The organism is Pseudomonas sp. LY-1, assembly GCF_053502595.1.
The window spans coordinates 516136-746821 of record NZ_CP094353.1; the positions used below are offsets into that span (position 1 = coordinate 516136).

General features: G+C 61.7%; 187 protein-coding genes, 2 tRNA genes and 9 pseudogenes (2 of these 198 running past the window's edge). 91 read left to right on the forward strand and 107 right to left on the reverse strand.

What is annotated here, in order from left to right:
- The 7 genes from MOQ67_RS02325 to MOQ67_RS02355 all read right to left on the reverse strand — a co-directional run.
- A protein-coding gene (locus tag MOQ67_RS02325; RefSeq protein ID WP_198717104.1) for an SfnB family sulfur acquisition oxidoreductase crosses the window boundary here: on the reverse strand, positions 1-355 show its start. 839 nt of this gene lie to the left of the window's left edge; 355 of the gene's 1194 nt are visible here — the first part of the coding sequence; it begins with the start codon at positions 353-355; the stop codon falls past the left edge of the window.
- 41 nt (positions 356-396) lie between these two features.
- Positions 397-1638, reverse strand: coding sequence for an SfnB family sulfur acquisition oxidoreductase (locus MOQ67_RS02330; RefSeq protein WP_198717103.1), 1242 nt, complete (start codon positions 1636-1638; stop codon positions 397-399).
- A gap of 198 nt (positions 1639-1836) precedes the next feature.
- Entirely contained in the window at positions 1837-2601 is a 765-nt protein-coding gene (locus MOQ67_RS02335) for a hypothetical protein (protein WP_017848590.1), read from the reverse strand.
- 306 nt (positions 2602-2907) lie between these two features.
- Positions 2908-3654, reverse strand: a complete 747-nt coding sequence (gene tcyN / locus MOQ67_RS02340) for an L-cystine ABC transporter ATP-binding protein TcyN (RefSeq protein WP_046385059.1) — start codon at positions 3652-3654, stop codon at positions 2908-2910.
- A gap of 3 nt (positions 3655-3657) precedes the next feature.
- Entirely contained in the window at positions 3658-4323 is a 666-nt protein-coding gene (tcyL, locus tag MOQ67_RS02345) for a cystine ABC transporter permease (RefSeq protein ID WP_017848588.1), read from the reverse strand.
- Positions 4323-5117, reverse strand: a complete 795-nt coding sequence (gene tcyJ, locus MOQ67_RS02350; RefSeq protein ID WP_017848587.1) for a cystine ABC transporter substrate-binding protein — start codon at positions 5115-5117, stop codon at positions 4323-4325. Before tcyJ ends, tcyL begins: the two co-directional genes overlap by 1 nt.
- 280 nt (positions 5118-5397) lie before the next feature.
- A complete protein-coding gene (locus tag MOQ67_RS02355) occupies positions 5398-6393 on the reverse strand; it encodes a D-cysteine desulfhydrase (protein WP_046385058.1) in 996 nt (331 codons plus the stop codon).
- Between the two features lie 166 nt (positions 6394-6559).
- Between MOQ67_RS02355 and epsC the strand changes: the two genes are divergently transcribed.
- The 4 genes from epsC (at position 6560) to mgrA (ending at position 13765) form a co-directional block, all read left to right on the forward strand.
- Entirely contained in the window at positions 6560-7486 is a 927-nt protein-coding gene (gene epsC, locus MOQ67_RS02360) for a serine O-acetyltransferase EpsC (protein WP_046488766.1), read from the forward strand.
- A gap of 1630 nt (positions 7487-9116) precedes the next feature.
- A complete protein-coding gene (gene betT, locus MOQ67_RS02365; protein WP_017848584.1) occupies positions 9117-11078 on the forward strand; it encodes a choline transporter BetT in 1962 nt (653 codons plus the stop codon).
- Positions 11079-11290: 212 nt separating this feature from the next.
- Positions 11291-12619: an OprD family outer membrane porin gene (locus MOQ67_RS02370; RefSeq protein WP_104904126.1), complete on the forward strand. Its 1329-nt coding sequence runs from the start codon at positions 11291-11293 to the stop codon at positions 12617-12619.
- Between the two features lie 108 nt (positions 12620-12727).
- Positions 12728-13765: an L-glyceraldehyde 3-phosphate reductase gene (mgrA, locus tag MOQ67_RS02375; protein WP_017848582.1), complete on the forward strand. Its 1038-nt coding sequence runs from the start codon at positions 12728-12730 to the stop codon at positions 13763-13765.
- 143 nt (positions 13766-13908) lie between these two features.
- On the opposite strand, the gene tauD is transcribed toward mgrA, so the two are convergent.
- From tauD to MOQ67_RS02410, 7 genes are all read right to left on the reverse strand, one after another.
- Complete coding sequence (gene tauD, locus MOQ67_RS02380) at positions 13909-14745, reverse strand: taurine dioxygenase (protein ID WP_079442629.1); 837 nt, start codon at positions 14743-14745, stop codon at positions 13909-13911.
- Between the two features lie 14 nt (positions 14746-14759).
- The gene (gene tauC, locus MOQ67_RS02385; RefSeq protein ID WP_198718762.1) at positions 14760-15596 is read right to left on the reverse strand and encodes a taurine ABC transporter permease TauC; all 837 of its coding nucleotides are present in this window, start codon (positions 15594-15596) and stop codon (positions 14760-14762) included.
- Entirely contained in the window at positions 15593-16372 is a 780-nt protein-coding gene (gene tauB, locus MOQ67_RS02390) for a taurine ABC transporter ATP-binding subunit (RefSeq protein ID WP_017848579.1), read from the reverse strand. Before tauB ends, tauC begins: the two co-directional genes overlap by 4 nt.
- A 16-nt stretch (positions 16373-16388) precedes the next feature.
- Positions 16389-17366: a taurine ABC transporter substrate-binding protein gene (gene tauA, locus MOQ67_RS02395; protein ID WP_198718761.1), complete on the reverse strand. Its 978-nt coding sequence runs from the start codon at positions 17364-17366 to the stop codon at positions 16389-16391.
- Between the two features lie 264 nt (positions 17367-17630).
- Positions 17631-19214, reverse strand: coding sequence for a glutamate--cysteine ligase (gshA, locus tag MOQ67_RS02400; RefSeq protein WP_017848577.1), 1584 nt, complete (start codon positions 19212-19214; stop codon positions 17631-17633).
- A gap of 214 nt (positions 19215-19428) precedes the next feature.
- Positions 19429-19812: a PaaI family thioesterase gene (locus MOQ67_RS02405; protein ID WP_017848576.1), complete on the reverse strand. Its 384-nt coding sequence runs from the start codon at positions 19810-19812 to the stop codon at positions 19429-19431.
- Complete coding sequence (locus MOQ67_RS02410) at positions 19812-22136, reverse strand: Tex family protein (RefSeq protein WP_046385051.1); 2325 nt, start codon at positions 22134-22136, stop codon at positions 19812-19814. The genes MOQ67_RS02405 and MOQ67_RS02410 overlap by 1 nt, the downstream gene beginning before the upstream one ends.
- Before the next feature lie 358 nt (positions 22137-22494).
- Between MOQ67_RS02410 and ompR the strand changes: the two genes are divergently transcribed.
- Together ompR and MOQ67_RS02420 are read left to right on the forward strand one after the other, a co-directional pair.
- On the forward strand, positions 22495-23235 hold the full coding sequence (ompR, locus tag MOQ67_RS02415) for an osmolarity response regulator transcription factor OmpR (RefSeq protein WP_003213175.1): 741 nt from the start codon (positions 22495-22497) through the stop codon (positions 23233-23235).
- A 117-nt stretch (positions 23236-23352) separates the two neighbouring features.
- Positions 23353-24666 (forward strand): ATP-binding protein, encoded by a 1314-nt coding sequence (locus MOQ67_RS02420; protein WP_017848574.1) that lies wholly within the window; start codon positions 23353-23355, stop codon positions 24664-24666.
- A gap of 97 nt (positions 24667-24763) precedes the next feature.
- Here the strand turns inward: MOQ67_RS02420 and rimK are convergent, their stop codons facing one another.
- Genes rimK through rimA form a run of 3 tightly spaced genes read right to left on the reverse strand, consistent with a single transcriptional unit; the run spans position 24764 to position 26941 of the window.
- A complete protein-coding gene (gene rimK, locus MOQ67_RS02425; protein WP_003213178.1) occupies positions 24764-25669 on the reverse strand; it encodes a 30S ribosomal protein S6--L-glutamate ligase in 906 nt (301 codons plus the stop codon).
- Positions 25666-26148 carry a retropepsin-like aspartic endopeptidase RimB gene (rimB, locus tag MOQ67_RS02430; RefSeq protein ID WP_026140222.1) on the reverse strand — a complete coding sequence of 161 codons (483 nt, stop codon included), beginning with the start codon at positions 26146-26148 and terminating at the stop codon, positions 25666-25668. Before rimB ends, rimK begins: the two co-directional genes overlap by 4 nt.
- Before the next feature lie 13 nt (positions 26149-26161).
- Entirely contained in the window at positions 26162-26941 is a 780-nt protein-coding gene (rimA, locus tag MOQ67_RS02435; protein ID WP_017848572.1) for a S6 modification regulatory phosphodiesterase RimA, read from the reverse strand.
- A 116-nt stretch (positions 26942-27057) separates the two neighbouring features.
- Here rimA and MOQ67_RS02440 point away from each other — a divergent pair, with 116 nt between their 5' ends.
- Positions 27058-27465, forward strand: a complete 408-nt coding sequence (locus MOQ67_RS02440; protein ID WP_017848571.1) for an RNA-binding S4 domain-containing protein — start codon at positions 27058-27060, stop codon at positions 27463-27465.
- Between the two features lie 45 nt (positions 27466-27510).
- Here the strand turns inward: MOQ67_RS02440 and MOQ67_RS02445 are convergent, their stop codons facing one another.
- Positions 27511-28314: a phosphatase PAP2 family protein gene (locus MOQ67_RS02445; protein WP_017848570.1), complete on the reverse strand. Its 804-nt coding sequence runs from the start codon at positions 28312-28314 to the stop codon at positions 27511-27513.
- 126 nt (positions 28315-28440) lie between these two features.
- Between MOQ67_RS02445 and hslO the strand changes: the two genes are divergently transcribed.
- Both hslO and MOQ67_RS02455 read left to right on the forward strand, forming a co-directional pair.
- Entirely contained in the window at positions 28441-29343 is a 903-nt protein-coding gene (hslO, locus tag MOQ67_RS02450) for an Hsp33 family molecular chaperone HslO (protein ID WP_017848569.1), read from the forward strand.
- Positions 29344-29522: 179 nt separating this feature from the next.
- A complete protein-coding gene (locus tag MOQ67_RS02455; RefSeq protein WP_017848568.1) occupies positions 29523-31064 on the forward strand; it encodes a phosphoenolpyruvate carboxykinase in 1542 nt (513 codons plus the stop codon).
- An 86-nt stretch (positions 31065-31150) separates the two neighbouring features.
- On the opposite strand, the gene MOQ67_RS02460 is transcribed toward MOQ67_RS02455, so the two are convergent.
- Positions 31151-31507 carry a DUF1493 family protein gene (locus tag MOQ67_RS02460; protein ID WP_017848567.1) on the reverse strand — a complete coding sequence of 119 codons (357 nt, stop codon included), beginning with the start codon at positions 31505-31507 and terminating at the stop codon, positions 31151-31153.
- An 861-nt stretch (positions 31508-32368) separates the two neighbouring features.
- Between MOQ67_RS02460 and MOQ67_RS02465 the strand changes: the two genes are divergently transcribed.
- The 3 genes from MOQ67_RS02465 to MOQ67_RS02475 all read left to right on the forward strand — a co-directional run bounded on the left by MOQ67_RS02465 (position 32369) and on the right by MOQ67_RS02475 (position 36223).
- Positions 32369-33544, forward strand: a complete 1176-nt coding sequence (locus MOQ67_RS02465) for a tetratricopeptide repeat protein (protein ID WP_017848566.1) — start codon at positions 32369-32371, stop codon at positions 33542-33544.
- Positions 33545-33830: 286 nt separating this feature from the next.
- Positions 33831-35768 (forward strand): RecQ family ATP-dependent DNA helicase, encoded by a 1938-nt coding sequence (locus MOQ67_RS02470; RefSeq protein WP_104904123.1) that lies wholly within the window; start codon positions 33831-33833, stop codon positions 35766-35768.
- 23 nt (positions 35769-35791) lie between these two features.
- Entirely contained in the window at positions 35792-36223 is a 432-nt protein-coding gene (locus tag MOQ67_RS02475) for an acyl-CoA thioesterase (RefSeq protein ID WP_046385048.1), read from the forward strand.
- 118 nt (positions 36224-36341) lie between these two features.
- Here the strand turns inward: MOQ67_RS02475 and MOQ67_RS02480 are convergent, their stop codons facing one another.
- The 4 genes from MOQ67_RS02480 to MOQ67_RS02495 form a co-directional block, all read right to left on the reverse strand.
- On the reverse strand, positions 36342-36818 hold the full coding sequence (locus MOQ67_RS02480) for a glycine zipper domain-containing protein (RefSeq protein WP_017848563.1): 477 nt from the start codon (positions 36816-36818) through the stop codon (positions 36342-36344).
- Between the two features lie 199 nt (positions 36819-37017).
- Complete coding sequence (locus tag MOQ67_RS02485) at positions 37018-39366, reverse strand: FdhF/YdeP family oxidoreductase (protein ID WP_017848562.1); 2349 nt, start codon at positions 39364-39366, stop codon at positions 37018-37020.
- Positions 39363-40202, reverse strand: a complete 840-nt coding sequence (gene fdhD / locus MOQ67_RS02490) for a formate dehydrogenase accessory sulfurtransferase FdhD (RefSeq protein ID WP_046385046.1) — start codon at positions 40200-40202, stop codon at positions 39363-39365. Before fdhD ends, MOQ67_RS02485 begins: the two co-directional genes overlap by 4 nt.
- Positions 40203-40299: 97 nt before the next feature.
- Positions 40300-41187: a LysR family transcriptional regulator gene (locus tag MOQ67_RS02495; RefSeq protein ID WP_017848560.1), complete on the reverse strand. Its 888-nt coding sequence runs from the start codon at positions 41185-41187 to the stop codon at positions 40300-40302.
- 131 nt (positions 41188-41318) lie between these two features.
- On the opposite strand from MOQ67_RS02495, the gene lysM reads away from it, so the two are divergent.
- A complete protein-coding gene (gene lysM, locus MOQ67_RS02500; RefSeq protein WP_017848559.1) occupies positions 41319-41762 on the forward strand; it encodes a peptidoglycan-binding protein LysM in 444 nt (147 codons plus the stop codon).
- Between the two features lie 42 nt (positions 41763-41804).
- On the opposite strand, the gene yrfG is transcribed toward lysM, so the two are convergent.
- Positions 41805-42467: a GMP/IMP nucleotidase gene (gene yrfG / locus MOQ67_RS02505; RefSeq protein ID WP_017848558.1), complete on the reverse strand. Its 663-nt coding sequence runs from the start codon at positions 42465-42467 to the stop codon at positions 41805-41807.
- Between the two features lie 87 nt (positions 42468-42554).
- Between yrfG and nudE the strand changes: the two genes are divergently transcribed.
- Entirely contained in the window at positions 42555-43121 is a 567-nt protein-coding gene (nudE, locus tag MOQ67_RS02510; protein WP_017848557.1) for an ADP compounds hydrolase NudE, read from the forward strand.
- Complete coding sequence (gene cysQ / locus MOQ67_RS02515) at positions 43118-43954, forward strand: 3'(2'),5'-bisphosphate nucleotidase CysQ (RefSeq protein WP_017848556.1); 837 nt, start codon at positions 43118-43120, stop codon at positions 43952-43954. The genes nudE and cysQ overlap by 4 nt, the downstream gene beginning before the upstream one ends.
- 76 nt (positions 43955-44030) lie before the next feature.
- Here the strand turns inward: cysQ and MOQ67_RS02520 are convergent, their stop codons facing one another.
- The 4 genes from MOQ67_RS02520 to rfbB form a co-directional block, all read right to left on the reverse strand.
- Positions 44031-44489, reverse strand: a complete 459-nt coding sequence (locus MOQ67_RS02520; protein WP_046488745.1) for a YiiD C-terminal domain-containing protein — start codon at positions 44487-44489, stop codon at positions 44031-44033.
- A 26-nt stretch (positions 44490-44515) separates the two neighbouring features.
- Positions 44516-45901, reverse strand: a complete 1386-nt coding sequence (locus tag MOQ67_RS02525) for a sigma-54-dependent transcriptional regulator (protein WP_017848554.1) — start codon at positions 45899-45901, stop codon at positions 44516-44518.
- The gene (locus MOQ67_RS02530; protein ID WP_046488743.1) at positions 45898-47706 is read right to left on the reverse strand and encodes a sensor histidine kinase; all 1809 of its coding nucleotides are present in this window, start codon (positions 47704-47706) and stop codon (positions 45898-45900) included. The genes MOQ67_RS02525 and MOQ67_RS02530 overlap by 4 nt, the downstream gene beginning before the upstream one ends.
- A gap of 110 nt (positions 47707-47816) precedes the next feature.
- A complete protein-coding gene (rfbB, locus tag MOQ67_RS02535; RefSeq protein WP_017848549.1) occupies positions 47817-48899 on the reverse strand; it encodes a dTDP-glucose 4,6-dehydratase in 1083 nt (360 codons plus the stop codon).
- Between the two features lie 152 nt (positions 48900-49051).
- Here rfbB and MOQ67_RS02540 point away from each other — a divergent pair, with 152 nt between their 5' ends.
- The 4 genes from MOQ67_RS02540 to MOQ67_RS02555 all read left to right on the forward strand — a co-directional run bounded on the left by MOQ67_RS02540 (position 49052) and on the right by MOQ67_RS02555 (position 55512).
- Positions 49052-51961, forward strand: a complete 2910-nt coding sequence (locus MOQ67_RS02540; protein ID WP_198718349.1) for an aminotransferase — start codon at positions 49052-49054, stop codon at positions 51959-51961.
- Positions 51962-52081: 120 nt separating this feature from the next.
- Positions 52082-53188 carry an agmatine deiminase gene (gene aguA / locus MOQ67_RS02545; RefSeq protein ID WP_126585930.1) on the forward strand — a complete coding sequence of 369 codons (1107 nt, stop codon included), beginning with the start codon at positions 52082-52084 and terminating at the stop codon, positions 53186-53188.
- Positions 53189-53422: 234 nt separating this feature from the next.
- Complete coding sequence (locus MOQ67_RS02550; RefSeq protein WP_017848546.1) at positions 53423-53638, forward strand: hypothetical protein; 216 nt, start codon at positions 53423-53425, stop codon at positions 53636-53638.
- 587 nt (positions 53639-54225) lie between these two features.
- Positions 54226-55512, forward strand: coding sequence for an OprD family porin (locus MOQ67_RS02555; RefSeq protein WP_198718706.1), 1287 nt, complete (start codon positions 54226-54228; stop codon positions 55510-55512).
- A gap of 138 nt (positions 55513-55650) precedes the next feature.
- Here the strand turns inward: MOQ67_RS02555 and MOQ67_RS02560 are convergent, their stop codons facing one another.
- The 8 genes from MOQ67_RS02560 to MOQ67_RS02595 all read right to left on the reverse strand — a co-directional run bounded on the left by MOQ67_RS02560 (position 55651) and on the right by MOQ67_RS02595 (position 63740).
- Positions 55651-55989 (reverse strand): hypothetical protein, encoded by a 339-nt coding sequence (locus MOQ67_RS02560; protein WP_198718707.1) that lies wholly within the window; start codon positions 55987-55989, stop codon positions 55651-55653.
- Between the two features lie 136 nt (positions 55990-56125).
- Positions 56126-57703, reverse strand: a complete 1578-nt coding sequence (locus MOQ67_RS02565) for a M48 family metallopeptidase (protein ID WP_026140221.1) — start codon at positions 57701-57703, stop codon at positions 56126-56128.
- A gap of 13 nt (positions 57704-57716) precedes the next feature.
- Positions 57717-58082, reverse strand: a complete 366-nt coding sequence (locus tag MOQ67_RS02570) for a hypothetical protein (protein ID WP_017848541.1) — start codon at positions 58080-58082, stop codon at positions 57717-57719.
- Between the two features lie 37 nt (positions 58083-58119).
- Complete coding sequence (locus MOQ67_RS02575) at positions 58120-59463, reverse strand: CHASE2 domain-containing protein (protein WP_017848540.1); 1344 nt, start codon at positions 59461-59463, stop codon at positions 58120-58122.
- A gap of 337 nt (positions 59464-59800) precedes the next feature.
- On the reverse strand, positions 59801-60799 hold the full coding sequence (locus MOQ67_RS02580) for an NADP-dependent oxidoreductase (RefSeq protein WP_198718708.1): 999 nt from the start codon (positions 60797-60799) through the stop codon (positions 59801-59803).
- Between the two features lie 68 nt (positions 60800-60867).
- Positions 60868-61737 (reverse strand): alpha/beta fold hydrolase, encoded by an 870-nt coding sequence (locus tag MOQ67_RS02585; RefSeq protein WP_198718709.1) that lies wholly within the window; start codon positions 61735-61737, stop codon positions 60868-60870.
- Between the two features lie 47 nt (positions 61738-61784).
- Entirely contained in the window at positions 61785-62573 is a 789-nt protein-coding gene (locus tag MOQ67_RS02590; RefSeq protein ID WP_046488723.1) for an SDR family NAD(P)-dependent oxidoreductase, read from the reverse strand.
- 66 nt (positions 62574-62639) lie between these two features.
- Positions 62640-63740, reverse strand: a complete 1101-nt coding sequence (locus MOQ67_RS02595) for an alkene reductase (protein ID WP_198718710.1) — start codon at positions 63738-63740, stop codon at positions 62640-62642.
- 146 nt (positions 63741-63886) lie between these two features.
- Here MOQ67_RS02595 and MOQ67_RS02600 point away from each other — a divergent pair, with 146 nt between their 5' ends.
- A complete protein-coding gene (locus MOQ67_RS02600) occupies positions 63887-64456 on the forward strand; it encodes a TetR/AcrR family transcriptional regulator (RefSeq protein WP_198718711.1) in 570 nt (189 codons plus the stop codon).
- Positions 64457-64766: 310 nt separating this feature from the next.
- Entirely contained in the window at positions 64767-65222 is a 456-nt protein-coding gene (locus MOQ67_RS02605; RefSeq protein ID WP_102617751.1) for a hypothetical protein, read from the forward strand.
- A gap of 99 nt (positions 65223-65321) precedes the next feature.
- Here MOQ67_RS02605 and MOQ67_RS02610 read toward each other — a convergent pair.
- A pseudogene (locus MOQ67_RS02610) lies at positions 65322-65465 on the reverse strand (Arm DNA-binding domain-containing protein); the annotation flags it as partial.
- A gap of 64 nt (positions 65466-65529) precedes the next feature.
- Between MOQ67_RS02610 and MOQ67_RS02615 the strand changes: the two are divergent.
- Positions 65530-65676: pseudogene (locus MOQ67_RS02615) on the forward strand (phage portal protein); the annotation flags it as partial.
- 405 nt (positions 65677-66081) lie between these two features.
- A pseudogene (locus MOQ67_RS02620) lies at positions 66082-66183 on the forward strand (hypothetical protein); the annotation flags it as partial.
- A gap of 82 nt (positions 66184-66265) precedes the next feature.
- Here the strand turns inward: MOQ67_RS02620 and MOQ67_RS02625 are convergent.
- From MOQ67_RS02625 to MOQ67_RS02655, 7 genes are all read right to left on the reverse strand, one after another.
- Positions 66266-66559, reverse strand: coding sequence for a DUF3077 domain-containing protein (locus tag MOQ67_RS02625; protein ID WP_017848532.1), 294 nt, complete (start codon positions 66557-66559; stop codon positions 66266-66268).
- A 713-nt stretch (positions 66560-67272) separates the two neighbouring features.
- Positions 67273-67896, reverse strand: a complete 624-nt coding sequence (locus MOQ67_RS02630) for a Fic/DOC family protein (RefSeq protein ID WP_057005789.1) — start codon at positions 67894-67896, stop codon at positions 67273-67275.
- On the reverse strand, positions 67893-68060 hold the full coding sequence (locus MOQ67_RS02635; protein ID WP_090234743.1) for a YhfG family protein: 168 nt from the start codon (positions 68058-68060) through the stop codon (positions 67893-67895). Before MOQ67_RS02635 ends, MOQ67_RS02630 begins: the two co-directional genes overlap by 4 nt.
- Before the next feature lie 168 nt (positions 68061-68228).
- A tRNA-Thr gene (locus MOQ67_RS02640) sits at positions 68229-68304 on the reverse strand.
- A 130-nt stretch (positions 68305-68434) separates the two neighbouring features.
- The gene (locus tag MOQ67_RS02645; RefSeq protein WP_046385021.1) at positions 68435-69811 is read right to left on the reverse strand and encodes an HlyD family type I secretion periplasmic adaptor subunit; all 1377 of its coding nucleotides are present in this window, start codon (positions 69809-69811) and stop codon (positions 68435-68437) included.
- The gene (locus tag MOQ67_RS02650) at positions 69801-71954 is read right to left on the reverse strand and encodes a type I secretion system permease/ATPase (RefSeq protein ID WP_448675814.1); all 2154 of its coding nucleotides are present in this window, start codon (positions 71952-71954) and stop codon (positions 69801-69803) included. The genes MOQ67_RS02645 and MOQ67_RS02650 overlap by 11 nt, the downstream gene beginning before the upstream one ends.
- 46 nt (positions 71955-72000) lie before the next feature.
- Positions 72001-73353, reverse strand: a complete 1353-nt coding sequence (locus tag MOQ67_RS02655) for a TolC family outer membrane protein (RefSeq protein WP_017848528.1) — start codon at positions 73351-73353, stop codon at positions 72001-72003.
- 347 nt (positions 73354-73700) lie between these two features.
- Between MOQ67_RS02655 and MOQ67_RS02660 the strand changes: the two genes are divergently transcribed.
- Both MOQ67_RS02660 and MOQ67_RS02665 read left to right on the forward strand, forming a co-directional pair.
- A complete protein-coding gene (locus MOQ67_RS02660) occupies positions 73701-91394 on the forward strand; it encodes a tandem-95 repeat protein (protein ID WP_448675815.1) in 17694 nt (5897 codons plus the stop codon).
- Between the two features lie 123 nt (positions 91395-91517).
- Complete coding sequence (locus tag MOQ67_RS02665; protein ID WP_017849960.1) at positions 91518-91856, forward strand: hypothetical protein; 339 nt, start codon at positions 91518-91520, stop codon at positions 91854-91856.
- A 44-nt stretch (positions 91857-91900) separates the two neighbouring features.
- Here MOQ67_RS02665 and lapD read toward each other — a convergent pair whose 3' ends face one another.
- Together lapD and lapG are read right to left on the reverse strand one after the other, a co-directional pair.
- A complete protein-coding gene (gene lapD, locus MOQ67_RS02670; RefSeq protein ID WP_046385016.1) occupies positions 91901-93859 on the reverse strand; it encodes a cyclic di-GMP receptor LapD in 1959 nt (652 codons plus the stop codon).
- 11 nt (positions 93860-93870) lie between these two features.
- Positions 93871-94587, reverse strand: a complete 717-nt coding sequence (gene lapG / locus MOQ67_RS02675) for a cysteine protease LapG (RefSeq protein WP_126585403.1) — start codon at positions 94585-94587, stop codon at positions 93871-93873.
- Between the two features lie 265 nt (positions 94588-94852).
- On the opposite strand from lapG, the gene bcsQ reads away from it, so the two are divergent.
- Complete coding sequence (gene bcsQ / locus MOQ67_RS02680) at positions 94853-95812, forward strand: cellulose biosynthesis protein BcsQ (protein WP_017849957.1); 960 nt, start codon at positions 94853-94855, stop codon at positions 95810-95812.
- Positions 95813-96052: 240 nt separating this feature from the next.
- Here the strand turns inward: bcsQ and MOQ67_RS02685 are convergent, their stop codons facing one another.
- The 5 genes from MOQ67_RS02685 to MOQ67_RS02705 all read right to left on the reverse strand — a co-directional run bounded on the left by MOQ67_RS02685 (position 96053) and on the right by MOQ67_RS02705 (position 100258).
- Complete coding sequence (locus MOQ67_RS02685; protein WP_198717751.1) at positions 96053-97240, reverse strand: methyltransferase; 1188 nt, start codon at positions 97238-97240, stop codon at positions 96053-96055.
- Complete coding sequence (locus tag MOQ67_RS02690; protein ID WP_198717757.1) at positions 97221-97910, reverse strand: ABC transporter permease; 690 nt, start codon at positions 97908-97910, stop codon at positions 97221-97223. Before MOQ67_RS02690 ends, MOQ67_RS02685 begins: the two co-directional genes overlap by 20 nt.
- Positions 97911-97948: 38 nt before the next feature.
- Positions 97949-98644, reverse strand: a complete 696-nt coding sequence (locus tag MOQ67_RS02695) for an ABC transporter permease (protein WP_017849953.1) — start codon at positions 98642-98644, stop codon at positions 97949-97951.
- 74 nt (positions 98645-98718) lie between these two features.
- Positions 98719-99471, reverse strand: coding sequence for an ABC transporter substrate-binding protein (locus MOQ67_RS02700; protein WP_046385012.1), 753 nt, complete (start codon positions 99469-99471; stop codon positions 98719-98721).
- A gap of 13 nt (positions 99472-99484) precedes the next feature.
- Positions 99485-100258 carry an ABC transporter ATP-binding protein gene (locus MOQ67_RS02705; protein WP_017849951.1) on the reverse strand — a complete coding sequence of 258 codons (774 nt, stop codon included), beginning with the start codon at positions 100256-100258 and terminating at the stop codon, positions 99485-99487.
- A gap of 555 nt (positions 100259-100813) precedes the next feature.
- On the opposite strand from MOQ67_RS02705, the pseudogene gabP reads away from it, so the two are divergent.
- Positions 100814-102204: pseudogene (gabP, locus tag MOQ67_RS02710) on the forward strand (GABA permease).
- 140 nt (positions 102205-102344) lie between these two features.
- Here the strand turns inward: gabP and MOQ67_RS02715 are convergent.
- Entirely contained in the window at positions 102345-102758 is a 414-nt protein-coding gene (locus MOQ67_RS02715; RefSeq protein ID WP_046385011.1) for a hypothetical protein, read from the reverse strand.
- Positions 102759-102827: 69 nt separating this feature from the next.
- Positions 102828-103775 (reverse strand): alpha/beta hydrolase family protein, encoded by a 948-nt coding sequence (locus MOQ67_RS02720; protein WP_102618609.1) that lies wholly within the window; start codon positions 103773-103775, stop codon positions 102828-102830.
- Positions 103776-103989: 214 nt separating this feature from the next.
- On the opposite strand from MOQ67_RS02720, the gene relB reads away from it, so the two are divergent.
- From relB to MOQ67_RS02740, 4 genes are all read left to right on the forward strand, one after another.
- Positions 103990-104181 carry a type II toxin-antitoxin system RelB family antitoxin gene (gene relB / locus MOQ67_RS02725; protein WP_198717752.1) on the forward strand — a complete coding sequence of 64 codons (192 nt, stop codon included), beginning with the start codon at positions 103990-103992 and terminating at the stop codon, positions 104179-104181.
- A gap of 14 nt (positions 104182-104195) precedes the next feature.
- On the forward strand, positions 104196-104477 hold the full coding sequence (locus tag MOQ67_RS02730; RefSeq protein WP_198717758.1) for a type II toxin-antitoxin system RelE/ParE family toxin: 282 nt from the start codon (positions 104196-104198) through the stop codon (positions 104475-104477).
- Between the two features lie 41 nt (positions 104478-104518).
- The gene (locus tag MOQ67_RS02735; RefSeq protein ID WP_198717753.1) at positions 104519-105493 is read left to right on the forward strand and encodes an arsenic resistance protein; all 975 of its coding nucleotides are present in this window, start codon (positions 104519-104521) and stop codon (positions 105491-105493) included.
- A 78-nt stretch (positions 105494-105571) separates the two neighbouring features.
- Positions 105572-107179 carry an ArnT family glycosyltransferase gene (locus tag MOQ67_RS02740; protein WP_017849945.1) on the forward strand — a complete coding sequence of 536 codons (1608 nt, stop codon included), beginning with the start codon at positions 105572-105574 and terminating at the stop codon, positions 107177-107179.
- A 143-nt stretch (positions 107180-107322) separates the two neighbouring features.
- Here MOQ67_RS02740 and MOQ67_RS02745 read toward each other — a convergent pair.
- The 4 genes from MOQ67_RS02745 to MOQ67_RS02760 all read right to left on the reverse strand — a co-directional run bounded on the left by MOQ67_RS02745 (position 107323) and on the right by MOQ67_RS02760 (position 111054).
- Positions 107323-107398, reverse strand: a tRNA-Phe gene (locus MOQ67_RS02745).
- Positions 107399-107501: 103 nt separating this feature from the next.
- Positions 107502-107774 carry an oxidative damage protection protein gene (locus MOQ67_RS02750; RefSeq protein ID WP_017849944.1) on the reverse strand — a complete coding sequence of 91 codons (273 nt, stop codon included), beginning with the start codon at positions 107772-107774 and terminating at the stop codon, positions 107502-107504.
- The gene (mutY, locus tag MOQ67_RS02755) at positions 107771-108838 is read right to left on the reverse strand and encodes an A/G-specific adenine glycosylase (RefSeq protein WP_017849943.1); all 1068 of its coding nucleotides are present in this window, start codon (positions 108836-108838) and stop codon (positions 107771-107773) included. Before mutY ends, MOQ67_RS02750 begins: the two co-directional genes overlap by 4 nt.
- The gene (locus MOQ67_RS02760; protein ID WP_046490890.1) at positions 108835-111054 is read right to left on the reverse strand and encodes an AsmA family protein; all 2220 of its coding nucleotides are present in this window, start codon (positions 111052-111054) and stop codon (positions 108835-108837) included. Before MOQ67_RS02760 ends, mutY begins: the two co-directional genes overlap by 4 nt.
- A 324-nt stretch (positions 111055-111378) precedes the next feature.
- Here MOQ67_RS02760 and MOQ67_RS02765 point away from each other — a divergent pair, with 324 nt between their 5' ends.
- The 7 genes from MOQ67_RS02765 to MOQ67_RS02795 all read left to right on the forward strand — a co-directional run bounded on the left by MOQ67_RS02765 (position 111379) and on the right by MOQ67_RS02795 (position 117078).
- A complete protein-coding gene (locus MOQ67_RS02765; protein WP_046490889.1) occupies positions 111379-113040 on the forward strand; it encodes an OFA family MFS transporter in 1662 nt (553 codons plus the stop codon).
- Positions 113041-113209: 169 nt separating this feature from the next.
- Positions 113210-113803 (forward strand): imidazoleglycerol-phosphate dehydratase HisB, encoded by a 594-nt coding sequence (hisB, locus tag MOQ67_RS02770; protein WP_017849940.1) that lies wholly within the window; start codon positions 113210-113212, stop codon positions 113801-113803.
- A complete protein-coding gene (hisH, locus tag MOQ67_RS02775) occupies positions 113803-114441 on the forward strand; it encodes an imidazole glycerol phosphate synthase subunit HisH (RefSeq protein WP_017849939.1) in 639 nt (212 codons plus the stop codon). The genes hisB and hisH overlap by 1 nt, the downstream gene beginning before the upstream one ends.
- Positions 114442-114699, forward strand: a complete 258-nt coding sequence (locus MOQ67_RS02780) for a DUF2164 domain-containing protein (RefSeq protein WP_017849938.1) — start codon at positions 114442-114444, stop codon at positions 114697-114699. It begins immediately after the preceding gene.
- 39 nt (positions 114700-114738) lie between these two features.
- A complete protein-coding gene (gene hisA, locus MOQ67_RS02785; RefSeq protein WP_122485648.1) occupies positions 114739-115476 on the forward strand; it encodes a 1-(5-phosphoribosyl)-5-[(5-phosphoribosylamino)methylideneamino]imidazole-4-carboxamide isomerase in 738 nt (245 codons plus the stop codon).
- A gap of 9 nt (positions 115477-115485) precedes the next feature.
- Positions 115486-116256 (forward strand): imidazole glycerol phosphate synthase subunit HisF, encoded by a 771-nt coding sequence (gene hisF / locus MOQ67_RS02790; RefSeq protein ID WP_010563131.1) that lies wholly within the window; start codon positions 115486-115488, stop codon positions 116254-116256.
- Between the two features lie 66 nt (positions 116257-116322).
- On the forward strand, positions 116323-117078 hold the full coding sequence (locus tag MOQ67_RS02795; RefSeq protein WP_017849936.1) for a substrate-binding periplasmic protein: 756 nt from the start codon (positions 116323-116325) through the stop codon (positions 117076-117078).
- Here MOQ67_RS02795 and MOQ67_RS02800 read toward each other — a convergent pair.
- From MOQ67_RS02800 to gpmI, 4 genes are all read right to left on the reverse strand, one after another.
- Positions 117069-117848, reverse strand: a complete 780-nt coding sequence (locus MOQ67_RS02800; protein WP_448675816.1) for a divergent polysaccharide deacetylase family protein — start codon at positions 117846-117848, stop codon at positions 117069-117071. The two genes, MOQ67_RS02795 and MOQ67_RS02800, sit on opposite strands and share 10 nt — an antisense overlap.
- Position 117849: 1 nt before the next feature.
- Positions 117850-119166 (reverse strand): S41 family peptidase, encoded by a 1317-nt coding sequence (locus MOQ67_RS02805; RefSeq protein WP_017849934.1) that lies wholly within the window; start codon positions 119164-119166, stop codon positions 117850-117852.
- Between the two features lie 30 nt (positions 119167-119196).
- Complete coding sequence (locus MOQ67_RS02810; protein ID WP_017849933.1) at positions 119197-120492, reverse strand: murein hydrolase activator EnvC family protein; 1296 nt, start codon at positions 120490-120492, stop codon at positions 119197-119199.
- Between the two features lie 246 nt (positions 120493-120738).
- Positions 120739-122265 (reverse strand): 2,3-bisphosphoglycerate-independent phosphoglycerate mutase, encoded by a 1527-nt coding sequence (gene gpmI, locus MOQ67_RS02815; protein ID WP_046385000.1) that lies wholly within the window; start codon positions 122263-122265, stop codon positions 120739-120741.
- A 151-nt stretch (positions 122266-122416) separates the two neighbouring features.
- On the opposite strand from gpmI, the gene MOQ67_RS02820 reads away from it, so the two are divergent.
- Genes MOQ67_RS02820 through secB form a run of 3 tightly spaced genes read left to right on the forward strand, consistent with a single transcriptional unit; the run spans position 122417 to position 123607 of the window.
- Complete coding sequence (locus tag MOQ67_RS02820) at positions 122417-122830, forward strand: rhodanese-like domain-containing protein (protein ID WP_017849931.1); 414 nt, start codon at positions 122417-122419, stop codon at positions 122828-122830.
- Position 122831: 1 nt separating this feature from the next.
- Entirely contained in the window at positions 122832-123086 is a 255-nt protein-coding gene (gene grxC, locus MOQ67_RS02825; protein WP_017849930.1) for a glutaredoxin 3, read from the forward strand.
- Between the two features lie 41 nt (positions 123087-123127).
- Positions 123128-123607: a protein-export chaperone SecB gene (gene secB / locus MOQ67_RS02830; RefSeq protein ID WP_017849929.1), complete on the forward strand. Its 480-nt coding sequence runs from the start codon at positions 123128-123130 to the stop codon at positions 123605-123607.
- 118 nt (positions 123608-123725) lie between these two features.
- On the opposite strand, the gene MOQ67_RS02835 is transcribed toward secB, so the two are convergent.
- Positions 123726-124181, reverse strand: a complete 456-nt coding sequence (locus MOQ67_RS02835; RefSeq protein WP_017849928.1) for a tRNA (cytidine(34)-2'-O)-methyltransferase — start codon at positions 124179-124181, stop codon at positions 123726-123728.
- Between MOQ67_RS02835 and MOQ67_RS02840 the strand changes: the two genes are divergently transcribed.
- On the forward strand, positions 124180-124620 hold the full coding sequence (locus tag MOQ67_RS02840; protein WP_017849927.1) for a hypothetical protein: 441 nt from the start codon (positions 124180-124182) through the stop codon (positions 124618-124620). The two genes, MOQ67_RS02835 and MOQ67_RS02840, sit on opposite strands and share 2 nt — an antisense overlap.
- A 531-nt stretch (positions 124621-125151) precedes the next feature.
- Here the strand turns inward: MOQ67_RS02840 and ntrC are convergent.
- The 4 genes from ntrC to glnA all read right to left on the reverse strand — a co-directional run bounded on the left by ntrC (position 125152) and on the right by glnA (position 130138).
- The gene (gene ntrC / locus MOQ67_RS02845) at positions 125152-126588 is read right to left on the reverse strand and encodes a nitrogen regulation protein NR(I) (protein WP_102651087.1); all 1437 of its coding nucleotides are present in this window, start codon (positions 126586-126588) and stop codon (positions 125152-125154) included.
- Positions 126585-127670, reverse strand: a complete 1086-nt coding sequence (glnL, locus tag MOQ67_RS02850; protein WP_017849925.1) for a nitrogen regulation protein NR(II) — start codon at positions 127668-127670, stop codon at positions 126585-126587. Before glnL ends, ntrC begins: the two co-directional genes overlap by 4 nt.
- 311 nt (positions 127671-127981) lie before the next feature.
- On the reverse strand, positions 127982-128518 hold the full coding sequence (locus MOQ67_RS02855) for a chorismate mutase (protein WP_102617225.1): 537 nt from the start codon (positions 128516-128518) through the stop codon (positions 127982-127984).
- A gap of 213 nt (positions 128519-128731) precedes the next feature.
- Positions 128732-130138 carry a glutamate--ammonia ligase gene (gene glnA, locus MOQ67_RS02860; RefSeq protein ID WP_017849923.1) on the reverse strand — a complete coding sequence of 469 codons (1407 nt, stop codon included), beginning with the start codon at positions 130136-130138 and terminating at the stop codon, positions 128732-128734.
- A 334-nt stretch (positions 130139-130472) separates the two neighbouring features.
- Between glnA and thiI the strand changes: the two genes are divergently transcribed.
- Entirely contained in the window at positions 130473-131927 is a 1455-nt protein-coding gene (gene thiI, locus MOQ67_RS02865; RefSeq protein WP_046384997.1) for a tRNA uracil 4-sulfurtransferase ThiI, read from the forward strand.
- 139 nt (positions 131928-132066) lie between these two features.
- On the forward strand, positions 132067-133887 hold the full coding sequence (gene typA, locus MOQ67_RS02870) for a translational GTPase TypA (RefSeq protein ID WP_017849921.1): 1821 nt from the start codon (positions 132067-132069) through the stop codon (positions 133885-133887).
- A 195-nt stretch (positions 133888-134082) separates the two neighbouring features.
- Here typA and MOQ67_RS02875 read toward each other — a convergent pair whose 3' ends face one another.
- Positions 134083-134517 carry a YkgJ family cysteine cluster protein gene (locus MOQ67_RS02875; RefSeq protein WP_017849920.1) on the reverse strand — a complete coding sequence of 145 codons (435 nt, stop codon included), beginning with the start codon at positions 134515-134517 and terminating at the stop codon, positions 134083-134085.
- Between the two features lie 236 nt (positions 134518-134753).
- Here MOQ67_RS02875 and MOQ67_RS02880 point away from each other — a divergent pair, with 236 nt between their 5' ends.
- The 6 genes from MOQ67_RS02880 to MOQ67_RS02905 all read left to right on the forward strand — a co-directional run bounded on the left by MOQ67_RS02880 (position 134754) and on the right by MOQ67_RS02905 (position 144412).
- On the forward strand, positions 134754-137204 hold the full coding sequence (locus MOQ67_RS02880; protein ID WP_198717754.1) for a glycogen/starch/alpha-glucan phosphorylase: 2451 nt from the start codon (positions 134754-134756) through the stop codon (positions 137202-137204).
- 157 nt (positions 137205-137361) lie between these two features.
- Entirely contained in the window at positions 137362-140901 is a 3540-nt protein-coding gene (locus MOQ67_RS02885) for a DUF2339 domain-containing protein (RefSeq protein WP_198717755.1), read from the forward strand.
- Entirely contained in the window at positions 140901-142253 is a 1353-nt protein-coding gene (locus tag MOQ67_RS02890) for a DUF3999 domain-containing protein (RefSeq protein ID WP_177031449.1), read from the forward strand. The genes MOQ67_RS02885 and MOQ67_RS02890 overlap by 1 nt, the downstream gene beginning before the upstream one ends.
- A gap of 108 nt (positions 142254-142361) precedes the next feature.
- Positions 142362-143372 carry a class 1 fructose-bisphosphatase gene (locus MOQ67_RS02895; RefSeq protein ID WP_046490869.1) on the forward strand — a complete coding sequence of 337 codons (1011 nt, stop codon included), beginning with the start codon at positions 142362-142364 and terminating at the stop codon, positions 143370-143372.
- A 185-nt stretch (positions 143373-143557) separates the two neighbouring features.
- Positions 143558-143812: a hypothetical protein gene (locus MOQ67_RS02900; protein WP_017849914.1), complete on the forward strand. Its 255-nt coding sequence runs from the start codon at positions 143558-143560 to the stop codon at positions 143810-143812.
- Positions 143813-143842: 30 nt separating this feature from the next.
- The gene (locus tag MOQ67_RS02905; RefSeq protein WP_017849913.1) at positions 143843-144412 is read left to right on the forward strand and encodes a lipocalin family protein; all 570 of its coding nucleotides are present in this window, start codon (positions 143843-143845) and stop codon (positions 144410-144412) included.
- An 84-nt stretch (positions 144413-144496) separates the two neighbouring features.
- Here the strand turns inward: MOQ67_RS02905 and MOQ67_RS02910 are convergent, their stop codons facing one another.
- A complete protein-coding gene (locus MOQ67_RS02910; protein WP_198717756.1) occupies positions 144497-145861 on the reverse strand; it encodes a formimidoylglutamate deiminase in 1365 nt (454 codons plus the stop codon).
- A 78-nt stretch (positions 145862-145939) separates the two neighbouring features.
- Here MOQ67_RS02910 and hutC point away from each other — a divergent pair, with 78 nt between their 5' ends.
- From hutC to MOQ67_RS03015, 21 genes and pseudogenes are all read left to right on the forward strand, one after another.
- Positions 145940-146719 (forward strand): histidine utilization repressor, encoded by a 780-nt coding sequence (hutC, locus tag MOQ67_RS02915; RefSeq protein WP_169850562.1) that lies wholly within the window; start codon positions 145940-145942, stop codon positions 146717-146719.
- Positions 146716-147276, forward strand: coding sequence for a HutD/Ves family protein (locus MOQ67_RS02920; protein ID WP_198718235.1), 561 nt, complete (start codon positions 146716-146718; stop codon positions 147274-147276). The genes hutC and MOQ67_RS02920 overlap by 4 nt, the downstream gene beginning before the upstream one ends.
- Positions 147277-147683: 407 nt before the next feature.
- A complete protein-coding gene (gene hutU / locus MOQ67_RS02925) occupies positions 147684-149369 on the forward strand; it encodes a urocanate hydratase (protein ID WP_046384993.1) in 1686 nt (561 codons plus the stop codon).
- A gap of 149 nt (positions 149370-149518) precedes the next feature.
- Positions 149519-150991, forward strand: a complete 1473-nt coding sequence (locus tag MOQ67_RS02930) for a purine-cytosine permease family protein (RefSeq protein WP_046490861.1) — start codon at positions 149519-149521, stop codon at positions 150989-150991.
- A gap of 68 nt (positions 150992-151059) precedes the next feature.
- A complete protein-coding gene (locus MOQ67_RS02935; RefSeq protein ID WP_017849907.1) occupies positions 151060-152025 on the forward strand; it encodes an ABC transporter substrate-binding protein in 966 nt (321 codons plus the stop codon).
- Positions 152026-152096: 71 nt separating this feature from the next.
- Complete coding sequence (locus MOQ67_RS02940; protein WP_017849906.1) at positions 152097-152948, forward strand: ABC transporter permease; 852 nt, start codon at positions 152097-152099, stop codon at positions 152946-152948.
- Positions 152945-153769 (forward strand): quaternary amine ABC transporter ATP-binding protein, encoded by an 825-nt coding sequence (locus tag MOQ67_RS02945; protein ID WP_017849905.1) that lies wholly within the window; start codon positions 152945-152947, stop codon positions 153767-153769. The genes MOQ67_RS02940 and MOQ67_RS02945 overlap by 4 nt, the downstream gene beginning before the upstream one ends.
- A gap of 136 nt (positions 153770-153905) precedes the next feature.
- On the forward strand, positions 153906-155429 hold the full coding sequence (locus tag MOQ67_RS02950; protein ID WP_193039626.1) for an HAL/PAL/TAL family ammonia-lyase: 1524 nt from the start codon (positions 153906-153908) through the stop codon (positions 155427-155429).
- A 19-nt stretch (positions 155430-155448) separates the two neighbouring features.
- On the forward strand, positions 155449-156987 hold the full coding sequence (gene hutH / locus MOQ67_RS02955; RefSeq protein WP_198718234.1) for a histidine ammonia-lyase: 1539 nt from the start codon (positions 155449-155451) through the stop codon (positions 156985-156987).
- 144 nt (positions 156988-157131) lie between these two features.
- Positions 157132-158337: an imidazolonepropionase gene (gene hutI, locus MOQ67_RS02960; RefSeq protein WP_198718233.1), complete on the forward strand. Its 1206-nt coding sequence runs from the start codon at positions 157132-157134 to the stop codon at positions 158335-158337.
- 11 nt (positions 158338-158348) lie between these two features.
- On the forward strand, positions 158349-159149 hold the full coding sequence (gene hutG / locus MOQ67_RS02965; protein ID WP_198718232.1) for an N-formylglutamate deformylase: 801 nt from the start codon (positions 158349-158351) through the stop codon (positions 159147-159149).
- A 52-nt stretch (positions 159150-159201) separates the two neighbouring features.
- Positions 159202-159285 carry a hypothetical protein gene (locus MOQ67_RS02970; protein WP_232591853.1) on the forward strand — a complete coding sequence of 28 codons (84 nt, stop codon included), beginning with the start codon at positions 159202-159204 and terminating at the stop codon, positions 159283-159285.
- 8 nt (positions 159286-159293) lie between these two features.
- Complete coding sequence (locus tag MOQ67_RS02975; RefSeq protein WP_046384987.1) at positions 159294-159659, forward strand: hypothetical protein; 366 nt, start codon at positions 159294-159296, stop codon at positions 159657-159659.
- 337 nt (positions 159660-159996) lie between these two features.
- Positions 159997-160968: a prolyl aminopeptidase gene (gene pip, locus MOQ67_RS02980; RefSeq protein ID WP_017849899.1), complete on the forward strand. Its 972-nt coding sequence runs from the start codon at positions 159997-159999 to the stop codon at positions 160966-160968.
- Positions 160965-161402: a D-aminoacyl-tRNA deacylase gene (gene dtd / locus MOQ67_RS02985; protein WP_046490853.1), complete on the forward strand. Its 438-nt coding sequence runs from the start codon at positions 160965-160967 to the stop codon at positions 161400-161402. Before pip ends, dtd begins: the two co-directional genes overlap by 4 nt.
- 323 nt (positions 161403-161725) lie before the next feature.
- The gene (locus tag MOQ67_RS02990; RefSeq protein ID WP_186357264.1) at positions 161726-163405 is read left to right on the forward strand and encodes a glucan biosynthesis protein G; all 1680 of its coding nucleotides are present in this window, start codon (positions 161726-161728) and stop codon (positions 163403-163405) included.
- A pseudogene (gene mdoH / locus MOQ67_RS02995) lies at positions 163398-166006 on the forward strand (glucans biosynthesis glucosyltransferase MdoH). The gene MOQ67_RS02990 and the pseudogene mdoH overlap by 8 nt, the downstream one beginning before the upstream one ends.
- A 150-nt stretch (positions 166007-166156) precedes the next feature.
- The gene (locus MOQ67_RS03000) at positions 166157-166957 is read left to right on the forward strand and encodes a transporter substrate-binding domain-containing protein (RefSeq protein ID WP_046384983.1); all 801 of its coding nucleotides are present in this window, start codon (positions 166157-166159) and stop codon (positions 166955-166957) included.
- Between the two features lie 220 nt (positions 166958-167177).
- On the forward strand, positions 167178-167975 hold the full coding sequence (locus tag MOQ67_RS03005) for a transporter substrate-binding domain-containing protein (protein ID WP_017849894.1): 798 nt from the start codon (positions 167178-167180) through the stop codon (positions 167973-167975).
- A gap of 207 nt (positions 167976-168182) precedes the next feature.
- Complete coding sequence (locus MOQ67_RS03010) at positions 168183-169142, forward strand: amino acid ABC transporter permease (protein WP_017849893.1); 960 nt, start codon at positions 168183-168185, stop codon at positions 169140-169142.
- Positions 169135-169869 carry an amino acid ABC transporter ATP-binding protein gene (locus MOQ67_RS03015; protein WP_198718312.1) on the forward strand — a complete coding sequence of 245 codons (735 nt, stop codon included), beginning with the start codon at positions 169135-169137 and terminating at the stop codon, positions 169867-169869. The genes MOQ67_RS03010 and MOQ67_RS03015 overlap by 8 nt, the downstream gene beginning before the upstream one ends.
- 3 nt (positions 169870-169872) lie before the next feature.
- Here the strand turns inward: MOQ67_RS03015 and MOQ67_RS03020 are convergent, their stop codons facing one another.
- From MOQ67_RS03020 to ubiE, 12 genes and pseudogenes are all read right to left on the reverse strand, one after another.
- A complete protein-coding gene (locus MOQ67_RS03020) occupies positions 169873-171780 on the reverse strand; it encodes a methyl-accepting chemotaxis protein (protein WP_198718313.1) in 1908 nt (635 codons plus the stop codon).
- 142 nt (positions 171781-171922) lie between these two features.
- Positions 171923-172795 carry a methyl-accepting chemotaxis protein gene (locus MOQ67_RS03025; RefSeq protein WP_371928175.1) on the reverse strand — a complete coding sequence of 291 codons (873 nt, stop codon included), beginning with the start codon at positions 172793-172795 and terminating at the stop codon, positions 171923-171925.
- A pseudogene (locus MOQ67_RS03030) lies at positions 172781-173839 on the reverse strand (methyl-accepting chemotaxis protein); the annotation flags it as partial. The pseudogene MOQ67_RS03030 and the gene MOQ67_RS03025, both read right to left, overlap by 15 nt.
- Before the next feature lie 81 nt (positions 173840-173920).
- Positions 173921-174628, reverse strand: coding sequence for a 16S rRNA (uracil(1498)-N(3))-methyltransferase (locus MOQ67_RS03035; RefSeq protein WP_046490843.1), 708 nt, complete (start codon positions 174626-174628; stop codon positions 173921-173923).
- Complete coding sequence (gene tatC, locus MOQ67_RS03040) at positions 174625-175419, reverse strand: twin-arginine translocase subunit TatC (protein ID WP_017849888.1); 795 nt, start codon at positions 175417-175419, stop codon at positions 174625-174627. Before tatC ends, MOQ67_RS03035 begins: the two co-directional genes overlap by 4 nt.
- A complete protein-coding gene (gene tatB / locus MOQ67_RS03045; protein ID WP_017849887.1) occupies positions 175416-175826 on the reverse strand; it encodes a Sec-independent protein translocase protein TatB in 411 nt (136 codons plus the stop codon). The genes tatC and tatB overlap by 4 nt, the downstream gene beginning before the upstream one ends.
- 10 nt (positions 175827-175836) lie before the next feature.
- Positions 175837-176115, reverse strand: a complete 279-nt coding sequence (locus MOQ67_RS03050; RefSeq protein WP_017849886.1) for a twin-arginine translocase TatA/TatE family subunit — start codon at positions 176113-176115, stop codon at positions 175837-175839.
- 25 nt (positions 176116-176140) lie between these two features.
- A complete protein-coding gene (locus MOQ67_RS03055) occupies positions 176141-176473 on the reverse strand; it encodes a phosphoribosyl-ATP diphosphatase (protein ID WP_017849885.1) in 333 nt (110 codons plus the stop codon).
- Between the two features lie 2 nt (positions 176474-176475).
- Positions 176476-176868 (reverse strand): phosphoribosyl-AMP cyclohydrolase, encoded by a 393-nt coding sequence (hisI, locus tag MOQ67_RS03060; protein WP_017849884.1) that lies wholly within the window; start codon positions 176866-176868, stop codon positions 176476-176478.
- Positions 176869-176909: 41 nt separating this feature from the next.
- Positions 176910-178514 (reverse strand): ubiquinone biosynthesis regulatory protein kinase UbiB, encoded by a 1605-nt coding sequence (ubiB, locus tag MOQ67_RS03065; RefSeq protein WP_017849883.1) that lies wholly within the window; start codon positions 178512-178514, stop codon positions 176910-176912.
- Entirely contained in the window at positions 178511-179134 is a 624-nt protein-coding gene (locus tag MOQ67_RS03070; protein WP_017849882.1) for a ubiquinone biosynthesis accessory factor UbiJ, read from the reverse strand. The genes ubiB and MOQ67_RS03070 overlap by 4 nt, the downstream gene beginning before the upstream one ends.
- Positions 179134-179904: a bifunctional demethylmenaquinone methyltransferase/2-methoxy-6-polyprenyl-1,4-benzoquinol methylase UbiE gene (gene ubiE, locus MOQ67_RS03075; protein WP_017849881.1), complete on the reverse strand. Its 771-nt coding sequence runs from the start codon at positions 179902-179904 to the stop codon at positions 179134-179136. The genes MOQ67_RS03070 and ubiE overlap by 1 nt, the downstream gene beginning before the upstream one ends.
- A gap of 144 nt (positions 179905-180048) precedes the next feature.
- Here ubiE and MOQ67_RS03080 point away from each other — a divergent pair, with 144 nt between their 5' ends.
- The 4 genes and pseudogenes from MOQ67_RS03080 to MOQ67_RS03095 all read left to right on the forward strand — a co-directional run.
- Positions 180049-180324, forward strand: coding sequence for a polyhydroxyalkanoic acid system family protein (locus tag MOQ67_RS03080; RefSeq protein ID WP_017849879.1), 276 nt, complete (start codon positions 180049-180051; stop codon positions 180322-180324).
- A 104-nt stretch (positions 180325-180428) separates the two neighbouring features.
- Positions 180429-180851 carry a phasin family protein gene (locus MOQ67_RS03085; protein ID WP_198718314.1) on the forward strand — a complete coding sequence of 141 codons (423 nt, stop codon included), beginning with the start codon at positions 180429-180431 and terminating at the stop codon, positions 180849-180851.
- 12 nt (positions 180852-180863) lie between these two features.
- Positions 180864-181694 (forward strand): phasin family protein, encoded by an 831-nt coding sequence (locus MOQ67_RS03090; protein WP_198718315.1) that lies wholly within the window; start codon positions 180864-180866, stop codon positions 181692-181694.
- Positions 181695-181754: 60 nt separating this feature from the next.
- Positions 181755-181895 (forward strand): annotated as a pseudogene (locus MOQ67_RS03095) (DNA-binding response regulator); the annotation flags it as partial.
- Between the two features lie 23 nt (positions 181896-181918).
- On the opposite strand, the gene MOQ67_RS03100 reads toward MOQ67_RS03095, so the two are convergent.
- The 9 genes from MOQ67_RS03100 to argS all read right to left on the reverse strand — a co-directional run bounded on the left by MOQ67_RS03100 (position 181919) and on the right by argS (position 192405).
- Positions 181919-182539 (reverse strand): TetR/AcrR family transcriptional regulator, encoded by a 621-nt coding sequence (locus MOQ67_RS03100; RefSeq protein ID WP_017849876.1) that lies wholly within the window; start codon positions 182537-182539, stop codon positions 181919-181921.
- A 28-nt stretch (positions 182540-182567) separates the two neighbouring features.
- Positions 182568-184250 carry a class II poly(R)-hydroxyalkanoic acid synthase gene (gene phaC / locus MOQ67_RS03105; RefSeq protein WP_017849875.1) on the reverse strand — a complete coding sequence of 561 codons (1683 nt, stop codon included), beginning with the start codon at positions 184248-184250 and terminating at the stop codon, positions 182568-182570.
- Between the two features lie 88 nt (positions 184251-184338).
- Complete coding sequence (gene phaZ, locus MOQ67_RS03110; RefSeq protein WP_017849874.1) at positions 184339-185184, reverse strand: poly(3-hydroxyalkanoate) depolymerase; 846 nt, start codon at positions 185182-185184, stop codon at positions 184339-184341.
- Positions 185185-185347: 163 nt separating this feature from the next.
- A complete protein-coding gene (phaC, locus tag MOQ67_RS03115; RefSeq protein WP_017849873.1) occupies positions 185348-187027 on the reverse strand; it encodes a class II poly(R)-hydroxyalkanoic acid synthase in 1680 nt (559 codons plus the stop codon).
- A 249-nt stretch (positions 187028-187276) separates the two neighbouring features.
- Complete coding sequence (locus MOQ67_RS03120) at positions 187277-187654, reverse strand: gamma-butyrobetaine hydroxylase-like domain-containing protein (RefSeq protein WP_046490835.1); 378 nt, start codon at positions 187652-187654, stop codon at positions 187277-187279.
- Positions 187655-187801: 147 nt separating this feature from the next.
- Entirely contained in the window at positions 187802-189139 is a 1338-nt protein-coding gene (gene hslU, locus MOQ67_RS03125) for an ATP-dependent protease ATPase subunit HslU (protein ID WP_017849871.1), read from the reverse strand.
- Between the two features lie 38 nt (positions 189140-189177).
- Positions 189178-189708 (reverse strand): ATP-dependent protease subunit HslV, encoded by a 531-nt coding sequence (hslV, locus tag MOQ67_RS03130; RefSeq protein ID WP_010563201.1) that lies wholly within the window; start codon positions 189706-189708, stop codon positions 189178-189180.
- 257 nt (positions 189709-189965) lie between these two features.
- Complete coding sequence (locus tag MOQ67_RS03135; protein WP_017849870.1) at positions 189966-190667, reverse strand: SPOR domain-containing protein; 702 nt, start codon at positions 190665-190667, stop codon at positions 189966-189968.
- Position 190668: 1 nt separating this feature from the next.
- The gene (gene argS / locus MOQ67_RS03140) at positions 190669-192405 is read right to left on the reverse strand and encodes an arginine--tRNA ligase (protein WP_017849869.1); all 1737 of its coding nucleotides are present in this window, start codon (positions 192403-192405) and stop codon (positions 190669-190671) included.
- On the opposite strand from argS, the gene MOQ67_RS03145 reads away from it, so the two are divergent.
- Positions 192376-192639 (forward strand): hypothetical protein, encoded by a 264-nt coding sequence (locus MOQ67_RS03145; RefSeq protein WP_169884389.1) that lies wholly within the window; start codon positions 192376-192378, stop codon positions 192637-192639. The genes argS and MOQ67_RS03145 overlap by 30 nt on opposite strands.
- Here the strand turns inward: MOQ67_RS03145 and MOQ67_RS03150 are convergent.
- Positions 192636-194855, reverse strand: coding sequence for a primosomal protein N' (locus tag MOQ67_RS03150; RefSeq protein ID WP_017849867.1), 2220 nt, complete (start codon positions 194853-194855; stop codon positions 192636-192638). The two genes, MOQ67_RS03145 and MOQ67_RS03150, sit on opposite strands and share 4 nt — an antisense overlap.
- A 225-nt stretch (positions 194856-195080) precedes the next feature.
- Between MOQ67_RS03150 and rpmE the strand changes: the two genes are divergently transcribed.
- The 3 genes and pseudogenes from rpmE (at position 195081) to MOQ67_RS03165 (ending at position 196933) form a co-directional block, all read left to right on the forward strand.
- Positions 195081-195311 carry a 50S ribosomal protein L31 gene (rpmE, locus tag MOQ67_RS03155; protein ID WP_017849866.1) on the forward strand — a complete coding sequence of 77 codons (231 nt, stop codon included), beginning with the start codon at positions 195081-195083 and terminating at the stop codon, positions 195309-195311.
- Positions 195312-195325: 14 nt separating this feature from the next.
- Positions 195326-195409, forward strand: a pseudogene (locus MOQ67_RS03160) (thermonuclease family protein); the annotation flags it as partial.
- A 255-nt stretch (positions 195410-195664) separates the two neighbouring features.
- A complete protein-coding gene (locus MOQ67_RS03165; protein WP_198718316.1) occupies positions 195665-196933 on the forward strand; it encodes a malic enzyme-like NAD(P)-binding protein in 1269 nt (422 codons plus the stop codon).
- Positions 196934-197132: 199 nt separating this feature from the next.
- Here MOQ67_RS03165 and MOQ67_RS03170 read toward each other — a convergent pair whose 3' ends face one another.
- Positions 197133-199595 (reverse strand): penicillin-binding protein 1A, encoded by a 2463-nt coding sequence (locus MOQ67_RS03170; RefSeq protein WP_370737572.1) that lies wholly within the window; start codon positions 199593-199595, stop codon positions 197133-197135.
- A 220-nt stretch (positions 199596-199815) separates the two neighbouring features.
- Here MOQ67_RS03170 and pilM point away from each other — a divergent pair, with 220 nt between their 5' ends.
- The 11 genes and pseudogenes from pilM to MOQ67_RS03225 all read left to right on the forward strand — a co-directional run bounded on the left by pilM (position 199816) and on the right by MOQ67_RS03225 (position 214970).
- The gene (pilM, locus tag MOQ67_RS03175) at positions 199816-200469 is read left to right on the forward strand and encodes a type IV pilus assembly protein PilM (protein ID WP_026140393.1); all 654 of its coding nucleotides are present in this window, start codon (positions 199816-199818) and stop codon (positions 200467-200469) included.
- Positions 200466-201020, forward strand: coding sequence for a PilN domain-containing protein (locus tag MOQ67_RS03180; protein ID WP_046490823.1), 555 nt, complete (start codon positions 200466-200468; stop codon positions 201018-201020). Before pilM ends, MOQ67_RS03180 begins: the two co-directional genes overlap by 4 nt.
- On the forward strand, positions 201017-201988 hold the full coding sequence (locus MOQ67_RS03185) for a pilus assembly protein PilP (protein ID WP_198718317.1): 972 nt from the start codon (positions 201017-201019) through the stop codon (positions 201986-201988). The genes MOQ67_RS03180 and MOQ67_RS03185 overlap by 4 nt, the downstream gene beginning before the upstream one ends.
- A gap of 141 nt (positions 201989-202129) precedes the next feature.
- A pseudogene (locus MOQ67_RS03190) lies at positions 202130-203383 on the forward strand (type IV pilus secretin PilQ); the annotation flags it as partial.
- Between the two features lie 4 nt (positions 203384-203387).
- Positions 203388-203906 carry a shikimate kinase AroK gene (gene aroK, locus MOQ67_RS03195; protein ID WP_026140392.1) on the forward strand — a complete coding sequence of 173 codons (519 nt, stop codon included), beginning with the start codon at positions 203388-203390 and terminating at the stop codon, positions 203904-203906.
- A gap of 125 nt (positions 203907-204031) precedes the next feature.
- Positions 204032-205132: a 3-dehydroquinate synthase gene (aroB, locus tag MOQ67_RS03200; protein WP_017849857.1), complete on the forward strand. Its 1101-nt coding sequence runs from the start codon at positions 204032-204034 to the stop codon at positions 205130-205132.
- Positions 205133-205142: 10 nt separating this feature from the next.
- Positions 205143-206705: an SPOR domain-containing protein gene (locus MOQ67_RS03205; protein ID WP_198718318.1), complete on the forward strand. Its 1563-nt coding sequence runs from the start codon at positions 205143-205145 to the stop codon at positions 206703-206705.
- Between the two features lie 351 nt (positions 206706-207056).
- Positions 207057-211502: a glutamate synthase large subunit gene (gltB, locus tag MOQ67_RS03210; protein WP_046384965.1), complete on the forward strand. Its 4446-nt coding sequence runs from the start codon at positions 207057-207059 to the stop codon at positions 211500-211502.
- A 32-nt stretch (positions 211503-211534) separates the two neighbouring features.
- On the forward strand, positions 211535-212953 hold the full coding sequence (locus MOQ67_RS03215; RefSeq protein ID WP_017849854.1) for an FAD-dependent oxidoreductase: 1419 nt from the start codon (positions 211535-211537) through the stop codon (positions 212951-212953).
- A gap of 241 nt (positions 212954-213194) precedes the next feature.
- Positions 213195-214262, forward strand: coding sequence for a uroporphyrinogen decarboxylase (gene hemE, locus MOQ67_RS03220; RefSeq protein ID WP_017849853.1), 1068 nt, complete (start codon positions 213195-213197; stop codon positions 214260-214262).
- A 198-nt stretch (positions 214263-214460) separates the two neighbouring features.
- A complete protein-coding gene (locus MOQ67_RS03225; RefSeq protein WP_017849852.1) occupies positions 214461-214970 on the forward strand; it encodes a cytochrome b/b6 domain-containing protein in 510 nt (169 codons plus the stop codon).
- Between the two features lie 11 nt (positions 214971-214981).
- On the opposite strand, the gene MOQ67_RS03230 is transcribed toward MOQ67_RS03225, so the two are convergent.
- On the reverse strand, positions 214982-216250 hold the full coding sequence (locus tag MOQ67_RS03230) for an MFS transporter (RefSeq protein ID WP_104904080.1): 1269 nt from the start codon (positions 216248-216250) through the stop codon (positions 214982-214984).
- A gap of 124 nt (positions 216251-216374) precedes the next feature.
- Here MOQ67_RS03230 and MOQ67_RS03235 point away from each other — a divergent pair, with 124 nt between their 5' ends.
- Positions 216375-217289, forward strand: coding sequence for a LysR family transcriptional regulator (locus MOQ67_RS03235; protein ID WP_017849850.1), 915 nt, complete (start codon positions 216375-216377; stop codon positions 217287-217289).
- A 108-nt stretch (positions 217290-217397) separates the two neighbouring features.
- On the opposite strand, the gene MOQ67_RS03240 is transcribed toward MOQ67_RS03235, so the two are convergent.
- The 15 genes in view from MOQ67_RS03240 to MOQ67_RS03310 are tightly spaced (at most 33 nt apart) and all read right to left on the reverse strand, a layout consistent with a single transcriptional unit that may run on beyond the window.
- A complete protein-coding gene (locus MOQ67_RS03240) occupies positions 217398-217793 on the reverse strand; it encodes a hypothetical protein (RefSeq protein WP_017849849.1) in 396 nt (131 codons plus the stop codon).
- A gap of 27 nt (positions 217794-217820) precedes the next feature.
- Positions 217821-219047: a beta-ketoacyl-ACP synthase gene (locus tag MOQ67_RS03245; protein ID WP_046384962.1), complete on the reverse strand. Its 1227-nt coding sequence runs from the start codon at positions 219045-219047 to the stop codon at positions 217821-217823.
- Positions 219047-219775 carry a 3-oxoacyl-ACP reductase FabG gene (gene fabG, locus MOQ67_RS03250; protein WP_057003639.1) on the reverse strand — a complete coding sequence of 243 codons (729 nt, stop codon included), beginning with the start codon at positions 219773-219775 and terminating at the stop codon, positions 219047-219049. Before fabG ends, MOQ67_RS03245 begins: the two co-directional genes overlap by 1 nt.
- Complete coding sequence (locus MOQ67_RS03255) at positions 219772-220233, reverse strand: ApeP family dehydratase (RefSeq protein WP_198718319.1); 462 nt, start codon at positions 220231-220233, stop codon at positions 219772-219774. The genes fabG and MOQ67_RS03255 overlap by 4 nt, the downstream gene beginning before the upstream one ends.
- On the reverse strand, positions 220230-221396 hold the full coding sequence (locus MOQ67_RS03260) for a beta-ketoacyl-[acyl-carrier-protein] synthase family protein (protein WP_198718320.1): 1167 nt from the start codon (positions 221394-221396) through the stop codon (positions 220230-220232). The genes MOQ67_RS03255 and MOQ67_RS03260 overlap by 4 nt, the downstream gene beginning before the upstream one ends.
- Positions 221393-221875: a hypothetical protein gene (locus MOQ67_RS03265; RefSeq protein ID WP_046490803.1), complete on the reverse strand. Its 483-nt coding sequence runs from the start codon at positions 221873-221875 to the stop codon at positions 221393-221395. Before MOQ67_RS03265 ends, MOQ67_RS03260 begins: the two co-directional genes overlap by 4 nt.
- On the reverse strand, positions 221872-222606 hold the full coding sequence (locus MOQ67_RS03270) for a class I SAM-dependent methyltransferase (RefSeq protein ID WP_017849843.1): 735 nt from the start codon (positions 222604-222606) through the stop codon (positions 221872-221874). Before MOQ67_RS03270 ends, MOQ67_RS03265 begins: the two co-directional genes overlap by 4 nt.
- Entirely contained in the window at positions 222603-223850 is a 1248-nt protein-coding gene (locus MOQ67_RS03275; RefSeq protein ID WP_026140390.1) for an NAD(P)/FAD-dependent oxidoreductase, read from the reverse strand. The genes MOQ67_RS03270 and MOQ67_RS03275 overlap by 4 nt, the downstream gene beginning before the upstream one ends.
- A 33-nt stretch (positions 223851-223883) precedes the next feature.
- On the reverse strand, positions 223884-226214 hold the full coding sequence (locus MOQ67_RS03280) for an MMPL family transporter (protein ID WP_198718321.1): 2331 nt from the start codon (positions 226212-226214) through the stop codon (positions 223884-223886).
- Complete coding sequence (locus MOQ67_RS03285; RefSeq protein ID WP_046490798.1) at positions 226186-226872, reverse strand: outer membrane lipoprotein carrier protein LolA; 687 nt, start codon at positions 226870-226872, stop codon at positions 226186-226188. Before MOQ67_RS03285 ends, MOQ67_RS03280 begins: the two co-directional genes overlap by 29 nt.
- Positions 226866-227294 carry an acyl-CoA thioesterase gene (locus tag MOQ67_RS03290; RefSeq protein WP_079442692.1) on the reverse strand — a complete coding sequence of 143 codons (429 nt, stop codon included), beginning with the start codon at positions 227292-227294 and terminating at the stop codon, positions 226866-226868. Before MOQ67_RS03290 ends, MOQ67_RS03285 begins: the two co-directional genes overlap by 7 nt.
- Entirely contained in the window at positions 227287-228828 is a 1542-nt protein-coding gene (locus MOQ67_RS03295; RefSeq protein ID WP_079442693.1) for an HAL/PAL/TAL family ammonia-lyase, read from the reverse strand. The genes MOQ67_RS03290 and MOQ67_RS03295 overlap by 8 nt, the downstream gene beginning before the upstream one ends.
- On the reverse strand, positions 228812-229747 hold the full coding sequence (locus tag MOQ67_RS03300; RefSeq protein WP_198718322.1) for an LpxL/LpxP family acyltransferase: 936 nt from the start codon (positions 229745-229747) through the stop codon (positions 228812-228814). The genes MOQ67_RS03295 and MOQ67_RS03300 overlap by 17 nt, the downstream gene beginning before the upstream one ends.
- A complete protein-coding gene (locus tag MOQ67_RS03305) occupies positions 229744-230478 on the reverse strand; it encodes a glycosyltransferase family 2 protein (protein WP_079442695.1) in 735 nt (244 codons plus the stop codon). Before MOQ67_RS03305 ends, MOQ67_RS03300 begins: the two co-directional genes overlap by 4 nt.
- On the reverse strand, positions 230471-230686 hold the end of the coding sequence (locus MOQ67_RS03310; RefSeq protein WP_198718323.1) for an acyl-CoA synthetase family protein. Its footprint extends 1455 nt past the window's final position; the window shows 216 of its 1671 coding nt (coding positions 1456-1671); the start codon falls outside the window, past its right edge; the stop codon is at positions 230471-230473. The genes MOQ67_RS03305 and MOQ67_RS03310 overlap by 8 nt, the downstream gene beginning before the upstream one ends.

Here is a 230686-nt window from a genome sequence, read left to right on the forward strand (position 1 = left end):
CGGCCAGCACCTCGGCGTACAGGCGTTGTTGCTGCGCGGGGCTGCCGTTCACGCGCAGCACTTCGAGGGCGTAGAAATGGTTTTGCGGGATCTGGCCCAGCGAGGCGTCGGCCTGGGCGATCAGCGCGATGACCTTGGCCAGGGTGACGTTGGACACGCCAGCGCCGCCATAGGCTTTCGGCACGCTGATGCCCCACAGGCCGGAGCGCGAAAATACGTCCAGTTCGGGCAGCGGCAGGCGGCGCTCGCGGTCGCGCTGGGCGCTGTCGCGGCGCAGGTCTTCAGCCAGGTCGCTGGCGATAATCAGGGCTTGTTCGTCGCTGGTGATGAGCGCGACGTGGGTAGATAAAGTCATCGGTGTTCTCCAGAAGCGCGTGGAAAAAGTGTTCTGGGCGGTTAGATCCAGGAGTGACGAGCCGGCAATGTGCCGTTCAGGCGATAAGCGCCCACCGCGTGATACTTCCAGCGCACCGGGTCGTGCAGGGTGTGGACCCGGGCATTGCGCCAGTGGCGGTCGAGGTTGAATTCGGCGAGGGTGGCGCGGCTGCCGGCCAGTTCGAAGAGTTTTTCGCTGGCCAGCAGCGACACTTCGGTGGTCAACACCTTGGCCTCGGCCACGGCAATCGAGGCGCGTGCGGCGGACTGCGCGGTGATCGGCGCGGCGCTGACCTGGTCCAGCACCTGGCCGGCCTTGCGCAGCAGGGCTTCGGCGGCGTGCAGTTCGATCTTCAATTTGCCGATGTCGGCGATCACATACAGGTCATCGCTGGCGCGTTCGACCTTCGCGTCGATCCACGGGCGTGAGCGCTCGCGGACGAACGCAATGGTGTCATCCAGCGCGCCACGGGCAATGCCGGCATCGATGGCTGCCTGGATCAATTGCGAGACCGCGCCCTGGATATTCGGGCTTTGGCCGAGGCGCCAGTTTTCGACCACCAGCTCTGCGTCCACCGGCACCCGGTCGAGCAGCACGGTGCCACTGGCGGTGGTGCGTTGGCCGAAGCCGGACCAATCGTCGACGATGCGCAGCCCTTGCGTGCCACGGCGCACAAACGCCATGACCTGCCTGCCGTCATCGTTCAGCGCCTTCACCGCGACCCAATGGGCGAACAGGGCGCCGGTGGAGTAGAACTTCTGGCCGCTGATCACATAACCGTCGCCTTCGGCGCTGATCCGCGCCTTGAGCTCCAGGGTGTTTTTGGTGCCGCGCTCCGGGCCGCCGTTACCGATGCGCCAGCCGTCGAGCACGCTCTGGAACAGCTGTTTTTTCTGGCGCTCGGTGGCCGCGCCCTGCAGCAGGTGCAGGATGCCGAAATGGTTCTGCGGGATCTGCCCGAGGGCCGGGTCGGCCGCGCTGATGATCGCGAAGACTTCGGCCAGGGTGGTGAACGACACCTGCGGGCCGCCGTACTCGCGGGGAATGGAAATACTGCCCAGACCACTGCGGGTGAATTGTTCGATCTGCGCCCAGGGCAGCTTGCGCTGCTGGTCGCGCTTGGCGGCCTGTACGCGCGCGGCCTGGGCCAACTCATGGGCCGCGCTCAGCGCTTGGGCATCGTTGCGCAGTACAACGGCCGGCAACAGCAGGGGGGCGACGTCCAGATCACTCTGGGGGGGTGTTAGAGCCAAGTTAGACATCAGCGCCGCTCCTTGGCTGCACGTAATGCCCTGGCGTTCTGCACCGGGGTAATGCTGACCATACCGACCTCGCATTCAATGAAATGGAAACAAAACAATCAGGAATGTCCGGTGGTCCGGTTTATATACCCTAAACGTGTTAAATATTTAAATAAACTAACTTTTAGGAATATACATAGAAGGGCCGTTACCCACGCTTCAGGGGCGACGCGGTTGATAGATCTGCGCGGCGCTGGAAGGGCGCTTCGGCGTCGCCGGCACATAGGCGGCGATGCGCAGTGTGCGGGCCGGCGCCCAGCGTGAGTTATTGCCCACCCGATCGAGAATGCAGTACGTGACGTCCAGCCGGCTGTCGTCGCCGGCTTCGATGATGATCGCCGACGGCACCCACACCTGCACCGCGATGCCGACGGCTCGGGCCTGGATTTTCGGCAGGTCCAGGCGCGCATCGCCCCAGCGCAGGGTGATGGCGTCGCCGCGGGTCATGTTCAGGTAGGGTTCGATGGTCAGCGGAATACCGCGCCGCACCTGGCTGCTGTTGACGCCGTAGCGACGAATCATGTCGGGCAGGCCCACAGGGGCGAGGTTCTGGTTTTCGTCGCTGTACAGCGCGCTCGGTTGGCCGCCCGGGTAGTTGGTCTTGACCTGCACCGTGGTCACCGCTGAGCGTGCGGGGCCGTGGCCGATCTGCATGACCTGGTAGTGAACCCGCGCATGGCCGTCCTGCACAAAGCTTTCCGGCACCCGCAGTTGGGTGGCGGTGCCGACCTTGCACGCGGTGATACGCCGCGAGTCGGCAAAGCAGTTGTTCCAGAACAGCTCGATCAGGTCACCCTCATCCATGCCGGGGTAGGGCGCGATGTCGACTTGCAGCTGTGTGGCGGCCAGGGCGTTGATGCCGTTGCCAAGTGCCTGGGGCAGGGTCGGGGCAGTGAGCAGGGCCGGGGTTGCGGTGCGCGTCATAGTAATCTCCTTGATGCAGCCAGCAGCAATCGTTCCGGACCCTTGGCGCGGGAACGCGACGGGGGCCGAAAGGAACGATTCAGTGAAAAGCCGGGATAGGATCCAATCCTCTGGGCGCTAGATAAGAGCGTTGGCCGGAGGGCGTCAATGGCGGCAAAAGGCTAAACGGCGGGTTTGGGACGATTCAGAACGGTCTGACTGGGCGCGGGAATTTCGGGGGTGGCGCAGGGGCTGTTTTACCCAGGCAGGCCGGGCGTGTGCGGGAGCGGGCTCCCCCACACGCGTTGTGCTGCCGGTGGGCGCGCGTCAATGCGCGAGAAACTTGCTCAGGAACTGTTTCGTGCGTTCTTCCCTGGGGTTGGCGAACAACGCCTTGGCCTCGCCTTGCTCCACGATCACCCCTTTGTCGAAGAAGATCACCCGGTTGGCGACATCCCGGGCAAAGCTCATTTCGTGGGTGACGATCACCATGGTGCGGTTTTCTTCGGCCAGGCTGCGAATGGTCGCCAGCACTTCGCCCACCAGTTCCGGGTCGAGGGCCGAGGTGGGTTCGTCGAACAGGATCACCTCCGGCTCCATGGCCAACGCCCGGGCAATCGCCACGCGCTGTTGCTGGCCGCCGGAGAGGCGCCGGGGGTAGGCGTCTTCCTTGCCGGCCAGGCCGACCCGCGCCAACAGCGTGCGGCCCAGGGCGGTCGCGGCCTCGCGGGGCATCTTCTTGACCACGGTCGGGCCTTCGATGACGTTTTCCAGCGCGGTGCGGTGCGGGAACAGGTTGAAGTTCTGGAACACAAAACCCACGTGCTGGCGCAGACGCCGCACCAGGCCCTGTTGCTGGTTGAGCGGTTTGCTGCTGTCGATCTCGATGTCACCGACCTTGATGCGACCGCTGGTGGGGGTTTCGAGGAAGTTCAGGCAGCGCAGGAACGTGGTCTTGCCGGAGCCGCTGGGGCCGATGATGGCGACGACTTCGCCTTCCTTGACCTCCAGGTCGATGCCGTTGAGCACCACCTGGCCGTTGAATTGTTTGGTCAGTTTTTCAACCACGATCATGCTTCAAGACTCCAGGTCATGCCGGTTGACCCGGTCTTCCAGACGATTTTGAAAATGCGCCAGGATGCTTGCCAGGACCCAGTAGATCAGGGCGGCGGACAGATACATGGTGAAGATTTCGAAGGTGCGCGCCGACACCAGTTGCGCCTGGCGGAACAGCTCGGGCACCTGGATGGTGGCCGCCAGCGCGGTGTCCTTGACCAGCGAAATAAAGCTGTTGCCCAGCGGCGGCAACGCGGTACGCATCGCTTGCGGCAGGATGGCCCGGCGCAGGGTCTGCGCGCGGGTCATGCCGATACTGGCCGCGGCTTCCCACTGGCCGCGCTCGATGGACGCGATGGCGGCACGCAGGATTTCACAGGCGTAGGCGGCCATGTTCAGCGAGAAGCCGATCATGGCGGCCGGGATCGGGTCCAGCTCGATGCCCACTTGCGGCAAGCCGTAGTAGATCAGGAACAGTTGCACCAGCAGGGGCGTGCCGCGAAAGAACGACACGTAGACGCGAGCGACGCCGCGCAGCAGCATGAAGCGCGACAGGCGCATCAAGGCCAGGCCGAAGCCCAGCAGCAAGCCGAAAAACATCCCGCCGAGGCTGAGGATTACCGTGAAATACGCGCCCTTGAGCAGAAAGGGCGCGGAGTCCAGCGCGAGTTGGAAACCTGCTTCCATTATTGAGTGACGTCAGCGTTGAAGTACTTCTCGGACAGCTTCTTCAAGGTGCCGTCGGCGCGCAGTTTGTCGAGCGCCTTGTTCACGGCCTCGAGCAATTCCGGCTCGCCTTTGCGCAGGGCAATACCGGCTTCCTGGCGGGAGAAGGCGTCGCCGGCGGCGGCAGTGTCCTTGGCTTTCTTGGCGTATTCGAGTGCGGCGAGGCGGTCGATCAGAATCGCGTCGATGCGGCCGATGCGCAGGTCCTGGAACTTGGTAGGGTCATCGTTGTAGGTCTTGATGATGGCTTTGGGCTGATTGTCCTTGAGCCATTGTTCGTAGTTGGTGCCCAGGCCCACGCCGACTTTCTTGCCGGCCAGGTCGTCGGCGGTCTTGATGGTGTCGACGTTTTTGGCCAGGGTCAGGGCCTGGATACCGGAGACGGTATAAGGCTTGGAAAAGTCGTACTTCTTCTTGCGCTCTTCGGAGATGGTCACTTGGTTGACGACCGCATCCAGGCGCTTGGATTCCAGGGCGGCGAGGATGCCGTCCCATGGCGTGGCCTGCAGTTTGACCTTGACGCCCAGCTCCTTGGCCAGCGCCTCCGACAGCTCGACCTCGAAACCGCTGAGCTTGCCGCTTTCGTCGACAAAGCTGAACGGTGGGTAAGTGCCTTCGAGACCGATCTTGATCTCACCGGCTTTTTTGATGTTGCCCAACTGTTCGCCGGCCACGGCCTGGCCCAACCAACCAGCGCCGAGGGCCAGGCCCAGTGTGCCGACCAGCAATGTGCGACGGAATACAGAAATAGTCATGAAGAGCCCCTGTGTTGTTATGTTGAGCGAAGCAGGTGACGCGGTAGACGTATCCTGCCTTAAAGCGCGTAGCGCGTCTTCGCCTACGGCGCGATGATAAAGCCGGTTTTTAAGACTTGAAAATAATATAAATCTAAATTGATATTCTATTTTTGAACATGCACTCAATCCAATTGTGGGAGGGGGCTTGCCCCCGATAGGGCCGTGTCAGCTTACGCATGTATCACTGACCCACCGCTATCGGGGGCAAGCCCCCTCCCACATGTTGATCCCTGTTTATTCAGTTAAATACGGCGTTGTAAGCAAACAACGCCGGCGCCCCACCGGTATGCAGGAAAATGATCGGGCCATCCTCAAAGCGCTGACGCCCGATACCGTCCAGCAAGCCGGCCATGGCCTTGCCAGTGTAGACCGGGTCGAGCAGCAAGCCTTCCTGGCTCGCCAATAGCTTGACCGCTGAAAGGGTGCCGGCGTTCGGTTCACCATAACGCGGGCCGAAGTATTCGTCCCACAGGATCACCTTGAAGGCCTCGGGGATGTCCACACCGAGCAACGCGGCGGTGCGCTCGGCCAGGCCCTGCACTTTCGGGCGTTGAGCTTCGTCGGTGCGCGACACGGTAACGCCGACGACCGGCAAGTTCGGCAGCACTTCGCTCAACGCCAGGGCCAGGCCACTGTGGGTGCCCGCACTGCCCGAGGCCAAGACCACGGCGGCGAATTCCAGACCGCTGTCTTCGATCTGCGCAGCCAGTTCCAGCCCGGCCCGCACATAACCCAGGGCGCCGAGCGCATTGGAGCCGCCGATGGGCACCAGGTACGGCTTCTTGCCGTTGCTGCGCAGGCGATCGGCGAGGGCGTTGAGCTGGTCGTCGGCGTTGTCGAGGTTCTCTACCAACTCGACCTTGGCGTCGAACAGGTCCAGCAGCAGACGGTTGCCGTTGCCGAGGTAGTTGGGGTCTTCGGTGCCGGTGGGGTTCTCGAGCAGGGCGACGCAGCCCAGGCCCAGCTTGGCGGCCAGCGCGGCGGTCTGGCGCACGTGGTTGGACTGGATGGCCCCGGCGGTCACCAGGGTATCGGCGCCCTGGGCGATGGCATCGGCCGCCAGGTATTCGAGTTTGCGCAGCTTGTTGCCGCCCATGGCCAGCGGTGTGGTGTCGTCGCGCTTGACGTAGATGTCCCTGCCCAGCCAGGTCGACAGCCGCTCGAGTTTTTCCAGGGCAGTGGCGCCGCCCAGCAGTTCCAGGCGGTTAAAACGGTCGAGCTGTTGTTTGATCATGGCTACGCACGGTTGCTAAGTGATGGGGCGACTATAGGCAGGCACTTTTCATCGGGCAACCGCCAATCGTTTATGCTTGATGGTTCTTAGCATCGCACCATTGGTTCTTAAGAGCGGCCGGGGTGCCTATCGTAAAGTGATGGCCATTTTGTCAGGAGTGAATACCGTGAGTGAGCGTTCCAGTCATTGGCAATTACCCACCATTGTCAGCCAACTGCGCAGCGCGCGGGACCAGTGGCGAGCACGCAATGGCCGCATGAGTGGCGAGCATGGCGGTCGCGAGCTGCCTTCGCGCGAGGCCGTGGCGCAGATCCTCGAAGCGCTGTGCGGCGCGCTGTTTCCGATGCGCCTGGGGCCGGTGGACCTGCGTGAGGAAAGTGAAGATTTCTACGTCGGCCATACCCTCGACGTCGCCTTGAATGCCTTGCTCGGCCAAGCGCGCCTGGAACTGCGCTACGCCGCGCGCCAGAGCGGCCAGGATGACTGCGAGGTCGACGCCCGCGCCATCCGCCTGATCCAGGATTTCGCCCTGGCCTTGCCGTCCCTGCGCAGCCTGTTGGACACCGATGTGCTGGCCGCCTACCACGGCGACCCGGCTGCGCGCAGCGTGGATGAAGTGCTGTTGTGCTATCCGGGGATACTGGCGGTGATTCACCATCGCCTGGCCCACCATCTGTACCGCGCCGGCCTGCCGTTGTTGGCGCGCATCAGCGCGGAGATCGCCCACTCGGCCACCGGCATCGACATACACCCCGGCGCGCAGATCGGCCCGAGTTTCTTTATCGACCACGGCACGGGTGTGGTGATTGGCGAAACCGCGATCATCGGCGAGCGCGTGCGTATCTACCAGGCGGTGACGTTGGGCGCCAAGCGCTTCCCGGCGGATGAGGATGGGCAGTTGCAGAAAGGCCATCCACGCCATCCGATCGTCGAGGACGACGTGGTGATCTATGCCGGGGCGACGATCCTCGGGCGGATCACCATCGGCAAGGGCTCGACCATTGGCGGCAACGTGTGGCTGACCCGCAGCGTACCGGTGGGGGCGAACATCACGCAGGCGAATCTGCAGCATGACGACGGCACCCAAAAGTAACGCACGCCCTTAAACATCACACACAAACCTGTGGGAGGGAGCTTGCTCCCGATAGCGGTGGGCCGCTCAATGCATGTGCTGGCTGACCCACCGCAATCGGGGGCAAGCCCCCTCCCACAGGGTGACTGCGTTTCAAATGTGAACCGTGTTTGAGCCTGCAACCGCTGGATGATTTGCCTCGTTCAATCACCTACCCCTCAGCCTTGCGGCCTATCGATCACACAAAACCCTGTGGGAGGGAGCTTGCTCCCGATAGCGGTGGGCCGCTCAATGAATGTGCTGGCTGACCTACCGCAATCGGGGGCAAGCCCCCTCCCACAGGGTGACTGCGTTTCAAATGTGAACCGTGTTTGAGTCGGCAACCGCTGGATGATTTGCCTCGTTCAATCACCTACCCCTCAGTCTTGCGGCCTATCGATCACACAAAACCCTGTGGGAGGGAGCTTGCTCCCGATAGCGGTGGGCCGCTCAATGCCTGTGCTGGCTGACCCACCGCAATCGGGGGCAAGCCCCCTCCCACAGGTTGACTGCGTTTCAAATGTGAACCGTATTTGAGCCTGCAACCGCTGGATGATTTGCCTCGTTCAATCACCTACCCCTCAGCCTTGCGGCCTATCGATCACACAAAACCCTGTGGGAGGGAGCTTGCTCCCGATAGCGGTGGGCCGCTCAATGCATGTGCTGGCTGACCCACCGCAATCGGGGGCAAGCCCCCTCCCACAGGGTGACTGCGTTTCAAATGTGAACCGTATTTGAGCCTGCAACCGCTGGATGATTTGCCTCGTTCAATCACCTACCCCTCAGCCTTGCGGCCTATCGATCACACAAAACCCTGGGGAGGGAGCTTGCTCCCGATAGCGGTGGGCCGCTCAATGCCTGTGCTGGCTGACCCACCGCAATCGGGGGCAAGCCCCCTCCCACAGGTTGACTGCGTTTCAAATGTGAACCGTATTTGAGCCTGCAACCGCTGGATGATTTGCCTCGTTCAATCACCTACCCCTCAGCCTTGCGGCCTATCGATCACACAAAACCCTGTGGGAGGGAGCTTGCTCCCGATAGCGGTGGGCCGCTCAATGCCTGTGCTGGCTGACCCACGCAATCGGGGGCAAGCCCCCTCCCACAGGTTGACTGCGTTTCAAATGTGAACCGTATTTGAGCCTGCAACCGCTGGATGATTTGCCTCGTTCAATCACACCTACCCCTCAGCCTTGCGGCCTATCGATCACACAAAACCCTGTGGGAGGGAGCTTGCTCCCGATAGCGGTGGGCCGCTCAATGCATGTGCTGGCTGACCCACCGCAATCGGGGGCAAGCCCCCTCCCACAGGTTGACTGTATTTCAAATGTGAGCGGTATTTCAGTCGGCAACCGCTGAACGATTTGCCTCGCCCAGGCGTCATACCAGTCCTTGAGCTAGTGTAGGAATCACCTACCACTCAGCCCTGCGATTAGTCCAAAACCGCCTATCCATGTTTAACTTGAACGTTCGTTCAAGTTAAATCGGTGGTTCGCTGCCCGCTCACAACAGGAGGCTTACCTTTGCTGAGTCCGTTATTCACAGTCACATCTCACACCTCAGGGGTGCATCGTTCATGAGTGCATCGACCACCCCACCCAGCGGTCTGGTGCGTATGAATGCGCCCGTGTTCTATTTCGCCGCAAGCTTCATCCTGCTGTTCGGCATCACTGTCATCGCCATCCCGCAACAGGCCGGTGCCTGGCTGTTGGCGGCGCAAAACTGGGCGGCCAATACGGTCGGCTGGTACTACATGCTCGCGATGACTCTGTATCTGGTCTTCGTGGTGGTCACCGCGCTATCGGGCTACGGCAAGATAAAACTCGGTGCCGACCACGACGAGCCCGAGTTCAGTTACCTGTCCTGGGCCGGCATGCTGTTCGCCGCAGGGATCAGCATCACGCTGTTTTTCTTTTGCGTCTCCGAGCCGCTGACGCACCTGGTGCAACCGCCCCAGGGCGCGGCGATGAACGCCGATGCCGCGCGCCAGGCCATGCAGATCCTGTTTCTGCACTGGGGCCTGCATGGCTGGGGCGTGTTCGCCTTTGTCGGCATGGCCCTCGCGTACTTCGCCTACCGGCATAACCTGCCGCTGGCGTTGCGTTCGGCGCTGTACCCGCTGATCGGCAAGCGCATCAACGGCCCGATCGGCTACGCGGTGGACGGCTTCGGCATCATCGCCACGGTGTTCGGCCTCGGTGCCGACATGGGCTTCGGTGTGCTGCACCTCAACGCCGGGTTGGATTACCTGTTTGGCATTGCCCACACCCAGTGGATCCAGGTCGGCCTGATCACCCTGATGATGGGGGCGGCGATCCTGGTGGCGGTGGCTGGCGTGGACAAGGGCGTGCGCGTGATGTCCGACATCAACATGCTGCTGGCCTGTGCGCTGCTGCTGTTCGTGTTGTTCGCCGGGCCCACCCAGCACTTGCTCAACACCCTGATCCAGAACATCGGCGACTACCTCGGCGCACTGCCGACCAAGAGTTTCGACGTCTACGCCTACGACAAGCCGAGCGACTGGCTGGGTGGCTGGACCGTGTTCTACTGGGCCTGGTGGATTGCCTGGTCGCCGTTCGTGGGCCTGTTTATCGCGCGTATTTCCCGTGGCCGCACCATCCGCGAATTCGTGTTTGGCGTGCTGCTGATCCCGCTGGGTTTCACCCTGGCGTGGATGTCGATCTTCGGCAACAGCGCCATCGACCAGGTGCTCAATCACGGGATGACGGCGCTCGGCCAGTCGGCCATCGATGACCCGTCGATGAGCCTCTACCTGCTGCTGGAAACCTACCCGTGGAGCAAGACGGTGATCGCGGTCACGGTGTTTATCAGCTTCGTGTTCTTCGTCACCTCCGCCGACTCCGGCACCGTGGTGCTATCCACGCTGTCATCCAAAGGCGGCAACGCCGATGAAGACGGGCCGAAGTGGCTGCGGGTGTTCTGGGGCGCGATGACCGCGCTGGTGACCAGTGCCTTGCTGTTTGCAGGCAGTATCGATTCGCTGAAATCGGCGGTGGTGCTGACCTCGTTGCCGTTCTCGTTGATCCTGCTGCTGATGATGTGGGGGCTGCACAAAGCCTTCTACCTCGAATCGCAGAAGCAGATCGCCCAACTGCATTCGTTGGCCCCGGTGTCCGCGGCGCGCAAGGGCCGTGGCGGCTGGCGCCAGCGTTTGAGCCAGGCGGTGCATTTCCCGTCGCGCGATGAGGTGTACCGCTTCCTTGAGTCGACGGTACGCCCGGCGATTGAAGAAGTGACCGCCGTGTTCGTCGAGAAGGGCCTGAATGTGGTGACCCAGCCTGACCCGTCCAACGACAGCGTCAGCCTGGAAATCGGCCATGGCGAAGAGCATCCGTTCGTTTATCAGGTACAAATGCGCGGGTACTTCACGCCGTCATTTGCCCGTGGTGGCATGGGTTCCAAGGAGCTCAACAACCGTCGCTACTACCGGGCCGAAGTCCACTTGAGCGAGGGCAGCCAGGACTACGATCTGGTGGGCTATACCAAGGAGCAGGTCATCAACGATATTCTCGACCAGTACGAGCGCCACCTGCAGTTCCTGCACTTGGTGCGTTGATGTTCCAAGCCCTGCTCCCGCGTGGGCAGGGCGCGCTTTACCCCCACGCAAAGCCTCTATTACGGGGCTTTCTTAAACTTAATTTCATGTGCCCCCGCCGCGTTTTGACGCGCAACTGTCATCTAGCCACTGCGTAATTGTGTGAAGCGTTTGACGCTTTCATTTCAGAACAGTGACGGAGACCGGTAACAATGAAGACGTTATTAAGCCCCATGGTCGGTGTCGCCATGGCGAGCTTTATGTTGTCCGCCCATGCCGATTTTATCGATGACAGCCACGCCGATGTGACCCTGCTCAACCGCTATCTCAACCAGCAGGGGCGTGACGTGGTCGGCAGCAACGCCAAGGCCCACAGCGTTCGCGATTGGGGCCAGGGTTTCGAGTTCAACTTCAAGTCCGGCTACACCGAAGGCCCCGTGGGTTTCGGCCTCGACTTGCAGGCGTTCTACGGTTTGAAACTGGACTCCGGCGGCGACCTCAATGACAAGAATCACCAGGGCCGCTACCCCGGCAGCATGTTCCCGCTGGACGACGGTAAATCCGCTGACCAGTTCGGCGTGCTGAGCCCGACGTTCAAAATGCGCTTCGCCAAGGATGAACTGCGGGTCGGTACGCTGTATGGCAACAACCCGGTGCTGGCCAACACCGACGGCCGCCTGTACCAGCAGACCAACACCGGTGTGCAACTGGTCTCCAAGGACCTCAGCGACTTCACCTTCACCGGTGGCGATATCTTCAAGACCAAGATCCGCAATGAAACCGGCGACCAGGGCATGATCACCGCGGGCGGCACCAAGGAAAGCGACCGCTTCCTCTTCGGCGGTGCCGACTACACCGGCTTGCCGGGCACCACCGTCAGCCTGTGGTATTCCAACCTTGAGGATTACTACCAACAATTCTTCCTCGGTGCCAAGCGCCATGACGCGTTGTCGGTCGGTGCGATCGACACCGATGTGCGTATGTTCCGCAGCCTGGGGGTGGGCGGTAACGCCGATGGCGACAAGGATTATGCCGCGGCGGGGGTCTATGGCGATGGCGTGAACAAGGGCCGCATCAACCAGTCCACCGTCAGCCTGTTGGAAAGCTACAGCCTGGAAGGTCATACCGTCGGCCTCGGCATCCAGAAAAACAGCGGCAGCAGCGACTTCCCCTACCTGGATTCCGGCCTGAACAGCGGCGACAGCCGCCAGGGCCCCGGCTCGGGTGCCGACACCCCGGCGCTGACCAACATGCAGTTGAACAAATTCCAGCACGCCGGCGAACGCACCTGGCTGGCGCAATACAAATATGACTTCGGCAAACTGGGCCTCAACGGCCTGACGTTCTCCGCGGCCTATGCCCACGGCGATGACATCCGCACCGCACAGGGCACTACCAGCGAATGGGAACGCAACGTTGCCGTGGCCTACCAAGTGCCGACCGGCACCCTCAAGGGCCTGGGCGTGACCTGGAAAAACGCCCACGCCAGCCCAGACATTACCGGTGCCACCGTGCAGGATGAAAACCGCTTTTATGTCAGCTATGTCGTTCCACTTTGGTAGGAGTTTGCTGTAAAACGGAAAGGCAACGTTAAGCGATTCAGCTGCTTAAAAGGCCTGGGAATAGGCTTATTCCCAGGCCTTATTTGCCCCCGTCCAAGAGAGGATTCGATGACTTATATCGCTGCCGAAAACCGCTACGAATCTATTCCGTATCGCCGCGTCGGCCGCAGTGGCTTGGTGCTGCCGGCACTGTCCCTGGGGCTGTGGCACAACTTTGGCGACAGCACCCCGATCGACACCCAGCGCGCCCTGCTGCGCACCGCGTTCGACCTGGGGATCAACCACTTCGACCTGGCCAACAACTACGGCCCGCCCTATGGCAGCGCCGAGATCAACTTCGGGCGTTTGCTGCGCGAAGACTTCAAGCATTACCGCGACGAATTGATCATCTCCAGCAAGGCCGGTTGGGACATGTGGCCCGGCCCTTATGGCCAGGGCGGCGGTTCGCGCAAATACATCCTGGCGAGCCTGGACCAGAGCCTGCAGCGCCTGGGCGTCGACTATGTGGATATTTTCTACTCGCACCGCTTCGACGCCGACACTCCCCTGGAAGAAACCGCCAGCGCCCTCGCCACCGCTGTGCAGCAAGGCAAGGCGTTGTACATCGGTATTTCTTCCTACTCCGGGGTGAAAACCCGCGAAATCGCCGCCTTGCTCAACGAGTGGAAAGTCCCGCTGCTGATCCATCAGCCGGCCTACAACCTGCTCAACCGCTGGGTGGAAAAAGACCTGCTCGACACCACCGAAGCCCTCGGCGCCGGGGTGATCGCGTTCACGCCGTTGGCCCAGGGGCTGCTGACCGACAAGTACCTCAATGGCGTGCCGGCCGATGCACGGGTCAATCGCCCCGGCGGCGGTTCGTTGCAGGCCAAGCACTTGTCCGAAGCCAACCTCGCTCACGTGCGCGCGCTGAATGAAATCGCCAAGCGCCGTGGCCAAAGCCTGGCCCAACTGGCTCTGGCCTGGACCCTGCGTGACCCACGGGTAACCAGTGCGCTGATCGGCGCGAGCCGGCCGGAGCAGATCATTGAAAACGTCGGGGCGCTGAAGAACTTGAGCTTTACCGCCGAAGAACTGGCGGAGATCGATCGGTTCGCGTTGGAAGGCGGGATCAACTTGTGGGAAAAGCCATCGACGGCTGAATAATCCGGCACGACCCGGTCAATGTGGGAGGGGGCTTGCCCCCGATGGCGGTGGGTCAGTCAGTACATGCATTGACTGATACAGCGCAATCGGGGGCAAGCCCCCTCCCACATTTTGTCTTCAGTGTGGCGACTGTCGTGTTCGGCTCAGAACGGCACATCGCCAAGAATCGTCGCCCGATGCATCACCCGCCGCTGCGGCCGGTAGTCGTCCACCGCGTAATGCTGGGTGACGCGGTTATCCCAGAAGGCCACGTCATTCTCCTGCCAGCGCCAGCGAATCGTGAACTCCGGGCGTGTCGCGTGGGCGAACAGCAGCTTCAAGATCGCCTCGCTTTCCGCCGCTTCCAGCTCGTTGATTCTGGTGGTGAAGCCCTCGCTGACAAACAGCGACTTGCGCCCACTCACCGGGTGGGTGCGTACCACCGGGTGCGACAGCGGCGGGTTCTTCTTGCGGGTTTCTTCCCAGCGCGCCAGGTCTTCGGCAGTGTTGCCAAAGCGCTCCAGCGGGAAGGACTTGGTGAAATCGTGCGTGGCGGTGAGCCCGTCGAGCAGCCTCTTCAGCGGCTCGGATAGGGCCGCATACGCAGCAATCCCGCTGGCCCACAGCGTGTCGCCGCCAAACGCCGGCAGTTGCTTGGCACTCAGCACCGCGCCGAGGGCCGGGGTGGGCAGGAAGGTCACGTCGGTGTGCCAGACGGCGTTGTCGCGCACGTCGGTGACGGCGGTGTCGAGGATCAGCACTTCAGGCTGTTCCGGCACGTTGGGGTAGATCGGATGAATGTGCAGATCGCCGAAGTTCGCCGCGAAGCGTGCTTGTTGCTGCGGGGTGAGCGGCTGGTCGCGGAAAAACACCACCGAATGAGTGAGCAACGCCTGTTCGATGGCGTCGCGCTGTTCGGGGCTCAGCGGTTGAGTGATATCGACGCCACTGATCTGCGCGCCGAGGGCGGTGCTTAATGGGGTAACCGTCAGGCTGCTCATTGGGTTCTCATCACTCAGTGTGCCTGGCCATGCCACGGCACCCATTTACGCTGCAGGGCCCGCAGGCCCATTTCCATGGCGAAGGCGATCAGTGCGATCACCAGAATCCCCAGCACCACGACATCGGTGACCAGGAACTGCGCCGCCGACTGCACCATGAAGCCCAGGCCGCTGGTGGCGGCGATCAGCTCGGCGGCGACCAAGGTCGACCAGCCAACTCCCAGCCCGATACGCACGCCGGTGAGGATGTCGGGCAGCGCGCTCGGCAGGATCACGTGGCGAATCAGCTGGGCGCGCGTGGCCCCCAGCGACTGCGCGGCACGCAGCTTGGTCGGGTCGACGGTACGCACGCCGGTCGCGGTCGCGATGGCAATCGGGGCAAAGATCGCCAGGTAGATCAGCAGCACTTTAGACAGCTCGCCGATGCCGCACCAGATCACGATCAGCGGCAGGTAGGCCAGGGGTGGAATCGGCCGGTAGAACTCGATCAACGGGTCGAGAATGCCCCGCGCGATACGGTTCGAGCCGATGGCAATCCCCACCGGGACCGCGGTTAGCACCGCAAAGCCCAGGCCCAGGCCGATGCGTTCGAGGCTCGCGCCGAGGTGCTGCCACAAGGTGGAATCCATATAGCCCGTGGTCGCCAGCAACCAGCCTTTTTGCAGCACGGCGGACGGTGGCGGCAGGAACAATGGTTCGATCAGGCCGCTGGCGGTCACCGCCCACCAGATCACCAGCAAGGCAACCAGCGTCAACAGGCTGATCCAACGCGTACTCAGGCTGCGCCGCAGCGGGATAACGGTGCGCGCCACCGGCTTGGCGACCGTGGCGGGAAGTTCGTAGCTGCTCATGCGGACACCTGCCGTTGGGAGAACACTTTGCCCAGCACGTGTTCGCGGGTTTCGATAAAGCGCGGGTCGGATTTGATCGCTCGCGCCGACTCGCCGGCCGCATAACGTTGACCGAAATCCAGGTGCAGGCGCTCGACGATCTGACCGGGGTTGGGCGCCAGCAGGATCAGATCGGTGGCAAGGAACACCGCTTCTTCGATGTCATGGGTGATCAGGAACACCGGCTTGGCCGTGCGCCGCCAGACTTGCAGCAGCAGCTCCTGCATCTGTTCGCGGGTGAATGCATCGAGGGCGCCGAAGGGTTCGTCCATCAGCAGTACACGCGGGTCTGCCGCCAGGGCGCGGGCCAGGCCGACGCGTTGCTTCTGGCCGCCGGACAGTTGCCAGATGCGCCGGCTGTCGAAACCGGCCAGGTCCACCAGCGCGAGCATTTCCCGGGCGCGCACTTCGCGTTGCGCCTTGCTCACGCCGGCCAGCTCCAGGCCGAAGCCGACATTGGCCAGCACGTCCTGCCAGGGCAGCAGAGCATCGTCCTGGAACACCACGCCGCGTTCGGCGCTCGGGCCTTTGACTGGCACGCCATCGAGGCTGATGCGCCCGGCAGAGGGCTCGACAAAACCGGCAATCAGGTTCAACAGCGAAGTCTTGCCACTGCCGGACGGGCCGAGGGCCACCAGCAATTGCCGGGGCCCAAGTTCGAGTGAAATATCAGACAGTACCGGTTCTGTGGCGCCTGGGTACCGTGCGCTGATGCGCTCCAGTTGTAGCAAGGCCATCGCGATGAACTCCTGATCAGTGGGTGATGAACTTGGCGCTGATGTAAGGGGCGTAATCCGGCAGCACCGCCTCGACCTTGCCTTGTTCCTTGAGGAATGCCGCGGTATCGGTCACCGCCTTGATGGTCGGCGCGCCCAGCAGCGTCACCTGCTCAGCGGCCAGCGGGTAGACGTTGCCTTGCAGCAGCGCGGGGATGTCGCTGGCCTTGGCCCCGGAGAGTTTCACCAGCTTGTCGACGTTGCTTTTGTCGGCGAGCCAGGCTTGTGGGTCTTTGCGGTACGCGGCGTAGGCATCCAGGATGACTTTGGCGAAAGCGCTGACGATTTCCGGGTGCTTCTCGGCGAAGTCCTTACGCACGATCCACGCGTCGAAGGTCGGCGCGCCGAACGTGGCCAGCTCGCCGGAAGTGATCAGCACCTTGCCGTTTTCCTTGGCCACGCCCAGGGCCGGGTCCCATACGTAGGTGGCGTCGATATCGCCGCGCTTCCAGGCGGCGATGATGGCCGGCGGCGCGAGGTTGAGGATGGTCACTTTCGCCGGGTCGATGTTCCAGTGCTTCAGCGCGGCCAGCAGGCTGTAGTGGCCGGTGGATACGAAGGGCACGGCGACTTTTTTGCCGATCAGGTCCTGCGGGCCGTTGATCCCCGAACCGTTGCGCGCCACCAGGGCTTCAGCGCCGCCGATCTGGGTGGCGACGAGGAAGGTCTGCACCGGCACTTTACGGGTGATGGCGGCGGTCAGCGGGCTGGAACCGAGGTAGCCGATCTGCACATCGCCGGACGCGATGGCGGCGATGATGTCGGAACCGTTGTCGAATTTGCGCCAGTCGATCTTGGCGTTCGTGGCTTTTTCATACGCGCCGTCGGCCTGGGCGACTTTCGCCGGGTCCACGGTGGTCTGGTAGGCGATGGTCACGTCTGCCGCCTGGGCGAACAGGCTGGCACCGGCCAGGGACAATGCCGCCAAGAGGCGGAGAGGGGAGTGCAGTTTCAAGGGGAAGCTCCTCAATCAGGCGGCCGAGTGTCGGCGCGTGAGGAGACTAAATGATCTAAGAATACGAAAATAAATAACTTTTTCGAATTAGCTTATGAGGAGAAGGGTGGGCGGGATTCTTCATCCCAGTGAGGGCAAATGTGGGAGGGGGCTTGCCCCCGATGGTGGTGGGTCAGTCAGTACATGCATTGACTGATACAGCGCCGTCGGGGGCAAGCCCCCTCCCACATGAAGCTCATTTCCCTGGGGGAGTGAGTTCGGTTTTTAGTTGCTGATGGCCAGGATGCTGGCCTGGTACGAGCCGACGAACACATCGAAATCGCCCACTTCGTTCTGCTCCAGCTCCGCCTGTTGCGCCAGCGACTTGCGTGCCAGTTCTTCAAAGTGCGCCTGCTCTTCGGCGGGCAACGGTTCGCTGCGGAAATACTCGGCATGCACCTCGCTCTGGTGCAGGGAGAACTGGGCGAAACTTTCCTTGCGCTCGGCCATCGCGGCCAGCACCTGGGCCGATGGCGTCAGGGACGGGTCGTTGACCTTGGCCAACTGGGCGTCCAGTGCCTGGCGGTGTTCCTCGATGCCGTGGCTCTGATCGAGCAGGGCCGCCAGCGGCGCGATCTGCTCCAGCAGTTCGGTGGCCCATTCCTTCATGTCCACCGCCTGGCCCTTGCGCTGCAGTTGCAGGCCCGGACGCCGGCCTTCCTTGACCACGCTGAGGAAGTTCGAGGTGGCGTTGCCGCACTCGTTGTCGGCGAACAGCGGGCTGTCGTTCATCGCGCAATACAGCAGGAACGCATCGAGGAAGCGCGACTCTTGCAGGTCGATGCCCATCGGCAGGAACGGGTTGATGTCCAGGCAGCGCACTTCGATGTACTGGATGCCACGGGCCATCAGCGCCTGGATCGGCCGCTCGCCGGTGTAGGTCACGCGCTTGGGGCGGATGTTGGAGTAGTACTCGTTTTCGATCTGCAGGATGTTGGTGTTGAGCTGCACCCACTCTCCGTCCTTGTGGGTGCCGACTTCGACATAAGGCGCGTAGGGCGTTGCCACCGCTTCGCGCAGGCTGTCGGTGTAGCTGGCCAAATCGTTGTAGCACGGCGTCAGGCCGGCCTGGGCGTTGCTCTGGTAACCCAGGTCGCTCATGCGCAGGCTGGTGGCATACGGCAGGTACAAGGTGTCGGCATCCAGCACGTCCAACTGGTGCGAACGGCCGCGCAGGAAGCCTGCGTCCAGCGCTGGCGAGGCACCGAACAGGTACATCAGCAGCCAGCTGTTGCGGCGGAAGTTACGGATCAGGGCGATATAGGCGTCGGACTGATAGTCGCGGTCGGTGCCGACGAAGCCTTCGCTTTCCTTGAGCAGCGGCCACAATTTTTCCGGCAGGGAAAAGTTGTAGTGGATGCCGGCAATGCACTGCATGGTCTTGCCGTAACGCAGGGCCAGGCCCTTGCGATACACGTACTTGAGCTGTCCGATATTGGAGGTGCCGTAGTAGGCAATCGGAATGTCTTCCTCGGCCGGCAACGGGCACGGCATCGAGGGGCTCCACAGGTATTCGCTGCCGAGCTTGCTGTAGGCAAAGCGATGGATCTTGTCCAGGCTGCTCAGGGTATCGGCCGGGTTGGGCAGGGCTGGGGTGATGAACTCCAGCAACGATTCCGAGTAGTCGGTGGTGATCTGTTCGTGGGTCAGCGCGGCGCCCAGGGCTTCGGGATGTGGCGTCTGCGCCAGGCGACCTTCATGGGTGACACGCAGGCATTCGCGCTCGATGCCGTGCAAGCAATGCTCCAGCAGGGAGAGGTGTTCGCGCTTGCCGAGCAGGGCCAGGCGGCGGTTGAGAAGTTCGCTCAAGTTGGATTCCTTCACGCGTCAGTCGCCCCAATATGGGGGTGGGCAGGACGGTCTACAAGGGTGAAGTTAAAACTGGCGTGATCGCCTGGTTTTGAGTCGATTTGACCCGCTTTGAAAAAGCCTACATCACTCCATGAATTGGGCTGTAGCGCAGCAAGAAAATTCCGACGCTGTTATCGCAGCGCCGAAATTAACTCAAATCGAGGGCGGGGAGCTATAGGACAGCGAAGGTGCCCTGCGCTTTTGCGACAAGTCTTTCACCCTGGTACACGTCGGCTTCGACCACCAACGTGCGCCGCCCGGGGTGAATCACCCGCGCGGTACACAGCACCTCGCCGTTTTCCACCGCGCGGATGTAGTTGATTTTGCATTCGATGGTCGCGCTCTGCTGGTCGAACCCGTGGGCGCTGGAACAGGCCAGCCCCATGGTGATGTCGACGAGGCTGAAAATCGCCCCGCCATGCAGCTTGCCTGCGCGGTTGCGCAGTTGCGGCTCCAGGCTCAGGGCCACCTCGGCAACGCCCTGCTCCAGGCGTTGCAGGCGGCAGCCGATCAGTTCGCTGAACGCGCTTTGGGTCAAGCCGGCCGGAATCTCCATCAGCGTTTCTTCAACTGTTTGGCGTTGGCGAACAGCGAGGCCATGGCGTTGTTGCTCGGCGCTGCAGTCGCGGTTTCCTTGCGCGGCGCGTTGTTTTGCGACTGGCGCGGCGCCGAGCCTGGGCGGGCGCCACGGGCACCGTCGATTTTCTCGCCGGGGGTGTCGCTCATACGCATCGACAGGCCGACGCGCTTGCGCGGGATGTCGACTTCCATGACCTTGACCTTGACCACGTCACCGGCCTTCACCGCTTCGCGCGGGTCTTTGATGAACTTCTCCGAAAGTGCGGAGATATGCACCAAACCGTCCTGATGCACGCCGATGTCCACAAAGGCGCCGAAGTTGGTCACGTTGGTCACCACGCCTTCGAGGATCATGCCCAGTTGCAGGTCCTTGAGGTCTTCGACGCCGTCCTGGAACTCGGCGGTCTTGAACTCGGGACGCGGGTCGCGCCCGGGTTTTTCCAGCTCTTGCAGGATGTCGGTGATGGTCGGCACGCCGAAGGTCTCGTCGGTGTACTTCTTCGGGTCCAGGCGCTTGAGGAACGCGGCGTCGCCGATCAGCGAGCGGATGTCGCGGTCGGTCTCGGCGGCGATGCGTTGCACCAGCGGGTAGGCTTCCGGGTGGACCGCCGAGGCGTCCAGCGGGTTGTCGCCGTTCATCACACGCAGGAAGCCGGCGGCCTGTTCGAAGGTTTTTTCACCCAGGCGTGCGACTTTTTTCAGCGCGGCGCGGGTCTTGAACGCACCGTTTTCGTCGCGGTGGGTCACGATGTTCTGCGCCAGGGTCGCGTTGAGGCCGGAGATCCGCGCCAGCAGCGCGACGGAGGCGGTGTTCACGTCCACGCCCACGGCGTTCACGCAGTCTTCCACCACCGCATCCAGGCCGCGTGCCAGTTTCAGCTGCGACACATCGTGCTGGTATTGGCCGACGCCGATGGATTTCGGGTCGATTTTCACCAGTTCGGCCAGCGGGTCTTGCAGGCGACGGGCGATGGACACCGCGCCACGGATCGACACGTCGAGGTCCGGGAATTCCTTGGAAGCCAGTTCCGACGCCGAGTACACCGAAGCGCCCGCCTCGGAGACCATGACCTTGGTCATCTTCATGGCCGGGTATTTTTTGATCAGTTCGGCGGCCAGTTTGTCGGTTTCACGGCTGGCGGTGCCGTTGCCGATGGCGATCAGGTCCACCGCGTGCTTGGCGCACAGGGCCGCGAGGATCGCGAGGGTCTGGTCCCACTTGTTGTGGGGCACGTGTGGATACACGGTGGCGTGGTCCAGCAGCTTGCCGGTCGAGTCGACCACGGCGACCTTGCAGCCGGTGCGCAGGCCCGGGTCGAGGCCCAGGGTGGCACGCGGGCCGGCCGGTGCGGCCAGCAGCAGGTCGTGCAGGTTGTGGGCGAAGACGTTGATCGCTTCGGTTTCGGCGCCGTCGCGCAACTCGCCGAGCAGGTCGGTTTCCAGGTGGGTGTAGAGCTTGACCTTCCAGGTCCAGCGCACGACTTCACCGAGCCACTTGTCCGCAGGACGGTTCTGATTCTGGATGCCGAATTGTTGACCGATCATGCCTTCGCACGGGTGCATGGTGCCCGGCAGTTCGTCGCCGACTTTCAGCGCGGAGCTGAGAATACCTTCGTTGCGGCCGCGGAAAATCGCCAGGGCGCGGTGGGACGGCATGCTCTTGAGCGGTTCGTCGTGTTCGAAGTAGTCGCGGAACTTGGCGCCTTCTTCCTCTTTGCCGGCGATCACGCGGGCGCTGAGGATGGCTTCCTGCTTCAGGTAGGTGCGCAGCTTTTCCAGCAGGCTGGCGTCTTCGGCGAAGCGTTCCATCAGGATGTATTTGGCGCCTTCGAGGGCAGCCTTGACGTCGGCGACGCCTTTTTCAGCGTTGATGAAGCGCGCGGCTTCGGTATCCGGGTTCAGCGATGGGTCGTTGAACAGGCCGTCGGCCAGGTCGCCGAGGCCGGCTTCCAGGGCGATCTGGCCCTTGGTGCGGCGCTTCTGTTTGTACGGCAGGTAGAGGTCTTCGAGACGGGTCTTGGTATCGGCGAGTTTGATGTCGCGTTCCAATTGTGGGGTCAGCTTGCCCTGTTCCGCGATGCTGGCGAGGATGCTGATGCGCCGTTCGTCGAGTTCTCGCAGGTAGCGCAGGCGCTCTTCCAGGTGCCGCAGTTGAATGTCGTCGAGGCTGCCGGTCACTTCTTTTCGGTAACGGGCGATGAAGGGCACCGTGGAGCCCTCATCCAGTAGAGCGACGGCCGCTTCGACCTGTTGGGGGCGTACGCCGAGTTCCTCGGCGATGCGGCTGTTGATGCTGTCCATAAAACCACCTGAAATTCTTAAAAGCAGCTCGCAAGCCCGGAAAACAGGGCCCGACGAGGCTGGTTGAGCGGCCCGACTGGCGCCGCTGCCTGGGTCAAGAGGCTGCCTATTGACCCTCGAAATCGTAAAAATCACGACAAGCGGGTGAAAAAAAGCCCGGCAGTAAACGGTAACGATCTGACGTTGCCCTGCACGAAGGCGCCGCATTATAACCAGCGTTCTGTCCTTGGGGGGGGACTGCGCCACAGGTTGTAGGGCGTGGGTTCGCTGGCAGTAGAGGAAAAATCTGCTAACAATGCACACGGTGCGTATAACGGCAGCTAGGCCATAATGCGCGCCGAGATAAGAGGAGCATCCAATGAGCAGCACTGCACAAACTGCTGAAGGCGAAAAAATTCTCATCGTTGATGACGATCCGGGGCTGAGCAGCCTGCTGGAGCGTTTTTTCAACTCCAAGGGTTATCGTGCCCGCGCGGTGCCGAACACCGAGCAGATGGACCGCCTGTTGGGGCGGGAAGTGTTCAACCTGGTCGTGCTCGACCTGATGCTACCCGGCGAAGACGGCCTCACCGCCTGCAAACGCCTGCGCGGCGCGAACAACCAGATACCGATCATCATGCTCACCGCCAAGGGCGATGAGCTGAGCCGCATCAAGGGCCTCGAACTGGGCGCTGATGACTACCTGGCCAAGCCGTTCAACCCGGACGAACTGATGGCGCGGGTCAAGGCCGTATTGCGTCGCCAGGCGGCGCCGGTGCCGGGCGCACCGGGCAGTGAAGACGAAAGCGTCACCTTCGGCGATTACGAACTGTCATTGGCCACCCGTGAGCTCAAGCGTGGCGATGAAGTCCACATGCTCACCACCGGCGAGTTCGCCGTGCTCAAGGCGCTGGTGATGAACGCGCGTCAGCCGCTGACCCGCGACAAACTGATGAACCTGGCCCGTGGTCGGGAATGGGACGCTCTGGAGCGCTCCATCGACGTGCAGATTTCCCGTCTGCGCCGAATGATCGAGCCGGACCCGTCCAAGCCGCGTTATATCCAGACGGTGTGGGGCGTGGGGTATGTGTTTGTGCCGGATGGCACTGCAACCAAGTGACCGATGATTTGCAGGGGCGGGCATCCTGGCGTTTGGCTCCATGAGGGGCGACGGGATGTCCGGCGTCTGCAATTCTGCGAGCGCCGCTCGTTCCTGCAAGGTGTCTAGCTGTCTCCTATGAAAACCCCGCTGTGGTTCCCGCAAAGTTTCTTCTCCCGCACCCTTTGGCTGGTGCTCATCGTCGTTCTGTTTTCCAAGGCGCTCACGCTGGTTTATCTGTTGATGAACGAAGACGTGCTGGTAGATCGGCAATACAGCCACGGTGTCGCCCTGACCTTGCGCGCCTATTGGGCGGCCGACCCCGAGAACCGCGAGAAAATCGCCAAGGCGGCCACACTGGTGCGCGTGGCGGGTGCAGGTGTGCCGGAAGGCGAGCAGCATTGGCCCTACAGTGAGATTTACCAGCGCCAGATGCAGGCGGAATTGGGCGACGACACCGAAGTTCGGCTGCGTATGCATGTGTCACCCGCGCTGTGGGTGCGCGCGCCGAGCCTGGGGGAAGATTGGCTGAAGGTGCCGCTGTATCCGCACCCTTTGCGAGGGCAGAAGATCTGGAATGTACTGGGCTGGTTCCTGGCTATCGGCCTGCTTTCGACGGCGTCTGCGTGGATTTTCGTGCGCCAGCTCAATCAACCGCTTAAACGCCTGGTGTTCGCCGCCCGCCAGCTGGGACAGGGGCGCAGTGTGCGCCTGCCGGTCAGCGACACGCCCAGCGAGATGACCGAGGTCTACAGCGCGTTCAACCAGATGGCCGAGGACGTCGAACAGGCCGGGCGCGAGCGCGAGCTGATGCTTGCGGGCGTGTCCCATGACTTGCGCACGCCATTGACGCGTTTGCGGCTGTCCCTGGAGCTGATGGGCAACCATACCGATCTCACGGACGACATGGTGCGTGATATCGAGGACATGGACGCGATTCTCGACCAGTTCCTGGCCTTTATCCGCGATGGTCGCGACGAGGTGGTGGAAGTCGTCGACCTGACGGACCTGGTGCGCGAGGTGGTAGCGCCCTACAACCAGAATGGCGAGCAGGTGCGGATGCGCCTGGAGCCGATCCAGCCGTTTGCGTTGCGTCGGGTCTCGATGAAGCGCCTGCTGAACAACCTGATCGGCAACGCCTTGCACCACGCCGGTTCGGATGTGGAAGTGGCGGCGTATGTCTCCGGTGACAGTGCTGCGCCCTATGTGGTGCTGAGCGTGATGGATCGCGGGGCCGGTATCGACCCGGCCGAGCTGGAAGGCATCTTCAACCCCTTCACCCGTGGCGACCGTGCTCGGGGTGGCAAGGGCACCGGTTTGGGGCTGGCGATTGTGCGGCGGATTGCCTCGATGCATGGCGGCAATGTTGAGCTGCGCAACCGCGAGGGCGGCGGGCTGGAAGCGCGGGTGCGCTTGCCGTTGGGTTTGATGTTGCCCCGAGACGCGGTGTAGCTGCAGCGGCAAGCTGCACGTTTAGAGCTGCAAGAGAAAAACAAACTGCTTCTGCCCGTCTCTTGCAGCCTGAAGCTTCAAGCTGAAGACTGCTCCTCTAGCCCTTGCCCTTGGTCCGGGTCATGTTCGGCCCGCCACTCTTTTCCAGATGTTGAATGATGATCCCCGCCACATCCTTGCCGGTGGTGGTCTCGATGCCTTCCAGGCCAGGTGATGAATTGACTTCCATCACCAGCGGGCCATGGTTGGAACGCAGGATGTCCACACCCGCCACGCTCAACCCCATGACCTTGGCCGCCCGTAGCGCGGTCATGCGCTCTTCGGGGGTGATCTTGATCAGGCTGGCGCTGCCGCCACGGTGCAGGTTGGAGCGGAATTCCCCGGGCTTGGCCTGGCGTTTCATCGCGGCAATCACCTTGTCGCCGACCACGAAGCAGCGGATATCCGCACCGCCGGCTTCCTTGATGTATTCCTGCACCATGATGTTCTGCTTGAGGCCCATGAATGCCTCGATCACCGACTCCGCCGCCGTGGCGGTTTCGCACAGCACCACGCCGATGCCCTGGGTGCCTTCCAGCACCTTGATCACCAGCGGTGCGCCGTTGACCATTTCGATCAGGTCGGGAATGTCGTCGGGGGAGTGGGCAAAGCCGGTGACCGGCAGGCCGATACCCCGGCGCGACAGCAATTGCAGCGAGCGCAGCTTGTCCCGCGAGCGCGCGATCGCGACGGATTCATTCAGCGGGGAGACGCCCATCATTTCAAACTGGCGCAACACCGCGCAGCCATAAAAGGTCACCGAGGCGCCGATACGCGGGATCACCGCATCAAAGCCTTCCAGTGGTTTGCCGCGGTAATGGATCTGCGGCTTATGGCTGGCAATGTTCATATAGGCACGCAACGTGTCGATCACCACCATTTCGTGGCCACGTTCGGTGCCGGCCTCGACCAGGCGGCGGGTGGAATACAGACGCGGGTTTCGCGACAGCACAGCAATCTTCATGCAGCACCTGGGGCAGAAATAGTGGAGACCGGGAACACCGGCTTGTCTTGAACGTATTTGACGCCAGGATTGACCACCAACTGGCCGTCAATCAGCGCCTTGGAACCGAGGAGCAGGCGGTAGCGCATGGCCTTGCGGCAGGCGAGGGTGAATTCCACCCGCCATACCCGGTCGCCCAGTGCCAGGGTGGTGCTGATCACATAGCGCACCTGCGCATGACCATTGGAGCTCTTGATGGTTTTCATCGCCACCAGCGGCGCTTCGCAGCGGCGGTGACGCAACTGCACAACGCTGCCCAGGTGTGCGGTAAAGCGCACCCATTTCTCACCGTCGCGCTCAAAGGGTTCGATATCGGTGGCGTGCAGGCTCGAAGTGCTGGCACCGGTGTCGATCTTCGCGCGCAGGCCTGCCACTCCCAAGTCGGGAAGTGCCACCCACTCGCGCAGACCGACAACGGTCAAATGGTCAAATGTCTTCAATATGGGTAACCGGTCAATTCGCCCAGGCTTGAGGGGAAACCTCGGCCAGCGCGTTGAATGCGGGCTTGGCAAACCAGTAGCCCTGCATCAGAAATATTCCACAGTCGGACAGGAAGTCGCGCTCACCGGCACTTTCAATGCCTTCAGCGATGACAGTAACGCCCAACTGCTCACAGATTGTGACAATCCCCTGGACGATGACCTGGCGGACACGATCCTGGTCGACATCGCGAATCAGCGCCATGTCGAGTTTGATCAAGTCAGGTTGGAAATCGGCCAGCAGGTTCAGCCCCGAATAGCCCGCGCCGAAATCGTCGATGGCAGTTTTGAAGCCGAATTCGCGGTATTCACGCAGAATATTCGTCAAATGGCGATGGTTATCTATGTGTTCGCTTTCCAGTGTCTCGAAAATCAGCTGGTCAAGCGGAAAATTGTGCGTGCGGGCGGCCTCCAGGGTGCTGCGAATGCACAGCTCGGGTCGATACACCGCGTTGGGCATGAAATTGATGGAAAGACAGGTTTGCATCCCCAGGGCCGCGGCGCCGGCGATTGCCTGGGTACGGCAACGCTGGTCGAAACGGTAGCGGTTGCTATCGTTGACCTGGGCCAGCACCGACAACGCCCCTTCGCCCTGTGAACCCCGAACCAAGGCTTCGTGGGCAAAAACCGAATGGTCGCGAAGGTCTACGATCGGTTGGTAGGCGAATGCAAAATCAAAACCCAAGGGCTCGCTTTGCTGGCAGCCCACGCAATGCTGGTTGGGCGAGGTGAGTGAAGTCGGGAAGTCGGTCACAGGGTATCCTCGCGAAAACAGGGGGCTACCTGGCGTATCTTAGGTGAGCCTTGGGGTTTATGCGTCGAAGGGTTTCAACAGTAAAGTTGCGACATTTTTCAGAACGAGGAATTCAAGTGGCTCAGAAGCAGGCAGAGGAAGAAAAAATCCGTTTGGACAAGTGGCTGTGGGCGGCGCGTTTCTATAAAACCCGTGCCTTGGCCAAGGCCGCTATCGAGAGTGGCAAGGTGCATCATCGCGGCGAACGCTGCAAGCCGGGCAAAGAGCCGCGCGTGGGTGATGAGTTGCAGATTCGCATAGGGTTTGACGAAAAAACTGTCGTGGTCCAGGCGCTTTCCAGCGTGCGCCGTGGCGCGCCCGAAGCGCAGGCGCTGTATGCCGAGACCGAAGCCAGCGTCGCCAAGCGCGAAAACGCAGCGGCGATGCGTAAGGCCGGCGCCACAGGCATGACCACCGATGGCAAGCCGAGCAAGAAGCAGCGCCGCGACCTGTTCAAGTTTCGCGGCAGCGGTAATGACGATTGACCGCGCACATCGTCAGCGCAAAGCAGATCGATAGATGTGGGAGCGTCAGCAGGATGCGCGCATGACGCTCAATCGCCCGATCACCGGCAGCTTGGCGAGTAACCCGAACACCGGCGCGGTCAGCCGTAGCAACACCTGCGACACCTTTGCCGCAAACGGTGTGTAATAGCCCCATCCCAATGCCAGCAGTGCCAGCAACACTCCGCCGATATAATCGTCCTGCGCCCAATGTGCGCCCGCCACCAGCCGCGGCATCATGAACAACAACGCCAGGCCCCAGATCACCAGCACCTGGCCCAGCCGCTGGGCGAATACCGTCATGAACATTCCCCAGATCAGCAGCACCGAAGCATGATCCCCAGGGAAACTCTGGCTCGAACGGTCCTTCAACTCCCAGGTTTTCTCCAGCCCCGGGAAATAGTCGCTCATCTGAATCGCGCCGCTGAGCACCATCGAAGGGCTGCTGTGTTGCCAACCCATCTGCGCCGCGAGTTTGGAAAACAGCATGCGGATAAACAGCAACAGCAGCAGAATCCCGAAGAAGCCAAGAAACGCCTGGCGCACCTGCGCCGCCTTGAACACCCAATCGCCGCGAATCAACAGCGTCAGCAGAATCACGCCGACCACCGCATCAAACGGCCGCAGGCTGGCCGCGGCCCACACATGCAGCCAGGTCGGATTGCTCGCCAGGGGGGCATTGAACAGGTGAAACAGCCACTCGTCGAAAAACACGCATAGCATCTGGCCTGCGGGCCACAGCCAAAAACACAGCAGCCCGAATGCGAGTAGATTGCAAAAAGCCCATCGCCGGAGGTTCCACTTGGCTTGGAACAAACCCGGATTGTTCATAAACTGTCCCTCTTTGCTCTATATAAGCTCTCTGTTTTCCGGAGAAAGTCGCACTAAAATGGTGCGAAAGCGTTCAATCTTATAAATATTGTAATAATTTTGTCATCAATTCAGATACCCAGACCTATGACTGATTTACCGGATACCGACTTCACCCAACGCTTTATCTTCGACGAGAACGACGCCCGCGGCGAACTGGTCTCGTTGGAGCGCAGCTATGCCGAAGTCCTCGCCAAGCACCCCTATCCGGAGCCGGTCGCGCAACTGCTCGGTGAATTGATGGCGGCGGCGGCGCTGTTGGTCGGCACCATGAAATTCGACGGGTTGCTGATCCTGCAGGCGCGGTCCGAAGGTCCGGTCCCGTTGCTGATGATCGAGTGCTCCAGCGAGCGTGAGATCCGTGGCCTGGCCCGGTATGAGGCTGACCTGATCGCCCCGGACGCGACCCTGGCCGACCTGATGCCCAACGGCGTGCTGGCGCTCACCGTCGACCCGACCGACGGCCAGCGTTACCAAGGCATCGTCGACCTCGACGGCGAAAACCTGTCGGACTGCTTCACCAACTATTTCGTTATGTCCCAGCAGATCGGCACGCGCTTCTGGCTCAACGCCGACGGCAAGCGCGCCCGTGGCCTGTTGCTGCAACAGCTGCCCGCCGACCGCATCAAGGACGACGACGAACGCGCCGAAAGCTGGCGCAACCTCACCGCCCTGGCTGGCACCCTGACCGCTGAAGAATTGCTGGCCCTGGACAACGAAACCATCCTGCATCGCCTGTACCATGAAGAGACTGTGCGCCTGTTCGACGCGCAGGGCTTGCGCTTCCATTGCAGTTGCTCTCGCGAGCGTTCGGCGAACGCGCTGGTCAGTCTCGGCCTGGAAGATGCGCAAAATCTGGTGGTGGAACACGGTGGTCAGATCGAAATCGACTGCCAGTTCTGCAACCAGCGCTACCTGTTCGACGCCGCCGATATCGCCCAATTGTTCGCCGGCGCCGGTATCGGTACCCCCTCAGATACCCGCCACTAAAACGTTTAAGCACAGGTAAATCACCTGACAAATGCCGGATTAGCGCTGTTCTGACGGGAGGGCCCTACTTTTTTTGGGCTTTTCTGGCATAATCCGGCCCACTTTTTTCGCGGTAGTAGTGCGCAACTTTCTACTACAAAACGTTTGGAGCACTCGGCCACAGGCCGACGGGGAACCTCATGACGCAAGCCAATAACGCCGTATACACCGATCTGAGTGTTGACGATCTGGTCAAAGAAGCCCTGCAGCGCGGTGAAGGCGTGCTTGCCGATACTGGCGCACTGGTCGTAGAAACCGGTCACCGTACCGGCCGTTCGCCAGTCGACCGTTTCATCGTTGAAGAGCCTTCGACCCAGGACGCCATTGCCTGGGGCCCGATCAACCGCAAGTTCCCGGCCGACAAGTTCGATGCCCTGTGGGCTCGCGTCGAGGCGTTCAACAACGCGCAAGAACATTTTGTTTCCCACGTGCATGTAGGGGCCTCCGAAGACCACTACCTGGCCGTGAAGATGACCACCCAGACTGCCTGGCATAACCTGTTCGGTCGTTGCCTGTTCATCAACCCGGCCCAGTACAACCCGGCCGGCCGTGACGAGTGGCAAGTGCTCAACGTGGCCAACTTCGAGTGCGTGCCTGAGCGTGACGGCACCAACTCCGACGGTTGCGTGATTCTCAACTTCGCCCAGAAAAAAGTGCTGATCGCCGGCATGCTTTACGCCGGTGAAATGAAGAAAGCCATGTTCTCGGTGCAGAACTTCCTGCTGCCGGCCGCCGACGTACTGCCGATGCACTGCGCCGCCAACATTGGCGAAGCAGGCGATGTGACCCTGTTCTTCGGCCTGTCCGGCACCGGCAAGACCACCCTGTCCGCCGACGAAAGCCGTTACCTGATCGGTGACGACGAACACGGCTGGGGCAAGGGCGTGGTGTTCAACATCGAAGGCGGTTGCTATGCCAAGTGCATCGACCTGTCGGAGAAGAACGAGCCGGTTATCTGGAAAGCCATCAAGCACGGCGCGGTGCTGGAAAACGTCGTCATCGACGAGGCCAAGCATGCCGACTACAGCGATGTCAGCCTGACCCAGAACAGCCGTGCCGCCTACCCGCTCGAGCACGTGGCCAAGCGTTCCGAGAAGAACCTCGGCGGCGAGCCAAACGCTGTGATCTTCCTGACCTGCGACCTGACCGGCGTACTGCCGCCTGTGTCGATCCTCAGCGAAGAACAAGCGGCCTACCACTTCCTGTCCGGCTACACCGCACTGGTGGGCTCGACTGAAATGGGTTCGGGCAGCGGCATCAAGTCGACCTTCTCGACTTGCTTCGGTGCGCCATTCTTCCCACGCCCGGCCGGCGAATACGCCGAGCTGCTGATCAAGCGCATCCGCGGCTTCGGCTCCAAGGTCTACCTGGTCAACACCGGCTGGACCGGCGGCGGCTACGGCGTCGGCCAACGCTTCAACATCCCGACCACCCGCGGCGTGATCGCAGCGATCCAGAGCGGCGCGTTGATCGGCGTTGAAACGCAACACCTCGACACCATCAACCTGGACGTGCCATTGGCTGTACCGGGTGTTGAGACCGGCCTGTTGAACCCACGTAACACCTGGGCTGACAAGGCTGCCTACGACGAAGCGGCGAAGGCGCTGGCGGGTCTGTTCATCGAGAACTTCAAGAAGTTTGACGTGAGCGATGCGATCAAGGCAGCGGGTCCGAAGTTGTAAGATTCGGTCGTTGTGAAAAAGCCGCCCCTTGTGGGCGGCTTTTTTGTGCGCGAACGGTCAGTTGGCGCCTGCCGCTGTTTTGTCGGTTAGCTCAAGTTTTCCAGCGTCTGCGTGTCCCAGCTGTGGGTTTTGATCGCCAGGTAAAGCATGCCGATAGTCAGCGGCACCTTTTCGCCACGCCCCTTGGCCCGCCGCTTGAGGAACACATCAAACACCGGTGGGTTGAAGTAACGATAAGTGTCGTAGTCGCCCAGATCGAGGGCGAATTCCTGTTCCAGCGCTTCCATGAGTTGCTTGGCTTCGCTGCCGTCGCAGCCCAGGTCGAAGTTGAGTGAGGTCTGCAGGCGAATGGTCTTGTGTTTGGGCAGGCCGATTTCTTCGTGCAGCAGTTGCAGGAGTTGCTGCATGACCGGGTCTTCGGGGAAGTTGGGGGCGAGGTTCATGGTGGGAGCACGCAGGAGTGGGTGAGGGGGACGGTCGCGTTTGAGGCGAAATTTGTTTCGGGTGATGAAGAGTGCCAAGCCTATCAAGAACAGGGCTAGAGGAAGGAGTTGAATGCTAAGGATGATGGCGACGTAGGGTAGCCAGAACAAAAGGACTAACCCAGTTACGACGAAGGTAACGGCGAAACGCTTTCTTAGCGTGCAGTCGGTGATTTTGTAGTAAAGCGATAAATAGAAGGCAAGAAATAGCGCCGTCTGTAGGTAAAGCCATTGATTATGGTTCATTTGAATACACGTGCATTGAGATGCTTGAGCGCTGAGGGTCTATGCCACCGCTCGCCTGAGCATCGAGGCCGATGATGATGTCTGCGCTATGCAAGTTGCAGGGTTTGCGAGATATCAAATCGCTGAGCGCTTGCTTGCCGTTAGGCTTTACGGTGGAGCGAATCACGGAGAGCGTGACGCCGTAATGACCGATGTATTGAGTCCTTTCTAAATTCACGGGCTTTTGCCGAAATAGTTGAGAGGACGCTATTTTCGGTCAGCCGCAGGTCACTTCTATAGAGGGCCAAGCGGGTGTTTGAAGCGGTTTAGGAAGAGGATTACGCTGTATTTGACGGTTTCTTACAGATGCTTCCGGCATTTTTTATTTCGCCGGGACTTGCCGGGTAAAACCAATCAATTGTGGGCGTTGCGCTTGCCCGTCGTCCGAGGCGAAGGCTGATCTTGGCGTAGTACCAAGTGCTCGATAAAACCACATCACATTCTGTAGAAAAATTCTGCCAGCGCTCTGAATTCAGCGTATGTTTCACCGCGAAATCTTACAGGGCGATTCCGCCTACTACTTAAAGGGAGTTAAGCATGGGTTTGCTTCGTGTCGCTTCGGCGATGTCATTGTGTGCAGTGGCTTTTTCGATCCAGGCCGAGCAGTTGCCGATCGAGGTGCTCAGTGCGGTGGTCAAGGACCAGAAAATCGCCGACGCCGAAGTCCTGCTGCAACGTAACGGCGCACAGAACGTAGTGGGCCGCACCAACGCCCAAGGCCAGGTGACCCTCACCAGCGAAGCGGCCGATGATGCCAGCAACCTGTTGATCATCAAGAAGCCCGGCTATTCCAACCTGGTAGTGAAGTGCCCCTGTGCCGGCATGACCTACGCCATCAGCCCGGTGATGGAAAACCTCGACGGCCTGCGTGTGGTGCTGACCTGGGGCAAGACCCCGCGCGACCTCGACTCGCATATGATTTTCCCCGGCAATAACATCTTCTTCCGTAACAAAAAGGGCACCGACGCTGAGTTGGATGTGGACGACACCGACAGCTATGGCCCGGAAACCATTACCCTGCAGAAGAAGCACTACGGCGAAAGCTACGTGTATGCCGTGCATGACTACTCCAACAGTGGTTATCCAAACTCGAACGAGTTGTCCAACAGTGAGGCCAAGGTGTTTGTGTACATGGGACAATCCCTGGTACGCACCTACTACGTGCCGCAGAACCGCGCTGGCAACCTGTGGACCGTGTTCCGCATGACCGGTAGTGGCGACTTCCAGGACATCAACACGTTCACCGGTGTGAGAGTCGGTGCCGAAGACGTACTCAATGAGGTCAAGCCGCTGCTGGACGACAGCGTGGCTGTCACCGCAGTGGCTGTCAGCTCGTCGGTACAAGCGGATGCGAAGAAGCTGAACCTGAAGGGCGAAGCAGCCTACCAGGCAGGTAACCTGGACCAGGCCATCGACCTGTTCCGTCAGGCCATCGACCTGGACAATAGCTTCGGCAAAGCCTACGGCAACCTGGGCCTGGCGTATCAGAAGGCCGGCAACACCGCCGAGTCGATCTGGGCCAACCGCAAGGCCATCGCCCTGGCGAACGGTGCCACTGCCGCGACCGTGCGTGCCGGCGCCTACTACAACATTGCGCGGATCTACGAAGCGGCGGGGCAGTTCGCGGATGCGTTGCGTCACTACCAGTTGGCCAAGGAACAGAAGGCCAATCCGGTGTATGACACGGCGATCGAGCGTGTGCAGAACCGCTGATTTAGCTGTAGGGCCGTTCTAAGGTGTGGGAAGGAGGTTGCTCCCGATGGCGGTAATTCAGTCGGTTAATTTCTGACTGATACACTGCCATCGGGAGCAATCCCCTTCCCACATTTGGTTTGTGATGTTCCTACTTACACAGTCGAACTTGTCACATTTGGCCCAAGGCCATTGCCCCATCCTGTGTATCATCCTGTCTCTTTTTTCCTTGCGACCTATCTCGATTCGCTGAGCGTCCCAGGCTATGTTTTTGAGCCACCTTCAGCGGTCAATGGAGTGACAGCTTATGCACGACACCCTCCAGCAGGTCTTTGGTTATCCACAATTTCGTTTGGGCCAGGAAGCCGCAGTCAGCGCCGTGCTGGCCGGTCGTTCGGCGGCAGCGATTTTTCCGACCGGGTCGGGCAAGTCCCTGTGTTACCAGCTGTCGGCGGTGTTGCTACCGCACCTGACGCTGGTGGTATCGCCGTTGCTGGCGCTGATGCAGGACCAGTTGGGTTTCCTGCAACGCCATGGCATCTCGGCCGGCAGTATCGATTCGGCGCAAAGCCGCGATGAGGCCAATGAGGTGATGGCGCGCGCGCGCTCGGGCGAGTTGAAAATCCTGATGATTTCCGTGGAGCGCTTGAAGAACGAGCGCTTTCGCAACTTCCTGCAGAGCGTGCCCATTTCATTGCTGGTGGTGGATGAGGCGCACTGTATTTCCGAGTGGGGCCACAACTTCCGTCCGGATTATTTGAAGCTGCCGGACTACCAGCATCAGTTCAATATCCCACAAGCGCTGCTGCTGACGGCTACAGCGACGCCCAAGGTGATTGCCGACATGCAGGCCAAGTTCGCCATTGCGCCTGACGACGTGATCACCACGGGCTTCTACCGGCCGAACCTCAACCTGTTGGTAGAGCCGGTGAGCGGCGCGGACAAGCGTCGGCGGCTGGTGCAATGGATGAACGAGCGGCCCGGCCAGCCGAGCATCGTCTACGTTACCTTGCAGAAAACCGCCGAGCAGATCGCCGAGCACCTGAATCGCCATGGCATCCAGGCCGAGGCGTATCACGCCGGCTTGCCCCACGATAAACGCGAGGGCATCCAGCAGCGTTTCATGGGTGGGCGCTCCAATTGCATCGTCGCCACCATCGCGTTTGGCATGGGCATCGACAAGAGCGATATCCGCAACGTGGTGCATTTCGACCTGCCCAAATCCATCGAAAACTACAGCCAGGAAATCGGCCGCGCCGGGCGTGATGGGCAACCCTCGGATTGCCTGGTGCTCGCCAACCGCGACAGCCTCAATGTGCTGGAAAACTTCGTGTACGGCGACACGCCCGAGCAGGAGGGCATTCGCCGTGTGCTGGACGAGTTGCAGGCCGCGCGAGGGGACGGGCAGTGGGAGTTTCTGCTGCGCTCGCTGTCGGACCACAGCAACATCCGCGAGCTGCCCCTCAAGACGCTGCTGGTGCAGTTGGAACTCAAAGGCGTGATTGCGCCGCGCTACGCGTTTTACGCCGAATACCGGTTCAAGTACCTGATCGAGCCTGAGGCCTTGTTGGCGCGGTTTTCCGGGGAGCGGCAGGCGTTTGTCGCAGCGATCGTCCAGGTGTGCAAACGGGCCAAGACCTGGGCGACGGTGGATTTCGACACGCTTTATCAACAGCACCAGGCCGAGCGCAATCGCGTGGTGAAAGCACTGGATTACTTCCAGGAGCAGGGCCTGATCGAGCTGGAAAGCAAGCAGATGACGGAGGTCTACAGCCTGCTGAATACCGATTTCGATCCGCAGGTGTTGAGCGCCGAGTTATACACAGGCTTCAAGCAACACGAGGTCACGGAAGTGGCGCGGATTCACGCCATGCTCGACCTGTTCGCCACCGAACACTGCCTGGGCCAGCGCCTGGCCCGCTATTTCGGTGATGAACATGCACCGCAGCGCTGCGGGCATTGTTCGGTGTGCCACGGCCATGTCGCGCATTTGCCGGCGCCGCCGAGCCTGGCGCCGCTTGTGGATAAAAACTTCATGGGGCTGTGCGGTGATTTTATCCACAGGCATCATGAGTACTGCGGCCAACTGCCCGGCGCCGAACGGCTGACGCGGTTCCTGGGCGGTATCAGCGTGCCGCTGTTCACCAAATTGAAGGCACGCGGCATCCCTGGTTTTGCTGCGCTGGAGGACTACCCCTACGCCGAGGTACGCGAGTGGGCCGAAATCCATTTGAATAACCTGTAAACCCACTTTGACGAGACGCGCCGATGCCTGACTCCATGCCCCAACGCGCCGATTACCGGCACTTCCAGCCGATCATTACGCGCTGGCACGACAATGATGTGTATGGTCATGTGAACAACGTGACCTACTACAGCTTCTTCGACACCGCGGTGAATACCTACCTGATCGAACACGGTGGCTTGGATATTCATGACGGCGAGGTGGTGGGGTTTGTGGTGAGTTCGGCGTGTGATTACTTTGCTTCCGTCGCCTTTCCCGAGCGCATCGAAATAGGCCTGCGGGTCGGCAAGTTGGGCAACAGCTCGGTGCAGTATGAGTTGGCGGTGTTCAAGGCAGGCGAAGAGGACGCCTGTGCGGCAGGGCGCTTCGTGCATGTGTTCGTGGATCGGGGGACGAACCAGCCGGTGACGATTCCGGAGCGGTTGCGCGAGGCGTTGCAGCGCTTGCTGGCCTGACTGTGGGAGGGGGCTTGCCCCCGATAGCGGTGTATCAGCCAGCACATGGGTGACTGAAACTCGGCTATCGGGAGCAAGCTCCCTCCCACAGTGTTTCTTCAGTGTTCTTTAGATCTGATCAATCACGGTAGTGATGCTTGTTCTTGCGATGGCCATAGGCATGGCCACGGCCAGGGTGACCATCCCGGTAGTAGCGACGGTCGTCACGGCCACGGTAACGACGGTCGTCGTCATCGCTCTTGTTGCCCATGTAGTTGCCCAGCGCGCCGCCCGCGCCGCCGCCAGCGGCTGCGCCGATCAGGCTGCCGGTGGTGCCGCCCATGCTGCGGCCTACCACGTTGCCGCCCGCTGCGCCCAGGGCGCCGCCAATGGCTGCTTCGCCGCGGCTGCGCTTGTCAGCGCCGACCGCACTGCCGCCCGCGCCGCCCAGGGCTGCGCCGATGGCTGAACCGGTATTACCGCCGACCTGCTGGCCGACAACCGAACCGAGTACCCCGCCCAATGCGCCGCCTACACCGGCTTCGGTGGTGCCACCGGCCATGGCTGCGCCACTGACCAGGCCAAGGGACAACAAGAGAATCGAGGAGAACTTCATAGAGAGACCTCAAGAGGATGACGGCGCGATCCTGAGGCTGTGTCGACATTGTGACAATAGAAATCCGACCAGTAACACGACTTGTACACAATTCTCTAACTTACTGTTTTAGCTAGGGAACTTAAGTGATTTCGGCGGGTCTTTAGTTACTTCGGAACGGCCGCTTTTATGCAAAAGCGGCCTTTTTTGTGCCCGGGATTTACGCCGAGCGCGCCATGATCAGGCCATTGTCGCTCGCCGCTTCCAGGCGGATAGCCACAAATTTCGACGTCGGCGTATGGCTGCCATCCCCGGTGCTTTCCAAGGGCACCAGCGGGTTCACTTCCGGGTAGTAAGCCGCTGCCTGCCCCGCCGGAATATCGAACGCGAGCAAGGTGAAGCCTTTTACGCGGCGCTCACGGCCGTCTTCCCACAGCGACACGATGTCGGCCTTTTGCCCCGGCTTGAAGCCCAGGCGGATGATGTCGGCTTCGTTGACGAACAACACGTCGCGTTGACCTTTGACCCCGCGATAGCGGTCGTCCAGGCCATAAATGGTGGTGTTGTACTGATCGTGGGAGCGCATCGACTGCATGATCAGGTCCGGCACGTGCCCGGTGGCGTGGGTGCGTTCGTGGATCAGGTCCTTGGGCAGAACGTTCGGGCGGAAGTTGGCGCGGCCCGAAGGCGTGTTCCAGCGACGTGCCCCGGCGGCGTTGCCCAGGTAGAAACCGCCCGGGTTTTTGATCCGCTCGTTGAAGTCCTTGAAGCCTGGGATGGTGTCGGCGATCAGCTCGCGAATACGTCCGTAGTCGGCCACCAGCCAGTTCCAGTCCACCGGTTGGCTGCCCAGGGTGGCGGCGGCGATGCCGGCGAGAATGGCCGGCTCGGATTTCATCAGGCTCGACAGCGGTTGCAGCTGGCCGTTGGAGCCGTGGACCATGCTGAACGAGTCTTCCACCGTCACCGCCTGCGGGCCTTCGGCCTGGATGTCGATGTCGGTGCGGCCCAGGCACGGCAGGATCAGCGCGTCTTTGCCGTGCATCAGGTGGCTGCGGTTGAGCTTGGTGCTGATCTGCACGGTCAGGTCGCAATTGCGCAGGGCTTCGAAGGTGCGCGGGCTGTCCGGGGTGGCTTGGGCGAAGTTGCCGCCCAGGCCGATAAATACTTTGGCGCGGCCTTCCAGCATGGCGTGGATCGCCTCGACCACGTTGTGCCCGTTGGTGCGCGGCACCTGGAACTGGAAGCGCCGCTCCAGGGCGTCGAGGAACGCCACCGGCGGCCGTTCGTTGATGCCCATGGTGCGGTCGCCCTGCACGTTACTGTGGCCGCGCACCGGGCACAGGCCGGCGCCCGGGCGGCCGATATTGCCGCGCAGCAGCATCAGGTTGGCGATTTCCTGGATGGTCGGCACCGAGTGACGATGCTGGGTGATGCCCATCGCCCAACACATGATCACGTTCTTGCCTTTGGCGTACATGCGCGCCGCTTGCTCGATTTCCACCAGGGGCAGGCCGGACTGCGCGACGATTTCTTCCCAGGAGGTGTCATCGATCTGGCCGAGGTAATCGAGCACGTGGGTGGTGTGTTCGTTGAGGAAGTCGTGGTCGAACACCGCTGCCTTGCCTTCGGCCTGGGCCTGGCGCTCCCACAACAGCAGGAACTTGGCCATGCCGCGCAGGATGGCCATGTCGCCCCCCAGCGCCGGGCGGAAGTATGCGGTGTTGGTCGGCTTGTCGCCGTTGGTGAGCATTTCCAGCGGGTGTTGCGGGTGCTGGAAGCGTTCCAGGCCGCGCTCTTTCAGCGGGTTGATGCACACCACTTGAGCGCCGCGCTTCACCGCTTCGCGCAGCGGTTCGAGCATGCGCGGGTGGTTGGTGCCGGGGTTCTGGCCCCAGACGAAAATCGCGTCGGCGTGTTCGAAGTCGTCAAAGGTCACGGTGCCTTTGCCGACACCGACACTTTGCGCCAGGGCCACGCCACTGGCTTCGTGGCACATGTTCGAGCAATCCGGGAAGTTGTTGGTGCCGTAGGCGCGCACGAACAACTGGTACAGGTACGCCGCTTCGTTGCTGGCGCGGCCCGAGGTGTAGAACTCGGCCATGTCCGGGCTCGGCAGGGCGTTGAGGTGCTGGCCGATCAGCTCGAACGCCGCCTCCCAACTGATGGGCTGGTAACGGTCGGTCTGTGCGTCGTAGCGCATCGGCTCGGTCAGGCGACCCTGGTATTCCAGCCAATAGTCACTTTGCTCCAGCAACGCGGTGACGCTGTGCTTGGCGAAGAACGCGGCATCGACGCGGCGTTTGGTGGCTTCCCAGTTGACTGCCTTGGCACCGTTTTCGCAGAACTTGACCATGCCGCTTTCCGGCGAGTCGCCCCAGGCGCAGCCCGGGCAGTCGAAGCCGCCGTTTTGGTTGGTCTTGAGCATCATGCGCAGGTTTTTCAGCGCGTTGTCGCTGGTCAGCCATGCCTGCGCCACGCTGATCAGCGCGCCCCAGCCGCCTGCCGCACCCTTGTAAGGCTTGTAGCGCGGGGTTGGGGTTTGGTCGGCTTGGTGGTGATTGCTCATGGCTGTTTCTCCATCGCAGGGCTGTAGACCCGCGGCGCACTTTTCTGCGGCAGGTGGATGAGATTGAGGTTGTGCCGGCGTGCCCATTGCAGGGCCAGGCCGGTGGGCGACGACAGGCTGACCAGGGTCTGGATGCCCGCGCGCAGGACTTTCTGGATCAACTCAAGGCTGCAACGGCTGGTGACAATGGCCAGGCCGCCTTCGCTTGGAATCCGTTGGCGGATCAGCGCGCCGATCAATTTATCGAGGGCGTTGTGTCGGCCGATGTCTTCGCGGCCCAGCAGCAGTTCGCCCTGGTTGTTCATGAACACCGCCGCATGCACCGCGCCGCTGTGCTGGCCCAGAGGCTGGAACGCGCTGATGCGCTGGCGCAGGCCGTCGAGCCACTCCGCCGGCGGCAGGGGCGCGCCGGGCAGTACCTCAAGGTCCGGCAGGGCGTGTTCCAGCGCTTCCACGCCGCACAACCCGCAACCGCTGGTACCGGCCAGTTGGCGGCGCTGCTGCTTGAGGTTCCAGAACGCGCGACTGGAAATCTGCACCTGAGCGTACTGGGCAGAGCCCGTGCCGCTGAGTTTCAGGTCATAAATGTCGCTAACGTCGGCGATAATGCCGCTGCCGATACTGAAGCCTACAATGAAGTCTTCGAGGTCCGTCGGCGTCACCAGCATCACGGCCTGGCTGATGTCGTTATAGGCAATCGCCAACGCCACTTCTTCCGCCAACGCGGTGCTGGCGACTTCCGTGTGTTCGAGCGTGCAAAACTGGTAGCTCTGGCTGGCGGCGGGCGCGGGCGTTTGAACAGCGGGCGCCGCGCAGACTGGGCGCTTGGCGTTCATGAGGCAGTACCGACGGCGGATGGGTCAGTGTTTAGACTAGGCGCGACAAAGCGTCGCGTCTAATTGCCAGTACTGATCTACCGATAGATGACGTCGATCAAGACTCGGTTTGCGATTTCTGAAACAGCGCGAAACACGCTTCCGCCAACGCAGAGCGCGGGGCGCTGCGGCGCATGATCAGCCCCAGGCGCGCCAGGGTGTGGGCGTCTTCGATCGGTTGCAGGCGCAGATGCTCGGTCAGCGCATCCAGGCCACCGTCCAAGGGCATCACCGCACAGCACAGCCCGCCGTGAACCGCTTGTAACAACTGATGGACCGCGTCTGTCTGCAACAACGGTTGCGGGTGCAGGCCCCGGCTATGGAAGTTGTGATCGATGGACTGCCGGAAGTGCATGCCGCTGGTGAGCATGCCCAGCGGCAGTTCGATCAGGGCTTCCCAGCTCAGGGGCTTTTCGCCGAAGCTGAAATAGCGTTGGTCGTACAGCAGGCCCATGCGGGTTTCGCCGAGGGCCAGGGAGTCGAAGCGCTCGTTGTCCAGGCGGTCGAGGTAGGACACGCCGAGGTCCAGGCGATTGCTCGCCAATTGTTCGAGGATCTGTTCAGAGCTGAGGGCCGACAGCTCAAAGCGCAGGCTTGGGTGTTCTGTGTGCAGTTGCTGCATCAGCGCCAACGGATCGAAACTCGACAGCGGCACTACGCCCAGGCGCAACGTCCCCACCAGGTTGCCGCGACAGGCTGCGGCTTCGGCCAGCAGGCCGTCATACGCCGCCAGCACCGTGCGCGCCCAGGCCAGCACGCGCTCACCCGGGGCGGTGAAACCTTCGAAGCGCTGGCCACGGTTGACCAGTGGCAGATCAAGTTCTTCTTCGAGGCTGCGCAGGCGCATCGACAGGGTCGGCTGGGTGATATGGCAACGCGCGGCCGCCTGGCCGAAGTGGCGCGTCTCGTCGAGGGCGATGAGGAATTTCAGTTGCTTGATGTCCATCTTCGCTCCAGGGCTTATTCCAATGGCGGGGGGATTCTAGCGTGTTTGGGTCTTTAGGCGGCTGGGAACCCAGATCTGTTGGGCTGGTCTAGTCTTTGGCATCTGGAACTCAAACCCAAGGAGAGAGCAGCATGAGTATTTTGAGCTTTGTTAAGGAAGCCGGCGAAAAGTTGATCGACCTGTTGACGCCGGGTAATGCGAACGCCAGCGAGCAGTTGAAAGAGCATGTGGCCAAGGTCGGTCTGGGTAATCCGAACGTACAGACCACGGTTGACGGCGACAAGGTGACCGTGACCGGCGAAGTCGCCAGCCAGGAAGAGAAAGAGAAGATCCTGCTGGCGCTGGGCAATATTGCCGGGGTCGCGAGTGTGGATGACCAGATCAAGGTCACCGACCCCGCACCGATTGTGGCGGCGCGTTTTGTCGTGGTGAAAAAGGGCGACACCCTCAGCGCGATTTCCCTGGCGGTGTACGGCAACGCCAATCTGTACAACAAGATCTTTGAGGCCAACAAGCCGATGTTGTCGCATCCGGACAAGATCTACCCGGGGCAGACGCTGCGTATTCCCGAGTAGTACACGCGGTAAACCTGTGTGGGGGCTTGCTCCCACATGGGTTCAGAGTCCGACAATGAGATCCCGGTAGTCCTCGACTGCCGCAAATTCCCCGGTGTCCTTTGGCCCTTTTTTGCTGTCCGGCTCTTTCACCGCCAGCAAATGCCCCACGCCGAAGTCCCTGGCGCTGCGCAGGATCGGCAAGGTGTCGTCGATGAACAGGCTGCGCGCCGGGTCGAAGTCGATATCGGCCTGCAGGGCGTCCCAGAACTGTGGGTTTTCCTTGGCGAAACCGTAGTCGTGGGAACTGATCATCCGCTCGAAATACGGCGCCAGCTCGATGCGTTCCATCTTCAATGACAGTGAATCACGGTGCGCGTTGGTGATCAGGATCACGCGCTTGCCGGCCTGTCGGATCGCCGCCAGAAACGTATCGGCATCCGCACGCAGGGCGATCAGGTGGGCGGTTTCCTGCTTGAGTTCGCGCACCGGGATTTTCAGCTCGGCACTCCAGAAATCCAGGCAATACCATTGCAACTGGCCGGCGTTACGCTCGAACAGAGGCTGCAACTCCATCTCGGCCATGGCACGGCTCACCCCGTGCAACTCGGCGTAGCGTTGGGGCAGGTGCTCCATCCAGAAGTGGTTGTCGTAATGCAGGTCGAGCAGGGTGCCGTCCATGTCCAGCAGGACGGTGTCGATGGCGTGCCAGGGCAAAGAGGGCATGGGGCGTTCTCACGTAAGTAAAGATATCCGACACAGACAATCGGAAAAGCCACGGTATAGTAACCCGATCACCCCAAGGAGCCGCTTATGCGCCAGAAACCCACCGTCCTCTCCCGCGAAATAGTCGCCAGTAGCCGTTTGTTCCGCGTGGAAGCAGTGCAATTGCGCTTTTCCAACGGCGTAGAACGGACCTACGAACGCCTGGTGGGGCGCGGTGCCGGCTACGGCGCGGTGATGATCGTGGCGATGATCGACGCCGAGCATGCGTTGCTGGTGGAGGAATACTGCGGCGGGACCGACGAATACGAGCTTTCGCTGCCCAAGGGTTTGATCGAGCCGGGCGAGGATGTGCTGGCGGCGGCGGACCGTGAACTCAAGGAAGAGGCCGGCTATGGCGCGCGCCAGTTGGAGCACCTCACCGAGCTTTCGCTGTCGCCTGGCTACATGAGCCAGAAAATCCAGGTGGTACTGGCCACCGATCTGTATGAAGAACGCCTGGAAGGCGATGAACCCGAGCCGATGCGTGTAGACCGGGTCAACCTGCGCGAGCTGGCGCAACTGGCGCAAAACGAGCAGTTCAGCGAAGGCCGCGCCCTGGCCGCGCTGTACCTGGTACGAGACCTGTTGACCCAGCGTGGAGTGTTCAGCGCATGAGCGAATTGTTTCTAGGCCACCCATTCATTGCCCCGGTGATCGAGCTGGCGCGCCAGGCCGGTGAAGTCATCATGCCGTTCTGGCGCGCCAATGTGGCCGTGACGTCCAAGTCCGATAATTCACCCGTGACGGCGGCGGACCTTGCCGCCCATCATCTGATTCTCGCCGGCCTTACCGCGCTGGACCCGAGCATCCCGGTGCTTTCTGAAGAAGACGCCGATATCGACCAGAGCGTGCGTGCCGGCTGGCAGCGCTGGTGGTTGGTGGACCCGTTGGATGGCACCAAGGAATTCATTTCCGGCAGCGATGAGTTCACTGTCAACATCGCGTTGATCGAACAGGGCCGCGTGGTGTTTGGCGTGGTGTCGATGCCCACCAGCGGCCGTTGCTACTTTGGCGGCGCGGGCCTGGGGGCGTGGCGCTCCGATGTGAACGAAGCGCCCAGGCCGATCCAGGTGCGCCTGGCCCCGGCCGCCGGCGAGGCGTTTACCGTGGTTGCCAGCCGCCGACACAGCAGCCCTGAGCAGGAGCGTTTGCTCCAGGGCTTGAGCGAAGGCTTGGGTGAGTTGAAGCTGGCGAATATCGGCAGCTCGTTGAAGTTTTGCCTGTTGGCCGAAGGCAGTGCCGATTGCTACCCGCGCCTGGCGCCGACCTCCCAGTGGGATACCGCCGCAGCCCAGGGCGTGCTCGAAGGTGCGGGCGGCGAAGTGCTGGAGTTGAGCGGCGAGCCGTTCAGCTATCCGGCGCGGGAATCGTTGCTGAACCCGTTCTTCCTGGCGCTGCCGGCCAAAGCCGCGTGGCGCGAACGCCTGCTCACCCTGGCCCGCGCTTAAGGCCTCCGCAGATCAACATGTGGGAGGGGCGGTGCGACGATTCGACTTGCTCCCACTTTGTTTTGTGGTGCGGCGGCTAGCGGTGCAGGACGTACTGGCCGCTGAAAACCACTGCGCGCTCGTCACTGCCGTCATTCACAATCCACGTTTCCAGGGTCAACCGCGCGCGGCCATAGCGCTTGTACGTCGTCACAAAGCGCTTCCACACTTTCTCCTCCGGCGCCTGGCAGATCACGGTCGCGTCTCGTGTGACCGGCAGCGGGTAACTGATCTGCCCTTCCTGGATCACGATATGCCCGTCTTCGAGAATGCCTTCTTCGCGCAACTGCAAGTGCAGCCAACCCCAACCCGCCAAGACCGCGCCGCAATACAGGCTGCCGCCGAACATGGTGCTCTTGTGGTTGATATTGGCTTGCAGGGGCAAGTGCAGTTGCAATTGGCCGTGTTGCCAGTCGAGCACCTTGAGGCCCATTTCCCGGGTGAGGGGGATGTCGTGGTGGAGGATAGATTCCAGGTAACGGCTGTCGCGGCTCATGGCGGCCTCTTGGTGGGTAGGGTGGGTCATTCGTCGTCGCTGCTGTGGCTGGCGCTGTCGGCAAAGTTGAGGCCGTGCTTGCGCAGTTTGTCATGCAGGGTCTTGCGCGGTACGCCGAGGGCTTCGGCGAGGCTGCGCAGGGAACTGTGGGGGCGGCTCAGTTCGGCGGCGATCAGGCTTTTTTCGAACTGTTCGACTTGTTCGCTCAGGCCGCCGGGGGTGGAGGTCAGCAGGCCGGCGGAGAGATTGTCCGGGGTGTTGTCCAGCGCCAACTCCAGGCCCAGGGCGAAGCGCTCGGCGGCGTTCTGCAATTCCCGCACATTGCCCGGCCAACTGTGGCGCAGCAGCAGCGCGCGCTGGCCCGGCTGCAATTCGTGCAGCGGCAGGCCATGGCGGCTGCTGGCTTCGTCGGCAAAGTGCTGGAACAGCATCAACGCATCTTCACCGCGCTCACGCAGCGGTGGAATGCGCAACGGCGCGACGTTGAGGCGGTAATACAAGTCGGCGCGGAAGCGGCCCTGGTCGGCGGACTGGCGCAGGTCTTCCTTGGTGGCGGCGATGATGCGGATATCCAGCGGGATCAGTTGATTGCCGCCCAGGCGCTCGACCACGCGCTCCTGCAGCAGGCGCAGCAGCTTGACCTGCACGTCCAGGCTCATGCTTTCGATTTCGTCGAGGAACAATGTGCCGCCGTTGGCGAATTCGAATTTGCCGATGCGGCGTTTTTGCGCGCCGGTAAAGGCGCCCGGCTCGTGGCCGAACAGCTCGCTTTCGACCACCGACTCGGCGAGCGCGCCGGCGTTGATCGCCACGAAAGGCCCGCTACGCCGACTCGACAAGTCGTGCAGTGCGCGGGCGACCACCTCTTTGCCGGCGCCGGTTTCGCCGAGGATCAGTACATCGGCCTTGGTTGCCGCCAGCGCGCCGATCTGCTCGCGCAGGCGCAGCATTTGCGGGGAATGCCCGACCAGGCGCGTGCTCAATTGCTGGCGATCGCTGAGGGCCAGGCGCAGGCTGCGGTTATCCAGCACCAGCCGGCGCAGGGCCAGGGCGCGGCGCACGCGGTCGAGCAGGGCGTCGCTGGCGAACGGCTTTTCGAGGAAGTCATACGCACCGGCACGCATGGCCTGCACCGCCAGCGGTACATCGCCGTGGCCGGTGATCAGCAGCACCGGCAGCTCCGGGTCCTGGCCGTGCAGCTCGGCCAGCAGCTCCAGGCCGTCCATGCCAGGCATGCGGATATCGCTGACCACCACGCCCGGCCAATCCCGCGACAGCTGTGCGGTGAGGCCGGTGGCTTCGCCCAGGGGCAGGACTTTCAGCCCGGCCAGGTCCAGGGTCTGGCACAGGGCCTGACGCAAGTGTGGATCGTCGTCGATCAACACCACCTGAATCTGGTTATCGATACTCATACACTGCGGTCCTCGGACGGTTGCAGACTGACGCCCGGCGAGCCGGCACGCAATTTCAAGGTTAACAGCGCGCCGCCTTGCTTGTGGTTGGCAAACAGCAGTTCGCCACCAAAGGCACGCATCAAGGTGTCACAGATCGCCAGGCCCAGCCCGAGGCCCTGGGTGCGGGTCTTGGTGGTATAGAACGGCTCGCTGGCGCGTCCCAGGGCTTCCATGCAAAACCCCGGGCCGTTGTCGCGAATGTACAGGTTGACGCCCTGCTCGGTGGTTTCGGCACTCAGCCAGAGTTTGCGCGGCGGGCCTTTTTCGGTGAGGGCGTCGAGGGCATTGGCCAGCAGGTTGCCCAGCACCTGGCGTAGACGGGTTTCACCGGCCTCGACCCACAAGGTCGCCTCGGGCAAATCGCGGATCAGCTCGACTTCCATCGCGCGCCGCCGTTTGGCCAGCAACGCCAGCGCGTCGTCCAGCGCCGGTTGCAGGGCGACGCTTTCCGGCGCATGCCGATCGCGGCGGGCGAACGCGCGCAAGTGGGCGATGATCGAGGCCATGCGGCCGGTCAGTTCGCTGATCAGTTTGAGATTGCCGCGCGCGTCGTCGGTTCGCTCATGGTCGAGCAGGATTTCGGCGTTTTCCGCGTAGCTGCGAATCGCCGCCAGGGGCTGATTGAGCTCGTGGCTGATGCTCGCCGACATGGTGCCCAGCGCCGACAGTTTGCCCGCCTGCACCAGGTCGTCCTGGGCGCGCACCAGTTCCTGCTGCGCATGTTCACGCTCCAGCACTTCCTGTTTCAGGCGCCGGTTGAGCCCTTCCAGGTCGCTGGTACGCTCGGCCACGCGCATTTCCAGTTCGCGTCGGGCCTTGGCTTCGAAGGCGATGCGGTCCAGGTAGTGCCGACGGCGCTGCATCATCAGGCCCAGCAGCAACATCAGCACCAACAGCGTGGCGCCGCCCACCGCGACCACGGTGCGTACCGGGCGGTTGATCAACGATTGTGGCGCGAGGATCTCCACGTTCCAGCCGGTTTCGGCGATGGCCGTGGATTGGCGCAGCCAGGCCGTCGGGCTCAAGGCCAGCGGTTGCGGATCGCGGGTCGGGTAGGGCTGGATCGCGATGATCGCCTGGTGCTCTTCGTCCGTCAGTGGCCGGGTGGCGCGGAACCGCCATTGCGGGCGCGAGGTCAGGATCACGACGCCGTTGTGGTCGGTGACCAGCAGTTGCTCGGGGGTGTTGCCCCACAGGCTTTCGGTGTGGTCCAGGTCGACCTTGACCACCAGCACACCGATGACTTTCTCGCCATCGCGCACCGCGGCGGCGAAGAAGTAGCCGCGTTTGGCCGAGGTGGTGCCCAAGCCGAAGAATCGGCCCAGGCGTCCGGCCATGGCTTCGCTGAAATACGGGCGGAACGAGAAATTGCGCCCGACGAAGCTGTCTTGCTTGTCCCAGTTGGACGCAGCGAGGGTCTTGCCGGTGGTGTCCATCAGGTACATCACTTCGACCCCGGCCTGGGCGGCGACGTCCTTGAGCAACAGGTTGGCGTTGGCCAGGTTGGTACTGACCTGCGGTGCCGCCAGCGCGGTGCGCAGGGCTGGCAAGTCGCCGAGGATCTGCGGCAGCACTTCATAGCGGTGCAGGGTGCCCAGCAGGTTGGCGACGTACAGGTCGAGGGTCTGGCGGTTCTGCCCGGCCAGTTCGCTGCGGTAGTAGCGCTCGGCCAGGTGCTCCAGCGGCCACAGCAGCGGCGCCAGGCACAGCGCCAACAGGGCGAGGCTGCGCCAGCGGGGTCTTCGCGGGAGGGGTGGGGTCATGGGAGTCATGCGCCTGAGGGTACAGGCGCATTATGCCTAGTGCTGCTGTGCAAGACACTCGCGCAATGCGTCTTGCCACTGTGGCCCGTGGGCCTATGCGATCCCCTTCATCATGCAAGCAGATCCTTCATGTCGGTATTGCCCAATCGTTCGCCCTGATAACTGCCGTCCTGGACTCTGCGGCACCATTCCAGGTTATCGAGGTACCACTGCACGGTTTTGCGCAGCCCGGTTTCAAAGGTTTCTTGCGGCACCCAGCCCAACTCGCGTTCGATCTTGCTGGCATCGATGGCGTAGCGCTGGTCGTGGCCGGGGCGGTCCTTGACGAAGGTGATCAGGTCGGCAAAGTGCGCGACACCGGCCGGGTGTTGCGGTGCCAGCTCTTCCAGCAGGGCGCAGATGCTGCGTACCACGTCGATATTCTTCTGCTCGTTGTGGCCGCCGATGTTGTAGGTCTCGCCGACCACGCCTTCGGTCACCACCTTGAGCAACGCACGGGCGTGGTCTTCGACGAACAGCCAGTCGCGGACCTGCAAGCCGTCGCCATAGACTGGCAACGGCTTGCCAGCGAGGGCGTTGAGGATCACCAGGGGGATCAGCTTCTCGGGGAAATGAAACGGCCCGTAGTTGTTCGAGCAGTTGGTCAGCAATACCGGCAGGCCATACGTGCGCTGCCAGGCGCGAACCAGGTGGTCGGACGCGGCCTTGCTGGCCGAGTAGGGCGAGCTGGGGGCGTAGGGCGTGGTTTCAGTGAACAGATCGTCCACGCCGTGCAGGTCGCCGTACACCTCGTCGGTGGAGATGTGGTGGAAGCGGAACGCGCTCCTGGCCGGTTCTGCGAGCGTTTGCCAATACGCGCGGGCGGCTTCCAGCAGGCTGTAGGTGCCGACAATGTTGGTCTGGATAAAATCCGACGGGCCGTCGATGGAACGGTCCACGTGGGACTCGGCCGCCAGGTGCATGATCGCCTGGGGCTCGAAGCGCGCGAGCACGGCGCTGACGGTGGCCTGGTCGACGATATCGGCCTGGACGAACTCATAGCGGCTGTTGGACGCGATGCTGGTCAGCGACTCCAGGTTGCCGGCGTAGGTCAGTTTGTCCAGGTTGAGCACTTCGTGCTCGGTGTGTTGAATCAGGTGGCGGATCAGGGCAGAGCCGATGAAACCGGCACCACCGGTGATAAGAATACGCATGTCGGGGGGCCTTTTCCTTAGACGGACATTTAGCGAATGGGGCATAGCTTGAGTTGTGACGCGGATCTGTGCAAGCGCGGCACGTTGGGGGGTTGCTTAACCCCCATCAACAATGGCGATATAGGCGCCTGATAAAAACAGAGGTCTTCATCATGTTGCTTGCCACGTTGATCCATCGCACCAGCCTGCCTTGCCCGCAAGTGGGGCCCGATCAGGCTGCACACTTGCTTGAGCGGCATTATGGCCTTGGCGGCACATTGCAATCACTTGGCAGCCAACAAGACCTCAACTACAGCGTCGACACCCACCATGGCCGCTTTGTTCTGAAAATCTGCCTGGGCGACTACGCCGCCGTCGAATTGCACGCCCAGCATGCCGCGCTCCGCGCCTTGCAGACGCAGGACGGGTTGCGCGTCCCCCGAGTCATCAAGGCCCTGACCGGTGAGGACCTGCTGACCGTGACCGTCGACGGGCAAACCCTGCACCTGCGGCTGTTGGATTACATCGACGGCCAGCCCTTGACCCACCTGCCTCACGTGGGCCGCGAGGTCATCGCAGGCTTCGGTGACTTGTGCGGGCGGATGAGCCAGGCGCTGGCCGATTTTGCGCATCCGGGCCTGGAGCGGACCCTGCAATGGGACCCCCGCCACGCGCAGGAACTGATCAGCCACCTGCTGGCGACCTTGCCAGACCTGCCCCACCGCGCGGCATTGGAGCAAGTCGCCGAGCGGGTCGGTGCGCGCATTCGGCCCCTGGCGGATCACTTGCCGTGGCAAGCGGTACACATGGACATTACCGATGACAATGTGGTCTGGCAGCGCGATGCCCTGCGTCATTGGCAGATCCAGGGGGTGATCGATTTCGGCGATCTGGTACACACCTGGCGCATCGCCGACCTGTCGGTGACCTGCGCCGCCTTGCTGCACCATGCCCAGGGCGATCCCTTTGCCATTTTGCCGGCAATCCAGGCCTGTCATGCTGTTACGCCGTTGCAGCGCGAAGAACTGCAGGCGCTATGGCCGCTGATCGTCGCCCGTGCGGCGGTGCTGGTGCTCAGCAGCGAACAGCAGCAACGCCTGGACCCCGATAACGACTACCTGTTGAAAAACGCCGAGCATGAGTGGGAAATTTTCCAGGTTGCAACGTCGGTGCCGTTTGAATTGATGGAGGCGGCGATCCTGCTCTGTGTCGGGCAGACGCTGCCACCGATCGCCAGCGAGGGGTTCGCGCCGCTCTTGCCGGGGCTGGTGGGACGCGAGTTCGCGCTGATCGACCTGGGAGTGCTCAGCCCACACTTCGAAGCGGGCAATTGGGAGCAGCCGGGGATTGACCGGCGCTTACTGGACGAGGCTGCGGCGGTTCACGGGTTGGCCGCCAGTCGCTACGGCCAATACCGTTTGTCGCGCACCTGCCCGGACAGCGCCACGGAGCCGCAGACGTTCCCGCTGCATGTCGAGTTGCACTTGCCCCACGGTACAGCGGTGGAGGCGCCCTTCGCTGGGGTGCTGCGTGTCGGTGCCGATGGCTTGCTGTGCGTGCAGGATGGTCCGTTGAGCCTGCGCTTGTGGGGCGTAAGCACCTCATTGAGCGCGGGAGCGGCGGTGGTGGAAGGGCAAATACTGGGCGAGGTCCATGCCCCCCTGACTGTGCAATGGTGCCGCGCTGACGTTGAGCCACCGCTGTTCTGCACGCCGAGCCGGGCGTCGGCGTGGCAAGCGCTATGCCCGTCACCCTCGGCGCTGCTGGGGCTGGCCTGCGATGCCGAACCCGAGCTCGACCCCCAAGCCCTGCTGGCGCGACGCGACGCCAGCTTCGCGCGCTCGCAGAAGCACTATTACGTCGATCCGCCGCGCATCGAACGAGGCTGGCGCAACCATCTGATCGACATGCAAGGCCGTTCCTATCTGGACATGCTCAACAACGTCGCCGTGCTCGGCCATGGTCACCCCCGCATGGCAGCGGTGGCAGCGCGGCAGTGGTCGCTGCTCAACACCAACTCGCGCTTTCACTATGCGGCGATTGCCGAATTCTCCGAGCGCTTGCTGGCGCTGGCGCCGGACGGCATGGACCGGGTCTTCCTGGTCAACAGCGGCACCGAGGCCAATGACCTGGCCATCCGCCTGGCCTGGGCCTACAGCGGCGGGCGCGACATGCTCAGTGTGCTGGAGGCCTACCACGGTTGGTCGGTGGCGGCGGATGCGGTGTCCACGTCGATTGCCGACAACCCCAAGGCCCTGAGCAGTCGTCCGGACTGGGTTCACCCGGTGACCGCGCCCAATACCTATCGCGGCGAGTTCCGCGGGCAGGACAGCGCGCCGGATTACGTGCGAAGTGTGGAACACAACCTGGCGAAAATCGCCGCTAGCCAGCGCCAACTGGCCGGCTTCATCTGTGAGCCGGTGTATGGCAATGCCGGGGGCATCTCCCTGCCGCGGGGCTATTTGCAGCAGGTGTATGCGTTGGTGCGCGCCCAAGGTGGCGTGTGCATCGCCGATGAGGTTCAGGTGGGTTATGGCCGCATGGGGCATTTCTTCTGGGGCTTTGAAGAGCAGGGCGTGGTGCCCGATATCATTACCATGGCCAAGGGCATGGGCAACGGTCAGCCGTTGGGGGCGGTGATCACCCGTCGCGAGATTGCCGAGGCGCTGGAGGCCGAGGGGTATTTCTTCTCGTCTTCGGGGGGCAGCCCGGTCAGTTGCCGGATCGGCATGGCGGTGCTGGATGTGATGGAGGAAGAAAAGCTCTGGGAAAACGCCCAAGTGGTCGGCGCGCATTTCAAGGCGCGGCTGGAAGCCCTGATCGATCGTCACCCGTTGGTCGGCGCGGTTCATGGGTCCGGCTTCTATCTGGGCCTGGAGCTGGTGCGCGACCGGCATACCCTGGAACCCGCCACCGAAGAGACCACACTGCTGTGCGACCGCTTGCGTGAGCTGGGGATTTTCATGCAGCCGACCGGTGATTACCTGAATATTCTCAAGATCAAGCCGCCGATGGTCACCTCCAGACGCAGTGTGGATTTCTTTGTCGACATGCTGTCGAAGGTGCTGGATGAACAGCTATAAATAATCGATTGTTATCGGTTAAATGCTGTCATATTTATCGGCTATATTGTTTTGATGCTTTTAAGGCCGATTTTTATCGGTTATAAAGTCGGCCTTCACCCTTTCGGAGCCCTGATCGCCATGACCACCCTGCACAGCACACCTCGCGCCGATGGCTTTCATATGCCTGCCGAATGGGCGCCACAGACCCAGGCCTGGATGATCTGGCCCGAGCGCCCGGACAACTGGCGCCTGGGTGGCAAGCCGGCGCAGGCCGCGCACGTGGCGGTGGCCAAGGCTATCGCGCGTTTCGAGCCGGTCACCGTGGCGGTTTCCGCCGGCCAGTACGAAAACGCCCGTGCCCGCCTCGACGTGCCCAATATCCGCGTGGTGGAAATGTCCAGCGACGACGCCTGGGTGCGCGACACCGGCCCGACTTTCGTGATCGACAACCGTGGCGAAGTGCGCGGCGTAAACTGGGATTTCAACGCCTGGGGCGGTTTTGACGGCGGTCTGTATGCGCCGTGGAACCGTGACGCGCAGGTCGGCGGCAAGATCCTCGAGATCGAGCGTGCGCCGCGCTACCGCACCGAAGGGTTTGTGCTGGAAGGCGGCTCGATTCATGTCGACGGCGAAGGCACCCTGATCACCACCGAAGAATGCCTGCTCAACCGCAATCGCAACCCGCATCTCGACCGTGCAGCCATCGAGGCGGTGCTGAGCGCCAACCTGGCTGTGGATAAGATCATCTGGTTGCCAGACGGCCTGTTCAACGACGAAACCGACGGCCATGTGGATAACTTCTGCTGCTATGTACGCCCGGGCGAAGTGCTGCTGGCCTGGACCGACGACCCGCAAGACCCGAACTACTCACGCTGCCACGCCGCCATGGACGTGCTGCAAAGCAGCACCGATGCCCGGGGCCGCTCGTTCACAGTGCATAAAATGCCGATTCCGGGGCCGCTTTATGCCACCGAAGCAGAGTGCGCGGGTGTGGACCCGATGGACGGCAGCCAGGAGCGCAACCCTTCCGTGCGTCTGGCCGGTTCCTACGTCAACTTCCTGATCGTCAACGGCGGCATCATCGCGCCGAGCTTCGACGACCCGCTGGACAACCGGGCCCGTGAAATCCTGCAGAACCTGTTCCCGCAGCACGAAGTGGTGATGGTGCCGGGCCGCGAACTGTTACTGGGTGGGGGCAATATCCATTGCCTGACCCAACAACAGCCTGCCCCGCAGAAAAATTGAGTGCGGTTGTAACAACGTCGGAGCGACGACCGAGCGCCACTCGGTTCTAGCGTTCACAGCAAGCCCGCGGCCCCGTAAGGCCGTGGGCTTTTTTGTGTCCAACTGCCTATAAATACTGCACATTGGCATAGCTCTTGTATTGGTATTGTCACAGTGGCCCACGGTGATGACTGCGCAGTTCTGTCATAAACCTTGAGTAAGTTAGCCGCTCATGCAGTAGGAGAGAGCGCTGAAATGAATGTCGATATCAACTTGATGCACACGCGCACGTTCCACCCCGTGCGAGTCAACAGTGACGAAATCCATGCGCTGGCGCTCTGGTTGAAGGCACATGGCTCACGGCAGGTCAGGCAGCCGCCTGATTTATTCAGTGTGATGAGTGAGCGCTACCCGGCAGGCTTGTTCAGCGACGAAGAAATGCACGCATTGTGCGAATTGATGAATAACTGAGAACTCGCCGATCAACCATCGGCGAGGGAACATGTTCGCTATTGCGGTGTGCCCTTCACTGAATAAGTGATTGAGCTATACCTGTCGCGAGCAGGCTCTCATTTAAAGTCGGTTCAGTCTCAGAAACGGCAGGTTCCCCTCACCATGATGTGACGACAGATCTTCGGGCTGAATCTGCGTCACATGGTTCGCTTAAGCGCATAAGACCTTACTTGAGAATAATGACAATTATTTGCATTTGGGCGCATGCCTGTTCCCACGCGTTCGACTTATAAAATATGTTAGTGAGTCCGTATTTTTTCTGTATGGATAAGACTTCCAGGCGATGGCCAAAGCGCTGTAGGCCGTGGCTTAGAATTTTTTTGCCTAAATACAGACGATTCGCGAAATTGACACATAGTTCAACGCGAGACTAGCATTGCGTCCAACGCCTGTGGCTAACAGCCATGACTTAACCAATAAGAAAAGGCCCGCGGCAGTTCAGTCGTCCGCGGGCTTTGTTTTTTTCGGAAAAAGTCGACACCAAAACAGCAATATGGAGCCTGGTGTCATAGCGCGTACTCAACCAGTAATAAGGAATATAAGAAATGTTGAAACAACGGATGAGTCTGATCGCTCTGGGGATTTTGAGCGCATCGACAGCCATGGCAAACGACCAGGAGCAATCCAAGGGTTTCGTTGAAGACAGCCACCTGAACATCGCCGCACGTAACGCTTACATCAGCCGTGACTACAAGAACGGCAAGCAAGACAAGGCCGAATGGGGCCAAGGCTTCATCGGCAAGTTCGAGTCCGGTTTCACCCAAGGCACCGTCGGTGTGGGTGTGGACGTGATTGGCCAATACGCCATTCGCCTGGACGGCGGTAAAGGCCGCAGCGGCGCGGGCGGTATCGACTTCTTCAAGCAAGGCGACAGCGGCTCGGCTGCCAACGACCTGGCCAAAGGCGGCGCGGCGGTGAAGTTCCGCCTGTCCAACACTGTGCTCAAGTACGGCGACCAGTTCCCGAACGTGCCCGTGCTGGCTTACGACAACTCTCGTCTGTTGTCGGAAACCTACACCGGTACCTCGATCCTTTCCAAAGAGATCGAAGGTCTGCAACTGGACGCGGGTCACTTCACCAAGGAAGCGCGTAAGAGCGCTGAAGGTACCGACAGCGGCCGTCTGAAAAGCATCGATTACATCGGTGGTAGCTACAAATTCACCGAAAGCCTGTCGGCAGCGCTGTACGCCTCCGACATGCAGGACGTGCTGAAGAAGCAATACGTCAACGTCAACTACGTACTGGCCCTGCCGGAAAAGCAGTCGCTGACGTTTGACTTCAACGGCTACAAGACCAAGCTGGATCGCAGCTTCGCCCTGGAAAACCAAGGTGATGCAGACGCGCGCGACAACAAAATCTGGAGCCTGGGCGCCACGTGGGCTGTTGGTCCGCACAGCTTCACCGTCGCTCACCAGCGCAGCACCGGCGACACCGGCTACCTGTACGGCGGCTACCGCAACGATGGCGGCATCGGCGACGGCGGCAACACCATCCTGCTGGCCAACTCCTACTGGTCCGACTTCAACGGCAAGGACGAGCGTTCGTGGCAAGCGGCCTACGGCATCGACTTCGCTACCTTCGGTGTACCTGGCTTGACCTACAACGTGGCTTACGTGCGCGGTACCAACATCGACGACGGCAGTGGCCGTGGCGATGGCACCGAGCGTGAAATCTTTAACCAGTTCAAGTACATCGTCCAGAGCGGCCCAGCCAAAGACCTGAGCCTGCGTGCTCGTGCCTCGTGGTTGCGCGTTTCCAACAACGCTGACAAGTACAACGTAGGCGGTAACGAATTCCGCCTGTTCGCCGACTACCCGATCAACGTTTTCTAATTGATCCGGCGTCGCGCCTGATTGCAGGCGATAAAAAACCCCGACTGGTTCGGGGTTTTTTTATGTCGCGGGTTCAGTCCTGCCGGTTTTGCAGAATCTTGCGGGCGAGGGATGCGTTGACGTAGTCGGTCATCAGCGTCAGGCCTTCATAGGGTTCGATCTTCTTGTTGTCGATGCACAGCTGCGCCATCTGCAACAGCACCTCGCCATCGCCACCACCTGGCTCACCAGCACGTAGGGCAACAACCGGCTGCCCAGGGAAAATACCTGCAGCAACTGTTCTCGCGACTGCTGCGCGCGCCGCCCCGCCCATTGCGTACCGGCCAGCGCGGCCACGCCGATCAGCACGTTGACATAGGCTTGGGCTTGTTCGGGAACCCGCGCGCCCTCGGTGGCGCGCTGCAATTGCCATGTTCCAACGCCGGCCAGCAGCAAGGGAAAAATGATCAGCAGGAAAAGCAGTTTTATGGCGTTCATGGGAGTCCGTTCGCAACGCAGAAAGCGAACGTTTATACCGAAGAACAGGTGGGGTGGGCGAGAGGAGCGGTCTTCCCGGGCGTTAGGAAAAAGCGCCGCGGGAAGGAGGAGGGCTCTGTAGGCTAAATCGTCAGCATCAGGCTTTGGCTGGCGCCAGTTTCTTGCAGTTTGCCTTGCGGGTCGGGTATTGCTCGCACTTGCGCAGCACGGTTTGCACCTGCTGCGCGTTCTGCAGTTGCTGGTTGGCCAGCAACTTCTCGGTGATGAACAGCTCTTCCGAGCCCAGGTTGCGTTCGGCCTTGTCGATCATCGCCAGTGCCGATTGCCCGTCGCCGCGCTTGAGGTGGTAGCTGATCATCAGGTCATAGGTCGACGGGCCGGCCAGGCTCCAGTCCTTGATGGCCTGCAACTCTTTCAAGGCTTCGCCGCTGTTGCCCTGGGCCAGGCGCACGGTATACGCCGTGCGCCGGATGCTTGGCTGGTCCTTGACCGGCGAGGCCAGGGCCTTGCGGATAAACCCGTCGGCCGCAGGCAGCTTGTTTTTCTCCAGGGCGTCGTTGGCGAAGTAGGCGTCCTTGTAGCCCTGCATGGCCTTGGCCACTTGTGGCGTACTTTTGATCTTCGCCCAGCTCTCGGGGTTGATGCGCGCGCGGCGCTCCTGTCGGTACTCGCGCTGCAGGTACTGGCGCAACTCGGTGTCGCGATCCATCGCCGACATGTGGGAGCGATTGAAATACTGGGTGGTCGCGGAAATGCTGGTGGTCAGCCCATCTTTGACCAGCACGTCCAGCTCCTGAGTGAAGCGGTTGAGATTGAACTGCTGCAGCGAATCCTGCATGGCGTTCTTGCGCGCGGTCAGGAAGCCGCTGAGCAACGGTTTCTGTTTGCCCTGGAAGTCGTTGAGGCGCTCCAGGCTATGGGTGGCGGCACGGGGCGCGTAACCGGCGCGGATCATCAAGTCGGTGCCGAGCAGGTCGGCCTGGTCTTCCTGGGTGCGGCCCCACGCGGTGCTCCACACATGGTCGGAAAACGTGTTGGCCAACGTGGTGTAGAGCACGGTGTTGCCGATGGTTTTCTGGGTGCCGGCGGGGTCTTTGCTGAACAGCTTCATCGTGCCGGAACTGCGGTCCACGCCGGTATCGGCGGCCATGGTGGCCAAGGCCACGGTGGAGGCCACTGTGGTGAACATCTCTTTCTGCTGCTGGAAGGCCGCCATGCGGTCATGGTGATGCAGCAGAACGTGGCTCATTTCGTGGCCGAGCATTGCAGCGATTTCATCTTCGCTGCCGACGTTGTCCAGCATGCCCAGCGGCACGAACACATTGCCGTAAGGGTCCGCCGAGGGCCCGAAGCTGTAGCTGTCGGTGATTTTCACCTGCAAGGCCGGCAACTCCCCCGGCCAACCTTTGGACAGGCGCGTGACAATCCCCTGCAGATACACCTGCAGCATCGGGATATCCACCAGGTTCTGCTGGCGTGCTTCGGCCGCCGGTACGGCGCGCCCGTCATAGCTCAAGCGCTGCTGGCTCTGGCGTTGCGGGTCGAGCTTGTAGTACTGGCGCACGTCGGTGTTATCCACGTAGTGGCCCTGGACCCTGGATTGGGTCGACGGACCCACCAGGTTCAGGAACGCCTGGTCGGCGCCCTTCAATGTCGCGCAACCACTGAGTACCGTGCTGGCCAGTAAGCTGGCTGCCAATAGAGATCCCTTCACCGCACCGCTCCTTTTATTGATTGCAGCCCGCACCAAAACCGATGGTGGAGTTGTTGCGGCTGTCTTTGGTCTGGCTCTTGGTCAGGCCCTGGCAGGGCAGGTCGACCACATTGAGTGGCGGTTCGATGCGCAGGTCCATGGTGTCCAGCCAGACTTTCTGACCCGCCAGCTCAACCTGCACCAGATCCAGCGCTTTGTTGTACTGCAACACGGGGACGGGTTGGGTCGGCGCGTCTTTTTTCGGCAGCTCGCGCTGTTGTTTACCCTGCTCATCCAGCACCGCCACCGGGTCGGCCAGAAACGCCTTGATGCTGTGGGTTTCCGCCCAGGCACCCTGGGTGAAGAGTGCAACGAGCACGACGATCAGACTTCTGTTCATCCTTGGATTCCTTGAGTCAAATGACAAAGCGACGCGCTCAACGATCGCGATCGAAGAAGGCTTCGATACGTTCGCTGAACAGCACCAACGACAGCAAAACAATGCCCAACACGTTCACCGGCGTGATGTGGCTGACGCTCAGCAGCACACTCACCGAGACGAGCACCGACATCACCAGCAGCCATGACGGGCACGGCGAAGAAAAAAACCAGATTTCCTGGCGCCGCCACCGGCTCCAGGTGCGCTGACCCGCCAGCCGCCGCGCGTGCAGCGCCTTGAGCACGGCAATCAACGCCAGCAGGCCCAGTTCGAGCAGGTCCAGCCAATTAAAGGGCAGGCCAGGGAAGTTGGCAGGCTCATGGTCATAGTCCATGCCCGCATTGATCAGGTTGTCGAGGGCCATGGCATGCAGATAAACGCCAGGTAGCTGGCCGTGTACCGGCGACTCCACCAGATCACCCGTCGAGGTGATATTGGCCCCGACCAGGACCAGACGGTCGCGCAGCAACTCGGCGACCAGGGCTTGGTCGTCCGGGTCGCTGACTTCCAGGTCGCTCGCCGCCAACGTCAGCGTATAAGGGCAGCGTGCCTGCTCCGAGCCATCGAGTTTCCAGAACACCGCCTGAAGCAACTGCGCCAGGCCATCCAGCAAAAAATGCCGCGCCGGTGCGCAGTGGCGCACGTCGGCGATCCGCGCCTGCTCCGGTGCCAGCTTCAGCCCCCATTGCACCGCGATCGGTTGCCGGCGTGCGGCGGTTTGGGCGTCCACCGGCGGCGACGGGCAGGCCTGTGTCCCACAGAATGCGCGGTACAGCGCCAGGGCCGGTGTTTCCATCAGGCCTATGGGCGTATTCACCGCCAGCGGGTACTTGTCATCGACTCCATCCCATGCCACCAGGCCCGGGCGGCTGACCTCGACAAACGGTGCCAGCGTATTGGCCTGGCCTGCCTCACCCCGCTCCACCCCGGTATTGGCCAGCCACAACGGAATGCCCTGGCGTTGATAGCGCTCGAACACATTCGCCAATAACTGACTGCCCCGTGCCGGGTCGCCGAAAGAGTGGTCATGGCTGTAGAGCAAGTCGACAAACACCGCCTTGGGTTTGAACGCCAGCAAGCGCTTGAACAACTTGCTCTGCTCGCCATAGGGCATCGGCCAGGAGGTGGCGTTGCGCATCAGGTACGCGTCATCGATCAACACCACCGCCACCCGCTGCTGCCCTTCATGGGCGTAGTGGCTGGCGAACATCCGGTTGAGCCACTGCGCCGACGCCTTGTCGCTGGAACTGGCCAGGCCGAAAGGATCGAGGATCGCCAGCAGCACGATGAGGGCCGCCAGCCAATAGCGGCGGTATTTGAACAGCGGGGGGGGCGACAACATCCATGTCTCGATAAAAGGCAGCAGCAAGACAGGGTTTTTAACGTGGTGGGGAGGGGGTGTCAATTGGAAAGGTGGCGAAATGCCATATTCTGTGTGTGAATTGCCAGCGCAACCTGAAACATCGTGAGCAGGCACAAACAAAAAGGCTCATCTTTCGGCGACCCTTTCCCGTTACTGCTCAAGCATCAAGCTACACCAAATGATTATCGGCGCTTCCACAGGTACAACTTGCGGTTGCAACGGCGCCTGTGTGCGGTGGCGGTTCCTCTGGTTCAGGCGCTGGGGGCTGATACTTGGCGGCGTGCGCGTTATCGACTGACATATTGTTGGAGTGCGCTTATTGGAGAGTGATGATGACTTTGCCTTTTGATCTGCCCTGCTCGACGTAGCGCAACGCCTCTGCCGTCGATTCAAAAGGGAAGGAACGATCAATGACCGGTTTGATGACGCCAGCTTCGATAAGCGAGCTGATTTTTTGCAGGTGTACGCCGCTGGCCCGCATAAACAGAAATGCATAGTTCACCCCGTGCTTGCGGGCTTTTCTACGAATACCGTTGCTCAGCAGGCGCATGACTTGTCGCAGCATCCAGGACAAGCCTTGCGCTTGGGCAAAGGCTGCCGTCGGTGGCCCGGAGAGGGAGATGAGCTGTCCACCGGGCTTGAGAACCTCGACCGATTTCATCAGCACATCCTTGCCCAGGCTGTTCAATACCACGTCGAAATCGTGTAATTCGCTCGCAAAGTCGTGCTTCTTGTAGTCGATGACCACATCCGCCCCGAGCGCCTTCACCCATTCGACATTCGCCGTGCTGGTGGTGGTTGCAACAAAAGCGCCGAGGTGTTTGGCGAGCTGGATGGCAAACGTGCCGACACCGCCGGAGCCGGCATGAATCAACACCTTCTGGCCTTTTTTCAGCTGGGCGGTCTCAACCAGCGCCTGCCAGGCCGTCAAGGCGGCCAAGGGGACGGACGCCGCTTCGGCCATGTCCAGGTTCGAGGGTTTCAGCGCGAGTGCGTTTTCGTTCACGGCGATCAGTTCGGCAAACGTGCCGATCCGATCCTCGGGAGGGCGTGCATAGACTTCGTCTCCCGGGTTGAACCGCGTCACCGCCGAACCTGTGCGAACGACCACCCCAGCCAGGTCGTTGCCCAAGACCAATGGAAATGTGTAAGGCAGGATCAGTTTGAATTCGCCGGTTCTGATCTTCGAGTCCAACGGGTTCACGCTCGTTGCGTGCACCTGGATCAGAACGTCATGCACACCGACCGCAGGGTCGGGCACTTCGCCAAGCATGCCGTTCTGTTTGCCGTAGCGGTCGATAAAAAATGCCTTCATGTTGCAACGCTCTTGTCGGTGGAATGAGAACGGGGCGCGGCCCCGGCAACGTTGATGCGATGAGACGTTCAGGCGTCGAGGAACGCCAAGGCCTTGCTCACGAAATCGCCAGGGTGCTGGAAAATGCTGCCATGCCCGGCGTCCGGGTAAATGACCAGTTGCGCGTCGGGGATTCGTTTTGCCAGCTCAAGCGAGTTGACCGTGGGCACCATGATGTCGTTGTCGCCGTTGGCGATCAGCGTCGGCATCTGCAAGCGCCCGAGGTCTTGCGGCGCCTGCTTGCCCCACGCAGTAATGGCTTTCAATTGCCGAAAAAACGCACGGGGTGTCGGGCCTTTGTCCCGGTCTTGCTGGCGTTCTTTCAGCCGTTGCAAATACTCGGACGCGGCGCGTTGTCCGTTGGCCGTGCCGGTAAAGAATAGGTAGAACTTGGGATCGCGTAGGGTCAGCAGACCCTTGAGCATCAACGGCCAGGTCACCGAGCCGACGTTGTCGATGCCTGTGCCGCCGGCCGGTCCGGTTCCGGTGAGGATCAGCCGGCGCACGCGTTCGGGGGCTTTCAGGGCGATGTCTTGAGCGACGAAGCCGCCGAGTGAAAAGCCGAGCAGGTCCACCTTGTCCAAACCCAACGCACGGATAAAACCGATGCCATCGTCAGCCATTTCACCGACGGTCAACGGCGCGACGCCCCCCGAGCCACCGATACCACGGTAATCGGTGGTGATGACACGCCGGTTTTTCGCCAGACCGTCAATGATCCTGGGGTCAAAGTTATCCAGCACTGCCCCCCAATGGTTGAACATGACCAGCGGAACCTGCGTTCTGGGGCCCAGATCGCGGTAGGCAAAAGGTATCCCGCGCACCAGAACCGACTGGTTCGCCGCGTGGATAAATGACGACGGTGAACCGGGATGATTGCTGCTAGCCAAAAGAGTCATGTTTATTCCGTGCGATTGCGGAGCGAAGCCGACCTGCTCGACAGGGTTCAGACTTCAGTCAAATAACGCGGCGCCACGACGGACTGTCTGATTTGCGACAAAAGACCCTGACGTGCGGTTTGCAGGGCATCCCAGCGCTCGCCTTCTTGCAGCGGCGGAATGGTCACCGGTTCGCGGCGATCGAAGCCGACCAGTGCGGCATCGACCAGGTCAGCCACTTCCATGACTTCGCTCAAGGTGTTGATGTCGATACCGGCGCGATCCCAGATCTCCGTGCGGGTGGCCGCGGGCAATACGGCCTGCACATAAACGCCCTGAGGCGAAAGCTCCAGGCTCAGGCCTTGGGAAAGGAACAGCACAAACGCCTTGGTCGCCCCGTAGACCGACATACCAAACTCAGGCGCCAGGCCCACCACCGAACCGATGTTGATGATCGCGCCTGCACCGGCTTTGGCCAGGCGTGGCGCGATGGCGCTGGCGAGTCGCACCAGCGCAGTGGTGTTGAGGGCCACCAGCTGCGCCACGCTGTCGGTGCTTTGCTCGATGAAGCTGCCGGACTGCGCGGCACCGGCATTGTTGACGAGGATGCCGATGCGAGCGTCATCCCGCAGGCGCGCTTCGACGGTGTGCAGGTCGCCGAGTTGAGTCAGGTCGGCCGCAAGCACTTCAACGGCGACGTTGTGTTCGCCACGCAACTTTGCGGCGAGCGTTTCCAGGCGCGCGTGGTCGCGGGCAACCAACACCAGATCATGCCCGCGTTGGGCAAAACGCTCGGCGTAAACCGCGCCGATGCCAGTGGAAGCGCCAGTGATGAGAACGGTAGGGTAAGTTGTCATGATGTCAGCTCTTTATCGGGAACATGGATTGATGCACGAATAAAACCGGGCTCGATCAGCCAATGCTCAGTTCGCGCGGGTGCTGGATTCGGCAAGCGTTGGGTAGTCGATGTATCCCGCCGCGCCGCCGCCGTAGAGCGTGGAGGGGTCGAAGGCGGACAGTGGCGCAGCGGCCTTGAGCCGCTCCACCAGATCGGGGTTGGCGATAAACGGGCGGCCAAAGGCGATCAGGTCGGCCCTGTCGTGCGCAAGGCGTGCCGTGGCCAGGTCCAGGTCATAGCCGTTGTTGGCGATGTAAGTGTTCTTGAAGCGCTGGCGCAAGGCGTCGAAATCAAAGGGCGCTACGTCGCGTGGCCCACCGGTTGCGCCTTCGACGACGTGCAGATAAACGACGTCCAGGGCATTGAGTTGATCGACGATGTAATCGAACTGAGCCTGTGGATCACTGCTCGATACCCCATTGGCCGGCGAGACCGGCGAAAGGCGAATCCCCGTGCGATCAGCACCAATCTCGGCGGCCACCGCGGCTGTCACTTCCAGCAGCAGGCGCGCACGGTTTGCGATCGAGCCGCCGTAGGCATCGGTGCGCAGGTTAGCGCCGTCCTTGATGAACTGATCCAGCAAATAACCGTTCGCACCGTGGATTTCCACGCCGTCGAAGCCTGCCGCAATGGCGTTTGCCGCCGCTTGGCGGAAATCGTTGACGATGCCTGGGAGCTCGTCAATTTCCAGCGCGCGCGGCTCGGAAACGTCCTCGAAGCGATTGTTGACGAACACCTTGGTCGCCGCATGCAGCGCGGAAGGGCCTACCGGCGCCGCGCCGTGCGGTTGCAGATCCACATGGGAAACACGGCCCACATGCCACAGCTGTAGGAAAATCCTCCCGCCCTTGGCGTGTACAGCATCGGTCACCTTGCGCCATCCCTCTATCTGAGCCGCTGTGTAAATACCTGGCGTGTCCTGATAGCCCTGCCCCTGCTGGGAGATCTGCGAGGCTTCGGAAATCAGCAACCCCGCACTGGCCCGCTGGCTGTAATAGGCCGCAGCAAATTCACTCGGTACAAAACCCTTTCCGGCGCGATTGCGCGTCAGTGGCGCGAGAACCACGCGGTTCGACAGCGTCAGAGCCCCCAGTGTGTAGGGGGTAAACAGGTTCAAGTCGCTCATGGGTGTGTGTTCCGTGCCCGTTGGTAAATGGTCATCTCGCTTGCGATTAGGATGATGATCGAAATCTAAACTGTCAACGGTTTTGATTATGGTCGACATCTATGTATCATCAGCCGATGAATTTCAGCGGCAGAGAGGTATCGAACATGCGAGTGTCCAAGGCTCAGGCCCAGGCAAATCGGGAGCACATCGTCGAAACGGCCTCAGTCGTGTTTCGCGAGCGCGGCTTTGACGGAGTCGGCGTGGCCGACCTGATGGCCGCCGCCGGTTTCACCCATGGCGGTTTCTACAAACATTTCGCTTCAAAGGCCGACCTAATGGCCGAAGCCTCAGCCAACAGCCTTGCGCACTCACTGGCCAACGCCGAAGCATTGAGCGTGAAGGACTTCATCGATCTGTACGTCTCCAGGGACCATCGCGACAGACGCGCCACGGGTTGCACCATGGCAGCGCTGTGCGGTGACGCAGCGCGTCAATCGGGCGACTTGAAATCGGCATTCGCTGAAGGCATCGAGCACATGCTGCAAACGCTCGGCGAAAAATACCCGACCGGCCCGGATGCGGCGCCGGGTGAGGCAAGGCAGAAAATGATCGACCTGCTGGCACGCGCGGTCGGCGCGATCACGCTATCGCGCGCCTGCCCTGACGACTCGGCGCTGGCTGATGAGATTTTGGCGGTGTGTCATGGGCAGATGATCGAGTCGTTGTCGGAGTAGTTGGGGGGTTGATGGTTTTGGGCGTTAGGGGGAGTCAGGGGAAGAACATGATTTTCGTTATCTGATTGAAAATATGGCCTTGCCCCTATTGACCGCTGTTCTCCAAGCAATTGACCTGTACACGCAGCACTGAGAGCAGGCGCCTTCACGGAGTAAACCACCGGCGATAAGGGATAATTCAAATTAATCTAACTTCCTGTTGTTTCTAACAGTGTTGGCCATTTTGATGCTGTGGAATAGTACACGGGTTCGTGATAGTGAATTTGCTTAAATGTTTGCAATTTCAAACATACTATTCGGAGGCGTGCACATGGCCACTCTTAATGGAAAGGTTTTATTTTATGATCCCAAGTACCAGACGGGGACGATAGGCGACGAGGCGGGAAGCATGAAACGTTATGTTTTTCATGACTCGGACGTGGTATCTGGTGAGACGTTGGAAAAAGACCAGCTTGTGTTTTTTACTGAAGAAGTATCTTTAAGTGGCGGGACCCCTGGATATAGAGCTACCTTGGTTCAAGGTAGGCCGTATAGGGTGGGAATGACCATACTTTCCGGTACGGTACTGTCATATAGTTCTGAGTGCTCGGGGGGGGTAATTGCAGATAAGAACACAAAAAATCTCAATCACTATACCTTTTCCGACTCGGACGTGGTGTCTGGAGGTCCATTACACGTTGGGCAGTCTGTAACCTTCATTGGAGAGATGATCCGAGTTAATGAGGCTCAGTTTCAATACGGAGCAAAAATAATTCAGGGTGAGTAATGATACTTGCCGGTGGTGAGCCGCGTGAACATTTACGTAAACTGTGCGGCATTCTCTGAGTTAATGGAGTTTTTAGCCTCGGTCGCTGATGAGCAGCGACCGGGAGAGGTTGGCGGTAACGATGGGGTAATTGCCAATGATGAGCGTACCTTCCTTGCCGCTGGGCTTGGTGTACTTCAAGCGCCAGGTCTTCACGCCATTGGGTTTGACGAAAAGGTACATGCCGCCGCCGTCGAACAGTTTGGGAAACAGGGGCAGACTACCATTATTGAAAACATGCTCTGACCCCTATTTTCCACTATTTTCCATGCCGGAAAATGCGGCGGGGTTTGGGGATGTGGAAAAGATTGATCGGGTGTATATGAATAATGAAATACGGTCGATCAGGCAGTTGTTTTTACAGGTGAATGGGCGGTTGCGTATGGATCGAGGCATAGAATGGATTGATAGATGAGCTCGTAGGGGGCATATATAGGTAGAAGTGTGCGCGTGTGTTTTTCAATTGCCAAAGTATAGGCCTGATTTTTATGATTTGTCGTAATAATAGTTGGTCAGAATTGGTCTAAAGACCTGTTACGTTTAACAGTAGATGGCGGAAATGTTACGTCTTACCGTAGGTTGGCCTGCCTTTAGTTTGAGCAGGTTTTTTACGTTTCGATACTTGAGGAGAGCTATCATGATAGACGTTACGGTTTTGCTGGTGGATCTGTCCCCTATCACGGATACTGCTGGGAAGGTAAAGTCAGATGTTGAGTCTAAAACTAATTCGTCGGTCAAAAATGTGATGTTATTTGATCGCCCAAGTGGTGAGCGAATTGCAGTTGTAACTTATGCTTTGTCTCCTGCTGCAAAATCTTTGAAACTTTTTGAGAATTTAGATAGTTACATTCCAGAACCTGAGCGGGATATAGATAAGCCGTTTCTCATGCCGATTGAGGATGTATTTTCCATTAGTGGTCGTTGAACGATCAAGTTATATCAGTTTGATTGTAGTTGAACACTGTGCTTCAGGCGCCCGATGCACTGCACCGGGCGCGGACTACTTACTGCGGGTGCGGCCCGCCTGGCTGCATAGCCGAAAGCAGGTCATCGACAATCGCTTTGCCCATTTCGCACAGGTAGTGCGAGGCAAATGCGAACTTCTCCGCCTTGGGGTCCATGGCGGCTTCAAGCGAGAGCATTTTTGCGTAGTAGAGAACGTGTGCTGCGTGTTCAAGGGCTTCGAGAATAGGAACCCCAGCATTGACTCGAAACAATTTCAGATGGGACTTTTCCTCGCCACAATCTGCGAAGGTCTGAGCGCCAATGGTTTTGGCTTCTGCGGGTGGGGTGCTCATTGCTCACCTCCTGCGTACAGGGTGGCGGCATTGGGACGGACGGCACTACGGTAATTAAGCATGGTGTGAAACCTCTGTGATGACCAACTGAGACGGCCACACATCGATTCCAGGCGATGGGTGGCAGCCGTGCGCAGGCTGGAAACCGAGACAGAGACAACTCGGCAGACACGAATGTCTCCCGCACACGACCGCCATGAAGCACAAACGGCAGGCACAAAAAAAGCGTCCGCTGATTGTTTGACGACGCTACGTGCGTCTCGGTTTCGGGTTTCCAGGCCCGGTCGCTGATGAGCAGCGACGTGAAGGAGGTTAGCGCGATGGCCTGCTATCTGCAACTGGCTCTATGTCCCCTAATTCCGCTTTGCAATAGTGACGTAGGGTGTCAGAAGTAGGAAACAGGGGTCAGACCACCATTATTGAAAACATGCTCTGACCCCTATTTTCCTAATTTAGCCGTGAGCGCGAAACCAGTTGCCATCCAGCGGCTATAACTGGCGTAGGAACCCCGTCGATGGTTGGATCATCAGCGTAGAGTGAGACCCCCACACCCCTGCTTGAGGGTGTGTATATGAATATCAAGCGTACTTTCAAGGGCTGCCGGCAATGGTGGCCCTTTTCTTTATCTGTCACAAAAGTGTGTAGCGCTTGTATAGCTGGTCGCCGGGGGAAACGCTGTCCTGTCTTTTTTCATGGGGCTTGTTCACTCCCCATCAGGCGTCGTCTGCATTGTCTTCCATGATCGGCAGACCAATGCAACGATCAAATATCTGGATCAGCGGGCCATCGTCGCCATGAAATGACTGATGATTCGCTTTAATCCATTCTTGTTTGTCGACTTCCCACCAATTGATCTCGTAACCCGCGTTGATGATGATCCATTCGAACAGCATCCGCTGGGCTCGTCCGTTACCTTCTCGGAAGGGATGTGCGACGTTCAACGTACTGTAGGACTCGGCGACGGCTTTGAGCAGTAAGTCGCGTGAATAGCCTTCAAACCAGCCGTTGGACTCGACTTTTCGGAATTCTCTGGCGGCTTCCGGCTCTATGCGGTCAGGGACGCAGAACTGATTTCCACCTTTGCTGATCTTTACCGTCCGGATCTCGCCGGCCCAACTATAGATAGCCGAGAATAGGGTACGATGAATTTGTTTCAGAGTATCCAGGCTGTATGGCGGCTCTATGAACTCAAGCCGCTCTGCGGCAGCTTCGGTGAGATAGCGTTCGGCCTCGTTGAGGTCGTCCTCATCATGCAAATCAAGTAGGTTTTTGAGGGTACCTGTTCCCCGGTAACAGTAGGGATCCTGATCGACCCCGTATTTGTCATTACTACTCAAGCTTTGATTTGCCGAACGGCCATGAGCGCAGCTTCGCGAGTGGGAAGCTTGTGATCGTCATTTGGAGAGGTCGTAAAACCCTCGAGGCGCAAGCTGGCCGCGAAGTTGGATTTACGGTGTTTGGCGAAGTAGGCTTTTTTGGCTTGAAAACTCAGCTTTTCCACGTCTGCTCTCCACGGATGTGTGCCCGAGAGTATAGCTTATTCAACTAGCTGTTTGGCTCTGCATCAGCGCTACTCGTCGCCTTGGGAGATGCTCCCACCGAAGGCCGGGCTGGAAGGACATTTCGTCAGGCAAAAAAAAGCCTCGCATCGCTGCGAGGCTTTTTAATATGGTGCCGGCACCAGGAGTCGAACCCGGGACCTACTGATTACAAGTCAGTTGCTCTACCAACTGAGCTATACCGGCGTGTTAGGGCGACGATTATAGCGATTGAAAAAGTTCTGTAAACCCCTGAAATCTGACTATTTTTGCGAAAACCCAAGTTTTCGCCCTTCGCTCTGCATTTACCCGCTTCTCCCGCAGCCAAATGCCCCTATCAGCGTTCGTGCATGGCCTCTGCGCGGGATTTGATGATTGGCTTGAGCAGGTAGCTCAAGATGCTCTTCTTGCCGGTGATGATGTCCACAGAGGCCACCATGCCGGGGATGATCAGCAGGGGTTTGTCGTCGGTGCCGAGGTGGCTGCGGTCGGTGCGCAGTTTGATGACGTAGAAGGTGTTTTTCTTCTCTTCATCCATCACGGTGTCGGCGCCGATCTGTTCGAGTTTGCCTTTGAGGCCGCCGTAGATGGTGTAGTCGTAGGCGGTGAATTTGATCATTGCTTCCTGGCCGGGGTGGAGGAAGGCGATGTCTTGCGGGCGGATCTTGGCTTCTACCAGCAAGGTGTCGTCCAGCGGTACGACTTCGGCGATGTCGCTGCCGGGCTGGATCACGCCGCCCACGGTGTTGACCAGCATTTGCTTGACGATACCGCGCACGGGGGAGGTGACCATGGTGCGGCTGACGCGGTCTTCCAGGCCTTTGGAGGTGGCTTGGGCCTTGCTCAGGTTGGTGCGCGCTTCGTTCAGTTGAGCCAGGGCTTCGCTGCGGAATTTGCCGCGGGTCTCGTCGATTTTGCGTTGCACTTCGTTGATGGCGGCCTGGGCGCGGGGGATGGCCAGGGTGGTGCCGTCGAGCATGCCGCGGGTTTCCACTTCGGAGCGTTTGAGGCGCAGCACTTCTACCGGCGAGACCGCGCCCTGTTGTACCAGCGGTTCGGACATGCCGATCTCCTGGCGCAGCAGGTTCAGGCTGTTGCGGTATTGGTCCTGCTTGGAGGCGAATTCACGCAGTTCCTGCTGGCGTTGCAGCAGTTGTTGTTGCAGCCCGCCGATTTCGTCCGACAGTTGCTGGCGTCGGCTCAGGTACAGCGACTCTTCGTTCGACGCCTGGTTGGGCACGGCTTTGCGCGCGTCTTCGGTAATGTTCAGCGGGCGATTTTCGACTTCGGCGCTGAGGCGCTCCACGCGCAGTTCCATGGCCACGCGGTCGGCTTCGGTTTCGCCGACGTTGGAGGCAAAGCGTGTGTCGTCCAGGCGTACCAGCGGCGCGCCGGCGTCGACGATTTGGCCTTCATGCACGTAGATCTGGGCGACGATGCCGCCTTCCAGGTTCTGGATTTTCTGGATGCGCGAGGAGGGGATCGCCTTGCCTTCGCCTTTGGTCACTTCATCGATGATCGCAAAGTGCGCCCACAGTATCAGGAACACGAAGAAGCCGATCACGCCCCAAATGGTCAGGCGCACGATGCGCGGGGCGTCGTCGACCAGGGCTTTTTCGACTTCGGGCAAGGGCTGGTCTTCGAGCGAGTCGGTGCCTCTGAAATAGCCGAAGATGACGTCTTTCAAACGGCGTGGGCCGGATTTAAGCAACACTGATCTGCCCCTTTTTCAGCGCTTCCATGACGGCCGCTTTTGGACCGTCCGCGAGTATCTGGCCACGGTCGATCACCAGCAGGCGATCCACCAGGCTCAACAGCGAGGCGCGGTGGGTGACCAGAATCACCGTCTTGTTTTCGATCACTGACTGCAAGCGCTGTTTCAGGCGCTCTTCGCCGGTGTTGTCCATGGCGCTGGTCGGTTCGTCCAGCAGCAGGATCGGTGGGTTCAATAGCAATGCACGGGCGAGGGCGACGTTTTGTCGCTGGCCGCCGGAGAGGTTTTGCCCGCGTTCGCCCACTTGCAGTTCGTAACCTTGCGGATGCAGCCTGGCAAATTCATGCACGCCGGCCAGTTCTGCGGCTTGCAGCACCATTTCGTCGTCCACGTAGCGTGCGCCCGAGACGAGGTTGTCGCGCAAGGTGCCGGCCAGCAGTTGGATGTCCTGGGCCACGTAGCCGATGTTGTGGCGCAATTCGCTGACATCGATCTGGCGAATGTCCACGCCATCGACCAGCAACGAGCCCGAATCCGGCTGGTAAAGACCGACCAACAGTTTGGCCAGCGAGCTTTTGCCCGAGCCGCTGCGCCCGATGATGCCGATCTTCTCGCCCGCCCGCACGTTCAGGTTGATGCCGCGCAGCGCTAGGTTTTGTTGGTTCGGGTAGGTGAAGTCGACTTCGCGGAACGTCATCGCGCCTTGCAGCGCCTTGCGGCTGAGCGGGCGTTCGTCGTAGTTGCGTTCTTGCGGCAACTCCATCATCTGGTCGACCGAGACCATCGTCACCTTGGCTTGCTGGTAGCGCGTCAGCAGCCCCGACAGTTGCGCCAACGGGCCCAGTGCGCGACCGCTGAGCATGTAGCAGGCAACGAGGCCGCCCATGCTGAGGGCGCCATCAATGATCTGGTACACGCCGAAAATGATCATCGCCACGCCGGCCACTTGCTGGATCAGCAAGGTGATGTTCATGGCCAGGCCGGACAACACCTTGACCCGCAGTTCCAGGCGGCTGAGGGTGCCAATGGTCTGTTCCCATTGATACTGGCGCTCGCTTTCTGCGTTATTGACCTTGACCGCATCGAGCCCGGCGAGGGTTTCGATCAGGCTCGACTGGCGCTCGGCGCCCAGGGCCATGGTGCGCTCCAGTGTCGCAGTCAGCGGTTTCTGGAGCATGTGGCCGATACCCAGGGCCAGCGGGAAGGCGATGATCGGAATCCACACCAGGTGGCCGCCGAGCATGGCGATCACCACCAGGATGATCAGGGTGAACGGCAGGTCGATCAGGCTCGCGAGGGTCAGCGAGGTGAGGAAGTCGCGCATCCCCTGGAATTCATGGATGTTCTGCGCAAAGCTGCCGACCCGCGCCGGGCGCACTTTCATGGCCATGCCCACGATGCGCTCGAACAGCGTCGCGGAGATGATCAGGTCGGTTTTTTTGCCCGCCAGGTCCAGGCATAAACTGCGCAGGCTCTTGAGCAGCAGATCGAACAGGTACGCGCCGCAGATACCGATGGCCAGCACCCACAAGGTGGCGGTGGCCTGGTTGGGGACCACGCGGTCATACACGTTCATCACAAACAGTGGTGCGGCCAGGGCGATCAGGTTGATCACCAGGCTCGCGGCGATTGCGTCGGCGTAGAGCCAGCGCGAGCGCTTGAGGGTGTCTCGGAACCACGAGCGTGCGCGCGGGATCAGCGTGCCGCTGGTGATGTCAAATTTATGCTGCGGTTGGGCGAAAAATACCCGACCGCTGTAATCCTGACTCAAGGTTTCACGGCTGACCTGTACTTCGCCGCCGTCGCTTTCGCTGAGCAGCAGTTGCGCCGTGTCGCCTTCCCAGCCCAACAGCACCGCGCTGCGCCCTTCCTTGAGCAGCAGCATGGCGGGCAGTGCGATGGATGGAATCTGTTCCAGCTTGCGCTGCAGCAACCGCCCCTGCAAACCCGCCCGAGCGGCTGCACGCGGCAGCAGCTCGGCGCTCAGACGCTGGGCCGCGAGTGGCAGCCCAGTGGTCAGCATTGCGCGGCTGGCGGGTTTGTAATGCAGTGAGCAGAGTGTCAACAACCCGTCCAGCAAGGGGTCGTCATGCTGACTGCGCGGGTCATGGTTGAGTTGCGCCACACCTATTTCAGAATCCAAGCTGACTCTCTCTTACTGCAGTTGAGTGGTCCAACGCCGTCAAGAATCAGTTCATCCCTGGCAGGTTTACCGACGGTTTAATATCGTTCTGCACAACCGATGCCATCGGCGCTACCACGCCCTGACTTCTCAGCAGTTGGCCCATGTCGGCCTTGATTCGATACTGCGTGTAGATCTGCAGGTTTTTGATCTGCGCCAGACGCTGCTGAGCGGTGAACAGTTCATTCTCGCTGTCGAGCAAGTCGAGCAGTGTACGCTCACCGAGGCTGAACTGCTGTTGATACGAGGTACGTACTCGCGTGCTGCGGTCCACGTATTCCTGCGCGATCGGCACCTGCTGGGTGGCGTTGTTGTAGGCGTTCCACGCCAGGCCCAGCTCTTCGTTCAGCTGACGCAGGGCGTTGTTGCGGATGTCCAGCGCCTGGGAGGCCTGGGAAGCCTTGGACTGCAGGTTGGCCTTGTCGGTGCCGCCGTTGAACAGGTTGAACTGCATGTTCAGCATGGCGGAATAGCTGTTGTCATGGCCTGGGTCGCCGGCGATGTTGTCATTGGCCGAACGTTGCAGCACCGCATCGAAGCGCGGGTAGAAGGTCGACTTGGCGGATTCGTACTGCTTTTCAGCGGCGGTGATATCCGATTCGGCAGAGCGCAATACCGGGCTGTCGGCAATCATCTGGCGGCGTGCTTCATCCAGGCTGGCTGGCAGCAAGGTCACGATGCCCGCTGGCTTTTCCAGTTGGTCAGGCTCTTGGCCGACAACGCTCATGTAGTTGGTATTGGCGTCAGCCAGGTTGGTCTGTTCGGTGATCAGGTTGTTTCGAGCCTGAGCCAGACGGGCTTCGGCCTGGTCCATGTCCGCCATTCTTCCGACGCCACGGCTGGTGCGCAATTTGATCTGGTCAAAAATGCGTTCGTGGCTTTTCAGGTTCTCTTCTGCCAGTTGCACCATCTCGCGACGGGTCAAGACATCCAGATAAACCTGGGCGACCGTCAGGGCGGTGCGCTCGGTCGTGTTGAGCAACGCATAACCGCGGGAATTGGCAGTGGCTTGTTGGCGGCCTACTTCATTTTGGGTGCCAAAACCCTGGAACAGGTTTTGCTGCAGACGAATGGTCGATTCGCCGCGGTTCATGGTTTTCCAATCGTGGCTGTTGCTGGCCGCGCGGGTGGTGGTGTTGTCCGAGCGTTCACGGCCATAACCGCCCAGCAAGTCGACTTTAGGCAAGTAGCCGCCTTTGGCTGCGTCGACTTGGTAGTCAGCAGCAATGCGCGCATTGACACCCGCTTGGATCTCCGGATGGACTTCCACCGCTTTCTGCATCGCCTCTGTCAGGGTTTGAGCCTGTACGAAACTGGCGGCTAGAGCAAAAGGCAAAGCTTTGAATAAGTGCAAACGCATTGTGATTCTTCCCTGGGGATTGGTTGCCTGGAAAACCGCAACAAACTTGAAATAGTGCATTGGATTGGCAACCGAAATCACTGCTTGTCATGAGTGCTGGACGGTGCAAACAGAAAGTCGCGATGCCGTGTAAATATCAATGTGACATTACCGGGCGGATTGTTTAGGATGGCGCCAAATAGGTCAATATCTTGACGGAAAAGTAATTCGTCGAGCAAAACACCAAAATATTGACGCCAAATTTTTTACATGGGTTTAACGTACTCCAGCTATTGAATCGGCACTAGAGAGAAAGGCCGGTCTCCATGATGGATGCCCCCTGAACGGTAATACACGGAGAGTCTTTTATGAGCAGCGTTGCGGTCGTCAAAAGCATTGTCGGTCAAGTGTTTGCGGTATCCCCGGAAGGGATTCGTCGCCTGCTGGTAGAAGGGGATCGTTTGTTTGCAGGGGAGCAGGTGGAAACCGGTCCTGCCGGCTCCGTGTCGTTGGAGCTTGCCGATGGCCGCACCCTTGACCTGGGGCGCGACACGCAATGGAGCGCGAACACGCCTGACTCAGTGACCGACCTGAGTGCCGCCACTGCCCAGGAAGCACCCTCTGTTGCCGAACTGCAGCAAGCCATCGCTGCCGGTGCCGACCCGACCCAAGACCTTGAAGCCACTGCTGCCGGCCCGACTGCCGCTGGCGCGGACGGCGCCGTGGGTGGCGGCCACAGCTTTGTCGTGCTGGAGGCCACCGCAGGCACGGTTGACCCTACTATCGGTTATCCAACGAACGGTTTGAATGCCGCTGATGCCGCGACCGGCCTGTTCACTGCCGCTGCCGATAACAGCCTCGATCCGCGCAGCGTCACCATCACCTTGACCGCCACGCCGAGCATCACCGAAGCCGGCGGCGTCGTGGTTTACACCGTGTTTGTCACCCAGGCGCCGACCAGTGACCTGACCGTCACCTTGTCCAACGGCTTGTCTGTCGTGGTCCCCGCCGGCCAGACCGCGGGCGCGCTGAACGTCACGTTCGCGGGCAATGACACGCCTTACCTGGATGCCTCGTCGATCTCCGCCACCATCACCGGCACGTCCGGCGGCGGCAACCTGATCATCACCACCGACCCGGCGCCGGCGGTTACGCAGATCAATGACACCATCGACACCACCACCGTCACGCTGAGCGCGAACGCGTCGGTCGATGAGGGCGGCAAGATCGTCTATACCGCGACCGTGAACAACGCCGCGCAGACCGACGTCACCATCACGCTGTCCAACAACACCACCATCACCATCGAAGCCGGTAAAACCACGGGCACCGTCAGCGTCGATACGCCGGCAAACCTGGCCGACGGCAAAGACCTGAGCGTCAGCGCCACCATTACCGGTGCAAGCGGCGGTAACTACGAAAACCTGGCGATCAACCCGGAAGCCGCCACTACCACCGTGATCGCTGTCGACAACCCGAGCGTGCTGGTCGCAGACACCAACACGGTTGCCGAGGAGCAAGTCGCCACTGGCAACGTGCTGAGCAATGACAGCGACATCGACAACGTGCTGACCGTCGCGACGTTCACCGTTGGCGGCACCACGTATAACGCAGGCCAAACCGCCATTGTCGAAGGTGTCGGTACCGTCACCATCGGTGCGGATGGTGCGTATGCGTTTACCCCGGTCAAGGATTACAACGGTGAAGTGCCGCAAATCGGCTACACCACCAATACCGGTTCGAGCAGCACGCTGGACGTGACGGTGACGCCGGTTAACGATGCGCCGGTGGCAGTGGTGGTCGCAGCGAACGGAGCTGAAGATCCGGCCCAGGGCATTGCGGTCAAACTGAGTGCGACCGATGGGGATGGTTTGGCGAACGTGAAATCGTTCACTGTCGGCACACCAACCAATGGCACGTTCTACACCGACGCGGCCATGACCAAACCGGTGACCGGCTCGATCGACGCGGTCAACGGCGAAGCGACGATTTACTTCAAACCGAACGAAAACTTCAACGGCACCGCGAATTTCACCTATACCGCGACCGACAGCGGCAACGCGGATGGCAGCAACCCGCTGACCTCTGCTCCGGCTAACGGCACTGTCACTGTGACGGCGGTGAACGATGCACCGGAAGCGATCGCGACCACTGCAACCGGGACTGAAGATCCAAGCGTAGGCATTGCGGTCAAGCTGAGCGCGACCGATGTTGATGGCCTGGCGAACGTGAAATCGTTCACCGTCGGCGAGTCGGCCAACGGCACGTTCTACACCGACGCGGCCATGACCAAGCCGGTGACTGGCGCGATTGACGCGGTCAATGGCGAAGCCACCGTGTACTTCAAGCCGAACGAGAACTTCAACGGCACCGCGAACTTCACCTATACCGCGACCGACAGCGGCAACGCGGATGGCAGCAACCCGCTGACCTCTGCGCCGGCTAACGGCACTGTCACTGTGACGGCGGTCAACGACGCGCCTGAGGCTGTGGCGACCACTGCGACCGGTTCTGAAGATTCGGTCCAGGGTATTGAAGTCAAGCTTTCGGCCACCGACGTAGACGGCGTGGACAACGTGAAATCGTTCACTGTCGGCACGCCAACCAATGGCACGTTCTACACCGATGCTGCCATGACCAAACCGGTGACTGGCTCGATCGACGCGGTCAACGGTGAAGCGACCGTTTACTTCAAGCCAAACGAAAACTTCAACGGCACCGCGAATTTCACTTATACCGCGACCGACAGCGGCAACGCTGATGGCAGCAATCCGCTGACCTCGACTCCAGCCAACGGCACCATCACTGTCACTGCGGTGAACGACGCGCCGGTGGCTGTGGCGACCACTGCGACCGGTTCTGAAGATCCGGCCCAGGGCATCGAAGTCAAGCTTTCGGCCACTGATATCGATGGCGTGGAGAACGTGAAATCGTTCACCGTCGGCACGCCAACCAATGGCACGTTCTATACCGACGCGGCCATGACCAAGCCGGTAACCGGCTCGATCGACGCGGTCAACGGCGAAGCCACGGTTTACTTCAAACCGAACGAAAACTTCAACGGCACCGCGAATTTCACCTATACCGCGACCGACAGCGGCAACGCTGACGGCAGCAACCCGCTGACTTCTACTCCGGCCAACGGCACTATCACCGTGACGGCGGTCAACGATGCGCCAGAAGCTGTCGCCACTACCGCGACCGGTTCTGAAGATCCGGCCCAGGGCATCGAAGTCAAGCTTTCGGCCACTGATATCGATGGCGTGGAGAACGTGAAATCGTTCACCGTCGGCACGCCTACCAACGGCACGTTCTACACCGACGCTGCCATGACCAAGCCGCTTACCGGCTCGATCGACGCGGTCAACGGCGAAGCTACGGTTTACTTCAAGCCGAACGAAAACTTCAACGGCACCGCAAACTTCACCTACACCGCGACCGACAGCGGCAATGCTGACGGCACCAACCCGCTGACTTCGACCCCAGCTAACGGCACTATCACCGTGACGGCGGTCAACGATGCGCCAGAAGCTGTCGCCACTACCGCGACCGGTTCTGAAGATCCGGCCCAGGGCATCGAAGTCAAGCTTTCGGCCACTGATATCGATGGCGTGGAGAACGTGAAATCGTTCACCGTCGGCACGCCTACCAACGGCACGTTCTATACCGACGCGGCCATGACCAAGCCGGTGACCGGCTCGATCGACGCGGTCAACGGCGAAGCCACGGTTTACTTCAAGCCGAACGAAAACTTCAACGGCACCGCAAACTTCACCTACACCGCGACCGACAGCGGCAATGCTGACGGCACCAACCCGCTGACTTCTACTCCGGCCAACGGCACCATCACCGTGACTGCGGTCAACGATGCGCCGGTCGCAGCACCGACCACCGCAACGGGTTCTGAAGATCCGGTTCAAGGCATCGAAGTCAAACTGAGCGCGACCGACGTAGATGGCGTGACAGACGTGAAATCGTTCACCGTCGGCACGCCAACCAACGGCACGTTCTACACCGATGCGGCCATGACCAAGCCAGTGACTGGCTCGATTGACGCGGTCAACGGTGAAGCCACCGTTTACTTCAAGCCGAACGCGAACTTCAACGGCACCGCGAACTTCACCTACACCGCGACCGACGGCGGTATCGCTGACGGCGGCAGCCCGCTGACCTCGGCTCCAGCCAACGGCACTATCACCGTGACTCCGGTCAACGATGCACCGGTCGCCGAACCGACCACAGCAACGGGTTCTGAAGATCCGGTTCAAGGCATCGAAGTCAAACTGAGCGCGACCGACGTAGACGGCGTGACAGACGTGAAATCCTTCACCGTCGGCACCCCAACCAACGGCACCTTCTACACCGACGCCGCCATGACCAAGCCGGTGACCGGTTCGATTGACGCAGTCAACGGCGAAGCCACCGTTTACTTCAAGCCGAACGCGAACTTCAACGGCACCGCGAACTTCACCTACACCGCCACCGACGGCGGCATTGCTGACGGCGGCAGCCCGCTGACCTCGGCTCCAGCCAACGGCACTATCACCGTGACTCCGGTCAACGATGCGCCGGTCGCCGAACCGACCACAGCAACGGGTTCCGAAGATCCGGTTCAAGGCATCGAAGTCAAACTGAGCGCGACCGACGTAGATGGCGTGACAGACGTGAAATCCTTCACCGTCGGCACGCCAACCAACGGCACGTTCTACACCGACGCGGCCATGACCAAGCCAGTGACTGGCTCGATTGACGCCGTCAACGGCGAAGCGACCGTTTACTTCAAGCCGAACGCGAACTTCAACGGCACCGCGAACTTCACCTACACCGCTACTGACGGCGGTATCGCTGACGGCGGCAGCCCGCTGACTTCGGCGCCTGCCAATGGCACCATCACCGTGACCCCGGTCAACGATGCACCGGTCGCCGAACCGACCACAGCAACGGGTTCTGAAGATCCGGTTCAAGGCATCGAAGTCAAACTGAGCGCGACCGACGTAGACGGCGTGACAGACGTGAAATCCTTCACCGTCGGCACCCCAACCAACGGCACCTTCTACACCGACGCCGCCATGACCAAGCCGGTAACCGGCTCGATTGACGCAGTCAACGGCGAAGCCACCGTTTACTTCAAGCCAAACGAAAACTTCAACGGCACCGCGAACTTCACCTACACCGCCACCGACGGCGGCATTGCTGGCGGCGGCAGCCCGCTGACCTCGGCTCCAGCCAACGGCACCATCACCGTGACTGCGGTGAACGACGCGCCGGTACTGGGCAACGCCTCGACCAACGCATTCGGCGACACCTATATCGAAGGCAAGCCTGGCGGCTACGTGGCGGCGAACCTGACCGTCAGCGACGTCGACAACGGCACCCTGCAAAGCGCCAAAGTCACACTCGTCAACCACCTGGCAGACGATGTACTGATCGCAGATGTCAGCAACACCAAAATTGCAGTCAGCTACGACAAGGCCACGGGCATCTTGACCTTGTCCGGTGAGGCCACCACGGCTGAGTACCAGGAAGTCCTGCGTTCGGTACACTTCGCCAGCGAAAGCGAGAACCCGGACCCGGCCAATCGCACCCTGACCATCACCGTCAACGACGGCCAGCTGGATTCGGCGCCTGTCACCTCCGTGGTGTACGTGGTTCCGGTGAACGATCCGCCTGAGGTCAAGTTCGACAGCACCACATTCACTGAGCAAAAAGACGCAGTCGCGCTGGTCGAAAACCTGACCATCAAAGACGTCGACAACACCACCTTCAGCAAAGTCGTGGTCACCGTCGACCACCTGGCTGCAGGTGATTTGCTCAGCAATACCGATGTGCTCAAGGCCCTGGCCGTTGCCGGGATCACCATCACCCAGAGCGGCAGCGCCGCCGACGGGAAAATCGTCTACACCCTCACCAGCGACTCGAAGGCCGGCAGCAGCGCCGCCGACTTCGTCAAACTGGTTGAAGCCATCACCTTCCAGAGCCCGGGCAATAACCCTGTCGGTACCGATCGTACCGTCACCATCGAGGTGACTGACAACGGTGGCGGCAACCTGGATCGCGAACCGCCGGAAACCGGCAGCGCCACTGGCAAGGTCACTATCGACCTGTTCAACGACGCCCCGACTGCATCGGCCGACAACACCACCGCCGATGAAGACCATACCGCCAAGATCGTGCTGGACGGCAAGGATGTGGACGGTACCGTCTCCAGCTTTGTCATCACCACCTTGCCGGAAAACGGCAAGCTGTACAGCGATGCCACGCTGCAAACCGAACTCAAAGTCGGCGACTCGGTGCCAGCGGGTGCCGACGGCAAAGCCGCGGTTTACTTCGCCCCGACCGGCGACTGGAGCGGCAAAACCGAGGTGACGTTCACTGCGGTCGACAACGGCGGTAAATCGAGCGCCGTAACGACGGCGGACATCACGATCGCGCCGGTTACCGACACTCCGCACCTGGGCCTGCTCGGCGGCGGCCCTGTGACCTCGATCAACTTCGACAGCGCCAACCTCAATGGTTCGTGGGGCATCGTCGGGGTAAATGACGCCAACAACGCGCCTGTCAGTGGCACCCCGAGCACTCCGTGGCTCACGGGGAATGCCGGCGGCCAAGTCGAAATCGGCCAAAGCAGCAACTACGGCGTAGAGACCCCAGGCAACAGCCAGGTCATCGAGCTTGAGAAAAACGCCGGCGACGACTCCAGCCTGTACACCATCATCAAGGCAGAAGCCGGCACGGCGTACACCATCTCGGTCGACTACTCGCCGCGTGCGGGCGCCGAGAACAATTCGGTGATCGACGTATTCTGGGGCGGCGTCAAAGTCGGCACCCTGGATACCACCACCGTCGGCATGAAGACTTACACCTTCGTCGTGCCGGTCACCGCTGACGGCGATGCCAAACTCGAGTTCAAAGCCCCGGCCGGGGATGCAAACAACTCGTTGGGCGGTGTGCTGGACAACATCAACGTCACCCAGGTGCTGAACACCGGCCTGGAAGACCATGCGATCAAGCTGTCGACCATCGACGCATACGCCACCGACAAGGATGGCTCCGAGACGCTCAAGCTGGAAGTCGGTGGCATTCCGCTCAACGCGACCATCTCCGATGGCACGCCGGGCCACACCTTCACCGCGACGGCTGGCAATCAAAGCGTCGACATCAGCGACTGGAACAAGGCCACCCTGGTCTTCACCCCGGCGGAAAACGCCAACGGCCTGGTGAACCTCACCGTCACCGCCACCGCGCAGGACGGCACGGCTGATCCGAAGTCCGAGTCGATCACCCTGCCGATCAACGTGATTGCCGTTAACGATGCACCAGAAGCTATCGCGACTACCGCGACCGGTTCCGAAGATCCGGTTCAAGGTATCGAAGTCAAGCTTTCGGCTACTGATATCGATGGCGTGGAGAACGTGAAATCGTTCGCGGTTGGTACGTCGACCAGCGGTACGTTCTATACCGATGCGGCGATGACCAAACCGGTGACTGGCTCGATCGACGCCATCAACGGCGAAGCCACGGTTTACTTCAAGCCAAATGCGAACTTCAACGGCACGGCGAACTTCACCTATACCGCCACCGACAGTGGCAATGCTGACGGCAGCAACCCGCTGACCTCGGCACCGGCCAATGGCACCATCACTGTAACTGCGGTGAACGATGCGCCGGTTGCCGCACCGACCACTGCAACGGGTTCCGAAGATCCGGTCCAGGGTATCGAAGTTAAGCTTTCGGCCACTGATGTAGACGGTGTGGCGGACGTGAAATCGTTCACCGTCGGCACGCCAACCAATGGCACGTTCTACACCGATGCGGCGATGACCAAGCCAGTGACTGGCTCGATTGACGCGGTCAACGGTGAAGCCACCGTTTACTTCAAACCAAACGCGAACTTCAACGGCACGGCGAACTTCACCTACACCGCCACCGACGGCGGCATTGCTGACGGCGGTAGCCCGCTGACCTCAGCGCCTGCTAACGGCACTATCACCGTGACTGCGGTGAACGACGCGCCGGTCGCAGCACCGACCACCGCAACGGGTTCCGAAGATCCGGCCCAGGGTATCGAAGTTAAGCTTTCGGCCACTGACGTAGACGGCGTGGCAGACGTGAAATCCTTCACCGTCGGCACGCCAACCAATGGCACGTTCTACACCGATGCGGCCATGACCAAGCCAGTGACTGGCTCGATTGACGCGGTCAACGGCGAAGCGACCGTTTACTTCAAGCCGAACGCGAACTTCAACGGCACGGCGAACTTCACTTACACCGCTACCGACGGCGGTATCGCTGACGGCGGCAGCCCGCTGACCTCAGCGCCTGCTAACGGCACTATCACCGTGACTGCGGTGAACGACGCGCCGGTCGCAGCACCGACCACCGCAACGGGTTCCGAAGATCCGGCCCAGGGTATCGAAGTTAAGCTTTCGGCCACTGACGTAGACGGCGTGGCAGACGTGAAATCGTTCACCGTCGGCACGCCAACCAACGGCACGTTCTACACCGATGCGGCGATGACCAAACCGGTGACCGGCTCGATTGATGCCGTCAACGGCGAAGCGACCGTTTACTTCAAGCCAAACGAAAACTTCAACGGCACCGCGAACTTCACTTACACCGCTACCGACGGCGGCATTGCTGACGGCGGCAGCCCGCTGACCTCTGCGCCTGCCAACGGCACCATCACGGTGACTCCGGTCAACGACGCGCCTGTGGCTGTGACCACTACCGCGACGGGTGCTGAAGATCCAAGCGTAGGTATCGCGGTCAAACTGAGCGCCACCGACGTAGACGGTGTGGCAGACGTGAAATCCTTCACCGTCGGCACGCCAACCAATGGCACGTTCTACACCGATGCGGCCATGACCAAACCGGTGACTGGCTCGATTGACGCAGTCAACGGCGAAGCGACCGTTTACTTCAAGCCGAACGCGAACTTCAACGGCACGGCGAACTTCACCTACACCGCCACCGACGGCGGTATCGCTGACGGCGGCAGCCCGCTGACCTCAGCGCCTGCTAACGGCACCATCACCGTGACTCCGGTCAATGACGCGCCAGTGGCTGTGACCACTACCGCGACCGGTGCTGAAGACCCAAGCGTAGGTATCGCGGTCAAGCTGTCCGCCACCGACGTAGACGGCGTGGCAGACGTGAAATCCTTCACCGTCGGCACGCCTACCAACGGCACGTTCTACACCGATGCCGCCATGACCAAGCCAGTAACTGGCTCGATCGACGCGGTCAACGGCGAAGCCACCGTTTACTTCAAACCAAACGCGAACTTCAACGGCACGGCGAACTTCACTTACACCGCTACCGACGGTGGTATCGCTGACGGCGGCAGCCCGCTGACCTCGGCTCCAGCCAACGGCACTATCACCGTGACTCCGGTCAACGATGCGCCAGTGGCTGTGACCACTACCGCAACCGGTGCTGAAGACCCAAGCGTAGGTATCGCGGTCAAACTGAGCGCGACCGACGTAGACGGTGTGGCAGACGTGAAATCCTTCACCGTCGGCACGCCTACCAACGGTACGTTCTACACCGATGCGGCCATGACCAAGCCAGTGACCGGCGCTATTGATGCGGTCAACGGCGAAGCCACCGTTTACTTCAAGCCGAACGCGAACTTCAACGGCACGGCGAACTTCACTTACACCGCTACCGACGGCGGTATTGCCGACGGCGGCAGCCCGCTGACTTCGGCTCCGGCCAACGGTACCATCACCGTGACTGCGGTGAACGACGCGCCGGTCGCAGCACCGACCACCGCAACGGGTTCCGAAGATCCGGTTCAAGGCATCGAAGTCAAACTGAGCGCGACCGATGTAGACGGCGTGGCAGACGTGAAATCCTTCACCGTCGGCACGCCAACCAATGGCACGTTCTACACCGATGCGGCCATGACCAAACCGGTGACCGGCTCGATTGATGCGGTCAACGGCGAAGCGACTGTTTACTTCAAGCCAAACGCGAACTTCAACGGCACCGCGAACTTCACCTACACCGCCACCGACGGTGGTATCGCTGACGGCGGCAGCCCGCTGACTTCGGCTCCTGCCAACGGCACCATCACCGTGACTCCGGTCAACGACGCGCCTGTGGCTGTGACCACTACCGCAACGGGTGCTGAAGACCCAAGCGTAGGTATCGCGGTCAAGCTGTCCGCCACCGACGTGGACGGCGTGGCAGACGTGAAATCTTTCACCGTCGGCACGCCAACCAACGGCACGTTCTACACCGATGCCGCCATGACCAAGCCGGTGACTGGCTCGATTGACGCGGTCAACGGTGAAGCCACCGTTTACTTCAAGCCAAACGAAAACTTCAACGGCACCGCGAACTTCACTTACACCGCCACCGATGGTGGTATCGCCGACGGCGGCAGCCCGCTGACCTCAGCTCCAGCCAACGGCACCATCACCGTGACTCCGGTCAACGACGCGCCTGTGGCTGTGACCACTACCGCGACCGGTGCTGAAGACCCAAGCGTAGGTATCGCGGTCAAACTGAGCGCGACCGACGTAGATGGCGTGACAGACGTGAAATCGTTCACCGTCGGCACGCCAACCAACGGCACGTTCTACACCGACGCGGCCATGACCAAGCCAGTGACTGGCTCGATTGACGCGGTCAACGGTGAAGCCACCGTTTACTTCAAGCCAAACGCGAACTTCAACGGCACCGCCAACTTCACCTACACCGCCACCGACGGCGGCATTGCTGGCGGCGGCAGCCCGCTGACCTCGGCTCCAGCCAACGGCACTATCACCGTGACTCCGGTCAACGATGCACCGGTCGCCGCACCGACCACCGCAACGGGTTCCGAAGATCCGGTTCAAGGCATCGAAGTCAAACTGAGCGCCACCGACGTAGATGGCGTGGCGGACGTGAAATCGTTCACCGTCGGCACCCCAACCAACGGCACCTTCTACACCGACGCGGCCATGACCAAGCCGGTAACCGGCTCGATCGACGCGGTCAACGGCGAAGCCACCGTTTACTTCAAGCCAAACGAAAACTTCAACGGCACCGCGAACTTCACCTACACCGCCACCGACGGTGGCATTGCTGACGGCGGCAGCCCGCTGACCTCGGCTCCGGCCAACGGCACTATCACCGTGACTCCGGTCAACGATGCGCCAGTGGCTGCGGCCACTACCGCAACGGGTGCTGAAGATCCAAGCGTAGGTATCGCGGTCAAACTGAGCGCCACTGACGTAGATGGCGTGGCAGACGTGAAATCCTTCACCGTCGGCACGCCAACCAACGGCACCTTCTACACCGACGCGGCGATGACCAAACCGGTGACCGGCGCTATTGATGCGGTCAACGGCGAAGCGACTGTTTACTTCAAGCCAAACGAAAACTTCAACGGCACCGCGAACTTCACCTACACCGCGACCGACGGTGGTATCGCTGACGGCGGCAGCCCGCTGACCTCGGCTCCAGCTAACGGCACCATCACCGTAACTCCGGTCAACGACGCGCCTGTGGCTGCGGCCACTACCGCGACCGGTGCTGAAGATCCAAGCGTAGGTATCGCGGTCAAACTGAGCGCGACCGACGTAGATGGCGTGGCAGACGTGAAATCCTTCACCGTCGGCACGCCTACCAACGGCACCTTCTACACCGACGCGGCGATGACCAAACCGGTGACCGGTTCCATTGACGCGGTCAACGGCGAAGCCACCGTTTACTTCAAGCCGAACGCGAACTTCAACGGCACCGCGAACTTCACCTACACCGCCACCGACGGTGGCATTGCTGACGGCGGCAGCCCGCTGACCTCGGCTCCAGCCAACGGCACTATCACCGTGACTCCGGTCAACGATGCGCCGGTCGCAGCACCGACCACCGCAACGGGTTCCGAAGATCCGGTTCAAGGCATCGAAGTCAAACTGAGCGCGACCGACGTAGACGGCGTGACAGACGTGAAATCCTTCACCGTCGGCACGCCAACCAATGGCACCTTCTACACCGACGCGGCGATGACCAAGCCAGTGACTGGCTCGATTGACGCAGTCAACGGCGAAGCGACCGTTTACTTCAAGCCAAACGCGAACTTCAACGGCACCGCGAACTTCACCTACACCGCCACCGACGGCGGTATCGCTGACGGCGGCAGCCCGCTGACCTCAGCGCCTGCTAACGGCGCTATCACCGTGACCCCGGTCAACGATGCGCCTGTGGCTGTGACCACTACCGCAACCGGTGCTGAAGATCCAAGCGTAGGTATCGCGGTCAAACTGTCCGCCACCGACGTAGACGGCGTGGCAGACGTGAAATCCTTCACTGTCGGCACGCCTACCAACGGCACGTTCTACACCGACGCGGCGATGACCAAACCGGTGACCGGTTCCATTGACGCGGTCAACGGCGAAGCGACCGTTTACTTCAAGCCGAACGCGAACTTCAACGGCACCGCGAACTTCACTTACACCGCCACCGACGGCGGTATCGCTGACGGCGGCAGCCCGCTGACCTCTGCGCCTGCTAACGGCACCATCACCGTGACCCCGGTCAACGATGCGCCAGTGGCTGTGACCACTACCGCGACCGGTGCTGAAGACCCAAGCGTAGGTATCGCGGTCAAGCTGAGCGCCACCGACGTAGACGGCGTGGCAGACGTGAAATCCTTCACCGTCGGCACGCCAACCAACGGCACCTTCTACACCGACGCCGCCATGACCAAGCCGGTAACCGGCTCGATCGACGCGGTCAACGGCGAAGCCACCGTTTACTTCAAGCCAAACGAAAACTTCAACGGCACGGCGAACTTCACCTACACCGCCACCGACGGCGGTATCGCCGACGGCAGCAGCCCGCTGACCTCAGCTCCAGCCAACGGCACCATCACCGTAACTCCGGTGAACGATGCGCCGACTGCGAGCAATGGCTACGTCGAAAGCAACGAAGACACCCCAGTCGAGCTGAAATGGTCGACGTTCGGGGTCAGTGATGTGGATTCCACGGACCTGAAAGTCGTCTTCACCAGCCTGCCCAACGGTGCCATCGAGTACAAAGTCGACGGTGTCTGGGTCAAGCTCAGCGCGGCTGATCTGAAAACCGATACGTCGCCGGGCAAGGCCTTCAGCCAGGCCGACTTCGACAATCACAATGTGCGTTACAGCCCAGCGGCCAACGAGTCGGGCGATAACAGCTTCGGCAACGCCGGCGTCGGTAACAAGCAGGGTGATTACACCGAGCTGAAGTTCCAGGCGACCGACGGCCAGCTCAACAGCGATACGAAAACCATCACCGTGGATATCCACCCAGTGACGGACGTTCCTGTCGTGACCGTCGGCGCATTCGGTGACGTGCCAACCGGCTTGACCATTCAAACCTGGACCGGCGGCAACCTGCCGGGTGCATTGGGTACGAACGGTAATGGGGTTGTTCAGTCCGGCGATTTGATCCGGGTCATCAACGCCCAAACGCCTGACAGCGCAGCCTCCACGGGTGTGACTGCCAACGTGAGCAACGCTAATGTGGTGGAACTCACCGCGACCAAAGTCTCCGGCCTGATTTACCTGGAAGCCGGCAAGAGCTACAGCTTCACCGGCAGCGCCGATGACAGCCTGGCGGTTACCGTCGGCGGCAAGTTGGTGTCGACCGAGACCTGGAGCCAGGGCACCGGGATCAACGCAACCCCCTTTACGCCGACAGAATCGGGTTATTACACCCTCGACATCTATCACTACAACCAGGCCGGTCCGGGCAACTACGACGTCAATGTCTCGATCAACAACGGCCCGTCGATGGCGTTGGGCAGCAGCGGCGTGCAGACCTATACCAGCCTGGAAGCGTTGAAAGCCGCCGGGGCGGTGTTTGACGATGCTCATGTGGTCAACGGAGAAGGTTATTACACCGGCTACGTTTATAACCACGGCCTGGAAGACACTGCGATCAAGATCAGCCCGATCACGACCACGTTTGTCGACAATGACCAGTCGGAATCGCACAAGGTAGAAATCAGCGGCCTGCCTGAAGGCGCTGTCATCACCGACGGCGCCACGGGCCACAGCTATACCTCGACGGGTGCGACCACCCAGTACGATGTCAGCAATTGGAACCTGGCTACCCTGACCGTCACTCCGGCCAAGGATGCGACTGCCAATTTCGATCTGACTGTGACGGCAACGGCCAAAGAGTTGAGCACGCAGGTTGAAGAAGTCACGACTGGCAAGGTGAGCGTGGTGATCACTGCGGTCAACGACGCGCCGGTGGCTGTGACCACCACTGCGACGGGTGCTGAAGACCCAAGCGTAGGTATCGCGGTCAAACTGAGCGCGACCGACGTAGACGGCCTGGCGAACGTGAAATCGTTCACCGTCGGCACGTCGACCAACGGCACCTTCTACACCGACGCGGCGATGACCAAACCCGTGACCGGCGCGATTACCGCGGTCAACGGCGAAGCCACGGTTTACTTCAAACCGAACGCGAACTTCAATGGCACCGCGAACTTCACCTACACCGCGACCGACGGCGGCAACGCTGACGGCAGCAATGTACTGACCTCGCCAGCAGCCAACGGCAGCATCACCGTGACTCCGGTCAACGATGCGCCGGTTGCAGCGGCAACCACCGCGACCGGTGCTGAAGACCCAAGCGTAGGCATCGCGGTCAAGCTGAGCGCGACCGACGTCGATGGCCTGACCAACGTCAAGTCGTTCACCGTCGGCACGCCAACCAATGGCACCTTCTACACCGACGCGGCGATGACCAAACCCGTGACCGGCGCGATTACCGCGGTCAACGGCGAAGCCACCGTGTACTTCAAGCCGAACGCGAACTTCAACGGCACGGCGAACTTCACCTACACCGCGACCGACGGCGGCAACGCTGACGGCAGCAACGTACTGACCTCGCCAGCAGCCAACGGCAGCATCACCGTGACCCCGGTCAACGATGCGCCGGTTGCAGCGGCAACCACCGCGACCGGAGCTGAAGATCCAAGCGTGGGTATTGCGGTCAAGCTGAGCGCGACCGACGTCGATGGCCTGGCGAACGTGAAATCGTTCACCGTCGGCACGCCAACCAACGGCACCTTCTACACCGACGCGGCGATGACCAAAGCGGTGACCGGCGCGATTACCGCGGTCAACGGCGAAGCCACCGTGTACTTCAAACCGAACGCGAACTTCAACGGCACGGCGAACTTCACCTACACCGCCACCGACAGCGGCAACGCTAACGGCAGCAACGTACTGACCTCGCCAGCAGCCAACGGCACCATCACCGTGACCCCGGTCAACGATGCGCCGGTTGCAGCGGCAACCACCGCGACCGGTGCTGAAGACCCAAGCGTAGGCATCGCGGTCAAGCTGAGCGCGACCGACGTCGATGGCCTGACCAACGTCAAGTCGTTCACCGTCGGCACGCCAACCAATGGCACGTTCTACACCGACGCGGCGATGACCAAAGCGGTGACCGGCGCGATTACCGCGGTCAACGGCGAAGCCACCGTGTACTTCAAGCCGAACGCGAACTTCAATGGCACGGCGAACTTCACCTACACCGCCACCGACAGCGGCAACGCTAACGGCAGCAACGTACTGACCTCGCCAGCAGCCAACGGCAGCATCACCGTGACCCCGGTCAACGATGCGCCGGTGGCTGTGGCCACCACCGCGACCGGTGCTGAAGATCCAAGCGTGGGTATTGCGGTCAAGCTGAGCGCGACCGACGTAGACGGCCTGGCGAACGTGAAATCGTTCACCGTCGGCACGCCAACCAACGGCACCTTCTACACCGACGCAGCGATGACCAAACCGGTGACCGGCGCGATTACCGCGGTCAACGGCGAAGCCACCGTGTACTTCAAACCGAACGCGAACTTCAACGGCACGGCGAACTTCACCTACACCGCCACCGACAGCGGCAACGCTAACGGCAGCAATCCGCTGACCTCGGCCCCGGTCAACGGCACTATCACCGTGACCTCGGTCAACGACGCACCGACCCTGGACCTGAGCACCACAGACGGTTCCGTCCTCACCAGCTACAGCACGGCCTACTCGGAGCGCAGTACGGGTGGGATAGCGATCACCGGCAACGTAGCCATCGGTGACGTCGACAGCAGCCAGATGCAAAGCGCGACCATCACCTTGAAAAACGCCAGCGCGGGCGACCAGCTCAGCTCGAGCCTGGTGACCGTGGGCGGTACTTACAACGGCGTCACCCTGACCAGCGTCGGCACCGACGTCAGTGGCAAAATCGTCCTGACCCTGTCGGGCGCGGCTGACACGGCCACCTACAAGTCGTTGCTCGAGTCGTTCCAGTACTCCAGCACCAGCAAGTATCCGACCACGGGTGATCGCACTGTCGAGATCGCCGTGAAGGACAACGCAGGCGCTGACAGCCTGAGTTCGTCGGTGGCCACCAGTACCATTACCGTTACGCCACAGACTTATGTGGTGACGGAAGGCGGCGGCGCCGCCGATGTCGTCGACCTGAGCAGTACCTCGGCCAACAACATGGTGGTCGGTGACAAAGGCGGTATCGTCAATGCGGGCAGCAACTACAACATTGCCTTCATCGTCGATACCTCGGGCAGTATCGGCAGCAGTGCGATGAAGTCGATCAAGGCGCAGCTTGCGAGCGTGTTCGATACCTTGATCAGCAATGCCGGTAAAAGCGACTCGGGTGTTGTGAAGGTACTGCTGGTCGACTTCGATACGCGGGTTGAAGCGCAGGTCTCGGTCAACCTCGCTGACAAGGATGCAGCCAAGGATAAGCTGCAGGCTGTGTTGGACAACATGGCGTCCGGCCGCGGCGAGCAGACCAACTATCAGGATGCGTTCAACGCCGCCACCAACTGGTTCAAAGGCGACGAAGCCACGAGCAATGTGGGTGCAAAAAACCTGACGTACTTCATTACCGACGGTGAGCCGAACGTATACACCAGTGTTGATGGCAACCCTTACCTGGGCTGGACCGGTCGGAATGGCCCGGATGTTTACTTTGATAGCGTCGTCAACAACTCCAACTACGTTTTGGGTCAGAGCACCCCGGTCACCGCGACAATCAACGGCAAGACGCAGGTGATTGTCGATGGCGACGGCAACGTCTATTCCTACTATAACGGCAGAAACTACGAAGGCACCGTGGTGGCCAACAGCAGCGGCGGCTTTGACGTGGCGTCGGTCTACAGCGGTACCAATACTGCCATGAGCAACGCCAAGTCGGCCTACTCCGATCTGGTCAACGCGGTTCCAGGCAAGGTTGTCGTCGAGGCCATCGGTCTGGGCTCGAACATTGATACCGCTGTGCTCAAGCAGTTTGATACCGATCATAACGTCTCCACGATCGACACCGCGAAGCTGGCGGATGCCATCACCGGCCACGCGGCCGATACCGGCGCCGACACCCTCACCGGTGGTTCGGGCAACGACATTCTGTTCGGCGACCTGATCAGCTACAACAACCTTGAAGGCAGTGCTGCACTCAAGGCGTTCGCGGCCGACAAACTGGCCACGACCGTCGATCACATCGATGACCGTACCTTGCACCAGTTCATCACCGAACACGTCGCTGACGTGGGTGCATTGGCCAGCGCGTCGAACATCTACGGCACCAACGACGGCGCTGACAAGCTGATCGGCAACGCCGGCGACGACATTCTGTTCGGCCAAGGCGGTAACGACGTGCTCAACGGCGGGGCGGGTAACGACATCCTGGTGGGCGGCAAGGGCAATGACACCCTCACCGGCGGCGCGGGGGCGGATACCTTCGTGTGGCTCAAAGGGGATACCAACACCGGGACTGGCGTCGATACCATCACCGACTTCAAGCACAGCGAAGGCGATAAGTTGGACCTGTCTGATTTGCTGCAAGGCAATAACGACACCAACCTGACCAACTACCTGAAGTTGAGCACCGACTCGGCGGGCAACTCGACGCTGAGTGTCAGCAGCAGCGGTTCGTTCACGGCGCAGGGTGGCGGTACGGCCGATGTTACGATCAAGGTCGATGGCGCCAGCTGGGGCAGTGGCAGTGCCGCGATCAACAGCCTGATCGCCGGTGGTGATCTGACCGTCAAGCATCACGACTGATCACCCTGGAGCGCCAATCTTTCGGGATTGGCGCTCCGTGGGCACCAGCTTCGGGAAAATGTGTGTAATCTCTGTAGGAGCCGGGTGCGGCGCCTGCAGGGATTTTTTATTGGGAGAACGCTGATGTTCTACGTGCAACGCGATCAATACAACGCTTTGGTTCGCGTCGAGGCGCAGGCCTTCGCCGAATCCACCGGGACTCTACCGGCGGATCATCAGGACATTCAGGCGTGGTTTGCCACGGATGTGATCGACAACAGCCTCAAGCAGCTCCAACAGAGCGACTCCGAGATGATTCGGGTGCTCGATGACTTGATCCAGGTGCTGACCGCCAAGGGCGTGATCCGCATCACTGACCTGCCGCCCGCCGCGCAGGTCAAGGTGATGGAGCGTACCCAGGCACGGACGGCGCTGGGCGGTTTGAGTGAGCTGATCAATGACGATGAAAGCGGTTTGATCTGAGGCGCACGCACCTCTTTCACGGCATGAGCGTCAAGCCGGCCTGATTACTCGGCGCTCCACGTCCACGGCGCGGGTTCACCGACCAGTTGGCCTTGCACCCCTTCGATGCCCATCTCGCGAATCACGCGCAACTCACCTTCGGTTTCCACGCGTTCTGCAATCAACGGCAAATCGATGCTGTGGGCGGCACGCTGGATCGCCTCGATAAAAAAGCGCTTGTGGCTTTCCTGATCAATGGTACGGATGTAGCTGCCGTCGATTTTGAGGTACGCCAGGCCCAGGTTCGCCAGGTTGCCGATCATGCTGAAACGCCCGCCGAAACGTTGCAGGCCGAGGCTGTATCCGAGGCTGCGCAGGCGCCGGGTGAGACGCTCCAGCTGGGCTTGCTCGGGCACTTGCTCTTCGCCGATCTCCAGCGTCAGGCGCGTACCGAGTGTCGGGTGTTGCGCCAATCGCTCGAACATCCGCTCCAGGGCTTGTGGGTCATTCAAGGTCGCCGCCGAGAGGTTCAACGCCACCGATTGGTTGTGCTGTGCCAGGTGTTTGATCACCAGGTCGAGCATCAGTTGGTCAAGGCGTGCGGTCCAGCCGAAGCGCTCCAGCCAGGGCAGGAAGTGCCCCGCCGCAATGGTCTGGTCCTGGTTGTCGAGCAGGCGCGACAGTACCTTGTAGTGCAGCACCTGACGGGTATCGCTGCTACTGACCACCGGCTGGAAAAACAAGCGGAAGCGCCCCTGATTCAGGGCCTCGTCGAGCAGGGTGTGCCAGCTATGCGGATCGTCGCTGACGGTGTCCCGGGTCTGGCGCTCCAGGCATACCCAGGTTTGGCCGCTACTGGCTTCAGCCTGGGCCAGGGCCTGATCGGCCAGCTTCAACAGGTCGGCCGAGGCATCGCCGGGGTTGTAGGGCGCGAGGCCGATGTAGGCCACGCTCTGCATGTCTGTGGCGCCCGTTTCGTACAGGCTCTGCAGGGTGGTTTCCAGCGCCTGGGCCAATTGCACCGCTTCGTGACGCACCAGGCCTGGGGCAAGCACCGCGAACTCGCCGCCGCGGCTGCGGGTGATCAGGTTGTGGGTTTCCGGGTACTTGGCGCAGGTCCGCACCAGTTGCTGGCTGACGGCTTGCAGCAGTTGGTCGGTGCGTTGCCCGCCCAGGCGCTGGTTGAGACCGGCGAGGTCGTTGACCCGCAAGATCAGCAGGTAGCCTGAACTGGCTTCTTCCAGGTTGCTGACCCGCGAGTTGAGCTGCATCTCGAAATAGCGCCGGTTGGCCAGCCCGGTCAGGCTGTCCTGGTAGGACTCCACGCGCAGCTTTTCGCTGCGCTCGGTCTGTTCATTGAACAACGCCTTGAGCTTCTCGACCATCTGGTTCATGGCCTGCACCACGCGCCGCAGTTCGGGGGTGCGGGGCAGGTCGGGCAAACTGATGAATTCGCGCCGCGCGATGGCGTGGGACTGCTCGACCATATAGTCCAGCGGCTTCAACTGACGGCGCAGCAACAGCGCGCCCAGCACCGCACTCGCTGCGCCGCAGAGCAGCAACCAGCCCAGGCTGCCCAACGCGCTCTGCCACAGTTTGGCCAGGGCGAACATCGGGTGGCTGATCACCTCGACCCGTGCCGCCTGCTGCCAGCCTCGGCTGACGATGGCATCGCCGCCGGCCGGCGCGAGGCCGATCATTTTCACGAACCAGGCCGGTACGCCGCTGGCATCAGGCTCGGCGGCACGCTCCACCAGCACCTGGTTATTGCTCAGGTCCACCACGCGGATGCTCGCGTAGTAGCCACTGTCAAAAATCGAACTGACCATCAGCTCGGTCATCGCCGGGTCATCGATGTTCGGCGTCAGCGACAGCGCCAGTGCGGTGGCCGCATCCTGGGCGTGGGAACGCAACTGGTTGACGTACTGCGCACGCGAGCTTTCCAGGCTGACGATGAAGCTACCGCTGAAGGCAACCACTAGAAACACACAGATAGCGATCAGCAATTGTTTGAACAGTGACATCGTAGCTCCTGTTAATTATCCGAACTGGCCGGAAAACCTTCGGCGGTCATTTTTTTCAAGACATCCTGCCAGCGTGACAGGCGCTTGCTATCACCGACTTTTTTGTTGCCCGCCGCGCCGGTCAGCCACAACCCTTCGCCGTTGAAAGCGTAGACGGGCAGCAGGTCCGGACGTTGGCTGGCCGGCAGAATGGGGTCCATCAGGCTGTCGAGTACCAACGGCATGGCTTCCGGGCTTGCATAATAGGTCAGTACCATATGCGCGCGATTCTGGCGCAAGGCCTTGACGTAGGTTATGCGCAGCTTCTCGGCCGGCACGCCCAAGTGACGCAGGCTGAAGTATTTGGCGATGGCATAGTCTTCACAATCACCGGCACCTTTCCACAGGGATTGAATGGGCGTCGCCCAATAATCGATCTCGTGCCACAGGTCGATATCTTCTTCGTAGTGCAACTGGCGGTTAAAGAACAAGTTGACCACGTTGAGTTGTTCGGTCTCGCTGACCTGCTTTTGCGCCGTGAGCAGGTGTTGCCAGGCATCGATACGCTGGCGCCCGGCGCCCAGGGGCCCGTAAAGCGCCTCGGCGCGGCGGCTGATCTGGCTGAAATCCCAATCGGCGAGCAGATTGCCCAGCAGGCCGCCACCCAGCAACAGCGTGATGGCCAGACCGTACAGGAACCGAGGGAAGTTAAAGCGTATCGCCACTGCGATTACCCGAGCTTGCAGCATTGAAGGTGCGGCAATGGTGCGGTGATACCGGGTAAAAAACAATGGCACGATGAAATCACTTTGTAGCAATTTATCCTGAATAAGTGCCGGTAAATTGGCTATTTTCCGCTCGTCTGAAAGGGTGGCGGCAATTCCATCAAAATAATGACACCTCATAACGCCTGTCACAGAATGTCGCAACCAAAGCGCCGACAAAAAGACTTGCGGTCAGCCTTATCTTGCCGACCTTTCACGTCTTTAATGGCACTGTGAAGGAGTTATGGCCATGAGCCGTACCGATGATCTGTTTGCCCCGTCCGGCAAGAGCCTGACCCGGGAGCCCAAGGCACGGAACGCTCGGCTGCACTTTTTCGGCACCCTTCCATTCGATGATGGCACCCGCGCTAACCAGAAAGACGGCTCGCGCTTTTGCGCCAATGCGCCAGCGGCGTATGAACAACCTCATCATTATGACTTGAGCACACCGCGCCCAACCGTGGTGGCGCTGGTCTCGGTCAATGGCGGCGTTGGCCGCAGCACCCTGGCCACGGCGTTGAGCAGCGGCTTGCAGCGCTTGGGGGAGTCGGTGGTGGCGCTGGATCTGGACCCTCAAAACGCATTGCGCCAGCATTTCGGCGTGGCCCCGGAGCTCCTGGGCGTCGGCCGCGCCAGCCTGCTCAATACGCGCTGGGAGACGCTCCTGCAAGCGGGGTTTGCCGGCTGCCGCGTGATCCCCTTCGGGCACACCGATATCAAGCAGAAGGACAACCTGCAACGTTGGCTCACGCGCGAACCGGAGTGGTTGGCGCAGCACCTGTCGACCCTGGGGTTGAGCGAGCGCCCGCTCATGCTCATCGACACCCCCGCCGGTAATAACGTCTATCTGCATCAAGCGTTGAGCGTGGCCGATAGCGTATTGGTCGTGGTCCAGCCGAATGCCGCATGCCTCGGCACGCTTGACCAGTTGGACGCGGTGCTGGCGCCTTATCTTGAGCGTGAACGCCCGCCACATTGCCACTATGTGATCAATCAACTGGAAGAAAACTCGGCGTTCAGTCGGGACATGGTCAATGCCTTCAAACTGCGCCTAGGCGACAATCCGTTGGACGTGGTGCATCGCGATCCATCGATCAGCGAAGCCCTGGCCTTTGCCACGGACCCGCTGGATAACTTGGCGGCGAGCGCCGCCTGCGACGATCTCAAGAGGCTGTGCCGGTTGTTGATCGCACGGAAAAAAGCCCGCTAAATCACGCTTTATGCGCTGAGCGCGAAATGCTTATGCACAATCGGCAGGTCGCCGATGGCATCGAGTGGGGTCTGGGTGGAGCCATTCTCAATATGGCGCAACTGCCTGTTTTGCGTGCGTTTTATTTGCTGCACAAAAAATGATCAGTGTGGCATTTGGCCTGTAGCGCAGATGGTTACAGCTTCTGTAAGGATTTCATCAACAGAGTTATCCACAGGGCGCGCGTAGGAAAAATGCGCTTTAATCGCGCTCAGCCAGCACCATAAGGTTGCGTGGGGTCAGGGTGGTTTCGCAGAAACTGCCTACCGCCACGGTGTAGCCCTGTTCCCGCAGAAACAGAGCCCGATCCAGCACCAGCCACAGCTCCAGCGGGCGGCGGAACAACCCTCGCAGCAGTTCCAGGTTTCTGACCTCGGCCAAGCGCCGCCAGCCGTGTGCCTCCAGCGCTGTCCAATCCTGCTCGCCTGTGGATAAACCTTTGAGGTCGGCCAGCTCGCGGCAATAGTCGGCGAAGGGTTTACCCAGCCAACTGGCGGGCAGGGACGGCGTGGGCAGGTACGTGTCGCAATGGCGCAATTGGCGCTGCAAGTGATCGAAACCCAGGCGCCTGGCCATGGACGTATCCCGTTGCCGGCGCACCCGCTTGCCGGCGGTGACGGTTTCACTGAGGGGCAGCCCCAGGTCATCCACCGATAAGCGCAACGCCGAAGCGCGGCCGACGCTCGACAGTGGCTGATAGCGGTCGGTGCGGATGCGGTTGTAGCAGCAGGGTGCCAGCGCCAGTTGCTTGCAGCCAGCAGTGCTGGCCAGTTGCAGCAGGCGCACGTGCAGGTCGCCGCAGGCGTGCAGGGCGACGGGTGTGTGTTCGGCGCTGACCGTCACGTCGGCCAGTACGTCTTGCAGGTGATGGGTGACGGGCAGTTGGTGGTGGTCGCTCAAGGCCTGCCCGGCGGCGATCAGGGCCGGATCGTATTCCAGGCAGGTCAGTTGCTGCCCGCTGTGCAGCAGGCGGCGGCCGAGGTGGCCTTTGCCGGCGCACCAGTCCAGCCAGTGCCGCGGTAGTTGCGCGAACCCCAGGGCGGCGCCGAAGGCTTCGATCTGTTGCCACTTGCGGCCGGGCACATCGACGTTCAGGCGCTGGCGGGCGGGTGTCAGGGGCTGCGTCGGTAACTTATCCACAGCACTGAGGCGCAGCGCCTGCGCGGCCAGCTGTGGAAAAGGCGCCGGGGCAGGCAGCTCATGGGGCCGGTTGTGGCTGCTTTCCGCGTCGGCCAGCGAGCGCCGGCGCAGCCACTGGGCGAGCGCGGGATGTTGGGATTCCCAGGGTAACTGGCGATGCGTGAAGGGCCGTGGTCGCCACAGCCCCTGGTGTTCGCTGAGGAACGCATCCAGCGCCTGGAAGTGCGCTTCAACGTCCCTGGCAGGCATCGACCCGCAGCCAGCGTTCCAGCAGTTTGAAACCGCGCACCAGCACATAGGCCATCAGCAGGTAGAACATCCCGGCGGCGAAGAAGATCTCCACTGGCAGGTACGTGCGCGCAATGATGGTGCGCGCCATGCCGGTCAGTTCGAGCAGCGTCACGGTACTGGCCAGGGCGCTGGCCTTGAGCATCAGGATCACTTCGTTGCTGTACGCCGGCAGGCCGATGCGCGAGGCGCGCGGCAGGATGATATAGAACAGCGTCTTCGGCTTGGACATGCCCAGGGCCCGCGCCGCTTCGATTTCACCCGGCGGGATGGCCTGGATCGCACCGCGCAGGATTTCGGCGATATAGGCGGCGGTGTGCAGGGTCATGGTGGCGGTGGCGCACCAGAACGGATCGCGCAGGTACGGCCACATGAAGCTGTTACGCACCGCGTCGAACTGCGCCAGGCCGTAGTAGACCAGGAACAGTTGCACCAGCAACGGCGTGCCGCGAAAGAAGAAAATGTAGCAATAGGGCAGGGTCCGCACGTACCAGCGGCGCGAGGAGCGGGCGATGCCCAGCGGGATCGCCAGCAGCAGGCCGGCAATCACCGCAATGGCCACCAGCTCGAGGGTGAGGGTCGCGCCCTGGGCCAGTTTGGGCAGCCACTTGATGATCACGGCCCAGTTCAGGCCCAGGTCGAAATGGGACAGCCAGCTGTAGTCGCCGTTCATTGGGTGCTCCTTGCAAAGCCGCGACTGGCGCGTTTTTCCAGGAAGTGCATGCCAGTCATGGCCAGCACGGTGAGGCCCAGGTACATGAACGCCGCCACCATGAAGAAGGTGAACGGCTGCTTGGTCACGGTCACGCCGATCTGCGCATGGCGCATGATTTCTTCGAGGCCGATCACCGATACCAGCGCGGTGTCTTTCATCAGGATCATGAACAGGTTGCCCAGGCCCGGCAGGGCGATGCGCCACATCTGCGGCATGATCAAGCGGGTGAAGATGCGAAACTTCGACAGGCCCAATGCCACACCGGCTTCACGGTGGCCCTTGGGAATGGCGAGGATCGCGCCACGGAACACTTCCGTGGCGTAGGCGCCAAAGCACAGGCCCAGGGCGATGACCCCGGCGGCGAAGGCGCTGAGGGAAAGGTCGGGGTTACCGAAAAACTCCCCGAGGGCACGCATCAGGTTGACCGTGCCGAAATAAATCAGCAACACCCACAACAGTTCGGGAATACCGCGAACGAGGGTCGAGTAAGTCCCGCCCAGCCACTGCAGCAGCTTGTATGGGGACGTCTTGGCCAAAGCGCCGGCCAGGCCGAGTACCAGCCCCAGGCACAGGGCCGTGAGCGCCAGCTTGACGGTCATCAGCGCGCCGGCGGCGAGCGCCGGGCCGAATCCGTAGAGATCGAAATTCATGGTGTTTTCATATCGCGGCAGGCAAAGCTGAAAGCCGACGCGCCCCTGGGAGCGCGTCGGGCATACCGTTCAGATCATTCGATGCTGAAAGGGAAGTACTTGTCGTTGATCTTCTTGTAGGTGCCGTCGGCCTTGATCTCTGCCAGGGCTTTGTTCAGGCGTTCGCGCAGCGGGTCGCCTTTGCGCACGGCGATACCGATCTTGTCGCTCTCGACCACCGGGTTGCCTTTGAATTCGTAGGCGGAACCGTCTTTGCTCTTGAGCCATTCGTACTGCACGTACTTGTCGGCGAGGATGCCGTCCAGGCGGCCGGACGTCAGGTCGAGGTAGGCGTTTTCCTGGGTGTCGTAGAGCTTGCTGGTGGTGTCTGGCAGCTTGTCTTCCAGGTAGGTGCCGGCCAACGTCGCGCGTTGTGCGCCGATGATCTTGCCTTTCAGGTAGGCCGCGTCGGTCTTGAAGTCTGCCGTGGCTTTAGGTGCGATGAACTGCAGCTTGTTGGAGTAGTACGGGTCGGTGAAGTCGACGGCCTGCTTGCGCTCGTCGGTGATCGACAGCGAGGACACCAGGAAGTCGAATTTCTTCGCGTTCAGCGCCGGGATGATGCCGTCCCAGTCCGATACATACACTTCGCACTTCTCGACTTTCATCTTGGCGCACAGGGCGTCGCCGATGTCTTTGTCGAAGCCGACGACGTTGCCGCTGGCATCTTTATTGTTGAACGGCGGGTAGGCCGCTTCGATCCCCATTTTCAGGGTTTCTGCCATGGCCGAGGCGCTGAACGCCATCGAAACGGCCGCGGCCAGAAGGAATTTTTTATAGTTCTGCATGCATGTTGCTCCGTTAGCGGTTGCTGGACATGAATTGTTTGCAGCGCGCCGAAAGCGGGTTTTCAAACACCTGCTGTGGCGATCCTTGCTCTTCGACCAGGCCTTGGTGCAAGAACACCACTTCACTGGACACCTGGCGGGCGAAGCCCATTTCATGGGTGACCAGCAGCATGGTGCGGCCTTCTTCGGCCAGCGCGCGGATCACATTAAGTACTTCCTGGACCATTTCCGGGTCAAGGGCCGAGGTGGGTTCGTCGAACAGGATGACTTTCGGCTGCATCGCCAGGGTACGCGCGATGGCCGCCCGCTGCTGCTGGCCGCCGGACAATTGGGCGGGGTAGGCGTGGCGCTTGTCGCCGATGCCGACCTTGGCCAGCAGGGCTTCGGCCACTTCGATGGCTTCGGCCTTGCTCTGGCCGAGCACACGGCGTGGGGCCTCGATGATGTTGTCGAGGATGCTCATGTGCGGCCACAGGTTAAAGTTTTGAAACACAAACCCGATTTCGCTGCGCAGGCGGTTGATCTGCTTGCCGTCGGCGGCTATCAGCTCGCCGTTCTTCGCGGCCTTGAGCTTGAGCTCTTCGCCAGCCACCAGGATCTGGCCCTGGTGCGGGTTTTCCAGCAGGTTGATGCAGCGCAGGAATGTGGACTTGCCGGAACCGGAGGAACCCAGGATCGAGATCACATCGCCGTCGCGAGCGGTCAGCGAGATACCTTTGAGTACCTCCAGCTCACCATAGCGTTTATGCAAGTTGCGGATTTCAAGCGCGGGCGCGGCCAGAGCCATGTGCGGTCCTCATTGTGTTCGTTGCGTTCCTGCTGTTGGGTCGCCTTCCTGGCGAGGCGCCAACCTAGCATAGCGTCCGGATGGCAGCCAACAGCGCGGCGGATGCTTAACAGGTGGTCTGCGGCAAGGTGTCGCATCGACACAGCGGCGTGTCGCGCCATCAACAACCGAACAGCCGTTTGAACCTGAAAAACCCGCAGGCTTCGCGTGAAAAAGGGCGCGATGGTGCCAGCTTTGGGCGGGTGTTGGAAGGGTTAACCGGGCAAACGGTGACCATCGGCCCTTTTATGGGGCGTCACGTACTTTTTGTGTGTATTTGTGGTGCGCGCGTTCGGGTAAAAGTGAGTCGCTCGGTAACGCTGTAGCGGAATGCCAGCATTCTCAATGACTTGCGAGGGCTGCTGGATCGTCCTACAGCCCGCGTCAATCGGGGTTTTGTAACATTTTGGCGCAAATATTGCGTAAAAAATAAAGAACGCCCTGTTTGTTTCTTTTCACGTAAAAGGCACGCGCCGGGCGGACCGTTTTCGCAATTCCTCGTTTAAAGGTGTGTCAATGAGTAGTACGCATAGCTCCAATGACCTCGAACAGGGGCTCAAACCGCGTCACGTCACCAGTTGTCGATTGCCGGCGTCATCGGTGCCGGTTTGTTTGTCGGCTCCGGCCACGCGATCGCCGCCGCCGGCCCTGCGGTACTGCTGGCGTATGCCGCCGCCGGTGCGCTGGTGGTCTTGGTGATGCGGATGTTGGCCGAAATGGCCGTGGCGTCGCCGGACACCGGTTCGTTCTCGACCTACGCCGATCGGGCGATCGGTCACTGGGCCGGTTTCACCATCGGCTGGCTGTACTGGTGGTTCTGGGTGCTGGTGATTCCATTGGAAGCCAACGCCGCCGCGACCATCCTCCATGCCTGGTTCCCCGGCGTGGCCATCTGGGCGTTTACCCTGATCATCACCTTGCTGCTGACGGCGACCAACCTGTTCAGCGTGAAGCACTACGGTGAGTTCGAGTTCTGGTTCGCGCTGATCAAAGTCGTCGCGATCGTGGGCTTTGTGATCCTCGGCCTGCTGGCGATCTTCGGCTTCCTGCCGACCAGCCAGGTCAGCGGTGTCTCGCACCTGTTCGACACCCAGGGCTTCATGCCGAACGGCATGGGCGCTGTGCTGGCGGCCATCCTGACCACCATGTTCTCGTTCATGGGCACCGAGATTGTCACCATCGCGGCCGCCGAGTCGAAGGACCCGGGCCAGCAGATCACCAAGGCCACCAACTCGGTGATCTGGCGGATTGGTTTGTTCTACCTGCTGTCGATCTTCATCGTGGTGTCCCTGGTGCCTTGGAACGATCCGACCCTGGCTGCCGTAGGTTCCTACCAGACAGTGCTGGAAAGCATGGGCATCCCGAATGCCAAGCTGATCGTTGACCTGGTGGTCTTGGTTGCCGTGACCAGCTGCCTCAACTCGGCGCTGTACACCGCCTCGCGCATGCTGTTTTCCCTGGGCCGTCGTGGTGATGCACCCGCCGTGTCCAAGCGCACCAACAAAAGCGGCACGCCTTACTGGGCGGTGATGCTGTCCACCGGCGCAGCGTTCCTGGCGGTCTTCGCCAACTACGTGGCACCGGCGGCGGTGTTCGAATTCCTGCTCGCCAGTTCCGGCGCCATTGCGTTGCTGGTGTACCTGGTGATTGCGGTGTCGCAACTGCGCATGCGTCAGAAGCGTACTGCGGCGGGCGAGACGCTCGCGTTCAAAATGTGGTTGTTCCCAGGCCTGACCTACGCGGTGATGGTGTTCATCGTCGGTACGCTGGGGATCATGCTGTTCCAGGAAGCCCATCGGGTCGAGATCATCGCGACCGGGGTCTTGAGCTTGCTGGTGGTGGCGGCGGGGCTGCTCGTTTCGAGCCGTCGCAAGGCCCAGAGCGTAGGCGCTGCAGTACTGAATTGATGTGATGGAGTGCGGTGCTTGATTGCGCCGCAGTTCAAATGTGGGAGGGGGCTTGCCCCCGATAGCGGTGTATCAGTCAATTAGATGTCGACTGGCACACTGCAATCGGGGGCAAGCCCCCTCCCACATTGCGTTTTGCGTCAGTCTTGGGAAATCACCAGCGCCTGGGATGCGGCGACGTAATCCGCCTGGAACTGCGGCGACTCGACCCACGCCAGGGCTGCCGCTTCATCCTCGGTGTCGGTAGCCCACTGCCGATATTCGATCAGTGCCGCCAGGATAAAGTCGGTGGCCTCTTCTTCGCCTTCCTGCTCCAGCACCAATGCCAACAGCGGGTGCGCCAGGAATGCCGCGCACAGCGCTTGCTGGCTGATTTCGCCGGCAGTACGCATTTCGACAAACAATTCAGTCAAATCCACCGACTCAAGATCGATGCGGCTGTCATCGCCGGCAAATGCATCCGGCTTGCTCGCGACGGCGCGTTGGGTACGGTTTTGCTTGGCCTTGGCCTTTGCCCGGTGGGCGCGTTTTTGCTGCTTGTTCGGCGAGGCCATGGGCTCACGTCCTTGGTTCAGGATCTGGGTGGGTATTGAAGCGCAGGTTGAGGGAAATCCCAAGGGGTTCTAGACGCGCGCCGTCATGCGACGGCCCGGTGTGCCGGGTGTTAGCGCGCCGTGCTTCAGCCATGCCAGCGCAATCGGCCACAGCCGATCCTCATACTCGCTGCGAAAGAACGCGAAATGTCCGACCTGTGTTTCTCCGATATCGTCAGGGGCGATGCGCAGGTGAGTGCGTTCGCTGCTGGCGAAGTAGCTCAGCAAGCGCTCGATGGCCGGCACGGTGCCGAAGGGATCGTCGGTGATGCTGATCGCCAGCACCTGCGCCGTTAGCCGGGCAAACGGCAGTTCACCCAAGGCGCGCCCGCTGGGCCGTGTTTCATAGCTCGGCGTCGGCGCGCTCCAGTCCCGTACCACGCCGGCCGGCGTATCCTCCAGCCAGCCCAGGCGCTTGCCCGGGAAGTAGCCGAACAGCGCCGTCACCAGTGGCATCACCACATGCCACTTGCCAACCATGCGCCAGCGCCCGCTCGCGGCGTAATCGCGCCAGTAGGCGAATTGCGCGCCCACCGTCACCAGGCGCCGGATCACTGCGCCGGACGCCCCCAGCCCTGCTGCACAGCCGCCGAAGCTGTGACCGACCACGTCGATCGGCTGCCCCGGGAACTCGCGCTGCGCCCGCTGCAATATCGCCTCGAAATCCAGGCGGCCCCAATCCGACCATGAGGCCTTGAAGCCTCGCAGCGAGCCACGGCGGGACTCGCCGATGCCGCGATAGTCGTAGGTGATGACATCGAAGCCGTTGGCGAACAGGTAGTCGGCGAAGCGTGAATAGTGGCGACAGCGCACGGAGGTGGCGGCGTTGATGATGACGACCGGGCGTGTAGGGTCGCTTCGGATGTGGCGCCAGGTGAAGCCGCCAAGCGGGTAGCCGTCTGCGGCGGGTGCCCTGAAGGAAGTGTTTTGGCTGGGTTGAGTTGCAGGCGTTAGCGAAGAGGCATCATTCAAATTCATCGTTTTGGGCCTGTGCCGATTTTTTATTTTTTGGTAACGGTTGGCCAGTTTGCCAGCACTTGTACTTCGTTCCGCTGACTCACTAATCTCTGGCGCTCACAAGGCCTACAACGCCCGCGCACAGTGGCTTGTTCCGAAAAAACCACGCATCTGAGAGAAACGACAGCCAACCATGGACAGATTAGACTGGCAGGCATCCATTACGGAGGTCTCTATGAGCATTCCACGTTCTCCCATCGTTTCGGAGTTTGAAACAGAAGAGCAAGCTGCCAGCTACGACCGTTGGTTTCGTGCCAAGGTGCAGGCTTCAATTGACGATCCTCGCCCTGGTATTCCGCACGATCAGGCGATGGCTGAAGTCGAGAAGGTGCTGGAAGAGAGGCGCAAGGCTCGTGCTTCTCGTTAAGGCGACCTGAGGCTATTGTCGCCCTGATCGAGATCATTGATTACATCGAGCAGTACAACCCGGTTGCCGCTGTCTCGCTGCACCAAACTATTGTGGTTGCCGCCGAGGGGTTGTCCCTGATGCCATACGGATTCAAGCACGGTCGCTTGTCTGGTACTCGGGAAATGGTTGTTCATCCAAACTACTTGGTGGTCTATCGGGTGACGGAGCACGTTGAGATAGTGATGGTGTTACACACTCGCCAGGAATATCCCAGGGATGTGATCGGGCCACACCACTCGACCTCACGCCAGTAGATGCTTAGGCTTGCGCCTTTGCAATCAGCGAGAGCGTCCTGATGACCCGCGACACCCTCGAACACCACCAGATTCCCCTCTACTTCGCCAGCGTCCTCCTGGCCGCCGCTTTCGGTCTGCTCGCGCCGTCATTGGCGCATGGCCTCGGCGTGCTGGTCACGCCGGCCATCGCGGTGCTGATGTATGCGATGTTCCTGCAAATCCCGTTTCTGCAGCTGCGCCAAGGCGTGGGCAACCAGCGGTTCCTGGCGGCGTTGCTGCTGGCCAATTTCGTTCTCGTGCCCGTGCTGGTGTGGCTACTGACGCGTGGCCTGGTGGAGCGCCCGGCGTTGCTGGTGGGGGCGTTGCTGGTGTTGCTGACGCCGTGTATCGACTACGTGGTGGTGTTTACCCATATCGGCAAGGGCGATTCGCGCTTGATGCTGGCCGCGACGCCGCTGCTGCTGTTGTTGCAGTTGGTGTTGTTGCCGGTGTACCTGGGGTTGATGTTGGGCGCGCAGTCCGCGGTGGTGGTGGAGGTGCGGCCGTTTGTCGAGGCGTTCCTGTTATTGATCGTGGTACCGATGGTGCTGGCGGTGATCACCACCTCGCTGGCGCGGCGATCCTCGGTCGTCAACGCCTGGAACGATGCCTGGGCCTGGTTGCCGGTGCCGGCGATGGCCGCGGTGCTGTTTGTGGTGATCGGTTCGCAAATCACCGCAGTGGTGCGCGATATCGGCCTGCTGCTGCCGGTGATTCCGGTCTACGTTGGCTTCGTGCTGTTGGCGCCATTGATGGGGATGTTCGCCGCGCGCCTGTTCGCGCTGCCGGCGGTGACGGCGCGCGCGGTGACGTTCAGCGCGGCGACGCGTAACTCGCTGGTGGTGTTGCCCCTGGCGCTGGCGTTGCCCGAAGGCGTGCGCGGGTTGGCGGCGACGGCGGTGATCCTGCAAACCCTGGTCGAGTTGATTGGCGAACTGATCTACGTTCGCCTGATCCCGGTGCTGGTGTGGCGCGCAGATCGGCCGGGCACATGAATGTTCAGGGTTGTTCAGGCGCTATTTGGGATGTGTTGGGCACCATAAGCCGCCGCTCACTACCTGGCAGGACAACCGATGGATCAGCGCAACTCTTTTCGCCTGGAGTCTCTGGGCATCTTTCTGATTGCTTTGTTGTTATTTACGTTGGGGATCTGGGACCAGCAGCCTCAGGGATTTGACGGGCGCTGGGCGTTGTTCATGCAGGAAATGTTTCGCCATGGGGCGAGTCTTTTCCCCACCACCTACGGCCAGCCCTACGCGGATTATCCCGGTACGGCGACGTTCTTCAGTTTTGTATTCGCCCGGTTGTTCGGTGCGCCCAACCACCTGGCGAACGTCCTGCCCACCGCGCTGGCCTCTGCCGGAGTGGTGGCGCTGATCTATCGCTTGCTGGCGCCTTCCAGTCGCGCCTGGGCGCTGTTGACGGTGCTGCTGACCTTGCTCACCACCCAGTTGCTCGAAAAGTCGCGCTCGGTGTGCCTGGATCAGATGGTGGCGCTGTTGTGCGTAGGCAGTTTCTACCTGCTGCACAGTGGCGAGCGCCTTGGCTCGCGGCTGCGGCAACTGGCGGTGTTCCCGCTGTTTATCCTGGGTTTTGCGATTCGCGGGCCATTGGGCTTGATCGAAGTCTGTGGGGTGGCCTGTGTGTATTGGGCGTTGGGTCGTCCGGGGGAGCGGGTCAGGCAAGTGCTGATCCACGGCGTTATCGGGTTGCTGCTGTTGGCGTGTTGCTGGTGGCTGCTGATGCAGTTGGCGCGGATCAGTGGGGGCCAGGCCTTTGCCGATGAAGTGTTCAAGATGCAGGTTGGCGGGCGCCTCGATGAAATCGGCGAGCCGTTCTATTTCTACTTCCAACTGAGTCTGTACCGTTACTTCCCGGTGGTCCCCATGGCGTTGGCGAGCATGGTTGCGTTGCGTCATCGCTGGCCGGAACGCTGGGGCAATGACGACGTGCAACTGGTCGTGCGGCTCGGCGCCTGCGGCTTGATGATTCTGCTCGGGCTGTCGGTGCCGCACTTCAAGCGCGCTTATTACATCCTGCCCATGGTGCCGATGTTTGCCGCTGTCGCCGCCTATGGGCTGCTCCACGCACAGAACTGGTTCGTCGGGGTGCGTCGCTGTTACACATGGCTCGTCGCGGCGCTGCCGGCGTTGTGCGTGGTTGTAGTCTTCGTGTGTCGGCATGGGTGGCAGAAGCACGGTTACTGGCCGGACGTTTCGTTGCCGTTGCTGATCGGCGTGCTGGTGATCCTGCAGGGGGCGGTATTGATCGCCTGGCGTCGCGCCGGGCGTTTGGTGTGGCTCAGCGCGATCGCACTGGCGGCGCAGTGGTTGTTGCTGGTGACCGTGGTAGAGCCGGCCAAGGACCTGCAGTTCGACACCCGGCAATTTGTCAGTCAGGTGGAAGCGCTTCGCGCACAAGAGCCTGGACCGTTGGTGTTTGTCGGCCTTGCGCGGGACACCTGGGCCGTGCGCTACATGATGAACCTGGATCACGACGAGCAACCGCTGTTCATCGGGCGTAACCAGCTCGATCAGTTGGACTCGCTGCCACGGCCGTCCTGGGTGATCGTGGCGCGCAAGGAAACCGAGCAGTTGAAGGGCACACCGGTGGAACACCTGGCGCCGATGTTCAACGGGCGCCTGAACGACAATCCGTTGTTGGTGTTCTTGCTCAAGTAGGCGGCGCGAGGCGGGTATTGCGTACTGGGGTGGTGGTGAGCCACCCCGGTTCGGGATGGGTAAATCGAAGGCAACAAAAAACCCGCACTAGGCGGGTTTTTTGGGTGTTTCAGATGATCGTTGCACCACCTGAAACTTAATAGTGGTGCCCAGAGACGGAATCGAACCGCCGACACGGGGATTTTCAATCCCCTGCTCTACCGACTGAGCTATCTGGGCAACGGGGCGCATTAAACGGGTTTTTCAGGGGGTCGTCAAGCAAGTTTTCAAAAAATATTTAATTATTACCGTCGCTTACGTGCCGACCCCGGTTTTTGATCAATTATTGAGCAGGCGGCACGTAGCCTTCGGCCTTGGCGTAATCCTCGCCGGAAAAGAACTTGTCCATCTCGCCTTGCAGGTATTTGCGGTCTTCGGCGTTCATCATGTTCAGGCGTTTTTCGTTGATCAGCAGGGTCTGGTGTTTCTGCCAGTCGGCCCAGGCCTTGGCGGAGACGTGATCGAAAATGTCCTGGCCCTTGGCACCCGGGAACGGGGCGCGCTCCAGGGCGGGCAGTTCTTCGTGGTACTTGCGGCAGATGATGGTGCGGGTCATGACGAAACTCCTGCGTTCAATACGTCGGCCGCGCGCTTCAGCAGTTTTTTCACCGGGGCGGCAAGGCCCAGGCGCGGCGGGGTGGCGAGGTTATACCAGAGCCAGTCGGCCTCGGCCACGTGATGGGCGGATTCCTCGACCTGGACCAGCCAGGGTTCGATGGCCAGCTGGAAGTGGCTGAAGGTGTGGATCAGCCCCGGCAGTTCCTGTTGTTTGCCCAGCTCCAGCGCGTGCTGGTGGGCGAGGTGTTCGAGGTCTTGCAGGTCGTCCAGCTCCGGCAGGCTCCACAAACCGCCCCACAGGCCCGTGGACGGGCGACGGTAAAGCAGGATCGCGCCGTCGCCATTGGCCAGCATGGGCATCAGCGTGCGCTTCTGGGGGATGCTCTTGCGCGGCTTGGGGATCGGATAGCGCGTCTCCAGGCCGAGCATGTGGGCTTCGCAGCCTTTTTCCAGCGGGCATAACAGGCAACTGGGCTTGCTGCGGGTACACAGGGTGGCGCCCATGTCCATCATTGCCTGGGTGTAGGCGTTGACGCGATCACGGGGCGTGAAGCGCTCTGCGGTGGCCCAGAGCTGTTTGGCCACTTTGGGTTCGCCGGGGTAGCCCTCCTGCGCGGTAAAGCGTGCCAGCACGCGTTTGACGTTGCCATCGAGGATCGGCGCGCGCAGGCCCATGCTCAGGCTGGCGATCGCGCCGGCGGTGGACAGGCCGATGCCGGGCAGTTCGGTGAGTTTTTCCACGTCGCGGGGAAACTCGCCGCCGTACTCGGCCACGACAATCTTCGCGGTCTTCTGCAGGTTGCGCGCCCGGGTGTAATAGCCGAGGCCGGTCCACAGGTGCAGCACCTCGTCTTCCGGCGCGGCCGCCAGGGCTTCGACCGTTGGCAGGGAGGCCATGAAACGGTCGAAGTAATTGAGCACGGTGCTGACCTGGGTCTGTTGCAGCATGATCTCCGAAACCCACACCCGGTAGGGCGTGATGCCCTGTTGCCAGGGCAGGTCATGGCGACCGTGGCGGTCGTACCAGTTCAGTACCGCCTCGGAAAACTGCTCGTTTCTCATCGTTTGAACAGGCCTTTCAACGCGTCTTTCAACTGCGGGTTAACTTTGTCGAGCTTCTCTTCCAGCTTCTCGTTGAGGCGGTTGCCGGCGGCCTTGATGGCGACCTGGCCGAGGCCGTCCTTGTCCAGGCGGCACGCCTTGGCGCCCAGCTCCAGCGGGCCACGGCAGCGCAGCGGCACTTCGATGCCCTGGAAGTTGGCGCCTACCTCGCAGGCGGGGTCCGGCACTTCGCGTTGATCGCCCTCGACGATGATGCCGACGCGATAATCCATGCCCAGCACGCGCAGGTCGATGTCGCCGTTGCCGTTGACCGTAAGGCCGGGGATACGCACCTTCAGGTCGGGGTTGTTGGCCACGCCGTTGCGCAACGTCAGGTTGCCCCTGAGTTCCTGGAACGGGGTGTCCTTGGCCCGTGGCTCGCTGCTCAAGGTCTTGCGGTTGAGCAGGGCGATGCCGGTACACAGTTGCTGTTCAAGGTTGGCGTTGAGCAGCACGCCGTTGTTGATCACGAAGCTGGCGTTGCCGTTGAGGCTGTCGATCAGTGCCTTTTGGCTGTTGCCGCGGCCGCTGAGGTTGCTGTCGAGGGTGATCTGGCCCTTGACCGGCGGCGTCTGCCCCTGGGCTTGCAGGATGCGCTCGACCGGCACTTGCTTGATGTGGCTTTGCAGGGCCAGCACTGGAATGTCCTGGCGCACATCGAGGCTGCCATTGGCCTGGAAGCTGCCGTTGTAGAGGCCGCCGCTCAGGCTGTCGAGCTTGAGCTGGCCGTCGAGGCCGCTGGCCTTGAGCATGGCGTTCTGGATCGGCAGCTTGCTCAGGGTCAGTTGGCCGAAGGCCAGGTCGGCCTCCACGTCCAGCGTGCGCAGGCGGGTCAGCGGCAGCAGCTTGTCGGTGCTCCAGGCGCCTTTGGTCGGGGCGTCCGGCAGCGGTGTGGTGCCACCGGCGGCCATGGCGCCGGCTTCGCTGTTCTGCACTTCGGCCTGGCGTGCGGCGGTTGCCCCCTTGGCGGACTCGGACTTGGCCGGCAGGTAATTGTCGGCGTTGAAGGTGTCGCCCTTGAGTTGCACGCGCAGCGATTGCTTGGCGAAATCGTCCACGGCAACGCGGCCGGTGAAGGTGCTGCCGTCGAGTTTCAGGTTGAGGTCTTCCAGGGCCAGGCGGGTCGGCGTGCCTTGGAGGCGGCTGACCAGCTCGACTTTGCTCAGGCTGCCCTCGGCCATCGGTGGCAGCGGGTTGCCGATGCTGTCGAGGAACTTGGCCAGGTCGAACTGGGCGATCGACAGGGCGCCGCTGAGCTGCGGGGTCTTGTCCAGGTCATTGACCTTCAGTTCGCCGAGGGCGCGCAACTGGTTGGCCGAGAGTTTCAGGTTGGTCCACTCGGCAATGTTGGCCGCCAGGTCCACCAGCAGTTGGCCCTGGGTGGAGAAGGTCACGGTTTTGCCTTGCAGCGGCTCGCCGGTGGCTTCGCCGCTGAACCGCATGTCTTCGAACTGATAACGCTTGAGCGCCCGCTGAATGCGCAGGTTGCCGTTGAGTTCGGTCTTGACGCGCATGACCGGCTGGTTGCTGCCGAGGAACGCGGTGAGCTTCAGCGGAATGCTCGCCCCTTCGTGGATGGCGCCTGCACTCAGTTGGATGCTTTCGGCGCTGAACTGCTTGCCGGTCTGTTCATCGTTGTATTCGATGCGGGCGTTGTTGATGGTCAGGCTGTCGATGTCCAGGCGGATGGGCTGCGGCGGTTTCTCTGCCTTCACCTCGGTCACCGGTGCCGTCGCTTGCACGGGGGTTGGCGTAGCGGTGGGCGCCTCGGGGGCGTTCTTGCCGATGTCTTCCCAGTTGCCGTGGCCTTGCTTGTCGCGGTTGAGGCGCAGGTTCAGGCCTTCGACGCGCACATCGCTCATCTGCACTTCGCGGCGCAGCAGCGGTAGCACGCGTACCGACAGGCCGAGCATCTGCAGGTCGGCGAACGGCTGGGTCGGGTTGGTCAGGGTCGCGACGCTGGCTTCGTGCAGTTCCAGGCCCAGCCAGGGGAACAGGCTCCAGCCGATGTCGCCATTGAGCGTCAGCTCGATGTGGGCCTTGTCGCGGGCAATCTGGCGAATCTCGTCTTTGTAGTCGTTGGGATCGAAGAGATGGGTCAGGGCAAAGCCGAGAGCCACAATGATCAGCAACAGCCCGAGAAGTACCAGACCCAGGATTTTGCCGAACGCTTTCATGGGCGAGTCCTTGTATGTCGATTTCAAAATTTAGCCGCAGAGTATAGCGCCCGATGGCCTGCGTCAGTTCACGGATCGTTACATTGTATCTAGCGCAGGGGGCGGTATTTTGGCGTCAAAAAAACACAAAAAATCCGCGAAAGGTAGTGGCATTTTGGTTTTTCTGTCATCCACTGATGCTAATCTCTGCGCGTTCGTCCGCCTTCTGCGACGTAACGTCGCGCTTTAAATGGAGCTTTATTCAACAAAACGGTCACGCCCTGCGTGCAAGGCCGAAGGAGAGCGCGCCTGACGAACACATACTAATAACTGGGGGAAACACCAATGAGCACTAGCACTGCGGCGGGTATTGCTGCCGCGCAGCCTGCGTTCCTGTCCAAGGAGCGCATCATCGCCAAGCCCGGGTTCAACCGCTGGCTGGTTCCACCGGCCGCTCTGGCCATTCACCTGTGTATCGGCATGGCCTACGGCTTCTCGGTGTTCTGGTTGCCGCTGTCCAAGGCGCTGGGGATCAGCGCGCCGGTCGCCTGTGCGCCGGATATGAGCTTTATCGCTCAGGTTTTTTCGTCCCAATGCGACTGGCCGATCTCCATGCTGGGCTGGATCTACACCCTGTTCTTCATCTTCCTGGGCTGCTCGGCAGCGATCTGGGGCGGCTGGCTGGAACATGCCGGGCCACGCAAGGCGGGCGTCGTCTCGGCGCTGTGCTGGTGTGGCGGCCTGCTGATTTCGGCGCTGGGGATTTATACCCACCAGATCTGGCTGATGTGGATCGGCTCCGGGGTCATTGGCGGTATCGGCCTGGGCCTGGGTTATATCTCGCCCGTGTCGACCCTGATCAAGTGGTTCCCGGACAAGCGCGGCATGGCCACCGGCATGGCGATCATGGGCTTCGGCGGCGGCGCGATGGTGGGGGCTCCCCTGGCGGCAGCGCTGATGGGGCACTTCGCTTCGCCGACCAGCGTCGGCGTGTGGCAGAGCTTTCTGGTGATGGCGGCGATTTACTTCGTGTTCATGATCGGTGGCGCGCTGTCCTACCGCGTTCCGCCGACCGGCTGGAAGCCTGAGGGCTGGACCGCGCCGGTGAAAAAAGCCAGCAATGCGATGATCACCCATCGTCACGTTCACGTGAACGTCGCCTGGAAAACCCCGCAATTCCGTCTGGTCTGGCTGGTGCTGTGCCTGAACGTATCGGCCGGTATCGGCATCCTCGGCATGGCTTCGCCGCTGCTGCAGGAAGTGTTTGGCGGCAAATTGCTGGGTGTGGACGTGCCGTTTGGCCAACTGAATGCCGGGCAACTGGCCTCGATCGCGGCGATCGCGGCGGGCTTCACCGGGCTGTTGAGCCTGTTCAACATCGGTGGCCGGTTCTTCTGGGCGTCGTTCTCCGATTACCTGGGCCGTAAAAACACCTACTTCGTGTTCTTCGCCCTGGGCTTTGCCCTGTATGCGCTGATCCCGAACCTCGGGCACCTGGGCAACGTGGCGCTGTTCGTGGCGGCGTTCTGCATCATCCTGTCGATGTACGGCGGCGGTTTTGCGACGGTTCCGGCTTACCTGGCCGACCTGTTCGGCACCCAGATGGTCGGCGCGATCCATGGTCGCCTGCTGACCGCCTGGGCTGCGGCGGGCGTGCTGGGCCCGGTGTTGGTGAACTACCTGCGTGAATATCAGTTGAGCATCGGCGTCGAGCGCGCCGCCGCCTACGACATCACCTTGTACATCCTCGCCGGCCTGCTGGTGCTGGGGTTCATCTGCAACCTGCTGGTGCGCCCGGTGGCCGACAAGTACTTCATGAGCGACGCCGAACTGGCCGCCGAACAGGCGCTGGGCCATGACAAGGGTGCCGATTCGAGCACCGTGCTGGAGTGGAAAGCCTCCGCCGGCAGCAAGCCGCTGGCTGTCGCGGCCTGGTTGGTGGTGGGTATTCCGTTGGCGTGGGGTGTGTGGGTGACCCTGCAGAAGACGGCGGTACTGTTCCACTAAGTTGACTGCAGACGGGCGCACCATCCTGGAGCGCCCGCTTGTATGCACATGTCTAGCGTCGACCTTCCTCGCTTCAACTCGTCAGTCTTATCCCCTTCGATGTTTCTGTTTAGCGCCCGCGCCCCTATAATGGCTGCCTTTTTCGCCCAATGATTTTGCGGAGCTGGTGATGGCCGAACGTAAGGCGTCCGTCGAGCGCGACACTCTGGAAACCCAGATCAAAGCCTCGATCAACCTGGATGGCACCGGAAAGGCCCGATTTGATATCGGTGTACCTTTTCTTGAGCACATGCTGGACCAGATCGCCCGTCATGGGCTGATCGACCTGGATATCGTCAGCAAGGGCGACCTGCATATCGACGACCACCACACGGTGGAGGATGTCGGTATCACCCTCGGCCAGGCTTTCGCCAAGGCCATCGGCGACAAAAAAGGCATCCGTCGCTACGGCCACGCCTATGTCCCGCTGGATGAAGCGCTGTCGCGTGTGGTCATCGACTTCTCCGGCCGCCCCGGCCTGCAGATGCACGTGCCCTACACCCGCGCCACCGTGGGCGGCTTCGACGTCGACCTGTTCCAGGAATTCTTCCAGGGTTTCGTCAACCACGCCCTCGTCAGCCTGCACATCGACAACCTGCGCGGCACCAACACCCACCACCAGATCGAAACCGTGTTCAAGGCCTTCGGTCGCGCGCTGCGCATGGCGGTGGAGCTGGATGAGCGCATGGCCGGGCAAATGCCATCGACCAAGGGCGTCCTGTAATGCAGACGGTCGCGGTTATCGATTACGGCATGGGCAACCTGCACTCGGTGGCCAAGGCCCTTGAGCACGTAGGGGCCGGCAAGGTGCTGATCACCAGCGATGCCACGGTGATTCGCGAGGCTGACCGCGTGGTGTTCCCGGGCGTTGGCGCGATTCGCGATTGCATGGCCGAAATCCGTCGCCTGGGCTTCGACAGCCTGGTGCGCGAGGTCAGCCAGGACCGGCCGTTCCTCGGCATTTGCGTGGGCATGCAAGCCTTGCTCGAGCGCAGCGAAGAGAACGACGGCGTCGACTGCATCGGCCTGTTTCCAGGCGAAGTGAAGTTCTTCGGCAAGGACCTGCATGAAGACGGCGAGCACCTGAAAGTCCCGCACATGGGCTGGAACGAAGTGCGGCGCACCGTGGATCACCCGCTGTGGCATGAGATCCCGGACATGGCGCGCTTTTACTTCGTCCACAGCTACTACATCGCCGCCGGTAACCCGCGCCAGGTGGTGGGTGGCGGGCACTACGGCGTCGACTTCGCCGCCGCGCTGGCCGAAGGTTCGCGTTTTGCGGTGCAGTTCCACCCGGAGAAGAGCCATACCCATGGCCTGCAATTGCTGCAGAACTTCGCTGCGTGGGACGGTCGCTGGTAGATGGCCAAGAAACCGAAGCTGCCGATCCTGAACCTCACGCCCGAACAGGAACGTGAGGCTACCAACAAGATCAAGCGCTTCATGGAGGACCGTTTCGAGCTCAAGCTGGGCTCGTTCGAGGTTGCCGAGATCCTTGAGTTGTTCACCATTGAAGTTGCGCCGCACTATTACAACAGGGCGATTTTCGATACGCAGACGCTCCTTAGGGAACGGTTCGAAAGCATCGAAAGCGACCTGTGGTCGCTTGAGAAACCCTGATTTCCCAAGCATTGCTGAATATCGAATAAGGTTTGCCAGATGCTGATTATCCCCGCTATCGATCTCAAGGACGGCGCTTGCGTGCGTCTGCGCCAGGGCCGCATGGAAGATTCCACGGTGTTTTCCGACGACCCGGTGAGCATGGCTGCCAAATGGGTGGACGGTGGTTGCCGTCGCCTGCATCTGGTGGACCTGAACGGCGCCTTCGAAGGCCAGCCGGTCAATGGCGAAGTGGTGACTGCGATCGCTAAGCGCTACCCGAACCTGCCGATCCAGATCGGCGGCGGTATCCGCTCCCTGGAAACCATCGAACACTACGTCAAGGCCGGCGTAAGCTACGTGATCATCGGCACCAAGGCCGTGAAAGACCCGGCCTTCGTCGCCGAAGCCTGCCGCGCGTTCCCGGGCAAGGTGATCGTCGGCCTGGACGCCAAGGACGGTTTCGTCGCCACCGACGGCTGGGCGGAAATCAGCACGGTGCAGGTGATCGACCTGGCCAAGCAGTTCGAAGCCGACGGCGTGTCCGCCATCGTTTATACCGACATCGCCAAAGACGGCATGATGCAGGGCTGCAATGTACCGTTCACCGCTGCGCTGGCGGCGGCGACCAAGATCCCGGTGATCGCGTCCGGTGGCATCCACAACCTGGGTGACATCAAGTCGCTGCTGGATGCCCGGGCCCCTGGAATCATCGGCGCGATCACCGGCCGCGCAATCTACGAAGGCACCCTGGACGTCGCCGAAGCCCAGGCTTACTGCGATGCCTACAACGGCTGAGGACTGACCATGGCGCTGGCCAAACGCATCATCCCTTGCCTGGACGTCGACAACGGTCGCGTGGTCAAGGGCGTCAAGTTCGAGAACATCCGTGACGCCGGCGACCCGGTGGAAATCGCCCGTCGCTACGATGAGCAAGGTGCCGACGAGATTACCTTTCTCGACATCACCGCCAGCGTCGACGGCCGCGACACCACGCTGCATACCGTCGAGCGCATGGCCAGCCAGGTGTTCATCCCGCTGACCGTGGGCGGTGGCGTTCGCACCGTGCAAGACATCCGCAACCTGCTCAATGCCGGCGCGGACAAGGTCTCGATCAACACCGCCGCAGTGTTCAACCCGGAGTTCGTCGGCGAAGCCGCACAGCACTTCGGCTCGCAGTGCATCGTGGTCGCCATCGACGCCAAGAAAGTCTCCGGCCCCGGCGAACCGCCGCGCTGGGAGATCTTCACCCACGGCGGGCGCAAGCCGACCGGCCTGGACGCGGTGGAGTGGGCGATGAAGATGGAAGGCCTGGGCGCCGGTGAAATCCTGCTGACCAGCATGGACCAGGACGGCATGAAAAACGGCTTCGACCTCGGCGTGACCCGTGCCATCAGCGATGCGCTGGGCATTCCGGTGATCGCGTCCGGCGGCGTCGGCAACCTGCAGCACCTGGCCGACGGCGTGATCGAAGGCCACGCCAGCGCCGTGTTGGCGGCGAGTATTTTCCACTTCGGCGAATACACCGTCCCCGAGGCCAAGGCTTACATGGCCGCGCGCGGTATCGTGGTGCGCTAAACGCTGCTGGACACCATGGCAAGTGCGCGGCACTCTCTGCGCTTGCCATGGATTCCGGTAACTTTCATGTTCAAAGACCTGTTGCTCGCGCTCGCCAGTACCTCCGTGCTCATGATCGGAGTGGCCCAAGCCGAAGAATCGTCTGACGCCTCCCTGGTGTTGCTGACGGAAAACTTCCCGCCCTACAACATGGCGAAAAACGGCAAGAACTTCGCCAAGGACGAGAATATCGAAGGCATCGCCGTGGACATCATGCGCGAAACCTTCAAGCGTGCTGGCATTTCCTACAGCCTCACTCTGCGCTTTCCTTGGGAGCGGATCTACAAACTCGCCCTGGAAAACCCCGGCTACGGTGTGTTCGTGATGGCCCGCCTGCCGGAGCGCGAAGCGCTGTTCAAATGGGTCGGCCCTATCGGCCCGGATGACTGGGTGATGCTGGCCAAGGCCGACAGCAAGATCCGGCTCGACGAGCTGGCGCAGGCGCGGCGCTACAAGATCGGCGCGTACAAGGGCGACGCGATTGCCGAGACCCTGGAGAAGCAGGGCCTCAAGCCAGTGCTGGTGCTGCGTGACCAGGACAACGCGCAAAAGCTGCTGGATGACCAGATCGACCTGTGGGCCACCGGCGACCCGGCCGGCCGCTACCTGGCGCGCCAGGTCGGTGTGACCGGGCTCAAGACCATCCTTCGCTTCAACAGTGCCCAGTTGTACCTGGCGCTGAACAAGGATGTGCCGGACGAAACGGTGGCCAAGCTGCAGGCAGCGTTGGATCAGTTGCGCGAGGAAGGCCTGCTCGACCAGATGATGGCGCGCTATTTGTAGCGATAGGTGCCGTTCTTGCCGTGCCCTGCCATCGCCTGATTGCTGCGCACGCTGATCATCAGTTTGATATCAATCCAGTCCACGCCCTGGGCCTTGAGCTTGGGCAGCTCGCGTTCGAGCACCGCCAGGGTTTGTGGATACGGATGGCCGATCATCACCGCTGAGCCCTGTTTATGGGCCAGTTTGATGGCGCTCTGCAATTGCGTGGTGATCGCGGCTTCGGTGCGTTCGTCGTCGAGGAACACATCCCGCGAGACGCTGGCCAGGCCGATCTTCTGCGCTTCGGCGGCACCGACGGTCTGCGCGCTGGTGCGGCTGTCGACAAAGAACTTGTGGCGCCGTTGCAGCTCGCCCATCAGCCAGGCCATGGCTTCGGGCTGGGCAGTCATGCGGCTGCCCATGTGGTTGTTGATGCCGGCGGTGTAGGGCACGGCCTTGAACGCAGCGTCCAGGCGCTTGCCGAGCTCTTCGATAGGCAACTCGGGGTGCCAGGCGAACGCGCCGGTGGCCGGGTCCATGGGCATGTGCAGGATCACGATCTTGCCGGCCTTGTGCGCTTCGCGGGCGAATTCGGCGGCGTGGGGCGTGTCGGGCATGATCGCCGTGGTCACCGGGCCGGGCAGGGCCAGCACACGGCGATCCCGGGGCAGGTTTTGCCCCAGGTCGTCGATGATCAGGGTCAGGTAGGCTTTGTGCGGTTCGCTGGCCGGGGTCGCGTGGGCGACCCCGGCCAGGCTGCACAGTGCAGCGATGATCAGGGCAACGCGCATATCAACGGCTGCGCGTGATGCTCAAGCCCTTGAGCAGGCTCAACGCCTGGGCCAGTTGGTAGTCATCGTCCTGCGGCATCGGCTTGGCCTTGGCGCTGCTGCCGGTCGGCTGGTCGGCGCCGCCGTTGCCATTGCCGAGGTGGCCTTGCAGGTCGGCTTCCTTGTAGTACTCGCTGTCGACCTCGTTGGTGATCTTGGCCTTGCGCACTTCGATGTCCGGCACGATGCCCTGGGCCTGGATCGAGCGGCCGTTTGGCGTGTAGTACAGCGCGGTGGTGATTTTCAGGGCGCGCTCGTTGTTCAGCGGCAACACGGTTTGCACCGAGCCTTTGCCGAAACTGGTGGTGCCCATCAGCACACCGCGCTTCTGGTCTTGCAGGGCGCCGGCGACGATCTCCGAGGCCGAGGCGCTGCCGCCGTTGATCAGCACGGCCAGCGGTACGTTTTCGCTGAGGTCGTTGCCGGTGGCCGAGAAGCGCAGTTCGGAGTTGGCGATACGGCCCTTGGTGTAGACGATCAGGCCTTTGGTGATGAAGTGGTCGACCACTTCCACCGCCGACTGCAGCACTCCACCGGGGTTGTTGCGCAGGTCGAGCACGATGCCGTTGAGCTTCTTGCCGTTGTCTTTGCGCAGTTTGGCCAGGGCCTTGGCCACTTCGTCGCCGGTCTTGACCTGGAACTGGGTGATGCGGATGTAGCCGTAGCCCGACTCCAGCAGCTGGCTCTTCACGCTCTTGACCGTGATGGTCGCGCGGGCCAGGGTCACGTCGAACGGCGCGCCGCCGTCGCGCACCAGGGTCAGGGTGATTTTCTGGCCGATCTTGCCGCGCATCTTGTCGACGGCTTCGGTCATGGTCTGGCCACGGGTCGGCTGGCCGTTGATCTTGACGATCAGGTCACCGGCCTGGATGCCGGCCTTGGACGCCGGGGTGTCGTCGATCGGCGAGACCACTTTGATCTGGCCGTCTTCGGCGCCGACTTCAATGCCCAGGCCACCGAACTCACCGCTGGTGCTTTCCTGCAGCTCGGCGAAATCTTCCGGGCCGAGGTAGGCGGAGTGCGGGTCGAGGTTGCTGAGCATGCCCTTGATGGCATTTTCCAGCAGGGTCTTGTCGTCCACGGGTTCGACATAGGCTGCCTTGATCCGGTCCATGACCTCGGCAAAGGTGCGCAACTCCTCCAGCGGCAACGGCGCCTTGGTGGTCGCGGCCATGCCGGCGGGTGCAGCCGGTTCGGCCTGGTCGGCGAAAGCCAGAGGCGCGCCGATCACCAGGGCGATCGTCAGGGCCAGCGAAGTGAGGCGGGACAAATACAGCATGTCGAACGAACTCCTAATGTAGATGCGACCCTATCCTTGGGTGCGGCACCATTGTGCAGGATCGCTCGGGCGGCCCTGCTGACGAATAGCGAAGTACAGCGCCGGGGTGTCCTGGCCGCCACTGTTACCGACAGTGGAGATGGATTCCCCGGCTTTTACCACATCACCTGCCGACTTGAGTAAAGTCTGATTGTGGCCATAAAGACTCAAATAGCCATTACCGTGGTCGAGAATCACCAATAAACCGGCGCCCCGCAGCCAATCGGCAAACACCACGCGACCGCCGTGGACGGCGTGGACCTGGCTGCCGGCGGCCGCGCTGATCATCACCCCGTCCCACTTGGCGCGGGTGTCATCGCCGCGGGTTTCCCCAAAGCGTGCCAGCAGTCGACCATCAACCGGCCACGGAAGTTTGCCGCGCGCGGAAGCAAAAGGCCCGCCGAAGGATTCGCCCGCGCTGGAAACCAGCGGCCCGGGCGCTGCATGCGCCGGTTTACGTGGGGCCGGAGCGTCGGTAGTGGCTGCCAGTTCGGCCTCACGCTGGCGCTTTTTTTCCGCTTCCTGCTGGGCGATCAGCGCTTTCTGTCGCGCTTCCTCGGCCTCGCGTGCCTGGCGGGCCAGGGTTTCTTCGATGGTTTTCAATACTTTGGCCAGGTCTGCCTGGTCCTGCTCGCGGGCTTGCAGCTTGGCGTCGCGGGCCTTTACGTCGTCATTGAGCTTGGCCAGGGCCAGTTGGCGCTCCTTGCGCACCTTGTCGAGCTGGTCGCGCTGGCTGTCGAGGCTGCTTTTCTGGTCGAGCAGTTGCGATTGCTGGTCGGCGATTTCCTGTTCGACGTTGGCCAGTTGGCGCAGGGTCTCGTTGAAGCCCTTCAGTTGGGCAAGGCGTGCCTTGCTCAGGTAATCGTAGTAGGTCAGGGTGCGCGCGAATTTTTCCGGGTTCTGCTGGTTGAGCAGCAGCTTGAGGTACTCCTGGCGGCCACTCTGGTAGGCGGCGCGGGCCTGGATCGCGATCAGGCGTTGCTGTTCAACGCGGGCGCTCTGGAGTTTTTTTTTCTCAGCGTCGAGTCGCTCCAGTTCCGACTCGCTCTTCTTTAATTCTTTTTGTAGCTCCTGGACCTGCTTCTCCAGCTTGCCCATCTCGGTTTCCGTGCCGCGCAGGTCTTTCTGCACCCCGGATTTTTCTTCCTGGAGCTTGCCGAGCAGTTTTTTCAGCTCGGTGATGTCCTGACGCGTAGCGTCCAACTGTTGTTGGGTTTGCGCGCGCTCATCGGCAAATGCCGGTTGGAGCAGGCAGACGAGAGCGAGGGTAATCAAGGCGCGAAGCATAGAGGCGGGCGACACCAGGGAAAGGGACGGCCTAGTATGCCCGGCAAGCGCTGCAAAAAAAACGCCCAATTCGGGCTTCTGGGCAAGATAGGTGCCGAGCGGCAGTGGTATGGCGAAAAGACATCTACCCAACACCGCGAGTCTAGTGTGGGAGGGGGCTTGCCCCCGATAGCAGTGGGTCAGCCAACACCTATTCAGCTGACACACCGCAATCGGGGGCAAGCCCCCTCCCACATGTGGTTTAGATCAGACCAGGATCGAAGTGCCAGTCATCTCTTTGGGCTTTTCCAGCCCCATCAACATCAGCATGGTTGGCGCCACATCGGCCAGCACGCCGCCTTTGCGCACTTTCAGATCACGCTTGCCGACGTAGATGAACGGCACCGGCTCGGTGGTGTGGGCGGTGTGGGCCTGGCCGGTGGACTCGTCGGACATTTGCTCGCAGTTGCCATGGTCGGCGGTGATCAGCGCTTCGCCGCCGACTTTTTCCAGGGCGTCGACGATGCGGCCCACGCACAGGTCCAGGCATTCCACGGCCTTGATCGCGGCGGCCAGGTTGCCGCTGTGGCCGACCATGTCGCCGTTGGCGTAGTTGACCACGATCACGTCATAACGCTGGTGTTCGATGGCGTCGACGATCTTGTCGGTGACTTGCGGCGCGCTCATTTCCGGTTGCAGGTCGTAGGTCGCGACTTTCGGCGACGGGATCAGGATGCGCTCTTCGCCCGGGAACGGTTCTTCGCGGCCGCCGGAGAAGAAGAAGGTCACGTGGGCGTACTTCTCGGTTTCGGCGATGCGCAGTTGGGTCTTGCCGTTTTTCGCCAGGTAGTCGCCCAGCACGTTTTCCAGGCTGCCGGGGGCAAAAGCCGACGGGGCCGGGATGTTGGCGGCGTATTGGGTGAGCATCACGAACTCGATTTTCGGCTGGCGCGCGCGTTCGAAGTCCTTGAAACCCGGGTCGACGAACACATGGCTCAGCTCGCGGGCACGGTCGGCGCGGAAGTTCATGAACACCACGGCGTCGCCGTCTTCCACTTTCACCGGCTCGCCGATGGTGGTGGCCTTGACGAACTCATCGCTCTCGCCGCGCGCGTAGGCGGCTTCCAGGCCTTCCTGGGCGGTGGCGGCGTTGAATTCGGCCTGGCCGTCGACGATCAGGTTGTAGGCCTGGGACACGCGGTCCCAGCGGTTGTCGCGGTCCATCGCGAAATAGCGACCGACCAGGCTGGCGATGCGGCCCTTGCCGAGGGCGGCGAAGGTGGCGTCCAGCAGTTCGATCGACGATTGCGCGCTTTTCGGCGGCGTGTCGCGGCCGTCGAGGAAGGCGTGCAGGTAGATCTTGTCGGCGCCGCGCTTGAAGGCCAGTTCGGCCATGGCCACGAGGTGGTCCTGGTGGCTGTGTACGCCGCCATCGGACAGCAGGCCCATGAAATGCACGGCCTTGCCGGCAGCGACGGCTTTATCGACGGCCGCGCAGATGGTCGGGTTCTCGAAGAACTCGCCGTCGCGGATCGCTTTGGTCACGCGGGTGAAGTCCTGATAGACCACTCGTCCGGCGCCGAGGTTCATGTGGCCGACTTCCGAGTTGCCCATTTGGCCGTCCGGCAGGCCCACATCCATGCCCGAACCGGAGATCAGCCCGTTGGGCAAAGTGGCGGTCAGACGGTCCAGCACCGGCTTGTTGGCCGAGTACACGGCGTTGTCGTGGTGGCTTTCACTGTGTCCGAAGCCATCGAGAATTATCAGGACCAAAGGTTTAGGCGTCGTAGTCATAGATCCTCTCGCGGCGGTAATTGATGAAGGGGATTGAAAAGGGAGTGGCAGTTTAAAGCGAAGTTCCGACCACGTCACCGCTTTACGGGGGTTGGCCCCCCCTGACGGCTGTGTATACTTACCGCCATTTTAACGCCCTGGAACCTCCTTGATGGTTGATCACCTGATTGCATTTGCCACTGCCCACTACCTGCTCGCGGGTGCCTTCGTCATCCTGCTGGCGCTGCTGATCGCTCATGAAATGAGCCGCGGTGGCCGCAGCCTGAGCACGTCGGAGCTGACCGCGCTGGTCAACAAGGATGAGGCCGTTGTCGTGGATATCCGTCCGGCCAAGGATTTTGCCGCCGGTCATATCGTCGGCGCCCTGAACATCCCCCAGGACAAGCTGATCGCGCGCCTGGCCGAGCTGGAGAAGCACAAGGCCAAGACCATCATCCTGGTCGACGCTCAAGGCCAGCACTCCGGCACCCACGCCCGCGAAATGCTCAAAACCGGCTTCACCGCCGCCAAACTGTCTGGTGGTATCAGCAGCTGGCGCGCGGACAACCTGCCGCTGGTGAAGTGATATGAGCCAGGTTGTCGTGTATTCCAGCGATTGGTGCCCTTACTGCATGCGGGCCAAGGCCTTGCTGGAGAAGAAGGGGGTTGCCTTCGAAGAGATCAAGGTCGACGGCAAACCCCAGGTGCGCGCCGAAATGGCCCAGAAGGCGGGACGCACGTCCGTGCCGCAGATCTGGATCGGCGCCAAGCACATCGGTGGATGCGATGACCTGTTTGCCCTTGAGCGCGCCGGTAAACTGGACGCGCTGCTTCACGTCTGACTCCTAAACCCTAAAAGACCCAAGATCAAGAAGGATCTGCGATGACTGACCAACAGAACACCGAAGCAGCAGAAGCCCAAGGCCCACAGTTTTCGCTGCAGCGCATCTATGTGCGTGACCTGTCGTTCGAAGCGCCGAAAAGCCCGGCCATCTTCCGTCAGGAGTGGACCCCAAGCGTCGGGCTGGACCTGAACACCCGTCAAAAAGCCTTGGAAGGCGACTTCCACGAAGTCGTGCTGACCCTCTCGGTCACCGTCAAGAACGGCGAAGAAGTGGCCTTCATCGCTGAAGTGCAACAGGCCGGTATCTTCCTGATCCAGGGCCTGGACGAAGCGTCCATGAGCCACACCCTGGGCGCGTTCTGCCCGAACATCCTGTTCCCGTATGCCCGCGAGACCCTGGACAGCCTGGTCACCCGTGGCTCGTTCCCGGCGCTGATGCTGGCTCCGGTGAACTTCGATGCCCTGTACGCGCAAGAGCTGCAGCGCATGCAACAGGAAGGTTCGTCGACGGTTCAATAAGTCGATGCGCTAAAAATGTGGGAGGGGGCTTGCCCCCGATTGCGGTGTGTCAGCTGAATAGGTGTTGGCTGACCCACTGCTATCGGGGGCAAGCCCCCTCCCACATTTGTTATGTGTGTTATTTGAAGCCGAGTTGGCGCCAGCCTTCGTAGACGGCGACGGCGACGGTGTTCGATAAGTTCAGGCTGCGGCAACCTTCGCGCATCGGCAAACGCAGGCGATGGCCGTCGGGCAGGGCGTCGAGCACCTCGGCCGGCAGGCCACGGCTTTCCGGGCCGAACAGGAAGGCGTCGCCGTCGGCGAAGCTGGCGTCATGGAACGGCCGCGAGCCCTTGGTGGTGAACGCGAACAGCCGAGGGTGGCCGAGGCTTTCCAGGCAGCTGGCGAGGTCGGCGTGGCGTTGCAGGGTGGCATACTCGTGGTAGTCCAGCCCGGCGCGGCGCAGGCGCTTGTCGTCCATGTCGAAGCCCAGCGGCTCGATCAAATGCAGGTGGCAGCCACTGTTGGCGCACAGCCTGATAACGTTGCCGGTATTCGGCGGAATTTCTGGTTGAAAAAGGATGACGTGAAACATGCACGGCTCCGAAGGCAAAGATGCGCTGCATTCTACCCTCGAAGAAGACCCCAGGCCGAAGCTATTGCCAAGGGTTTTGGGCTCTTTGGCGATTGTCGGCTTGATGGTGGGCCTGATGATCGGGCGCCTGACCGCCCCGGACCCGGTCGAATTGCTGCAGGTGACGCCGGCGGCCGACGGTGTGGTGGTGTGGTTCAACAGCGAACCCAAGCTGCATGGCGAGCATATCGACGGCACCGTGGCGCTGTTGTTCGACGCGCAGGGCAAGGCCGCCAGCGGGCAGCTCAAGGTCAATGACAAGGATGTGAACTGGCGCGTGCGCAAGACCGATGGCGGCCTGTTGCTCAACCTGGTGGCGGCGCGGCCGTTGCGTGGGGAATGGTCGGGAGAGGAAGCTGAAGGCCGCTGGCGGCTGGAGATCCATCTCCAAGAGCAATAAAAGAGGGAGTTCCCGGCCTGCCTGTACCAGGGCTCCCAAAACGGGATGAAGCCATCCGGCTTCGTGTTAAAGAGGGAATCCCCGGCCTGCCTGTACCGAGGTTCCCGAAAGCGGTGTGGAGCGCGACGCGGTTCGCATCAAGCACCCCGGGTGTAAAGAGGGGATTCTCGGCCTGCCTGTACCAAGGTCCCCGAAACTGGGTTGTATCAGGGTTATTGCAGGGCGCGTGCCACACTGGCCAAGTTGCTCGAAAAAAACGCTCCAGACAGCGAAAAGCCCCGGAATACGGGGCTTTGGCGTTTTCGGTTGTCTGATTTCAGGCGGCGGTGCGAAGGTTTGAGGTGTTGGCGCCGTGCCCGATGCCGGTTCATGGTGCATTGAAGCGGTGCATGGTCGCCAAACCTTGTGCAGATCCAAATGTGGGAGGGGGCTTGCCCCCGATGGCGGTGGATCAGTCATGTAGATGCCGACTGACATGCCGCTATCGGGGGCCAGCCCCCTCCCACATTGGATCTTCAGTGGGTCTGAGATTCAGCCCTCGTCACCTTCGTCATCATCCGCGCCATCGACCTTCATCCCCAGTTCCTTGATCTTGCGCGTCAGGGTATTGCGGCCCCAACCCAGCAGCACGGCGGCATCGCGACGGCGGCCGGCGGTGTGCTTGAGGGCGGTTTCGATCATGATCCGTTCGAAGGCCGGCACGGCGCTGTCCAGCAGGTTCGACTGGCCGCGTGCCAGGGCCTGGTCGGCCCATTGGCGCAGCGCCTGTTCCCAGTTGGTCACGGGGGCCGAATCCTGCGGCAGGCTGAGCAGCTCCGGCGGCAGGTCGCTGATATGCACTTCGCGCCCGGACGCCATGACCGTGATCCAGCGGCAGGTGTTCTCCAGTTGGCGCACGTTGCCGGGCCACGGCAGGTTCTTCAGGTATTCCTCGGTCTCGCTTTTCAGCAGCTTCGGCTCGACGGCCAGCTCCTGGGCGGCGCGGCTGAGGAAGTGGCGCGCGAGGGTCGGGATGTCTTCGCGACGGTCCGACATGCGCGGGATGTGGATGCGGATCACGTTGAGGCGGTGGAACAAGTCCTCACGGAACTTGCCCGCATGCACCAGGGTTTCCAGGTTCTGGTGAGTCGCGGCGATGATACGCACGTCAACCTTGACCGGCGTATGCCCGCCCACACGGTAGAACTCGCCGTCCGCCAGCACGCGCAGCAAGCGGGTCTGGGTATCGGCCGGCATGTCGCCGATTTCATCGAGGAACAGCGTGCCGCCGTCCGCCTGTTCAAACCGCCCGCGCCGCAGGTTGGCCGCGCCGGTGAAGGCGCCTTTCTCGTGGCCGAACAGTTCGGACTCCATCAAGTCCTTCGGAATCGCCGCCATGTTCAGCGCAATGAACGGCGACGCCGCCCGCGGGCTGTGGCGGTGCAGGGCGTGGGCCACCAGTTCTTTACCGGTGCCCGACTCGCCGTTGATCAGCACGGTGATGTTGGAGTGGCTCAAGCGCCCGATGGCGCGAAACACTTCCTGCATCGCCGGCGCTTCACCGATGATTTCCGGGGTGCGGGTCAGGGCGGGCGGGGCTTCCTGGTTCTGCTGTTCCTGGGCGTGCTGGTTGGCGCGCTTGACCAGCGCCACCGCTTCGTCCACGTCGAACGGCTTGGGCAGGTACTCAAAGGCGCCGCCCTGATAGGACGCGACAGCGCTGTCCAGGTCCGAGTGCGCGGTCATGATGATCACCGGCAGGCGCGGGTGCTGCTCGCGAATCCGCGCCAGCAGGTCCAGGCCGCTGGCACCGGGCATGCGGATGTCGGAGATGATCACGTCGGGCTGCTGGCGCGCCAGGCGGCTCATCACCCCGTCAGCGCTGTCGAAGCTCTGGGTGGTCATGCCTTCCTGTTGCAGGGCTTTCTCGAGGACCCAGCGGATAGAACGGTCGTCATCGACGATCCAGACAGTTTCACTACGGCTCATGTCGATGGGGCTCCTTGTTCCAGAGGCAGAAAGATCGAGAACGTGGTGTGGCCAGGATGGCTCTCACATTCGATCAGACCCTGGTGCTGGCTGATGATGTTCTGGGTAATGGCCAGGCCCAGCCCGGTACCGTCCGGGCGGCCGCTGACCATGGGGAAGAAAATGGTTTCCTGCAGTTCTGCTGGAATGCCCGGGCCGTTGTCGGTGATTTCGACTTTGGTCACCAGGCGATGGCGCACGTGGCCGATGGTGAACTGGCGCAAGGCGCGGGTGCGCAGGCTGATGCGGCCCAGGCGCAGCTCGTTCTGGCTGCTGATGGCCTGCATGGCGTTGCGCACGATGTTGAGGACCGCCTGGATCATCTGCTCGCGGTCGATCAACACGTCGGGAATGCTCGGGTCATAGTCGCGCACCAAGGTAATGCAGCCTTGGCTTTCGGCCTCGACCAACTGGCAGACACGCTCCAGCACCTCATGCACGTTGGTCATCGCCAGCGACGGCAGCTTGTTGGAGCCGAGCATGCGGTCCACCAGATTACGCAGGCGGTCGGCCTCTTCGATGATGACGTTGGTGTAGTCCTTGAGGTGCTCGTCCGGCAGCTCACGAGCCAGCAACTGCGCCGCGCCGCGAATCCCGCCCAACGGGTTCTTGATCTCGTGGGCCAGGCCGCGCACCAGCATCTTGCTGGTTTCCTGCTTGGACAACTGCGCTTCTTCCTTGGTGATGCGCAGCAGGCGGTCACGCGGGTGGACTTCGAGCAGTAGCAGGGTGCTGCCGTTGCTCAGGATCGGGGTCACGGCGTAGTCGACGGTCAGGGTCTGGCCGGTCAGGGCGGTGAGCATCGCTTCGCGCTTGGTGAACGGATGTGCCTGCTCCACTGCCTGGCGCAACGAGCTCAAGGCTTCGGCCGACTCGGTGAACAACTCGCTGATGAACTGCCCATGGCTGCGCTGCCCGCTGATGGCCAGGAGCATCTCCGCCGCCGGGTTCATGTACTCAAGGCGCAGGTCGTCATTGAGCAGGATGGTCGCGGTGGTCAGGTTGTCGAGTAACAAACGGTGCAGTGCATCGCTGATGGTCATCAGGACCTCTTTTGGAGCAAGGCGCGGGCTTGAGGCACACGCTGATACAAGGAAAATGCAAAAACCAAACCAAGGCTCCGAAAAGAAGCGTTTAAGCCCTGAAATAAGGGTTTAAGGCTCGAAACTGTGGCGTTCTGCCAGCTTCATCGGGTAGTTTCGAACCAAAATGGGCTGGGTCGGTGGGAAGGGTGCAGGCTATCGCACCAATATAGTGCGATTTTGTGACGATTGTTCAGGAAGCGCGAATTCACACAAATCAAATGCGGGAGGGGGATTGCCTCCTCCCACATTTTTGGATCGGGTGTACCGTTTTAGTCTTTGTAGATACACAGCTCGGCGGTCGCGCGGATCATCGCCAACTGCTGCATCGGCTCATTGAGCGGCTCATGCACGGCTTCGGCCAGCCATTGCGGGCACTGTGGGTCGGTGCGCTGCGGGCTGAAGTCGGCCAATTGCTGCAGCAGGCGTTTTTGCAGTTGGTCCAGTTGCGGGCGAATCTGCTTGACCAGGTCCGGGCGCGGATCGTCGGGGGCCTTGCCCTGGAACTGCCAGTCGGAAAGATGGGCGTACTGCACCAGTTTGTTCGCTTCGATCTGTGCCGAGAAGAACTGCCCGGCGGCGGCAGGGTCCAGCTTGTAGCTCGGGGCCTGGGCGACGACGCTGGCGATCACCTCTTGCTCGCGTTTCTTGTCTTCTACGGGCTTGTGGCTGTCCCACTTGCTCAGGGCGACCTGGTCGGCGATCGCCAGGCGCTCGGCGATGCTGTTGAGTAAAGGTTCGAGGCTGGGCGGCGCAGCGCTCGCACTGGCACTGACGAATAACAGAGCGAACACAAGTCGACGTTTCAATGCTGATCTCCTTGTGAGAGGGGGCTTGCCCCCCCCCCCGATAGCAGAGTGTCAGTCAGCACCGGTATCAACTGATCCACGGCTATCGGGAGCAAGCTCCCTCCCACCTTTTTGATTGGGTTTGCAGGTGCGGAGCTGTGTAATCCCCGGGCAAAAAAAGACCTCCCGAAGGAGGTCTTTTTCGATCACGCCATGTTAAGCGACGCTACCGGATCAGCAGCTGTAGTACAGCTCGTATTCCAGTGGGTGTACGAAGGTGCGGACTTTGATTTCTTCTTCGCTTTTCAGCTCGATGTAGGCATCGATGAAGTCGTCGCTGAATACGCCGCCTTTGGTCAGGAACGCACGGCCCTTGTCCAGCTCTTCCAGGGCTTCTTTCAGGCTGCCGCACACTTGTGGGATCTCTTTGGCCTCTTCAGGCGGCAGGTCGTACAAGTTTTTGTCGGCGGCGTCGCCTGGGTGGATCTTGTTCTGGATGCCGTCCAGGCCAGCCATCAGCAGTGCAGCGAAGCCCAGGTACGGGTTGGCTGCCGGGTCCGGGAAGCGGGCTTCGATACGGCGAGCGCGCGGGCTGGACACGTAAGGAATACGGATCGATGCGGAGCGGTTACGAGCCGAGTAGGCCAGCATTACCGGTGCTTCGAAACCTGGGACCAGACGCTTGTAGGAGTTGGTCGACGGGTTGGTGAAGCCGTTCAGGGCCTTACCGTGCTTGATGATGCCGCCGATGAAGTACAGGGCGGTGTCGGACAGGCCGGCATAACCTTCGCCAGCGAAGGTGTTCTTGCCATCTTTAGCGATGGACAGGTGAACGTGCATACCCGAACCGTTATCGCCGTACAGAGGCTTAGGCATGAAGGTTGCGGTACGGCCGTAGGCATCAGCCACGTTGTGTACGCAGTACTTCAGGGTCTGGACTTCGTCAGCCTTGGCAACCAGGGTGTTGAACTTCACACCGATTTCGTTCTGGCCGGCAGTCGCCACTTCGTGGTGGTGTACTTCGATGACCAGGCCCATTTCTTCCATGGCGTTGCACATGGAGGTACGGATTTCGTGGTCGTGGTCGAATGGCGGAACTGGGAAGTAGCCACCTTTGATACCTGGACGGTGGCCTTTGTTGCCGCCTTCTACGTCCTGGTCGGACATCCACGAACCTTGTTCGGAGAAAATCTTGAACATGGAGCCGGAGATGTCGGACTTGAACTTGACCGAATCAAAGATGAAGAATTCTGGCTCTGGGCCTACGAATACGGTGTCGCCGATACCGGTCGACTTCAGGTATTCCTCGGCACGCTTGGCGATCGCACGTGGGTCGCGGTCGTAGCCTTGCATGGTCGAAGGCTCGATCACGTCGCAGACGATGATCAGGGTTGGGTCTTCGGTGAACGGGTCCAGCACGGCAGTGCTGTCGTCCGGCATCAGGATCATGTCGGAAGCTTCGATGCCTTTCCAACCGGCAATGGAGGAACCGTCGAACATTTTGCCTTCTTCGAAGAACGCGTCATCCAGCGCGTCGCGAGCCGGCATGGTCACGTGGTGCTGAGTGCCTTTTGTGTCCGTGAAGCGCAGATCAATCCACTTAACGTCATGATCTTTGATGAGTTGAACCGACTTCGACATGGTGTCCTCCGGGGTGGCTTCGGGCTGGGTAGTGGAGTTAGCCCTTAGAATGTGGGTGATGCCGGCGCGGATAGTCCGCCATGGCAACCTGCCTCACAAGAGAGCAAATTGCATGCCAGTGCGCCAACATGGCCTTTTTGCGTCAAAATGGCCCCTATAACAGTGCAAACCGCGGAAATGGAATAAATAACGCACTGCAATGTGGCGTGCATTTGCGCAAATGACCTTTTTTGGTGCGTTGCACCGTTGATGCATATTAACTGGTTAAACCTTGAGCGATTTCCGCTATAATCCGCGCCCCCCTTTTTCGGCAGGCCCTGCGCGCGCTGTTTCCATGAAATTAATCGTTAAAGTCTTCCCCGAGATCACCATCAAAAGCCGACCGGTACGGATGCGTTTCATCCGTCAGTTGGCCAAGAACATCCGTGCCGTGCTCCGCGATCTGGACCCGGCTGTGGTGGTGAACGGTGTGTGGGACAATCTCGAGCTGGAAACCCGTGTCACCGACGCCAAGGCCTTGAAGGATATGACCGAGCGCCTGAGCTGCATGCCGGGCATCGCGCATTTCCTGCAGGTCGACGAGTACCCGCTGGGCGACTTCGACGACATCACCGAAAAGTGCAAACAGCACTTTGGCAGCGAGCTTGAAGGCAAGATTTTTTCGGTGCGCTGCAAGCGTGCCGGCAAGCACCCGTTCAGCTCCATGGATGTGGAAAAATACGTCGGCAGCAAGCTGCGTCGCGAGTGCGGCGCAGCCGGAATTTCCCTCAAGGCGCCGCAAATTGAAGTGCGGATGGAAATTCGCGACCAACGGTTGTTTGTGATCCACAGCCAGCACAATAGCATTGGTGGCTACCCGCTCGGCGCCCTGGAACAGACCCTGGTCTTGATGTCCGGCGGTTTCGATTCCACGGTGGCGGCCTACCAGATCATGCGCCGCGGCCTGATGAGCCACTTCTGCTTCTTCAACCTGGGCGGACGTGCCCACGAATTGGGCGTGATGGAAGTCGCGCACTATATCTGGAAGAAGTACGGCAGCTCCCAACGCGTGCTGTTTGTCAGCGTGCCGTTCGAGGAAGTACTGGGCGAAATTCTCGGCAAAGTCGATAACAGTCATATGGGCGTAGTATTGAAGCGTATGATGTTGCGCGCAGCGTCCCGAATTGCCGATCAACTGCAGATCGACGCGCTGGTGACCGGCGAAGCGATTTCCCAGGTATCCAGCCAGACGCTGCCGAACCTGTCGCTCATCGATTGCGTGACCGAGAAGCTGGTGCTGCGCCCGCTGATCGCCAGCCATAAGCAGGACATCATCGACCTGGCGGAACAGATCGGCACTGCCGACTTCGCCAAGCACATGCCCGAATATTGCGGGGTCATCTCGGTGAACCCCAAGACCCACGCCAAGCGCAACCGCGTGGAGTATGAAGAACAACAGTTTGATATGGCGGTTCTGGAGCGTGCGCTCGAGAACGCCAAACTGGTCCCGATCGATCGTGTCATCGACGAGTTGGGCCAGGATGTGCAGATCGAAGAAGTCAGCGAAGCCCTGGCCGGTCAGATCATCATCGACATCCGTCACCCGGATGCCGCTGAAGACGAGCCGCTGGAAATCGCTGGCATCGACGTACAAACGCTGCCGTTCTATGCATTGAACGCGCGTTTCAAGGAACTGGATAACAGCCGTCAGTACCTGCTGTATTGCGACAAAGGCGTGATGAGTCGCCTGCATGCCCACCATTTGCTCAGTGAGGGGCATGCCAATGTGCGCGTTTATCGACCGAGCTAAGAGCCCGGGGCTGTTTGCCTGTGGCCTGCGTCACCGGCCCCCCGACTCTGCCGTCAAGCTGTAACGGCAAGGCCTGACTCTACTGTTAATCGCTGCCACGACCTGTCAGCACACCGAATCCTCTGATCGAGATACACAAGTGATCGAAAATCTACGTAACATCGCCATCATTGCTCACGTTGACCATGGTAAAACCACCCTGGTAGACAAACTCTTGCGTCAATCCGGCACCCTGGAGCGCAACGAGCTCAACGACGAGCGCGTGATGGACTCCAACGACCAGGAAAAAGAGCGCGGTATTACCATCCTGGCTAAAAACACCGCTATCAACTGGAACGGCTACCACATCAACATCGTGGATACCCCGGGCCACGCCGACTTCGGCGGCGAAGTAGAACGCGTAATGTCGATGGTCGACTCCGTTCTGCTGCTGGTTGACGCTCAAGACGGCCCTATGCCGCAAACCCGTTTCGTGACCAAGAAGGCGTTCGAAGCCGGCCTGCGTCCGATCGTGTGCATCAACAAGGTTGACCGTCCAGGCGCGCGTCCGGATTGGGTTCTGGACCAGATCTTCGATCTGTTCGACAACCTGGGTGCTACCGAAGAACAACTGGACTTCCAGGTTATCTACGCTTCGGCCCTGAACGGTATCGCCGGTCTGGATCACACCGCCATGGCGGAAGACATGACCCCGCTGTACCAGGCCATCGTTGACCACGTTCCACCACCGAAGGTTGACCGTGACGGTCCGTTCCAGATGCAAATCTCGGCACTGGACTACAACAGCTTCCTGGGTGTTATCGGTGTTGGCCGTATCGCTCGTGGTAGCGTCAAGCCGAACACCCCGGTTGTCGCTATCGGCGCCGACGGCAAGAAACGCAACGGTCGTATCCTGAAGCTGATGGGTCACCACGGCCTGCACCGCATCGACGTTGAAGAAGCGTTCGCCGGCGACATCGTGTGCGTCAGCGGTATGGACTCGCTGTTCATCTCCGACACCCTGTGCCAGCCGGACACTGTCGAGGCGATGAAGCCTCTGACCGTCGACGAGCCAACCGTTTCCATGACCTTCCAGGTAAACGACTCGCCTTTCTGCGGTAAAGAAGGCAAGTTCGTGACCTCCCGTAACATCAAGGAACGTCTGGACAAAGAGCTGCTCTACAACGTGGCACTGCGCGTTGAAGAAGGCGACTCGGCTGACAAGTTCAAGGTTTCCGGCCGTGGTGAGCTGCACCTCTCGGTACTGATCGAAACCATGCGTCGCGAAGGCTTCGAAATGGGCGTTGGTCGTCCTGAAGTGATCATCCGTACTGTTGACGGCGTGAAGCAGGAACCGTTCGAAAACGTCACCATCGACACCCCTGAAGAATCCCAGGGCAAGGTCATGGAAGAGATGGGCCTGCGTAAGGGCGACCTGACCAACATGGTGCCGGATGGCAAAGGCCGTGTGCGTCTGGAATACAACATCCCTGCGCGTGGTCTGATCGGTTTCCGTAACCAGTTCCTGACCCTGACCAACGGTGCTGGCATCCTGACCTCGATCTTCGATCGCTACGACACCATGAAGTCCGGCGACATGTCCGGCCGTCAGAACGGTGTTCTGGTTTCGGTTGAAACCGGCAAGGCGCTGACCTACTCCCTGGAAACCCTCCAGGCGCGTGGCAAGCTGTTCGTTGAACACGGTCAAGAGATCTACAACGGTCAGATCGTTGGTCTGAACAGCCGTGACAACGACATGGGCGTCAACCCAACCAAAGGCAAGAAGCTCGACAACATGCGTGCTTCGGGTAAAGACGAAACCATCGCTCTGGTTCCACCTGTTCGCTTCACCCTGGAACAGGCCCTGGAATTCATCCAGGACGACGAGCTGTGCGAAGTCACGCCTAAGTCGATCCGCCTGCGTAAGAAGATCCTGGACGAAGGCGAGCGTACCCGCGCTGCCAAGAAAGCCAAGAACTGAGTTAACTCAGGCTGAATGAAAAACGCCCCCGGTCGAAAGGCCGGGGGCGTTTTTTTATGTCTGCAGGTTTTGTGCTGAAGGTGCCGGCCCTATCGGGGGCAAGCCCCCTCCCACATTTTGAAGGCGTTCACAAATCAAAACTGTGGGAGGGGGCTTGCCCCCGATAGGGCCCTTGAGAACCCTGCAAAACATGGATCAGAACTTATCGAGAGTCTTGAAATTGGTCTCGCGCACCACTTCCTTGGGCTTGTACGCGCAATACCCCGGCCGCGGGCCGATTTTCGGGTGGTTGCGGCAGGTATCCGGGCGCTTGTCATAAATAGTGCAGAAGCGCGTCTTACGATCCAGGTACAGGCAGTCGTTGTTGCTCATGCGCTGCAGGGTGAAGATCTCGGATTTGCTGTTGTAGCGCTCGACGATGCCTTCCTTCTGCAAACGCTTGGCGATGTTCTTCGGCGGGTCGCCGCGCTCGAATTCATCGACGATGCCAATGCGGATCAAGTCTTTGATCTTCACTTCGACCGGCAGCGTGCAGCAGCTGGACACGCAGCCTCCGCACATGTGGGCGGAATATTTCTGCCAGGTCTCGAGACGGTCGAGTTCCGCGGCGGCGATCAGTTGAGGCTTCATCAGGGTTCCAAGGTGGGGCGGTATCCGGGCGCGCGATCATACCGGGATTGATGGTTTTTTGAACAATATTTTCGGGTTTTCAGCTCGAAGGCGGCTCGAACAGTGATCGGGCACGACCCCTGCATTAAATTCATGCAAAGGTGAATGAGTTAAAAAACTGCCGAACCAGCGCGTCGACCGCCGGTCAGACCGACTAGGCTCTAGCAACTCCTTCAATCTCGCCCGAGGTCACACCGATGTCTCAGGAACCGCTTGCACGAGAAGCAGAGGTAGCCGCATTTCGCGATGCTGTCTTGACCAAACTCACCTACGCGGTGGGCAAAGACCCGGATCACGCCTTCGACCATGACTGGTTCGAAGCCATTGCCCTGGCCGCCCGCGACCAGATGGTCGATCACTGGATGAACCATACGCGGCAAATCTACCGCAAAGGCCAGAAGCGGGTGTATTACCTCTCGCTGGAATTCCTCATCGGCCGCCTGCTCTTCGACAGCCTGAGCAACCTCGGCCTGCTGGAGATCGCTCGCGAAGCGCTCACCGAGTTGGGTGTCGACCTGGAACGCATCCGCCTGCTGGAGCCCGATGCAGCGCTCGGTAACGGCGGTCTGGGGCGCCTGGCGGCGTGCTTTATGGAAAGCATGTCGACCCTGGGCATTGCCGGCCATGGTTATGGCATCCGTTATGAGCACGGGCTGTTCCGCCAGGCGATTGTCGATGGCTGGCAGCAGGAACAGACCGAGCGCTGGCTGGATTTCGGCAACCCGTGGGAGTTCGAACGGGCTGAAGTGATCTACTCGATCGGCTTCGGCGGCAGCGTCGAAACCCTCGCCGATGCCGGCGGCAAGCTGATTCAGGTGTGGTCGCCCAGCGAAACCGTGCGGGCCGTGGCCTACGACACTCCGGTGGTCGGCTGGCGCGGCGCCAGCGTCAACACCCTGCGGCTGTGGCGTGCGCGTGCCGTGGAAGACCTGCACCTGGAGCGCTTCAACGCCGGCGACCATTTGGGCGCCGTCGCTGAAGTGGCCCGCGCCGAAAGCATCTCCCGAGTGCTTTACCCGGCCGACAGCACCGAAGCGGGGCAGGAACTGCGCCTGCGCCAGGAATACTTCTTCGTCTCGGCCTCGCTGCAAGACCTGCTGCGCCGCCACAAGAACATGCACGGCTCGGTGCTGAGCCTGGGCGAACATGCTGCCATTCAGCTCAACGACACGCACCCGTCCATCGCGGTCGCCGAGTTGATGCGGCAACTGGTGGACCTGCACGATATTCCCTGGGACGCGGCGTGGGACGTCACCGTCGAAACCCTGTCGTACACCAACCACACACTGCTGCCCGAAGCCCTGGAAACCTGGCCGGTCGGCCTGATGGAACGCATGCTGCCCCGGCACATGCAGATCATCTACCTGATCAACGCGCAGCACATCGACTCGCTGCGCGCCAAGGGCATCCACGATTTCGACGTGCTGCGCGCCGTGTCGCTGATCGAAGAAGACAACGGCCGCCGCGTGCGGATGGGCAACCTGGCGTTCCTCGGCTCCCATAGCGTCAACGGCGTATCCGGCCTGCACACCCAACTGATGCGCAGCACGGTGTTCTCCGAACTGCACAAGCTGTACCCGGAGCGCATCAACAACAAAACCAACGGCATCACCTTCCGCCGCTGGCTGTACCAGGCCAACCCCCAACTCACCGGCATGCTCGTCGACGCGCTGGGCGCGGACATCCTCGACAAGCCCGAACAGCGCCTGATCGAACTCGAACCGTTTGCCGAGAAGCAGGCCTTCCGCAAGGCCTTTGCCGAACAACGCCTGCACAGCAAGCGCGCGCTGGCCGAGATCATCCATGAGCGTCTGGGTATTGCGGTCAACCCGGCGGCGATGTTCGACGTGCAGGTCAAGCGCATCCACGAGTACAAGCGCCAGTTGCTCAACCTGCTGCACACCGTGGCGCTGTACCAGGCGATCCGTGCCGAGCCCGAGACCGACTGGGTGCCGCGAGTGAAGATCTTCGCCGGCAAGGCGGCGGCGAGCTATCACCAGGCCAAGCTGATCATCAAGCTGACCAACGACATCGCCCGTACCGTCAACAACGACCCCACCGTGCGCGGCTTGCTCAAGGTGGTGTTCCTGCCCAACTACAACGTCAGCCTGGCGGAAAGCATCATCCCGGCGGCGGACTTGTCGGAGCAGATTTCCACCGCCGGCTTTGAAGCATCGGGCACCAGCAACATGAAGTTCGGCCTTAACGGCGCGCTGTCCATCGGCACCATGGACGGCGCCAACGTCGAGATGCACGAGCGCGTGGGCGGCGAGCACATGTTTATCTTCGGCCTCAGCGCCCAGCAGGTGGAGGCCCGCAAGCACGCCGGTGAATTCCACGCCGGGCCGGACATCGCCGCGTCCCATCGTTTGAGCGATGTGTTGCAAGCGATTCGCGGCGGGGTGTTCTCGCCGGACGATCCGGGCCGTTATGTGGGCTTGATCGATGGGCTGATCGAGTACGACCGCTTCCTGGTGTGTGCCGACTTCGATGCCTACTGGGAGGCGCAGACCCGGGTCGACGCGCATTGGCATGATTCCAAGGAATGGTGGCGTTCGGCGGTGCTCAATACTGCGCGGATGGGCTGGTTCTCTTCGGACCGCACCATCCGCGAATACGCCACCGAGATCTGGAAAGCGCTCGACTAAACACCCCAAAACCAAAATGTGGGAGGGGGCTTGCCCCCGATAGCGGACTGTCAGTTTGCAGATATGTGACTGGCACACCGCTATCGGGGGCAAGCCCCCTCCCACATTGGTCCCGCGTCGATATACTAGGTCCCGGTTTGCTTAGGGAATATCGACCATGCAATGGATTTTCATGCTGATTGGGCTGGCGCTCGGCTGGACGCTCGATGAGTCGTTCGGCGACGCGGGCATCGGCGCGCTGCTGGGGTTGGGCGTTGGCCAGGCGATTCGCCTGTCGATGCTGGCTTCGCGCACGGATGAACAAGGCCGTCAGTTGGAGACCGCGCAGAAAGCGCTCACCGCGCTGGAACAACGCCTGGCGCAAATGGAAAAGCCTGCACCCGAACCTGCGCCGCTCGCACACAGTGTGTTGGTCGAATCCCCCGTCGCCGAATCCGCCCCGCCGGCCAAGGCCCCCGAGCTTATCTGGGAACTGCCCGCCGAACTGGCGCCGACCCCCGTCGCCATTGTCGCCGAACCAAGCCAGGCGTTACCGGCGGATGTGTGGACGCCTGCCGAGAAACCGCCTGCACCTGAACCGGTTATCCCCCGAGGCCCCAACCTGATCGAACGTGCCATCCGCGGCGCGCGCAATTGGCTGTTCGGCGGCAATACCGTGTTGCGCGTAGGCGTGGTGCTGCTGTTCCTCGGCCTGGCCTTTTTGCTGCGTTATGCCACCGAAGGCATGGTGGTGCCGATCGAACTGCGTTATGCCGGGGTTGCCGCCGCCGCTTTGGGCCTGCTGGGCCTGGGCTGGTGGTTGCGGCTGCGCAACAGTAATTACGGCTTGATGCTGCAAGGCACCGGGATTGCGGTGCTGTACCTGACGGTGTTTGCCGCAATGCGCCTGCACCCGTTGATCGACCCGGGTGCGGCGCTGGGCCTGCTGGTGGCTGTCACGCTGTTTTCGGCGATTCTGGCGATCACCCAGGATGCGTTGGGCCTGGCCTGCGCAGCGGCGCTGGGCGGGTTTGCCGCGCCGATCCTGACTTCCACCGGCGCCGGCAGCCATGTGGCGCTGTTCAGCTACTTCGCCCTGCTCAATGCCGGCATCCTCGCCATCGCCTGGTTCAAGGCCTGGCGCCTGCTCAACCTGATCGGCTTTGTCGGCACCTTCGGCATCGGCTTCGCCTGGGGCCTGCGTTCGTATGCGCCGCAGCTGCTGTGGAGCACCGAGCCGTTCCTGATCGTGTTTTTCCTGATGTACCTGGCCATCGGCCTGCTGTTCACCCGGCGCAAATTGCTGGAGATGAACGACGCGCCCGAGGACGACAGCCGGGGCGCGCTGCTGCGCTGGTCGGCGGCCAAGGGCGATTATGTCGACGGCAGCCTGCTGTTCGGTCCGCCGCTGGTGGGCTTTGGCTTGCAGTTCGCACTGGTCCAACACCTGGAGTTTGCCGCTGCGTTCAGCGCCCTGGGCCTGGGCATCATCTACATGGGCCTGGCCCGACTGCTCAGTGGCGGGCGTGCCTTGCTGCTGGCGGAAACCTGTCTGGCCCTGGGCGTGATCTTCGCCAGCCTGGCGATTCCCCTGGGCCTCGACGCGCGCTGGACCGCAGCGGCCTGGGCGGTGGAAGGCGCCGGGATCTTCTGGCTCGGCCTGCGCCAGCAACGGCCGTTGGCGCGGGCGTTCGGCCTGTTGTTGCAACTGGGCTCGGCGCTGGCCTTCCTCAGTGAACTGCGCGTCGGCGCACACACAATGCTGGACGGTGCGCCATTGGGCGCGCTGTTGCTGGGTGCCGCGTTGCTGTTCAGCTTCGCGCAGTTGCGCAACGCCTCCACCGAACAGGCGGCGGCTTGGGAGCGCAAGGGCTTGCCGGTGTTGGCCAGCCTCGGGCTGACCTTCGTGTACCTGCTCGCACCGCTGTTGTTGCTGACCCAGGGCACCGCCATCAGTTGGGCGCTCGCCGGCCTGGCGACGCTGTACGTGGGCCTGCGCATCGGTTCACGGACCTTCCTGTTCACCGCGTTCGCCGTGCAACTGCTGGGTGGCGCGTTGTTCTTGTTGCGCCTGCAAGGCGGTGATGGCGCGGCGGTATTCAGCGCGGGTTGGGGCGGTTTGCTGACGGCCTCGCTGATCGGGCTGGCGTTGATCGGCGGCATGCTGCTGGCGGCCCGTGACGACATGGTGCGCAGCGACGCGCGCCTGTTGCGCGGGTTGTCGGTGGTGCTGCTGGCCGGCCTGGTGTTGATCAACCTGGCCGTGCTGTTTGTGCTGCCTTGGGAAAGCGCCAGCGGGGTGTGGGCGGCGAGCGGTCTGCTGATCATCTGGTTGAGCCTGTACCTGCAACAGCGCGTCAGTTTTGTGTTCGGTTTGCTGCTGCAACTGATCGGCGGCGCGTCGTTCCTGCTGGCGGTGCCGGAACTGCTCGGGCCGTTGACCAATGAAGGTTTGCGTCCGTTGGCGCACAGCGGTTTCTGGACGCCGATGGTGTTGTGCCTGGCCGCTCTGGTCGGCGCCTGGCGCTTGCAGCGCGAACCTCATGCGCCGGTGTTTGCTGTGCTGAAACTGCAACGCCTGTCCGACCTGTTGCTGGTATGGGGCGCGGCCTGGTGGGCGCTGGCGCTGATCGGCGAAGTGCTGCGGTTTATCCCGCAAGCGTTGCAGGGCGCGTTCCTGCTGGGTATCGCCGCGGCGAGCGTGGCGCTCTGGACGTTGCTCGCGGCGCGCCTGCGCTGGGCCTCGCTGGCGATGCTCTGCACTTTGCTGATGCCGGCGGCGGCAGCGGTGTTGCTGGTGTCTGCCCATAGCTACTATCACCCGGCGGCGCAGTTCGGCTGGCTGGCCTGGCTGGCGGTGTTCGCGGTGCATTTCATCTCATTGCGGCGCTTGGCGGCGGTGGCTCCGGCCAAAGTACTGAGCGTTGCCCATGTGTTGGGTTGCTGGATGTTGATCGGCGTCCTGGCGCTGGAGCTGCGCTACGGCCTGTTGTTGCTGTCGAGCGAATACAACGCCTGGCGCTGGCTGGGCTGGGCGATCCTGCCGAGCCTCTACCTGGTGCTGGCGGCTGCGCCGCGCAGTTGGCCATGGCCGGTGTCGGCCTATGCCAAGGAGTACCGCGTGCTGGCGGCGCTGCCGTTGGCGGTGCTGATGCTCGGCTGGTTCTGGCTGGCCAATACGTTCAGCGACGGTACGGCCAAGCCGTTGCCCTATGTGCCGCTGATCAACCCGCTGGACCTGGGCCTGCTGTTTGCCCTGCTTGGCGTGTATCTGTGGTCGCGCAGTGTGGCGCCGCAGCGCGGGCCGCGTGCCGAATGGATCGCCCAAGGGGTGGCGGGGGCTTCGCTGTTTGCGTTCTTCACGGCGCTGGTGATGCGTACCGCCCACCATTGGGGCGGCGTGCCGTTTCACCTGGACGCGTTGCTGGAGTCGATGCTGGTGCAAGCCGGTTTGTCGATCATCTGGACCCTGATCGCCCTCGGCCTGATGATCGGCGGTCACCTGCGCCATCGTCGCGAAGTTTGGCTGATCGGCGCGGCGTTGATTGCCGTGGTGGTGGCCAAGTTGTTTTTTGTCGAGCTGAGCAACCGTGGCGGCCTGGCGCGGATCGTGTCGTTCATTGGCGTGGGCGGGTTGTTGCTGGTGGTGGGTTACTTCGCACCGCTGCCGCCCAAGCGCGCCGAACCTGTGTTGGAAACTGAAGGAGCATCCTCTTGATCGGTAAGTTGAGCGTGGCGGTAGTGGGCGTGTGTGCGACATTGTCGGTATGGGCCCAGGAAACGCCCGCCGACTTCTCCGCCCAGGTGCCGCTGAGTGTCAGCGGCAACGGCCCATGGTATCGCCTCGAATTGCCGCTGGCCGTGCAACTGAGCGCGCGCCAGGCCGACCTCAGCGACCTGCGCGTATTCAATGCCGCCGGTGAGCCCCAGGCCTACGCGCTGTCGCGCCAATCCGCGCAACACACCGAGAACCGTAACGTTGCCGATGTGAAGTGGTTCCCGCTGTACGCCGCCGACACCCGCGAAACCTTGCCAGCGGTGGTGATGAAGTCCAGCGCCGAAGGCACCTTGCTGGAGGTGCGCCCCTCCACGGCAACCACGACCGGCCAGCAGGTGCTGCGCGGCTGGGTGCTCGACGCCAGTGCGATCAAGGCGCCGTTGCAGCAACTGAGCCTCGACTGGAGCCACGAGCAAGAAGGCTTCCAGCGATTCAGCATCGAAGCCAGCGATGACTTGCAGCACTGGACGCCCTGGGGCGACGGGCAAGTGGCGCGCTTGTCGTTTGCCGACGAGCGCGTCGAGCAGCACGACGTCAGCCTGCCGGGGCAAACGGCGCGTTACCTGCGCCTGTTGTGGCAGGGCCAGGCAGCGCCGCTGTTGACCTCGGCCAAATTGGTCAGCGCCACCCGCAGCAGCCTGCCGACGCCATGGGTGTGGTCGCAGCCGCTCTCCGGCACGCGGCTGCAGGCGGGGGAATACACCTGGCAGTTGCCGGCGGGGCTGAACGTCGAGCGCCTGCGCGTGGAATTGACACAACCCAATACGCTGGCGCCCGTGACCTTGTCGGGGCGACGCGACAGCAAGCAAGCCTGGCAGCCGTTGAGCAATGGTTTGCTGTACCGCCTGACCCAGAACGGCCAGGACGTGGTGCAGGATCAATTGCAGTTGCCGGGCCAGGCGGTCGCCGAACTCAAGTTGCAGGTGGATGAGCGCGGCGGCGGCCTGGGCACCGCCGCGCCGACCCTGCGGGTTGCCGTGCGCGCCACTCAGTTGGTATTCCTGGCGCGGGGCGAGCCGCCGTTCACCCTGGCGCTGGGGAATGCCTCGGCCAAGGCGGCGAACCTGCCGCTGTCGACCCTGATCCCCGACTACAGCGCCGAGCGCCTCAACACCTTGGGGCAGGCCACGGTGGCGGGGGACGTCAGGGTCACGTCGCCAGCGCTCGTGGCCGCTGTCGACACCGAACCGAACTGGAAAAAACTCGGACTCTGGGCCGTATTGCTGCTCGGTGTGGCGGCGCTGGGGGCCATGGCTTACAGTTTGCTGCGCAAGCCTGCGGCAGCACGTTAAATAACGTCCATGAACTCTATTGGGTTTAAATCCTCTGATAGGAGGAAATACGCCCCGACTCGCGTTAAACTGCGCGGGTTTTTAGCCCCCCATACATCGGAGCCTTCCATGTCCCGCGTTACCCTAAGTCGCTATTTGATCGAGCAGACCCGCAGTAACAACACGCCTGCCGATCTGCGCTTCCTTATCGAAGTGGTGGCGCGTGCTTGCAAGGAAATCAGCCACGCCGTGTCCAAAGGCGCGCTGGGTGGCGTCCTCGGCAGCATGGGCACTGAAAACGTCCAAGGCGAAGTGCAGAAGAAACTCGACGTGATCTCCAACGAGATCCTGCTCGAAGCCAACGAATGGGGCGGTCACCTGGCCGGCATGGCGTCCGAAGAAATGGACAATGCCTACCAGATCCCGGGCAAATACCCGAAAGGCGCCTACCTGCTGGTGTTCGACCCACTGGACGGCTCGTCCAACATCGACATCAACGCCCCGGTCGGCACCATCTTCTCGGTGCTGCGTTGCCCGAACGAACACCTGAGCCAGAACGAAGCCCTGAACGAAAAGGCCTTCCTGCAGCCGGGCACCCAGCAGGTTGCCGCCGGTTATGCGATCTACGGCCCGCAGACCATGCTGGTCCTGACCCTGGGCGACGGCGTCAAAGGCTTCACCCTGGACCGCGAAATGGGCAGCTTCGTGCTGACCCACGAAGACATCGTGATTCCTGCTGCTACCCAGGAATTTGCAATCAACATGTCCAACCAGCGCCACTGGGAAGAACCGGTCAAGCGCTACGTCAGCGAGTTGATGGAAGGCGAAGAAGGCCCGTTGAAGAAAAACTTCAACATGCGCTGGGTCGCGGCGATGGTGGCTGACGTACACCGCATCCTGACCCGCGGTGGCGTGTTCATGTACCCGCGTGACAGCCGCGAGCCGTCCAAGCCGGGCAAGCTGCGCCTGATGTACGAAGCCAACCCGATGTCGTTCCTGGTTGAACAGGCGGGCGGTGTGTCCACCGACGGCCACCAGCGCATCCTCGACATCCAGCCCGAAGGCCTGCACCAGCGCGTGGCGGTGTTCCTGGGTTCGAAGGAAGAAGTCGAGCGCGTGACCGGCTATCACCAGAAGTAAGTGCGGCGAGGGAGCAAGCTCCCTCAGCACGTTCAAGACGTGAAGTCTTGAACGATGAGAAGCCCCGAAACGTTTCAGCGTTTTCGGGGCTTTTTTGTTTTCGTTCGTCGGGAACCAGACACCTGTTTTCCCTTCTAAGCTTCTGGCAGACCCCCAACCTGCCTCGTCCCTCCAGGAGTTATTCCATGTCGTTACGCCGTCTCGCTTTGCTGGCCTTTTGCGTGCTGTTGGCCGCTTGCAGCAAGGTCAATCAGGAAAATTACGCGAAGCTGTCGGCTGGCATGGCCAAGGCCGAAGTGGAGTCGTTGCTGGGTAAGCCGACCGATTGTTCCGGCGCGCTGGGTATGTCCAGCTGCACCTGGGGCGATAAAAACAGCTTTATCAGCGTTCAATATGCCGGTGACAAAGTTCTGATGTTTTCCGGGCAAGGCCTGAAGTAAACCGGGGCGAAAGCCTGCGGGAGAAGAAGAATGATGCGTTTTGTTGTGTTCCTTTGCGCCAGCCTGTTTTTGGCGGGCTGCGCCAGCCATTCTGGCGATGATCTGCAACCCAAGACCGCGGGTAACGTCAACCTCAAGCGTTACCAGGGCACTTGGTACGAATTGGCGCGATTGCCGATGTACTTCCAGCGCAACTGCGCGCAGTCCGAGGCCCGCTACACCTTGTTGCCGGATGGCGATATGTCGGTGTTCAACCGCTGCCTGACCAGCGACTGGAAGTGGGAAGAAGCCAAGGGCACCGCTACGCCGCAAGTGCCGGGCAAGACCGACAAGCTCAGGGTGGAATTCAATAACTGGTTTACCGCGCTGTTGCCGGGCGTCGCCAAGGGCGACTACTGGGTGTTGTATGTCAGCGATGATTACAAGACTGCCCTCGTCGGCAGCCCGAGCCGGCGCTATATGTGGATCTTGTCGCGCACGCCGACGGTCAGCGCCGACACCCGTGAAGACCTGCTGAGCAGGGCACGGCAGCAGGGCTATGACACCACGCGCCTGATCTGGCGCACGTCGGACAAGCAGATGGCGAAGACCTCGCAATAACTCTGGATCAGCACAAATCCAATTGTGGGAGGGGGCAAGTCGAATCGTCGCACCGCCCCTCCCACATTTGTTATGGGTTGCCTGTTAACCGAGTAACTCTCTCAAAACCTGGGTAAACGCCCGGCGGCTCTCTTCTTCAGCGGCATGCCGCCCATCGCGCACCACCCACTTGCCGTTGACCAGCACATCACGCACCTGGCGATCACCACCGGCGAACAGCCAGCGATTGAGAATCCCGTCTTCGGTCGCCGTCGCCAGGTACGGATCGTTTCCGTCCAGCACCAGCCAATCGGCGCGCTTGCCCACTTCCAGCCGCCCGATCGGTTGCCCCAGCGCCTGGGCGCCGCCGTCCAGTGCGGCATCGAACAGCGTGCGGCCGACCATCGGTTGGTCGTGGCGATACAGGCGATTGCGCCGCTGATCGCGCAGGCGTTGGCCGTATTCCAGCCAGCGCAGTTCTTCCACCACGCTTAGCGACACATGGCTGTCGGAACCAATACCCAGGCGCCCGCCTTGAGCGAGGAAATCCACCGCCGGAAAAATCCCGTCGCCCAGGTTGGCTTCGGTGGTCAGGCACAAACCGGCAATCGCGCGGCTGTTGGCCATGCGCGTCACTTCCTCGGGGTCGGCATGGGTGGCGTGTACCAGGCACCAGCGCTCATCGACGTCGACGTTGTCATACAGCCATTGCAGCGGGCGTTTGCCGCTCCAGGCCAGGCAGTCGTCGACTTCTTTCTGTTGCTCGGCGATGTGGATATGCACCGGGCAGGCCTTGTCGCTGGCAGCCAGCACGTCTGTGATCTGTTGCGGCGTGACGGCGCGCAGGGAGTGAAAGCACAAGCCCAGTTGCTGCGCCGGCTGTGCGGCGAGGATCGGTTTCAGGCGCGCCTGCAGCTCCAGATAATGTTCGCCGCTGTTGATAAACCGCCGCTGGCCTTCATTGGGTGCCTGGCCGCCAAACCCGGAGTGGCTGTAGAGCACCGGCAGCAATGTCAGGCCGATCCCGCTGCTGGCGGCCGCCTGGCTGATCTGCCGCGACAGTTCCGCGCGGTCGGCATATGGTTGGCCGCTGACGTCGTGGTGGACGTAATGAAATTCCGCGACCGAGGTGTAACCGGCCTTGAGCATCTCGATATACAACTGGCGCGCGATGATCTGCAGTTGCTCCGGATTGATCTTGCCGACCATGCGGTACATCAGCTCGCGCCAGGTCCAGAAACTATCGTTCGGGTTGCCGGCCACTTCGGCCAGGCCCGCCATGGCGCGCTGAAACGCGTGGGAGTGCAGGTTCGGCATGCCCGCCAACACCGGGCCCCTGAGCCGTTCGGCACCGTCTGCGCTGGCATTGGCCGCGACGTGAGTCAGCAGGCCATCAACGCCGACTTCAAGGCGTACATCGTTGGCCCATCCATCAGGCAGCAGTGCGCGTTCGGCAAAGAAAACGGACATGTTCAGGGCACCCCGGTCGTGTGTTTATTTGTATATACATATACAGACGTTTGCCTGCTCGGTAAACTCCGGCAATCTATGCATCTTTTTCCCCTGCAAGGATTCCCCGTGCCGACTCCGCCCGCCAAGTCTTCACTGGCTGCCCACCTGGACGAAAGTCCGGCGCCCTTGTATGCCCGCGTCAAACAAATGATCAGCCAGCAGATCCTCAGCGGCAACTGGCCGCCCCATTACCGCGTGCCGTCGGAGAGTGAACTGGTCAGCCAGCTGGGTTTCAGCCGCATGACCATCAACCGCGCCCTGCGTGAACTCACCGCCGAAGGGCTGCTGGTACGCATGCAAGGCGTCGGCACGTTCGTCGCCGAGCCCAAGAGCCAGTCGGCGCTGTTTGAAGTGCATAACATTGCCGATGAGATCGCCGCCCGCGGCCATCGGCATACCTGCCAGGTCATCACCCTGGGCGAAGAGGCAGCCGGTTCCGAGCGCGCCGTCGCCCTGGAAATGCGTGAAGGCGGACGGGTATTCCACTCGCTGATCGTTCACTTTGAAAACGATATCCCGGTGCAAATCGAAGACCGCTTCGTCAACGCCCTGGTCGCGCCGGAATACCTGCAGCAGGATTTCACCCAGCAAACGCCCTACGCCTATTTGAACCAGGTCGCACCGTTGACCGAGGGCGAGCATGTGGTCGAAGCGATCCTCGCCGATGCCGCCGAGTGCAAGTTGCTGCAGATCGAACCGAGCGAGCCGTGCCTGTTGATTCGTCGACGCACCTGGTCCGGTCGCCAGCCGGTGACCGCCGCGCGCTTGATCCACCCCGGTTCCCGCCACAGCCTGGAAGGACGCTTCAGTAAATGAGTGCAGTGACCGTCTGGCGCGCCGCCAATTACGTGCGTATGCCGTGGAAAAACGGCGGCGGCAGCACCGAAGAAATCAGCCGCGATGGCGGCCATGGCCTGGAGGGCTTTGGCTGGCGCCTGTCGATTGCCGATATCGGCGAGTCGGGCGGGTTTTCCTCCTTCGCCGGCTATCAACGCGTGATCACGGTGATCAACGGTGCGGGCATGGTCCTGACCGTGGACGGCGAGGAGCAGCGGGGGTTGTTGCCGCTGCAAGCGTTCGCGTTCAAGGGCGACAGCCAGGTGTCGTGTCGCCTGATCAGTGGGCCGATCCGCGATTTCAACCTGATCTATTCACCCCAGCGTTACCATGCGCGGTTGCAGTGGGTCGATGGGATGCAGCGTTTTTTCAGCACCGCGCAGACGGTGCTGGTGTTCAGCGTGGCCGATGAGGTGACGGTGCTCGGCCAGGTGTTGGGTCATCACGACTGCCTGCAGCTGGACGGTAACGCTGGTTTGCTGGATATCTCCGTCACAGGCCGCTGCTGCATCATCGAATTGACCGCCCGCGGTTAAAAAATGTGGGAGGGGGCTTGCCCCCGATTGCAGTGGGTCAGCTACAGATAAGCTGACTGGTCCACCGCTATCGGGGGCAAGCCCCCTCCCACATTTGTTTCTCCACTGTTCTTGCGATCTGTTTCCAGCCTTCCGCACCACTTTGTTACCGAACGCCCCAGCGTGGCGCAATACCACCCTGACGTGGCAAACCGGCCTCGCTGTAAAACCGCCCCTCGAGAAATTTCATCACGCCTCGAAGCCTTAATTTCCAAGGCTCGCGCACGGCTGTGCAAACAATCGCGCCTGCACCCCAGGAAAGTTGGCCGTTCGATTGCATATGCTTGTATGTACAAGTAAAGGTGTGTGCGTAAGAGTCGACTTCGCACGCATCCAGTTCGCGCATCGATCGCTGAGGAGTTCTGGTTGTGACCGATTTTTCTAACGCTAAGCCTACAAAATACCGAGACGTCGAAATCCGCGCCGCTCGCGGTAACACGCTCACCGCCAAAAGCTGGCTGACCGAAGCGCCGCTGCGCATGCTGATGAACAACCTTGACCCGCAAGTGGCCGAAAACCCGAAAGAGCTGGTGGTGTACGGCGGCATCGGCCGTGCGGCGCGTAACTGGGAGTGCTATGACCAGATTGTCGAGAGCCTCACCAACCTGAACGATGACGAAACCCTGCTGGTGCAGTCGGGCAAACCGGTCGGCGTGTTCAAGACCCACCGCAATGCCCCGCGTGTGCTGATCGCCAACTCCAACCTGGTGCCGCACTGGGCCAGCTGGGAACACTTCAACGAACTGGATGCCAAGGGCCTGGCCATGTACGGCCAGATGACCGCCGGCAGCTGGATCTACATCGGCAGCCAAGGCATCGTCCAGGGCACCTACGAAACCTTCGTCGAGGCCGGTCGCCAGCATTACGACAGCAACCTCAAAGGCCGTTGGGTACTGACCGCCGGCCTCGGCGGCATGGGCGGCGCGCAGCCGCTGGCCGCGACCCTGGCCGGCGCATGCTCGCTGAACATTGAATGCCAGCAGGTCAGCATCGATTTCCGCCTGAACAGCCGTTATGTCGACGAACAGGCCAGCGACCTCGACGACGCCCTGGCGCGCATCGCCAAGTACACCCAGGAAGGCAAAGCGATCTCCATCGCCCTGCTGGGCAACGCCGCCGAAATCCTGCCGGAACTGGTCAAGCGCGGCGTGCGCCCGGACATGGTCACCGACCAGACCAGCGCCCACGACCCTCTCAACGGCTACCTGCCGGCCGGCTGGACCTGGGACGAATACCGCGCCCGCGCCAAGACCGAACCGGCGGTCGTGATCAAGGCCGCCAAGCAGTCGATGGCCGTTCACGTCAAAGCGATGTTGGACTTTCAGAAACAAGGCATCCCGACCTTCGACTACGGCAACAACATCCGTCAGATGGCGCAAGAAGAGGGCGTGGAAAACGCGTTCGACTTCCCAGGCTTCGTACCGGCCTACATCCGCCCGCTGTTCTGCCGTGGCATCGGCCCGTTCCGCTGGGCTGCGCTGTCGGGCGACCCGCAAGACATCTACAAGACCGACGCCAAAGTCAAAGAGCTGATCCCCGACGACGCGCACCTGCACAACTGGCTGGACATGGCCCGCGAACGCATCAGCTTCCAGGGCCTGCCGGCGCGTATCTGCTGGGTCGGCCTGGGTCAACGCGCCAAGCTGGGCCTGGCGTTCAACGAAATGGTGCGCAGCGGCGAGCTGTCCGCGCCGGTGGTGATCGGCCGCGACCACCTCGACTCCGGCTCGGTGGCCAGCCCCAACCGCGAAACCGAATCCATGCAGGACGGCTCCGACGCCGTGTCCGACTGGCCGCTGCTCAACGCCTTGCTCAACACCGCCAGCGGCGCGACCTGGGTCTCGCTGCACCACGGCGGCGGCGTGGGTATGGGCTTCTCGCAGCACTCGGGGATGGTGATCGTCTGCGACGGCACCGACGAAGCGGCCGAGCGGATTGCCCGCGTGCTGCACAACGACCCGGCCACCGGGGTGATGCGTCACGCCGATGCGGGTTACCAGATCGCGATCGATTGCGCCAAAGAGCAGGGCTTGAACCTGCCGATGATCAAGTAACGACTGGCTCGGTTTCTGTGGGAGCTGGCTTGCCTGCGATTGCGTCACCGCGGTCTACCCGAAAGACCGCGTCGCCTGCATCGCAGGCAAGCCAGCTCCCACAGAAGAGCAATCAGTACCCAAAACAATCCATCAGAGGTTGAACACACATGGCTGCAAATGACGCGCGTGCAAGCACCACCCCGTTGATCGAAAGGCGTTCGATCGACTACATCCCGGAAGCGGAAAGACACGGACGTCTGTTTAGCCAGTTCACCCTATGGATGGGCGCCAACCTGCAAATCACCGCGATTGTCACCGGGGCCCTGGCCGTGGTGCTGGGCGGTGATGTGTTCTGGTCGTTGATCGGCCTGTTGATCGGCCAACTGCTCGGCGGCAGCGTCATGGCGTTGCACGCGGCGCAAGGGCCCAAGCTTGGCCTGCCGCAGATGATCTCCAGCCGGGTGCAGTTCGGGGTTTATGGCGCGGCCATCCCGATCGTGCTGGTGTGTTTGATGTACCTGGGTTTCACCGCCACCGGCACCGTGCTTTCCGGTCAGGCGCTGGGCCAGTTGCTGGGCGTCAGCGACAGCGTGGGTATCCTTGTCTTTGCCAGTGTCATCGTGCTGGTCACGGTGCTCGGCTACCGCGTGATCCACTTCATCGGCCGGGTCGCCAGCGTCATTGGTGTGATTGCCTTTGTCTACCTGTTCAGCCGCCTGATGAGCCAGGCCGACATTGGCGCGCTGCTGCAAATCCGTCACTTCAGTTGGAGCAGCTTCCTGCTCGCGGTGTCGCTCGCAGCCTCCTGGCAAATCGCCTTCGGCCCTTACGTGGCGGACTATTCGCGCTACCTGCCGAGCCAGACCTCCTCGCTGAAAACCTTCCTGGCCGCCGGCGCGGGGTCGGTGATCGGCGCACAGGTGGCGATGGTCCTCGGTGTGTTTGCCGCCGCCCTGTCCAACGGGCAATTCGCCGGTCATGAAGTGGCCTACATCGTCGGTTTGGGCGGTACGGGGGCCACCGCCGCGCTGCTGTATTTCAGCATCGCGTTCGGCAAGGTCACCATCTCCACGCTGAACTCCTACGGCAGCTTCATGTGCATTGCCACCATCATCAGCGGCTTCCGGGGGCGCCTGCAGGTCACGCGCTTGCAGCGTCTGGTTTTTGTGCTGGCCATTGTCGGTACGGCGACTCTGATCGCGTTGCTCGGCCAGCACTCGTTCCTCGGTGCGTTCAAGTCTTTCATCCTGTTCCTGCTGGCGTTCTTTACGCCCTGGAGCGCGATCAACCTGGTGGACTACTACTGCATCACCCGCGAGCGTTATGACGTGACGGCGCTGGCCGATCCGGACGGGCGTTATGGGCGTTGGAACCTGCTCGGTATCAGCGTCTATGTGTTCGGTGTGCTGGTGCAATTGCCGTTCATCTCCACCAAGTTCTACACCGGTCCGCTGGTGGCCGCCCTGGGTGATGTGGATATTTCCTGGATCATCGGTCTGATAATTCCCGCAGCTCTGTATTACGTGTGTGCGAAAAAATGGCACAGCGCCGTGCCCGATCAACTGATTCTGCCGGTCGAGCAGGACAGCGTTGTACCAGCCCCAGCCAGCGGCGCCAGTCGCTCTGCGGCGCGGGCCTGATTGGACGTGGACCGGGCAGGATGCCTCTTGACTGCCGTAAGCCAACTCATGATTAGGAGCGTCACACAATGAAATCGAACAAGACCCTGCTGACCACATTGCTGTCCATGGGCTTGCTGGCAAGCGCCGGTGCCCAGGCGGCCGGTTGGTGCGAGTCCGGTAAGCCGGTGAAATTCGCCGGCCTGAACTGGGAAAGCGGCATGTTGCTCACTGACATCCTGCAAACCGTTCTGGAAAAGGGCTACGACTGCAAGACCGACAGCCTGCCGGGCAATTCGATCACCATGGAAAACGCCCTGAGCAGCAATGACATTCAAGTGTTTGCCGAAGAGTGGGTCGGCCGCAGCGAGGTGTGGAACAAGGCCGAGAAGGCCGGCAAGGTCGTCGGTGTCGGCGCGCCGATTGTCGGTGCGATCGAAGGCTGGTATGTGCCGCGTTACGTGATCGAAGGCGATGCCAAGCGCAAGCTGGAAGCCAAGGCGCCGGGCCTGAAAAACATCGCCGACCTGGCCAAGTACGCCGCGGTGTTCAAGGACCAGGAAGAGCCGTCCAAAGGCCGCTTCTATAATTGCCCGGCCGGCTGGACCTGCGAGTTGGACAACAGCGCGATGCTCAAGAGCTACGGCCTGGAGAGCAGCTACACCAACTTCCGTCCTGGCACCGGCCCGGCGCTGGATGCGGCGGTGCTGTCGAGCTACAAGCGCGGCGAGCCGATCCTGTTCTACTACTGGTCGCCAACGCCGCTGATGGGCCAGGTCGACCTGGTCAAGCTGGAAGAAAAACCCGGCGTGGATAAGAGCGTGAGCATCAAGGTCGGCCTGTCCAAGACCTTCCACGAACAGGCACCGGAACTGGTGGCCGTGCTGGAAAAGGTCAACCTGCCCATCGACCTGCTGAACCAGAACCTGGGGCGCATGGCCAAGGAGCGAATCGAGTCGCCGAAACTGGCGAAACTGTTCCTCAAGGAACACCCTGAAATCTGGCACGCCTGGGTGAGCGAAGACGCCGCCAAGAAAATCGACGCGGCCTTGTAGGTCAGGCGCGCCCGACTACCCTGAGGGGCAGCCGGGCGCCTGGCCACAACCCACTGGATCGAGAGCACGCTATGTTTCCTGAGAGTTTTACGTTTTCCATCGCCAACTGGGTCAACGGTTGGGTGGATTCGCTGGTGACCAACTACGGCGATGTGTTCCGGCACATTTCCGACACCCTGCTATGGGCCATCGTCAACCTCGAGGGCCTGCTGCGCGCCGCGCCCTGGTGGCTGATGCTGGCCATCGTCGGCGCCGTGGCCTGGCACGCCACGCGCAAGGTGGTGACCACCGCGGTGATCGTCGGCCTGTTGTTCCTGGTGGGCGCGGTCGGCCTGTGGGACAAACTGATGCAGACCCTGGCCCTGATGCTGGTCGCTACGCTGATCTCGGTGCTGATCGGCATACCGCTGGGCATCCTGTCGGCGCGCAGCAATCGCTTGCGTTCGGTGTTGATGCCGCTGCTCGACATCATGCAAACCATGCCCAGCTTCGTGTACCTGATCCCGGTGCTGATGCTGTTCGGCCTGGGCAAGGTGCCGGCGATTTTCGCCACGGTGATCTACGCCGCGCCGCCGCTGATCCGCCTGACCGACCTGGGGATTCGCCAGGTCGACGGCGAAGTCATGGAAGCCATCAACGCCTTCGGCGCCAACCGCTGGCAACAGCTGTTCGGCGTGCAACTGCCGCTGGCGCTGCCGAGCATCATGGCCGGCATCAACCAGACCACCATGATGGCGTTGTCGATGGTGGTGATCGCCTCGATGATCGGCGCCCGCGGCCTGGGCGAAGATGTTCTTGTCGGCATCCAGACCCTCAACGTCGGCCGCGGCCTTGAAGCCGGGCTGGCCATCGTGATTCTCGCCGTGGTCATCGACCGCATCACCCAGGCCTATGGTCGCCCACGGCATGAGGCGAGCAAATGACTACTGTCAGCAAAATCGAAGTGAAAAACGTCTTCAAGATCTTCGGCAACCGCGCCAAGGACGCGCTGGCGCTGATCGGCCAGGGCAAGACCAAGGATCAGGTGCTGGCCGAGACCGGTTGCGTGGTCGGCGTCAACGACCTGTCCTTGAGCATTGGCACCGGCGAGATCTTTGTGATCATGGGCCTGTCGGGTTCGGGGAAATCGACCCTGGTGCGCCACTTCAATCGCCTGATCGACCCCACCAGCGGCGCGATCCTGGTGGACGGCGAAGACATCCTGCAACTGGACATGCAAGCCCTGCGCGAATTCCGTCGACACAAGATCAGCATGGTGTTCCAGAGCTTCGGCCTGCTGCCCCACAAGAACGTGCTCGACAACGTCGCCTATGGCCTGAAAGTGCGCGGCGAAACCAAACAGGTCTGCACCGAGCGCGCGCTGCACTGGATCGAAACCGTGGGCCTCAAAGGCTACGAAAACAAATACCCGCACCAGCTCTCCGGCGGCATGCGCCAGCGGGTCGGCCTGGCCCGCGCCCTCGCGGCAGACACCGACATCATCCTGATGGACGAAGCCTTCAGCGCCCTTGACCCGCTGATCCGCGCCGAGATGCAGGACCAGTTGCTCGAACTGCAAAAGACCCTGCACAAGACCATCGTGTTCATCACCCACGACCTCGACGAGGCGGTGCGTATCGGCAACCGCATTGCGATCCTCAAGGACGGCAAGCTGATCCAGGTCGGCACGCCGCGGGAGATTTTGCATTCGCCGGCGGATGAGTATGTGGATCGGTTCGTTCAGCGGCGGGCGGCGGTGGTCTGATCCGGATTATGGGGTGGGGCTGCTGGCCTCATCGGGAGCAAGCTCCCTCCCACAGGGGGATGCATTCCAAAGGTGGGAGAGGGCTTGCTCCCGATAGGGCCAGTAAAGCTGCACAAGAACTCAAGAAGGTATGAAGATGTCCCAGGCAGCAAAAATCATCATCGCCGACACCCCCCTGCGCTGGCAGGACGTGGTCGCCGTGGCCCGCTTCGGCGCGGTGCTCGAACTCTCGGGCCAGGCTTGGGCGCGCATCGACAATGCCCAGGCCATTGTGCAGCGCATCGTCGCCAGCGGTGAGCGCGCCTACGGCGTGAACACCGGCCTGGGTGCGCTGTGCAATGTGCCGCTGGAGGGCGCGCAACTGAGCCAACTGTCGCGCAACACGCTGTTGAGCCACGCCTGTGGCGTCGGCCCGGTGCTCAGCGACGAACAGACCCGCGCGATCATCTGCGCGGCGATCATCAACTACAGCCACGGCAAATCCGGCCTGCATCCGCAGGTGGTGCATGCGCTGCTGGCGCTGCTCAACCACGGCATCACGCCGCAGGTGCCGTCCCAGGGTTCGGTGGGTTACCTGACCCATATGGCCCATGTCGGCGTGGCGTTGCTGGGGATTGGCGAGGTGAGCTACCGCGGCCGGATCGTCCCGGCGCAACAGGCCCTGAGCGCAGAAGGCTTGCAGCCGGTGGTGCTCGGTGCCAAGGACGGCCTGTGCCTGGTCAACGGCACGCCGTGCATGACCGGCCTGAGCTGCCTGGCCCTGGCCGACGCCCATCAACTGTTGCAATGGGCCGACGTGATCGGCGCCATGAGTTTCGAGGCCCTGCGCGGCCAGATCGATGCCTTCGACGCTGAAATCATCGCCCTCAAACCGCACCCCGGCATGCAGCAGGTCGGTATCAACCTGCGTGCGTTGCTCGACGGCAGTGAAGTGATCGCCAGCAGCCAGGGCATCCGCACCCAGGACGCGCTGAGCATCCGCTCGATCCCGCAGATCCACGGCGCGGCGCGCGACCAGGTGGAACACGCGACCCGCCAGATCGAGACCGAACTCAACAGCGCCACCGACAACCCGCTGCTGCTCGGCACGCCACACAGCTATCGCGTGGTGTCCCAGGCCAACCCGCACGGGCAGTCCGTGGCGCTGGCGGCGGATATGCTGGCGATTGCCATGGCCGAGATCGGCTCGGTCGCCGAACGTCGTCTGGACCGCCTGATCAACCCCCACGTCAGCGGCTTGCCGGCGTTTTTGGTGAGCGACCCGGGGGTCAACTCCGGGATGATGATCGTGCAGTACGTCGCCGCTTCCCTGTGCGCGCAGAACCGCCAGTTGGCGCAGCCGGCGGTGCTCGACAATTTCGTCACCTCGGGCCTGCAGGAAGATCACCTGAGCATGGGCACCAACGCCGCGCTCAAGCTGCACCAACTGTTGGCCAACGTTACCCAGATCCTCGCCATCGAGTACCTGCTGGCGGCCCAGGCCTTCGAGTTTCTCAAGGACCAGCGTTTCGGCGCGGGCACCGACCGCGCCTGGTGCTTGTTGCGTGAACAGGTCGCGCCTTACGCGCAAGACCGCTGGCTGGCGCCAGACATCGCGACCGCCGCCGCGTTGCTCAAGCACAGCGCTTTGCTGCAGCAGACTTTTCCCGAATTGCACTGAACAATAATTTCCAAGGAGCATGAATGTGACTGCGCTAACTCTGATTCCGGGCCAACTGAGCCTTGCCCAACTGCGGGCCATCTACCAGCAGCCGGTAACGATCAATCTGGATGACAGCGCCACTGCGCAGATCGACGCCAGTGTGGCCTGCGTGGAGCAGATTCTCGCCGAGAACCGCACCGCCTACGGCATCAACACCGGTTTCGGCCTGCTGGCCTCGACCCGCATCGCCAGCGAAGACCTGGAAAACCTCCAGCGTTCCCTGGTGCTGTCCCACGCCGCCGGCGTCGGTGAGCCGATCAGCGATGCACTGGTGCGGCTGGTCATGGTGCTCAAGGTCAACAGCCTGAGCCGTGGGTTTTCCGGGATTCGCCGCCAGGTGATCGACGCGCTGATCGCGCTGATCAACGCCGAGGTGTACCCGCACATCCCGCTCAAAGGCTCGGTCGGTGCCTCCGGTGACTTGGCGCCCTTGGCCCATATGTCCCTGGTGCTGCTCGGCGAGGGCAAGGCGCGCTACCAAGGCGAATGGCTGGAGGCGACTGCTGCGCTGAAAATCGCCGGTCTCACCCCGCTGACCCTGGCCGCCAAGGAAGGCCTGGCGTTGCTCAACGGCACCCAGGTGTCCACGGCGTATGCGTTGCGGGGCTTGTTCGAGGGCGAGGATCTGTTCGCCGGTGCCCTCGCGTGCGGCAGCCTCACCGTGGAAGCGGTGCTGGGCTCGCGCTCGCCGTTCGATGCGCGCATTCACGCCGCGCGCGGCCAGCGTGGGCAGATCGATTCGGCGGCGGCTTACCGCGACCTGCTGGGCGAAAGCAGCCAGGTGTCGCAGTCGCACCAGAACTGCGACAAGGTGCAAGACCCTTATTCCCTGCGCTGCCAGCCACAAGTCATGGGCGCCTGCCTGACCCAGTTCCGCCAGGCCGCCGAGGTGCTGGTGATCGAGGCCAACGCGGTGTCGGATAACCCGCTGGTATTCGCCACCGAAGGCGACGTGATCTCCGGCGGCAACTTCCACGCCGAACCGGTGGCCATGGCCGCCGACAACATGGCGCTGGCCATCGCTGAAATCGGCTCGCTGAGCGAGCGGCGTATTTCGTTGATGATGGACAAGCACATGTCGCAACTGCCGCCGTTCCTGGTGGGCAATGGCGGGGTGAACTCCGGTTTCATGATCGCCCAGGTGACCGCTGCGGCACTCGCCAGCGAAAACAAGGCACTCGCCCATCCCCACAGCGTCGACAGCCTGCCGACCTCGGCCAACCAGGAAGACCATGTGTCGATGGCTCCGGCTGCGGGCAAGCGCTTGTGGGAAATGGCTGAAAACGTTCGCGGCATCCTGGCCGTGGAATGGCTGGCGGCGTGCCAGGGCCTGGACCTGCGCGAAGGCCTGAAGACCTCGCCGAAGCTGGAAAAAGCGCGCGCCACCCTGCGCGGCAAAGTGGCGTTCTACGACAAAGACCGCTTCTTCGCCCCGGACATCATCGCCGCCACTGAACTGCTCGCCAGCCGCTGCCTGAATGAACTGGTGCCGGCCAAGTTGCTGCCGAGCCTTTGAAAAAACCTCCGCCCCTGTAGGAGCGAGCTTGCTCGCGAAGAACCCCCAGGCGCCGCGAGCTATCAAGTAGCACGCGTTATCGTTGAGGTTTTTCGCGAGCAAGCTCGCTCCTACAGGCAACAGCGACCACCTTGGGAGGCATTGATGAAAGTCCTTTGGCAACACTGCCACATCGCAACCATGGCCCACGGCAATTACTCGATCATCAAGGATGCCGCCCTGGTCACTGCCGGTTCGCTGATCGAGTGGATCGGCCCGCGCAGCGAAGTGCCGGCTGCGGATTACGCCCAGGTGCATGACCTGCACGGCGCGTGGGTCACCCCCGGGCTGATCGACTGTCACACCCACACGGTGTTCGGCGGTAACCGCAGTGGTGAGTTCGAGCAACGCCTTCAAGGCGTCAGCTACGCCGACATCGCCGCCCAGGGCGGCGGTATTGCCAGCACCGTGCGCGCCACCCGCGCCGCCAGCGAGGATGAACTGTTCGAAAGTGCCCACAAGCGCCTGCGCAGTTTGCTGCGCGACGGCGTGACCACGGTGGAGATCAAATCCGGCTACGGCCTCGACCTGGCCAGCGAGCGCAAGTTGCTGCGGGTGATTCGGCGCCTCGGCGACGCGCTGCCGGTCAGCGTGCGCGCCACCTGCCTGGCCGCCCATGCGTTGCCGCCGGAATACAAGGACCGCGCCGACGCCTACATCGATCACATCTGCAGCGAAATGCTCCCAGCCCTGGCCGCGGAAGGGCTGGTGGACGCGGTGGATGCGTTTTGCGAATACCTGGCGTTCTCGCCGGCGCAGGTGGAGCGTGTGTTCAAGGTCGCGCGGCAACTCGGCCTGCCGGTAAAGCTGCACGCCGAGCAACTGTCGTCGCTGCACGGTTCCAGCCTGGCCGCGCGTTACCAGGCGCTGTCGGCGGATCACCTGGAGTTCATGACCGAAGACGACGCCATCGCCATGGCCGCTGCCGGCACCGTCGCGGTGCTGCTGCCGGGCGCGTTCTACTTTCTGCGCGAAACCCAACTGCCGCCGATGGACGCCCTGCGCAAGCACGGGGTGAAGATCGCCATCGCCAGCGACCTCAACCCCGGTACTTCACCGGCCTTGTCGGTGCGCCTGATGCTGAACATGGCCTGCACCCTGTTTCGCATGACCCCGGAAGAAGCCCTGGCCGGCGCCACCCAACATGCCGCCACCGCGCTGGGCATAGGCGATACCCATGGCTCGCTGGAAGTGGGCAAGGTCGCCGACTTTGTCGCCTGGCAGATCGATCGTCCCGCCGACCTGGCCTACTGGCTGGGCGGCGAGCTTGAAAAACGCGTCGTGCGCCACGGCGTCGATGTCACTGTTTAAGGAGTCGCACTGTGGATAACGTTCTGAACTTCAAACAAGGCCGCGTGCCGCTGCTGATCAGCATGCCCCACGCCGGCCTGCGCCTGACGCCTGCCGTGCAGGCCGGGCTGATCCCCGAGGCGCAAAGCCTGCCGGACACCGATTGGCATATCCCCACGCTGTATGACTTTGCCGAAGAACTCGGCGCCAGCACCCTGGCGGCGGAGTACTCGCGGTTTGTCATCGACCTGAACCGGCCCTCCGACGACACGCCGCTGTACGCCGGCGCCACCACTGGTTTGTACCCGTCGATCCTGTTCGATGGTGTGCCATTGTTCCGCGAAGGCCTGGCGCCATCCAGGGAAGAGCGCGCCACCTACCTCGAGCAGATCTGGATGCCGTATCACCGCACCCTGCAAGACGAACTGGCGCGGCTCAAGGCTGAATTCGGCTACGCACTGTTGTTCGACGCACATTCGATCCGCTCGGTGATCCCGCACCTGTTCGACGGCAAACTGCCGGACTTCAACCTCGGCACCTTCAACAACGCCGCCTGCGACCCTGGGCTGGCCAGCCAACTGGAAGCCATCTGCGCCGCGCATCCGCAGTACACCCATGTGCTCAACGGACGCTTCAAGGGCGGGCATATCACCCGGCATTACGGCAACCCGGCGCAGAACATTCATGCCGTGCAGTTGGAGTTGTGCCAGAGCACGTATATGGAAGAGTTCGAGCCGTTCCGTTATCGCGAGGATCTGGCGGGGCCGACGCGGGGGGTGTTGAAGCAGTTGTTGGAGGGTTTTCTGGCGTGGGGGCAGAAGCGTTACTGCTGAAGCAGGTGGTCAGTTGGGCATTCGCCCACGATCTCCTGCAACCGTCATTGAGATGACTAAGGTGCGAGTGCTCATCAAATATGCAGAGTTCAACAATATGCCTATGTATATTTTGACGGCGTTTCCAATCCTTTGAGGCAGTCAATGACTTACGGGTATCTAGAGAGCTTCATGTATGGTGAGGTGGCAGAGGGCGTAGGCGCATGGCTTGTCGACGCCGAATCAAACGTCGCGCCTACGGCGCTTTCGGATATTGTGAAGGGGTATGTTGATAACCGATCACGCTTCGCATCTTTTATGCTCAAAAGAGATATCGGACGCTACCTGAAAGCAAACCTCACCGCTACGGGCCTGAAAAACGCCGCTCCTTTTGACTATGAGCTTTGTTTTTCCGAGCAATATTTTGGCTGTAGTAATCAGCAGTTTTTGCAGCAGGTCTCTCAGTTACTTGATGTAAATCTCAAGCGCACTAAGTGGCGAAACGTAAAACGTTTTTTGAAATGGCGCTGAGATGCCATGTTGATGATCTTGCTGCTTCTAAGGTCAGACTTCGCCCGCTGCGCGAAGACGGCTTTTTATATGACACACACCTGCAAGCGGCGGGCGTGAACGCTGTGCCGTACCCTGCAAAGGCCTGATCCATCGGCTGCCTGCCTGCGGGCGCAGAGCGAGGTGGAGGAGGGCGACCGGCTCTACAACGGCCTATTGGCTTACCTGGGTAGCGAACTGCTGACACAGGTCTAAGTGCTCAAGGACATGCTCATTGCACAATTCGGGTTTATAGTGCCAGACGGCAGAATAAAAGACGTCCCCCCAGGGATGAACCCGACCCCCTACGGAGCGCGCAATGCAGACTTGGTACCCGCAGATCAAACCCTACGCCCGGCACGATCTGGCCGTCGATGACACCCACACCCTGTATGTCGATGAAAGTGGCTCCCCCGAAGGCTTGCCCGTCGTATTCATCCATGGTGGCCCTGGTTCCGGTTGCGACGCCAACAGCCGCTGCTATTTCGATCCGAACCTGTACCACATCGTCACCTTTGACCAGCGGGGCTGCGGGCGTTCCTCTCCCCGCGCCAGCCTGGAAAACAACACCACCTGGGACCTGGTCGCCGACCTCGAGCGCATTCGCGAACACCTGGGCATCGACAAATGGGTGTTGTTCGGCGGCTCCTGGGGTTCGACCCTGGCGCTGGCCTACGCGCAAACCCATCCCGAGCGCGTGCATGGCCTGATCGTGCGTGGGATTTTCCTGGCCCGGCCCCAGGACATCCGCTGGTTTTACCAGGAAGGCGCCAGCCGCCTGTTCCCGGATTACTGGCAGGATTACCTCGCACCGATCCCCCAGGACGAGCGCCACGACCTGCTCACCGCATACCACAAGCGCCTGACCGGCAACGACCAGATTGCCCAGATGCACGCCGCCAAGGCCTGGTCCACCTGGGAAGGGCGCATGTTGGGCCTGTGCCCGAACCCGCAGTTGATCGAGCGTTTCGCCGAGCCCCAGCGCGCGCTGTCGATTGCCCGCATCGAGTGCCACTACTTCACCAATAATTCCTTCCTGGAACCCGACCAACTGATTCGCGACATGCACAAGATCGCCCATCTGCCTGGCGTAATCATCCACGGCCGCTACGATATGATCTGTCCGCTGGATAACGCTTGGGAGTTGCATCAGGCCTGGCCGAACAGTGAACTGCAGGTGATCCGCGAGGCGGGCCATGCGGCGTCCGAGCCGGGCATCACCGATGCCTTGGTGCGCGCGACCGGCGAGATGGCGCGTCGTCTGCTGGACTTGCCGCCTGAAGAAGCATGAAGGGCCTGTTGCAACGGGTGCGCGGCGCCCGGGTCGAGGTCGCGGGCGAAATCGTGGGGGCGGTCGACCAGGGTTTGCTGGTGCTGGTGGCCGTCGAACCGGGGGATACTGTCGAGAGCGCCGACAAACTGCTGCACAAGCTGCTTAACTATCGGGTGTTCAGCGACGACGATGGCAAGATGAACTTGTCGCTCAAGGATATCGACGGCGGTTTGCTGCTGGTGTCGCAGTTCACCCTGGCGGCGGATACCAAAAGCGGGCTGCGGCCAAGTTTCTCTACCGCCGCGCCGCCGGCCCTGGGGGCGGCACTTTTTGCGCACTTGCTGTTACAAGCGCAACAATTGCATGACAAGGTGGCGTCAGGGCGTTTTGGTGCGGATATGCAGGTTCATTTGGTCAATGATGGCCCTGTGACCTTCCTCCTACAGACATGAATGTATTAAAAACGACGTTAATGCCTAAAAACGCAGGGTTTCGCTACAAATACTTCGTTGTCCCTGATGCGTTGTCTCGCGGGCTACTAGATAATCGCGCGCTACGGGGATCAGCGTTGATTGGTCCATTTTTGACTTAGGTAGAGACTTGTCCGACAGCCTCAGGGGAATCATTTTGCCCCAGGGGAGTCGGAACAATGCTCGCCAACCTGGCATATAGATAGCTGGCCGTTGGTTTTTTGATCTGTTTTCGGCGAGGGTTGCTCGTGATTGTTAGTCCCTGTAATGCACCAAAATTGTCTGCCAAACGGTTACGAAACGCACTGGTGACGGGCTCCGCCCTGTTTTGCCTGTTCGGCGCGGGTCAACTGTGGGCATTCAGTCTGGATGATGTGTCGGCCAAGGCAAAAGAGCTGGCCGGGCAGAAATACGAAGCTCCGCGCAGCAATCTGCCGAACGAATTCCGCGAAATGAAGTTCGCTGACTACCAGAAGATTCGTTTCCGCAACGAAAAAGCCGAGTGGGCCGATCAGAACACCCCGTTCAAGCTGTCCTTCTATCACCAGGGTATGCACTTCGATACACCGGTGAAGATCAACGAAGTCACCGCCGACAGCGTCCAGGAAATCAAATACGACCCGACGCGCTTCGATTTCGGCGACGTCAAATTTGATCCCAAGGCCACTGAGCAGCTGGGTTATGCCGGTTTCCGCGTGCTGTTCCCGATCAACAAGGGCGACAAGCAAGACGAAATCATGACCATGCTCGGCGCCAGCTATTTCCGCGTCGTGGGCAAGGACCAAGTGTATGGCCTGTCCGCCCGTGGCATGGCGATCGATACCGCGCTGCCGTCCGGCGAAGAATTCCCGCGTTTTACCGAGTTCTGGATCGAGCGTCCGAAGCCGGGCGACAAGCATCTGGTGATCTTCGCCCTGCTGGATTCGCCGCGTGCCACCGGCGCCTATCGCCTGATCCTGCGCCCTGGCACCGACACCGTGGTCGACGTCAAGTCCCAGATGTTCCTGCGCGACAAGGTCAGCAAGCTGGGCGTTGCCCCGTTGACCTCGATGTTCCTGTTCGGCGCGAACCAGCCGTCCAAGGTCCTCAACTACCGTCGCGAGTTGCATGATTCCAGCGGCCTGTCGATCCACGCCGGCAATGGCGAGTGGATCTGGCGCCCGCTGAACAACCCTAAACACCTGTCGGTCAGCAACTTCACCGTGGAAAACCCACGTGGTTTCGGCCTGCTGCAACGCGGTCGCAACTTCAGCCACTACGAAGACCTGGACGACAACTACGACAAGCGCCCGAGCGCCTGGATCGAGCCTGAAGGCGACTGGGGCAAGGGTTCCGTCGACCTGGTAGAGATCCCGACCGCCGACGAAACCAACGACAACATCGTTGCCTTCTGGAGCCCGGAAAAACTGCCGGAAGTCGGCCAGCCGCTGGATGTTGCCTACCGCCTGCACTGGACCCTGGACGACGCCGCCTTCCATTCGCCGGACAGCGCCTGGGTCAAGCAGACCCTGCGTTCCACTGGCGACGTGAAGCAATCCAACCTGATCCGTCAGCCGGATGGCAGCGTCGCGTACCTGGTGGACTTCGAAGGCCCGGCCCTGAAGAAACTGCTGCCGGACGCCCCGGTGCGCAGCCAGGTGAGCGTGGGTGACAACGCCGAACTGGTGGAAAACAGCGTGCGTTACAACGAGCACACCAAAGGCTGGCGCCTGACCCTGCGCATGAAGATCAAGGACCCAAGCAAGCCTACCGAAATGCGTGCGGCCCTGGTCCAGGACATCGTGCAGCCTGAGCCCGAGAAGGTCTCGACCCAAGTGCTCAAGGCTGACAAGGTTTTGGCCAAGCAGCACGAGAAACAAGCCAAGAAAGACGCCAAAGACAAGGAAGCCAAGCAGCCAGAAGCTGCCCCAGCCACACCGGAGCCGATCAAGACCGAGCAAGTCCTGACCGAAACCTGGAGCTATCAGTTGCCTGCCGATGAGTAATTCTCAAGTCCAGCCAGAGACTCTGTCCGAGTACCTGGCGCATCTGCCGATGACCGCAGAGCAGCGCGCCGAACTGGCGGGCTGCACATCCTTCAGCGAACTGCACGAACGTTTGTCGTCCAAGGCGTTCGATGCGCCGGTCGACGCCGCCCAGGCGTCGGTTGGCCGCCGGTTGACCCTCAGCACGGCCGAAGAGCTGGAGGACGCTGAAATGCTGGCGCTCGACGCCAGCGGCCGGGTGTGCCTCAAGGCGACGCCGCCGATTCGTCGGACCAAGGTGGTACCGGAGCCGTGGCGCACCAATATCCTGGTGCGCGGCTGGCGCCGGCTGACCGGCCGCACCAACCCGCCGAAGCCGCCGAAAGACGAGCGCGTGTTGCCGGCGGCGCGCTGGCGCACGGTCGGTTCGATCCGTCGCTACATCCTGCTGGTGCTGATGCTCGGCCAGACCATCGTGGCCGGCTGGTACATGAAAGGCATCATGCCGTACCAGGGCTGGTCGCTGGTCGACTTCGACGAGATCCGCAACCAGACCTTGCTGCAGACCGCGACCCAAGTGCTGCCATACGCCCTGCAAACCAGCATCCTGATCATGTTCGGGATCTTGTTCTGCTGGGTGTCGGCCGGTTTCTGGACCGCGTTGATGGGCTTCCTCGAGCTGCTGACCGGCCACGATAAGTACCGGATCTCCGGTAAAAGTGCCGGCCACGAGCCGATTCCGAAGAATGCGCGCACCGCGCTGGTGATGCCGATCTGCAACGAAGACGTGCCCCGCGTATTCGCTGGCCTGCGCGCGACGTTCGAGTCGGTCGCGGCGACCGGTGACCTGGACCGCTTCGACTTCTTCGTGCTCAGCGACAGTAACGACGCCGACATCTGCATCGCCGAACAGCAAGCCTGGCTCGACGTGTGCCGCGAAGCCGGTGGCTTCGGCAAGATCTTCTATCGCCGCCGTCGCCGTCGCGTCAAACGCAAGAGCGGCAACCTCGACGACTTCTGCCGTCGCTGGGGCGGTGACTACAAGTACATGGTCGTTCTCGACGCCGACAGCGTGATGAGCGGCGAATGCCTGACCAGCCTGGTGCGCCTGATGGAAGCCACGCCGGATGCCGGGATCATCCAGACCGCGCCACGGGCGTCGGGCATGGACACCCTGTATGCGCGCATGCAGCAGTTTGCCACCCGCGTGTACGGCCCGCTGTTCACCGCCGGCCTGCACTTCTGGCAGCTGGGTGAATCCCACTATTGGGGTCACAACGCAATCATCCGTATGAAGCCGTTTATCGAGCACTGCGCCCTCGCGCCGTTGCCGGGTAAAGGCGCGTTCGCCGGTGCGATCCTCTCCCACGACTTCGTCGAAGCCGCGCTGATGCGCCGTGCCGGCTGGGGCGTGTGGATTGCCTACGACCTGCCGGGCAGCTACGAAGAACTGCCGCCGAACCTGCTGGATGAACTCAAGCGCGACCGTCGCTGGTGCCACGGCAACCTGATGAACTTCCGCCTGTTCCTGGTCAAGGGCATGCACCCGGTCCACCGTGCGGTGTTCCTCACCGGCGTGATGTCCTACCTGTCGGCCCCGTTGTGGTTCTTCTTCCTGGTGCTGTCGACGGCGTTGCTGGCGGTGAACACCTTGATGGAGCCGCAGTACTTCATGGCACCGCGCCAGTTGTACCCGCTGTGGCCGCAATGGCATCCGGACAAGGCCGTGGCGCTGTTCTCCACTACTATCGTGCTGCTGTTCCTGCCCAAGTTGCTGAGCGTCATCCTGATCTGGGCCAAGGGCGCGAAAGAGTTCGGTGGCAAGTTCAAGGTGACAATGTCGATGCTGCTGGAGATGCTGTTCTCCATGCTGCTGGCGCCGGTGCGGATGATCTTCCACACCCGCTTCGTCCTCGCCGCGTTCCTCGGCTGGGCCGCGACCTGGAACTCGCCGCAGCGTGACGACGACTCCACCCCCTGGGGTGAAGCGGTCAAGCGCCACGGTCCGCAAACCTTGCTCGGCTTCCTCTGGGCGCTGCTGGTGGTGTGGTTGAACCCGAGCTTCCTGTGGTGGCTGGTCCCGATCGTCGGTTCGTTGATGCTGTCGATCCCGGTGTCGGTGATTTCCAGCCGGGTCAAGCTGGGCCTCAAGTCCCGTGACGAGAGCCTGTTCCTGATCCCTGAGGAATACAATCCGCCGCAGGCGCTGCTGTCGACCGAGAAGTACACCCACGAAAACCGCTGGCACGCCCTCAATGACGGGTTCGTGCGTTCGGTGGTCGACCCGCAGCAGAACGCCCTGGCCTGCGCCCTGGCGACCTCGCGTCACCGTGAGGCGGAGCCGATCGAGTACCTGCGTGGCGAGCGCGTGCGCTATGCGTTGAAAGTCGGCCCGGCCGGCCTCAACAACGCCGAACGCCTGGCCCTGCTCAGTGACCCGGTGGCCCTGGCCCGCCTGCACGAGCAGGTCTGGAGCGAAGGGCATGCCGAGTGGCTGGGCGCCTGGCGTCAGTCCTTCAAGTCCGACCCGCACGCGCCATTGCTGCCGTTGCAACCGTTGTCGTCCCAGGCTCAACCGGCCTGATTCAGACGCCCCCGAGGGTTCTCCTCGGGGGCGCTTGAAGCGCTGGTCCTACAGCGTTTCCCGTCTCTTCCTTTGTGCTCTAACTCCTTGTTATTTCGAAACAAAAGTCGCTGGTTCGAGGCGTATTGCCGTGCCTGTGTCTGAGTTAGCATCGCCCCCCGAAATTTGACTCGAGCACAGGGGGATTCATGATCAAAAGGTATTGTTCGGCATTGCTGATGGGCGCTGTCGCATTGATTCACGGTGCTCTGGTGCAGGCCGGCGCGCTGGACGACGCCGTTCGGCGTGGCGTGCTGAAGGTCGGCACCACGCCCACTTACGTGCCGTTCGAGATGACCGATAAACAGGGGCGTATCGTCGGTTTTGAAGTCGACTTGCTGCATGCGATGAGCCGCGCCCTGGGGGTCGAGCTTGAACTGGTGGCGGTGCCGTACACCGAGTTGCTGTCGGGGCTGATGGCGAGGAAGTTCGATCTGATCGGCAGCGGCATGACCGTCACGCAGGAGCGCAACCTCAAGCTGAATTTCAGCGACTCGTTTATCGTGGTCGGCCAAACGGTGTTGCTGCACCCGCGCCTGGCCGGCAAGGTCGCCAGCATTGAAGACCTGGACGAGGCCGGCTACCGCATCGCCACCACCGAAGGCACTACCGCGCAGGCGGCGGCGCAGCGGTTTCTGGGGGCGGCTCGGCTCAGCAGTTTCGCCACGCCGGAGGAAGGGGTGCGCCAGGTGGTGAGCGGGGTGGCCGATGCGTTTATTCATGATGCGCCTTACAACCTGATCGCCATGACCCGGCCGGAAAACCAGGCATTGCTGGCGCTGGAGCAACCCTTCACCTACGAGCCCCTGGCGTTCGGCCTGAAAAAAGGCGATTACGACAGCCTGAACTGGATCAACCATTTCCTCAACCAAGTGGCCCAGGACGGCACCTACGATCGGCTGTACGACAAGTGGTTCAAGGACACCGACTGGATGGCCGAGGTCGACTGAAAGTCATACCTACTTACACATCAATCAATTGCCCTCGCCCGACAATGAAGTGTCTACGTCTGCGCTTTGCCGCAGTGCTGTAGGGCTATTCCGACATACCTCGACAACTATTACCGGTGAAACCTTTGTACCGGGCAGCGAGTGGGTTAGGATCGCACCCCGAAATGGTGCAGCCCTTTTTGCGCGCCGACTTCATAAGAATCGTTCAGGGGACTTGATGATGAAAAAGTATCTTTCGATGCTGCTGCTCGGCGTCACCGCGCTGGTCGCTGCCAATGTGGCTCAGGCCGGGGCCATCGATGATGCGGTCAAGCGCGGCACGCTGAAAGTCGGCATGGACCCGACCTACATGCCGTTCGAAATGACCGACAAGCGTGGTGAAATCATCGGCTTCGAAGTCGACCTCCTCAAGGCCATGGCCAAGTCCATGGGCGTCAAGCTGGAGTTGGTGTCCACCGGCTACGACGGCATCATCCCGGCCTTCCTCACCGGCAAGTTCGATATGATCGGCAGCGGCATGACCCTGACCCAGGAACGCAACCTGCGCCTGAACTTCAGCGAACCGTTCATCGTGGTTGGCCAGACCCTGCTGATTCGCAAGGACCTGGAAGGCACCATCAAGTCCTACAAAGACCTGAACGACGAGAAGTACCGCCTGACCTCCAAGCTCGGCACCACCGGCGAGATGGTCGCCAAGAAGCTGATCTCCAAGGCCAAGTACCACGGCTACGACAACGAACAGGAAGGCGTGCTGGACGTGGTCAACGGCAAGGCCGATGCCTTTGTGTATGACGCACCGTACAACGTGGTCGCCGAGAAGAAAGTCGGTAATGGCAAGCTGGTGTTCCTCGAAGAACCCTTCACCTTTGAACCGCTGGCCTTCGGTCTGAAGAAAGGCGATTACGACAGCATCAACTTCATCAACAACTTCCTGCACCAGATCAAGAACGACGGCACCTACGATCGCATCCATGACAAGTGGTTCAAGAGCTCCGAGTGGCTCAAGGACATGGAATAACGCCGGCTCCTATGGCTCCTGCTTTCTGTAGGAGCGAGCTTGCTCGCGAAGGCCGTCAACGATAACGCGGGCTTACTGAATAAACGCGGTGTCTTTGAGTTTTTCGCGAGCAAGCTCGCTCCTACAAAATGCCTTGACTGAATGGCATTAGGGCAAGCCCGCCCGCCACAAAGGCGGGGCTTACCCGACCCTTTTGGATGTTGAGTAATGAAACAGAAAAAAGCCCAATGGCCCTGGCACCTGCTGACCGTGGTCGTGCTCGTCGGCCTGGCGGGCGCCTTGTACTACGCCACGTCGCTGATGTCCTACGAATGGCGCTGGAACCGCGTACCGCAATATTTCGCCTATCAGGCCGAAACATCGCAGCGCGCGGCGGATATCTCCACCGTTGTCGAACTGGTGCGCAAAGGCGATGTGGCCGAAGTCACCCTGCGCAACGACGCGGGCACGGAGCAAAAGCTCAGCGTGGCCGACAACAGCCTGAAAGTGGCGCGCGGCGATGACGTGGCGGAAGGCGATGTAGTGGGCGTGACCCGGCAGTGGGCGCTAGGCCCGTTGATGTGGGGCTTGTGGACCACCTTGTGGCTGTCCTTCGTGTCCGGCGTGCTGGGCTTGGCGATTGGCCTGGCGACGGGCCTGTGCCGGCTGTCCAGCAACCCGACCTTGCGCGATCTGTCGACGATCTACGTCGAACTGGTGCGCGGCACGCCGCTGTTGGTGCAGATCTTCATCTTCTATTTCTTTATCGGCACGGTGCTCAACCTGTCCCGGGAGTTTGCCGGGATCGCCGCGCTGTCGCTGTTCACCGGGGCCTATGTGGCGGAAATCGTCCGCGCCGGTGTGCAGTCGATCACCCGTGGCCAGAACGAAGCAGCACGCTCGCTGGGCTTGAGTGCCAGCCAGTCGATGCGCCATGTGGTGCTGCCGCAGGCGTTCAAGCGCGTGCTGCCGCCCCTGGCCGGGCAATTTATCAGCCTGGTGAAAGACACTTCGCTGGTGTCGGTGATCGCGATCACCGAGCTGCTCAAGAGCGGCCGCGAAGTCATCACCACTTCGTTTTCGCCGTTTGAAATCCTGTTCTGCGTGGCAGGCCTGTACCTGTTGATCAACCTGCCGCTGTCGAAAATGGCCAGCCGGCTTGAGCGGAGGCTCGCGCAAAGTGATTGAAGTCCGCGATCTGGTAAAAGTCTTCGACACCCGTGGCCATGTGGTGCGCGCGGTGGACCACGTCACCACGCAGGTCGCCAAGGGCGAAGTGCTGGTGGTGATCGGCCCGTCCGGCTCCGGCAAGTCGACCTTCCTGCGCTGCCTTAACGGCCTGGAAGAGTTCGATTCGGGGTCGGTGAGCATCGACGGCCTGCAACTGGCCGATCCGAAAACCGACGTGAACGCCTATCGCCGCGAAGTCGGCATGGTGTTCCAGCACTTCAACCTGTTCCCCCACATGACCGTGCTGGAGAACCTGTGCCTGGCGCAGAAAGTCGTGCGCAAGCGCGGCAAAAAAGAGCGTGAAGCCAAGGCCCTGGCGTTGCTGGAAAAGGTCGGCATCGCGCAAAAGGCCAACGAGTTTCCCTCGCGCCTGTCCGGCGGCCAGCAGCAGCGGGTGGCGATAGCCCGCGCGCTGGCGATGGAGCCCAAGGTGATGCTGTTCGACGAGCCCACCTCGGCCCTCGACCCGGAGATGGTCGGCGAAGTGCTCGACGTCATGAAAACCCTGGCCCTGGAAGGCATGACCATGGTCTGCGTCACTCACGAAATGGGCTTCGCCCGTGAAGTGGCGGACCGGGTGTTGTTCTTCGATCACGGCAAGCTGCTCGAAGACGCGTCCCCGGCCAAGTTCTTCGACGCGCCGAAAGACCCGCGAGCCCAGGCCTTCCTGCGCCAGGTGCTGTGAGCCTCAGAGCCTGAACTTGCCGACCAGTGTCTGCAAATCCAGGCTCAACTGGCTTAACTGAGCGCTCGCCGCCGCCGTTTCTTCACTGGCCGCGGCGGTTTGCTCGGACACATCGCGCACCTTCAACACACTGCGATTGATCTCCTCGGCCACCGCGCTTTGTTCCTCGGCGGCGGCGGCAATCTGCGGGTTCATTTCCTGGATGACCGACACCGTGCGCGCAATGGCCGCCAGGGCGTCGCCGGCGTCGCGGGTCAGGCTGACGCTGTTGTCCGTGAGGCTGCGACTGCTGTCCATGATGTCCGCCACCTGCTGGGTGCCGGTATGCAGACGCAAGATCAGTCCTTCAATTTCCTCGGCCGATTCCTGCGTGCGCAGGGCCAGGCTGCGCACTTCATCGGCGACCACCGCGAAACCTTCCCCGGCACTGCCCGCGCGCGCCGCTTCGATGGCGGCGTTCAAGGCCAGCAGGTTGGTCTGCTGGGAGACTGACTTGATCACGTCGAGCACGCTGCCGATCTGTTGGCTCTCCTGCTGCAACGCCAGCATCGCCCGGCTGGACAGTGCCATTTCACTGGCCAGATGGCCGATCTGCTCCACCGCCTGCGCAACCACTTTGTCGCCGAGGTGGGTCTGTTGGTCGGCTTCGCTCGCCGCGATCGACGCTTGCTCGGCATGCCGGGCGACCTCCTGGGCGGTGGCGAGCATTTCATTCATGGCCGTGGCCACCTGGTCGGTTTCGTCCTTTTGGTTGTTGACCCCGGCGCGGGTTTGCTCGGTGACGGTGGATAGCTGCGTAGCCGCGCTGGCGATTTGCCGGGCGCTGTCGCCGATGCCGCTGATCAGGCCACGCAGGTTGCGGATCATCTGCGCCATGCTCTGCTGCAACTGGCCCAGTTCATCGCGGCGCTCCACGGCGGGGTTTTCGCTTAAGTCGCCCGCGGCAATGCGGTTGGCGACGGCCAAGGCCTCGCGCAGCGGCACGGCGATTTGCCGGGCGATCCACCAGGCCGCCAAGGCCCCCAGCAGCAGGGCGGCAAGGGTGACGCTGATCAGCAGGGTTCGGGTGTGCTGCGCTTCCCGGTCGCGTTTGAACGCCTGGCCCTGGCTGACCAGATCGCTTTGCGCCAGCAACTGATTGAGTTGTTGTTCAAAGCGGTTTTGCACGGTCTCGGTGTCGAGTTGTGCCTGCTTGAGCGTGGTCAGCAGCGCACGGTATTGCGCGAGGTCGGTTTTGAGCAGGGTGGCGTCCACGGGCAGGCTGGTGACGGCGACTTGAGCGACGTCCAGGGCGTCGAGGGCCTTGCCCACCGCTTCGGCATAGGCCTGCAACGACTCGGCGGCCCAGGCGGGGCTGCGCGCGCGATCTTCGGCCTGTTCCATGGCCTGGCGCAGATCTTCGATGGTGTCGAGCGCCTGCTGGTCTTGCTGGTCAGGCAGTTCGCTGGACAGTTGCGCGAGGGTGTCGCTGGCTTGCAGGGCGGCTTTTTGCAGCGGCGGCCGGGCGTTTTCCCGCTGTTCGATCAACGGCGGCAATTCCACCAGCACCGCTTTGAAGGCGGCCACCAGGCGTTCGGCTTCCTCGAGACGCTGCAGGTCGGTCGGGTCTTTCATGTGTTTTGACAGGTAGTCGAGGTGCTGGTCGATTTTTTCGATCTGCCGCGTCATTTTGCCCAGGCTGGCCGTGTCGGTGAGCGTTCGGTACACGATGCGGTCGGCGCGCATGGCCTCCGCGTCGGCGGCCAGTTGGCCCAGCACCGTCAGGTTGCTGGAGCGGAACAGTGCGGCATTCAAGGCCTGCCAGCCTGTCATGGCGATGATGAAACTGAGGACCAGCACCTGGCCAAAACCCAGGGCGAGTTTGAGTCGGACGCTGGCGTTGACCAGCAAGCGGGTCAGCCGAGGAAACATGATGAACCTCCAAATCTGAAAAAGCGCTGCGCAACAAGGCAAACGCTAAAACGATTTGGGGTGAGGGCGGGCTGATAAGCGTGTAGGAAATTTCACAAGTTGCTGAAGTGCGGCGACCCGGATGGGTCGCCGCCCAGCCCGGTCAGATGCGGAAACGTCCGACCAGGGTTTGCAGGTAGATGCCCAGGCGCGCCAGTTCGGCGCTGGAGGCGGCGGTCTCTTCACTGGCCGAGGACGTCTGTTCCGACACATCGCGCACGTTCAGCACGCTGCGGTTGATCTCTTCGGCCACGGCGCTTTGTTGCTCGGCGGCAGTGGCGATCTGCGAGTTCATCGCCTGGATCGTCGATACGGTACGGGTGATGTTCGCCAGGGCGCTGCCGGCGCGGCGCGTCAATTCGACGCTGCTGTCGGTCAGCCCACGGCTGTTGTCCATGATGGTCGCCACTTGCTGGGTGCCCGTTTGCAAGCCGACGATCAGCTCTTCGATCTCTTCCGTGGATTTTTGCGTGCGCTGGGCCAGGCTGCGCACTTCATCGGCCACCACCGCGAAGCCGCGCCCGGCTTCACCGGCACGCGCTGCTTCAATCGCGGCGTTCAGCGCCAGCAGGTTGGTTTGTTGGGCCACCGACTTGATCACGTCGAGCACGCTGCCGATCTTGTCGCTTTCGCGCTTGAGATGGCCCATGGCCTCGGTGGAGTTGCCGACTTCGGTGGCCAGGCGTTCGATCTGGGCGATGGCTTCACCGACCACCTTGTCGCCTTCGCGGGCCTGCTGGTCCGCTGCCACGGCGGCTTCGGACGCTTCCTCGGCGTTGCGCGCAACTTCCTGCACGGTCGCGGCCATTTCATTCATGGCCGTGGCGACTTGGTCGGTCTCGATTTTCTGATTGTTGACCCCGGCGCTGGTCTGCTCGGTGACCGACGACAATTGCTCGGCGGCGCTGGCGATCTGGGTGACGCCGTCGCTGATGCCGCCGATCAATTCGCGCAGGCCTACGGTCATGCTTTGCATGGCGCGTTGCAGTTGGCCCAGTTCGTCCTGGCGCGTGGACGTCAGGTCGTGGCTCAGGTCGCCCGAGGCAACGCGCTCGGCCACCTTGAGGGTCTGATTCAGCGGGATGACGATCTGGCGCGTGATCGCCCAGGCGGCCACCAGGCCAAAGATCAATGCCAGCACGGTGGCCAGCAGGAGCAGGTACTTGGCCTGGGCGGCATCGGTGTCGCGCACAGCGGTCTGGGAAATTGTCAGTTTATCGCTGCGGTTCAGCAGGACATCGCCTTGCGCGCTCATGGTTTTGAGTGCGACGGCGGTGGCCACCTGGGAGTCGCGGAACTGGCTGACGGCGGCGCGATAGGCTTGCAGCGAGACACTGGCCTGCTGCAGGTTGGCCTGGTATTGCTCCTGCAATGAACCTTGCAGTTCAGTGATCTTCTTCAGCGCGTTGTCGATGGCGTCGAGCGCGGGTTGCTCAGCCTCGACCTTACCGCTGTAGGTGTAACCGCGGACCTGGAAGCGCGCTTGCTGGATCAGCTTGCTCAGGTCGACCACGCTATTGAACTGGGTGACGCTGTCGCTTTGCAGCAGGGACTTCTCGACTTCAGTCACCTTGAGCACCGCATTGTCGGCGGTATTGCCCAGCTTGCTGCGCGCATCTTCGCGGCTTGCGCCGGCTTGCGCCATATCGCTGAATGCGCGCTTGTATTGCTCCACGGCGGCCAATTGCTCATCGATCAGGGCGATGTCGGCAGGTTGTTCGATCAGCGTGCGGGCGGTCTTCATGCCGCTGTCCAGGCGGTTCAGCAGCTCGCTGACGGCCGCCGTGCCTTGTTCGCCACGGCGCATTTCATAGTCCAGGCGGGCGATACGCAGGTCTTTGGTCAAGACATTGAGGCTGGAGATATACCCCAGTTTGTCGCCGCGGCTGGCCACATCGCCCAGGCCGGTCCAGCCGGTGAAGGTGATCAACAAGGTGAGGAGCAACACCAGGCCAAAGCCTACGCCCAGTTTGTGGTTGACGCTGACATTCCCCAGCTTTTCGGCTAACCAACGATGCATGCTGCGAACTCCCGTGGAACAAGGCTTGGACTTATTCGACGGTTATCGGCAGCGCAGCAAGAATCTGTAGGAATTGGTTGGCTAGAATAGCCGGGCAAGCAGGGCGGTGACGGCGGTTTCCACGCGCAGGATGCGCGCGCCCAGTTGCACCGGTTGCAAGCCGGCCTTGCTCAGCAGGTCGACCTCGTAGGGAATCCAGCCGCCTTCCGGGCCGATGGCCAGGGTTACCGGCTCGTCCAGACCGCGCGGGCACGGCGGGTAATCGCCGGGATGGCCGATCAGGCCGAGGGTGCCTGCGGTCATGGCGGGCAGGCGGTCTTCGACGAAGGGCTTGAAGCGTTTTTCGATGACGATTTCCGGTAGCACTGTGTCGCGCGCCTGTTCCAGGCCGAGGATCAATTGCTCGCGAATCGCCTCGGGCTCCAGGAAGGGGGTTTGCCAGAAGCTCTTTTCCACGCGGTAGCTGTTGACCAGCACCACCTTCGGCACGCCCATGGCGGCGACGGTCTGCAGCACCCGGCGCAGCATTTTCGGGCGTGGCAGGGCCAGCAGCAGAGTCAGCGGCAGTTTGGCCGGCGGCGGCAGGTCGAAGGCCACTTGCAGCTCGGCTTCGTGGGCTTCCAGGCGCAGCACTTGGGCATTGCCCATCAGCCCGCCGATACGCCCGACCCGCAGGTTGTCGCCCGCCGTCGCGCGGTGGACGTCCTGCATATGCACCAGGCGCCGGTCACGCAGGACCACCCGGTCGGCCGCGATAAAGTCGGCCTCTTCAAGCAGCAACAGGTTCACGGCTGGGTCGCTGGCGGCTGGTCGTTGTCGTCGGCGGCTTGGTCGTCGGGGTGTTCGCCACGCTTGGTGATCAGGCTGCTGAACAGGATGCCGATCTCGAACAGCATCCACATCGGCACGGCCAGCAGGGTCTGGGAGAAGATGTCCGGCGGGGTCAGGATCATGCCGACCACGAAGCAGCCGATGACCACGTAGGGACGGATCTTCTTCAGGTACTGCACGTTGACCACGCCGATCCACACCAGCAACACCACGGCCACCGGAATTTCGAAGGCCACGCCGAAGGCGAAGAACAGCGTCATCACGAAGTCGAGGTAGCTGGTGATGTCGGTCATCATCTCCACGCCGGCCGGGGTGGCGGCGGCGAAGAACTTGAAGATCAGCGGGAACACCAGGAAGTAAGCGAACGCCATGCCGGTGTAGAACAGCAGGATGCTCGACACCAGCAACGGCACCGCGATGCGCTTCTCATGCTTGTACAGGCCGGGGGCGATGAAGCCCCAGATCTGGTGCAGGATCACCGGGATCGCCAGGAACAGCGAGACCATCATGGTCAGCTTCAATGGCGTCAGGAACGGCGACGACACGTCGGTGGCGATCATCGTCGCGCCGGCCGGCAGGTAATGGCGCAGTGGCGTGGAGACGAAGGTGTAGATCTGCTGGGTAAAGGCGAACAGCCCGGCAAAGATCACGAAGATCGCCGCCACGCAACGCAGCAGGCGGGTACGCAGCTCGGTGAGGTGCGAGACCAGTGGCATGTGCTGGTCGTTTTCCGGTTTATCAGCGCTCATGGGGCTCGCGGCGGCAATGTAGGGTCATGGGGAGCGGGCGGCGCGGTTGGCGTCGGCGCTGGCTCGGTTGGAGCGGTCGGGGTAGCGGGCGCTGCTTCAACAACGGGCGTGGGCGCAATGCTGTGTTCGGCCACCGGTGTCACTGGCTTTGCCTGCTCCTGCACCGGCGTCAGAATATTGCGCGCCTCCTGCTCCAACGACAGGATGTGTTCGTTGTGCAGTTGGCGGCGGATTTCGTCGGCGCCGATTTCCCGTTCAACTTCCTGTTTGATGGCGTTGAAACTGCGTTTCAGACGCCCGATCCACAAGCCGGCCGTGCGCGCGGCACCGGGCAGGCGTTCCGGCCCGAGTACCAGCAAGGCCACGAGGCCGACGAGCAGCAGTTCAGAGAAGCTGATACCAAACATTAGTCAGTGCTCACGAGTCTTTGCGGATCGGCTCTTCGACTTTTTCAGCCTGCACGTCGAAGGTGCGACGCTCGGTGATCGGCTGGGTCGCCTGCGGGTGGACCGGTTGGGCCGGCGGCACCGGGTTGGCGGCGGGTTCGGCGGGTTTTTCGTCGTCGTTCATGGCCTTGCGAAAGCCCTTGATCGACTCGCCCACGTCGGTGCCGAGGTTTTTCAGTTTCTTGGTGCCAAATACCAGAACGACCACCACCAAGATGACGATCCAATGTTTCCAGTCAAAAATGCCCATGCTGCAATTCCTCTGTAAAAGTTATTCAGGCGGACGGGCGCGAGGCCTTTTCGGCATGCCCGGACAAGCCGAAGCGACGGTCCAGTTCATCCAGCACGGCCTGCGGATGCTGCCCCAGTTGGGCGAGCATGACCAGGCTGTGGAACCATAGGTCGGCGGTTTCGTAGATCACATCGCTGCAGTCGCCGCTGATCTCGGCATCCTTGGCGGCGATGATGGTCTCGACGGATTCTTCGCCGAGTTTTTCCAGGATCTTGTTCAGGCCCTTGTGGTACAGGCTGGCGACGTAGGAGCTTTCGGCATCCGCGCCTTTGCGCTCTTCCAGCACCTGGGCCACACGGTTCAGGGTATCGCTCATGTTCAGTGTCCTGCCGAGTAAATGGCGTGCGGGTCTTTGAGTACCGGCTCCACAACCTTCCACTCGCCGTTCTCGAACACGCGATAGAAGCAGCTGTGGCGGCCGGTGTGGCAGGCGATGCCGCCGATCTGCTCGACCTTGAGGATCACCACGTCGGCGTCGCAGTCCAGGCGTATCTCGTGCAGGGTTTGCACGTGCCCGGACTCTTCGCCCTTGCGCCACAGTTTGCCACGCGAACGTGACCAGTAAATGGCGCGCTGCTCAGCGGCGGTGAGGCTCAGGGCCTCGCGGTTCATCCAGGCCATCATCAGCACGCGCCCGGTCTTGTAGTCCTGGGCAATGGCCGGCACCAGGCCGTCACTGTCCCACTTGATCTCATCCAGCCAGTCTTTCATCTTCGGCTCCGGCAATTTGCGACAGTGTATAACCGGATTGGCTACCGACGCACGATCAGATAAACACCCACGGCGACCATGATGCCGGCCGGCCAGTGGCCCAGTTGATTCAGCGGCCCGCCGATGGCCAGCATCACCCCGCCGACCAGATGCGCGGCGCCCAGCAGGCGCAGGAACCAGTCGTCCTTGCGCGTGTGCCACGGCGGCGTCGGGTCTTTGGCGTGGGGCTGGGACATGCGTTCCAGCAGGTCGCGGGTCATGTTGGCCAGGTGCGGCAGTTGCTCCACCTGGCTCTGCAGGTTGCCCAGCAGGGTTTTCGGGCTGACCCGCTCGCGCATCCAGCGTTCGAGGAACGGCTGGGCGGTGTTCCACAGGTCGAGATCGGGGTACAGCTGGCGGCCCAGGCCTTCAATGTTCAGCAGGGTTTTCTGCAGCAGCACCAACTGCGGCTGCACTTCCATATTGAAGCGCCGCGCGGTCTGGAACAGGCGCATCAGCACCTGGCCGAAGGAAATGTCTTTCAGCGGCTTTTCGAAGATCGGCTCGCACACGGTGCGGATCGCCGCTTCGAATTCGTTGAGCTTGGTTTCCGCCGGCACCCAACCCGAATCGATGTGCAACTGCGCCACGCGGCGATAATCGCGCTTGAAGAAGGCGAACAGGTTGCGCGCCAGGTAGTCCTGGTCTTCCGGGGTCAGGCTGCCGACGATGCCGCAGTCGATCGCAATGTACTGCGGGCTCCACGGGTTGAGGGTGCTGACGAAGATATTGCCGGGGTGCATGTCGGCATGGAAGAAACTGTCGCGGAACACCTGGGTGAAGAAGATCTCCACGCCGCGCTCGGCGAGCATCTTCATGTTGGTGCGCTGGTCGGCCAGGGTCGCGAGGTCGGTGACCTGCACGCCGTAGATGCGCTCCATCACCAACACTTTCGGGCGGCACCAGTCCCAATACACTTGCGGCACATACAGCAGCGGTGAGCCTTCAAAGTTGCGCTTGAGCTGGCTGGCGTTGGCCGCTTCGCGCAGCAGGTCAAGTTCGTCGTAAATGGTTTTTTCGTAGTCGGCGACCACGTCCACCGGGTGCAACAGGCGCGCGTCGGCGGAGAAGCGTTCGGCGGCGCGGGCGAGAATGAACAGCCACGCCAGGTCTTGGCCGATGATCGGCTTGAGGCCTGGGCGAATCACCTTCACCACCACTTCTTCGCCGGTCTTGAGCTGCGCCGCATGCACTTGCGCCACCGAGGCCGAGGCCAGGGGCTCGACGTCGAAACGGCTGAACACGTCGCTGATCTTCCGGCCCAACTGCTCTTCGATCAGCTTCATCGACTGCTGCGAATCGAACGGCGGCACGCGGTCCTGCAGCAGCATCAGTTCGTCGGCGATGTCTTCGGGCAGCAGGTCGCGACGGGTCGAGAGGATCTGCCCGAACTTGATAAAGATCGGCCCCAGATCCTGCAAGGCCAGGCGCAGGCGCGCGCCACGGCTCAGGTCCAGCGGCTTGCGCGGGAACCAGCGCCACGGCAACACATAGCGCACGGCAAGCAGGAACCACGGCAACGGCAGGGCGAACAGCAGGTCATCGAGGCGGTAGCGGATTACGACGCGCTGGATACGGAACAAACGGCGGACGGCGAGCAGCTTCATGCGTTATCGCTTGGATCAAGGGAACGGCTCAGGCGCTCGAAGCGGGCCTCAAGGCGTTCCAGGTCGATTTTGGCCTTGTCGAGTTCACGAAAGCGCGCTTGCGCTTCCCGTTGTCCGACCAGGGTGCGCGATTCTTCGCTCAGGTATTCGGCGAGGTTCTGGTTGAGGCTGGCGAACCCCTGCTGGTACCAGCGCGTGCGACTGCGCAGGTGGCCGCTGATCAACTGGGTGGGCACGGGGCCGATCCAGCGCGACAGTTCGTATTCCCAGTCCAGTTCCAGGTCCTGCAGCACGGCGGCCAGGTCCATCAGCACCGCGCTGTCGCCTTCCAGCGCCACTTCGGGGCCGTGGAGGATGGCGGTCTTGTTGCGGCTCAGCGCCAGGTGCAACAGGCTCGAGGCCGGCGCACGCAGGGTGCAGTCGGCCTCGGCGGCCCAATGGGTCGCGAGCAACAGGCCTTCGTCGCTGGGCAGGATAAACAGCTGCAAGGCGGGGCTCGTGCAGTCGACGGCGATGATCTTGCCGTTCAAGTGCGCCAGCCGCGCCAGGGCGGTGCTGTCCAGGCGCAGCACGCGGTTGACGCCGTGTTCGACGCTGGCGAGCAGGCCTTGGAACAGCATCAGGGCTTGATGCCGCGGTGCAGGGCGACGATGCCCGAGGTCATGTTGTGGTAGGTCACGCGGTCGAAACCGGCGTCCACCATCATCGACTTCAGGGTTTCCTGGTCGGGGTGCATGCGGATCGATTCGGCCAGGTAGCGATAGCTCTCGGCGTCGTTGGTGATCAGCTTGCCCATCAACGGCATGAAGGCGAACGAGTAGGTGTCGTAGACCTTGGACATCAGCGCGTTGGTCGGCTTGGAGAACTCCAGCACCAACAGCCGGCCACCGGGCTTGAGCACGCGCAGCATCGAGCGGATCGCGTCTTCCTTGTGGGTCACGTTGCGCAGGCCGAAGGCGATGGTCACGCAGTCGAAATGGTTGTCGGGGAACGGCAGCTTTTCCGCATCGGCCTGGACGAATTCGATATTGCCGGCCACGCCTTTGTCGAGCAGGCGATCGCGGCCGACCTTGAGCATCGAGCCGTTGATATCCGCCAGCACCACCTGGCCGGTCGGGCCGACCAGCTTGGAGAACTTGGCCGCCAGGTCGCCCGTGCCGCCAGCGATGTCCAGCACGCGATTGCCGGTACGCACGCCCGACAATTCGATGGTGAAGCGCTTCCACAGGCGGTGCATGCCGCCGGACAGGACGTCGTTCATCAGGTCGTACTTGGCCGCAACGGAGTGGAACACTTCAGCGACTTTCTGCGCTTTCTGGCTTTCCGGGACGTTCTTGAAGCCGAAGTGAGTGGTGGGTTCGGCATCGCTGCCTTTGCGCTGATCAGTCATATCGCTGTCACCAAAAGAGAATGCGGGACATGATAATCCCCAAGGCCTGCTTTGTCTTGGCAAGGCTGAAGGTAAGATAGGTGCTCACCGAGACCTTTTGCCGCATGGCAGGTGTTCAAGTCGTTATAAAGAGGAGTCGTTGCAATGGCCCGTATCACTGTTGAACGTGCACACACCCTGGGTAAAGAAGGCGCACGGGCGAAGGCCGAGAAGCTGGCACAGAAACTCCAGGATCAATATGGCCTGGAGCCTTCGTGGTCTGGCGATACGTTGAACCTCAAGCGTTCGGGGGTTAAAGGCACGGTGCAGGTTGCCGCTGATCTGTTGCGTATCGATGTAGAACTGGGCCTGCTGATGTCGGCCATGAGTGGCACCATCAAGACTGAAATCGAGAAAGCCCTGGATAAAGCCTTGGCCTGATCCGACTGTTGTTAGGGTGCCGATTCTAATTTTTCTGCCTACTTTGTGCCCAAGCCCTCAACTTCTGCGGGCCGTTCCTCCACCCTTTTTGCGTGAGGTGTTCCATGGCCAAAGTTACCCTGAAGAAAAAAATCGACGCCTCGAGCCACACCCTGGACGAGGTTAAAACCTATGCCCGCAAGATCTGGCTGGCAGGCCTGGGCGCCTATGCCAGGGTCGGAAACGAGGGCGGCGCGTACTTCAAAGAGCTGGTAAAGACCGGGCAACATGTTGAAAGTAAAGGTAAAAAAGTTGCGGTTGAACAACTTGATGCTGCCAACAGTCAGATTGACCAAGTAAAGAGTAATCTCTCCAGCGTCAAAGGCCGGGTTGAAGTTCAACTGGATAAAGTTGAAAAAGCTTTTGACACTCGTGTTGCAAGTGCCTTGAATCGAATCGGCATTGCGTCTAAACATGACGTGGAGACACTCTCTGCTAAGCTCGAAGAGCTGACGGCATTGCTCGAACGTGTCGCGCGTAAACACTAAGGAGACATCGGGATGGCTGTTAAAAAGACTACTCAGAAAGAAGGCAGCTCGTGGGTCGGGAAAGTTGAAGAATATTCCCGCAAGATCTGGCTGGCTGGTTTAGGCGTTTACTCGAAGATCGACAGTGACGGCAGCAAACTCTTCGAGACGTTGGTTAAAGACGGCGAGAAGGCCGAGAAGTTGACCAAAAGCACCGTGGGGAAAAAAGTCGATGCGGCCAAGGCCAGCGCCGGTTCCGCCAAGTCGAGCATTTCCGAGACTTGGAACAAGTTGGAAGAAACTTTCGACAAGCGCCTTAACAGTGCGATTTCGCGACTGGGCGTACCCAGCCGTGCTGAAGTGAAAGCACTGCACAGCAAGGTCGAGACCCTGACCAAACAAATCGAAAAACTCACCGGTGCCAAAGTCGCCCCGGTGAAGGCTGCTGCGTCCAAGCCTGCCGCTAAAACCGCTGCCGCCAAACCGGCTGCGAAAACGGCCGCCAAGCCACTGGTCAAAGCCGCCGCCAAGCCGGCTGCCAAACCTGCGGCCAAAGCGCCAGCCAAAGCCGTGGCTAAACCTGCGGCCAAGCCAGCCGCTAAACCAGTGGCCGCTAAAGCCGCTGCCAAGCCTGCTGCCAAACCCGCCGCTAAAGCGGTCGCCGCCAAACCTGCAGCGGCCAAACCTGCCGCCGCGAAGAAGCCGGTCGCCGCGAAAAAGCCCGCAGCAGCGAAGCCGGCCGTGGCCGCCAAGCCTGCGCCTGCGGCACTCGCCGCTTCCAGCGCCAACTCGGCAGCCGCGCCGACCGCTGCGCCTGCACCGACTGCCGCATCGGTAACCCCGACGCCATCCAGTCAGTCCTGATCTTTTCGGGGCACCTGAAAAAGCGCCCGGCCTGTGAAGGTCGGGCGCTTTTATGATCGGTCAGTCCATTCGATTGCCGCATGGTTCTCGCGCAGTGCAAGTACGATCAGTACGCAAAAACAATCGGCTTATCGAAAGTTGGGGATCAGAAGTGACTGCGAGCTGTTCAAGTTCACTCGACAGTTCGGTGAGCCTCAATGACGCAGTGCCTGTAAGGCACACGTTTAACCCGGATCGTCCATATAGCGCAGCGCCAGGCGCTCCGTGGTTTCCCGCGCCGCTGGCAACAGGTGCGGCGCGACCAGCATCATGATCTGGTAGACCACCACCTGCACCTCGCCTTCACGGTCGAGAATGCGTTGGTAGTCCAGGGAAAACAGCAGGGTCATGGTGATCTGCTCCACCAACTGGCCCAGCGCCTGGGTGCTGCTGACCAACTGCCCCGCCGCCTGCAGCCGTGCGAGTAATGACGCCAGGGTGCGCTTGAGCGCCGTGAGCAGGTGGCGAATGCCCCTTGCCAGTTTCGGCAGGCGTCCCGCCAGGTTCGACAGGTCCTGGAACAGGAACCGGTAATGGGCCATGCGCTCGACGATCAGGTGCAGGAACAGCCAGTAATCCTGGGCCTCCAGTTGCGCGCCCGGCGGTGGGTCGAGCAGGGGCGCCAGCTCACTCTGGAAACGCTCGAACAGCCCGAGCACCAGCGGTTCCTTGCCATGGAAGTGGTAGTAGAGATTGCCGGGGCTGATCCCCATTTCATTGGCCACCTCCATGGTCGACACGTTCGGTTCGCCCTTGTGGTTGAACAACAGCAGGGCACATTCAAGGATACGGTCGCGGGTTTTCATCCGGTCTTCTTAAATAGGATCGTTGAGCTCAGCGGACCCGCACGTAAGTGCCTGGCGCTGCTTCCATCGGTGGGTAATTCTGGTTGCCCAGGGCGGTGAGGGTTTCGCGTTGTACGCCCGAGCGCGCTTGAATCCACGCCAGCCACTCTGGCCACCAACTGCCTTCGACGTGGCTGGCGTCGTAGTACCAGGCGCGTGGGTCGCTGCTCAGCTTGAGGTTCTCGACGTAGTTGGCCTTGGGGTTGCCCGGCGGGTTGAGGATGCTCTGGATATGCCCGCTGTTGGACAGCACGAAGCGCCGCTCGCCGCCCAGCAACTGCGTGGAGCGGTACACCGCGTCCCATGGCGTGATGTGGTCGTTGATCCCGGCCACGCTGAAGCTGTCCACCGTGACCTTCTGCAAGTCGACGGGCGTGCCGCACACTTCCAGGCCACCGGGATGGCTCAGCGGGTTGTGTTTGAAGAAGTCCAGCAGGTCGCCATGCAGGGCGGCGGGCAGGCGCGTGTTGTCGTTGTTCCAGTACAGGATGTCGAAGGCCGGCGGTTCCTTGCCCAGCAGGTAGTTGTTGATCCAGTAGTTCCAGATCAGGTCGTTGGGGCGCATCCAGGCAAATACCTTGGCCATGTCGCGACCGTCCAGCACGCCTTGCTGGTAGGAGCGGCGCTTGGCGGCTTCCAGGGTTTGCTCGTCGGCGAACAGGGTGGCGGGGCTGTCGATCTGGCTGTCGAGCAGGCTCACCAGATAGCTGGCGCTGGCGACGCGGCGCAACTGGCGCTTGGCTTGCAGGTGGCCTTGCAGCGCGGCGATGGTCAGCCCGCCGGCACAGGCGCCCATCAGGTTGACCTCGCGGGCGCCGGTGATTGCGCGGCAGACGTTGAGTGCTTCCTCCAGCGCGGCCACGTAAGTGGACAGGCCCCATTCGCGGTGGCGCACATCCGGGTTGCGCCAGCTGACGATGAAGGTCTGCAGGCTGTTTTTCAGGGCGTACTGCACGAAGCTGTTGGCCGGGCTCAGGTCGAAGATGTAGTACTTGTTGATTTGCGGCGGCACGATCAACAGGGGCTTGGCGTACTGCTTTTCGCTCATGGGCTTGTACTGGATCAGCTCCAGCAGTTCATTGCGAAACACCACCGAGCCTGGCGTGGTGGCGACGGTCTTGCCCACTTCAAAGGCGTGCTTGCTGACCTGGCGCGGCAGGCCGTTGTTGTGCAGCATGTCTTCGAACAGGTTGCTCACGCCGCGCACCACGCTGTTACCGCCGGAGTTGAGCAGTTCCTTGATGGCCAGCGGGTTGAGCAAGGTGTTGGAGGGCGATACCGCATCGTTGATCAGGGTGAACGCGAAGTGCGCGCGGGCGCGGTCATCGGCGCTCAGGGTGCTGTCATCGATCCAGCTGCGGGTTTGCTTCTGCCAGCTCAGGTACGCCTGCAGGCTGCGTCGGTACAGCGGGTTGAGGGCCCAGGTCGGGTCGATGAAGCGGCTGTCGTGGGGGTTGGGTTCATGCACGGTTTCGCCCAGCAGCACGCGCCCCAATTGACCGCCCAGGGCCAGGGCATGACGAGCGGTATGCACCGGGTTGCGCAAGCCGTGGGCGGCGACGCTGCGCAGGGTCGACAGCAAGTCCCGGCCGCGCAGGCCGGTGATTGCATTTTGCGCATTGATGAACACGGCTGGGGTGGGCGCCGGGTTCGTCACGGGTCGTTCTCGCATGAGCCAACACTCCTTCGTCAAGTCATCAACAGGCACGCCAATTCAGAACCATAGTCGGTTCTCGGCAAGTTGCGCGGCGGTGTGGTCCTTACACCGCCGGACGGGGATGAATCACCGCGCGCAGGCGCTCCTCCTCGAGAAATTTCATGATGATCGGCGCCACGGCTTCGGCGCGGGTGATCAGGAACAGGTGGCCATCATCGATGATGTGCAGCTGTGCGTTGGGAATGCGCCAGGCGAGCATCCGCATGTTGATCAGCGGGATCAGCGGGTCGTCGTCCCCGGCCAGCACCAGGGTCGGCTGACGGATCTTGTGCAGCCAGTGGATGCTGGTCCAGCCCAGCCCGGCGAACAGTTGCCAGTAGTAACCCAGCTTGCCGGCCGAGCGCACTTTGCTCGCGTGTTCGGCGGCCAGGTTCGAATCGCGGCGGAACGAACCGCCATAAATCATCGGTGCAATACGCACCACGTGAGACGGCTGGATATAGCGCCGCGGGCTCGCCATCAGCCACAGCACTTTCGGCTTGCCCGGCACCATCACCGCACCGGCGGCGGTCGCGGCGAGAATCAGCTTCTTGCAGCGCTCCGGGTAGTCGTAGGCAAACTGCTGCGCCAACGCGCCGCCCCAGGATACGCCCACCGCATTCACCTGGCCGTAGTCCAGGTAATCGAGCATGCGCGCGGTGAGCTTGGCCAGGCCGGGAAAGCGATACGGCCGCTTGGGTGTCGACGAGCCGCCCACGCCCGGCACATCGAAGGCGATCACTTCCAGGTCCGGGTCCAGGGCCTGGACGAACGGAAACACCAGCTCGAGGTTGGCGCCGATGCCGTTGAAGATCAGCAGTGGCGTCAAGTGCGACTTGCCTGGGCGTACCGCCGTGCGGATGGTCTGGCCATCCAGGTCGATGGTGCGGAAGATGAACGGTTGCGGCATGCTCAAGCCCTGTGAAGTATTGCAGTCCGAGTGAGGTCAGTGTGGGACGGGGCTTGCTCCCGATGACGTTCGGTCAGTCAATGGATCTGGTGACTGATACACCGCTATCGGGAGCAAGCTCCCTCCCACATTTGATCTCATTTCAATCCCGAAAAAGTGTGCTCTAGCGTTCATGCACATAGGTCCCCGGTGCCGCTTCGGCTGCGGCGTAGGTTTTATTGCCTAATGTCGTCGGTGCCTTCTTCAACTTGCCCGCCCGCTCCGCCTGCCACGCCTGCCAATGCAACCACCACGAGTCGGTGTGCTTGGTCGCATTTTCCTGCCATTCCAGCGGCTTGCCCGCCAGGCCGTCGCTGGTCTGGTAGCGCGCCTTGGGGTTGCCCGGCGGGTTGAGGATGCTCTGGATATGCCCGCTGCTCGACAGCACAAACTCCACCTTGCCGCCAAACAGCTGCGCCGACTTGTAGCAGGACTGCCACGGCGTGATGTGGTCGTTGGTGCCGGCCAATGAGTAGATATCGGCTGTGACCTGCTTGAGGTCGATCGGCGTGCCGCACACTTCCAGGGCATTGGCGCGCACCAGCGGGTTGTTCTTGAACAGTTCGATCAGGTCGCCGTGGAATGCCGCCGGCAAGCGCGTGGTGTCGTTGTTCCAGAACAGGATGTCGAACACCGGCGGCTCGTTGCCCAGCAGGTAGTTGTTGACCCAGTAGTTCCAGATCAGGTCGTTGGGGCGCATCCAGGCAAACACCTTGGCCATGTCGCGGCCTTCCAGCACGCCGGCCTGGTAGGAGTGGCGCTTGGCCGCTTCCAGCGTCTGCTCGTCGACGAACAGCGCCACCTGGGTGTCCAGGGTGGTGTCCAGCACGCTCACCAGCAGGGTCAGGGCGTTGACCTTCTTCTCCCCCAGCGCCGCGTAGTGGCCGAGCAGGGCGGTGCAGGTGATGCCGCCGGAGCAGGCGCCGAGCATGTTGATGTCTTGGCTGCCGGTAATCGCGGTGACCACATCGACCGCTTCCTTGAGCGCCTCGATGTAGGTCGACAGGCCCCACTCGCGCTGGGCCTTGGTCGGGTTGCGCCAGCTGACGATAAACGTCTGCTGGCCGTTGCGCAGGCAGAAGCGCGCCAGGCTCTTATCCGGGCTCAGGTCGAAGACATAGAATTTGTTGATCTGCGGCGGCACCACCAGCAACGGGCGTTCGTGGACCTGTTCGGTGATCGGCTTGTACTGGATCAGCTCCAGCACGTCATTGCGAAACACCACCGAACCTTCGCTGGTGCCCAGGGACTTGCCGACCTCAAACGCGCCCATGTTGACCTGGCTCGGCATGCCGCCGTTGTGAACCATGTCCTTGGCCAGGTGGGACAGGCCGTCGAGCAGGCTTTTGCCGCCGGTTTCAAAGAAGCGCTTGACCGCCGCCGGGTTGGCCGCCGTGTTGGAGGGGGCCATGGCTTCGGTCATCAGGTTGATCACGAAGTGACCGCGGCTGATGTCCTGTTCCGACAGGTTGCTGTCACCGATCCAGTCGTGCAGTTCCTTGCGCCACGCCAGGTAGGTTTGCAGGTAACGCTTGTAGAGTGGGTTCTGGCTCCAGGCCGGGTCGTGAAAGCGACGGTCATCGCTTTCGGGCACCAGCGCGGATTTGCCGAACATCACATTTTTCAATTCGACGCCAAAGTGGGCGACATGCTTGACGCTGTGCAACGGTTGTCTGATGGCTTGGCTCAGCACCATCTTCGCTGAGGCCAATAAGTCCTTTTTACGTAACGCGATGATCGGGTTCAGCCCCAAGGTGTTTTCCGAGGCCTGGCGTTTCAAGTCATCGTTATTCTTGTTACTCATCTACGACGCTCCATTGTCCGAAAGACGAGTACCGGGTACCGCTGCGCACCACGTTTCGATACACAACACAAGCCAGGTACTGCGACTCGGGTGACCGTTGATACCGCATCGTCAAATGCAGGGAACTTGCCAGTTCCATTGGTTACCCGAGTTTAATTTTTTTCGCAAGCGGGCCAATCGTTGACCACAGGAGTGGGCATTCAAGCAGATGGAATTAGAAAATGCCCTCTAAAGCGCAAGAAGCCTGGACTAGAGCATCAGCCGCACGACTGACTGATCCGGGTCGCGGGTTTTTCCGGCTGCTTTGAGTTCGGCGAGGTAATCGGCCCACAGCGCGTCCTGACGCACGGCCAGTTGGTAGAGGTAGTCCCAGGTGAACAATCCGCTGTCGTGTCCGTCGTCGAAGATCAATTTCAGTGCGTATTGGCCGGCCGGTTCGATCTTGCTCAAGCGCACGTTGAGCTTGCCGAATTGCAGGATCGGTTTGCCGTGGCCCTGGACTTCGGCGGAAGGCGAATGTACCCGCAGGAATTCGGCGGGCAACTGGTAGGCCTCGTCGGGCCCGTAGGTGAGGCCGAGGGTGTTGGAGGTTTTGTGCAGGTTTACAGCAGTAGGAAATTTCGACATTGATGAGATCCTGAATAAACCGGCTTCAAAATGTGGGAGGGGGCTTGCTCCCGATGGCGGTGTGTCAGTCAGCATACATCTGTCTGACCGACCGCTATCGGGGGCAAGCCCCCTCCCACATTGAAGCAAAGCAGTGCTGTGTGAGGCTTACAGGATATAGCGAGACAGATCTTCGTTCTGCGCCAATTCGCCCAAGTGGCTGTTGACGTAGGCGGCGTCGATCTGGATGGCTTCGCCATTCTGCGCGCCGGCCAGGTCGCCGGCGCTGAACGACACTTCCTCGAGCAGGCGCTCCAGCAAGGTATGCAGGCGACGGGCGCCGATGTTCTCGGTCTTCTCGTTGACCTGCCAGGCGATTTCCGCCAGGCGCTTGATGCCGTCCGGCAGGAACTCGATGGCGAGGCCTTCGGTTTTCAGCAGCTCGCGGTATTGCTCGGTGAGCGAGGCGTGCGGCTCGCTGAGGATGCGTTCGAAGTCGCCCGGGGTCAGCGCCTTGAGCTCCACGCGAATCGGCAGGCGGCCTTGCAGCTCCGGCACCAGGTCGCTTGGCTTGCTCAGGTGGAACGCACCGGAGGCGATAAACAGGATGTGGTCGGTCTTGACCATGCCCAGCTTGGTGTTGACGGTGCAGCCTTCGATCAGCGGCAGCAGGTCGCGCTGTACGCCCTCGCGGGACACATCGACACCACCGGAGTTACCGCGCTTGGCCACCTTGTCGATCTCATCGATAAACACGATGCCATGCTGCTCGACCGCTTCCAGGGCCTTGGCCTTGAGTTCTTCCTCGTTCACCAGGCGCCCGGCTTCTTCGTCGCGCACCAGTTTCAGCGCTTCCTTGACCTTGAGCTTGCGGCTTTTCTTCTTGCCCTTGCCCATGTTGGCGAAGAGGTTCTGCAGCTGGCTGGTCATTTCTTCCATGCCGGGCGGCGCGGAGATGTCGACGCCGGACATTTCGGCGACTTCGATCTCGATTTCCTTGTCGTCCAGCTGGCCTTCACGCAGGCGTTTGCGGAACAGCTGGCGGGTGTTGGAGTCCGAGGCTGGCGCGGCTTCTTCGTTGAAACCCATGCGCGCCGGTGGCAGCAGGGCGTCGAGGATACGTTCTTCGGCAGCGTCTTCGGCGCGGTGGCTGACCTTGGTCATTTCCTGTTCGCGCAGCAGCTTCAAGGCAGCGTCGGCCAGGTCGCGAATGATCGACTCGACGTCGCGGCCCACGTAGCCGACTTCGGTGAACTTGGTCGCTTCGACCTTGATGAACGGGGCATTGGCCAACTTGGCCAGGCGCCGGGCGATTTCGGTTTTACCGACGCCGGTCGGGCCGATCATCAGGATGTTCTTGGGCGTTACTTCAACGCGCAGTTCTTCCGGCAGTTGCATCCGGCGCCAGCGGTTACGCAGCGCGATGGCAACGGCGCGCTTGGCATCGTCCTGGCCGATGATATGGCGATTGAGTTCATGGACGATTTCGCGGGGAGTCATGGACATAATGTTTGGCGGTCCTCAAGCGGGAATAAGCCTACGGCTTACTCGGCGAGGTCCTGCTCCTCAATGGTGAAGTTGTGGTTGGTGAACACGCAGATATCGCCAGCGATACCCAGGGCGGTTTCGACGATTTCGCGGGCCGACAGGTCGGTTTTCTTCAACAGTGCGCTGGCTGCCGCTTGGGCATAGCCACCGCCGGAGCCCATGGCGATCAGGCCGTGTTCAGGCTCAACCACATCGCCGTTACCGGTGATGATCAGCGACGCGTCTTTGTTGGCAACGGCCAGCATGGCTTCGAGGCGGCTGAGGGAGCGGTCGGTGCGCCATTCTTTGGCGAGTTCGACGGCGGCGCGAACCAGGTGGCCCTGGTGTTTTTCCAGTTGGCCTTCGAAACGTTCGAACAGGGTGAAGGCGTCTGCGGTGGCGCCGGCAAAGCCTGCGAGCACCTGGCCGTGGTACAGGCGACGCACTTTCTTCGCGTTGCCTTTCATCACGGTATTGCCAAGGGAAACCTGGCCGTCGCCGCCCATGACGACTTTGCCGTGGCGACGTACTGAAACGATGGTGGTCAAGGGGAGAGTCTCCACGCAGCGGGGCGAAAATGCCCTGGTGGGAACTGATATGGGGGTAGCGGGGATGATTTCAACCTTGGGAGGTTGGTACGGACGAATGGTGTCTATTGGTCTGACACCCTCTCGAGAACCGCCCAAAACCAATGTGGGAGGGGGCTTGCCCCCGATCGCGGTGTATCAGTCGCCGAAAATATTGACTGATCTACCGCTATCGGGGGCAAGCCCCCTCCCACATTTTGATTGGTGTTGGCTGTAGGTCAGCGGCTCTGGCGCTGTTGTAACAACAGGTTGCTAAAGCCCGCGCCGGCCAATTGTTTCTGTGCCACGGTCAGTTGCTCGCGGTTGCTGAACGGGCCCACCAACACGCGATACCACGTCGCCTCCTTCACCGTGCCGGACTCCACCGTGACCGCCTGGCCCAGCAGGATGATCTGCGCACGCACGCGATCGGCGTCCGCCTGTTTCGGGAACGAGCCCGCCTGCAGGAAGAACTTGGTCACCGGCGCCGCCTTGGTGGTCGCAACCGGCGGCGGTGGCGGCGGGGTGATCCCGGCCAGCGCGGCCTGGGCCCGTGCCGTGTCGATTTTGGCCGCTTCCGCCGGGGTGACCGGCGTGGTCGGTACTTGCGGCGTCGGCAGGGTTTTCTCCGGCACGGCGTCGGGCGGCACGATCACTTCCGATTCCGGCAGCAGGGTGTAGAAGTCGTACTTGGGCTTCACCGGCGCGGTCGGGCTTGGCGCGGTCTTGTTGGCCTCGGCCATTTTCGTGGCTTTTTGCTGCTCCTGTTTGACCCGTTTGACGTCATCGCCCTGGCCGGGGTCCAGCTTCATCAGAAATACGATAAACGCGCCGACCGTGAGGCCGATGGCCATCCACAACCAGCCCGGAATGGGCTTCTTCGCCGGTGCCTGGTAGCGGCTGGCGCCGCGCTTGGGTGCAGGTTTTTTCTTGGCAGCCAACTTACATACGCTCCAGAGTTTCCAGGCCCAACAGTTCCAGGCCTTGCTTGAGGGTCCGTCCAGCCAGTGCGGCGAGGCGCAGGCGACTCTGCTTATGGGCTTCGTCGTCGGCGGTGAGGATCGGGCAGTTCTCGTAGAAGCTGGAGAACAGCCCGGCGACTTCGTACAGGTAGGTGCAGAGGATGTGCGGCGTGCCTTTCTCACCGACGCTGTTCAGCACTTCGCCGAACTGCGCCAGCTTGGCGCCCAGTTCCTGTTCCTGGGGCGCTTGCAATACGATCTGCCCTTGCACTTCGCTGAAGTCCTTGCCCAGCTTGCGGAACACCCCGGCCACGCGGGTGTAGGCGTACAGCAGGTACGGCGCGGTGTTGCCTTCGAAGTTGAGCATCAGCTCGAAGTTGAAGCTGTAGTCGCTGGTGCGGTGCTTGGACAGGTCGGCGTATTTCACCGCGCCAATGCCCACCACGCGGGCAATGTTGCGCAGGTCGGCGTCCGCCAGCTCTGGGTTCTTTTCCTTCACCAGGTTGTAGGCACGTTCCTGGGCTTCGTTCAGCAGGTCGATCAGTTTTACGGTGCCGCCGTCGCGGGTCTTGAACGGGCGGCCGTCGGCGCCGTTCATGGTGCCGAAGCCCATGTGTTCCATGTGCATCGGGTGCGTGACGAAACCGGCGCGGCGCGCCACTTCGAACACCTGCTGGAAGTGCAGGGCCTGGCGCTGGTCGACGAAATACAACGCGCGATCCGCCTTGAGCACGCCGCTGCGGTAGCGCACGGCGGCCAGGTCGGTGGTGGCGTAGAGGTAGCCGCCATCGGCCTTGACGATGATCACCGGCAGCGGCTCGCCCTCGGCGGTCTTGAATTCTTCGAGGAACACGCACTGCGCGCCGTTGCTTTCTACCAGCAGGCCTTTGGCCTTGAGGTCGTTGACCACGTTGATCAGGTCGTCGTTGTAGGCGCTTTCGCCCATGACGTCGGCCATGGTCAACTTGACGTTGAGCAGTTCGTAGATGTGCTGGCAGTGGGCCAGCGAGATATCGCGGAAACGCGACCACAGCTCCAGGCATTCCTTGTCGCCGGCTTGCAGCTTGACCACCAGGCCGCGGGCGCGGTCGGCGAACGCTTCGGATTCGTCGAAACGCTTCTTCGCGGCGCGGTAGAAGTTTTCCAGGTCCGACAGCTCGTTGCTGGTGATCGGGTTTTCCTGCAGGTAGGCCATCAGCATGCCGAACTGGGTGCCCCAGTCACCGACGTGGTTCTGACGGATCACGGTGTCGCCGAGAAACTCCAGCACCCGCGCCACGCCGTCGCCGATGATGGTCGAGCGCAGGTGGCCGACGTGCATCTCTTTGGCCAGGTTGGGCGCCGACAGGTCGATGGCCACGCGCTCGGCAGGGCCGGCCTTGCGCACGCCGATTTTGGCATCGGCCAGCGCCGCGTCCAGGCGCGAAGCCAGGGCCTCGGTGTTCTGGAAGACATTGATAAAGCCCGGGCCGGCGATTTCGGCCTTGCTCACCTGCGGGTCGGCCGGCAGCGCGGCGATGATTTTCTCCGCCAGGTCGCGCGGCTTCATGCCGGCCGGCTTGGCCAGCATCATCGCGATGTTGCTGGCGAAGTCACCGTGGGTCTTGTCGCGGGTGTTTTCCACCTGGATCGCCGGCGTCAGGCCTTCAGGCAACACACCTTCGTTGACGAGTTGGGTGAGGGCTTGTTGGATCAGCTGGCGAATGGTGTCTTTCATGGTGTTCTCTTTCGACCGCAAGCGGTGGCGCGCGATGCGCAGGTGGAAAAACTGGGCATTATCCGTGGCGAGGGCGGGCTTGCCAACCGTTCCAGACCTGCGGGGCTTTTTAAGGGCATCCTGCCCACTGTAGGAGCGAGCTTGTTCGCGAAAATCGTCAACGATAACGCGGATATTCGGGTTTACGCGGCGCTCTCGGGGTTTTCGCGAGCAAGCTCGCTCCTACAGGGCTAGTACAAGTCGACCGGGTCCACATCCAACGACCATCGCACCTGGCGACCGCTGGGCATTTGCTCCAGCGCAAGTAACCAGCTACTTAACAGCCGATGCAGCGGTGCGCGGGACGTTGCCTGCAAGAGTAGCTGAGCGCGGTAGCGTCCGGCGCGGCGTTCCATGGGCGCGGGCACCGGGCCGAGCAATTCGATGCCGCTCAGGCCCAACTCGCCGAGCAGGCGCTCGGCGGCGCTGCAGGCTTCATCGAGAAAACCTTCCGCCTGCCCTGGCTTGTGCGCCTCGGCGCGCAGCAGCGCGAGGTGGGCAAAAGGCGGCAGGCCGGCGGCGCGGCGTTCGCTCAAGGCCTGCTCGGCAAACGCGAAATAACCTTGTTCGGTCAGTTGGATCAGCAGCGGATGGTCGGCCAGGTGGGTCTGGATGATCACCTTGCCCGGCTCCTCGGCGCGCCCGGCACGGCCGGCGACCTGCACGATCAACTGCGCCATGCGTTCGCTGGCGCGGAAGTCGCCGGAGAACAAGCCGCCGTCGGCATCCAGGATCGACACCAGGGTCACCCGTGGGAAGTGATGCCCCTTGGCCAGCATCTGCGTGCCTACCAGGATGCACGGCTGGCCCTTCTGGATGGTGGCGAACAACTGGTTCATCGCGTCCTTGCGCGAGGTGCTGTCGCGATCGACCCGCAGTACCGGGTAGTCCGGGAACAGAATGCCCAGGCGTTCTTCGGCGCGTTCGGTGCCCGCGCCGACCGGTCGCAGGTCGACTTTGCCGCATTGCGGGCAATGGCGCGGTACTCGTTCCACATGGCCGCAGTGATGGCAGCGCAACTCGCCATGGCGCTGGTGTACGGTCATGCGCGCATCGCAGCGTTCGCATTCGGACATCCAGCCGCAGTCATGGCACAGCAAGGTCGGCGCGAAGCCGCGACGGTTGAGAAACACCAGGACTTGCTGGCCGGCGGCGAGGGTCTGGCCGATGGCTTGTTGCATCGGCCCGGAAATACCGCTGTCCAATGGCCGGCTTTTTACATCCAGGCGTAGGAAGCGCGGTTGCTTGGCGCCGCCTGCGCGCTCATTCAGGCGCAGCAGGCCATAGCGGCCGGTGTAGGCGTTATGCAGGCTTTCCAGGGACGGCGTGGCCGAACCCAGCACGATCGGAATGTCTTCCTGACGCGCCCGCACCAGGGCCAGGTCGCGGGCGTGGTAGCGCAGGCCTTCCTGCTGTTTGTACGAACCGTCGTGTTCTTCGTCGATGATGATCAGCCCGGGGTTTTTCATCGGGGTGAACAGCGCCGAGCGGGTGCCGATAATAATGTCGGCCTCGCCGTCCCGCGCCGCCAGCCACGACTCCAGGCGCTCACGGTCGTTGACCGCCGAATGCACCAGGGCGATGCGTGCGTTGAAACGCTGCTCGAAACGCGCCAGGGTTTGCGGGCCGAGGTTGATCTCGGGGATCAGCACCAGCGCCTGTTTGCCCGCTTGCAGGGTTTCGCGGATCAACTGCAGATAGACTTCGGTCTTGCCGCTGCCGGTCACGCCGGCCAGCAGGAACGCGTGAAAGCAGTCAAAACCTGCGCGAATGGCTTCATAGGCCGCACGTTGCTCGGGGTTCAGCGGCAATTCCGGTTGGGCCAGCCAGTGTTCATGGCGCGGGTCCGGGGCGTGCTTGCGGATCTCGACCTGCACCAGGCCTTTGGCGAGCAGCAGGTCGAGGCTGTCTTTGCTCAGCATCAGCTTGCTCAAGAGCTGATGGGCCACGCCATGGGGATGCTGCGCCAGTGTCGCCAGGGCGTCACGCTGACGCGGGGCGCGGGCGATGCGCGGGTCGTCGAGACGGGCGCCGGGCACCGTCGACCAGAAGCGTTCCTGGCGTGCTTCGGCCAGCTCGCCCTGGCGCAGCAGCACCGGCAGCGCCCAGCTCAAGGTGTCGCCCAGGCTGTGCTGGTAATACTGGGCGGTCCACAGGCACAGCTTGAACAACGCCGGCGGCAGCGGCGGCGTGGTGTCGAGGATGGCCACGGCCGGCTTGAGCTTTTCCGCCGGCACTTCACTGTGATCGGCCACCTCCACCAGGATGCCGATCATTTCCCTGCGCCCGAACGGCACCCGCACCCGCATGCCTGGCTGCAACTGCGCCCGCAGCACGCCGGCCGGGGCCCGGTAGTCGAACAGGCGGCGCAGGGGCGAGGGCAGGGCTAGGCGCAAAATGGCGTCGGGCACGCAGGGGTTCTCTATAAAGGAGGGTGATGACGAAGGGCGGGAGCCTAGCAGACGAGGGATGCGTTGGGTATGCCGCGGTTTTCGGATGAAAGGGGCTTTGGTGTGCTGAATCGATGCAGAGCGGCGCTTGCGCGTTTAAAAAGGTCTGGTAGAATCCGCGGCCTAATTACGTGCGGTATTCGACAATGGTGTCGAGTGGCGGCACGCTAGCCTGAGGAAGTCACCATGAAAGCCGGTATCCATCCAGCGTACGAAACCATCGAAGTCACCTGCAGCTGCGGCAACAAGTTCGAAACCCGTTCGAACCTGTGCAAGCCACTGGGCACTGACGTATGCAACGAGTGCCACCCGTTCTACACCGGTAAGCAGAAAACTCTGGACACTGGCGGCCGTGTACAGCGCTTCGCAGATCGCTTTGGTGCTTTCGGCAAGAAGCCTGCTACTCCAGCAGAGTAAGGCTCAAAGGCCCTATGGGCTTTTGCCAGCTGTTGAAAAAGGCGTCCCTTGCGGGCGCCTTTTTTGTGCCCGCGATTTGGCTGGCGGGGGCCCAGGCCCGCCTCGGTCATCAGGCTTTGCTCGGCTAAGCAGGCACTCCAGCGCAGTTGCAGTGGTTGAAATCGACACTCGAGGAAAAATTGTAGACATTTTTCAAGTCGATTGTGAACAGTTGAGCCCTTGTGTCCCGTGGCTCTTGGCCGAAAGTCGTAGTGTACGGCGCTTGACACCGGTGACTGCCCAGTCTTGTAGGGGCTTTACGACACGAGTATCCTCGGCGGTCCGTCGACCAACAGTAAAAGCGGAATGCCGATATGTCTGATTTGAAAACTGCCGCTCTCGAATATCATGCCCTTCCTCGTCCAGGAAAGCTGAGTGTAGAGCTCACCAAAGCCACTGCCACCGCTCGCGACCTGTCGCTGGCCTACAGCCCTGGCGTTGCCGAGCCCGTCCGTGAAATCGCCCGTGACCCTGAGTTGGCGTACAAATACACCGGCAAAGGCAACCTGGTTGCAGTGATTTCCGATGGCACCGCGATTCTTGGCCTGGGTAACCTCGGCCCATTGGCTTCCAAGCCAGTCATGGAAGGTAAAGGCGTGCTGTTCAAGCGCTTTGCCGGCATCGATGTGTTCGACATCGAAGTCGATTCCGAGAGCCCGCAGGCTTTCATCGACACCGTCAAGCGCATTTCCATCACCTTCGGTGGCATCAACCTGGAAGACATCAAGGCACCTGAGTGCTTCGAGATCGAAAAGGCTCTGATCGAACAGTGCGACATTCCGGTATTCCACGATGACCAGCACGGCACCGCGATCGTTACCGCGGCCGGCATGATCAACGCCCTGGAAATCGCTGGCAAAACCCTGGCTGACGCCAAGATCGTCTGCCTGGGCGCTGGCGCTGCGGCCATCTCGTGCATGAAGCTGATCGTCAGCATGGGCGCCAAGCTGGAAAACATCTACATGGTCGACAGCAAGGGCGTGATCCAGTCCGAGCGTACCGACCTGAACCAGTACAAGGCGATGTTTGCGCATCCGTCCTCCAAGCGCACCCTGGCTGAGGCCCTCGACGGTGCCGACGTATTCGTCGGCCTGTCCGGCCCGAACCTGCTGAGCGCTGAAGGCCTGAAGGCCATGGCAGCCAACCCGATCGTGTTCGCCTGCTCCAACCCGGACCCAGAGATCGCGCCGGAACTGGCACACGCCACCCGCGACGACGTGATCATGGCGACCGGCCGTTCGGACTACCCGAACCAGGTCAACAACGTGCTGGGCTTCCCGTTCATCTTCCGCGGTGCCCTGGACGTTCGCGCCAAGCGCATCAACGAAGAAATGAAAGTGGCGGCCGCCAACGCCCTGCGTGAACTGGCCAAGCTGCCGGTGCCTCAGGACGTGTGCGATGCCTACGGTGGCGCCAAGCTGGAATTCGGTCGTGAGTACATCATTCCGAAACCAATGGACAAGCGCCTGATCAGCGTGATCTCCGACGCCGTGGCCAAAGCTGCGATCGAGACCGGTGTGGCCACCCTGCCGTATCCGAAAAACTACCCGCTGCAAAGCGTGGATGATGTGTTCAACGGCTAAGCCGTTGTAGCGCACCAACCAAAAGCCCCGGCTCTTGCGAGTCGGGGCTTTTTGCTGTCTGGCTATAAACCCAAGGCCTGCGCAGAACCAAATGTGGGAGGGGGCTTGCCCCCGATGGCGGACTGTCAGTCAATGAACCTGGTGACTGACACACCGCCATCGGGAGCAAGCTCCCTCCCACAGGGTTGACCGCATGGGCTTAGAACAGATCGATCGGTGCCGCCTCATCCGCCGGCAGCGGGCTGCCCGGCGCCACGCCATTGCCCAGCTCGTTGATCGACGGCGGCGTGTCCTCGCTCTTGAACAACTCGAAGTACGCATTCGGCGTGCTCGGCGATGCTGCGCGGCCGCTGATCGGGTCGATCCGCAGGCTGAGGATGCCTTCCGGTTCCGGCTGGGTATGCAGCGGCTTGTCCTTCAAGGCGGCGCCCATGTAGCTCATCCAGATCGGCAGCGCGACGGTACCGCCGAACTCGTGGCGGCCGAGGCTTTCCGGCTGGTCGTAGCCGGTCCATACGGTGGTCACGTAGTCGGCGTTGTAGCCGGAGAACCAGGCGTCCTTGGATTCGTTGGTGGTACCGGTCTTGCCCGCGATGTCCGCGCGGCCCAGGGCCAGTGCTCGGCGGCCGGTGCCTTTCTTGATCACGTCTTCCAGGATGCTGTTGAGGATGTAGGTGGTGCGGCCATCCACCACGCGTTCGGCCACTGCCGGCGCCTGCGGTTCAGGCGCGGCGCTCGGGTTCGCCGCTGGCGTGACGCCTGGGGTCGGCTCGATGGTGATACCGCCGTTGCTCGGTGCGGCCAGCCCATCGCTGGCGGCCACGCCGTTGACCACATCACCCGGCACCCGTGGCGGGTTGGCGGTGAACAGGGTGTCGCCATTGCGGCTTTCGATCTTGTCGATCAGGTACGGCGTGATCTTGTAGCCGCCGTTGGCAAACGTGCTCCAGCCGGTGGCGATTTCCATCGGCGTGAGGGTCGCCGTCCCCAGGGCCAGGGACAGGTTCGGCGGCAGGTCCGCCTTGTTGAAGCCAAAGCGGGTGATGTAGTCGATGGTCTTGCCCACGCCCATCGCCTGCAGCAAGCGGATCGACACTAGGTTACGCGACTTGTACAGCGCCTCGCGGATGCGGATCGGGCCGAGGAAGGTGTTGGTGTCGTTCTTCGGACGCCAGACCTTGTCCAGGTACTCGTCGACAAACACGATCGGTGCATCGTTGACCAGGCTGGCGGCGGTGTAGCCGTTGTCCAGGGCGGCACTGTAGACGAACGGCTTGAAGCTCGAACCCGGCTGGCGCTTGGCCTGGGTGGCACGGTTGTAGTTGCTCTGCTCGAACGCGAAGCCGCCGACCAGGGCACGGATCGCGCCGTTCTGCGGGTCGAGGGAGACCAGGGCGCCTTGGGCGACCGGCACCTGGCTGAATTTCAGGCTGTCGTCCTTCTGGCGTTGCACGCGGATCAAATCACCCACCTGCGCCACGTCCGACGGCTGCTTGGGCATCGGCCCCATGCTGTTGGTGTTCAGGAATGGGCGCGCCCATTTCATGCTGTCCCACGCCACATGCGCTTCGCCGGTGCGGGTCAGTACCTGCACGCCGTCCTTCTTCACCTGGGTGACGATGGCCGGTTCCAGGCCGCTGATCGTGCGCTGTTTGCCGAGTTCGGTGGTCCAGGCGCTCAGGGTCTTGCCCGGCAGGCGCGATTCGGGGCCGCGGTAGCCATGGCGCTGGTCGTAGGTGATCAGGCCTTCATGCACCGCGTTGTTGGCGATTTCCTGCAAGTCGCTCGGAACGGTCGTGGTCACACGGAAGCCTTCGGTGTAGGCCTCGCTGCCATAACGGCCGACCATCTCGGCCCGTGCCATCTCCGCGATATAAGGGGCGTTCACTTCCGGGGTCGGTACGTGGTAACTGGCGTTCAGCGGCTCGGCCACTGCGCTTTCATAGGCGCTCTGGCTGATTTTGCCCAGCTTGTACATGCGCCCCAGAATCCAGTCGCGCCGCTCTTTGCTGCGTGCCGGGTTGGCCAGCGGGTTGAAGCGCGAGGGCGCCTTGGGCAGGCCGGCAATCATGGCCATCTGCGCCAGGCTGGCGTCGCGAATCGACTTGCCGTAGTAGACCTGGGACGCGGCTTCGATGCCGTAGGCGCGGTTGCCCAGGTAGATTTTATTGACGTACAGCTCAAGGATCTCGTCCTTGGTCAACTGTCGCTCGATCTGCAGTGCCAGCAGGATCTCGGTGGCTTTGCGTGAAAAGCTGCGTTCGCTGGTGAGGAAGAAGTTCTTCGCCACCTGCATGGTGATTGTGCTGCCGCCGGATTGAATGTGTCCGCTTTTTACCAATTGCGTGGCGGCCCGCACCAGGCTGCTGGGGTCGACGCCGTAGTGGTTGGCGAAATTATCGTCCTCGGCCGACAGCAGGGCGTTGATGAAGTTGGGTGGAATATCCGCGAAACGAATGGGGGTACGGCGCATTTCGCCGAACTCTGCGATCAGTTTTTCATCGCTGCTGTAGACCCGCAAAGGAATCTGCAACTGGATGCTTCTCAGGGCCTCTACGGAGGGCAATCCCGGACTAAGGTAGAGGTAGGCGCCGCTGAGGACGAGCAGCAGCCCGCAAACGATGGCGACAATGGAGTACCCGAAAAACTTCAGCAGACGAATCAAGGCTTTTGGATTTCCAGAGAAAAGAATGGGTTAGGCGCCGGGGCATGCATGGCAAACGATGAATCGACCCTGGCTGCAGATAAAAAGCGGGAAAAAACGCTGGGCATTAAAGCATTTTCGGCTTGGGGCGTCATTCGCGCCTCGCAAACAAGGCGACCGAATGCACGCTGCCACGCGCCAATCAGGCGGTATGACAGGGAAAGTTTTAGGGAGTTTTATGGAAAAGGGATTTTTCAGGCGAAAAGTCGATACCGTCCTGGGTGTCGACATCCAGGACACCGGCATCCGGTTGATCGAGCTCGGCCGCTCGCCCACCGGCTACAACGTGCAAAGCTACGCCACGCAGGCGCTACCGCCCCAGGCGGTGGTCGACAGCAGCGTGCTCGACCTCGACGGCGTGGGGCAGACGTTGTCCCAGGCATTGGCCCGCTCGCGCACCTCGGCCCGCCGAGCGGCCGTGGCTGTGGCGGGAGCTTCGGTGATTACCCGGGTGATCGAGTTGGACGCGGGGCTCAGTGAGGAAGAAATGACCTGGATGATCCAGATGGAGGCCGACCAGTACATCCCTTATCCGCTGGATGAGATGGCCCTGGATTTCCAGGTTCGCGGGCCATCGGCCCAGAACCTGGCACGGGTTGATGTATTGCTCGCGGCGTGCCATAAGGCCCAGGTAGAGGCTCGGGTCGCGGTTTTGACCCTGGCTGGGCTGGTGCCGAAGGTGGTGGATGTGGAAGCATTTGCATTCGCACGCGCTTGCAGTCAGGATTTCGCCAGCTTCACGCCGGGCCATCGAGTCGATGGCGCACAATGGGCCGCGGATGCCCGCGGGATGGGAATTGCTTGCGGGTTGGCCCTGAGGAGTTTCGCTTGAAGACACTAATCAACCTTTTGCCCTGGCGCCAGGCGCTGGCGGAACGGCGGCGCAAATTCTTTCTGGGGCTGCTGCTGGCGTTTGTCTGCGTGGCGTTCGCAACCGTGTGGTTGGCCGATCAGGTGATCGACCGGGCGATCGATCGACAAGTGACGCGCAATAGCCACCTGGACAAGGACGCTGCCGTCCTCGACTCGCGCATCAAGACCATCGATGACCTGCAGGAACAAAGCCAGCAATTGGCGGAGCGCATGAAGGTCGTGCAGGACTTGAACGAAGCCCGCTCGGCCGGTGCCCAGCTCTTGGATCAGTTGGCCCGCGCGATGCCAGACGGCGTGCATTTGCACGAGGTCGTGGCGAAGGGCGATACGGTCAGCATCCGTGGCAGCGCCGATTCCAGCCAGGACATCGCCCAACTGATGCGCCGCCTGCAAGCCTCCGAAGGCGCCCATGCCACTCGGCTGCAACATGTGCGGATGGAAGATGGCCAGGGCGGCAACGAATTTCAATTGATGGTGCGCCAGGGAGAGTCCGCCGAGGCTCAACCGTGAGCCTGCCCAGGCTCGACTTTTCCGCTTTCACCCACAACGCTGCGAAATGGCCCTTGCCCGCCAAGGTCGTGCTCGGCTGCGCGCTCGCTGGCCTGGTGCTGTGGGTGGGCGATGGGACGTACCTGAGCCCCTCGCGGCAACGGTTGCAGACGGTTGAGGCGCAGGGCGTCGTCTTGCAGCGACAGGTGGCCCAGAAGGCTGGCCTTGCCGCCAGCCTGGAGGCGCGCAGCCAGCGGTTTCAGGCGATGCAGGCGCGTTTTGCCGGGCTGATGCAGCAGTTGCCCAGTGCATCCGAGGTGCCCGCATTGCTCGAAGATATCGCTCGCCTGGGGGCGGCCAATGGGGTGCTCGTCGACGCTATCGTGGTGTTGGATGAACAGCCCCGGCCGCTCTATATCGAGCAGCCGTTACGCCTGGGCGTCACCGGGGCTTATCACGACCTGGCGATGTTTGTGAGCGCTTTGGGCGGCTTGCCGCGCATCGTCACGGTGCATGATGTGGCGCTTCGGGCTGATGCGGCAGGGTTGCGCCTGGAATTGGTGGCCAAGACCTATCGCAATCCGTCGTCGGGTGGTCAGTCGGCCCCGGCCGTCGAGCCGGGGCCGCGCTTTGTCTATGACGCGCTGGCCTTGCGTGATCCGTTCCAGCCGCGTGCCTTGCAGGTCGGTCACGTACCTGGCCGGCCCGCGCTCGCACCGGACCTCGGGCGTGCCCGCGGCGCCCTGGAAGGTATCGCCGTCGACCAGTTCGAAATGGTCGGCACGCTGTCCCGAGGCGCGCAGACCTTCGCCCTGCTGCGTGCCGCCGCCAGCGTCCACAGGCTGGCGGTCGGCGATTACTTGGGGCCGGACCACGGTCGGGTCACGGCTATTGATGAGGGCCATGTGGAATTGCTCGAATTGTTTCCCGATGAACAGGGCGCGTGGCTGGAACGCCCGCGGACCCTCGTGCTGAACGTCAACTCATAACGGAATCAAACAATGAAAAGGACTTTCTCGTCCTTCGGTGTGGCGCTATGGATAGCGTTCACGGCACCGATGGCTGCTGCTGTGCCCAATCGTGTGGATCTGATCCAGCTGCCGCCTCCCGGCGGTGCGGCATCAGGTACCTATACTGGCGACAAGCTGAACCTCAACTTCCAGAACATCGAACTGCGCGCCGTGTTGCAGCAGATTGCCGATGTGGCGGGCCTGAATCTGGTCGCCAGTGACGATGTGCAAGGTTCGATCACCCTGCGGCTCAAGGACGTGCCTTGGGATCAGGCGCTGGAACTGGTGTTGCAAAGCAAGGGGCTGGACCAGCGGGTAAAGGCCGGGGTGCTGTTGGTGGCGCCCGCCGACGAGTTGGCCGCGCGCGAGCTGCTGACGCTGGAGTCGCGCAAGCAGATGGCTGAACTGGCGCCATTGCGGCGCGAACTGTTGCAGGTCAATTACGCCAAGGCTGCGGACCTGGCCAAGTTGTTCCAATCGGTGACCGGCCTGGAAGGCGCCACCGACGAACGCGGCTCGGTGGCGGTGGATGACCGCACCAATAACATCATTGCCTACCAGACCGGCGAACGCCTGGAAGAGCTGCGACGCATCGTGGCGCAGTTGGATATTCCGGTGCGCCAGGTGATGATCGAGGCGCGGATTGTCGAGGCCAATGTCGACTACGACAAAAGCCTGGGCGTGCGCTGGGGAGGGCGGATCAATCGCGGCAACTGGGGCGCCGGCGGTGTCGAGAAACCTCCGGAGCCAGGCACCGAGCCTGTGGAAAACCCGTCCGGCTCGCCCTTTGTCGACTTGGGGGCGCTCACCAACACTTCTGGCCTGGGTGTCGCGTTTATCACCGACAACCTGCTGCTGGACCTGGAACTGACCGCGATGGAAAAAACCGGCAACGGCGAGATTGTCTCGCAGCCCAAGGTGGTCACGTCCGACAAGGAGACCGCGCGCATCCTCAAGGGCACCGAGATTCCCTATCAGGAATCCAGCTCCAGCGGCGCCACCTCGGTGTCGTTCAAGGAGGCTTCGCTGTCCCTGGAAGTCACCCCGCAAATCACCCCCGACGACCGCGTGATCATGGAGGTCAAAGTCACCAAGGATGAGCCGGATTACCTGAACAAGCTCAACGACGTACCGCCGATCAAGAAAAACGAGGTCAACGCCAAGGTGCTGGTCAGGGACGGCGAGACCATCGTCATCGGCGGAGTTTTCTCCAATACCCAAAGCAAAGTGCTAGATAAAGTGCCATTTTTGGGCGATGTGCCGTATCTTGGCCGCCTTTTCCGGCGCGATGTGCTGGCAGAAAAAAAATCCGAGCTGCTGGTATTCCTGACTCCGCGTATTATGAATAACCAGGCGATTGCTGTGAGTCGTTGATTCTGTGCGAAATTTGATTCTTGTAGGACCGATGGGTGCTGGAAAAAGCACCATCGGCCGTTTGCTGGCCAAAGAGCTGCGCCTGCCATTCAAAGACTCCGATAAGGAAATTGAAGTGCGCTCGGGTGCCAATATCCCGTGGATCTTCGATAAGGAAGGCGAACTGGGCTTTCGTGACCGTGAGCAGGCGATGATTGCCGAGCTGTGCGCTTGCGATGGCGTGGTCCTGGCGACCGGCGGCGGTGCCGTGATGCGCGAGGAGAACCGCCGGGCATTGCATGCCGGTGGTCGGGTGGTCTATCTGCATGCGTCGGTCGAGCAGCAGGTGGGGCGCACCGCGCGTGATCGCAATCGCCCACTGCTGCGCACCGCCGACCCGGCAAAGACCCTGCGGGATCTGCTGGCGCTGCGCGATCCGCTGTATCGGGAAATCGCCGATCTGGTGGTGGAAACCGATGAGCGGCCACCTCGGATGGTGGTGCTCGACATTCTCGAGCGCCTGCAACGGCTGCCACCCCGTTAAAGCCAGGCCCGAAATGCGCTATTCTCGGCGGCGCGTCATCACCCTGTGGGGTGTGGCGTAGAGCCATCAGGCGACGTCGGATCACGACGTTGCCGGTCGTTAATACATCTTCAACGCGGGGACACATGCAGACACTTAAGGTCGATCTAGGCGAGCGCAGCTACCCGATCCATATTGGCGAAGGTCTGCTCGACCAGCCCGAGTTGCTCGCACCGCATATTGCCGGGCGGCAAGTGGCGATCATCTCCAACGAAACGGTCGCGCCGCTGTATCTTGAGCGTCTGAGCCGCAGCCTGGCGGCGTACTCGGTGATCTCCGTGGTGCTGCCCGACGGCGAAGCCCACAAGAACTGGGAAACCCTGCAACTGATCTTCGATGGCCTGCTGACCGCACGCCATGACCGGCGCACCACCGTGGTCGCCCTCGGTGGCGGCGTGATTGGTGACATGGCCGGTTTTGCGGCCGCCTGTTACCAGCGCGGCGTGGATTTCATCCAGGTGCCGACCACCTTGCTGTCCCAGGTCGATTCGTCGGTGGGTGGCAAGACTGGCATCAACCATCCGCTGGGCAAAAACATGGTGGGCGCGTTCTACCAGCCCCAGGCTGTGCTGATCGACACCGCGACCCTCAACACCTTGCCCCCGCGCGAGCTGTCGGCGGGCCTGGCGGAAGTCATCAAGTACGGGCTGATCTGCGACGAGCCGTTCCTGACCTGGCTGGAAGAACATGTCGACGCCCTGCGCGCGCTGGACCAGGTGGCGCTGACCGAAGCGATCTCCCGTTCCTGTGCGGCCAAGGCGCTGGTGGTGAATGCCGACGAACGGGAGTCCGGTGTACGGGCCACCTTGAACCTGGGCCACACCTTCGGCCATGCGATCGAAACGCACATGGGCTATGGTGTGTGGTTGCATGGGGAAGCCGTAGCGGCTGGCACAGTGATGGCATTGGAGATGTCGCAACGCCTGGGCTGGATCAGCGCCCAGGAGCGGGATCGGGGCATCCGCCTGTTCCAGCGCGCCGGGTTGCCGGTGATCCCGCCCGAGGAAATGAGCGAGGCGGATTTCCTCGAACATATGGCGATAGACAAGAAAGTGATCGACGGTCGACTGCGACTGGTGCTGCTGCGCCGCATGGGCGAAGCGGTGGTGACCGACGATTATCCGAAAGAGATTCTACAGGCCACGCTGGGAGCGGATTACCGCGCCCTGGCCCAGCTTAAAGGTTAATAAGAGCCCGATGACTAGTTTGCATGCCGACGAGGCGTTCCTCGGCCATTACCAGTTAAGCCACGACCCCTTCGCTCCACGGGTGCCTGGTTTCAAATTCTTCCCTGCGCAGCGCAAGTCGGTGCTCGGGCAGTTGCATCACCTCGCGCGCTACAGCCAGCTGTTGCTGGTCGTCACCGGCCCGCTGGGCAGCGGCAAGACCCTGCTGCGCCAGGCGCTGGTCGCCAGCACTAACAAGCAATCGGTGCAAAGCGTAGTGGTGTCGGCGCGTGGCGCCGGCGATGCTGCGGGCGTGCTGCGTCAGGTGGCCCAGGCCCTGGACGTTGCCAGCGCCGAGCCGAATGCGATTCTCAAGCAAGTGGTGCAACTGGGCCTGACCGGCCAGGAAGTCTACCTGCTGGTGGACGACGCCGAGCAGCTTGACGAGTCGGCCCTCGAAGCGCTGCTGGCGCTGGCAGCGGGTACGCCGGAAGGTCGTCCGCATGTGTTCCTGTTCGGTGAATCGTCCCTGATAGCCGCTCTGGAGCAGATCAGCGGCGAGCAGGAGCTGTTCCACGTCATCGAATTGCAGCCGTATGAAGAGGAAGAAACCCGCGAATATCTGGCACAACGCCTCGAAGGCGCCGGGCAGGGCATCGAACTTTTCTCCGCTCAGCAGATCTCTGATATTCACGAAAGCTCCGACGGCTGGCCTGGCACCATCAACCAGGTTGCCCGCGATGCGATGATTGAAGCCATGATTGCCAGCCGCTCTGCGGTCAAGCGTCCAAAGATGGGGTTCACTATGCCTAAAAAGCACGTATTGGCTATTTCCGCCGTTGTCGTGGTCGCTGTCGCCGCCGCCTGGTTGATCCCGGGTCGCAGCAAGGCACCGACGCCTGCCGGCGCGCCAACCGAACAGGCGCAGTTACCACTGGGTAAACCCACGCCGAATGTCGAGTTCGCCAACTCCGGCCAACCGACCAACCTGCCGATGGTCGGTCAGCCTGTCATGCGCGGCCCGCTCGCCGAAGCGGCCGGCGGTATCTCCGAAGGCGACGACGGCGTGCCAGTGGAAGGCTCCAGCAGCACACCGCCGACCGTGACTACCACCGCGCCGCCAGCGGGCGTGCCTGCCGGTCAACCGGCGGCAAAACCAACGCCTGTGCCTGTACCTGCGCCTACGGTCGCGGCCGCCAAACCGGCGCCCGTCGCCAAGCCGGTCGCGCCAGCGCCTGTCGCCAAGCCAGCTCCGGCCGCCAAACCGGCGGAAAAACCGGTGACTGTCGCCAAGGCCGGCGCCACCGGCAGCAGCTGGTACACCAGCCAGCCCAGCGGTAACTTCGTGGTGCAGATCCTCGGCACCAGCTCTGAAGCCAATGCTCAAGCCTTCGTCAAAGAGCAGGGCGGCGAGTACCGTTATTTCAAGAAGGTGCTCAACGGCAAGCCGCTTTACGTGATCACTTACGGCAGCTTCTCCAGCCGTGCCGCCGCCGATACCGCTATCAAAGCCTTGCCAGCGAAGGTTCAGGCTGGTAAACCTTGGCCTCGCACTGTTGCCAGCGTTCAACAAGAACTGGCAGCAACTCGCTGAAGATTCGGCGGCCTTACCCAGGCCGCCCTCCCGGCACCTCAAAAAAAACCGCAAGTGCGTGCAGCCCTCAAGGCCGCGCGCATTGTGGTGTCTGCGTCACAGTGGCTTTTGAGTCGTAGCGGTCAAAATTAAAAAAGTTTTGACTAGCACAGCATATCGCTTTAAACCTTTCATAAATGCGACATAGATTTGCGACATCTCGTCGCTAAATTTGTGAGCGTCTGTGTCGGTGTGTACAATGACCTCCCTTTTGCCCCTGCAAAGCCGGCGAACGTTCGGCGTGGAAGGTAACTGGTTGAATTGAAAAGAAATTTGCCTCGATATAAGAGGCAGCCTGGTGAGAAAGTGTCTATGAAAGCAGGTCTGTACCAACCCGATGAATTCAAGGATAACTGCGGTTTCGGCCTGATTGCCCATATGCAGGGCGAGCCCAGTCATACCCTTTTGCAAACGGCCATCGAGGCCCTGACCTGCATGACCCACCGCGGTGGGATCAACGCCGACGGCAAGACCGGTGACGGTTGTGGCTTGCTCATTCAAAAGCCCGACTTGTTCCTGCGCGCCATCGCCAAACAGCATTTCGCGGTCGAGCTGCCCAAGCAGTACGCCGTGGGCATGGTGTTTTTCAACCAGGACCCGGTCAAAGCCGAAGCCGCTCGCGAGAACATGAACCGCGAAATCCTCGCGGCCGGCCTGCAACTCGTCGGCTGGCGCAAAGTGCCGATCGACACCAGCGTGCTCGGCCGCCTGGCCCTGGAGCGCCTGCCGCAGATCGAACAAGTGTTCATCGCGGGCGACGGCCTGAGCGACCAGGACATGGCGATCAAGCTGTTCACCTCGCGTCGTCGCTCGTCCGTGTCGAATGCCGCCGACACCGACCACTACATCTGCAGCTTTTCGCACAAGACCATCATTTATAAAGGCCTGATGATGCCGGCGGACTTGACCGCCTTCTATCCGGACCTGAGCGATGAGCGCCTGCAAACCGCGATCTGCGTGTTCCACCAGCGCTTTTCCACCAACACCCTGCCGAAATGGCCGCTGGCCCAGCCATTCCGCTTCCTCGCCCACAACGGCGAGATCAACACCATCACCGGCAACCGCAACTGGGCCGTGGCCCGTCGCACCAAGTTCGCCAACGATTTGATGGACCTGGAAGAGCTCGGCCCGCTGGTCAACCGCGTCGGCTCCGACTCCTCCAGCATGGACAACATGCTCGAACTGATGGTCACCGGCGGCATCGACCTGTTCCGTGGCGTGCGGATGATCATTCCGCCTGCGTGGCAGAACGTCGAGACCATGGACCCCGATCTGCGGGCGTTCTATGAGTACAACTCGATGCACATGGAACCGTGGGACGGCCCGGCCGGCGTGGTCATGACCGACGGCCGCTACGCGGTGTGCCTGCTCGACCGTAACGGTCTGCGCCCGGCGCGTTGGGTCACCACCACCAACGGTTTCATCACCCTCGCGTCGGAAATCGGCGTGTGGAACTACCAGCCGGAAGATGTGATCGCCAAAGGCCGCGTCGGCCCTGGCCAGATCCTCGCCGTGGACACCGAAACCGGGCAGATCCTCGACACCGATGCGATCGACAACCGCTTGAAGTCCCGTCACCCGTACAAGCAATGGCTGCGCAAGAATGCCCTGCGCATCCAGGCGACCATGGAAGACAACGACCACGGTTCGGCGTTCTACGACATCGACCAGCTCAAGCAGTACATGAAGATGTACCAGGTCACGTTCGAAGAGCGCGACCAGGTGCTGCGTCCGCTCGGCGAGCAAGGCTACGAGGCGGTCGGCTCGATGGGCGACGACACGCCGATGGCCGTGCTGTCCCAGCGCGTTCGCACGCCATACGACTATTTCCGCCAGCAGTTCGCCCAGGTGACCAACCCACCGATCGACCCGCTGCGTGAAGCCATCGTGATGTCCCTGGAAGTGTGTCTCGGCGCCGAGCGCAACATCTTCCAGGAATCGCCTGAGCACGCCTCCCGTGTGATCCTCAGCTCGCCGGTCATTTCCCCGGCCAAGTGGCGTTCGCTGATGACCCTGGAGCGTCCGGGCTTCGACCGCCAGATCATCGACCTGAACTACGACGAGAGCCTCGGCCTTGAAGCCGCGGTGCGCAATGTCGCGGACCAGGCCGAAGAAGCCGTGCGCGCCGGGCGTACCCAGATCGTGCTGACTGACCGTCACATCGCACCGGGCAAGCTGCCGATCCACGCCTCCCTGGCCACCGGCGCGGTCCATCACCGCCTGACCGAAAAAGGCCTGCGCTGCGACTCCAACATCCTCGTGGAAACTGCCACCGCCCGCGACCCGCACCACTTCGCGGTGCTGATCGGTTTCGGCGCTTCGGCGGTGTACCCGTTCCTCGCCTACGAAGTGCTCGGTGACCTGATCCGTACCGGTGAAGTGCTGGGCGACCTCTACGAGGTGTTCAAGAACTACCGTAAAGGCATCACCAAGGGCCTGCTGAAGATCCTGTCGAAGATGGGCATCTCCACCGTCACTTCCTACCGTGGCGCGCAGTTGTTCGAGGCCATTGGCCTGTCGGAAGAAGTCTGCGAGCTGAGCTTCCGTGGCGTACCGAGCCGCATCAAGGGTGCGCGTTTCGTCGACATCGAAGCCGAGCAGAAAGCCCTGGCGGCCGAAGCCTGGAGTGCGCGCAAGCCGATCCAGCAAGGCGGCCTGCTCAAGTTCGTACACGGTGGCGAGTATCACGCCTACAACCCGGACGTGGTCAGCACCCTGCAAGCTGCCGTGCAGCAGGGCGACTACGCCAAGTTCAAGGAATACACCGCGCTGGTGGATAACCGTCCGGTGTCGATGATCCGCGACCTGTTCAAGGTGAAAACCCTGGATACGCCGCTGGCCCTCAGCGAAATCGAACCGCTCGAATCGGTCCTCAAGCGCTTCGACTCCGCCGGTATTTCCCTGGGCGCCTTGTCGCCCGAGGCGCACGAAGCCCTGGCCGAAGCCATGAACCGCCTGGGTGCGCGTTCCAACTCCGGCGAAGGCGGCGAAGACCCGGCGCGCTATGGCACCATCAAGAGCTCGAAAATCAAGCAAGTGGCGACTGGCCGTTTCGGTGTAACCCCGGAATACCTGGTCAACGCCGAAGTGCTGCAGATCAAAGTCGCCCAGGGCGCCAAGCCCGGTGAAGGCGGCCAGCTGCCAGGCGGCAAGGTCAATGGTCTGATCGCCAAGCTGCGTTATGCGGTGCCGGGCGTGACCCTGATTTCGCCGCCGCCGCACCACGACATCTACTCGATCGAAGACTTGTCGCAGCTGATTTTCGACCTCAAACAAGTCAACCCGCAGGCCCTGGTCTCGGTGAAACTGGTCGCCGAAGCCGGCGTGGGCACCATCGCCGCCGGTGTGGCCAAGGCCTATGCCGACCTGATCACCATCTCCGGCTACGACGGCGGCACCGGCGCTTCGCCGCTGACCTCGATCAAGTACGCTGGCGCACCGTGGGAGCTGGGCCTGGCCGAGACGCATCAGACCTTGCGCGGCAACGACCTGCGCGGCAAGGTCCGGGTGCAAACCGACGGCGGCCTGAAAACCGGCCTCGACGTGATCAAGGCCGCGATCCTCGGCGCCGAAAGCTTCGGCTTCGGCACCGCGCCGATGATCGCCCTGGGCTGCAAATACCTGCGCATCTGCCACCTGAACAACTGCGCCACCGGCGTCGCCACTCAGAACGAGAAGCTGCGCAAGGATCACTACATCGGCACCGTCGACATGGTGGTGAATTTCTTCACCTACGTCGCCGAAGAAACCCGTGAGTGGCTGGCCAAGCTGGGCGTGCGCTCCCTCGAAGAGCTGATCGGCCGCACCGATCTGCTGGACATCCTCGAAGGCCAGACCGCCAAGCAACAACACCTGGACCTGACGCCGCTGTTGGGCAGCGATCATATCCCGGCAGACAAGCCACAATTCTGCCAGGTGGACCGCAACCCACCGTTCGACAAAGGCCTGCTGGCCGAGAAGATGGTCGAGATGGCCGCTTCGTCGATCAACGACGCCAGCGGCGGCGAATTCAGCCTGGACATTTGCAACTGCGACCGCTCCATCGGCGCACGCATCTCCGGCGAAATCGCGCGCAAGCACGGCAACCAAGGCATGGCCAAGGCGCCGATCACCTTCCGCTTCACGGGCACCGCGGGCCAGAGCTTCGGCGTGTGGAACGCCGGCGGCCTGCACATGTACCTGGAAGGTGACGCCAACGACTACGTGGGCAAGGGCATGACCGGCGGCAAGCTGGTGATCGTTCCGCCTAAAGGCAGCGTCTACAAGACCCAGGACAGTGCCATCATCGGCAACACCTGCTTGTACGGCGCCACCGGCGGCAAGCTGTTCGCCGCGGGTACCGCCGGTGAGCGTTTCGCCGTGCGTAACTCCGGTGCCCACACCGTGGTGGAAGGCACTGGCGATCACTGCTGCGAGTACATGACCGGGGGCTTTGTCGCGGTACTGGGCAAGACCGGTTACAACTTCGGTTCGGGCATGACCGGCGGTTTCGCCTACGTGCTCGACCAGGACAACACCTTCGTCGACCGGGTCAACCACGAGTTGGTCGAGATCCAGCGGATCAGCGGCGAAGCGATGGAATCCCACCGTAACCACTTGCAGCACGTGCTGGACGAGTACGTCGAGGAAACCGGCAGCGAATGGGGTCGTAACCTCGCCGAGAACCTTGATGATTTCCTGCGTCGTTTCTGGCTGGTCAAGCCCAAGGCTGCCAACCTGAAATCGTTGCTTTCCAGCATCCGTGCCAACCCGCAGTGATATGCGCCTGAAGAGTTTGATGAGGTTTTAACATGGCTGAACGTCTGAATAACGACTTCCAGTTCATCGATGTCGGGCGCAAAGATCCGAAGAAGAAACTGTTGCGTCAACGCAAGAAAGAGTTCGTGGAAATCTACGAACCCTTCAAACCCCAGCAGTCGGCCGACCAGGCCCACCGCTGCCTGGGGTGCGGTAACCCGTATTGCGAATGGAAGTGTCCGGTACACAACTTCATTCCCAACTGGCTGAAACTGGTGGCCGAGGGCAACATCCTCGCCGCCGCCGAGCTGTCGCACCAGACCAACACCCTGCCGGAAGTCTGCGGCCGGGTGTGCCCGCAGGACCGTCTGTGCGAGGGTGCCTGCACCCTCAACGACGGTTTTGGCGCGGTGACCATCGGTTCGGTGGAGAAGTACATCACCGACACCGCCTTCGCCATGGGCTGGCGCCCGGACATGTCCAAGGTCAAGCCGAACGGCAAGCGCGTCGCGATCATCGGCGCGGGCCCGGCGGGCCTGGGCTGTGCCGACGTGCTGGTGCGTGGCGGCGTGACCCCGGTGGTGTTCGACAAGAACCCGGAAATCGGCGGCCTGCTGACCTTCGGCATCCCCGAGTTCAAGCTGGAAAAAACCGTGCTGAGCAATCGTCGTGAAGTGTTCACTGGCATGGGCATCGAGTTCCGCCTGAACACCGAAGTCGGCAAAGACGTGACCATGGAACAACTGCTCGCCGAATACGATGCGGTGTTCATGGGCATGGGCACCTACACCTACATGAAGGGCGGCTTTGCCGGCGAGGACCTGCCGGGCGTGTACGACGCGCTCGACTTCCTGATCGCCAACGTCAACCGCAACCTGGGCTTTGAAAAGTCGCCGGAAGACTTCATCGACATGAAAGGCAAGAAGGTCGTGGTGCTGGGCGGTGGCGACACCGCGATGGACTGCAACCGCACCTCGATCCGCCAGGGCGCCAAGTCGGTGACCTGTGCGTATCGTCGTGACGAAGCGAACATGCCAGGCTCGCGCAAAGAGGTGAAGAACGCCAAGGAAGAAGGCGTGAAATTCCTCTACAACCGCCAGCCGATCGCGATTGTCGGTGAAGACCGCGTCGAAGGCGTGAAGGTGGTCGAGACCCGTCTCGGCGAACCGGACGCCCGTGGCCGTCGCAGCCCTGAGCCGATCCCGGGTTCCGAAGAGATCATCCCGGCCGACGCCGTGGTCATCGCCTTCGGCTTCCGCCCAAGCCCGGCGCCGTGGTTCGAGCAGTTCCAGATCCAGACCGACAGCCAGGGCCGCGTCGTCGCCCCGGAACAAGGCCAGTACAAGCACCAGACCAGCAACCCGAAGATCTTCGCCGGTGGCGACATGGTGCGCGGCTCTGACCTGGTAGTGACGGCGATCTTCGAAGGCCGCAACGCCGCCGAAGGTATCCTGGACTACCTGCAGGTCTGACCCATTTCATCTTTGAAATGTGGCCAAAATGTGGGAGGGGGCTTGCCCCCGATAGCGGTAGTCCAGTTAAAGATACAGAGACTGACACACTGCAATCGGGGGCAAGCCCCCTCCCACATTTGGTTTTGATGTGCCCAAGAGATTGTCGTAAATCAACCCGATAGATAAAAGGCACGGCTCATCCCGTGCCTTTTGCGTCGCGCTCTGAGAAAATGCCCGTACTTTTTTTGCGGATGCCGACATGACTGCCCTCAAGAACGACCGTTTCCTTCGTGCCCTGCTCAAGCAGCCCGTAGACGTCACCCCTGTGTGGATGATGCGTCAAGCCGGTCGCTACCTGCCGGAATACCGCGCCAGCCGCGCCCAGGCCGGCGACTTCATGAGCCTGTGCATGAACCCGGAGTTCGCCTGCGAAGTCACCCTGCAGCCGTTGGACCGCTACCCGGAGCTGGATGCGGCCATCCTCTTCTCCGATATCCTCACCATTCCTGACGCCATGGGCCAAGGCCTGTACTTCGAGACCGGCGAAGGCCCGCGTTTCAAGAAAGTCATCAGCACCCTGGCCGACATTGAAGCGCTGCCGATCCCGGACCCGCACAAAGACCTCGGTTACGTGATGGACGCCGTCAGCACCATCCGCCGCGAGCTCAATGGCCGCGTGCCGCTGATCGGTTTCTCCGGCAGCCCCTGGACCCTGGCCACCTACATGGTCGAAGGCGGCTCGTCGAAAGACTTCCGCAAGACCAAGGCCATGCTCTACGACAACCCGCAGGCCATGCACCTGCTGCTGGACAAGCTGGCGCAGTCGGTCACCTCGTACCTCAACGGCCAGATCATGGCCGGCGCGCAAGCGGTGCAGATCTTCGACACCTGGGGCGGCAACCTGTCGGCGGCGGCGTACCAGGAGTTCTCCCTGGCCTACATGCGCAAGATCGTCAGCGGCCTGATCCGCGAACACGAAGGCCGTAAAGTGCCGGTGATCCTGTTCACCAAGGGCGGCGGCCTATGGCTGGAAAGCATCGCCGATGCCGGCGCGGATGCCCTGGGCCTGGACTGGACCTGCGACATCGGCGACGCCCGCCGTCGCGTCGGCAACCAGGTTGCGCTGCAAGGCAACATGGACCCGACTGTGCTGTACGCCAAGCCAGAAGCCATCTGCACTGAAGTCGGGCGCATCCTGGCCAGCTACGGCAAGGGCAGCGGGCATGTGTTCAACCTGGGTCACGGCATTACGCCGGAAGTGAACCCGGAACATGCCGGCGCGTTCTTGCGCGCGGTGCATGAGTTGTCGGCGCAGTATCACGAGTAACCAGCGTCCCCGCCTGAATCGAGCCCCCGTCTGCCCGGCAGGCGGGGGCTCGTTGCGCTTCAGCTCTTGTTAAGTCCTGCCTTGGTAGTCTGTGGTCTTTAGGACTTCTCCTACGGCTGCCGTTGTCCGCCCAAGAAAAAATCCTGCCCAACTTTTCCACTCGCCAGTGATTGGCGTCCGTTGTCAGGTGATCGCTGGATGAATACCGCTGACTATTCAACGTGCCAGAAACTGCTGCATTGGGTTTCGGCCGTCATCATCGTGTGGGCGCTATTGTCAGGTTCTGTCGTGGCGATATTCGCCGTGCCGGCCTCGGTCAAAGCGTGGGTGTTTTTTTTCAATGTGTCATTGACCACCCTGTACATCCCGGTGTTTGTCGTGCGGGTTTATTGCTCCTTTACCCACGGCCTGGATTTTTCCGTCAGGCGTTCACCACGGGAATACCTGGCGCTATGGGTGCATAAGGCCATGTATGTGGTGTTGGCAATGGTGCTGGCAACAGGGGTACTGATGATGGATCGCCCGATCAACCTCTTTAACCTGGTCTCCTTCGCACCGTTTCACAGTGACCCGGCCAGCATCGTCTGGTACTCCCGCGTGCATGTGCTGTCCTGCGTGGCCTTGTTGCTGATGCTGGTGATGCACATCGGTGCCGTGGTTATGCACGAGCGCCGGGGCAAGCGGGTGATGGTGCGGATGTCGTTCTAGGGCGCTGCGCCTCAAGCCGAGGCCAGCGGCGGCAATTTCGCCAACTTCAACGCCACCAGCAACGCGCCGAGCAACAGCGCGACGATAAACCCGCCAATCCCGTTCCACCCGGCCAAATGCCAGAAGAACCCCCCCGTGGTGCCGGCGACGCTTGACCCCGCGTAGTAGCAGAACAGGTACAGCGACGACGCTTGCCCCTTGGCTTTCACCGCGCGACGGCCGATCCAGCTGCTGGCCACCGAGTGCGCGCCGAAGAAGCCGAAGGTGAACACCAGCATGCCGGGTATCACCAGCCACAGCGGAGTGAACAGGGTCAGGCCGATGCCGCCAAGCATCGACACGATGGTGGCCCACAGCACACGGCGGCGGCCGAGGCGGTCGGCCAGCGCGCCGATTTTCGCCGAGCTGTAGATGCCCGAGAGGTACACCAGCGACAGCAGGCCGACCACGGCCTGGCTCAGGTCATACGGGTCGGCCAGCAGGCGATAGCCGATGTAGTTGAACATTGTCACAAACGCGCCCATCAGCAGGAAGGCTTCGAGGAACAACCACGGCAGGCCCGCGTCCTTGAAGTGCATGACGAAGCCGTCCACCAGGCTGCGCGGCTTGAGGCTGCTGGCGCGGAAGTTGCGCGATTCGGGGAGGATTTTCCAGAACACCGTCGCGGCGATCAGGGCCAGGGCGCCGATGATCAGCACGGCGGTGTGCCAACTGACAAAATCGATCAATACGCCGATGATCAGGCGCCCGCTCATGCCGCCGATGGCGTTACCGCCGATGTACAGGCCCATGGCCAGGCCGATGTGCTGCGGGTGGATCTCTTCGCTCAGGTAGGTCATCGCCACGGCGGCCAGACCACTCAGCGACAGCCCCAGCAGCGCGCGCATCAGCAGAATCCCTTCCCAACTCGGCATCAGGCCGCTGGCGATGGTGGACAGGGCGGCACAGAACAACGCGGCGACCATCACCGGCTTGCGCCCCAGGGTGTCGGAAATCGGCCCGGTGATCAGCAGGCCCAGGGCGAGCATCGCCGTGGACACCGACAGCACCAGGCTGCTTTGCGCCGCGTTGATGGAAAATTCGTGGGACAACGCCGGCATCATCGGCTGCACGCAATACAGCAGGGCAAACGTCGCGAAGCCGCCGCAGAACAGCGCCAGCACGGTCCGCATGAACATCGGTGTGCCTTTTTCGATGTACGTGTCAGTGAGCGGCTCCACCCTCTTATCCAGGGCAATCGGCGGGACTTCTTGAGCGAATGGAGCGACAGCAGATTTCACGGAGACCTCGGGGAGGAAAAGCCTGCCAGGACCGGCAATGCAAAAAAGAATATAGCTGCCTAATGATTCTTTCCAATATATTGTTCGACCTGTTTGATAGCTTTAACGACCTAATGAGGCTGCTATGGAATTACGTCACCTGCGGTACTTCATTGCCGTCGCCGAAGAGCTGCATTTTGGCCGGGCCGCGCAGGTGCTGGGCATCTCGCAACCGCCTCTGAGCCAGCAGATCCAGGCGCTGGAGCACGAGGTGGGCGCGCGTTTGTTCGAGCGGACCAACCGTCGGGTCGAACTGAGCGAAGCCGGGCGCTTGTTCCTGCACGAGGCGCGACTGGTGCTGGCGCAAGTCGATAAAGCCGCGGATGTGGCACGCCGGGCGCAGTTGGGTGAGCTGGGCGAACTGAAGATCGGCTTCACGTCGTCGGCGCCGTTCAATTCGAGCATCCCCCAGGCGATCTTTGCGTTTCGCCAGGCGTTCCCGGCGGTCCACCTGAGTTTGCAGGAAATGAGCAGCACCGAGGTGGCCGAGTCGCTGGTGGATGAGTCGATCCAGGTCGGCTTGATGCGGCCGTTGCCGTTGCCAGACTCGCTGAGTGTGGTGGAGTTGATGCGCGAACCTTTGGTGGCGGTGCTCAACGCCGATCATCCCTTGGTGCAAGGCAGCGAGCGGGGCTTGCACCTGGCGCAGTTGGCCGAGGAGCCGTTCGTGTTTTTCCCGCGCAGCTACGGCAGCGGTCTCTACGCGCAACTGCTCAACCTGGCCCGCGACGCCGGCTTCAGCCCGCGCTTTGCCCAGGAAGCCGGGGAGGCGATGACGATCATCGGGTTGGTCGCGGCGGGGTTGGGCGTGTCGGTGCTGCCGGCGTCCTACCAGCGCATCCGCATCGATGGCGTGGTCTATCGCACCCTGCTCGACCAGGAGGCGGTGACGGCGGTGTGGCTGGTGCAGCGCAAGGGCGCGCAAACGCCGATGGCGCAGGCGTTCGTGGAGTTGTTGACGCGTAAGGCGGCGGTTCGCAGCGCGCTTGGGGGACGGTGAGTTCAGCTGTGTTTTACCAGCGCTTGCAGAGCCAGGCAGGACGCGGCGATGACAAGCCAACAGGTTTGTGAAGAGGGCGCCGAACGGCGCCCTTTGTCGTTTCCGGGGTTACTGCATCCCCGCCGAACGCAACCCCGCCATGATGTCCCGATCCAGCATGCTCACCCAACGGTTGTAGTTGCGATGGATCTTGCCGTCCTTGTAGCCCAGGTCGCGGCTGTCGCGGTAGGTGATCGCGTAGCTGTTGCGGGTGTAGCGGATGTCGATGGCGGCGTAGAACTGATTGCGCACGGTGATCTCGGCCTGCACCAGTTGCGGGCTCAGGCGTTGCACGGTCCACTCGCGTTTTTGCAGGGCGGTGACGATCACCTGTTTGACTTGTTCTTCGCTGACCTGGGCACCCGCCGGCAAGTCGTGCTGGGTGTTGAGCACCGGTTTGCTGGTGCAACCGGCGCCGGTCAGCAGGGCCAGGGTGATCAGGGTGGCGCGTAGCAAGGAAGACATTCCGTTTTCTCCAATCGATGTAAAAAGTCAGGACCAGCGGCGGAAGATCAACGAGGTGTTGACGCCGCCGAAGGCAAAGTTGTTGTTCATCACGTAGTCGTGATGCATCTCGCGAAACTCACCTTGCAGGTAATCCAGCTCGCCGCACTGCGGGTCGACGGAATCCAGGTTGAAGGTGTGTACGTACTGGTCGCGGTTCATCATCTCGATGCTGAACCACGACTCCAGCGCCCCGCACGCGCCCAGGGTGTGGCCGAGGAAGCTCTTCTGCGAGCTGATGGGCATGCGGCTGCCGAACAGGCTGTTGGTGGCCAGGGTTTCGGCGATGTCGCCCTGGTCGGTGGCGGTGCCATGGCCGTTCACGTAGCCGATGACCGAGGGCTCGAGCCCGGCGTCTTCCAGGGCCAGCTCCATGGCGCGGCGCATGGTTTTCTGTTCCGGGCGCGTGGTGTGCTGGCCGTCGGCGTTGCTGCCGAAACCGACAATTTCGGCGTGGATATGCGCGCCACGGGCCAGGGCGTGTTCCAGTTCTTCGAGTACCAGCATGCCGCCGCCTTCGCCGATCACCAGGCCGTCGCGGCCGCTGTCGTAGGGGCGCGGGCTGGTCTGTGGCGCATCGTTCTTCAGACTGGTGGCGTAGAGTGCGTCAAACACCATGGCTTCGGTGGGGCACAGCTCTTCGGCGCCGCCGGCAAGCATCAGCGGCAGGCGTCCGAACTTGATCGCCTCATAGGCATAGCCGATGCCCTGGCTGCCGCTGGTGCAAGCGCTGGACGTGGGAATCAAGCGCCCGGTGAGGCCAAAGAAGATGCTGATATTCGCCGCCGTAGTGTGGGGCATCATGCGGACATAGGAGTTGGCGTTCAGCCCCTCGGCCACCGAGTTGAGCAGCATGTTGCCGAACGCCTTGATCTCGTCGGTGCTGCCGGTGGACGAGCCGCAGGCCACGCCCATGCGCCCGTCCTTGATCGACTCGTCACCGAGCAAGCCGGCGTCTTTCAGCGCCTGCTCCGCCGCCCACACCGCCAGGCGCGATACGCGGCCCATGCTGCGCAGTTGCTTGCGGGTCCAGTGCGCGGGCACGACGAAGTCGTCGATCGGCCCGGCCAGGCGCGTGTTCAATTCGCTGAAACGGTCCCACTCGTCCATGCGCCGGATGCCGCTGCGGTTGGCGCGAAAGTTGGCGGCGATGGTGTTCCAGTCGCTGCCCAGGGAGGTGATGCCGGCCATGCCGGTTACGACCACGCGCTTCATCAGCACAGACCTCCGTTCACGGCCAAGACCTGGCGGGTGATATAGCCGGCTTCGGCCGACATCAGGAAATTCACCGCGCCGGCCACTTCTTCCGGTGTGCCCATGCGCTGCGCCGGGATCATTTTCATCAGCTCTTCGACCGGTACGTTTTCATCGAGCATCGCGGTGTCGATCAGGCCCGGTGCGACGCAGTTGACGGTGATCTTGCGCTTGCCCAGCTCGATGGCGAGGGCCTTGGCCGCGCCGATCAGGCCGGCCTTGGAGGCGCTGTAGTTGACCTGGCCGCGATTGCCGATCAGCCCGGACACCGAGGTGATGCACACGATACGCCCGGCCGCGCGACGACGGATCATCGGCATCATCACCGGGTGCAGCACGTTGTAGAAACCGTCGAGGTTGGTACGCATCACCACGTCCCAGTCGTCTTCCGACAAGGCCGGGAACGCGCCGTCGCGGGTCAGGCCGGCGTTGAGCACCACGCCGTAATACGCGCCGTGTTGTTCCACGTCGGCTTCGAGGATTGCCTTGCACTCGGCCCGCTCGGAAACGTCGAATTGCAGCACCCGCGCCTTGCGGCCCAGGGCTTCGATCTCGACCTGCACCGCGTCGGCTTCTGCTCGACCGCTGCGGCAATGCAACACGATGTCGTGCCCGGCCTGCGCCAGGCGCAGGGCAATGGCGCGGCCGATGCCACGGCTGGAGCCGGTGACCAGTACGGATTCAGTCATGGCGTTTCGTCCTTCGATTCATCTAAATAGGTGGCCGCCAGGGGCGGTCGAAATACGTTCAAGCGGGCACTGGCGTGGATACCGTCGCCGGTCAGGTGGCATTCGAACACACCCATGCCGTTGTCGTCTTCCAGGGAGCGCAGGCCGTGGATGGTCAACTCGGCACCGGCCGGGAAGTGCTCCACGTTGCACTCGAACTTACGCGTGCCCAACAGGAAGCCCAGTTCCACCGCCTGGCCGTTCTGGCGCGCGCGGCAACCGGCATAGGCGGCAACGCTTTGCGCCATCAGCTCGATGCCGACCCAGGCCGGCAGGCTGCCGTCGGGGCGGTTGAACAAGCCACCGGGCTTGACGGTGAGGCGGGTGTGAATCTGCTCTTCGTCGAACGACAGCACCTGGTCGATCAGGATCATGTCGCCCGCGTGGGGCAGCAGTGCGGCGAGTGGCCAATCGATCATGGGGCCTCTGCGATAATCAGGCTGACATTATTGCCGCCGAAGGCAAACGAGTTGCTCATCAGGCAGCGTTTTTTCAAGGTGTCACCACGGCGTGCCCACTGCAAGGCGGGCAGCGCCGGGTCGGCCTGGCCGTCCCATACGTGGGGCGGCAGCCGGCCGTGGGCCAGGCTCAGCCAGCAGAACGCTGCTTCCAGTGCGCCGGCTGCGCCCAGGGTGTGGCCGCTCATCGGTTTGGTTGATGAACAGGCCACGCCGTCGGGGAACAGGTTGGCGACGGCCAGGCTTTCCATGGCGTCGTTGTGTTGGGTGGCGGTGCCGTGCAGGTTCAGGTAGCCGATCTGCTCTGGCTTCAAGCGCGCGCTGGCCAGGGCCTTGCGCATCGCCAGCAACGCGCCTTTGCCAGTGGGCTCCGGCGCGGAAATATGGTGTGCGTCGCAACTCGCGCCACTGCCCAGCAGCGCGATGGGGGCGGGCTCGCGAGTCATCAAAAACAACACCGCCGCTTCGCCGATGTTGATGCCGTTGCGGTTCACCGAAAACGGGTTGCAACGCTCGCTCGAGACCGCCTCCAGCGCGGTAAAGCCGTTAAGCGTCAGCTTGCACAGGCTGTCGACGCCGCCGCAGATCACCGCATCGCACAGGCCCAGCTCCAGCAGGCGCCGGGCACTCATCAGCGCGCGGGCACTGGAGGTGCAGGCGGTGGAAATCACATAGGCCGGGCCGCTCAGTTGCAGCCAGTCGGCGAGGAAGTTCGCCGGGGCGCTGAGTTCCTGTTGCTGGTAGTCGTAGTCGTCGGGGAACCGGTGATCGCTCAGGTAACGGGCAATGCCGCGACTGGCTTCGTCGATGCCCGAGGTGCTGGTGCCGAGCACAATGCCGACCCGCGCCGCGCCGTAGCGTTGGATCGCCTGGCAGATCTCGCTGTCGATCTGCAACGCGGCTTCGAGCAGCAACTGGTTATTGCGACTGCTCTGCTGGCCCAGCTCGGGCGGGATGGTCGCCAGTGCGCCCGGTACGCCGGCAACCGGCAATACCCGCTCCGGCACCCAACCGCTTTCGGCGCGCATGCCGGAGCAGTCGCCGGCAAACAGGCTGCGGCTGACGTCGGCCTGGCCGCGCCCGAGAGCGCAGATCACGCCGAGGGCATTCAGATACGCGGTCATCGCGCCATTCCCAGCGGGGTGATGCGATAGCTCAGCGGTTGCCCGCGCATGTTCACGCTGAACACCTCGGATGACTGATAGACGATTTGCCAATGGCCCGGCAGGGTGCGCGTCAGGTCCATCGCTTGGGCGTTCGGGTACAGCGCGCGGAGGTCATCCGCCGAAGTCAGTGCAAACAGCAACGCGGCGAACAGCTCGCGCGCCTGGGGATTGGGCGGCAGCAACCCGTCGGCCTGCCACTGGCCGTCGATCAGCTTCTGTCGGGCCTGGGGGATGCCCAGCGGGTCCATCATCGACCAGCGGATCGCGTTGCCTTCGCGCTGGATCACCAGCAACCAGTCCTGGCTCTGGCCGTCCGCCAGGCGCTGCACGTGCAGTTGCATCGGCAAGGCCAGGGCCGGGTTTTTTGCCGGCAATGGCGGTTGGCTGGCGCAGGCGCTCAGCAGCAACAGGCAGCCGATCAGCAGCGCACGCATCATGGCGCCGCGCTCGCCAGGGGTTTGCGCGCCACGCAGTTGACCAGGGTTTCTTCGCGCTGGCCCACCGGCGGTGCCTTGCGCAGGCCCCAGCGTTCCAGCAGGCCGAAATCGCTGGCCCGGCTCCACCACAAGTATGGGTAGGAGACGTTCTGCGCGCCGAATTCAAAGCCCTGCTCGTGCAGCATCTGCAGGTACTCTTCGGCGCTTTTCTGCACCTGCATGGGGTGGCGGAACAGCCAGCGAATCACCCAGGTGTCGATATAGGCTTCGGTGGACTCGGCAAACAGCAGATAGCCGCCGGGCTTGAGTACCCGGTAGAACTCTTTCAATGCACGGTGCTGCTCAACCAGATGATGGAAGGTCTGGTGGCAGAACAGGATATCGACGCTGGCGTCGGCGACGTCGAGGGTGGCGCAGTCGCTGCCGATCAGCTCGACGTCCAGCCCTTGGTGCGCGGCTTCCGCCTTGCTCAGCTCAAGGCTGTGCGGGTCGGCATCCAGCCCGATCAGGCGGGACGGCGCAAACACTTGCTGCAACAGCTTGAAGGATTTGCCCTGGCCGCAGCCGGCGTCCAGCAGTACCGGCGCCACCGGCAGCGGTTCGCTGAACAGGCTGCGCAGGTCGTTGATCGCCACGCGCAACACATGGTGCTGCCAGGTGTGGCTGCGCAGGAACCAGAAGCCGAACTTGGTTTCTTCGACGTAGTTCTTACTCAAGTACTGACTGCTCACACGGCATCCCCTGCACAAATTTCCGACAACATCCGCAACCGCCGCTTGGGCTCGCTGACAAACGGGTTGCGCTCGTCCCAGGCGTAGCCGGCGAGGATCGAACTGATCATCCGGCGAATCTCCGGCGAGCTGCCGGCGTGAAAAATAACATCCTGGAACGTCCCGGCGTACCAGCCTTCGACGTAGCAGCGGAAGGTGTCGACGCCGCGCTTCAACGGCTCGGCAAACTCGCGCTGCCAGTCCACGGTTTCGCCGTTGAGCTGACGATGCAGCACGCCCGCGGCCATGCTCGCCGAACGCATGGCGATGGTCACGCCGGAGGAGAACACCGGGTCGAGGAATTCTGCCGCGTTGCCCAGCAGCGCAAAGCCCGGGCCGTGCAAGGTTTTGACGTTGGCCGAGTAGCCGCCGATGGTGCGCGCGGGGGTGTCCCATACGGCGTTCTGCAGCACGCTGCTGAGGCTTGGGGTTTCGTCGATGAACCCGCGCAGGCACGCATCCAGGTCGTTGTCGCGGCCGGCAAAATGTTCCTTGGCCGCCACTACGCCCACGGAGCAGCGGCCGTTGCTGAACGGGATGGTCCAGAACCAGATGTCGCGCTGGGTCGGGTGGGTCGTCACGAGGATCTTGGTGCGGTCGAAGCCTGGGTGTTCGATGCGGTCCTCGACATGGCTGAACACCGCCTGGCGCAACGGGAAATCCGACGGCGCTTCCAGGTCCAGCAGGCGCGGCAGGACGCGGCCGTAGCCGCTGGCGTCGAGCACGAACTTGGCTTTGATGTGGTACTCGCTGCCGTTCTCCCGGCGCACATGCAGGTAGTGGGTTTCACCGCTGAAATCCACGCCGACGATGGTTTCGCCGTAACGGATGTCGACGCCTTGCAGCGCCGCCTGATCGGCCAGCAACTTGTCGAACTCGCCGCGCTGCACCTGGAAGGTGGTCGGTTTGCCGTGGCTGAACGTATCGCCGAAATCAAACGCACTGTAGCGCTCGCCCCAGGCGAATGCGGCACCGGTTTTCACCTGGAAACCCGCCGCCTGCACGGCGTCGAGCATGCCGGCCTCTTCGATAAAGTCGATGCAGTGCGACAGCAGGCTTTCACCGATCGAAAAGCGTGGGAAATGCTGGCGCTCGATAATCAATACATCATGCCCTTTACGCTTTAACAGCGCGGCAGCGATGGCACCGGACGGGCCGGCACCGATCACCACCACCTGGCGACGTTCCATTTCAACTATGGGCACGAGGGCTCCTTGCCGCTTTGGCGATAATCACATTCATGAGGCGTGCTTCTGTCGGCCGGCCCAGGGCGCCAGCATAAAGCTGAAGGCCAGGCCCAGGCTGACCGACAGGCCGAAATTACTCACCGCGGGTGTACTCGACAGCGCCAGCAGGCCGAACGACAACCAGGTCGTCAGTGCCGCCAGCAGTGTTCCTAATAAGCTGACCGCAGGCCCGCCGATCTGTTCACGCATCAGGATCGCGTAGTCGACGCTGATGGCGGTGACCAGCAGCAGGCCGAACAGGCTGAACAGCGTCAGCGGCTGGCCCAGCCAACCGAGGCTGGCCAGGCTGCACAGCGCGGCCAGCAACGGCAGGGCGACGATGCGCAGCGCGCCACCAAAGCCGAAGGGCACGATCAGCAACAGCACGATCAGCCCGCACGACATCAACTTCAATTCAGCCGCGCTGATCTGCGTGGCGGCGAACACCCGGTTCAACTCCCCCAGGCGATCCACCAGTTGCACCCCCGGCAAATCCGCGGCCTGCACCTGCAGCAGCGCCGGGTCGCTCAAGCCTTGCAGGCTGATCATGGCTGCCACACCGCCGTCGACCGGGCCCAGCCACAGGGTGCGCCAGGGTTCGGCCAGTGGCCCGAGCAGCGCAGCGTCGATGTCTTGGGTGGGCAGCGCTTGCAGTTGAGCGACTTCGGCTTGCAGCGCGCCGACGGGCACGCCGAGGTCGAGCAGCGGTTGCCAGTGCGCGGGAAGTGCATTCAGCGCCTCGCGCAGCTGTTGTTGCTCGGCGGGCAGGTTGACCAGCTGGTTCAGCGCCAGATAACCCTGGAGCTTGTCCATATTCACCAACTGTTCCAGGCGCTGGCCCAGGGCGGCCTGGCGTTCCAGCAACTGCTGCTGATTGTCGGCGCGCACCAGGAAGAACTGGCTGGTGGGTTGGAACCCGGTGATCCGCGCCACGGCCTGGGCTTCCTGCAGTAATTGCGGCGGGGCGCCGATCCACTGGCGCAGATCGTTTTTACTGTTCAACTGCCACAAGCCGCCGGCGCAAAACAGCAGCACCCACACCAGCAGCACCGCGCTCGGCACGCGCTTGATCAACCCGGAACGCATCAGCCACAGGCGCTCGGCGATGCGCAACGGCCATTGCGCCGGGCGCAGGTCGACACCCTGGAGCAGCGCCGGCAACAGGCACACGGCCGACAGGTACGCACCGACCAGGCCGGCAGCGGAGAATACGGCGATCTGGGTCAGCGCCGGGAACGGCGTCCAGGCCAGCGCCAGGTAACCGATGCAACTGGTCGCCAGGCTCAGGCTCAGGCCCGGCAGGGTCAGGCGCAACGCCGGCCAACTGCGCCACGGCTGCAGGCTCCAGCTTTTCGACAAATAGTGCAGCGGGTAGTCCACCGCCACGCCGATCAGGCTGGAGCCGAGCACCAGCGTCATCACATGCATATGCCCGAACAGCGCCACACAGGCCACCGCGCCGAACAGCATGCCCACCATCACCGGCACGAAGGCCAGCAGCACGCGCCAGCGGCGGAACGCCAGGAGCAACAGCAGCAGAATGCCGAGGGTGGCGCCGCCGCCGACCCAGGTGATTTCGCGGCTGGCTTGCTGTTGCCCGCTGGCAGCGTAGAGCAAACCGCTGGCCGCGAGCAGTTGCGCACCGTGCTCGGTGGCCTGGGCGCGGCTGGCCTGGAGCAGGTCCGCGACCTGCAGCGGCAGTTTCATATCGAAGGCATTGCCGGTGGTGCGCGCACGCAACAGCACCCAGCTCTCGCCGTCGGCATCGGCAATCAATGCGCCGCTGCCGATATCCAATTGCACCGCGCCGCTCTGCGGCTGGCTGTTCTGAATGCGTCCGGTCAGGCCCAGCCAGTCGTCCTGGCTCGGCACCAGGCTGAACCCGGTGAACGGGTCGAACAGCGCTTGCACGCGCTGCTGGATGAAGGCGTCGGGGTGGTCGATCAGTTGCTCGCGGTCCTTGGCCGCGAGCATCGACAAACGCCCGCGCAACAATTGCGCGCGCAGTGCCGGCAGGTCGGCTTGCAGGTTCCATTGGACCTTTTCAAACAGGCCGCTGGCTTGCCAGCGCGCGCCCAGTTGCTCGGCCACGTTGACCGCTTGCTGGCGGTCGGCGTGCCCCACGAGGACCAGGATTTCGCGGTTCAACGGTTCCTGCATGCGCTGTTCGGCTTGCAGTTCGAGGGCGTCCGGCGTGTTGCCCGGCACCAGTTCCATCAGGTTGGCCGACAACGGCGCGCCATCGCGCCATTGCCAGCCGGCCAGGGCCAGCACGGCCACCAGCAGGGTCAGGAACAGGCGCGGCATTAAACGCTCACTGGGCAAAGTCGTGTTGCTCCGCATCGCTCAGGGGAAGGTCGGCGCTGCTGTCCTGCATGCGCAGCACAGTGCTGTCGCCCTGGGTTTCCAGCAGTTCGATGCTGTGGACCAGCGTGCCGCCATCGATATTGATCTGCTTGAACACTTGCTTGAGCAGCAGCGAGCGCGGGGTCAGCGTCAACTGCCACTGCTCGGCTTCACCCTGCAGTTGCAGGTCGAAGTCACGCTGCAAGCCGCTGCTGTCGCCCTGCAGCACGGCGAGGAACAGGCGGTTCTGCTCGGCCCCGGCGCTCTTGTTCGGCAGCGTCTGCCAGCCGTTGGCGTCACGCCGCGCAATGCCTTGGGTACTGATGCGGTAATCCTGTTGCAGCGGGGTTTTGAGCAGCCACAGCAGGCCGTGGTCTTTGGCCAGGACGAAGGTGCCTTTGCTGACCAAGGGCTGCGGCAGGGCGCGCAGGTGTTTTTCCTGGATGAAGCTGCCGTGGATCACGCTGGGTTTGGCCAACTGATCGCTCAGTTGCTGTAAGTCGAACCCATGGGCCGCCGCCGAAAAACCAAACAACGCGAACACTGTAGGAGCGAGCTTGCTCGCGAAAAACCTGAGGGCGCCGCGGGGTGTCAGGTGGCCAGCGTTATCGTTGACGATCTTCGCGAGCAAGCTCGCTCCTACAGGGGTCAGCATTTCAGGGCCCTTTCGATCGCGTCGATGAAGACGGTAGGGGACGCCAGTTGCATCTCGCGGCTGGCGATTTGTACCGCTACTTGTACCGTGCTGGCACGGGTCAGGCGTTCGCCGCTGGTGCGGTCGGTGATCAGGTAGTTGACCTTCAAACGGTTCTCCCACTCCACCAGGCTGGCGCGCACGTTGAGCGTCTGGCCGAAGGTGGCGCCGCGCACATAGCGCAGTTGCATGTCGATCACCGGCCAGGCGTAGCCCGACTCGAGCATCGCCGCGTAGTTATGGCCGATCTTGTCGAGCAGGGCGCAGCGGGCGATTTCCAGGTACTTCACGTAGTGCCCGTGCCAGACCACGTTCATGGTGTCGATGTCGAAAAACGGCACGAGGATTTCAGTGTCGCAATGCAGTACGCCCGGGCTACGCATGCAGCCTCCAGTGTTGCTCGGCGATGCGTTGCAGGCACAGGCGCAGCTCGCCTTCGAGGGCGCGGTCTTCGATCACCGGCGGGAAGTCCTTGGCCAGTTCGCTGTGCATCGCTGCCAACGCCGGCGGCAACGGGCGCGCCTCGGCGGCCTGGGCGCGCAGCCACACGCCCTGGTTGGCGGCGAGCAGGGTGGCGGCGGCGACCTGTTCGGTCAGCTCCAGCACACGGATCGCATCGCGGGCGGCGATGGTGCCCATGCTCACTTTGTCCTGGTTGTGGCACTCGGTGGAGCGTGAAAATACGCTGGCCGGCATGGTGTTTTTCAGCGCTTCGGCGGTCCAGGCGCTGGTGCCGATCTGCACTGCCTTGAAGCCGTGGTTGATCATTGCGCGGTCGGCCGGGGCGCCGGACAGGTTGCTCGGCAGGCCGTGGTTGTAACGCACGTCCACCAGCAGGGCGAGTTGGCGGTCGAGCAGGTCGGCGACGTTGGCCACCAGGGTCTTGAGGCTGTCCATGGCGAAGGCGATGTGCCCGCCGTAGAAGTGCCCGCCGTGCAGCACGCGCTCTGCTTCGGCGTCGATGATCGGATTGTCGTTGGCGCTGTTGAGTTCGATCTCGATGAACGAGCGCAGCCAGTTCAGGCTGTCGGCCAGCACGCCGAGAACGTGGGGCGCGCAACGCAGCGAGTAGCGGTCCTGCAAACGGTGCAGCGGCGCAGTCGGCGCATCGATGGCGAGGTCCTGGCGCAACCACGCGGCGACTTGCATCTGCCCAGGGTGCGGCTTGGCGGCGAACAGGCGCTCGTCGAAGTGTTCCGGGTTGCCTTGCAGCGCCACCACGTTCAGCGCGGTGATGCGCGTGGCCAATTGCAGCAGGTAATCGGCGCGGGCGAAGGCCAGGCAGGCGAGGCCGGTCATCACGGCGGTGCCGTTCATCAGTGCGAGGGCTTCCTTGGGCCGCAGGACCAGCGGCTCCCAGCCCAGTTCGCGGTGGACGTCGATGGCCTGGCGGCGTTCGCCACGGAACAGCACGTCGCGTTCGCCGGAGAGCGTCGCGGCCACGTAGGACAGCGGCGTCAGGTCGCCGCTGGCGCCCACCGAGCCTTCTTCCGGGATCAGCGGCAGCACGTCGTGTTCGAGGAACGCGTGCAGGCGTTCGAGCAGTTCCACGCGCACCCCGGACACGCCGTGGCACAGCGACTGCAAACGCGCCGCGAGCACGGCGCGGGTGGCTTGCGCGTCGAGCAACTTGCCCAGGCCGCAACCGTGGAAGGTGTACAGGTGCCGCGGCAGGGCTTCGACGTGCTGCAACGGCACCGCCACCACGCACGAGTCGCCATAGCCGGTGGTCACGCCGTAGATCACGCCTTCCTTGTCCAGCAGCGAGTCGAGGAACTGCGCGCCCTTGGCGATGCGCTGGCGATACGCGGCATCATCCTGCAAGTGCGTGGGCGCCTGACGATTGGCCAGGGCCAATACGTCTTCAATGCGCAAAGCGCGTTCGCCAAACGTTACCGGCTCAAGATGCGTCGTCATCGGTCTTCCAGAAAGGGTAAAAGTTGAACCATTGTTGGGGCGCTTCCAGGCAGAACTGGCCCAGGCGTGCGGCGTAGCGTGCGGTCCACAGGGCGATGACCTGCTCGCGGGTGCTGCGTTTCCATTCGATCAGTTGGGCAAACGGTTCGATGCTCAGGCGATAGCGGCCCTGGTGCTTGAGGCACATCAGCAGGTTGACCGGGCATTTCAGCAGGCCAGCCAGCAGCCAGGGGCCCTGGGGGAAGGCGGCGTCATGGCCGAGGAAGTCCACGCGCACCGTGCGCCCGCCGTGCAGTGGCACGCGGTCGCCGGCAATCGCCAGCCATTCGCCGTCGTCCAGGCGCTGGCTGAGCAGCAGCATGGTGGCCGGGTCCAGCTCGCTGACCTGGATCAGGCGCAAATGGGTCGCGCCGGCTTCGCCCAGCAGGCGGTTGAAGCGTTCGGCGTGCTTGGTGTGGACCAGCACGTTCATGGTGACTTTTTCGCCGATCTCCGCGAGCGCGCGGCACACTTCGAGGTTGCCCAGGTGCGCGCCCACCAGCATCTGCCCGCGTTCGCCGCGCAGTTGCCCACGCAATTGCGCCGGGTCGTGGATTTCGATCTGCTCGATGCGCAGCTTGCCGTTCCACACGTCGAGCTTGTCCAGCAGCGCATCGGCAAATGCCATGAACTGGCCGAAGACTTTGCGCAGGGTCGGGCGCAGCTCATCGCGGCCGCTCCATTGCGCCAGACGCTGCTGGTATTGCCAGGTGCTCTGGCGCGCGGTGCGGCCGAACAGGAAGAAGTACAGCACGATGCCGTACAGCAGCGGGCTCAACAGCCGGCGCCCGAGCAGCCTGGCGGCGACTGCGGTGAGTTTCATCAGCCAGAAACTGCCACACTCTTCGCGGTCGGCCCAGTGTTTGCTGCTGTCGCTCATGCCTGCCACCGTCGCCACAGAATCATCGGTGCGCGCACCAACATGCCGAAGAACAGCCGGGTGTGCATGGCCGAGATACGCACGTTGTCGCGGAACAGGCGGAAGTGCGACAGGCCGTCGGCGGGGTAATGCACCTTCGTCGGCAGCCAGCGCATCGGCTGGTTGCGCCAGGCCAGGCGCACCAGGATGTCCGAGTCGAAATCCATGTGGGTGCCGATGTAGGCCGAGTCCATCAGGGCCAGGGTCGGCCCCAGCGGGTACACGCGAAAGCCGCACATCGAATCGCGAATCTGCAGCGACAGTGTGTTGATCCACACCCACACGTGGGTCAGGTAGCGTGCGTACAGGCGGCCCTTGGGCACGCTGTCGTCGTATTCGGGGTAGCCGCAGATCACCGCCGTGGGGTGTCGGCGCGAGGTGTCGATGAAGCTCTCGACTTCGCGCAGGTCATGTTGGCCGTCGGCGTCCACTTGCAGGGCATGGGTGAAGCCCAGGCGCGCCGCTTCGCGAAAGCCGGCCATCACCGCGCTGCCCTTGCCTTGGTTGTTCGGCAGGGTGAGCAGGCTGACGTTGTCGAGGGTCGCCAATTGCGCCAGCACCGCCGCGCACGCCGGGCTGCTGCCATCGTCCACCAACAGGCATGGCAGGCCGCTGTCGAGCAGGCTGTGGACCACGGCCGGCACGGCGGTTTCATGGTTGTAGACCGGGATCAGGGCGCAGGGGTTATGCATGCGCAGGCTCCAGTTGAATCCGGCCACTGGAGCAGGCTGCGACGCCGTTGCGGTAGGCGAAATACAGCTTGCCGCGTTGCGGGTCGAAGCGCAGGTGCAGTTCGACGTGGTCGCCGGGGCGCACCAGTTGCTGGAACTTGAGCACTTCCATGCCGGCAAAGGTCGCCGGCAGGTCGAGCAGTTGCTGGCCGAGGTTGAACGCCCACTC

Excerpts from the sequence above, each read along its gene's own strand:
- hisA (WP_122485648.1), top strand. The coding sequence starts at position 114,739 with ATGCTGATTATCCCCGCTATCGATCTCAAGGACGGCGCTTGCGTGCGT.
- MOQ67_RS03080 (WP_017849879.1), top strand. The coding sequence starts at position 180,049 with ATGGCCCGTATCACTGTTGAACGTGCACACACCCTGGGTAAAGAAGGC.
- bcsQ (WP_017849957.1), top strand. The coding sequence starts at position 94,853 with ATGAGCCGTACCGATGATCTGTTTGCCCCGTCCGGCAAGAGCCTGACC.
- tcyJ (WP_017848587.1), bottom strand. The coding sequence starts at position 5,117 with ATGACTATTTCTGTATTCCGTCGCACATTGCTGGTCGGCACACTGGGC.
- fdhD (WP_046385046.1), bottom strand. The coding sequence starts at position 40,202 with ATGAACGCCAAGCGCCCAGTCTGCGCGGCGCCCGCTGTTCAAACGCCC.
- MOQ67_RS02595 (WP_198718710.1), bottom strand. The coding sequence starts at position 63,740 with ATGAGCGACTTGAACCTGTTTACCCCCTACACACTGGGGGCTCTGACG.
- MOQ67_RS02410 (WP_046385051.1), bottom strand. The coding sequence starts at position 22,136 with ATGGACAGCATCAACAGCCGCATCGCCGAGGAACTCGGCGTACGCCCC.
- lapD (WP_046385016.1), bottom strand. The coding sequence starts at position 93,859 with ATGTCACTGTTCAAACAATTGCTGATCGCTATCTGTGTGTTTCTAGTG.
- MOQ67_RS02695 (WP_017849953.1), bottom strand. The coding sequence starts at position 98,644 with ATGAATTTCGATCTCTACGGATTCGGCCCGGCGCTCGCCGCCGGCGCG.
- MOQ67_RS02835 (WP_017849928.1), bottom strand. The coding sequence starts at position 124,181 with ATGTTTCACGTCATCCTTTTTCAACCAGAAATTCCGCCGAATACCGGC.
- pip (WP_017849899.1), top strand. The coding sequence starts at position 159,997 with ATGCAGACTTGGTACCCGCAGATCAAACCCTACGCCCGGCACGATCTG.
- MOQ67_RS02765 (WP_046490889.1), top strand. The coding sequence starts at position 111,379 with ATGAGCACTAGCACTGCGGCGGGTATTGCTGCCGCGCAGCCTGCGTTC.
- glnL (WP_017849925.1), bottom strand. The coding sequence starts at position 127,670 with ATGACCATCAGCGATGCACTGCACCGTTTGTTACTCGACAACCTGACC.
- MOQ67_RS03120 (WP_046490835.1), bottom strand. The coding sequence starts at position 187,654 with ATGTCGAAATTTCCTACTGCTGTAAACCTGCACAAAACCTCCAACACC.
- MOQ67_RS02800 (WP_448675816.1), bottom strand. The coding sequence starts at position 117,848 with ATGCGCGTTGCCCTGATCATCGCTGCACTGTGCAGCCTGGCCGGGGTC.
- MOQ67_RS02900 (WP_017849914.1), top strand. The coding sequence starts at position 143,558 with ATGTCGTTACGCCGTCTCGCTTTGCTGGCCTTTTGCGTGCTGTTGGCC.
- ompR (WP_003213175.1), top strand. The coding sequence starts at position 22,495 with ATGAGCAGCACTGCACAAACTGCTGAAGGCGAAAAAATTCTCATCGTT.
- rimK (WP_003213178.1), bottom strand. The coding sequence starts at position 25,669 with ATGAAGATTGCTGTGCTGTCGCGAAACCCGCGTCTGTATTCCACCCGC.
- MOQ67_RS02465 (WP_017848566.1), top strand. The coding sequence starts at position 32,369 with ATGGGTTTGCTTCGTGTCGCTTCGGCGATGTCATTGTGTGCAGTGGCT.
- hutH (WP_198718234.1), top strand. The coding sequence starts at position 155,449 with ATGAATGTGACTGCGCTAACTCTGATTCCGGGCCAACTGAGCCTTGCC.
- MOQ67_RS02735 (WP_198717753.1), top strand. The coding sequence starts at position 104,519 with ATGACCCGCGACACCCTCGAACACCACCAGATTCCCCTCTACTTCGCC.
- MOQ67_RS02970 (WP_232591853.1), top strand. The coding sequence starts at position 159,202 with ATGACTAAGGTGCGAGTGCTCATCAAATATGCAGAGTTCAACAATATG.
- MOQ67_RS03205 (WP_198718318.1), top strand. The coding sequence starts at position 205,143 with ATGACTAGTTTGCATGCCGACGAGGCGTTCCTCGGCCATTACCAGTTA.
- MOQ67_RS03235 (WP_017849850.1), top strand. The coding sequence starts at position 216,375 with ATGGAATTACGTCACCTGCGGTACTTCATTGCCGTCGCCGAAGAGCTG.
- MOQ67_RS02780 (WP_017849938.1), top strand. The coding sequence starts at position 114,442 with ATGGCCAAGAAACCGAAGCTGCCGATCCTGAACCTCACGCCCGAACAG.
- MOQ67_RS03005 (WP_017849894.1), top strand. The coding sequence starts at position 167,178 with ATGAAAAAGTATCTTTCGATGCTGCTGCTCGGCGTCACCGCGCTGGTC.
- MOQ67_RS02460 (WP_017848567.1), bottom strand. The coding sequence starts at position 31,507 with ATGAACCTCGCCCCCAACTTCCCCGAAGACCCGGTCATGCAGCAACTC.
- MOQ67_RS02920 (WP_198718235.1), top strand. The coding sequence starts at position 146,716 with ATGAGTGCAGTGACCGTCTGGCGCGCCGCCAATTACGTGCGTATGCCG.
- MOQ67_RS02700 (WP_046385012.1), bottom strand. The coding sequence starts at position 99,471 with ATGCAGAACTATAAAAAATTCCTTCTGGCCGCGGCCGTTTCGATGGCG.
- MOQ67_RS03050 (WP_017849886.1), bottom strand. The coding sequence starts at position 176,115 with ATGGGCATTTTTGACTGGAAACATTGGATCGTCATCTTGGTGGTGGTC.
- MOQ67_RS02750 (WP_017849944.1), bottom strand. The coding sequence starts at position 107,774 with ATGACCCGCACCATCATCTGCCGCAAGTACCACGAAGAACTGCCCGCC.
- MOQ67_RS03165 (WP_198718316.1), top strand. The coding sequence starts at position 195,665 with ATGTCTGATTTGAAAACTGCCGCTCTCGAATATCATGCCCTTCCTCGT.
- rpmE (WP_017849866.1), top strand. The coding sequence starts at position 195,081 with ATGAAAGCCGGTATCCATCCAGCGTACGAAACCATCGAAGTCACCTGC.
- MOQ67_RS02760 (WP_046490890.1), bottom strand. The coding sequence starts at position 111,054 with ATGAAAGCGTTCGGCAAAATCCTGGGTCTGGTACTTCTCGGGCTGTTG.
- MOQ67_RS03000 (WP_046384983.1), top strand. The coding sequence starts at position 166,157 with ATGATCAAAAGGTATTGTTCGGCATTGCTGATGGGCGCTGTCGCATTG.
- phaZ (WP_017849874.1), bottom strand. The coding sequence starts at position 185,184 with ATGCCGCAACCGTTCATCTTCCGCACCATCGACCTGGATGGCCAGACC.
- ntrC (WP_102651087.1), bottom strand. The coding sequence starts at position 126,588 with ATGAGCCGTAGTGAAACTGTCTGGATCGTCGATGACGACCGTTCTATC.
- fabG (WP_057003639.1), bottom strand. The coding sequence starts at position 219,775 with ATGACTGAATCCGTACTGGTCACCGGCTCCAGCCGTGGCATCGGCCGC.
- MOQ67_RS02685 (WP_198717751.1), bottom strand. The coding sequence starts at position 97,240 with ATGCCTGCCAGGGACGTTGAAGCGCACTTCCAGGCGCTGGATGCGTTC.
- MOQ67_RS03255 (WP_198718319.1), bottom strand. The coding sequence starts at position 220,233 with ATGATCGATTGGCCACTCGCCGCACTGCTGCCCCACGCGGGCGACATG.
- tatC (WP_017849888.1), bottom strand. The coding sequence starts at position 175,419 with ATGAGCGCTGATAAACCGGAAAACGACCAGCACATGCCACTGGTCTCG.
- tatB (WP_017849887.1), bottom strand. The coding sequence starts at position 175,826 with ATGTTTGGTATCAGCTTCTCTGAACTGCTGCTCGTCGGCCTCGTGGCC.
- MOQ67_RS02580 (WP_198718708.1), bottom strand. The coding sequence starts at position 60,799 with ATGAAGGCATTTTTTATCGACCGCTACGGCAAACAGAACGGCATGCTT.
- MOQ67_RS02590 (WP_046488723.1), bottom strand. The coding sequence starts at position 62,573 with ATGACAACTTACCCTACCGTTCTCATCACTGGCGCTTCCACTGGCATC.
- MOQ67_RS02405 (WP_017848576.1), bottom strand. The coding sequence starts at position 19,812 with ATGGAGATTCCGGCCGGCTTGACCCAAAGCGCGTTCAGCGAACTGATC.
- MOQ67_RS03300 (WP_198718322.1), bottom strand. The coding sequence starts at position 229,747 with ATGAGCGACAGCAGCAAACACTGGGCCGACCGCGAAGAGTGTGGCAGT.
- MOQ67_RS03010 (WP_017849893.1), top strand. The coding sequence starts at position 168,183 with ATGAAACAGAAAAAAGCCCAATGGCCCTGGCACCTGCTGACCGTGGTC.
- MOQ67_RS02335 (WP_017848590.1), bottom strand. The coding sequence starts at position 2,601 with ATGACGCGCACCGCAACCCCGGCCCTGCTCACTGCCCCGACCCTGCCC.
- MOQ67_RS02420 (WP_017848574.1), top strand. The coding sequence starts at position 23,353 with ATGAAAACCCCGCTGTGGTTCCCGCAAAGTTTCTTCTCCCGCACCCTT.
- MOQ67_RS02555 (WP_198718706.1), top strand. The coding sequence starts at position 54,226 with ATGTTGAAACAACGGATGAGTCTGATCGCTCTGGGGATTTTGAGCGCA.
- MOQ67_RS02550 (WP_017848546.1), top strand. The coding sequence starts at position 53,423 with ATGAATGTCGATATCAACTTGATGCACACGCGCACGTTCCACCCCGTG.
- MOQ67_RS02560 (WP_198718707.1), bottom strand. The coding sequence starts at position 55,989 with ATGAACGCCATAAAACTGCTTTTCCTGCTGATCATTTTTCCCTTGCTG.
- MOQ67_RS03260 (WP_198718320.1), bottom strand. The coding sequence starts at position 221,396 with ATGACCGCGTATCTGAATGCCCTCGGCGTGATCTGCGCTCTCGGGCGC.
- argS (WP_017849869.1), bottom strand. The coding sequence starts at position 192,405 with ATGAAAGACACCATTCGCCAGCTGATCCAACAAGCCCTCACCCAACTC.
- aguA (WP_126585930.1), top strand. The coding sequence starts at position 52,082 with ATGACCACCCTGCACAGCACACCTCGCGCCGATGGCTTTCATATGCCT.
- MOQ67_RS02720 (WP_102618609.1), bottom strand. The coding sequence starts at position 103,775 with ATGAATTTGAATGATGCCTCTTCGCTAACGCCTGCAACTCAACCCAGC.
- MOQ67_RS03245 (WP_046384962.1), bottom strand. The coding sequence starts at position 219,047 with ATGAAGCGCGTGGTCGTAACCGGCATGGCCGGCATCACCTCCCTGGGC.
- MOQ67_RS03085 (WP_198718314.1), top strand. The coding sequence starts at position 180,429 with ATGGCCAAAGTTACCCTGAAGAAAAAAATCGACGCCTCGAGCCACACC.
- MOQ67_RS02715 (WP_046385011.1), bottom strand. The coding sequence starts at position 102,758 with ATGGCCTCGCCGAACAAGCAGCAAAAACGCGCCCACCGGGCAAAGGCC.
- MOQ67_RS03025 (WP_371928175.1), bottom strand. The coding sequence starts at position 172,795 with ATGCAAAGCATGACCGTAGGCCTGCGCGAATTGATCGGCGGCATCAGC.
- MOQ67_RS02840 (WP_017849927.1), top strand. The coding sequence starts at position 124,180 with ATGCACGGCTCCGAAGGCAAAGATGCGCTGCATTCTACCCTCGAAGAA.
- MOQ67_RS02520 (WP_046488745.1), bottom strand. The coding sequence starts at position 44,489 with ATGAGCCGCGACAGCCGTTACCTGGAATCTATCCTCCACCACGACATC.
- MOQ67_RS02455 (WP_017848568.1), top strand. The coding sequence starts at position 29,523 with ATGACGCAAGCCAATAACGCCGTATACACCGATCTGAGTGTTGACGAT.
- mgrA (WP_017848582.1), top strand. The coding sequence starts at position 12,728 with ATGACTTATATCGCTGCCGAAAACCGCTACGAATCTATTCCGTATCGC.
- MOQ67_RS02945 (WP_017849905.1), top strand. The coding sequence starts at position 152,945 with ATGACTACTGTCAGCAAAATCGAAGTGAAAAACGTCTTCAAGATCTTC.
- cysQ (WP_017848556.1), top strand. The coding sequence starts at position 43,118 with ATGAGCGAATTGTTTCTAGGCCACCCATTCATTGCCCCGGTGATCGAG.
- yrfG (WP_017848558.1), bottom strand. The coding sequence starts at position 42,467 with ATGCCCTCTTTGCCCTGGCACGCCATCGACACCGTCCTGCTGGACATG.
- MOQ67_RS03285 (WP_046490798.1), bottom strand. The coding sequence starts at position 226,872 with ATGCTGACCCCTGTAGGAGCGAGCTTGCTCGCGAAGATCGTCAACGAT.
- MOQ67_RS02950 (WP_193039626.1), top strand. The coding sequence starts at position 153,906 with ATGTCCCAGGCAGCAAAAATCATCATCGCCGACACCCCCCTGCGCTGG.
- MOQ67_RS02660 (WP_448675815.1), top strand. The coding sequence starts at position 73,701 with ATGAGCAGCGTTGCGGTCGTCAAAAGCATTGTCGGTCAAGTGTTTGCG.
- hslO (WP_017848569.1), top strand. The coding sequence starts at position 28,441 with ATGACTGATTTACCGGATACCGACTTCACCCAACGCTTTATCTTCGAC.
- MOQ67_RS02655 (WP_017848528.1), bottom strand. The coding sequence starts at position 73,353 with ATGCGTTTGCACTTATTCAAAGCTTTGCCTTTTGCTCTAGCCGCCAGT.
- MOQ67_RS02475 (WP_046385048.1), top strand. The coding sequence starts at position 35,792 with ATGCCTGACTCCATGCCCCAACGCGCCGATTACCGGCACTTCCAGCCG.
- MOQ67_RS03290 (WP_079442692.1), bottom strand. The coding sequence starts at position 227,294 with ATGCGTAGCCCGGGCGTACTGCATTGCGACACTGAAATCCTCGTGCCG.
- MOQ67_RS03100 (WP_017849876.1), bottom strand. The coding sequence starts at position 182,539 with ATGAAAACCCGCGACCGTATCCTTGAATGTGCCCTGCTGTTGTTCAAC.
- hisI (WP_017849884.1), bottom strand. The coding sequence starts at position 176,868 with ATGAAAGACTGGCTGGATGAGATCAAGTGGGACAGTGACGGCCTGGTG.
- lysM (WP_017848559.1), top strand. The coding sequence starts at position 41,319 with ATGAGTATTTTGAGCTTTGTTAAGGAAGCCGGCGAAAAGTTGATCGAC.
- tcyN (WP_046385059.1), bottom strand. The coding sequence starts at position 3,654 with ATGATCGTGGTTGAAAAACTGACCAAACAATTCAACGGCCAGGTGGTG.
- thiI (WP_046384997.1), top strand. The coding sequence starts at position 130,473 with ATGAAATTAATCGTTAAAGTCTTCCCCGAGATCACCATCAAAAGCCGA.
- MOQ67_RS02820 (WP_017849931.1), top strand. The coding sequence starts at position 122,417 with ATGGTTGATCACCTGATTGCATTTGCCACTGCCCACTACCTGCTCGCG.
- MOQ67_RS02810 (WP_017849933.1), bottom strand. The coding sequence starts at position 120,492 with ATGCTTCGCGCCTTGATTACCCTCGCTCTCGTCTGCCTGCTCCAACCG.
- MOQ67_RS02575 (WP_017848540.1), bottom strand. The coding sequence starts at position 59,463 with ATGTTGTCGCCCCCCCCGCTGTTCAAATACCGCCGCTATTGGCTGGCG.
- MOQ67_RS02355 (WP_046385058.1), bottom strand. The coding sequence starts at position 6,393 with ATGATCAAACAACAGCTCGACCGTTTTAACCGCCTGGAACTGCTGGGC.
- phaC (WP_017849875.1), bottom strand. The coding sequence starts at position 184,250 with ATGCGAGAACGACCCGTGACGAACCCGGCGCCCACCCCAGCCGTGTTC.
- hisB (WP_017849940.1), top strand. The coding sequence starts at position 113,210 with ATGGCCGAACGTAAGGCGTCCGTCGAGCGCGACACTCTGGAAACCCAG.
- MOQ67_RS02885 (WP_198717755.1), top strand. The coding sequence starts at position 137,362 with ATGCAATGGATTTTCATGCTGATTGGGCTGGCGCTCGGCTGGACGCTC.
- MOQ67_RS03225 (WP_017849852.1), top strand. The coding sequence starts at position 214,461 with ATGAATACCGCTGACTATTCAACGTGCCAGAAACTGCTGCATTGGGTT.
- hutI (WP_198718233.1), top strand. The coding sequence starts at position 157,132 with ATGAAAGTCCTTTGGCAACACTGCCACATCGCAACCATGGCCCACGGC.
- MOQ67_RS03280 (WP_198718321.1), bottom strand. The coding sequence starts at position 226,214 with ATGCGGAGCAACACGACTTTGCCCAGTGAGCGTTTAATGCCGCGCCTG.
- MOQ67_RS03240 (WP_017849849.1), bottom strand. The coding sequence starts at position 217,793 with ATGTCTTCCTTGCTACGCGCCACCCTGATCACCCTGGCCCTGCTGACC.
- grxC (WP_017849930.1), top strand. The coding sequence starts at position 122,832 with ATGAGCCAGGTTGTCGTGTATTCCAGCGATTGGTGCCCTTACTGCATG.
- pilM (WP_026140393.1), top strand. The coding sequence starts at position 199,816 with ATGGAAAAGGGATTTTTCAGGCGAAAAGTCGATACCGTCCTGGGTGTC.
- phaC (WP_017849873.1), bottom strand. The coding sequence starts at position 187,027 with ATGAGTAACAAGAATAACGATGACTTGAAACGCCAGGCCTCGGAAAAC.
- MOQ67_RS02330 (WP_198717103.1), bottom strand. The coding sequence starts at position 1,638 with ATGTCTAACTTGGCTCTAACACCCCCCCAGAGTGATCTGGACGTCGCC.
- MOQ67_RS02975 (WP_046384987.1), top strand. The coding sequence starts at position 159,294 with ATGACTTACGGGTATCTAGAGAGCTTCATGTATGGTGAGGTGGCAGAG.
- MOQ67_RS02705 (WP_017849951.1), bottom strand. The coding sequence starts at position 100,258 with ATGGCTCTGGCCGCGCCCGCGCTTGAAATCCGCAACTTGCATAAACGC.
- MOQ67_RS02570 (WP_017848541.1), bottom strand. The coding sequence starts at position 58,082 with ATGAACAGAAGTCTGATCGTCGTGCTCGTTGCACTCTTCACCCAGGGT.
- lapG (WP_126585403.1), bottom strand. The coding sequence starts at position 94,587 with ATGCTGCAAGCTCGGGTAATCGCAGTGGCGATACGCTTTAACTTCCCT.
- MOQ67_RS03295 (WP_079442693.1), bottom strand. The coding sequence starts at position 228,828 with ATGACGACGCATCTTGAGCCGGTAACGTTTGGCGAACGCGCTTTGCGC.
- MOQ67_RS03020 (WP_198718313.1), bottom strand. The coding sequence starts at position 171,780 with ATGTTTCCTCGGCTGACCCGCTTGCTGGTCAACGCCAGCGTCCGACTC.
- MOQ67_RS02905 (WP_017849913.1), top strand. The coding sequence starts at position 143,843 with ATGATGCGTTTTGTTGTGTTCCTTTGCGCCAGCCTGTTTTTGGCGGGC.
- MOQ67_RS02665 (WP_017849960.1), top strand. The coding sequence starts at position 91,518 with ATGTTCTACGTGCAACGCGATCAATACAACGCTTTGGTTCGCGTCGAG.
- MOQ67_RS02585 (WP_198718709.1), bottom strand. The coding sequence starts at position 61,737 with ATGACTCTTTTGGCTAGCAGCAATCATCCCGGTTCACCGTCGTCATTT.
- MOQ67_RS02605 (WP_102617751.1), top strand. The coding sequence starts at position 64,767 with ATGGCCACTCTTAATGGAAAGGTTTTATTTTATGATCCCAAGTACCAG.
- rfbB (WP_017848549.1), bottom strand. The coding sequence starts at position 48,899 with ATGCGTATTCTTATCACCGGTGGTGCCGGTTTCATCGGCTCTGCCCTG.
- nudE (WP_017848557.1), top strand. The coding sequence starts at position 42,555 with ATGCGCCAGAAACCCACCGTCCTCTCCCGCGAAATAGTCGCCAGTAGC.
- relB (WP_198717752.1), top strand. The coding sequence starts at position 103,990 with ATGAGCATTCCACGTTCTCCCATCGTTTCGGAGTTTGAAACAGAAGAG.
- MOQ67_RS02495 (WP_017848560.1), bottom strand. The coding sequence starts at position 41,187 with ATGGACATCAAGCAACTGAAATTCCTCATCGCCCTCGACGAGACGCGC.
- aroB (WP_017849857.1), top strand. The coding sequence starts at position 204,032 with ATGCAGACACTTAAGGTCGATCTAGGCGAGCGCAGCTACCCGATCCAT.
- MOQ67_RS03055 (WP_017849885.1), bottom strand. The coding sequence starts at position 176,473 with ATGAGCGATACCCTGAACCGTGTGGCCCAGGTGCTGGAAGAGCGCAAA.
- hisF (WP_010563131.1), top strand. The coding sequence starts at position 115,486 with ATGGCGCTGGCCAAACGCATCATCCCTTGCCTGGACGTCGACAACGGT.
- MOQ67_RS02930 (WP_046490861.1), top strand. The coding sequence starts at position 149,519 with ATGGCTGCAAATGACGCGCGTGCAAGCACCACCCCGTTGATCGAAAGG.
- hslU (WP_017849871.1), bottom strand. The coding sequence starts at position 189,139 with ATGTCCATGACTCCCCGCGAAATCGTCCATGAACTCAATCGCCATATC.
- glnA (WP_017849923.1), bottom strand. The coding sequence starts at position 130,138 with ATGTCGAAGTCGGTTCAACTCATCAAAGATCATGACGTTAAGTGGATT.
- MOQ67_RS02445 (WP_017848570.1), bottom strand. The coding sequence starts at position 28,314 with ATGAACAATCCGGGTTTGTTCCAAGCCAAGTGGAACCTCCGGCGATGG.
- MOQ67_RS02485 (WP_017848562.1), bottom strand. The coding sequence starts at position 39,366 with ATGAGCAATCACCACCAAGCCGACCAAACCCCAACCCCGCGCTACAAG.
- MOQ67_RS03305 (WP_079442695.1), bottom strand. The coding sequence starts at position 230,478 with ATGCATAACCCCTGCGCCCTGATCCCGGTCTACAACCATGAAACCGCC.
- MOQ67_RS02480 (WP_017848563.1), bottom strand. The coding sequence starts at position 36,818 with ATGAAGTTCTCCTCGATTCTCTTGTTGTCCCTTGGCCTGGTCAGTGGC.
- ubiE (WP_017849881.1), bottom strand. The coding sequence starts at position 179,904 with ATGACTGATCAGCGCAAAGGCAGCGATGCCGAACCCACCACTCACTTC.
- mutY (WP_017849943.1), bottom strand. The coding sequence starts at position 108,838 with ATGAGAAACGAGCAGTTTTCCGAGGCGGTACTGAACTGGTACGACCGC.
- MOQ67_RS02530 (WP_046488743.1), bottom strand. The coding sequence starts at position 47,706 with ATGACCCCACCCCTCCCGCGAAGACCCCGCTGGCGCAGCCTCGCCCTG.
- tauB (WP_017848579.1), bottom strand. The coding sequence starts at position 16,372 with ATGGCCTTGCTACAACTGGAGCGCATCAGCGCACGGTACCCAGGCGCC.
- hemE (WP_017849853.1), top strand. The coding sequence starts at position 213,195 with ATGACTGCCCTCAAGAACGACCGTTTCCTTCGTGCCCTGCTCAAGCAG.
- MOQ67_RS02880 (WP_198717754.1), top strand. The coding sequence starts at position 134,754 with ATGTCTCAGGAACCGCTTGCACGAGAAGCAGAGGTAGCCGCATTTCGC.
- MOQ67_RS03265 (WP_046490803.1), bottom strand. The coding sequence starts at position 221,875 with ATGATGCGTGCGCTGCTGATCGGCTGCCTGTTGCTGCTGAGCGCCTGC.
- MOQ67_RS02370 (WP_104904126.1), top strand. The coding sequence starts at position 11,291 with ATGGTCGGTGTCGCCATGGCGAGCTTTATGTTGTCCGCCCATGCCGAT.
- hutC (WP_169850562.1), top strand. The coding sequence starts at position 145,940 with ATGCATCTTTTTCCCCTGCAAGGATTCCCCGTGCCGACTCCGCCCGCC.
- MOQ67_RS02525 (WP_017848554.1), bottom strand. The coding sequence starts at position 45,901 with ATGAGTATCGATAACCAGATTCAGGTGGTGTTGATCGACGACGATCCA.
- MOQ67_RS02935 (WP_017849907.1), top strand. The coding sequence starts at position 151,060 with ATGAAATCGAACAAGACCCTGCTGACCACATTGCTGTCCATGGGCTTG.
- MOQ67_RS02940 (WP_017849906.1), top strand. The coding sequence starts at position 152,097 with ATGTTTCCTGAGAGTTTTACGTTTTCCATCGCCAACTGGGTCAACGGT.
- gltB (WP_046384965.1), top strand. The coding sequence starts at position 207,057 with ATGAAAGCAGGTCTGTACCAACCCGATGAATTCAAGGATAACTGCGGT.
- dtd (WP_046490853.1), top strand. The coding sequence starts at position 160,965 with ATGAAGGGCCTGTTGCAACGGGTGCGCGGCGCCCGGGTCGAGGTCGCG.
- tcyL (WP_017848588.1), bottom strand. The coding sequence starts at position 4,323 with ATGGAAGCAGGTTTCCAACTCGCGCTGGACTCCGCGCCCTTTCTGCTC.
- secB (WP_017849929.1), top strand. The coding sequence starts at position 123,128 with ATGACTGACCAACAGAACACCGAAGCAGCAGAAGCCCAAGGCCCACAG.
- MOQ67_RS02600 (WP_198718711.1), top strand. The coding sequence starts at position 63,887 with ATGCGAGTGTCCAAGGCTCAGGCCCAGGCAAATCGGGAGCACATCGTC.
- MOQ67_RS02795 (WP_017849936.1), top strand. The coding sequence starts at position 116,323 with ATGTTCAAAGACCTGTTGCTCGCGCTCGCCAGTACCTCCGTGCTCATG.
- tauC (WP_198718762.1), bottom strand. The coding sequence starts at position 15,596 with ATGAGCAGCTACGAACTTCCCGCCACGGTCGCCAAGCCGGTGGCGCGC.
- betT (WP_017848584.1), top strand. The coding sequence starts at position 9,117 with ATGAATGCGCCCGTGTTCTATTTCGCCGCAAGCTTCATCCTGCTGTTC.
- MOQ67_RS02540 (WP_198718349.1), top strand. The coding sequence starts at position 49,052 with ATGTTGCTTGCCACGTTGATCCATCGCACCAGCCTGCCTTGCCCGCAA.
- MOQ67_RS02625 (WP_017848532.1), bottom strand. The coding sequence starts at position 66,559 with ATGAGCACCCCACCCGCAGAAGCCAAAACCATTGGCGCTCAGACCTTC.
- MOQ67_RS03215 (WP_017849854.1), top strand. The coding sequence starts at position 211,535 with ATGGCTGAACGTCTGAATAACGACTTCCAGTTCATCGATGTCGGGCGC.
- ubiB (WP_017849883.1), bottom strand. The coding sequence starts at position 178,514 with ATGAAGCTGCTCGCCGTCCGCCGTTTGTTCCGTATCCAGCGCGTCGTA.
- MOQ67_RS02875 (WP_017849920.1), bottom strand. The coding sequence starts at position 134,517 with ATGAAGCCTCAACTGATCGCCGCCGCGGAACTCGACCGTCTCGAGACC.
- MOQ67_RS02740 (WP_017849945.1), top strand. The coding sequence starts at position 105,572 with ATGGATCAGCGCAACTCTTTTCGCCTGGAGTCTCTGGGCATCTTTCTG.
- MOQ67_RS02895 (WP_046490869.1), top strand. The coding sequence starts at position 142,362 with ATGTCCCGCGTTACCCTAAGTCGCTATTTGATCGAGCAGACCCGCAGT.
- tauD (WP_079442629.1), bottom strand. The coding sequence starts at position 14,745 with ATGAGCAGCCTGACGGTTACCCCATTAAGCACCGCCCTCGGCGCGCAG.
- hisH (WP_017849939.1), top strand. The coding sequence starts at position 113,803 with ATGCAGACGGTCGCGGTTATCGATTACGGCATGGGCAACCTGCACTCG.
- MOQ67_RS02805 (WP_017849934.1), bottom strand. The coding sequence starts at position 119,166 with ATGCTGTATTTGTCCCGCCTCACTTCGCTGGCCCTGACGATCGCCCTG.
- MOQ67_RS03090 (WP_198718315.1), top strand. The coding sequence starts at position 180,864 with ATGGCTGTTAAAAAGACTACTCAGAAAGAAGGCAGCTCGTGGGTCGGG.
- MOQ67_RS03070 (WP_017849882.1), bottom strand. The coding sequence starts at position 179,134 with ATGCTGTTCCAAGGCCTGCTCGCCAGCGTCGAACACGGCGTCAACCGC.
- MOQ67_RS02470 (WP_104904123.1), top strand. The coding sequence starts at position 33,831 with ATGCACGACACCCTCCAGCAGGTCTTTGGTTATCCACAATTTCGTTTG.
- MOQ67_RS02910 (WP_198717756.1), bottom strand. The coding sequence starts at position 145,861 with ATGTCCGTTTTCTTTGCCGAACGCGCACTGCTGCCTGATGGATGGGCC.
- gpmI (WP_046385000.1), bottom strand. The coding sequence starts at position 122,265 with ATGACTACGACGCCTAAACCTTTGGTCCTGATAATTCTCGATGGCTTC.